The 222546-nt window shown below is 64.7% G+C and carries 218 protein-coding genes and 1 tRNA gene (2 of these 219 cut by a window edge); 102 read left to right on the top strand and 117 right to left on the bottom strand.

Going from position 1 to position 222546, the window contains the following annotated elements; all coding sequences use genetic code 11:
* The 6 genes from ACJYUO_RS16305 to ACJYUO_RS16280 form a co-directional block, all read left to right on the top strand.
* Positions 1 to 117: the 3' portion of an ABC transporter permease gene (locus tag ACJYUO_RS16305; RefSeq protein WP_494346398.1), read on the top strand. 837 nt of this gene lie to the left of the window's left edge; only the last 117 of its 954 coding nucleotides appear in the window; the start codon falls outside the window, past its left edge; its stop codon occupies positions 115 to 117.
* 79 nt (positions 118 to 196) lie between these two features.
* Positions 197 to 1180 carry an ArsA family ATPase gene (locus ACJYUO_RS16300; protein WP_494346397.1) on the top strand — a complete coding sequence of 328 codons (984 nt, stop codon included), beginning with the start codon at positions 197 to 199 and terminating at the stop codon, positions 1178 to 1180.
* A gap of 55 nt (positions 1181 to 1235) precedes the next feature.
* Positions 1236 to 1421 carry a multidrug transporter gene (locus tag ACJYUO_RS16295; protein ID WP_494346396.1) on the top strand — a complete coding sequence of 62 codons (186 nt, stop codon included), beginning with the start codon at positions 1236 to 1238 and terminating at the stop codon, positions 1419 to 1421.
* Positions 1422 to 1533: 112 nt separating this feature from the next.
* The gene (locus ACJYUO_RS16290) at positions 1534 to 2118 is read left to right on the top strand and encodes a GNAT family N-acetyltransferase (protein WP_494346395.1); all 585 of its coding nucleotides are present in this window, start codon (positions 1534 to 1536) and stop codon (positions 2116 to 2118) included.
* A gap of 115 nt (positions 2119 to 2233) precedes the next feature.
* Positions 2234 to 3550 (top strand): NrfD/PsrC family molybdoenzyme membrane anchor subunit, encoded by a 1317-nt coding sequence (gene nrfD, locus ACJYUO_RS16285; protein WP_494346394.1) that lies wholly within the window; start codon positions 2234 to 2236, stop codon positions 3548 to 3550.
* Between the two features lie 227 nt (positions 3551 to 3777).
* Positions 3778 to 5004 carry a putative manganese transporter gene (locus ACJYUO_RS16280; protein ID WP_494346393.1) on the top strand — a complete coding sequence of 409 codons (1227 nt, stop codon included), beginning with the start codon at positions 3778 to 3780 and terminating at the stop codon, positions 5002 to 5004.
* 94 nt (positions 5005 to 5098) lie between these two features.
* Here the strand turns inward: ACJYUO_RS16280 and ACJYUO_RS16275 are convergent, their stop codons facing one another.
* From ACJYUO_RS16275 to ACJYUO_RS16250, 6 genes are all read right to left on the bottom strand, one after another.
* Positions 5099 to 5728 carry a hypothetical protein gene (locus tag ACJYUO_RS16275; protein WP_494346392.1) on the bottom strand — a complete coding sequence of 210 codons (630 nt, stop codon included), beginning with the start codon at positions 5726 to 5728 and terminating at the stop codon, positions 5099 to 5101.
* Between the two features lie 261 nt (positions 5729 to 5989).
* Positions 5990 to 6418 carry a hypothetical protein gene (locus tag ACJYUO_RS16270; RefSeq protein WP_494346391.1) on the bottom strand — a complete coding sequence of 143 codons (429 nt, stop codon included), beginning with the start codon at positions 6416 to 6418 and terminating at the stop codon, positions 5990 to 5992.
* A 79-nt stretch (positions 6419 to 6497) separates the two neighbouring features.
* On the bottom strand, positions 6498 to 7133 hold the full coding sequence (locus tag ACJYUO_RS16265; RefSeq protein WP_494346390.1) for a hypothetical protein: 636 nt from the start codon (positions 7131 to 7133) through the stop codon (positions 6498 to 6500).
* Between the two features lie 18 nt (positions 7134 to 7151).
* Positions 7152 to 13694 (bottom strand): VWA domain-containing protein, encoded by a 6543-nt coding sequence (locus ACJYUO_RS16260; RefSeq protein ID WP_494346389.1) that lies wholly within the window; start codon positions 13692 to 13694, stop codon positions 7152 to 7154.
* Positions 13695 to 13943: 249 nt separating this feature from the next.
* Complete coding sequence (uvrB, locus tag ACJYUO_RS16255; protein WP_494346388.1) at positions 13944 to 15998, bottom strand: excinuclease ABC subunit UvrB; 2055 nt, start codon at positions 15996 to 15998, stop codon at positions 13944 to 13946.
* 156 nt (positions 15999 to 16154) lie between these two features.
* Positions 16155 to 16937 (bottom strand): DUF4397 domain-containing protein, encoded by a 783-nt coding sequence (locus ACJYUO_RS16250; protein WP_494346387.1) that lies wholly within the window; start codon positions 16935 to 16937, stop codon positions 16155 to 16157.
* 285 nt (positions 16938 to 17222) lie between these two features.
* On the opposite strand from ACJYUO_RS16250, the gene ACJYUO_RS16245 reads away from it, so the two are divergent.
* The gene (locus ACJYUO_RS16245) at positions 17223 to 17492 is read left to right on the top strand and encodes a DUF7553 family protein (protein WP_494346386.1); all 270 of its coding nucleotides are present in this window, start codon (positions 17223 to 17225) and stop codon (positions 17490 to 17492) included.
* A 131-nt stretch (positions 17493 to 17623) separates the two neighbouring features.
* Here ACJYUO_RS16245 and ACJYUO_RS16240 read toward each other — a convergent pair whose 3' ends face one another.
* Both ACJYUO_RS16240 and ACJYUO_RS16235 read right to left on the bottom strand, forming a co-directional pair.
* Positions 17624 to 18988 carry a hypothetical protein gene (locus tag ACJYUO_RS16240; protein WP_494346385.1) on the bottom strand — a complete coding sequence of 455 codons (1365 nt, stop codon included), beginning with the start codon at positions 18986 to 18988 and terminating at the stop codon, positions 17624 to 17626.
* A gap of 76 nt (positions 18989 to 19064) precedes the next feature.
* Positions 19065 to 20195, bottom strand: a complete 1131-nt coding sequence (locus tag ACJYUO_RS16235; protein WP_494346384.1) for an ORC1-type DNA replication protein — start codon at positions 20193 to 20195, stop codon at positions 19065 to 19067.
* A gap of 131 nt (positions 20196 to 20326) precedes the next feature.
* Here ACJYUO_RS16235 and ACJYUO_RS16230 point away from each other — a divergent pair, with 131 nt between their 5' ends.
* Complete coding sequence (locus ACJYUO_RS16230; protein WP_494346383.1) at positions 20327 to 20650, top strand: hypothetical protein; 324 nt, start codon at positions 20327 to 20329, stop codon at positions 20648 to 20650.
* Between the two features lie 30 nt (positions 20651 to 20680).
* On the opposite strand, the gene ACJYUO_RS16225 is transcribed toward ACJYUO_RS16230, so the two are convergent.
* From ACJYUO_RS16225 to ACJYUO_RS16215, 3 genes are all read right to left on the bottom strand, one after another.
* Positions 20681 to 20848 carry a DUF1059 domain-containing protein gene (locus tag ACJYUO_RS16225; RefSeq protein ID WP_494346382.1) on the bottom strand — a complete coding sequence of 56 codons (168 nt, stop codon included), beginning with the start codon at positions 20846 to 20848 and terminating at the stop codon, positions 20681 to 20683.
* A 98-nt stretch (positions 20849 to 20946) separates the two neighbouring features.
* Positions 20947 to 23001, bottom strand: a complete 2055-nt coding sequence (locus ACJYUO_RS16220; RefSeq protein ID WP_494346479.1) for a MutS-related protein — start codon at positions 22999 to 23001, stop codon at positions 20947 to 20949.
* A gap of 170 nt (positions 23002 to 23171) precedes the next feature.
* The gene (locus ACJYUO_RS16215; protein ID WP_494346381.1) at positions 23172 to 24005 is read right to left on the bottom strand and encodes an aldo/keto reductase; all 834 of its coding nucleotides are present in this window, start codon (positions 24003 to 24005) and stop codon (positions 23172 to 23174) included.
* A gap of 323 nt (positions 24006 to 24328) precedes the next feature.
* On the opposite strand from ACJYUO_RS16215, the gene ACJYUO_RS16210 reads away from it, so the two are divergent.
* Together ACJYUO_RS16210 and ACJYUO_RS16205 are read left to right on the top strand one after the other, a co-directional pair.
* Positions 24329 to 25288 carry a DUF368 domain-containing protein gene (locus ACJYUO_RS16210; RefSeq protein ID WP_494346380.1) on the top strand — a complete coding sequence of 320 codons (960 nt, stop codon included), beginning with the start codon at positions 24329 to 24331 and terminating at the stop codon, positions 25286 to 25288.
* Between the two features lie 87 nt (positions 25289 to 25375).
* Positions 25376 to 25570 (top strand): hypothetical protein, encoded by a 195-nt coding sequence (locus ACJYUO_RS16205; protein ID WP_494346379.1) that lies wholly within the window; start codon positions 25376 to 25378, stop codon positions 25568 to 25570.
* 135 nt (positions 25571 to 25705) lie between these two features.
* On the opposite strand, the gene ACJYUO_RS16200 is transcribed toward ACJYUO_RS16205, so the two are convergent.
* Positions 25706 to 26695, bottom strand: coding sequence for an aldo/keto reductase (locus ACJYUO_RS16200; protein WP_494346378.1), 990 nt, complete (start codon positions 26693 to 26695; stop codon positions 25706 to 25708).
* A gap of 187 nt (positions 26696 to 26882) precedes the next feature.
* On the opposite strand from ACJYUO_RS16200, the gene ACJYUO_RS16195 reads away from it, so the two are divergent.
* Positions 26883 to 27212 (top strand): DUF5789 family protein, encoded by a 330-nt coding sequence (locus ACJYUO_RS16195; protein WP_494346377.1) that lies wholly within the window; start codon positions 26883 to 26885, stop codon positions 27210 to 27212.
* 305 nt (positions 27213 to 27517) lie between these two features.
* Here the strand turns inward: ACJYUO_RS16195 and ACJYUO_RS16190 are convergent, their stop codons facing one another.
* Positions 27518 to 27736 carry a hypothetical protein gene (locus tag ACJYUO_RS16190; RefSeq protein WP_494346376.1) on the bottom strand — a complete coding sequence of 73 codons (219 nt, stop codon included), beginning with the start codon at positions 27734 to 27736 and terminating at the stop codon, positions 27518 to 27520.
* A gap of 305 nt (positions 27737 to 28041) precedes the next feature.
* Here ACJYUO_RS16190 and ACJYUO_RS16185 point away from each other — a divergent pair, with 305 nt between their 5' ends.
* A complete protein-coding gene (locus ACJYUO_RS16185) occupies positions 28042 to 29088 on the top strand; it encodes a glutamate--cysteine ligase (protein ID WP_494346375.1) in 1047 nt (348 codons plus the stop codon).
* Here the strand turns inward: ACJYUO_RS16185 and ACJYUO_RS16180 are convergent.
* Complete coding sequence (locus tag ACJYUO_RS16180; RefSeq protein ID WP_494346374.1) at positions 29085 to 29654, bottom strand: DUF6789 family protein; 570 nt, start codon at positions 29652 to 29654, stop codon at positions 29085 to 29087. The genes ACJYUO_RS16185 and ACJYUO_RS16180 overlap by 4 nt on opposite strands.
* A gap of 158 nt (positions 29655 to 29812) precedes the next feature.
* Between ACJYUO_RS16180 and ACJYUO_RS16175 the strand changes: the two genes are divergently transcribed.
* From ACJYUO_RS16175 to ACJYUO_RS16165, 3 genes are all read left to right on the top strand, one after another.
* Positions 29813 to 30787: a Gfo/Idh/MocA family protein gene (locus ACJYUO_RS16175; RefSeq protein WP_494346373.1), complete on the top strand. Its 975-nt coding sequence runs from the start codon at positions 29813 to 29815 to the stop codon at positions 30785 to 30787.
* Between the two features lie 77 nt (positions 30788 to 30864).
* On the top strand, positions 30865 to 31731 hold the full coding sequence (gene larE, locus ACJYUO_RS16170) for an ATP-dependent sacrificial sulfur transferase LarE (RefSeq protein ID WP_494346372.1): 867 nt from the start codon (positions 30865 to 30867) through the stop codon (positions 31729 to 31731).
* Between the two features lie 229 nt (positions 31732 to 31960).
* Positions 31961 to 32317, top strand: coding sequence for a hypothetical protein (locus ACJYUO_RS16165; protein ID WP_494346371.1), 357 nt, complete (start codon positions 31961 to 31963; stop codon positions 32315 to 32317).
* A 59-nt stretch (positions 32318 to 32376) separates the two neighbouring features.
* On the opposite strand, the gene ACJYUO_RS16160 is transcribed toward ACJYUO_RS16165, so the two are convergent.
* The 5 genes from ACJYUO_RS16160 to tatC form a co-directional block, all read right to left on the bottom strand.
* Entirely contained in the window at positions 32377 to 32661 is a 285-nt protein-coding gene (locus ACJYUO_RS16160; RefSeq protein WP_494346370.1) for an amphi-Trp domain-containing protein, read from the bottom strand.
* Positions 32662 to 32742: 81 nt separating this feature from the next.
* The gene (locus tag ACJYUO_RS16155) at positions 32743 to 34512 is read right to left on the bottom strand and encodes a nitrite/sulfite reductase (RefSeq protein ID WP_494346369.1); all 1770 of its coding nucleotides are present in this window, start codon (positions 34510 to 34512) and stop codon (positions 32743 to 32745) included.
* Between the two features lie 403 nt (positions 34513 to 34915).
* On the bottom strand, positions 34916 to 36265 hold the full coding sequence (locus ACJYUO_RS16150) for an MFS transporter (RefSeq protein ID WP_494346368.1): 1350 nt from the start codon (positions 36263 to 36265) through the stop codon (positions 34916 to 34918).
* Positions 36266 to 36271: 6 nt separating this feature from the next.
* Positions 36272 to 38395 carry an assimilatory nitrate reductase NasA gene (gene nasA / locus ACJYUO_RS16145; RefSeq protein ID WP_494346367.1) on the bottom strand — a complete coding sequence of 708 codons (2124 nt, stop codon included), beginning with the start codon at positions 38393 to 38395 and terminating at the stop codon, positions 36272 to 36274.
* Positions 38396 to 38721: 326 nt separating this feature from the next.
* A complete protein-coding gene (tatC, locus tag ACJYUO_RS16140) occupies positions 38722 to 39717 on the bottom strand; it encodes a twin-arginine translocase subunit TatC (RefSeq protein WP_494346366.1) in 996 nt (331 codons plus the stop codon).
* Positions 39718 to 39857: 140 nt separating this feature from the next.
* On the opposite strand from tatC, the gene ACJYUO_RS16135 reads away from it, so the two are divergent.
* Together ACJYUO_RS16135 and ACJYUO_RS16130 are read left to right on the top strand one after the other, a co-directional pair.
* Positions 39858 to 42191 carry a twin-arginine translocase subunit TatC gene (locus ACJYUO_RS16135; protein WP_494346365.1) on the top strand — a complete coding sequence of 778 codons (2334 nt, stop codon included), beginning with the start codon at positions 39858 to 39860 and terminating at the stop codon, positions 42189 to 42191.
* Between the two features lie 60 nt (positions 42192 to 42251).
* Positions 42252 to 42428: a hypothetical protein gene (locus ACJYUO_RS16130; protein ID WP_007109894.1), complete on the top strand. Its 177-nt coding sequence runs from the start codon at positions 42252 to 42254 to the stop codon at positions 42426 to 42428.
* A 23-nt stretch (positions 42429 to 42451) separates the two neighbouring features.
* On the opposite strand, the gene ACJYUO_RS16125 is transcribed toward ACJYUO_RS16130, so the two are convergent.
* On the bottom strand, positions 42452 to 43228 hold the full coding sequence (locus ACJYUO_RS16125) for a 23S rRNA (uridine(2552)-2'-O)-methyltransferase (protein WP_494346364.1): 777 nt from the start codon (positions 43226 to 43228) through the stop codon (positions 42452 to 42454).
* A 90-nt stretch (positions 43229 to 43318) separates the two neighbouring features.
* The gene (locus tag ACJYUO_RS16120; protein ID WP_494346363.1) at positions 43319 to 44236 is read right to left on the bottom strand and encodes a DUF106 domain-containing protein; all 918 of its coding nucleotides are present in this window, start codon (positions 44234 to 44236) and stop codon (positions 43319 to 43321) included.
* A gap of 246 nt (positions 44237 to 44482) precedes the next feature.
* On the opposite strand from ACJYUO_RS16120, the gene ACJYUO_RS16115 reads away from it, so the two are divergent.
* Together ACJYUO_RS16115 and ACJYUO_RS16110 are read left to right on the top strand one after the other, a co-directional pair.
* A complete protein-coding gene (locus ACJYUO_RS16115; RefSeq protein ID WP_494346362.1) occupies positions 44483 to 45226 on the top strand; it encodes a DNA polymerase sliding clamp in 744 nt (247 codons plus the stop codon).
* A 164-nt stretch (positions 45227 to 45390) separates the two neighbouring features.
* A complete protein-coding gene (locus ACJYUO_RS16110; RefSeq protein ID WP_494346361.1) occupies positions 45391 to 45708 on the top strand; it encodes a HalOD1 output domain-containing protein in 318 nt (105 codons plus the stop codon).
* Positions 45709 to 45731: 23 nt separating this feature from the next.
* Here ACJYUO_RS16110 and ACJYUO_RS16105 read toward each other — a convergent pair whose 3' ends face one another.
* The gene (locus tag ACJYUO_RS16105; protein WP_494346360.1) at positions 45732 to 46640 is read right to left on the bottom strand and encodes an alpha/beta fold hydrolase; all 909 of its coding nucleotides are present in this window, start codon (positions 46638 to 46640) and stop codon (positions 45732 to 45734) included.
* Between the two features lie 242 nt (positions 46641 to 46882).
* Between ACJYUO_RS16105 and priL the strand changes: the two genes are divergently transcribed.
* On the top strand, positions 46883 to 47971 hold the full coding sequence (priL, locus tag ACJYUO_RS16100; protein WP_494346359.1) for a DNA primase regulatory subunit PriL: 1089 nt from the start codon (positions 46883 to 46885) through the stop codon (positions 47969 to 47971).
* A gap of 40 nt (positions 47972 to 48011) precedes the next feature.
* Here priL and ACJYUO_RS16095 read toward each other — a convergent pair whose 3' ends face one another.
* A complete protein-coding gene (locus ACJYUO_RS16095) occupies positions 48012 to 48398 on the bottom strand; it encodes a hypothetical protein (RefSeq protein WP_494346358.1) in 387 nt (128 codons plus the stop codon).
* Between the two features lie 42 nt (positions 48399 to 48440).
* Positions 48441 to 48710, bottom strand: a complete 270-nt coding sequence (locus ACJYUO_RS16090; RefSeq protein WP_494346357.1) for a DUF7472 family protein — start codon at positions 48708 to 48710, stop codon at positions 48441 to 48443.
* A gap of 191 nt (positions 48711 to 48901) precedes the next feature.
* On the opposite strand from ACJYUO_RS16090, the gene ACJYUO_RS16085 reads away from it, so the two are divergent.
* The gene (locus ACJYUO_RS16085) at positions 48902 to 49525 is read left to right on the top strand and encodes an SWIM zinc finger family protein (RefSeq protein ID WP_494346356.1); all 624 of its coding nucleotides are present in this window, start codon (positions 48902 to 48904) and stop codon (positions 49523 to 49525) included.
* A gap of 126 nt (positions 49526 to 49651) precedes the next feature.
* On the opposite strand, the gene hjc is transcribed toward ACJYUO_RS16085, so the two are convergent.
* The 3 genes from hjc to ACJYUO_RS16070 form a co-directional block, all read right to left on the bottom strand.
* Positions 49652 to 50173, bottom strand: coding sequence for a Holliday junction resolvase Hjc (hjc, locus tag ACJYUO_RS16080; RefSeq protein ID WP_494346355.1), 522 nt, complete (start codon positions 50171 to 50173; stop codon positions 49652 to 49654).
* Between the two features lie 65 nt (positions 50174 to 50238).
* Positions 50239 to 51051 carry a CPBP family intramembrane glutamic endopeptidase gene (locus ACJYUO_RS16075; protein ID WP_494346354.1) on the bottom strand — a complete coding sequence of 271 codons (813 nt, stop codon included), beginning with the start codon at positions 51049 to 51051 and terminating at the stop codon, positions 50239 to 50241.
* A gap of 74 nt (positions 51052 to 51125) precedes the next feature.
* Entirely contained in the window at positions 51126 to 55319 is a 4194-nt protein-coding gene (locus ACJYUO_RS16070) for a PAS domain S-box protein (RefSeq protein ID WP_494346353.1), read from the bottom strand.
* Positions 55320 to 55575: 256 nt separating this feature from the next.
* Here ACJYUO_RS16070 and ddfA point away from each other — a divergent pair, with 256 nt between their 5' ends.
* Together ddfA and ACJYUO_RS16060 are read left to right on the top strand one after the other, a co-directional pair.
* The gene (ddfA, locus tag ACJYUO_RS16065) at positions 55576 to 55833 is read left to right on the top strand and encodes a DdfA family disk-determining factor (protein WP_494346352.1); all 258 of its coding nucleotides are present in this window, start codon (positions 55576 to 55578) and stop codon (positions 55831 to 55833) included.
* Positions 55834 to 55956: 123 nt separating this feature from the next.
* Entirely contained in the window at positions 55957 to 56763 is an 807-nt protein-coding gene (locus ACJYUO_RS16060; protein ID WP_494346351.1) for a PAS domain S-box protein, read from the top strand.
* Positions 56764 to 56872: 109 nt separating this feature from the next.
* On the opposite strand, the gene ACJYUO_RS16055 is transcribed toward ACJYUO_RS16060, so the two are convergent.
* The 3 genes from ACJYUO_RS16055 to ACJYUO_RS16045 form a co-directional block, all read right to left on the bottom strand.
* A complete protein-coding gene (locus ACJYUO_RS16055; RefSeq protein WP_494346350.1) occupies positions 56873 to 58162 on the bottom strand; it encodes an adenosylhomocysteinase in 1290 nt (429 codons plus the stop codon).
* Positions 58163 to 58338: 176 nt separating this feature from the next.
* A complete protein-coding gene (locus ACJYUO_RS16050) occupies positions 58339 to 59091 on the bottom strand; it encodes a hypothetical protein (protein WP_494346349.1) in 753 nt (250 codons plus the stop codon).
* A gap of 129 nt (positions 59092 to 59220) precedes the next feature.
* On the bottom strand, positions 59221 to 60516 hold the full coding sequence (locus tag ACJYUO_RS16045) for an amidohydrolase (RefSeq protein ID WP_494346348.1): 1296 nt from the start codon (positions 60514 to 60516) through the stop codon (positions 59221 to 59223).
* Positions 60517 to 60637: 121 nt separating this feature from the next.
* Here ACJYUO_RS16045 and ACJYUO_RS16040 point away from each other — a divergent pair, with 121 nt between their 5' ends.
* Entirely contained in the window at positions 60638 to 61315 is a 678-nt protein-coding gene (locus tag ACJYUO_RS16040) for a stage II sporulation protein M (protein ID WP_494346347.1), read from the top strand.
* A gap of 109 nt (positions 61316 to 61424) precedes the next feature.
* On the top strand, positions 61425 to 62288 hold the full coding sequence (locus ACJYUO_RS16035; RefSeq protein WP_494346346.1) for a DUF4382 domain-containing protein: 864 nt from the start codon (positions 61425 to 61427) through the stop codon (positions 62286 to 62288).
* A 108-nt stretch (positions 62289 to 62396) separates the two neighbouring features.
* On the opposite strand, the gene ACJYUO_RS16030 is transcribed toward ACJYUO_RS16035, so the two are convergent.
* Positions 62397 to 64991 carry a heavy metal translocating P-type ATPase gene (locus ACJYUO_RS16030; protein ID WP_494346345.1) on the bottom strand — a complete coding sequence of 865 codons (2595 nt, stop codon included), beginning with the start codon at positions 64989 to 64991 and terminating at the stop codon, positions 62397 to 62399.
* An 84-nt stretch (positions 64992 to 65075) separates the two neighbouring features.
* The gene (locus tag ACJYUO_RS16025) at positions 65076 to 65666 is read right to left on the bottom strand and encodes an AsnC family transcriptional regulator (protein ID WP_494346344.1); all 591 of its coding nucleotides are present in this window, start codon (positions 65664 to 65666) and stop codon (positions 65076 to 65078) included.
* A 126-nt stretch (positions 65667 to 65792) separates the two neighbouring features.
* Here ACJYUO_RS16025 and ACJYUO_RS16020 point away from each other — a divergent pair, with 126 nt between their 5' ends.
* Positions 65793 to 65990: a CopZ family metallochaperone gene (locus tag ACJYUO_RS16020; protein ID WP_494346343.1), complete on the top strand. Its 198-nt coding sequence runs from the start codon at positions 65793 to 65795 to the stop codon at positions 65988 to 65990.
* 78 nt (positions 65991 to 66068) lie between these two features.
* Positions 66069 to 66929, top strand: a complete 861-nt coding sequence (gene hisG / locus ACJYUO_RS16015; protein WP_494346342.1) for an ATP phosphoribosyltransferase — start codon at positions 66069 to 66071, stop codon at positions 66927 to 66929.
* Between the two features lie 20 nt (positions 66930 to 66949).
* On the opposite strand, the gene ACJYUO_RS16010 is transcribed toward hisG, so the two are convergent.
* The gene (locus ACJYUO_RS16010) at positions 66950 to 67369 is read right to left on the bottom strand and encodes a DUF7344 domain-containing protein (RefSeq protein ID WP_494346341.1); all 420 of its coding nucleotides are present in this window, start codon (positions 67367 to 67369) and stop codon (positions 66950 to 66952) included.
* 353 nt (positions 67370 to 67722) lie between these two features.
* Positions 67723 to 68283 carry a TATA-box-binding protein gene (locus ACJYUO_RS16005; protein ID WP_006671604.1) on the bottom strand — a complete coding sequence of 187 codons (561 nt, stop codon included), beginning with the start codon at positions 68281 to 68283 and terminating at the stop codon, positions 67723 to 67725.
* Positions 68284 to 68487: 204 nt separating this feature from the next.
* Here ACJYUO_RS16005 and ACJYUO_RS16000 point away from each other — a divergent pair, with 204 nt between their 5' ends.
* From ACJYUO_RS16000 to ACJYUO_RS15990, 3 genes are all read left to right on the top strand, one after another.
* Complete coding sequence (locus ACJYUO_RS16000; RefSeq protein WP_494346340.1) at positions 68488 to 69573, top strand: TIGR01177 family methyltransferase; 1086 nt, start codon at positions 68488 to 68490, stop codon at positions 69571 to 69573.
* 239 nt (positions 69574 to 69812) lie between these two features.
* Complete coding sequence (locus tag ACJYUO_RS15995; RefSeq protein ID WP_494346339.1) at positions 69813 to 70067, top strand: AbrB/MazE/SpoVT family DNA-binding domain-containing protein; 255 nt, start codon at positions 69813 to 69815, stop codon at positions 70065 to 70067.
* 1 nt (position 70068) lies between these two features.
* Positions 70069 to 70533 (top strand): type II toxin-antitoxin system VapC family toxin, encoded by a 465-nt coding sequence (locus ACJYUO_RS15990; protein ID WP_494346338.1) that lies wholly within the window; start codon positions 70069 to 70071, stop codon positions 70531 to 70533.
* Between the two features lie 28 nt (positions 70534 to 70561).
* Here the strand turns inward: ACJYUO_RS15990 and ACJYUO_RS15985 are convergent, their stop codons facing one another.
* The 3 genes from ACJYUO_RS15985 to ACJYUO_RS15975 form a co-directional block, all read right to left on the bottom strand.
* Positions 70562 to 70999, bottom strand: coding sequence for an acyl-CoA thioesterase (locus ACJYUO_RS15985; RefSeq protein ID WP_494346337.1), 438 nt, complete (start codon positions 70997 to 70999; stop codon positions 70562 to 70564).
* 105 nt (positions 71000 to 71104) lie between these two features.
* Positions 71105 to 72109, bottom strand: coding sequence for an AAA family ATPase (locus tag ACJYUO_RS15980; protein ID WP_494346336.1), 1005 nt, complete (start codon positions 72107 to 72109; stop codon positions 71105 to 71107).
* A gap of 63 nt (positions 72110 to 72172) precedes the next feature.
* Positions 72173 to 73303, bottom strand: coding sequence for a DUF7282 domain-containing protein (locus ACJYUO_RS15975; protein WP_494346335.1), 1131 nt, complete (start codon positions 73301 to 73303; stop codon positions 72173 to 72175).
* A 283-nt stretch (positions 73304 to 73586) separates the two neighbouring features.
* Between ACJYUO_RS15975 and rnz the strand changes: the two genes are divergently transcribed.
* Positions 73587 to 74528, top strand: coding sequence for a ribonuclease Z (rnz, locus tag ACJYUO_RS15970; RefSeq protein WP_494346334.1), 942 nt, complete (start codon positions 73587 to 73589; stop codon positions 74526 to 74528).
* 177 nt (positions 74529 to 74705) lie between these two features.
* On the opposite strand, the gene ACJYUO_RS15965 is transcribed toward rnz, so the two are convergent.
* Together ACJYUO_RS15965 and ACJYUO_RS15960 are read right to left on the bottom strand one after the other, a co-directional pair.
* The gene (locus ACJYUO_RS15965) at positions 74706 to 74957 is read right to left on the bottom strand and encodes a HalOD1 output domain-containing protein (protein ID WP_494346333.1); all 252 of its coding nucleotides are present in this window, start codon (positions 74955 to 74957) and stop codon (positions 74706 to 74708) included.
* 167 nt (positions 74958 to 75124) lie between these two features.
* Positions 75125 to 75802 (bottom strand): helix-turn-helix domain-containing protein, encoded by a 678-nt coding sequence (locus ACJYUO_RS15960; protein WP_494346332.1) that lies wholly within the window; start codon positions 75800 to 75802, stop codon positions 75125 to 75127.
* Positions 75803 to 75959: 157 nt separating this feature from the next.
* On the opposite strand from ACJYUO_RS15960, the gene ACJYUO_RS15955 reads away from it, so the two are divergent.
* Positions 75960 to 77933 carry a DUF460 domain-containing protein gene (locus tag ACJYUO_RS15955; RefSeq protein WP_494346331.1) on the top strand — a complete coding sequence of 658 codons (1974 nt, stop codon included), beginning with the start codon at positions 75960 to 75962 and terminating at the stop codon, positions 77931 to 77933.
* A 9-nt stretch (positions 77934 to 77942) separates the two neighbouring features.
* Here ACJYUO_RS15955 and ACJYUO_RS15950 read toward each other — a convergent pair whose 3' ends face one another.
* On the bottom strand, positions 77943 to 78203 hold the full coding sequence (locus ACJYUO_RS15950) for a DUF8015 family protein (protein WP_494346330.1): 261 nt from the start codon (positions 78201 to 78203) through the stop codon (positions 77943 to 77945).
* A gap of 70 nt (positions 78204 to 78273) precedes the next feature.
* Positions 78274 to 78453, bottom strand: coding sequence for a DUF7470 family protein (locus ACJYUO_RS15945; protein WP_494346329.1), 180 nt, complete (start codon positions 78451 to 78453; stop codon positions 78274 to 78276).
* 136 nt (positions 78454 to 78589) lie between these two features.
* Here ACJYUO_RS15945 and eif1A point away from each other — a divergent pair, with 136 nt between their 5' ends.
* From eif1A to ACJYUO_RS15930, 3 genes are all read left to right on the top strand, one after another.
* Positions 78590 to 78880 (top strand): translation initiation factor eIF-1A, encoded by a 291-nt coding sequence (eif1A, locus tag ACJYUO_RS15940; RefSeq protein ID WP_006431933.1) that lies wholly within the window; start codon positions 78590 to 78592, stop codon positions 78878 to 78880.
* 348 nt (positions 78881 to 79228) lie between these two features.
* The gene (locus tag ACJYUO_RS15935) at positions 79229 to 80593 is read left to right on the top strand and encodes a S8 family peptidase (protein WP_494346328.1); all 1365 of its coding nucleotides are present in this window, start codon (positions 79229 to 79231) and stop codon (positions 80591 to 80593) included.
* A gap of 131 nt (positions 80594 to 80724) precedes the next feature.
* Complete coding sequence (locus ACJYUO_RS15930) at positions 80725 to 81153, top strand: DUF7522 family protein (protein ID WP_494346327.1); 429 nt, start codon at positions 80725 to 80727, stop codon at positions 81151 to 81153.
* Between the two features lie 46 nt (positions 81154 to 81199).
* Here the strand turns inward: ACJYUO_RS15930 and ACJYUO_RS15925 are convergent, their stop codons facing one another.
* From ACJYUO_RS15925 to ACJYUO_RS15915, 3 genes are all read right to left on the bottom strand, one after another.
* Positions 81200 to 82312, bottom strand: a complete 1113-nt coding sequence (locus tag ACJYUO_RS15925) for a pyridoxal-phosphate-dependent aminotransferase family protein (protein ID WP_494346326.1) — start codon at positions 82310 to 82312, stop codon at positions 81200 to 81202.
* Between the two features lie 265 nt (positions 82313 to 82577).
* Positions 82578 to 83051, bottom strand: coding sequence for a plastocyanin/azurin family copper-binding protein (locus ACJYUO_RS15920; RefSeq protein ID WP_494346325.1), 474 nt, complete (start codon positions 83049 to 83051; stop codon positions 82578 to 82580).
* Between the two features lie 113 nt (positions 83052 to 83164).
* Positions 83165 to 84397 (bottom strand): MFS transporter, encoded by a 1233-nt coding sequence (locus ACJYUO_RS15915; RefSeq protein ID WP_494346478.1) that lies wholly within the window; start codon positions 84395 to 84397, stop codon positions 83165 to 83167.
* Between the two features lie 139 nt (positions 84398 to 84536).
* Between ACJYUO_RS15915 and ACJYUO_RS15910 the strand changes: the two genes are divergently transcribed.
* Entirely contained in the window at positions 84537 to 85193 is a 657-nt protein-coding gene (locus ACJYUO_RS15910; protein ID WP_494346324.1) for a DUF6517 family protein, read from the top strand.
* Positions 85194 to 85397: 204 nt separating this feature from the next.
* Here ACJYUO_RS15910 and ACJYUO_RS15905 read toward each other — a convergent pair whose 3' ends face one another.
* Entirely contained in the window at positions 85398 to 85736 is a 339-nt protein-coding gene (locus ACJYUO_RS15905) for a DsrE family protein (RefSeq protein ID WP_494346323.1), read from the bottom strand.
* Between the two features lie 162 nt (positions 85737 to 85898).
* On the opposite strand from ACJYUO_RS15905, the gene ACJYUO_RS15900 reads away from it, so the two are divergent.
* From ACJYUO_RS15900 to ACJYUO_RS15890, 3 genes are all read left to right on the top strand, one after another.
* On the top strand, positions 85899 to 87245 hold the full coding sequence (locus ACJYUO_RS15900; protein WP_494346322.1) for an O-acetylhomoserine aminocarboxypropyltransferase/cysteine synthase family protein: 1347 nt from the start codon (positions 85899 to 85901) through the stop codon (positions 87243 to 87245).
* Entirely contained in the window at positions 87242 to 88447 is a 1206-nt protein-coding gene (metX, locus tag ACJYUO_RS15895) for a homoserine O-acetyltransferase MetX (protein ID WP_494346321.1), read from the top strand. The genes ACJYUO_RS15900 and metX overlap by 4 nt, the downstream gene beginning before the upstream one ends.
* A 137-nt stretch (positions 88448 to 88584) precedes the next feature.
* Positions 88585 to 89370, top strand: coding sequence for a DUF7978 family protein (locus ACJYUO_RS15890; protein ID WP_494346320.1), 786 nt, complete (start codon positions 88585 to 88587; stop codon positions 89368 to 89370).
* A gap of 220 nt (positions 89371 to 89590) precedes the next feature.
* Here the strand turns inward: ACJYUO_RS15890 and ACJYUO_RS15885 are convergent, their stop codons facing one another.
* Both ACJYUO_RS15885 and serB read right to left on the bottom strand, forming a co-directional pair.
* Positions 89591 to 89986 (bottom strand): hypothetical protein, encoded by a 396-nt coding sequence (locus ACJYUO_RS15885; RefSeq protein ID WP_494346319.1) that lies wholly within the window; start codon positions 89984 to 89986, stop codon positions 89591 to 89593.
* Between the two features lie 197 nt (positions 89987 to 90183).
* A complete protein-coding gene (gene serB / locus ACJYUO_RS15880; protein ID WP_494346318.1) occupies positions 90184 to 90828 on the bottom strand; it encodes a phosphoserine phosphatase SerB in 645 nt (214 codons plus the stop codon).
* A 153-nt stretch (positions 90829 to 90981) separates the two neighbouring features.
* Between serB and ACJYUO_RS15875 the strand changes: the two genes are divergently transcribed.
* Together ACJYUO_RS15875 and ACJYUO_RS15870 are read left to right on the top strand one after the other, a co-directional pair.
* Positions 90982 to 91671: a DUF7978 family protein gene (locus ACJYUO_RS15875; RefSeq protein WP_494346317.1), complete on the top strand. Its 690-nt coding sequence runs from the start codon at positions 90982 to 90984 to the stop codon at positions 91669 to 91671.
* A 75-nt stretch (positions 91672 to 91746) separates the two neighbouring features.
* Positions 91747 to 93210 carry a PAS domain S-box protein gene (locus tag ACJYUO_RS15870; RefSeq protein ID WP_494346316.1) on the top strand — a complete coding sequence of 488 codons (1464 nt, stop codon included), beginning with the start codon at positions 91747 to 91749 and terminating at the stop codon, positions 93208 to 93210.
* 9 nt (positions 93211 to 93219) lie between these two features.
* Here ACJYUO_RS15870 and ACJYUO_RS15865 read toward each other — a convergent pair whose 3' ends face one another.
* Positions 93220 to 93675: a universal stress protein gene (locus ACJYUO_RS15865; protein WP_494346315.1), complete on the bottom strand. Its 456-nt coding sequence runs from the start codon at positions 93673 to 93675 to the stop codon at positions 93220 to 93222.
* Between the two features lie 150 nt (positions 93676 to 93825).
* Between ACJYUO_RS15865 and serA the strand changes: the two genes are divergently transcribed.
* From serA to ACJYUO_RS15840, 5 genes are all read left to right on the top strand, one after another.
* Entirely contained in the window at positions 93826 to 95412 is a 1587-nt protein-coding gene (serA, locus tag ACJYUO_RS15860; RefSeq protein WP_494346314.1) for a phosphoglycerate dehydrogenase, read from the top strand.
* 157 nt (positions 95413 to 95569) lie between these two features.
* Complete coding sequence (locus tag ACJYUO_RS15855) at positions 95570 to 95839, top strand: hypothetical protein (protein ID WP_494346313.1); 270 nt, start codon at positions 95570 to 95572, stop codon at positions 95837 to 95839.
* A 99-nt stretch (positions 95840 to 95938) separates the two neighbouring features.
* Positions 95939 to 96358, top strand: a complete 420-nt coding sequence (hisI, locus tag ACJYUO_RS15850) for a phosphoribosyl-AMP cyclohydrolase (RefSeq protein WP_494346312.1) — start codon at positions 95939 to 95941, stop codon at positions 96356 to 96358.
* 1 nt (position 96359) lies between these two features.
* Complete coding sequence (locus ACJYUO_RS15845) at positions 96360 to 97541, top strand: DUF7118 family protein (RefSeq protein WP_494346311.1); 1182 nt, start codon at positions 96360 to 96362, stop codon at positions 97539 to 97541.
* Positions 97542 to 97608: 67 nt separating this feature from the next.
* Positions 97609 to 98004, top strand: a complete 396-nt coding sequence (locus ACJYUO_RS15840) for a universal stress protein (protein ID WP_494346310.1) — start codon at positions 97609 to 97611, stop codon at positions 98002 to 98004.
* A 245-nt stretch (positions 98005 to 98249) separates the two neighbouring features.
* On the opposite strand, the gene glmM is transcribed toward ACJYUO_RS15840, so the two are convergent.
* Positions 98250 to 99626, bottom strand: coding sequence for a phosphoglucosamine mutase (glmM, locus tag ACJYUO_RS15835; RefSeq protein ID WP_494346309.1), 1377 nt, complete (start codon positions 99624 to 99626; stop codon positions 98250 to 98252).
* A 93-nt stretch (positions 99627 to 99719) separates the two neighbouring features.
* On the opposite strand from glmM, the gene ACJYUO_RS15830 reads away from it, so the two are divergent.
* The 4 genes from ACJYUO_RS15830 (at position 99720) to ACJYUO_RS15815 (ending at position 102980) form a co-directional block, all read left to right on the top strand.
* Positions 99720 to 100601: an HVO_0234 family beta-propeller protein gene (locus ACJYUO_RS15830; RefSeq protein WP_494346308.1), complete on the top strand. Its 882-nt coding sequence runs from the start codon at positions 99720 to 99722 to the stop codon at positions 100599 to 100601.
* A gap of 162 nt (positions 100602 to 100763) precedes the next feature.
* Positions 100764 to 101291 (top strand): hypothetical protein, encoded by a 528-nt coding sequence (locus ACJYUO_RS15825; RefSeq protein ID WP_494346307.1) that lies wholly within the window; start codon positions 100764 to 100766, stop codon positions 101289 to 101291.
* Between the two features lie 187 nt (positions 101292 to 101478).
* Positions 101479 to 102336, top strand: a complete 858-nt coding sequence (locus ACJYUO_RS15820) for a ribose-phosphate diphosphokinase (protein ID WP_494346306.1) — start codon at positions 101479 to 101481, stop codon at positions 102334 to 102336.
* A gap of 104 nt (positions 102337 to 102440) precedes the next feature.
* Positions 102441 to 102980 (top strand): heme NO-binding domain-containing protein, encoded by a 540-nt coding sequence (locus ACJYUO_RS15815; RefSeq protein ID WP_494346305.1) that lies wholly within the window; start codon positions 102441 to 102443, stop codon positions 102978 to 102980.
* Positions 102981 to 103072: 92 nt separating this feature from the next.
* Here the strand turns inward: ACJYUO_RS15815 and ACJYUO_RS15810 are convergent, their stop codons facing one another.
* From ACJYUO_RS15810 to ACJYUO_RS15795, 4 genes are all read right to left on the bottom strand, one after another.
* A complete protein-coding gene (locus ACJYUO_RS15810) occupies positions 103073 to 105160 on the bottom strand; it encodes a CARDB domain-containing protein (RefSeq protein ID WP_494346304.1) in 2088 nt (695 codons plus the stop codon).
* A 421-nt stretch (positions 105161 to 105581) separates the two neighbouring features.
* Positions 105582 to 106241, bottom strand: coding sequence for a hypothetical protein (locus tag ACJYUO_RS15805; RefSeq protein ID WP_494346303.1), 660 nt, complete (start codon positions 106239 to 106241; stop codon positions 105582 to 105584).
* Between the two features lie 412 nt (positions 106242 to 106653).
* Positions 106654 to 109860, bottom strand: a complete 3207-nt coding sequence (gene ileS / locus ACJYUO_RS15800) for an isoleucine--tRNA ligase (protein WP_494346302.1) — start codon at positions 109858 to 109860, stop codon at positions 106654 to 106656.
* Between the two features lie 96 nt (positions 109861 to 109956).
* Entirely contained in the window at positions 109957 to 110187 is a 231-nt protein-coding gene (locus ACJYUO_RS15795; protein ID WP_494346301.1) for a DUF8151 family protein, read from the bottom strand.
* 114 nt (positions 110188 to 110301) lie between these two features.
* On the opposite strand from ACJYUO_RS15795, the gene ACJYUO_RS15790 reads away from it, so the two are divergent.
* The gene (locus tag ACJYUO_RS15790) at positions 110302 to 111045 is read left to right on the top strand and encodes a uracil-DNA glycosylase (RefSeq protein ID WP_494346300.1); all 744 of its coding nucleotides are present in this window, start codon (positions 110302 to 110304) and stop codon (positions 111043 to 111045) included.
* Positions 111046 to 111083: 38 nt separating this feature from the next.
* Here the strand turns inward: ACJYUO_RS15790 and ACJYUO_RS15785 are convergent, their stop codons facing one another.
* The 3 genes from ACJYUO_RS15785 to ACJYUO_RS15775 all read right to left on the bottom strand — a co-directional run bounded on the left by ACJYUO_RS15785 (position 111084) and on the right by ACJYUO_RS15775 (position 113639).
* A complete protein-coding gene (locus tag ACJYUO_RS15785) occupies positions 111084 to 111788 on the bottom strand; it encodes a glycerophosphodiester phosphodiesterase (RefSeq protein ID WP_494346299.1) in 705 nt (234 codons plus the stop codon).
* 196 nt (positions 111789 to 111984) lie between these two features.
* A complete protein-coding gene (locus ACJYUO_RS15780; protein WP_494346298.1) occupies positions 111985 to 112665 on the bottom strand; it encodes an NTP transferase domain-containing protein in 681 nt (226 codons plus the stop codon).
* Entirely contained in the window at positions 112653 to 113639 is a 987-nt protein-coding gene (locus tag ACJYUO_RS15775) for a CDP-glycerol glycerophosphotransferase family protein (RefSeq protein ID WP_494346297.1), read from the bottom strand. The genes ACJYUO_RS15780 and ACJYUO_RS15775 overlap by 13 nt, the downstream gene beginning before the upstream one ends.
* Positions 113640 to 113930: 291 nt before the next feature.
* Between ACJYUO_RS15775 and ACJYUO_RS15770 the strand changes: the two genes are divergently transcribed.
* From ACJYUO_RS15770 to ACJYUO_RS15760, 3 genes are all read left to right on the top strand, one after another.
* Complete coding sequence (locus ACJYUO_RS15770; protein WP_494346296.1) at positions 113931 to 114350, top strand: HIT family protein; 420 nt, start codon at positions 113931 to 113933, stop codon at positions 114348 to 114350.
* 94 nt (positions 114351 to 114444) lie between these two features.
* On the top strand, positions 114445 to 114750 hold the full coding sequence (locus tag ACJYUO_RS15765) for a hypothetical protein (protein WP_494346295.1): 306 nt from the start codon (positions 114445 to 114447) through the stop codon (positions 114748 to 114750).
* A gap of 49 nt (positions 114751 to 114799) precedes the next feature.
* A complete protein-coding gene (locus tag ACJYUO_RS15760; protein WP_494346294.1) occupies positions 114800 to 115027 on the top strand; it encodes a hypothetical protein in 228 nt (75 codons plus the stop codon).
* A gap of 1 nt (position 115028) precedes the next feature.
* Here the strand turns inward: ACJYUO_RS15760 and ACJYUO_RS15755 are convergent, their stop codons facing one another.
* Positions 115029 to 116057: an A24 family peptidase gene (locus tag ACJYUO_RS15755; protein WP_494346293.1), complete on the bottom strand. Its 1029-nt coding sequence runs from the start codon at positions 116055 to 116057 to the stop codon at positions 115029 to 115031.
* 269 nt (positions 116058 to 116326) lie between these two features.
* On the opposite strand from ACJYUO_RS15755, the gene ACJYUO_RS15750 reads away from it, so the two are divergent.
* Entirely contained in the window at positions 116327 to 116833 is a 507-nt protein-coding gene (locus ACJYUO_RS15750; RefSeq protein WP_494346292.1) for an HPP family protein, read from the top strand.
* A 29-nt stretch (positions 116834 to 116862) separates the two neighbouring features.
* Here the strand turns inward: ACJYUO_RS15750 and ACJYUO_RS15745 are convergent, their stop codons facing one another.
* The 6 genes from ACJYUO_RS15745 to ACJYUO_RS15720 form a co-directional block, all read right to left on the bottom strand.
* Positions 116863 to 117309, bottom strand: a complete 447-nt coding sequence (locus ACJYUO_RS15745; RefSeq protein WP_494346291.1) for a low molecular weight phosphatase family protein — start codon at positions 117307 to 117309, stop codon at positions 116863 to 116865.
* Positions 117310 to 117327: 18 nt separating this feature from the next.
* Positions 117328 to 118488, bottom strand: a complete 1161-nt coding sequence (gene arsB, locus ACJYUO_RS15740; protein WP_494346290.1) for an ACR3 family arsenite efflux transporter — start codon at positions 118486 to 118488, stop codon at positions 117328 to 117330.
* Positions 118485 to 118877 (bottom strand): ArsR/SmtB family transcription factor, encoded by a 393-nt coding sequence (locus ACJYUO_RS15735; RefSeq protein ID WP_494346289.1) that lies wholly within the window; start codon positions 118875 to 118877, stop codon positions 118485 to 118487. Before ACJYUO_RS15735 ends, arsB begins: the two co-directional genes overlap by 4 nt.
* Positions 118878 to 119484: 607 nt before the next feature.
* On the bottom strand, positions 119485 to 119874 hold the full coding sequence (gene fer, locus ACJYUO_RS15730; RefSeq protein ID WP_494346288.1) for a ferredoxin Fer: 390 nt from the start codon (positions 119872 to 119874) through the stop codon (positions 119485 to 119487).
* Between the two features lie 331 nt (positions 119875 to 120205).
* Positions 120206 to 121390, bottom strand: a complete 1185-nt coding sequence (locus ACJYUO_RS15725; protein WP_494346287.1) for an inorganic phosphate transporter — start codon at positions 121388 to 121390, stop codon at positions 120206 to 120208.
* A gap of 93 nt (positions 121391 to 121483) precedes the next feature.
* Positions 121484 to 123340 (bottom strand): SLC13 family permease, encoded by a 1857-nt coding sequence (locus ACJYUO_RS15720; protein WP_494346286.1) that lies wholly within the window; start codon positions 123338 to 123340, stop codon positions 121484 to 121486.
* Between the two features lie 117 nt (positions 123341 to 123457).
* Between ACJYUO_RS15720 and hisA the strand changes: the two genes are divergently transcribed.
* Both hisA and ACJYUO_RS15710 read left to right on the top strand, forming a co-directional pair.
* Complete coding sequence (gene hisA, locus ACJYUO_RS15715) at positions 123458 to 124213, top strand: 1-(5-phosphoribosyl)-5-[(5-phosphoribosylamino)methylideneamino]imidazole-4-carboxamide isomerase (RefSeq protein WP_494346285.1); 756 nt, start codon at positions 123458 to 123460, stop codon at positions 124211 to 124213.
* Between the two features lie 53 nt (positions 124214 to 124266).
* Positions 124267 to 124440 (top strand): hypothetical protein, encoded by a 174-nt coding sequence (locus ACJYUO_RS15710; protein WP_494346284.1) that lies wholly within the window; start codon positions 124267 to 124269, stop codon positions 124438 to 124440.
* Positions 124441 to 124879: 439 nt separating this feature from the next.
* On the opposite strand, the gene ACJYUO_RS15705 is transcribed toward ACJYUO_RS15710, so the two are convergent.
* Both ACJYUO_RS15705 and ACJYUO_RS15700 read right to left on the bottom strand, forming a co-directional pair.
* Complete coding sequence (locus ACJYUO_RS15705; protein WP_494346283.1) at positions 124880 to 126376, bottom strand: TrkH family potassium uptake protein; 1497 nt, start codon at positions 126374 to 126376, stop codon at positions 124880 to 124882.
* A gap of 104 nt (positions 126377 to 126480) precedes the next feature.
* A complete protein-coding gene (locus ACJYUO_RS15700; protein WP_494346282.1) occupies positions 126481 to 126741 on the bottom strand; it encodes a DUF8028 family protein in 261 nt (86 codons plus the stop codon).
* Between the two features lie 275 nt (positions 126742 to 127016).
* Between ACJYUO_RS15700 and hisB the strand changes: the two genes are divergently transcribed.
* The gene (gene hisB, locus ACJYUO_RS15695) at positions 127017 to 127604 is read left to right on the top strand and encodes an imidazoleglycerol-phosphate dehydratase HisB (protein ID WP_494346281.1); all 588 of its coding nucleotides are present in this window, start codon (positions 127017 to 127019) and stop codon (positions 127602 to 127604) included.
* Here hisB and ACJYUO_RS15690 read toward each other — a convergent pair.
* A complete protein-coding gene (locus tag ACJYUO_RS15690) occupies positions 127601 to 128845 on the bottom strand; it encodes a glycosyltransferase family 2 protein (protein ID WP_494346280.1) in 1245 nt (414 codons plus the stop codon). The two genes, hisB and ACJYUO_RS15690, sit on opposite strands and share 4 nt — an antisense overlap.
* A 98-nt stretch (positions 128846 to 128943) precedes the next feature.
* Positions 128944 to 129741 (bottom strand): DUF8528 domain-containing protein, encoded by a 798-nt coding sequence (locus tag ACJYUO_RS15685; protein ID WP_494346279.1) that lies wholly within the window; start codon positions 129739 to 129741, stop codon positions 128944 to 128946.
* Between the two features lie 144 nt (positions 129742 to 129885).
* Here ACJYUO_RS15685 and trpY point away from each other — a divergent pair, with 144 nt between their 5' ends.
* Positions 129886 to 130389, top strand: a complete 504-nt coding sequence (gene trpY / locus ACJYUO_RS15680) for a TrpY family transcription regulator (RefSeq protein ID WP_494346278.1) — start codon at positions 129886 to 129888, stop codon at positions 130387 to 130389.
* A gap of 18 nt (positions 130390 to 130407) precedes the next feature.
* Here the strand turns inward: trpY and ACJYUO_RS15675 are convergent, their stop codons facing one another.
* Positions 130408 to 130818: a DUF7522 family protein gene (locus ACJYUO_RS15675; protein WP_006431983.1), complete on the bottom strand. Its 411-nt coding sequence runs from the start codon at positions 130816 to 130818 to the stop codon at positions 130408 to 130410.
* 191 nt (positions 130819 to 131009) lie between these two features.
* Between ACJYUO_RS15675 and ACJYUO_RS15670 the strand changes: the two genes are divergently transcribed.
* Positions 131010 to 131627, top strand: coding sequence for an IMPACT family protein (locus ACJYUO_RS15670; RefSeq protein WP_494346277.1), 618 nt, complete (start codon positions 131010 to 131012; stop codon positions 131625 to 131627).
* A 45-nt stretch (positions 131628 to 131672) separates the two neighbouring features.
* Here ACJYUO_RS15670 and ACJYUO_RS15665 read toward each other — a convergent pair whose 3' ends face one another.
* From ACJYUO_RS15665 to ACJYUO_RS15650, 4 genes are read right to left on the bottom strand one after another with little or no spacing between them, the layout of a single operon-like run.
* Positions 131673 to 132554, bottom strand: a complete 882-nt coding sequence (locus ACJYUO_RS15665; protein ID WP_494346276.1) for a hypothetical protein — start codon at positions 132552 to 132554, stop codon at positions 131673 to 131675.
* A 52-nt stretch (positions 132555 to 132606) separates the two neighbouring features.
* Positions 132607 to 135309 carry a TRAP transporter permease gene (locus ACJYUO_RS15660; protein ID WP_494346275.1) on the bottom strand — a complete coding sequence of 901 codons (2703 nt, stop codon included), beginning with the start codon at positions 135307 to 135309 and terminating at the stop codon, positions 132607 to 132609.
* Entirely contained in the window at positions 135306 to 135857 is a 552-nt protein-coding gene (locus ACJYUO_RS15655) for a DUF1850 domain-containing protein (RefSeq protein ID WP_494346274.1), read from the bottom strand. The genes ACJYUO_RS15660 and ACJYUO_RS15655 overlap by 4 nt, the downstream gene beginning before the upstream one ends.
* Positions 135858 to 135884: 27 nt before the next feature.
* Positions 135885 to 136835 (bottom strand): TAXI family TRAP transporter solute-binding subunit, encoded by a 951-nt coding sequence (locus tag ACJYUO_RS15650; RefSeq protein WP_494346273.1) that lies wholly within the window; start codon positions 136833 to 136835, stop codon positions 135885 to 135887.
* A 236-nt stretch (positions 136836 to 137071) separates the two neighbouring features.
* Here ACJYUO_RS15650 and ACJYUO_RS15645 point away from each other — a divergent pair, with 236 nt between their 5' ends.
* Positions 137072 to 137275 (top strand): YgaP family membrane protein, encoded by a 204-nt coding sequence (locus ACJYUO_RS15645; RefSeq protein WP_494346477.1) that lies wholly within the window; start codon positions 137072 to 137074, stop codon positions 137273 to 137275.
* Between the two features lie 91 nt (positions 137276 to 137366).
* On the opposite strand, the gene ACJYUO_RS15640 is transcribed toward ACJYUO_RS15645, so the two are convergent.
* Together ACJYUO_RS15640 and upp are read right to left on the bottom strand one after the other, a co-directional pair.
* Entirely contained in the window at positions 137367 to 137744 is a 378-nt protein-coding gene (locus ACJYUO_RS15640) for a cupin domain-containing protein (RefSeq protein ID WP_494346272.1), read from the bottom strand.
* A gap of 63 nt (positions 137745 to 137807) precedes the next feature.
* A complete protein-coding gene (gene upp, locus ACJYUO_RS15635) occupies positions 137808 to 138485 on the bottom strand; it encodes a uracil phosphoribosyltransferase (RefSeq protein WP_494346271.1) in 678 nt (225 codons plus the stop codon).
* Between the two features lie 275 nt (positions 138486 to 138760).
* On the opposite strand from upp, the gene ACJYUO_RS15630 reads away from it, so the two are divergent.
* From ACJYUO_RS15630 to ACJYUO_RS15610, 5 genes are all read left to right on the top strand, one after another.
* Positions 138761 to 139588, top strand: coding sequence for a four-helix bundle copper-binding protein (locus ACJYUO_RS15630; RefSeq protein WP_494346270.1), 828 nt, complete (start codon positions 138761 to 138763; stop codon positions 139586 to 139588).
* 82 nt (positions 139589 to 139670) lie between these two features.
* Positions 139671 to 140390, top strand: a complete 720-nt coding sequence (locus tag ACJYUO_RS15625; protein ID WP_494346269.1) for a DUF5828 family protein — start codon at positions 139671 to 139673, stop codon at positions 140388 to 140390.
* 385 nt (positions 140391 to 140775) lie between these two features.
* Positions 140776 to 141207, top strand: coding sequence for a hypothetical protein (locus tag ACJYUO_RS15620; protein ID WP_494346268.1), 432 nt, complete (start codon positions 140776 to 140778; stop codon positions 141205 to 141207).
* A 167-nt stretch (positions 141208 to 141374) separates the two neighbouring features.
* A complete protein-coding gene (locus ACJYUO_RS15615; protein WP_494346267.1) occupies positions 141375 to 142565 on the top strand; it encodes an inorganic phosphate transporter in 1191 nt (396 codons plus the stop codon).
* A gap of 141 nt (positions 142566 to 142706) precedes the next feature.
* Positions 142707 to 143444: a hypothetical protein gene (locus tag ACJYUO_RS15610; protein WP_494346266.1), complete on the top strand. Its 738-nt coding sequence runs from the start codon at positions 142707 to 142709 to the stop codon at positions 143442 to 143444.
* Between the two features lie 27 nt (positions 143445 to 143471).
* On the opposite strand, the gene ACJYUO_RS15605 is transcribed toward ACJYUO_RS15610, so the two are convergent.
* Positions 143472 to 144878 carry a hemolysin family protein gene (locus ACJYUO_RS15605; RefSeq protein ID WP_494346265.1) on the bottom strand — a complete coding sequence of 469 codons (1407 nt, stop codon included), beginning with the start codon at positions 144876 to 144878 and terminating at the stop codon, positions 143472 to 143474.
* Between the two features lie 112 nt (positions 144879 to 144990).
* Here ACJYUO_RS15605 and ACJYUO_RS15600 point away from each other — a divergent pair, with 112 nt between their 5' ends.
* From ACJYUO_RS15600 to ACJYUO_RS15585, 4 genes are read left to right on the top strand one after another with little or no spacing between them, the layout of a single operon-like run.
* Positions 144991 to 145296, top strand: coding sequence for a glutaredoxin family protein (locus ACJYUO_RS15600; protein ID WP_494346264.1), 306 nt, complete (start codon positions 144991 to 144993; stop codon positions 145294 to 145296).
* Complete coding sequence (locus tag ACJYUO_RS15595; RefSeq protein WP_494346263.1) at positions 145296 to 145811, top strand: redoxin domain-containing protein; 516 nt, start codon at positions 145296 to 145298, stop codon at positions 145809 to 145811. The genes ACJYUO_RS15600 and ACJYUO_RS15595 overlap by 1 nt, the downstream gene beginning before the upstream one ends.
* 50 nt (positions 145812 to 145861) lie before the next feature.
* Entirely contained in the window at positions 145862 to 146449 is a 588-nt protein-coding gene (locus tag ACJYUO_RS15590) for an L-threonylcarbamoyladenylate synthase (RefSeq protein ID WP_494346262.1), read from the top strand.
* Positions 146450 to 146494: 45 nt separating this feature from the next.
* Entirely contained in the window at positions 146495 to 146704 is a 210-nt protein-coding gene (locus tag ACJYUO_RS15585) for a hypothetical protein (RefSeq protein WP_494346261.1), read from the top strand.
* A 13-nt stretch (positions 146705 to 146717) separates the two neighbouring features.
* Here the strand turns inward: ACJYUO_RS15585 and ACJYUO_RS15580 are convergent, their stop codons facing one another.
* Positions 146718 to 147401, bottom strand: a complete 684-nt coding sequence (locus tag ACJYUO_RS15580; RefSeq protein WP_494346260.1) for a CRISPR-associated protein Cas4 — start codon at positions 147399 to 147401, stop codon at positions 146718 to 146720.
* Positions 147402 to 147725: 324 nt separating this feature from the next.
* Entirely contained in the window at positions 147726 to 148316 is a 591-nt protein-coding gene (locus ACJYUO_RS15575; protein WP_494346259.1) for a conditioned medium-induced protein 4, read from the bottom strand.
* Positions 148317 to 148497: 181 nt separating this feature from the next.
* On the opposite strand from ACJYUO_RS15575, the gene ACJYUO_RS15570 reads away from it, so the two are divergent.
* Positions 148498 to 150684: a (Fe-S)-binding protein gene (locus ACJYUO_RS15570; protein WP_494346258.1), complete on the top strand. Its 2187-nt coding sequence runs from the start codon at positions 148498 to 148500 to the stop codon at positions 150682 to 150684.
* Between the two features lie 153 nt (positions 150685 to 150837).
* Here the strand turns inward: ACJYUO_RS15570 and ACJYUO_RS15565 are convergent, their stop codons facing one another.
* The 6 genes from ACJYUO_RS15565 to alaS all read right to left on the bottom strand — a co-directional run bounded on the left by ACJYUO_RS15565 (position 150838) and on the right by alaS (position 157653).
* A complete protein-coding gene (locus tag ACJYUO_RS15565) occupies positions 150838 to 151290 on the bottom strand; it encodes a type II toxin-antitoxin system VapC family toxin (protein WP_494346257.1) in 453 nt (150 codons plus the stop codon).
* The gene (locus ACJYUO_RS15560; RefSeq protein ID WP_494346256.1) at positions 151287 to 151565 is read right to left on the bottom strand and encodes a hypothetical protein; all 279 of its coding nucleotides are present in this window, start codon (positions 151563 to 151565) and stop codon (positions 151287 to 151289) included. The genes ACJYUO_RS15565 and ACJYUO_RS15560 overlap by 4 nt, the downstream gene beginning before the upstream one ends.
* Before the next feature lie 217 nt (positions 151566 to 151782).
* Positions 151783 to 152520 carry a type 1 glutamine amidotransferase gene (locus ACJYUO_RS15555; RefSeq protein ID WP_494346255.1) on the bottom strand — a complete coding sequence of 246 codons (738 nt, stop codon included), beginning with the start codon at positions 152518 to 152520 and terminating at the stop codon, positions 151783 to 151785.
* 128 nt (positions 152521 to 152648) lie between these two features.
* Positions 152649 to 153902, bottom strand: a complete 1254-nt coding sequence (locus tag ACJYUO_RS15550) for an AMP-binding protein (protein ID WP_494346254.1) — start codon at positions 153900 to 153902, stop codon at positions 152649 to 152651.
* Positions 153903 to 154014: 112 nt separating this feature from the next.
* Entirely contained in the window at positions 154015 to 154797 is a 783-nt protein-coding gene (locus ACJYUO_RS15545) for an alpha/beta fold hydrolase (protein WP_494346253.1), read from the bottom strand.
* 78 nt (positions 154798 to 154875) lie between these two features.
* A complete protein-coding gene (gene alaS, locus ACJYUO_RS15540) occupies positions 154876 to 157653 on the bottom strand; it encodes an alanine--tRNA ligase (protein ID WP_494346252.1) in 2778 nt (925 codons plus the stop codon).
* 178 nt (positions 157654 to 157831) lie between these two features.
* Here alaS and ACJYUO_RS15535 point away from each other — a divergent pair, with 178 nt between their 5' ends.
* Positions 157832 to 160042, top strand: a complete 2211-nt coding sequence (locus ACJYUO_RS15535; protein ID WP_494346251.1) for a GAF domain-containing protein — start codon at positions 157832 to 157834, stop codon at positions 160040 to 160042.
* A gap of 17 nt (positions 160043 to 160059) precedes the next feature.
* On the opposite strand, the gene ACJYUO_RS15530 is transcribed toward ACJYUO_RS15535, so the two are convergent.
* Entirely contained in the window at positions 160060 to 161052 is a 993-nt protein-coding gene (locus ACJYUO_RS15530; protein WP_494346250.1) for a replication factor C small subunit, read from the bottom strand.
* A 163-nt stretch (positions 161053 to 161215) separates the two neighbouring features.
* Here ACJYUO_RS15530 and ACJYUO_RS15525 point away from each other — a divergent pair, with 163 nt between their 5' ends.
* Both ACJYUO_RS15525 and samp2 read left to right on the top strand, forming a co-directional pair.
* Entirely contained in the window at positions 161216 to 162316 is a 1101-nt protein-coding gene (locus ACJYUO_RS15525) for a bactofilin family protein (protein ID WP_494346249.1), read from the top strand.
* 57 nt (positions 162317 to 162373) lie between these two features.
* On the top strand, positions 162374 to 162661 hold the full coding sequence (gene samp2 / locus ACJYUO_RS15520) for a ubiquitin-like small modifier protein SAMP2 (RefSeq protein ID WP_494346248.1): 288 nt from the start codon (positions 162374 to 162376) through the stop codon (positions 162659 to 162661).
* Positions 162662 to 162859: 198 nt separating this feature from the next.
* Here the strand turns inward: samp2 and ACJYUO_RS15515 are convergent, their stop codons facing one another.
* Positions 162860 to 164491: a BCCT family transporter gene (locus tag ACJYUO_RS15515; RefSeq protein WP_494346247.1), complete on the bottom strand. Its 1632-nt coding sequence runs from the start codon at positions 164489 to 164491 to the stop codon at positions 162860 to 162862.
* Positions 164492 to 164879: 388 nt separating this feature from the next.
* A complete protein-coding gene (locus ACJYUO_RS15510) occupies positions 164880 to 165524 on the bottom strand; it encodes a helix-turn-helix domain-containing protein (protein WP_494346246.1) in 645 nt (214 codons plus the stop codon).
* Between the two features lie 258 nt (positions 165525 to 165782).
* On the opposite strand from ACJYUO_RS15510, the gene ACJYUO_RS15505 reads away from it, so the two are divergent.
* The 4 genes from ACJYUO_RS15505 to ACJYUO_RS15490 all read left to right on the top strand — a co-directional run bounded on the left by ACJYUO_RS15505 (position 165783) and on the right by ACJYUO_RS15490 (position 167849).
* Positions 165783 to 166013 carry a hypothetical protein gene (locus ACJYUO_RS15505; RefSeq protein ID WP_494346245.1) on the top strand — a complete coding sequence of 77 codons (231 nt, stop codon included), beginning with the start codon at positions 165783 to 165785 and terminating at the stop codon, positions 166011 to 166013.
* A 3-nt stretch (positions 166014 to 166016) separates the two neighbouring features.
* A complete protein-coding gene (locus ACJYUO_RS15500) occupies positions 166017 to 166436 on the top strand; it encodes a GNAT family N-acetyltransferase (protein ID WP_494346244.1) in 420 nt (139 codons plus the stop codon).
* A 57-nt stretch (positions 166437 to 166493) separates the two neighbouring features.
* A complete protein-coding gene (locus ACJYUO_RS15495; protein WP_494346243.1) occupies positions 166494 to 166856 on the top strand; it encodes a hypothetical protein in 363 nt (120 codons plus the stop codon).
* 210 nt (positions 166857 to 167066) lie between these two features.
* The gene (locus ACJYUO_RS15490; protein ID WP_494346242.1) at positions 167067 to 167849 is read left to right on the top strand and encodes a hypothetical protein; all 783 of its coding nucleotides are present in this window, start codon (positions 167067 to 167069) and stop codon (positions 167847 to 167849) included.
* A gap of 215 nt (positions 167850 to 168064) precedes the next feature.
* On the opposite strand, the gene ACJYUO_RS15485 is transcribed toward ACJYUO_RS15490, so the two are convergent.
* The 3 genes from ACJYUO_RS15485 to ACJYUO_RS15475 all read right to left on the bottom strand — a co-directional run bounded on the left by ACJYUO_RS15485 (position 168065) and on the right by ACJYUO_RS15475 (position 171608).
* The gene (locus tag ACJYUO_RS15485) at positions 168065 to 169411 is read right to left on the bottom strand and encodes a tryptophanase (RefSeq protein WP_494346241.1); all 1347 of its coding nucleotides are present in this window, start codon (positions 169409 to 169411) and stop codon (positions 168065 to 168067) included.
* Between the two features lie 187 nt (positions 169412 to 169598).
* Positions 169599 to 170279, bottom strand: coding sequence for a sugar ABC transporter substrate-binding protein (locus ACJYUO_RS15480; protein ID WP_494346240.1), 681 nt, complete (start codon positions 170277 to 170279; stop codon positions 169599 to 169601).
* Positions 170280 to 170429: 150 nt separating this feature from the next.
* Positions 170430 to 171608, bottom strand: a complete 1179-nt coding sequence (locus ACJYUO_RS15475; protein ID WP_006432036.1) for an aspartate kinase — start codon at positions 171606 to 171608, stop codon at positions 170430 to 170432.
* 217 nt (positions 171609 to 171825) lie between these two features.
* Between ACJYUO_RS15475 and ACJYUO_RS15470 the strand changes: the two genes are divergently transcribed.
* The gene (locus ACJYUO_RS15470) at positions 171826 to 172263 is read left to right on the top strand and encodes a hypothetical protein (RefSeq protein WP_006432037.1); all 438 of its coding nucleotides are present in this window, start codon (positions 171826 to 171828) and stop codon (positions 172261 to 172263) included.
* A 57-nt stretch (positions 172264 to 172320) separates the two neighbouring features.
* On the opposite strand, the gene ACJYUO_RS15465 is transcribed toward ACJYUO_RS15470, so the two are convergent.
* Positions 172321 to 173214: an ABC transporter permease gene (locus ACJYUO_RS15465; protein WP_494346239.1), complete on the bottom strand. Its 894-nt coding sequence runs from the start codon at positions 173212 to 173214 to the stop codon at positions 172321 to 172323.
* Positions 173211 to 174212, bottom strand: a complete 1002-nt coding sequence (locus tag ACJYUO_RS15460; RefSeq protein ID WP_494346238.1) for an ABC transporter ATP-binding protein — start codon at positions 174210 to 174212, stop codon at positions 173211 to 173213. The genes ACJYUO_RS15465 and ACJYUO_RS15460 overlap by 4 nt, the downstream gene beginning before the upstream one ends.
* A gap of 55 nt (positions 174213 to 174267) precedes the next feature.
* Here ACJYUO_RS15460 and ACJYUO_RS15455 point away from each other — a divergent pair, with 55 nt between their 5' ends.
* A complete protein-coding gene (locus ACJYUO_RS15455) occupies positions 174268 to 174888 on the top strand; it encodes a TetR/AcrR family transcriptional regulator (protein WP_494346237.1) in 621 nt (206 codons plus the stop codon).
* Between the two features lie 72 nt (positions 174889 to 174960).
* Here the strand turns inward: ACJYUO_RS15455 and ACJYUO_RS15450 are convergent, their stop codons facing one another.
* Positions 174961 to 176565, bottom strand: coding sequence for a DNA-directed DNA polymerase II small subunit (locus tag ACJYUO_RS15450; protein WP_494346236.1), 1605 nt, complete (start codon positions 176563 to 176565; stop codon positions 174961 to 174963).
* A gap of 208 nt (positions 176566 to 176773) precedes the next feature.
* Between ACJYUO_RS15450 and ACJYUO_RS15445 the strand changes: the two genes are divergently transcribed.
* Entirely contained in the window at positions 176774 to 177670 is an 897-nt protein-coding gene (locus tag ACJYUO_RS15445) for a S24/S26 family peptidase (RefSeq protein WP_494346235.1), read from the top strand.
* An 89-nt stretch (positions 177671 to 177759) separates the two neighbouring features.
* Entirely contained in the window at positions 177760 to 178743 is a 984-nt protein-coding gene (locus ACJYUO_RS15440) for a S24/S26 family peptidase (RefSeq protein WP_494346234.1), read from the top strand.
* A gap of 296 nt (positions 178744 to 179039) precedes the next feature.
* Here the strand turns inward: ACJYUO_RS15440 and ACJYUO_RS15435 are convergent, their stop codons facing one another.
* Entirely contained in the window at positions 179040 to 180848 is a 1809-nt protein-coding gene (locus tag ACJYUO_RS15435) for a Cdc6/Cdc18 family protein (protein ID WP_494346233.1), read from the bottom strand.
* A 1404-nt stretch (positions 180849 to 182252) separates the two neighbouring features.
* On the opposite strand from ACJYUO_RS15435, the gene ACJYUO_RS15430 reads away from it, so the two are divergent.
* The 4 genes from ACJYUO_RS15430 (at position 182253) to ACJYUO_RS15415 (ending at position 185492) form a co-directional block, all read left to right on the top strand.
* Positions 182253 to 182891: an Era-like GTP-binding protein gene (locus tag ACJYUO_RS15430; RefSeq protein WP_494346232.1), complete on the top strand. Its 639-nt coding sequence runs from the start codon at positions 182253 to 182255 to the stop codon at positions 182889 to 182891.
* Positions 182892 to 182896: 5 nt separating this feature from the next.
* Positions 182897 to 183298, top strand: coding sequence for a DUF2073 domain-containing protein (locus ACJYUO_RS15425; RefSeq protein WP_090618424.1), 402 nt, complete (start codon positions 182897 to 182899; stop codon positions 183296 to 183298).
* Positions 183298 to 184308: an OapC/ArvC family zinc-ribbon domain-containing protein gene (locus tag ACJYUO_RS15420; RefSeq protein ID WP_494346231.1), complete on the top strand. Its 1011-nt coding sequence runs from the start codon at positions 183298 to 183300 to the stop codon at positions 184306 to 184308. The genes ACJYUO_RS15425 and ACJYUO_RS15420 overlap by 1 nt, the downstream gene beginning before the upstream one ends.
* A gap of 398 nt (positions 184309 to 184706) precedes the next feature.
* A complete protein-coding gene (locus ACJYUO_RS15415; RefSeq protein WP_494346230.1) occupies positions 184707 to 185492 on the top strand; it encodes a DUF7089 family protein in 786 nt (261 codons plus the stop codon).
* A gap of 102 nt (positions 185493 to 185594) precedes the next feature.
* Here the strand turns inward: ACJYUO_RS15415 and ACJYUO_RS15410 are convergent, their stop codons facing one another.
* Entirely contained in the window at positions 185595 to 186173 is a 579-nt protein-coding gene (locus ACJYUO_RS15410) for a DUF7090 family protein (protein WP_494346229.1), read from the bottom strand.
* Between the two features lie 334 nt (positions 186174 to 186507).
* On the opposite strand from ACJYUO_RS15410, the gene ACJYUO_RS15405 reads away from it, so the two are divergent.
* A complete protein-coding gene (locus ACJYUO_RS15405) occupies positions 186508 to 187188 on the top strand; it encodes a class I SAM-dependent methyltransferase (RefSeq protein ID WP_494346228.1) in 681 nt (226 codons plus the stop codon).
* A 216-nt stretch (positions 187189 to 187404) separates the two neighbouring features.
* On the opposite strand, the gene ACJYUO_RS15400 is transcribed toward ACJYUO_RS15405, so the two are convergent.
* Both ACJYUO_RS15400 and ACJYUO_RS15395 read right to left on the bottom strand, forming a co-directional pair.
* Positions 187405 to 187980 carry a DUF1684 domain-containing protein gene (locus ACJYUO_RS15400; RefSeq protein WP_494346227.1) on the bottom strand — a complete coding sequence of 192 codons (576 nt, stop codon included), beginning with the start codon at positions 187978 to 187980 and terminating at the stop codon, positions 187405 to 187407.
* Positions 187981 to 188108: 128 nt separating this feature from the next.
* Positions 188109 to 188345 (bottom strand): DUF7127 family protein, encoded by a 237-nt coding sequence (locus tag ACJYUO_RS15395; protein ID WP_494346226.1) that lies wholly within the window; start codon positions 188343 to 188345, stop codon positions 188109 to 188111.
* A 237-nt stretch (positions 188346 to 188582) separates the two neighbouring features.
* On the opposite strand from ACJYUO_RS15395, the gene ACJYUO_RS15390 reads away from it, so the two are divergent.
* Positions 188583 to 190958, top strand: coding sequence for an ATP-dependent DNA helicase (locus ACJYUO_RS15390; protein WP_494346225.1), 2376 nt, complete (start codon positions 188583 to 188585; stop codon positions 190956 to 190958).
* A gap of 22 nt (positions 190959 to 190980) precedes the next feature.
* Here ACJYUO_RS15390 and ACJYUO_RS15385 read toward each other — a convergent pair whose 3' ends face one another.
* Positions 190981 to 191502: an FAD synthase family protein gene (locus ACJYUO_RS15385; protein WP_494346224.1), complete on the bottom strand. Its 522-nt coding sequence runs from the start codon at positions 191500 to 191502 to the stop codon at positions 190981 to 190983.
* A gap of 383 nt (positions 191503 to 191885) precedes the next feature.
* Here ACJYUO_RS15385 and ACJYUO_RS15380 point away from each other — a divergent pair, with 383 nt between their 5' ends.
* Complete coding sequence (locus ACJYUO_RS15380; RefSeq protein WP_494346476.1) at positions 191886 to 193760, top strand: SLC13 family permease; 1875 nt, start codon at positions 191886 to 191888, stop codon at positions 193758 to 193760.
* Here the strand turns inward: ACJYUO_RS15380 and ACJYUO_RS15375 are convergent.
* The 5 genes from ACJYUO_RS15375 to ACJYUO_RS15355 form a co-directional block, all read right to left on the bottom strand.
* Positions 193757 to 193927: a hypothetical protein gene (locus ACJYUO_RS15375; protein WP_494346223.1), complete on the bottom strand. Its 171-nt coding sequence runs from the start codon at positions 193925 to 193927 to the stop codon at positions 193757 to 193759. The genes ACJYUO_RS15380 and ACJYUO_RS15375 overlap by 4 nt on opposite strands.
* A gap of 60 nt (positions 193928 to 193987) precedes the next feature.
* On the bottom strand, positions 193988 to 194299 hold the full coding sequence (locus ACJYUO_RS15370; protein ID WP_494346222.1) for a carboxypeptidase regulatory-like domain-containing protein: 312 nt from the start codon (positions 194297 to 194299) through the stop codon (positions 193988 to 193990).
* A 67-nt stretch (positions 194300 to 194366) separates the two neighbouring features.
* Positions 194367 to 195404 (bottom strand): ABC transporter ATP-binding protein, encoded by a 1038-nt coding sequence (locus ACJYUO_RS15365; RefSeq protein WP_494346221.1) that lies wholly within the window; start codon positions 195402 to 195404, stop codon positions 194367 to 194369.
* Complete coding sequence (locus ACJYUO_RS15360) at positions 195401 to 197314, bottom strand: ABC transporter permease (RefSeq protein WP_494346220.1); 1914 nt, start codon at positions 197312 to 197314, stop codon at positions 195401 to 195403. Before ACJYUO_RS15360 ends, ACJYUO_RS15365 begins: the two co-directional genes overlap by 4 nt.
* 4 nt (positions 197315 to 197318) lie before the next feature.
* Entirely contained in the window at positions 197319 to 198440 is a 1122-nt protein-coding gene (locus tag ACJYUO_RS15355) for a thiamine ABC transporter substrate-binding protein (protein ID WP_494346219.1), read from the bottom strand.
* 108 nt (positions 198441 to 198548) lie between these two features.
* Between ACJYUO_RS15355 and ACJYUO_RS15350 the strand changes: the two genes are divergently transcribed.
* Both ACJYUO_RS15350 and ACJYUO_RS15345 read left to right on the top strand, forming a co-directional pair.
* Positions 198549 to 199670, top strand: a complete 1122-nt coding sequence (locus ACJYUO_RS15350) for an AI-2E family transporter (RefSeq protein WP_494346218.1) — start codon at positions 198549 to 198551, stop codon at positions 199668 to 199670.
* A gap of 92 nt (positions 199671 to 199762) precedes the next feature.
* Positions 199763 to 200323, top strand: coding sequence for a DUF5518 domain-containing protein (locus tag ACJYUO_RS15345; RefSeq protein ID WP_494346217.1), 561 nt, complete (start codon positions 199763 to 199765; stop codon positions 200321 to 200323).
* Positions 200324 to 200359: 36 nt separating this feature from the next.
* On the opposite strand, the gene ACJYUO_RS15340 is transcribed toward ACJYUO_RS15345, so the two are convergent.
* Positions 200360 to 201715, bottom strand: a complete 1356-nt coding sequence (locus ACJYUO_RS15340) for an ABC transporter permease (RefSeq protein ID WP_494346216.1) — start codon at positions 201713 to 201715, stop codon at positions 200360 to 200362.
* Complete coding sequence (locus ACJYUO_RS15335) at positions 201712 to 202470, bottom strand: ABC transporter ATP-binding protein (protein WP_494346215.1); 759 nt, start codon at positions 202468 to 202470, stop codon at positions 201712 to 201714. Before ACJYUO_RS15335 ends, ACJYUO_RS15340 begins: the two co-directional genes overlap by 4 nt.
* A 136-nt stretch (positions 202471 to 202606) precedes the next feature.
* On the opposite strand from ACJYUO_RS15335, the gene rpiA reads away from it, so the two are divergent.
* A complete protein-coding gene (gene rpiA / locus ACJYUO_RS15330) occupies positions 202607 to 203314 on the top strand; it encodes a ribose-5-phosphate isomerase RpiA (protein ID WP_494346214.1) in 708 nt (235 codons plus the stop codon).
* 26 nt (positions 203315 to 203340) lie between these two features.
* Here rpiA and ACJYUO_RS15325 read toward each other — a convergent pair whose 3' ends face one another.
* From ACJYUO_RS15325 to ACJYUO_RS15315, 3 genes are all read right to left on the bottom strand, one after another.
* Complete coding sequence (locus tag ACJYUO_RS15325; protein WP_494346213.1) at positions 203341 to 203763, bottom strand: hypothetical protein; 423 nt, start codon at positions 203761 to 203763, stop codon at positions 203341 to 203343.
* A gap of 17 nt (positions 203764 to 203780) precedes the next feature.
* Entirely contained in the window at positions 203781 to 204236 is a 456-nt protein-coding gene (locus ACJYUO_RS15320; protein ID WP_494346212.1) for a hypothetical protein, read from the bottom strand.
* 128 nt (positions 204237 to 204364) lie between these two features.
* On the bottom strand, positions 204365 to 204532 hold the full coding sequence (locus ACJYUO_RS15315; protein ID WP_004267503.1) for a DUF1931 family protein: 168 nt from the start codon (positions 204530 to 204532) through the stop codon (positions 204365 to 204367).
* A 289-nt stretch (positions 204533 to 204821) separates the two neighbouring features.
* Here ACJYUO_RS15315 and larB point away from each other — a divergent pair, with 289 nt between their 5' ends.
* The 4 genes from larB (at position 204822) to ACJYUO_RS15295 (ending at position 207265) form a co-directional block, all read left to right on the top strand.
* On the top strand, positions 204822 to 205580 hold the full coding sequence (larB, locus tag ACJYUO_RS15310) for a nickel pincer cofactor biosynthesis protein LarB (protein WP_494346211.1): 759 nt from the start codon (positions 204822 to 204824) through the stop codon (positions 205578 to 205580).
* Positions 205581 to 205699: 119 nt separating this feature from the next.
* Positions 205700 to 205849, top strand: a complete 150-nt coding sequence (locus ACJYUO_RS15305) for a DUF7563 family protein (RefSeq protein ID WP_006184973.1) — start codon at positions 205700 to 205702, stop codon at positions 205847 to 205849.
* A 72-nt stretch (positions 205850 to 205921) separates the two neighbouring features.
* Positions 205922 to 206170, top strand: coding sequence for a GIY-YIG nuclease family protein (locus ACJYUO_RS15300; protein ID WP_494346210.1), 249 nt, complete (start codon positions 205922 to 205924; stop codon positions 206168 to 206170).
* A 105-nt stretch (positions 206171 to 206275) separates the two neighbouring features.
* On the top strand, positions 206276 to 207265 hold the full coding sequence (locus ACJYUO_RS15295; protein ID WP_494346475.1) for a DUF8054 domain-containing protein: 990 nt from the start codon (positions 206276 to 206278) through the stop codon (positions 207263 to 207265).
* A gap of 64 nt (positions 207266 to 207329) precedes the next feature.
* Here ACJYUO_RS15295 and ACJYUO_RS15290 read toward each other — a convergent pair whose 3' ends face one another.
* Positions 207330 to 207923 (bottom strand): NADPH-dependent FMN reductase, encoded by a 594-nt coding sequence (locus ACJYUO_RS15290; protein ID WP_494346209.1) that lies wholly within the window; start codon positions 207921 to 207923, stop codon positions 207330 to 207332.
* 146 nt (positions 207924 to 208069) lie between these two features.
* Between ACJYUO_RS15290 and ACJYUO_RS15285 the strand changes: the two genes are divergently transcribed.
* A complete protein-coding gene (locus ACJYUO_RS15285) occupies positions 208070 to 209464 on the top strand; it encodes a phosphoglucomutase/phosphomannomutase family protein (RefSeq protein WP_494346474.1) in 1395 nt (464 codons plus the stop codon).
* A 234-nt stretch (positions 209465 to 209698) separates the two neighbouring features.
* Here the strand turns inward: ACJYUO_RS15285 and cysE are convergent, their stop codons facing one another.
* Complete coding sequence (gene cysE, locus ACJYUO_RS15280) at positions 209699 to 210214, bottom strand: serine O-acetyltransferase (RefSeq protein WP_494346208.1); 516 nt, start codon at positions 210212 to 210214, stop codon at positions 209699 to 209701.
* Between the two features lie 368 nt (positions 210215 to 210582).
* Between cysE and ACJYUO_RS15275 the strand changes: the two genes are divergently transcribed.
* The gene (locus ACJYUO_RS15275) at positions 210583 to 211860 is read left to right on the top strand and encodes an RNA-guided endonuclease InsQ/TnpB family protein (RefSeq protein ID WP_494346207.1); all 1278 of its coding nucleotides are present in this window, start codon (positions 210583 to 210585) and stop codon (positions 211858 to 211860) included.
* Between the two features lie 11 nt (positions 211861 to 211871).
* Here ACJYUO_RS15275 and ACJYUO_RS15270 read toward each other — a convergent pair whose 3' ends face one another.
* The 3 genes from ACJYUO_RS15270 to ACJYUO_RS15260 form a co-directional block, all read right to left on the bottom strand.
* Positions 211872 to 212540 (bottom strand): metallophosphoesterase family protein, encoded by a 669-nt coding sequence (locus ACJYUO_RS15270; RefSeq protein ID WP_494346206.1) that lies wholly within the window; start codon positions 212538 to 212540, stop codon positions 211872 to 211874.
* A gap of 106 nt (positions 212541 to 212646) precedes the next feature.
* The gene (locus ACJYUO_RS15265; protein ID WP_494346205.1) at positions 212647 to 213381 is read right to left on the bottom strand and encodes an MBL fold metallo-hydrolase; all 735 of its coding nucleotides are present in this window, start codon (positions 213379 to 213381) and stop codon (positions 212647 to 212649) included.
* 69 nt (positions 213382 to 213450) lie between these two features.
* Positions 213451 to 214041: an IMP cyclohydrolase gene (locus ACJYUO_RS15260; RefSeq protein WP_494346204.1), complete on the bottom strand. Its 591-nt coding sequence runs from the start codon at positions 214039 to 214041 to the stop codon at positions 213451 to 213453.
* Between the two features lie 109 nt (positions 214042 to 214150).
* Here ACJYUO_RS15260 and ACJYUO_RS15255 point away from each other — a divergent pair, with 109 nt between their 5' ends.
* The 3 genes from ACJYUO_RS15255 (at position 214151) to ACJYUO_RS15245 (ending at position 216014) form a co-directional block, all read left to right on the top strand.
* Positions 214151 to 214936, top strand: coding sequence for a homing endonuclease associated repeat-containing protein (locus ACJYUO_RS15255; RefSeq protein ID WP_494346203.1), 786 nt, complete (start codon positions 214151 to 214153; stop codon positions 214934 to 214936).
* A 131-nt stretch (positions 214937 to 215067) separates the two neighbouring features.
* Positions 215068 to 215140: transfer RNA gene (locus ACJYUO_RS15250), tRNA-Gln, on the top strand.
* A 130-nt stretch (positions 215141 to 215270) separates the two neighbouring features.
* Entirely contained in the window at positions 215271 to 216014 is a 744-nt protein-coding gene (locus ACJYUO_RS15245; RefSeq protein ID WP_494346202.1) for a rhodanese-like domain-containing protein, read from the top strand.
* On the opposite strand, the gene ACJYUO_RS15240 is transcribed toward ACJYUO_RS15245, so the two are convergent.
* From ACJYUO_RS15240 to ACJYUO_RS15230, 3 genes are all read right to left on the bottom strand, one after another.
* Positions 216011 to 217390 carry an oxidoreductase gene (locus ACJYUO_RS15240; protein ID WP_494346201.1) on the bottom strand — a complete coding sequence of 460 codons (1380 nt, stop codon included), beginning with the start codon at positions 217388 to 217390 and terminating at the stop codon, positions 216011 to 216013. The two genes, ACJYUO_RS15245 and ACJYUO_RS15240, sit on opposite strands and share 4 nt — an antisense overlap.
* A gap of 76 nt (positions 217391 to 217466) precedes the next feature.
* Positions 217467 to 217985 (bottom strand): KEOPS complex subunit Cgi121, encoded by a 519-nt coding sequence (gene cgi121, locus ACJYUO_RS15235; protein ID WP_494346200.1) that lies wholly within the window; start codon positions 217983 to 217985, stop codon positions 217467 to 217469.
* Positions 217985 to 220366, bottom strand: a complete 2382-nt coding sequence (locus ACJYUO_RS15230; protein WP_494346199.1) for an ATP-dependent DNA helicase — start codon at positions 220364 to 220366, stop codon at positions 217985 to 217987. The genes cgi121 and ACJYUO_RS15230 overlap by 1 nt, the downstream gene beginning before the upstream one ends.
* A 176-nt stretch (positions 220367 to 220542) precedes the next feature.
* Here ACJYUO_RS15230 and ACJYUO_RS15225 point away from each other — a divergent pair, with 176 nt between their 5' ends.
* Positions 220543 to 220977, top strand: a complete 435-nt coding sequence (locus ACJYUO_RS15225) for a universal stress protein (RefSeq protein ID WP_494346198.1) — start codon at positions 220543 to 220545, stop codon at positions 220975 to 220977.
* Between the two features lie 35 nt (positions 220978 to 221012).
* On the opposite strand, the gene ACJYUO_RS15220 is transcribed toward ACJYUO_RS15225, so the two are convergent.
* Together ACJYUO_RS15220 and ACJYUO_RS15215 are read right to left on the bottom strand one after the other, a co-directional pair.
* Entirely contained in the window at positions 221013 to 222221 is a 1209-nt protein-coding gene (locus tag ACJYUO_RS15220; RefSeq protein WP_494346473.1) for an inorganic phosphate transporter, read from the bottom strand.
* A gap of 80 nt (positions 222222 to 222301) precedes the next feature.
* Positions 222302 to 222546: the end of a class I SAM-dependent methyltransferase gene (locus tag ACJYUO_RS15215; protein ID WP_494346197.1), read on the bottom strand. Its footprint extends 715 nt past the window's final position; 245 of the gene's 960 nt are visible here — the last part of the coding sequence; its start codon lies off the right edge, out of view; it ends in the stop codon at positions 222302 to 222304.

Here is a 222546-nt window from a genome sequence, read left to right as displayed (position 1 = left end):
TACCCGAACGGCCTCCCGTTCTTCCTGCAGGACTGGTTCTCCGGTATTATCCTGCTGTTCTGGATCGTGGTGCCCCTTGCCATCGCGGTCTACCAGTTCGACCGCGTCGACATCTGATCGGCACCGGCGATCACAAACCGGCGGCTCGTTTTCCGGCGCGGCATTCGTTTACCGTGATGGCCGTGGGACGTGGCCTATGACCGACTGCATCTTCTACGGCGGCAAGGGCGGCGTCGGCAAGACGACCTGTGCCGCGGCGACCGGCCTCTCGCTGGCTGCCGCCGGGCGAGAGACGTTGGTCGTTTCCACCGACCCGGCCCACTCGCTCGCGGACTCGTTCGAGGCCGAAATCGGCCCGAAGCCGACCGAACTGGCGGGCCCGCTCGAAGCGGTCGACGGGGGCGACTCGAGGAGTTCGGGCGGCCTCTGGGCCGTCGAAATCGATCCCGAGACCCAACGAGAGCGCTACGAGAAACTGGCGCGGGCGCTGGCCGCGGACCTCCGCAGCGCCGGGATCAGCCTCTCTGACGCGGAGGTCGAACGGCTCTTCGCGACGGGCGCGCCGGCCGGCAGCGACGAGATCGCGGCGCTCGATCTGCTGGTCGAGTACGTCGATGCTGGCGAGTGGGACACCGTCATCTTCGACACCGCGCCGACGGGCCACACCCTGCGGCTGTTCGAGATGCCCGAGGTGATGGGACTGGCACTCGAGACGGCACACTCGCTTCGCGGGCAGGCAAAGCGGATCGGCAACGCGGCCCGAACGGCAGTCCTCGGACCGATGTCGATGATGACCGGCGACAGCGACGACGAAGACGAGAGCCTCGTGGCGTTTCGGGACCGCCTCGAGCGCGCCCGAGAGTTACTCGTCGATCCCGAGCGAACCGAGTTTCGCGTCGTGCTCGTCCCGGAATCGATGGCCATCGCGGAGACCGAACGCCTCGTTGAGCGACTGCGTGAGGGCGGCGTGTCGGTCGAGCGACTGGTGGTCAACCGCGTGCTCGAGGACCCCCACGACGGCTGTCCGCGCTGTCGATCGCGGCGGGACCGCCACGAGGAGCGGCTAGCGGAGATCCGAACGACGTTTCCGGACCTCGACGTCGCGACGCTACCGGACCTCGAGGGAGAGGTACAGGGACGCGAGTCGCTCGGGGTTATCGCCCGGCGGTTGCCGGACTGAACGGTCCCAGCAGGCGTGCCCCAGAATTATTGCGGAAGCCGTGCTATGTGTTACTATGGCGCGCTCGCTCGGACGGACCTCGTCCCCGCTCGTCACGGCGATCGGCCTCGCCGTCGCGCTCGTCGCGATTGTCGGCACGCAGGTCCTCGGCTGGGAGTGGGGCTCCGGACAGCTCCTCCCGACGATTATCGGCGTCGCAGCCGCCGTAATCGCTGTCTTCGTCTTCCTCAATCGCAACTGAAGCGAGCGAGGGGAGAGACTCGAGTCCGGTTCCCGGTTCGGCCCGCGGTTCCGCAGTGACACCTAACTGAGACGGTGTAACCACTTTGTCATTCGCTGCCGTAGTGCATGGTATGCATATCAGACCGGCGATTCTCGACGATCGCGACCGGATCAGGGCCGTCGCCCGCGAGACGTGGCACGAGACCTACGACGAACTCGACGCCGAGACGATCGACGACACCATCGACGAGTGGTACGGCGACGAGGCGCTCGAGACGGCGCTGTCGAAACCGGGGACGGCTTTCCTCGTCGCGGAGGAGAGCGAGGCCCAACGCGCCTCGGAACGGAGTAGCGCGGAACGACGTTCCGCGGACCGTTCGAGCGGGCAACGCCCGCGAGAAGACGGCGCAGCCGCGGAGACGGACGGTGAGATCGTCGGCTTCACCCACGGCGTCGTCTCCGAGGAGGAAGGAGACGTACTCCGCATGTCCGTCCACCCCGACCATCAGGGAGAAGGAATCGGAACGGCGCTATACGAGCGCCTGCGCGAGGACCTCCAGGACTTCAACATGGAGCGGATGCGCGCGATCGACCTCGCCTCGAACGACGGCGGCCGAGAGTTCTACGAGGAACACGGGTTCGAACTGACCGACGAGGACGAGGTCGAGATCGGCGGCGAGCGCCGACGGGAAGTGGTCTACACGCTCGAGTTGTAAGCCGGCTTAGCCTCGAGTGCGAGTCGGCGTCGGCGGTCGGCCGACCGCTCGACGTGACCTTGCAAATGCATCGCAGGGTGGCAAGTGAGGCCCCGGTGAGTTCCACTGTAGCACGATGGGGACGAAAACGCCCAGCGAGGCCGACATCTTGCGGCCGATCGGACAGGTATCGAGAACGTATTTCATACTGGTCGCGGTCGCAGGGCTGGCCTTCGCCGCCTTCCTGATCGGCTGGGCCTTCCAATTACAGCGGGGGCTGGCCGTCACTGGACTCGGCGATTGGGGCAGCGGCGGCGGCGCGACATGGGGGGTCTACATCGGCGCGTTCATCTGGTGGGTCGGGATCGCCCACGGCGGGATCATCCTCTCCGCCGCGGTCCGCCTGCTGGGGATGGACCGCTACATGCCCATCGCTCGACTCGCCGAGTTGCTGACGATCGCCGGGCTCTCCGCGGCCGGCTTCTACATCATTGTCCACCTCGGCCGGCCGGATCGGATGGTCACGAGCGTCGTCGGCCACTACCACATTACGGTCCACGGCTCGCCGCTGGTGTGGGACGTGACCGTCATCACGGCCTACTTCGTCCTGACGGCAACCTATCTCGGCCTGACGCTGCGGTACGACATCAGCCGGCTGCGCGATCAGCTTCCGGATCGACTCGATCCGGTCTACAGCCTCATGACGATCGGCTACACCGAGACTGAAGACGCGGTGGTCGAACGAATGGTGTGGTGGCTCGCGCTCGCGATCATCATCATGGCCCCGCTGTTGCTCCACGGCGGCGTGATTCCGTGGCTGTTCGCCGTGATTCCGACGATGCCGACGTGGTTCGGCGGCGTCCAGGGGCCGCAGTTTCTCACCATCGCACTGACCTCGGCGATCAGCGGCGTGATCCTCCTCTCCTTTGCGTTCCGCCGGGCCTACAGCTGGGAACACATCATTACCGACGACATCTTCCGCGGATTGCTCCTGTGGCTCGGCTTCTTCTGTCTGCTCTTCCTGTGGCTCCAGCTCCAGCAGAACGTCACCGGGCTGTTCACGGCACCCGTCGACCTCACGAAGGCCGCTTTCGCCAGAGCCACCACCCCACTCTACATCTTCGCGATGAGTCTGGTCTTCGTCGTGCTCGCCTACATCTTCGCCCAATCGATCCGTCCGGAACTGTTCACCAAACGACGAGCCGCGATCTCCGGTATCGCAGTGTTGACCGCGACGATCATCGAGAAGGTCCTGTTCGTCGTTGAGGGCTTCCTGCACCCGACGTTCGACATCTACGCTGCGACCCCCGGGGTCTATATCCCGAGCCTGATCGAACTCGCCTCTATCACCGGGACAATCGGAATGGTCGGGCTCTTCTTCCTCACCGTCGCCAAGGTGTTCCCAGTCGTCGAACTCCACGCGATCGAACACCTCCGGGACGATCACGAATAGCGACCGGACACTTGCCGTCGTGCATTTTCTCCCGTTCCAGCCCGTTGGCGAGCCACTCCATCCGTCTCGCTCGCCGCAAGCACACGGCTGACGCCGTGTAAGCGCCCCATCGACGGTTCCCCCGAAAGACCGCCGCCACCAGCAACTATTTATTCCATGGTGCTAAATCTCTTTTTAGAGATGTCTAATCTTCGGGCCACGAACTCGCATCCTGCGAGTGAGCGGCTATGAACGAGCTTCTAACGGTTCTCCTCGAGTCGCTGCGAGACGGTTACGTACAGGTGAGCGCGTTCGTCGCCGTGACGGTGCTCGCGTTCGGGCTACTCCAGTACTGGACCGACGGGGCCGTCATCAGTGCGATCGAGGACAATGAACGACTACAAGTGCTGTTCGGCGGCCTACTCGGGCTCACGCCCGGCTGTGGCGGCGCGATCGTCGTCATGCCGCTGTACCTGCGCGGGACGGTCAGCTTCGGCACCGTCGTCGCGACACTCGGTGCGACCGCGGGCGACTCGGCCTTCGTCATCCTCGCGCTCGCGCCCGAAGCGGCGCTGTACGCCTACGCTATCGCCTTCGTCGCCTCGGTCGCGACCGGCTACCTCGTCGACTCGGTCGGGCTGGGCGTCTCCCGAGTCGACGCCGCCGTCGCACAGCTCTCGCCCGCCGCGACGCCGGACGGCGGCACCGTCGTCAACAGCGGCGTCGGACCCAATCCCACCCACGACTACGGCGGCCCGGCCCCCACCCACGCCCACGAGACGGGCCCGGATCGCCACTCTCGAGTGCTCACTCCCCTCTCACACGGCGCACACGTCGCGTGGTGGGTGACCGCCATCGCGGGACTGGTTCTCGGAACGCTCTACCTGTTCCGCGGCGGCCCCGAAGTCGCGCTCGTCGCCGATCTCGGCTTCGACGGGCTGTTCACGATCACCGGCATCGTCGGCGCAGTACTCTCGCTGTACCTCTACGCGGTCGGCCGCCACTACGTCGGCGAGGGGGAGATCGCCCGCGCTCGAGACTCCTTTGGCTCCGTCTACGACACGCTCACGCACGCGGCGATGGAGACGAGTTTCGTCACCGTCTGGGTGCTCGCGGCCTTCCTCATCTACGAGTACGGCGTTCTCCTAACCGGGGTGAACATCGCGACCCTCGCCGCGGCGGCTGGCGTGCTGGCACCGATCGGCGGCGCGGTCGTCGGGCTGATCCCCGGCTGTGGTCCCCAGATCCTGCTCGCGAGCGTCTACGCCGAGGGCGGGCTCCCCTTCTCCGCGCTCTCCGCCAACGCAATCGCTCAGGACGGCGACGCGCTGTTTCCGCTGCTGGCCGTCGACGCCAAAGCCGCCATCGTCGCCACGATCTACAACTTCCTGCCCGCCGTCGTCGTCGGCGTCGCGCTCCACTTCCTGTGGGGGCCGGTCTTCGGCATGGCGGAGTACGGATTTGGCGTGCTCTGACCGACCAGAAGGAGACTATTGATCAGAGAACGAGCGTATCTCACAGACGGTACTACCGTTAATCGCTTCGCTTCCGTTCCTCCTCTCAGGCTTTCTATTTGATCAGCCATTCACCGCGAGATTCCAACTGCTCTAAATAGCCGGGAAGTCGCTCGCGCTTGTATTCGACCCATTCTGAGAATAGGGGTCCGTCCCAGGGTTGCTGTTCGGGAGCATCCTGTGGAATGTCGTGGCCTAATCCCTGTCTGATGGCTCTGAAGAACGCTGCCAGCCGCATGTGTTCTTTTTCACCGAAGGTGAATTTTTCGTCACCTGCCGACCTGTAGATCGAAACCGCGTCATCGTATGCGTTTTCGGCATCGTCACGTTGAGCGATCGTCCGCAAATCACCGATATATTCAGACCAAGCGCCACGACGAAACTCAGCAAACGAATTCCCGTCTGTGTCCATATTTTCAATGTCCTCAATATAATCTTCTGCCAGTAGTATCCCCAGTTCACACCGGTTTTGAGTTCGGAATGTATCGCCAGCGATCCAGCCGATCACGTTGTCGCAGTCTTCGTAATAGCTGGCTGCCATATCATACGCATCCATCCAGTCCTGACGATCTGCAATCACTCGGAAATCACCAATATATTCCCACATGACCCCCTGCTGAGGTTCGTACGCCGCAGTGTAGTCGCGAATTTCTTCTGCAAGGAGGATACCCTGCGAACACCGCATACGGCACCGTTTGATCGTCTCTGCAAGCCGATAACATAGTACCGCAGCAAGCATCGATCGCAGTCCGCGTGCAGTATTTACCTGTCCGTGATCTAGCGACTCGCTCGCATAATTTGCGTGCCGGAGGGCCTCGTGAGCAGCAGCATATAAAAGTGTCCGGCCTGGGCGAACGCTCCATTCGCTCGACGGTCATTTGCTTGTTCTCTGTACGTCCTGTAACTCTCAATCGACATTATATAATCAGTTCGCTCCTATATGAGATCAACCATCGACTAGTGACTCATGTAGCGTGAAAATATCATATTCCATACCATACTTTCGAAGTTTTGTAGAGACGTGTTCTAATTGATCGTCGCGCCTTGCAGGATCTTTATCATTCTTCGACTGAAATATATCTGAGAGTAAATCTTCGAAAGAGTTTCTCAATTCGCATGTACCTACTTGCGTACTGTGCGCGTTGAAGCTAAGGCAACAGGTATCGTCATTGAAGGTGAATTCCAACGTGGACGTGTACACAGGGGCAACTCCATCTTTTTCGTGATATAGATATCCATACGCTCGCAGCAGTTCCTCAAGCGACGCATTGAGCGTGACGGATGTTGTCGATATCTGCACGACGAATTGCAGACTATCGGGGAGACCGGTCATTTTCCAGCCACCATATTCATTTTCTAATGTAAACTCGATCATGGGATTGACCCCTTGAGAATGGTCGAAGACTGAAATACTATTCTGCGGTGATCCAGATTGATTAATTTTCTATAGGCAGTCAAAACCGGTCCGAATTCCAATTCCCTGCCTCGATTACCTGGTCGAGAATCGCTTCGAAGTGATCGCGTTTGTATTGGATTCTGTCGACGAGTGACTGATAGCGTAGATCTCTTTTTTCCGAATCTGATATCCTGTAGTCAATGCTGTCCACAAGTTCGAGAAACACGATCATCTGGATTTCGAACTCGGGTTCAACTGACCACTGATGTGGGTTGTCAACTGTTTCGTAGTACTGCTCCGCTCGATCGTAGGCATTCTCGTATGATCCGATCTCACCAACCAACTGAAAGTCTCCGATAAGTTCGTAGCAAAGCCCTGTCCGTGGCTCGTGCGTTGGTTTTTGAAATGCCTGTTCGTGTTCCCTAATATCCTTGGTGACAAGAATACCAATTTCGCAATTGGTCCGGCAGCGATGTCGCTCGCCGGTGATCCGATAACAGAGGGAACCGAGTAACATATATATTGCAAAATGACCGAATTTATACGGAGATATTTCACCATGGTCTTCAGAGTCGACATTTTTGAACTTCATCAGATACCCGTGAGCAGCTGATGTGTAGTAACTAGCTGCAGTTTCGAGTTTTCCGTCACGTCGCAGGTGACGAGCAGTCTCAGAGTAGTCTTGTTCAGTCATGGATACTGTTATTAGAAATTATAACCTTTCACCATATACTCGTTCTGTCAGGTCCCTATCCTGAATATATTCCTTCACATCAGATATACTTTCCATGTATACACCAGTACTGAATGTCCATTTCGCTCCATCCCAGTACGTACGTACGATCACCCATTTATCTCCTATCTGGGCAATAAAGTGTCTTTCTACTCCATGAGGAACGTTATTTTCCCATATCTGAGTTGGGTTCCTGATAGCTTGTTCAACCTCATCATATGTTGGATGACCCTCTTGATCGTATATATGATCATCATTGCGGTCGGTTTCGACTTTGTGACCAGTTGGGTCCTCAATTAACTGACCTGCCGAAACGATCAGCCCCTCGGCCACGCGCAGAATAATCTGCCCGTCTCCACCTGGATTATCACCGATAATCAGATCGTAGCGACCGTCTTCCTCGATTGCGTTCGGTGCACGAACGATGTCACCGATATCCTCGTGTTGATTGATTGCCGGGAGTTCTTTGATCTGCTCCCACCCGTACTTGCGCTCGTGCCCGTCGTGGATCTCGTGTTCGTAGACGGCCCCACTGGGTAGCGTAATCTCGAGGCCATCCGGCGTCTCCCACGCATTCTCAGTCTCGGCACCGATGCTAACGCTCGAGCTGAACGTCTCTGTAGTCACCTTGCTACCGTCATTGAGAACTGTCTCTTGGGCAATTCCGTAGACTGCTGCGCCGCCGAGGGCTGTAGTGATCACGACCGCACCGGTACCGCTCGAAACGGGTTCCGGGGTAACGACCAACCCAGCACCTACGGCGGCCGACGCCTCTATGATTTGGGGTTCGTTCCCCGAAACGTCGATCACGTATTCTGCCTCCGCACCGGCCTGATCGCTGACAGTTATCTCGATCTTGTCGGGCTGTTCATTGGCCAGGCCGTACCCACGGGCCTCTACGATCGCGTCGTCGTCGCTTTGGATCGGATAATGTGATGTGAATATATCGTATTGGGTATCGGTGAGTTTCTCGCGGAGGTTGTCCTCGAGTATCCAAGCTTTCGCTCCATCAGACTCCCAGGTCGGATCGTCGAACGGACTAGCGGGATCGTAATGAGCGCGCGCCTCAATCGATGCGAGTTCGTCGTCGTTCTTCACCTCGATCACTTGATAGTCCTGCCAGTCGTCTGAGCGGCCTGCTATAACTGGGGGAACGTCATCGGTTGTCGGGTTCGGATCGAGATAATCAGCCAACCCGTCATCATCGGTGTCTTTCTCCTGCGGGTCCGAGTCCCACACGCGGCGTTCGGCGTAATCACGTACTAGATCATCGTCGGAATCGGCATCGGTCGGATCCGACTTCATTTTATAGTAGGAGACGTTGGTCGCATGTCCATATCCACGACCTGGGCCATTTATCTCGGTGTATTCACCGATCTCCTCACCGTCCATGAGTCCGTCACCGTCGGTATCCGGATCAAAGGGATCAGTCGTGATAGTGTCACTAGAGTAGAGACTAGTATGGATACCGTCTTTTTCTAAGCCGTCTGGTAACCCGTCGTTATCACTATCCTTTGGTGCAGTCGCGATCCGCTCGAACGTGTCCGGAAGATCAGCAGCCTCTTCCACGTGGAAGAACCCACCGTCGGTGGTGTTGGCGATCGTTCGGAGTTCGTCTTCGTCGATGCCGTTTCCTAGTCCGACAGTATTGATTTCGACGCCCTGTGCAGTGGCGTTTTCTGCCACAACCACCGGGTCATCGCCTTCGTTCGTCTGTCCGTCCGAGAGCAAAATCAACTCTACAGATCGGTTGTCCGAGGCGTTTCGCTCGAGTTCGTCGAGTCCTTCACGCATTCCAGCAGCCGTATTCGTCCCACCGCCAGCAGTGAGGGTTTCGAGGCTCTCGTTCAATCGTTGCTGATCGGTGGTGAGCGGTTGGATCAGCCTCGATGAACTGTCGAAACTGGCGACACCGGCCCGTTCGTCGTCATCGAGAGCGGCTGTGAATCGGGTTACAGCGTCTTTTGTGTAGTTGATCTGTGTCTCACTCATGCTGCCGCTCTCGTCGATGACGAACATGACTTCGGTCGGCTCCGATTCAGAACCGTACGCTTCGGGTGGTTTTGCTCCCCAATCCGACGACCAGTCTTCGGTGTTGAATACGGCAAACGTAGAGAAGTGAGGGGTCTCAGCCTTCACAGTACCGTTTTGTTTGTCCACCGTCGAGTTCAGCGGCGTGTACATCTGCGCTGACTCGTTGTAGGTGACCATCACGAGAGACTCGTTCTCCCCCACTGCCGTTTCGTCGTACTCGATCGCCACTTCGGCCGTTTCGAACTCTCGTTCCGATTCCAAATGGACGATCTCGGAGACACTGACGTTGGTAACTCGTTCGTCAGTAATCATATCATTCTGTTCCGCTTCGATCGTCGTGCCGGCCGCGATGTTCCCCTGACCAGATAGATTGAGTTCGACGCCGACGGACTCGTTGCTGGTACTCGTCGTGTAGGTCTCGTTCCCGTCGACGACTCCGTTCGCGTTCGTGTCCGGATCGAGCGGATCGGTCTCGAGGTCGAACTCCTCACTGTCTAGGAGGCCATCATCGTCCGTATCCGCCGAACGCGGGTCGGTATCGTATTCGTGGACTTCTTCGAGATCAGTAAGACCGTCACCATCGCTATCGGAGTATCTCGGGTTAGTTCCGAGAGAGATTTCCTCTTCGTTCGAGAGGCCATCGCCGTCACGGTCCGCAGCGGGGTCAGAGACACCGTTTCCACTCGAGTCAGTTACGAACGGATTCAAGAAACCGTACTGCGCTTCGATGCTGTCGTTGAGCCCATCACCGTCCGTATCCGAAACGCCGGGATTCCCAGCCGCGAGTGAGGGTCGCATCTGGTCGTCCAGGGCCGAACCGTTGGCCGGGAAGAAACGGATTTCACGGCCGTCCGTCAGACCATCACCGTCTGTATCGACAGTTTCAGGGTCGAGAGAGACGGAAGCGGCCGCCGCAAACGGCAGCTTGAACTGTTGTTCCTCGAGGTAGTCGGGCAATCCGTCTCCGTCGTCGTCCGTGAGTACGCGGACGTCACGGATTTCGGCGGATGCATCTCCAGTGCTCCGCCCGGTAACGGTGATCTCGTCGCCGGCAAACTCAGTCACCGGTACTCGTACCGTCGTCCACATGTCTCGGTCGGTCGATGTTGTACGCGTACTTCCGTTCGACGCGCGAGCGACCAGGGTCGTGTTCTCGTCGGTACTATTCGATCGGATGGCCGCCTCGATGTACGTGGAATTACTCTCCGGGACCGACACCGACCATACTGGCGTTGTGACGCCGTGGAGCGTTCTGTCGGGGCTGATCCCCGATTGAGCGGTGATGTCGGTTACATCCGTCTCGGTCGGTTGTTGCCAGTCGACCGAACCGTTCGGGGAAAGTGCAGTAACCGTACCAGTTCCGGCCGCGTTATCGGTCTCGTTGCGAACGAGAATAGTACCTGTTGCCGTCCGAACCGTCCCGTTACCGAATTCGTCGACGAGAGTCAGTTCGATCGTGTACTCGCCGGGTTCTTCGTAGACGTGTTCGACCTGCCCCGTCGAGGATGTCGTTGTCCCATCACCGAAGTTCCAGTCAGCTTCGACGATCGTGTCGTTCTGGCCGACTTCGTTTACGAAGGGTGTGAAAGATATCGGTTCACCCGCTACCGGCTCGGAAAGTTTGATTCCAGCCTGAAGCGATTCAACAGTGGTCGATCCGGTAGTTGCCCGAATATCACTGTCCACAGCGTCAACAGTGACGGTATACTCGCCTGCAGGTACGTCGTTCAGTCTGAACGTCGTCGGTCCATCCGACAATGAGAGCGACGTTTCATAGATGGTCTGTCCAGCCGTGGAATCGACGGTAAGCGTGACGTTCCGTGATTGATCCGGATCTATCTGGACTGCCAGCGGTTCGTCCGTCGTGAACTCGTTCGGCCGAGCCGTTACTGCGAACTCGGGATCCGACACCGATCCGTTATCATCACTCCCGGATTCCTCGACGACCACGGTATCCGTGGAGTCCTCGAGATCACTCCCGGAAGCAATTTTCACTACGTACTCCCCAGCGGATAACTCAGGAACAGATAGCTGCTGAGATTGCTGGTGTGCCGTCACGGGCGTTTCGAGTAGCGTCTGTCCACCGGTTGACTCCACAGTAAGCGTCGCGTTCCGCGTTTCGTCGGCGCGGTACTCGACAACTAAATTCTCAGCGGTAGTAATATTAGTATCGAGGGCGTGGATCGAGAGTGGCATACCGCTGTTATCATCAGGACTGGCGACTGTAACTGGCTCCGTCGTGTCCGTTAGTCCGCCCGACTCCGACTCGATAGTAGCGAGGTACTCACCTGTCTGGGGAAGCGACAGCAGTAACGTCTTTTCAGTAGCAGTCGCTTCGACCGCTGTACTGTATACTTCTTGTCCATCGGTCGTTTCGAGCGTGAGTGTCGCGTTTACCTGCTGATCCGCACGGAAGGTGAGTGATACGTCGTCGTCAGTAGTGAGATCAGTGCTAGATGCCTCTATTGATATTTCGGACGGGTCACTGTCACCGTCCGACTGGGTGACCGTGAACGGTTCGGTTGAATCTGTCGTCGAATCGGATGTCGATTCGAGGACTGCAACGTATTCACCGGCTTGGGGAATCGACAGTTGGAATTGTTTCGAAGCGTCAGTCGCCTCAACCTCCGTACTATAGACCGTTTGTCCTGCCGTCGTCTCGAGTCGAAGTGTGGCCGTACGACTCGGATTAGCGCGGAACGTCAACGTAAGGTCATCATCAGTGGTGATAGTGTCATCCTGGGTAGAAATCGAGAATAGCCTGGATTCAGCAGTTGACATCGCCGAATTCATCCATCTATCACCCGACATTCCTGTCCTGAGAAATCCTAAGTGATCAGATTTGGTTATTGCCCCATCTCTGAGAAGGTTAGAAGACTCAGTCTCGTCAGTAACTCTATCCGTAGTGCTATCTGTGCTGGAACTGGTGGTTTTGAAATTAGCGTTTGCCGTATCGCCGCCGTCCTGATCGGCGGCCACGACTCTGGCACCGGTGGTTTCGATGGACGACTCATCTCCACGAATGATTCTGTTTTCATCCCCATTCGCCCCAATATAAATACTCCCATCGATAGCTGCCTCAAGGCCCACGGCGACAGATTCATCGTCAACTGGGAGAGCCGTCGAACGGACGATCGTTCCGTTCGAGGATTCTACTGTGAGAAGCGTCGGCGCTGTCACGTCATCACCCTGCTTAATCACGTATAACCGACCATCGCCAGTGACTGCAAGTTCAGACGCTCCGCCGGGTATCGATGTGGACCACAGTCCGCTCCCATCAGTCGGATTGACGCCGCGTATACCGGTCGACGTAGCGACGAACACGGTACCGTTGGAACCCTGTTTCAGATGGGTAATGTAATTGGGGGCAATATCGGTCCCCCACGCGGTGTCGACTGAATTAGTTCCGTTGTTGATACGTACGAGGCGCGTTCCGGACTCGCGTCCTTCAAAATAGAGACCGGCATACACCGAGCCGTCAGTTCCGTGCGTAATATCGTCGAGGCGGTACTCTGACCCTTGCTCGCTGAAAAAGGTCATCGTCCACGGGCGGTATCCATATTCCGTATCGATCGCCGTGACGTTACCGCCCCTCGAAACGTTCGCTGCACCGATCACTGTGTTTTCTCGGGTCGTCGAGAGTTCGAAAACACCGGGATCGAAGGGAATCTGTGTCGTCGTCGATCCGTTGAACCAGTCGAGTTGAGAAACAGTGCCGTGTTCTTCGACTGACCCATAAATAGCCCCGTTTGGACCCGATGCGACGATCGTGTCACCGGGTTCGGAGAACTGTTTCTGCCAAACCGTCGTTCCTGAATCGGCATCGACCTTGCTGACCGATCCGTTTGTGTCACCGATGTAGACCGCGTTTGTTGCCTCAGCTTCGAGCGGTTCGGGTCGCTGGATCCGCGTCGAATTGTTCCATGCGGTCCGGTTAAGAACCGTGAAGTAGCCGAGTGAGGAGACTGTTGCATTCGCTCGTTGTCTTTCGGTGTCGAAGTCAGTCGGCACGGGTTTCCAGCCACCGACGCCGGTTCCAGTCCAATGGTAAATTGCCAGCGACTCTGTATCATCGGACGAGACCGACTCAGTCAGTGGTATCGAAACAGTCGCCTGTTTAGGCCCGTCTGTTTTGTCAGTTCTATCAGAGGCGATATAAACAGTTGGTCCTACATTCGGGAGTTTATTACCATTATCACCAGTATATGGCGTTATTGATACGTTTTCTGGACGGGCATTCGCTTGAGTGAGCGAAACTATCACATCTGACTGCGTGTCCTGTATCGTTCTGGTCAGACTTGGTTGGTGCGTATCCAGAATAGAAGGATTTCTCTCGCTAAAAGAGTCGAGATCGTGTTCTTCATTCGGATTTGTGCGGTCTCCGATATCGAAATTGGATCCCGCTACAACAGCAGGCATCGTAGCTGTTGATAAAACTATAACTATAGTTAGCAACACTGTGCTCCATTTCCGTTTACTAATAGCCATAAGTAGATATTATAATCACCTCTAAAGAATATTTTCCAGGACTAGAATATACAGTAATGAATTTACCTCCTATTAGTTATAATATGATTGGTCCGACCCCACCCCGGAACCATCGGAAATGGTGAATACAGTGTTTATACCTGTTAGAACGGAATTTTCAATCGATATTTACGGCCATTTGAGGCAGTCATAATCAGTATAACGACTGTAAAAGCGGACTTCGTGGACCGAGGTCAGAAAGAGACCAGTTCAGAACTCCTCGCTCGGCGGTGCAATCCCCTCGTCGCTACCCTCGAGTTCGAACTCTTCCCGAACTTCACGAATCCGGTCACGAATATCGGCCGCCAGCTCGAACTCGAGGTTGCCCGCGGCTTCCTCCATCCGCCCCTCGAGTTCGTCGATGTAGCGGGCGGCGTCGTCCTCGTCCTCGAGTTCCCGCCCCGAAACCTCGGTGGTGTCGGTCTTGCTGCCGGGCAGGTTGGTCTCGCCGACTTCCTTCTCGATCGTGGTCGGTTCGTGGCCGTGGTCCTCGTTGAACGCCTGCTGGATCTCGCGGCGGCGCTGGGTCTCCTCGATCGCGGACTCCATGGCGCTCGAGGGCTCGTCGGCGTAGAGGACGACCTCGCCGTTGACGTTCCGGGCCGCTCGGCCCATGGTCTGGACGAGCGTCGTCTCCGAGCGGAGGAACCCCTCCTGATCGGCGTCGAGAATCGCGACCAGCGAGACCTCGGGGATGTCCAGCCCCTCCCGCAGGAGGTTGATTCCGACGAGCACGTCGATCTCGCCCAATCGCAGTGAGCGGATGATCTCGTGGCGCTCCAAGGTGTCCGTTTCGTCGTGCATGTAGGCCACGTCGACGCCGGCTTCCTCGAGGTACTCGGTCAGGTCCTCCGCCATCCGCTTGGTGAGGGTCGTGACGAGGGTGCGCTCGTCGCGGTCGATGCGCTCGTCGATGCGGTCCATCAGGTCGTCGACCTGTCCCGTCGCGTCGGAGACTTCGATCTTCGGGTCGACGAGGTGGGTCGGTCGAACGATCTGCTCGACGATCTGCTCGCTTTCCTCGCGCTCGTAGTCGCTCGGCGTCGCGCTGACGTACAGCGTCTGGTCGGTCTTTTCCTCGAACTCCTCGAAGGTGAGCGGCCGGTTGTCGTAGGCAGTTGGCAGCCGAAAGCCGTTCTCGACCAGCGAGTCCTTTCGGGACTTGTCGCCGGCGTACTGGCCCCGGATCTGGGGCAGGGTCACGTGGGACTCGTCGACTACGGTCAGGAAGTCATCGGGGAAGTAGTCCATGAGGGTGTAGGGAGCCTCGCCCGACTCCCGATCCGAGAGGTACAGCGAGTAGTTCTCGATCCCCGAACAGTAGCCCGTTTCCTGCATCATCTCGAGGTCGAAGGTGGTCCGCTCCTCGATGCGCTGGGCGGCGATCATGTCGCCTTTCCGCTCGAAGTAGGAGATCCGGGAATCCAGATCGTCGCGGATCTCGTCCATCGCCTGCTCGAGTTTCGTCTCCGGAATCGAGTAGTGCTCCGCGGGGTGGATCAACACCGCCTGCTGGTCGCCCTGTGTCTTGCCCTCGAGCGGGTCGACCTTGACCATGCGATCGATCTCGTCGCCCCAGAGTTCGACCCGAACGGCGTAGCGGCCGTACATCGGGTAGATTTCGATGGTGTCGCCCCGCACCCGAAACGTGCCCTGCGTGAAATCAACGTCGTTGCGCTCGTAGTTCAGGTCGACCAGTTGGGCGAGTAACTCGTCGCGGCCGATTTCCTCGCCGACCTCGAGGCGCAGGGACATATCGATGTAGTTGCGCGGGTCGCCGAGGCCGTAGATCGCGGAGACCGAGGCGACGACGATGACGTCCTCGCGGGTCAGCAGCGACCGCGTGGCGGAGTGGCGCAGGCGGTCGATCTCGTCGTTGATCGAGGCGTCCTTGTCGATGTAGGTGTCGCTCTGCTCGACGTAGGCCTCGGGCTGGTAGTAGTCGTAGTAGGAGACGAAATATTCGACGGCGTTGTCCGGAAACAGATTTCGGAACTCCTCGTAGAGCTGGGCCGCCAGCGTCTTGTTGTGGGCGATGACTAGCGTCGGTTTCTGGATCTCCTCGACGGTCCACGAGACGGTGTTGGTCTTGCCCGAGCCGGTCACCCCGAGCAGGGTCTGTCTGTCCATTCCGGACCGAAACCCGTCGACTAACTGCTCGATCGCTTCGGGCTGGTCACCCGCGGGCTCGAAAGGAGCGTCGACAGAGAACGGGTGGTCGACGTTCGGACGGTCCGGTTGGAGGGGTCCTTGTGCGTCGCTCATTATCGGAATCAGGGGCTCGAGCCACTTTACGCGCTCGCATGCCCCGCCGAATCCCGATGAGAGAGCGGCGCGATCCGTCGGTCCCCGTCTCGAGCCGTCGGTCCGGCCGTCCGGCCGGCCGCGACCGGGTAGCCGGCGGACCGTCAGCTTGCCTCGCTACTCGTGGTGGGTATCGGTCATCTCGTCGTCCGCGGCCGAATCGGCGTCGGCCATCGGCCCGTCGACGGTTAGTTCGACGCTGAACGCGGGCTCTGTCTCGCCCATCGGCTCGAGGTAGCCGGTCGCGTACGCGGTGTAGGCCATCCCACGGTCGAGGGTCACGTCGAAGGAGGCCACGGCCGCATCGCCGCCAGCCGGCCGGACCGAGACGGTGCGTGCGCCGGCCGGCACCGCGACGTAGTCGGTCGCGTCGGTAAACGCCACGTCCTCGAAGACCGGCTCACCGTCGGCGTAGACGTCGACCGCCGGCGCGTCCGGCGACGCGTGAACGAGCCGAACGAGCGCCGAGCCGGCGTCGACCAAGACCGCCGGCTGGAACGTATCGGCCTCGAGTTCGCCGATCGCGGCGACGGTGTAAAACGCCGCCCCGAAGGTTACGTCGCCCTCAAACGCGACCGTCTCCGGATCGCCCGCGGCCGTGATCGTCACCGTGTAGGTACCCGGCTCGATCTCGAGATACGGCGAGACATCGCCGTAAGCGACGTCCGCGAGGACACGGTTACCGGCCACGTAGACGTCGACGTTCGGTGCGTCCGGCGAGAAGTGGGCCACTCGAACTGCTGTGCCCCCCATGTCTCCCGATTCGCCGCCGGCCGTCTCGTCGTGAGCCGACCGCTCGTCGTCTTCGTACTCGCCGACAGCGAACGCGGTGCCACTCGCCGCGGTCAGTCCGCCTGCAATGCCCATCGTTTTCAGGGCCGTTCGTCGTGATACTGGCATGATGCGACCGAACCAGAGGACTAACTCGGAAAAAACCCGTCAGTTAGTATCCCGAATAGTCCCGACGTTTCCGCGAGGAGGGCTTCCGTACCCCTCCCCTGCCGTCGGAAGGGACGCCATATTCCGCGAGCGAGCGATCGTATCGACGGCCTACAGCCGCTACAGCACCGGTATCGGGACGACCGCCGCGTCTCGACCCGCCGGAAGGCCTCGCTGCACGCCCATAGGGCGGACGTGGCGATTGCTCGCCCAACTGTTATGACTCGAGTCCCCGTCGATCCGCCCATGACCGAGCAACTCCAGCAGGCCCGCGACGATCTCGAGGAGGCAGCGAAATCGGCCCACAGCGACGACGTCCGCGAGGACATTCGCGAGACCACCGATGCGTTCGCCGACTACGTGACGGGCGAGACGACGCCCGATCACGCGATCCTCGACGAGCGGCTCAACACGCTCCGGCAGGTCCGCGAGCGGGCGGACGGCAACACTAAAGACAAAGTCGAATCGGCGATCGACTCCGTCGAGGACTACCGCGAAACGGTCGATCAGGCCTGATACGGATTGCTGTACCGATTGACCGGCGCAAGCGCCGCCCGGGCCGCGGTTGCGCCGAAAATGACGTACAGTAAACCGTATGAGAACGCGCAAGCGCCGGCTGATGAATCGGGGGCGGACCGTGCTACAGCTCACTCGACGATGTCCTCGAGTCGGCCGCCGAACTCGGCGAGGTCGTCGTTGATATCGTCGCCGGAGCTCTCGCCGGGCAGAATGTCACCGAGTGCCGCGCCGAAGGAGGCGACGGTCCAGACGACGCTAATGCGGGCGATCGCGACGACGGGGTCGTGCCAGTTGCCGACCCGGCCCCACATCGTCATCAGCGCCGCGGCGGTCAGAAACGAGACGAGCGAGATCCCGACCATGCGGCGCGGAACGAACCCGAATATCGGGCGCGACATCTGGACGTCCTGTGGTCCCGCCCAGTAGACGAGCATCGTCACCATCAGCAGGACGAACCCGGTGTTCACGAGGAAGAAGACGGGGAACCCGCCGACCCGAAAGGAGAGGAAGTACTCGGCGACGTCGAAGACGCCGTCCTCGACCAGAAACGGCACGGCGAAGAAGATGCTCCCGACGAACGCCTCCGCGATATCGCGGCTGGTGTACTTCCGGATTCGGTCGCCGAACGCGTCGTCGAGGGTCGCGTGTCTCGTTCGCTCCCTGAGACGCCGCATTTCGCGGCGATCCTCGTGATCGTCGGCGCGGGACTCGAGGCTATCGAACTGCTCGAGGATCGCGTCGACGAGTTCGACATCGGTCAGCCGATGGCTCGAGTTTGCGATCGGGGTCGTGGTCGAAGCGGACTGCTTCCCATCGCGGGCGTCGTCTGCGACGGCTCCCGAACTGGTCGGACCGACCGTGGCCGCCGGCGCGGACTCTTGGACCGAGAGGATATCACCGAGCGCGGCACCGAGCGAGCCGACGGTCCAGAGCACGTTGATGCGGGCGAGGGCTTCGGTCGGCGGCTGCCAGTTCCCGACCCGGCCCCAGACGGTCATCAGGACGGCCGCGGTGAGAAAGGAGACGACGAGGATCATGATCACCCGCGTCGGGATACGCCCGAAGAGGAGTTGCGTCTCCGTTTTGTCCCGGCCCGTCCACTCGACGAGCGCGTAGGTCATCGTCACGACAAATAGCGTGTTCGCGATCAGGAAGATCGGAATCGAATGGACCGTCACGCCGAAGAGATAATCGGCGATGTCGAAGACCCCGTCCTCGACGAGCAGCGGGGACGTGAAGATCACGCTCCCGACGAACGCTTCGATCGCGTCGCTGACCCGGAGCCCGCGGATCCGCGAATCGATCAAGCCTCGCTCGTGGGCCGCCGACAAGAGCCCCTCGAGTTCGCGAATCTCCGCGTGAGCGTCGCTCGATTCCGTGTCGGCCGCGAAGTCCGTGAGCCTGTCGAAGAGGTCCTCGACGTGAGCGGGCGTCGACTGCGGCTCGGGACGGCCCGCGTCCTCGAGACGATCGACCGAGGGATCAGTGTCCATTCTGGGTAGATCCCAGGGTACGAACGGGGACGGGTATAGCGTTGTGGTCGATCGCGACGACGGCGAGACGCGACGCTCACTCGAGGCGGTCCAATACCGCCTCTTTCTCGTAGGACAGCGAGAGCGACCGCGAGCGACCGCGGCCGTCGACATCGGCGTAGTCGGCGTCGATCAGCCCGAGCTGGTCGAGTTTGTTGACGATCTCGGAGTAGCGGGTGTAGCCCAAGTCGGTCCGGTCGTGGAAGACCTCGTAGACCTCGCCGGCCTGCTCGCCGTCGCGGTCGGCGATCACTTCGAGCAGCGCCTGTTCGGTGTCGGTCAGTCCCGAGAGGCTCCGCGAGAGGTTGATGTACTTGGACTTCTCGTAGGCCGTCTCGACGTCTTCCCGTTCGACGGTGCGGCTGGCTCGCATCTCGGCGTTGAGCCCCGCACGGCGCAGCAGGTCGATCCCGACCCGCAGGTCGCCGCTCTCGGCGGTCAGCTCCGCGACGTACTCGAGGGTTTCCCGGCCGATGACGCCCTCGTGGAAGCCGCGTGTCACTCGCTCCTCGAGGATGTCGACGATCTCGGGCTGGTCGTAGACGGGGAAGTAGACGTCCTCGGGGCGGAAGACGCTCTGGACACGGGAGTCGAGTTCGTCGATGACGTCGAGTGCGGGATCGGAAGAGACGACGACGACGCCGATCTTCGCGCCGGGGTGCTCCTCGTGGGCGCGCAACAGTGAGTACAGCGTATCGGAGGCCTCGTTCTCGTAGAAGAGGTAGTTGATGTCGTCCAAGGCGACGACCAGTACTTTGTCCTCCTCGACGAGTTTCTCGGCGATCTGGCCGAACAACTTCTTGAAGGAAATCCCCGACGAGGGCGGCTCGTAGTCGAAGGTGCCCTCGAACAGCCGCGAGAACACGGAGTAGCGGGTCGCGTTGACCTGACAATTGACTCTGATCGTCCGGACCTCGCTCGTCTGGGCCCCCACCTCGTCGAACAGTTTCTGGATCGCCGTCGTCTTGCCGGTCCCGGGCGGCCCCCGAACCACGACGTTTAACGGTCGCGACCCCCGCACCGCCGGGCGCAGGGCGTAGGTCAGGCCCTGGGTCTGGCCCTCGCGGTGCTTGAACGTCTCGGGGACGTAGTCGATTTCGAAGACGTGCTCGTCTCTGAACACGGATTCGTCCCACGACAACATCCCCTCCTCGGGGTCGTCTGCCATCACTTTCACCCTGCTTCCGCAGCGTCTTAATGCTTCGGTGGGTCGATCCCGCGCCCGGCCCGAACGTCACAAGTTAGTGTTCCACACAGTCACAAACATTAATATTCATTATATCCATTTAGCGCCTAGCGATGACGCCACCGGAGCCAGCAGACGCGATTCCCGACTTCCTGCTCGAGCAGTTCGACGAGCTCTCCCCGGAGACACTGCAGGGGATTGCCGACTACGCTCGGGAGGAGACGTACGTCAAACCCGACGAGATGCCGGACTCGATGTCGACGGCCTTGGCGTTACAGGACGACGAGACGGTCGCGGCGATCGCCGACTACGCCGACGCGCTCGCCGAGTTCCTCGCGGAACGAGATGCCGACTCGCTCCGCGATATCACCGGCGACCCGGACGACGAGGAAGAGAAGTGGGGCCACAAGCGGATACTCGAGTGGCACGGCGGATAACTCGACCGGAGAGTCAGAAAACGCGACGGATCAGGCGGCCTCGATCCGCTCGAGCCACCGGTCGAGATCCGCCGGTGCGATTCGAGAGCGGTGTGCGACGCGGGCGTGGGCCCTCGCGAGCCGCGCCGCCTCGTGATCGACGTCACAGCGCAACTCGAAGGAACAGCGGTCCCTGGGACACTCGAACTGGTATGGCATGAGATAGCACATGGTCCGCGCAGTCGTAGCCGTTCTACTTGCATACCCCAGTCCCGGATGGCGACTCCCGCGACGAAAAACGGAGCCGAGCCTCGGCGCTACTCGAATTTCTCGAGCAGCCGATCGTAGAAGACCGGTTCCGGCTCGCCGCCGTCCGGCGCGCCGCCGTTTGCCGCCACCCGGTCGTCTCGAGCCTCGTCGGCCAACTTCTCGACGATCAGCTCCGGCGTCGACCGCGCGAGGTGATCCTTGACCGGCGAGCGGTTCACCTCGAGTTCCCCGTCGACCAGCCCGACGGCTTCGATCCCGTCGACGGTCACGTCGAACCCGGCCATTTCGCGGATCTCGTCGGCCAAGTGAGAGACGAACACAGCCGTCGCGCCGTTCTCCGAAAGTGCTTCCAAGATTCCGGCGATGATCTTCGCCGACGCGCCGGGTTCGGTGATGCTCTCGAGTTCGTCGACCAACACGAGCGAGCCCTCGCCGCCCTCGGCGAGGTCCGCGAACTCCCGGACGGTGGATTCGAAAGCCCCCGCGTCGAGGGTCCCCTGCGTCTTCGCGTGGTAGTGCAGATCGTCGAACCGCCGCAGCCGAACGCCCTCGGCGGGCACCGGCAGCCCCATGTGCGCCAAAATCACCACGCTCGCGACCAGATCCAGCGTGGAGGTCTTCCCGCCGCTGTTGACCCCCGACAGCAAGGCGACGCCGGAAACCTCGTAGTCGACGGGGTCGATTCGCTGGAGCGGTTCGTCGAGCAGCGGCGATCGGCCGCCCTCGATCGCGAAGCCGACGGCGTCACCGGCGTTCCTTTCCTCGTCCGGCGTGACGAACTCGGGCATCGTACAGTCGTACTCCCGGGCGAACCGGGCGATCGCGAGTTCGACGTCCAATTCGAGGGCGTCGCGGACGAGCTGGCGGGCCCCCTCGCGTTGGTCGGCGAGGTCGGCCGCGAGTTCGCGCTTGAGCCGGCCAGCACGGCGCTCCTTGGCCGCCGTCAGTTCGTCCCGCAGGCGGCCGACGACGTCCTCGTCGCGCTCGACCGGAAACGTCGGCTCGTCGCTGAACGCGCGGCGGGCGATTTCGGCCTCGCCCTGCTCGAGGGCGAGCGCCTCGACGAGGTGATCGCGGGCGGCCTCGACGGCCGCGGCGTACTCGTCCGCGAGTTCGCGGGACAGCAGGGAGTCGACGCCGGCCCCGCGCTCGACCAGCGAGAGCAGGTCCGAGCCCTCGATCGTCACGTCCTGTTCGCGGATCGCCTCCCGCAGGTGATCGTTGGCGACGCTCTCGGCCGCGCCCGCCGCTGCGTCGAGGTCGTCGACGGCCGTCGACAGCCGGTCGAGTTCGTCGTCGCCCGCGACGGTGCCGTCCTCGTCGAGCCGCGAGAGCCCGTCCTCGAGCGCGGCGAGATCACAGGGCGCGTCGAGACCCGCTTCCCGGTGGACCTCGATGGCCGCCTGCAAGCGGTCCCGATTCCGCGCGAAGAAGGCGAGCGGGCGTTCCGGAACGACCTCGGCCGGCGTCTCGAGCGCGTCGGGCCGGACCTGGACGTCGCCCTCGAGAGTGACGCCGGCGAAGGACTCATCGAGGGCAATCACGGTCGCGTAGCCCCGCGCGAGTTCGGCCAGCCCCTGCGCGTCCTCGACGATCTCGACGGAAAGTTCCGGAACCGCCTCCCGGGCCTCGGAGTAGCGCTCGGCGTCGGTCGTCGCCAGACAGCGCTCGCGGACTCGCACGTCGCCCGGCTCCCGCAGGGGTTCGACCCCCTCGAGTGCCGCGAGCACGGCCGGCTCCGGCTCGCGCTCGAGAGCGTCGGCGGCGAACGCTTGCACTTCCTCGATGCGCGAGCGCCGGGGGCTCGGATAGATCGTCTCGAGTCGCTGGGCCGCGTAGTCGGTCACGGTCCGCTCCTCGAGCCGTCCGAGGAGTTCGCGGTAGACCTCGCGGGCGCGGTCGGTCGCGAGGAAGCCGCCGGGATCGTCGTGCTCGAGCCGGATCGCACCGCGTGCGATGCGGGCCGCCCGCCCCTGCGAAATGCCCGGCGCGGCCGCGATCGCTTCCACGTCGCCCGCCCGGAGCGCGCGCTCGGGATCGTCGAGTGCGGACAGCGCTCGGGCCGTCTTTTCGCCGACGCCCGGAATCGACTCGAGGTCCATGTTCTCGACCGGCGTATCAAACCGGAGCGAGAAAAAGTTCCCGCCCAACGCGCTCGTCCATGGTATCACGGCACACGGGCCTCGGGACGTTCGATGGAGGACCGAAACCGTCGCGTAAGCGGTGAATCGCTGTCGAAATAGAAGGGCAAGGACCGACGGAACGGCCGCCGTCAGGACGGAATGCCGTAGGTGTCGTCGTCGAGATCGATCATGTAGACGTTGTCCATCCGGCCGATGTCGTCGATGCGGGCGATGTCATCGGCGTCAAGGTCCCACCCGAAGAGGTCGATGTTCTGTTCGAGATGCGATGCCGACGTCGACTTCGGCAACACGACGACGCCCTTCTGGACCGCCCACTTCAGGGCGACCTGTGCCGGCGTCTTCTCGTAACTCTCGGCGATGTCGTTTAACACCGGATCGTCGAAGAGTTCGGTTCGGGCCAGCGGCGCGGCAGCCTCGACGACGATGTCGTGTTCGTTGCAGTACTCGAGTAACTCCTCGCGGTAGTACCACGGGTGGAGCTCGATCTGGTTGACCGCGATGGGTACGTCGGCCACCTTCCGGGCGAACATGAGCTGATACTCGCTGAAGTTGCTGACGCCGACGTTTCGGATCAGCCCCTCCTCGTAGGCACGCTCGAGGGCATGGAACGTCTCCCGCAGCGAGATGGCGGGGTTCGGCCAGTGGATGAGATACAGGTCCAGATAGTCGGTGCCGAGCTTCTCGAGTGACGCCTCCAAAGACTCGAGGACATCGTCGTAATGCAGGTTCGACGGGAGCACTTTCGACGTGAGAAAGAGGTCCTCGCGGTCGTGCTCGGCGAGGACCTCGCCGATTTCGGCCTCGTTCTTGTACCCTTCCGCCGTATCGACGTGGGTGTAGCCGAGGTCGAGCGCGGTTCGGACCGACTCTTTGACGGCGTCGCCGCCAACGTCCCACGTGCCGGCACCGACGACCGGAATCTCGTCACCGCTCGGGAGCGATCGAGTTGGTACTGTGTCCATAGAAACCAGCTACACGTTTCCTATCGGCGTGCAAAACAGTTCCGCCCCCGGGGAATATCGGGGCTTTACCGCCTGTAGGACTACTGCGAAGAACGGTGCGTCGCCGTCACCCTCGTTTCGCGACAGCACCGGCTGAATCGGGCCGGTACCGACGTTTACGGGCGGCGACGGCACGCGCTGACGCGGTTGTCGCACTTTTATACGGCCACACGTCGCCCCATCGAGCATGCAGCCGACACGGCGGCCCGACCGCTCGGACTCGAGACGGCGGATCCGAACGCAAGCGAGCCGACAGTCGAGGCGGAACCCGCGGGCACTGACACATGGCGCATGAGCGAACCGACATCGTCGCCGACCGCGTCGAACTGCTCCGGGCCTACGGCTACGGGCTCTGTATGGGCGCAGCGGACGCGCTGCCCGGCGTCTCCGGCGGGACCGTCGCGCTCCTGCTCGGCTTCTACGGGCGGCTGATCGCCGCCGTCACCGCGCTCACGCCCCGTCGGGGGATTGCTGTTCTCCGGGGGTATCACCCCGATCGGCGGTCACGAGCCCGGGAAGCACTGCTCGAGATGGATCTGCAGTTTCTGGTACCGCTGGGGGTCGGGATGGTCACTGCGGTCGTCCTCATTGCCGACATCGTCTCGTCGCTCGCCGAGTCCCATCCGGTCGCGATATTCGGCTTCTTCACCGGGCTGATCGCCGCCTCGGCGATCGCGCTCGGGCGGAGCCTCGAGGTCTCCTCGCCGGCGCACCTCGGCGCTGGAGCCGCGGGCGCGACGCTCGCGTTGCTGGTCGCCGCCGACATCGTCCAACTGCCCGGCGGCGGGCCGGTCGTGATCGTCGCCGCCGGCGCGATCGCGATTAGCGCGATGATCCTGCCGGGCATCTCCGGCTCCCTGATCCTGATCTTGCTCGGCCAGTACGTCTTCCTCTCGAGCGAGCTGAGCGCGTTCGTCCGCGCCGGGGCGGACCTGCTCGGCGGCGGCTCGCTCGCGGCGGTCACCGACCCGGGAACGACCGTGGCGCTGTTCGTCGCCGGCGGCGTCGTCGGCCTCGTCACCATCGCCCGCGTCGTGCGCGCCGCGCTGGCCCGCCACCGCGGCGTGACCCTCGTCTTTCTGGTGAGTCTGATCGCCGGCTCCGTTCCCGCGCCGTTGCACAACATCGGCGAGACCCACGCGTGGACGACGGAAACGATGGCGCTGACGGCCGCGTGGGCCGCGGTCGGGGCGATCGTCCTGTTCGCGCTCGAGTACCTCGTCGGCGGGTTCGATCCGGAGTAACCGGGCCGGGATCACGGCTCCCTCGGATAGACTCGCGCTTGCGACCGCCGGGACCAGCGCTATTTCGTCATATCACGTAGCACGAATATGCCAGTCACAGCTCTCCTCGGGAGGAAACCGACCCGATCACCGCCAATCTGTGCGGTCGTGGTTGCGGCAAAACGGGAGTTCGACCGCGGCAACTGGGGTCGGGCGCTCGTTGTGCTCGGCCTCGTCGTCCTCGCGCGGATGGCGCCGATCATCGATCCGACGGCACGACGAGTCGCCGCTGCAACGCGGTGACCCACTGTCGATCGAACGGTCGCCGCAGACGCAAGCGATGCAACGACCGAAAATCGGCGTGTTCATCGGGTACGCACGGCCTCGAGCCGTCTCGACCGACCGACGCAGCGGCTGTCACGGGGGTTGCGAACGGCGCTACCAGCGATGGTGGACGTGGTCGAACACGTGCTCTTCGTAGACGTCTCGGACCGCGCCGTGGACCTGATTCGAGAGCGGATCTAGATCGGAAACGGCGGCGTTGCTCCGGACGTGGTCTGGCGAGGTCGTGCCCGGAATCACGGTCGAGACCGCCTCGTGGTCGAGGATCCACCGGAGGGTGAGTTCGGCCAGCGAGAGGTCCTCGGGGACGTGGGGCTCGAGCGCGTCGACGGCGTCGTGGCCCGTCTCGTAGGGGACGCCCGCGAAGGTTTCGCCGACGTCGAAGGCCTCGCCCTCGCGGTTGAAGTTGCGGTGGTCGTCCTCGGCGAACTCCTGGTCGCGCTCGAGTGCGCCGGTCAGCAGCCCCGAGGCGTACGGCACCCGGACGATCACGCCGATGTCGTTCCGTTTCGCCTGCTCGAAGAACAACTCGTTCGGGCGCTGGCGGAACGGGTTGAAGATGATCTGGACGGTCTCGACGACGTCGTACTCGATGGCCTTCAGGGCCTCCTCGACCGTTTCGACGCTCACGCCGGCGTGGGCGATCTTTTCCTCGGCTTTCAGTCGCTCGAGGGCCTCGAACGTCGACGGCTGGTAGTACGCGTCAGTGGGCGGACAGTGCAACTGGAGGAGATCGAGCGTCTCCTCGCCGAGAGTGTCGCGGCTCCGGTCGACGAACGAGGAGAGGTGATCGTAGTCATAGCGGTCGGCCTCGTGTGGATCGAGCCGGCGGCCGGCCTTCGTCGCGACGAACACGTCGTCGTGGGCCTCGCGCTCGTCGAGGACGTGGCCGATGTGGCGCTCGCTGCGGCCGTCGCCGTAGACGTCCGCAGTGTCGATGAAATCGATATCCGTGTCGATCGCCGCGCGGACGACATCGCGGCCGGTTTCGTCGTCAACGTCGCCCCAGTCGCCGCCGATGTTCCACGTCCCGAGGCCGACCTCTGAGACATCGCTACCGATCGAACCGAGTTGTCGAGAGTTCACGTGCGATCGTTCGTCCGGATCGGCCTATGGCTTGGCCTGTCGGCAACCCGTTCGACGCCCTCGCACGAGGGAGACGATGCGTCCTCAACGCCTCGCGGCACGCGACGAACCCGACAGAGCGATCACACCGCGCTGTCGTCGCCTGCAGGCTGTGGTACTTTCCCGCCTATCGAGATAGGAGCACCCGATGAGCAACATCGACGAGACCGCGGACGAAGGCCGATCGCTCGAGATCGGCGCGATCGGCGAATTGTTCGGCAACGTGACGTTCCCGACGACCACCGACGAGGTGCTCGCGGAGTTCGACGACGTCGAGATCACGTACCCGCGCCGGTCGGATTCCCTCGAGACGATCCTCGAAACCTCGGGTCACGAGACCTACGAGACGCGGGACGAACTCGAGTTGGCGATCCGAAACGGCGTCGGGCGGGACGCCGTGGGGCGGCCGCGGTACAGCGACCGCGGCGATAGCCCGCACAACGCCGACGAGCACGTGCGCAACCAGCAGTCGTTCTGAGCGGCCGATTTGCGACCGAGAGACACGACATGAGCACGACATCGACCACACCGCACGACGCGCTTGGCGAGGAGCCAGAGACGCGGCTCCCCCCGAGTTCAACGGCCTGATCGCCGACAAAGACGTTCAACAACCTCGTCCTGAACGACGAACTCCGGCCGCTGTACTACCGCGAGACCGCACTGAAACTCGAGGGCCTCGAGACGGAGCTATCGATCGTCAATTTACTGGAAACCGGCCAGACGGACCTGTAACGAGGAGCATAGGTCGGTGTGCGGAAAGTTCCCACAAAACGGGTCGGCCGCTCACTCTTCTGTCGGCTGGTGAGTTCCGAACACACACTCCAAGCCGAACATGACGAGAGCCATCGTGAGCGCCTGGACGAGGAGGAGTTCGCCCATCACGAACCCGATCGCAAGAACGCCGAGACCTGTTGTCGCGCCCAAAAAGACCGCATACGACCGCCGAGGGAGTCCCCGCAACCACGTATCGCTGCGGTCGTAGAGACGTTTCACGGAACCCATTTTCTCTCGATACGGATCGTTCCGATAAATTTGTTACGAGATGAACACGTCCCGCTGGATCGAACGGGTCCGTCTCAGGACTGGAGAGCGCACGCTCCCGTGGCCCGTTCACGCGCCGTTGGGACCGCAACGCGAGAAATACGGCAGGCGGCTGCAGGCACGGCCGCTTCGGGAAAACGCGTCCACCGTCGAGACAGCGAGACACGGAACTCGAGCAGACCGACCAACTCGAATCGCGTCTTCTGTGGAAGCGAGATCGACTGCCTGCATCGCCCGATTGGTCGCCCGACGGAAATCGTCCGACAATGAAAACGAGCATCGAAGTCGAGTACTGGGTCATCGATAGCGACGGCAACCTCGCCGAACCGGGGCCGCTCGCAGACGGGTCGGAACGACCCGAGCGGGACCGTGCCGAGCCACTGATAGCGGTGCAGACGCCGCCCTGCGAGTCGGCACCGGTGCTCCGAACCGCGCTCACCGACGAACTCGAGGCCGTTCTCTCGCAGGCGGCGGATCTGGACAAACGCCTCGTCCCACTGGCCACGCCGATCAACGACGGTGAGATCGCCCGCCATCCCGACGAACAGGACGGTATCCGGCGGCACCTCGACAGGAGCGCCGACCGCACGAGGAACTGTGCCGGCACGCGGATCCGCCTCGAGCGGCGGAACGTGGTCGACCAGCTCAACGCGCTCATTGCGCTCGAGCCGGCGCTGGCGCTCGTCACCTCCTCGCCGTACGACGGTGGCGAGCGAATCGCCAACGGAGCCCGCGCCTACCGTTGCCGGGAGCGGAGCGACGAGTCCGGCCCGAAACGCGGCCGACTCTGGCGCTACGTCGAGACCATCGAGGAGTGGGACCGCCGGCTCGAGCATCGCTCCGAGGCGTGCAGGGACGCGGTCTGGACGCCCGTGCGGCTGCGCGAGTCGACGCCGGCCGTCGAGTGGCGCTCGCCCGACGCCGCCCTGCCGAGCCAGCTCCTCCGACTGGCCGCCGACCTCGAGACAGTCATGGAACGGCTCGACCACGCCACCGTTCGGATCGACGGCGTGCTCACCGGGCTCAAGAACGAGCCGACCGCCCACCCCGGCCACGTCACGGACGAGGAAATCGCCTTCCCCGCGTTCGAAACCGTCTGTGACCTCACCGAGTCGGCGATCCGCGACGGCCTCGAGTCGGCGGCCGTCGCGGGCTACCTCGAGCGGATGGGCTTTCCCGTGGGCAACTACCACCCGATCGCGACGCGGATCGACGGGCGACAGTACGTGACGAACGCCGACGCCCGCGAGTTGCGACTCGAGTACGCGAGCCGGCTCGAGGCAGATATCGCGGAACTGAGCGAGGACGGTTAGTTGCCGTCGTCGTACTCGTACTCCCGTTCGGGATCCTCGACGCCCTCGGTCCGGGAGCCGATCCACGCGCCGAGCGAGAGCCCGTAGACGAGGTGACCGGCGTGAAAGAGCGCGAGTTCGTCCGCCTCGAGGCGGATGTCGAGCAGTTCGTGCAGCATGAACTGCGCGCCGAAAGCCGATAGGACCATTCCGTAGACCGAGCCCCAGACGAGCCCGCGCTGTTCGGGTTCGATCGATCGCCCGGCGTCGTACAGGGAGAACAGCGCTCCGAAGATCACGCCCGAACTGATCCCGTAGACGAGGTGCAAGGCGAGGCCGGCGACGGGGTGGTCGTCGGGGTCGCCGCCGGCGACGTACTGCGACCAGAAGTTCGCCGACGGCGGCAACGATCTGAGGATCGGCAGGCGAAAGGCGGTCATGATGAGCGTCGCGACGAAGCCGGCCTGCACCCCGCGGGCCACGGCGTCGGCAACGTGTTCTTCGCGCTGGTGGTCGTCGGCTTCGCTCGGCTGTCCCTCGGTGTCGGCGACCGAGCGCAGTCGTTGTAGGTGGTCTGATACAGCCATAGTAGTCGGGATGGCAGACGTACCACGGACGGCTCCTTAACCGTCCGGCGCGCTGTTTACTGCTCCCAGCCTCGCGGCCGACGGGTCGACTGGCGGAAACCGTCGCCGGTCGTGGGCGACTGCCTGAATATTTATACGAGTTCGCGAAACACGCTGGTATGGATTTCGGCATTCTCAGCGCGGCAGGCATCGCACAGAAGGCGTTCCTCCCGGGAATCGCGGCCAGCGACCACGACGTAACGGCCATCGCATCCCGTGACGAGGCCGACGCACGCACCGTCGCGGCGGAGTACGGGATCGAGGAAACCTACGGCGACTACCGCGACCTCATCGCGAACGCCGATATCGACGCGCTCTACGTCCCGCTGCCGAACTCGCTCCACGCGGAGTGGACGAAACGCGGGGCCGACGCCGGACTCGACATTCTCTGTGAGAAGCCGCTCGCGGTCGACGCCGCGGAAGCGCGCGACGTCGTCGACTACTGCGCGGAGCAGGGCGTGACCCTGATGGAGGCGTTCATGTACCAGTATCACCCCCGGACCGAACGCGCGTTCGCGCTGGCCCGCGACGAACTCGAGGACGTGCGCTCGGTGACGGCGACGTTCAAGTACCGGCTCGACCGCCCCGGGGACATCCGCCTCTCGCCCGACCTCGCCGGTGGGAGCCTGATGGACGTGGGCTGTTATGCGGTCTCGGTGGTTCGCCAGGTCCTCGGCGAGCCGGAGCAGGCGTACGCGACCGCGGCCGACACTCGGGACGCCGGCGTCGACACGGAACTGACCGGCGTCCTCGAGTACGCCGACGGCGTGACCGGCCGGATCTCGTCGGGCTTCGACACCGAAGGCGTCCAGCGCTATCGCATCGAGGCGACCAACGGCTGGATCGAGGTCCAGGATGCGTTCGACATCCCCGATGGTGAGTTGTCCCTCGAGTACCGGATCGACGGCCGCCACGGCGTCGAGACGTTTGCGCCGGTCGACCAGTTCCGCCTCGAGATCGAGCACTTCGCCGACTGCGTCGCCGCCGGCCGACCGCCGCGGACGGACGGCGACGAAGCGATCGCGAACATGCGAGTCATCGACGCGCTGTCGGAGAGCGCCGCGGAGGGGCAAGTCGTCGACATCAACGGTTGAAATCGCCACACGAGTCGTTGAAACACCGGCCCGACCGACGCAACGTCCTTTTGCCCGTTCGGTTCGAACGACGTGCCATGACAACGGTCGAGGCGAAACTCGAGGCCGCCCGCGAGGACCTCGCGGCTCGCGACGGGGTCGTCGTCGCCTTCTCCGGCGGGGTCGACTCGAGCGCCGTGGCCGCACTCGCCTACGACGCGCTCGGCGAGGACGCGGTCGCCTGTACTGCAAAGAGCGAGACCCTGCCCGCGGCCGAACTCGAGGACGCCCGCCGAGTCGCCGACGAGATCGGCATCCGCCACGAGATCGTCTCCTTCTCGGAACTCGAGAGCGACGACTTCGTCGCAAACGACGACGATCGCTGCTATCACTGCCGGACGATGCGACTCGGCGAGATGCTCGAGACCGCCCGGGACCTCGGTGTCGGAACCGTCTGCGACGGGACGAACGCCGACGATCCGGGCGCGGGTCACCGGCCCGGGCTACAGGCGGTCGAGGAACTCGACGTTCACTCGCCGCTGCTGGCCCACGACATCACGAAGGCGGAGGTTCGGGAGATCGCCGATCACTACGACCTTTCGGTCGCCGAGAAACCCTCGATGGCCTGTCTCTCCTCGCGGATCCCGACCGGGCTCGAGGTCACCAAAGAACGCCTAACTCGGGTCGAACAGGCAGAAGCGCTGCTGCGCCAGTGGGGGTTCGAGCAGTTCCGAGTTCGCGACCACGACGGTCTCGCCCGCATCGAGGTCGCGCCCGACGAACTCGAGCGAGCGCTGGAACTCGAGTTCGTCGAAACGGTCCGCGCCGAACTCTCGAACCTGGGCTTCGATCACGTCACGCTGGATCTCCACGGCTACCGAACGGGCAGCGTTAGCCCCGAGGCCGAAGACGAGGAGCCGGTCGTCGAAGACGTCTTCGCGACGGAATCCTCAAGTGACGACTGAGCCGCGGCCGACGAGGCGGCGTTCGGGCTCGAACCCGGGCAGGAACAGACCGCCACGACGAGGTCGAATTCGACGTTTATCCGAATAAAAACCCTTCCAGAACACATATATCCAGAATATAACCACTATTTGAGCAGAGAACCCCCCAATGTCGAAGTATCTGGACTATCGGTCGATAATATTGCTCGTTGCGATACGAACGTAGCACTCGGGTTGGTATCAGTGATTGATGGAAGCCGACGTGCCGCTCGAGTGGAACACGGAAGAGTGTCGGACCTACACCCCGGCCGACACCGACCGGGAAATGCAGTATCGGACGTACCTCCACGAATCAGGTGATCTGCGGCTGAAGGTCGCACCCGCCTCCCTCGACGACGAGGACCACCCCGGCTACGCGCTGACGGCGACGAGCTATCCGGGACTCGACCTCTCGGAAACGATTCGGGTCAGAACCGTCCTCACGTTCGAACGGTGCGAGCGGACCGCCCGCGAGTTTATGGATCTGTTCTCGGCCAGCTACGACGGCCCCGGCTCGCTCGAGGACGCGCTGGACTACGCCTACGATCGGACGCGCGAGCACCGCTAGCGGCGTCCGAAACCGGTCGCGGGCCGAGTAGACGCCTCGCGACGACGGCTCGACAGCGCTCACTCGATTTCTAACGCACCATCGCTCTCCCCGCCCTCGTCGGTTTCGTCCCATTCGAGTTCGAACTCGACGCTCAGTTCGCCGGGACCCTCGGCCGGTCCCTCGCGTTCGGCTTTAACCTCGAAGGTCGGCCGAGCCGGCGGCTCGAGGGTCACGGACTCGGAGCCGGCCGTAAGCGTGATCGCCTCGCCGGCCTCTAAGTTGTCCGCGACGCGGCGAAGCAACGATGCGATCTCCGCTCGGTCCCGGTCGCTCTCGGATTTGAAGAGTACGTCTTCGGGCATGCGAGATCGTACGGTCTACGTGTTGATAAATACGCGCCCGATAACTCGAGGCATCCCGCCTCCCGACGGACCGAAACCACGTCAGTCGTCGGAGGGTGCCACGGACTCCTCGCCGGTGGCGGCCGCCGCGGACTCGCTCTCCGCGAAGGGATACCACGACTGCTTGGCGTCGGCCATGTACGGCGCTTCGAAGTCGGTTTCCTCGGGTTCACAGAACTCGACGAGCTGTTCCTCGGCCGTCGCCTCGACCCACTGGCGGAACGTCTGTCCCTCCGACCGGTGGGCCGCGTAGGCCTCGAGCAGGTTCCGGATCGCGCCGGGAGCCTCGTCGGCGGGGACCCGTTGCTGGACCCAGTCGATGAAGGAGGGGTCCTCGCCGACGCCGCCGCCGACGCCGATGTCGAAGGCCTCGACCATCTCGTCGTTCTTGCGGGCGCGCATGCCCTGCAGGCCGATATCGGCGGTCATCGACTGTCCGCAGTCGGCCGTACAGCCGGAGTAGTGCATCTTGATCTTGCCGACATCGTCGGGCAGTTCGACGTTCGCGTTGAACCAGCGCAGCATGCGGGCCATCCGGCCTTTCGTCTCGGTCAGCGCGATCGAGCAGAATTCCGTTCCCGTACAGGCCATCGCGCCGCGTTCGAACGGGCTCGGTTCGGCAGGGTACTCGGAGAGCAGCGGTTCGGCGAGCAGATCGTCCAGATCGTCGTCGGCGACGTCGACGATGACGGGATTCTGGCGGCGAGTCAGGCGGACCTCGCCGGAACCGTACTCGTCGGCGTAGTCGGCGAGTTCGATGGCGTCTTCGGCCGGCAGGCGGCCGACGGGCACGCTCAGGCCGACGTAGTTTTGGCCGTCTTTCTGGTCGCCGACGCCGACGTGGTCGTGCTGGCCCGCTTCGACGGGACGACCGGCGTTGTAGGTGTACTCCTCGCGGAAGTCCTCGCCTTCGGTATGCATCTCGAAGTCGACGTATTCCTCTTGGAGCGTCTCGCGGATCTTTTCCATGCCCCAGTCCTCGGCGAAGAACCGGGCGCGGTTCTTCGAGCGGTTCTGGCGATTGCCGTAGTCGTGGTAGAGTTCGACGAACCCGCGGCCGACCTCGTAGGCGTTCTCGGGACGGACGAAGACGTCGAGCGGCGTCGCGGCGCGGGGCTGGCGACCACCCAATCCGCCGCCGATGCAGACGTTGAATCCACGGACTTCCTCGCCGTCGATTTCCTTGGTGGCCGGCTCGAACCCGATGTCGTTGAGCGAGTCCTGTGCACAACCGACCGTACAGCCCGACGCGCTGATGTTGAACTTCCGGGGCATGTTCGCGAGCGCGTCGTCCTTACGCAGGTCCTCCTCGAAGCGCTCGAGCAGCGGGCCGGCTTCGACGAACTCCTCGGCCTTGCCGTGGAGCGGACAGCCCGAGATATTGCGCATCGTGTCACCGCCCGCGGAGCGGGAGTGGACGCCGGCGGCCTCGAGTTTCTCCCAGATTTCAGGGACGTCCTCGAGTTTGAGCCAGTGGAGCTGGACCGACTGACGGGTCGTCAGGTCGATCCAGCCGTTGCCGAATTCGGGGTTTTCGACGGGACCCTTGGCGTAGTCGCGGGCGACCTCGCCGATCGTCCGCAGCTGGTCGGGCTCTAAGATGCCGCTGGCGTTGGTCAGCCGCATCATGAAATAGGATTCCTGTCCGGAACGCTGGTGGAACAGCCCCCAGAACTTGAACCGGGTGAACCACTTCTCGTGTTCGTCCTCGGGAATCGCCTCGTAGCCGCCGTTGTCCGCGAACTCGAAGATGTGTTCGCGGACCTCGTCGCCGTAACAGCCCTCCTTGAGCTCCTCTTTTTTATGCGCCATCGACACTCACCCCACCGACCGAACGATTGGCCTCGAATACGCAGATTCCCTCGCCAAACATGTCGTAATTCACGTTTCAGTAGCATGATCCCAGAACACATAACAGTAATCGTTTACAAAACTGCTTTTTTGACCCGATTCCGAGGCCGGGCGTGGTATCTCCAATGATATATTGACTGTATTAGGACGTATATCACGGCTAGGCGGGGAGTAGAATCGGAGATTACACACACGACTTGCGCGGCTAACCCCGGTTGGGGGTGAAATCGGATACCGATCTCGCTTCCAGCGCGTACATCGGTCCGCGGACGGTGCGAGAGTGCCGGTGTGACGGGTCACGCCGGCTCGCGACCGATCGAGAATTCGACGAACGGGCAAGAGACGCGTCGAAAAACAAACGGATTCAATCGTCGGTCGGGACCGCCGTGTCCGGGGTCGGCTCCACTCGAGTCCGATACAGCCCGCCGGAGAGGCCGATCGAGACGACCGCGAGGACGAGGAACACGACGTAGCCGTTGGCGTAGCCGGCGGGTCCCTGCAGGTCGACGAAGAGGCCGAGCACCGGCGGGATGACGAAGCCGCCAAACGCGCCGAGGCCGCCGACCAACCCGGACGCGCCGCCGACGGCCTCCGGGACGTACGTCGGAACGAGTCCGAACACCGCCGCGTTGGCGACGCCGATGCCGATTCCGAGCAGGACCGTCCCAGCGATCGCGAGCGGGACGGTTCGCGCTGTAATCAGCACGGCCGCGGCGACGCCGACGACGACGAAGCTCGCGATCGCGGTCCGCTCGCCGCCGAGCCGGTCGCTGACGACGCCGCCCGGAATGCGAACGAGCGCTGCGAGCAGGGTGAACGCGATCGCCGTGAGAGCCCCGGCACGTTGGACCGACAGGTCGTGAACGGCCGCCCAGTAGGACGGGAACCACGTCGTCAGCGCGAGAAAGCCGCCGAAGGAGGTGAAAAACAGCGCGACGAGGACCCACGTCCGCCAGATGCTGGCCGCCTCGCGGATCGAAGTCATCGCGTCGCCGCTGGGGAACAGTTCCTGGCCCCGCGTTTCGGCCCGCTGTTTCGCGGTGTCGGCTGCAAGGCCCTGTTTCCGGAGTTGGAAAAACGGCGCATCGACGGCGACGACCGCGTAGACGAGCGTTCCGCAGACGAGGAAGCCAAACCACGCCAGATACGCCCCGGTCAGGCCGAGTGCGGCAAGCGCGATAGGGACGACGAGCGTGAAAATTCCCGGCGAGCTGTTGCCCAGCCCCGCGTACACCGCGAGCATCGTCCCCTGTCGGTCCTCCGGGGACCAGTACGACGTCTGGGCGGCCCCGACCGAAAACGTCGCGATTCCACAGCCCGACAGCGAGCCGAACAGGAACACGAGCGGGTAGTGAGCCATGGTCAACCCATCGGTTCCGAGTGTGACGAGAATCGTCGATAAACCGGCCATTCCCACGACCGCACAGCCGAGCAAGACGAGAAACGGCTTCGCCGCGCCGACGTCTTCGACCCACGCGCCGAAGGGAATCCGGAGCAACGAACCGGTGAGTTGAGGCGCGGCGACCAGCAGTCCGAGCGCGAGGCCGGACAGTCCCATCGCTCCCTCGAGTTCGGTCGCGACGGGGCCATAGAGGACGACGCCGGCGAAGCCGACGAAGAATCCGAGCGTCGCGGAGGCGACGCCCTGCCGGGCGGTTCCCCGAATCTCGACCGAGGTGGTGCTCGGTGACTCGGAATCCGATCTCGCGGTCATGAGCTGTTAGGCGCTCGCTTCGGCGACCGATCTACCGTCCCGCTCCCGGAGCGACTCGAGGCGAACCGCACACTGCTTGAAGTTGGGCTCGTTCGAGCGCGGGTCGACATCGGGCAGCGTGAGATCGTTCACGTCGGGGTGGTGGATCGGCAGCCAGACGACGCCGTCGGGAATCGCCTCGTCGGTCTCGACGGCAACCGTGACCGACGCCCGACGGGAGACGACGCGAGCGAACCGCTCGTCGTCGCCGTCGTCGCGTTCGTCCGGCGGGACCTCGAGTTCGTCCGCGAAGGCGGCGGCCGTCGCCGGGCTGACCCGGGCCGTCGGCGGCTCGTCCTCGCGGGTCCGGACCCCGGTGTTGTAGGCGTCCGGGCGGCGCGCGGTCGTCAGCGTGAACGGGTAGGACTCGTCGGTCGGCTCGGGAAGCGGGCGGGCCTCGCCGGTCGAGAACCGCGCGCGACCCGACTGGGTCGGGAACGACCACGAGTCCTCCGTGGCGTCGCTCTCGCCGCCCTCGTAGTAGCGGTAGCCCGCCGACACGTCCGGCTCCGGTGCCGGCCAGCGGACTGCGCGCTCGGCCTCGAGGCGGTCGTAGCTGACTCCCGAGCAGTCGGCCGGCGTGCCGGCGGTCAGCCCGGCGAACTCGTCGAAGACCGCTTCGGGCTCCGGCCGGTCGTCGAACAGGTCGGGAACGAGACGATCGGCGAGTTGGCCGATCAGAGTGAGATCGGTTCGAACGCCGCCGGGTGTCTCCGTCGCGGCTCGAACCCGAGAGATCGTTCGTTCCATGTTGGTCGTCGTTCCCTCGGACTCGCCCCACGTTGCCGCGGGCAGGACGACATCGGCGTACTCGACCGTCTCGCTGCGGAACGCGTCCTGCACGACGAGAAACGAGTCCTCGAGTTTCTCACGGACGCGGGTCGCGTCGGGCATGCCCGCGACGGGGTTGGTCGCGACCGCGTAGACCGCGTCGACGTCGTCGCCGATCGCGTCGACGATGCCGACCGGTCCCGGTCCCGGATCGTCGGGGAACCGCGAGACCGGCACGTCCCACGTCTCGGCGACCTCGCGGCGGTGGTCCGGGTCGGCGAACGGGCGCTGGCCGGGCCAGGACCCCTTCGAGGAGCAGACGCGGGTCCCCATCGAGTTCGCCTGTCCGGTCAGCGAGAACGGCCCCGAACCGGGCCGGAGGTTGCCGGTCGCGAGACAGAGATCGATCAGCGCGCCCGCGGCCGCGGTCCCGTTGACGCTCTGGTTGATCCCCATCCCCCAGTAACAGAGGGTGCGGTCCGCGAGCGCGTCGGCGAGGCGGTCGACATCGTCCATCGAAACGCCCGCCATCTCGGCGGCTTCGGCCGCGTCGGGGAGTTCCGCGCGGAGGTCCTCGAAACCGACCGTCGCCTCGGCGACGAATTCCTCGTCGACGCGATCCGTCTCGACGACGCGGGCGAGGACGGCTCGAGCGAGCGCCAGATCGCCCCCCGGCTCGAGCGGGACGTGATGGTCGGCGACCTCAGCGGTCTCGCTGCGGACGGGATCGACGACGATGAGTTCGGAGTCGTCCGCGTCGGCGGACTGGCGGATCCAACGGAACATGACCGGGTGGGCGGCCGCCGGGTTCGCACCCCAGACGACGTGGCTCTCGGCCTCGGGGATGTCGTCGTAGGTCGGCGGCGGCGCGTCGCTGCCGAAGGCGTCGTAGTAGGCGGTGACGGCCGAAGCCATACACAGCGTCGTGTTGGCGTCGTAGTATCTGGTTCCGAACCCGCCGCGGGCGAGTTTCCCGAGCGCGTAGGCTGCTTCGTTCGTCTGCTGGCCGCTCCCCAGGACGGCCACGCTGTCGCCGCCCGACTCGAGTGCGTTCCCGAGTCCGCCCGCCGCACGCTGCAGGGCCGACTCCCACGTTGTCGGGACCAGTTCGCCGTCTTTCCGCTCGAGTGGCCGGGTCAGCCACTCGCCGCCCGGATCGGCGGTCTCGCTGACGCCGCGCTGGCACGCCAGTCCCTGATTGACCGGATGCGCGGCATCACCGCGGACGGTCTCGAGGCCGTATCCCCGTTCGGGGGCCTGCTGGACATGACCGCAGCCGACCGCACACCGCATACACGTGGTCGGGACGAGTTCGGTCACGGCTTCCACCCCGCCGTGTCGGCGCGAATGGAGATGTGTGATTTACAATCACGCCCATCGAAGCGATATTGGCTCAATACCATCCAAATGTTCACAGATTAGGAGAACATATGCACCTACTAAACGGTGATCGTTTACGAACTCTGTATCTTCACTCGAGGACAGACCGGAGTCCACAATATGCGAACGGATACATACAATATAAGGCCATCATATGACGGGTCAGTCGGGAGTCTGTCGAACGAATGTCCACGAATACGCGATCCCACACTAACGGATGGATACCAAGAGCATCGTATAGGAAAACGGACCGGACTCGAGTCGACTTACTCCCGCCCGACCCACTTGAGGACGAGCAGCGTCCCTTCGAACAGCAGGATCATCGTGACGGCGACGAGGATGGGGGCCATCATCGTCGGGTCGATGGTGAACATAAAGGACAGTCCCGCGAAGGCCGCCCAGAAGTAGAGCCGCTTCTGGGCCAGCCAGCGGCGGGTGGTCACGCCCATCATGATCGCCAACATCATGAACAGCGGAATCTGGAAGACGACCGCAAGAAAGCCCGTCAGCGTGATGATCAGGTTGAACGTCTCGCCGAGCGCGTACGCGATTTCCGCGCTCCCCTCGGCGTAGTACGTGAAGTACTCGAAGAGGATCGGGAGGACGAGGATGTAGGAAAATAGCATCCCGCCCGCCGCTAACACGACGCTCGTCGGGACGGCTGCGAGGTAGTACTTGCGCTCGTTCGGATACAGTCCCGGCCGCATGAACAGGTAACACTCGTAGACTAACACCGGCAGTGCGAACATGATCCCGAGTAGCGACGAGATCTTGATCCGTGTGAGCCACAGCTCGAGCGGGTGGTAAACGTGCGGCGGCGGGACCTCGCTGACGTCGTAGGGGAAGACGTTGAACCAGACGAATTCGATGGCCTGTGAGGCCCACAGGAGCCCGATCGCCGTCCCGCCGGCTCCGAACAGGAGGACAACCGCGAGCCGGAGGACCATCTCCTCGATGTGGTCGGCAAGCGGCATCTCCTCGTCGTCCGGCGGCGTCGAGATGCCGCCGATATCGTCGTCGCGCTCGGGGTAGGTCGGCTCGGGGTTGTGCCGGTCGCCGACGACGCCCTCGCCGTCCGTCTCGAGGCTGGGTTCGTCCGACTCGTCGTGATCGGCTGATCCGGCGTCCGCGGCGGGCTCGGCGTTGGAATCGGCATCGGCACCGGTACCGGACGTATCGGCGGCTGGCCGTCGCTCGTCAGGACTCCCCCCCGACTCTCGAGTGCCCTCCACGTCGCGGTCGTCCACCGGCTCGTCCGACATCTACGAGATAGTGATAGGGCACCGGTTATAGGCCTTTTTCTTACGAACACCCCTCGAGAGTGAGAAGGCCGCTCGATCGGTCCTCGAACCGCATACCCACTCGAAAGGTTGATAACTGGATGTCAGTTACCGTCTACCCAATGAGTTCTGCCGTCGACGAGGACACTGCCAAGGCAATCAACACCGGACGGGAGACGCTCGGCGCACTGCTTTCAGGTGCCCAGCAACACCTCCAGAAGGTGTTTATCGTCTTCCTGCTGGGCTTCGTCGGCTCTTTCTATGCGCTGCGCGTGGTGATCTGGGATTTCCTCGAGGCGACCGCGAAGGGCCAGATGAACGAGGAGATCGCCGGCTCGACTGACATCATTACCCGGACGCCGTTCGAGGTGATCCTGCTGCAGGCCAAGATCGGCATGATAGCGGGGATCATCGTTGCGATTCCGGCCTTGCTCTTTTTCTCTCGAAAAGCGCTTCGCCGCCGCGGTTACACCAGTGCGATCCCGATTTCGAAGGGCTACATCGCCGGGTTCGTCGTAATGGCAATCTCGCTGTTCATGGCGGGTGTCATCTACGCCTACAGTATCTTCTTCCCGTACGCTTTCGGGTTCCTCGCGGGCAACGCCGTCAGTGCCGGCGTCAAACCCAGTTACGGGATCACCGAGTTCACCGAATTCATGGCGCTGCTGACGCTGTCGTTCGGACTCGCCGCCCAACTGCCGCTGTTGATGGGCGTGCTGTCCTACACCGAGATCATCCCCTACGAGACGTTCCGAGACAAGTGGCGACACGCCGTCGTCGGCATCGTCATCTTCGGGGCCCTGTTCTCGCCGCCGGACCCGTTCACACAGGTCATGTGGGCGATGCCGATGGTCGTCCTCTATGTCTTCAGCCTGGGACTGGCCAAGGTGGTCACGAACATCCGCCGGCGCGGCGCGGCGAACTCCGCCGGAACGGGGACCGCCCACGTCAAACGACGCGTCCTCCAGTTCGGCGGCGCGCTCGCCGTCGTTGCCGCCGCGATTACCGTCGCCGTCAATCAGGGCGGCTTCGGCTACCTCCGCGAATCGGTCTACCCCACGTTCCCGTCGTGGCTGCGACCCAGCGGGACGGGCGGACTCGAGACCGTGGCGATCGAACACGGCCTCCTCGGTGAGATCGCGGTCGGCCTGGCCATCGCTGCCGCCGTCGGCTTCGTCGTTTTACTCGGCTACACGATCCACGTGCTCCAACAGCCCGTCTATCCGCGAGAGGACGACATTCGACGGGCGGACTCCCACGAAGACATCGACTTCGAGACGCTCGCGGTCGAGGACATCGAGGACGTGTCGACGCAGGTCTTCCGGACGATGAGCGAGGAACAGGCCCTCGAGTACTCCCGGCAGGCCATGTACGACGACGACCGGGCGAAAGCCGAGGCCATCCTCGATCGCTTCGATACGATCCAGGAGGCGGGCGGCGAGAGCGAGTCGGCCGGCTCGGGGGACGCGGCCGCGACGGGCGGAGCCGGTGCGGACGGAGACGACGAGAGTCTCGTCGCGAGCACCGCGGCCGGCATGCTCGACCCGTTCACTGAAGAGGAGACTGACGAGGACGACATCGGCGGCTACGCCTACGACATCGCCTTCATCTTCAACAGTCTCACCTCGAAGGTGTTCCGGATCGTCGGGCTCTTCATGCTCGTCATGGGCGGCAGCTTCTTCTGGCTCTACTCGGGCGGGCTCGGCAACGTCCTCAGGCTCTTTCTCGATCGGGTTCCCCGAGACGTGCTCGAGGAGGTCGTCGCGGAGGGCGTCGATCCGTCGACGTTGAGTCTCGCCGAACTCGTCGAAGCGATGGACATCGTCGTCGCCTTGCACCCGGTCGAGGTACTCATCTTCGAGGCGAAGATAAGCGCCTTGGCCGGGCTCGTCGCTACGTTGCCCGTGATCCTGTTCTACGCCTGGCCACCCGCCAAGGAGCGCGGACTGGTCTACGGCGACCGTCGCACGTTCGTCGTCTGGGGCGGCGGCCTCCTTGCCGGCTTCGCCGTCGGGACCTACCTCGGGTTCTTCTGGGTCGCACCGACGATCATCTCGTATCTGGTCTCGGACGCGCTCAGCAACGGGATGGTCATCTCCTACCGGATCAAGAGCTTCTTCTGGCTCGTGATCTTCACGACCGTCGGCATCGGCTTCCTGCTGAACATCATCGTCACCATGGCGTTGTTCCACGCCGGCGGCATCATCAGCTACCGCTCGATGCTCGAGCGCTGGCGGCCGCTGGTCGTCGGCATCTTCGTCGTCGCCGCCTTCTTCAGCCCGAAGGGGATCCTCATGATGCTCATGTTCGCGATCCCGATTTCGGTCACGTACCTGCTCGGCCTCGCGGTCCTCTACGTCCTGACTGCCGGCGGCAGGCTGTTCGGTGGCGGCGGGGGCGGCTCGGCCGCCGACGCCGACCCGGACAGCGACACCGGTGGGACCGTCGTGGAATAACGATGCGGTGCCGCGAGCCGACGGCTTAAGTCGGGGGCTTGCGAACGGCTACCCAGACTGATGCCAAAGATCAGCGTCGAAATCCCACAGGAACTCCTCGACGACTTAGACGATCACGTCGGCGACGACGGCAAATTCGTCAACCGCAGCGACGCGATCCGTTCTTCGATCCGCAAGAACCTGGATATCCTAGACGAGATCGACAAACGCCACGATCGCCTCGAGGATCAAGAATAGCAAGCCGGCCGGTCGTAACGCGGTCAGTCTCGGTCGATCCGCTGTGCGAACCCGAAGTTCGGCTTGACGTCTTCGACGCGGACGGTGACGGTCTCGCCTTCTACGGTGTCGGGGACGAACAGCCGGTAGCCGTCGACGCTCGCCATTCCGTCGCCTTCGTTACCGACGGCCTCGATTTCGACCTCGAGTTCGTCGCCCGGCCGCACCGAGGCCGTGAGCCGACCCTTGCCGATGAAGTAGACCTCGGAGGACTCGTCGCGGCTGGCCTTCGGCGAGGTCGCACGAACGTACTGGAATTCCTCCTCGACGTCCGCTCGGAAGTCGTCAACATCGGGCCCCTCGAAGACCTTCACGACGAAGTCCCCGCCGTTGTCGAGGAGTTCGATCGCGGTCTCGAAGGCCTGTCGCGCGAGGTGCAGCGAGCGGGCCTGATCGAGCGAGTACTCGCCGGACATGTTAGGTGCCATGTCCGAAATCACGACGTCGACCGGGCCGCCGGCGGCATCGATGACTCGATCGCGCGTTTTCTCCTCGGTCATGTCCCCGCGGAGCGTCTCGACGTTGTCGTGGTCGTCGAACTCCTTGATCCGCTGGAAGTCGACCCCGATGACGTTCCCCTCCGGGCCGACCTCCTCGGCGGCGACCTCGAGCCAGCCGCCCGGTGCCGCACCGAGGTCGACGACCGTGTCGCCACGGTCGATGACGTTCTCGAGTTGGTCGAGTTGTTTGAGCTTGTAGGCCGCTCGCGAGCGATACCCCTCCTGTTTCGCTTTGTTGTAGTAGTGGTCTTTCCCTGCCATCAGCGTGTCACTCAGTTATCGCGACTAGCCGGTCGAGACGGATAGGTGTCGCGACTCGTCGTTTCGACGGCCGAACGGACGAGACGGGAGCTACGAGGCCGACCCGGTCCGGAGAGCGAGCGTCTTCTGGATGAGCTGTCGGGCCGCCATCGAGCAGACGAAATACCAGACGAGCCACGTCTGCATCGGGCCGACGAGCGATTGCTGCCACGTGACCGAGCCCGCGAGCGGGACGACCAGCCCCGCTTCGCTGGCACCGAGGTGGCCGCCGCGGACCTTCCAGCGGAGCCAGAGGAAGACCGGAATCGTCAACAGCATGATCCAGACCATCGGCCGGAACTGCAGTTTGAACATGCCGAGCTGGTCGCCGGCGGCCGCCATCTGTTCCTCCCGAATCCGCTCGAGGGCCTCGTCGTCGCCGCGCTCGCTCGCCGCCTCCTTTCGCTCCCGGAGGGCTTCCAGCCGCCGTTTGTACTGTGCGAGTTTCTCGTGGTCCATCAGGCGGGACTGTAACACGGTCGAATAGAGGCCAGTGGCAACCGCGAGGAAGATAATACTGAAATGGAACGGCACGAGTTCGGTGACGGGGCCGAGCACGACGCTCTCGACCGACGCGACGACGTTCCGGATCTGTAAATTCCAGTAGCCGGCGAACAGCAGCAGTGCGAACGCGCCCGCGGCCTTGTCCGCGGTCGTCCACGACGGAGACTCGATATCGTCCAGTCCCGTGTGCTCGGCGGACTCGTCGTCCGTCCCCGTGCGCTCGGACGGCTCGTCCCCCTCGAGAAGCCGTTCGACTCGGTCGGGCTCTGCGATCGCGAACCCGGCTCCGGCGCTGACGAGGACCTCCCGTTCGATGAGTCGCCCCCACTGATCGCTCGACAGGGAGTCCCTGACATCGCGCCACTCGAGTTCGTCCGCCCCACCGTCAGATCGTTCGTAGACGACGACGAGGGCCTCGCGGACCGACTCGTTCTCGAGGAGTGCCGCCAACTGATCGATAGGCATTCGCTAGCCGAGCCTCTTAGCTACCAAATTATCAACCCTTTCGTTTCGGTGATTCGTTCTCTCTTCGGTTCTGACCGATCGACGGGTATCGAAATCGAGCCAACAGTTCGGTTCGCGACGCCCGCTCAGTCGGAGTCCGTTCTCACCTCGACAACTGTCCGAGTCGGCCAACCCGTCCCGCCGACCGCGGTTCCGCCCGCGCGTAAAGGGTGGCTTTTTATGTCGACCGTCCGTACGCCGACCTATATGTTCAAGGCCATCGTGAGCGCCGAAACGCTCACCAGCGCGCTGGATTCGATCAGCGTGTTGGTCGACGAGTGCAAGATCCACCTCGAGGAGGACGGTCTGGAAATCCGGGCCGTCGACCCCGCGAACGTCGGGATGGTCGACCTCTCGCTCGATGCGGCTGCGTTCGAATCGTACGAAGCCGACGGCGGGCTGATCGGTGTCGACCTCTCGCGGCTGGAAGACATCGCTGGCATGGCCGAATCCGGCCAGCTCATCCAGCTCGAACTCGATGAGGAGACCCGGAAACTCCACATCCAGATCGACGGGCTCGAGTACACGCTGGCACTCATCGACCCCGATTCGATCCGACAGGAGCCGGACATTCCGGACCTCGATCTCCCCGGAGAGGTCGTCCTCGAGGGCAAAGACGTCAACCGCTCCGTGACCGCCGCCGATATGGTCTCCGACCACATCGCGCTCGGTGTCGACGAGACCGAGGAGTACTTCTACGTCGACGCGGAGGGCGACACCGACGACGTCCACCTCGAGTTGACACAGGAGGATCTGATCGACCTGCAGGTCGGCCCCGCCCACTCGCTGTTCTCGCTGGACTATCTCAAGGACATGAACAAGGCGATCCCCTCGGATACCGAGGTCACGCTCGACCTCGGCGAGGAGTTCCCCGTCAAGATCTACTTCGGCTTCGCGGAAGGGCAGGGACAGGTCACCTACATGCTCGCGCCGCGCATCCAGAGCGAGTAACGCCGTCGCAGTTTTCGCGGTTTTCGCAGTTGCTCGGTGTCGGCACCGATTACCGACGCCGTCGCTACGAGGGATCGATTCACTGGCGTCCCGTTCGTCGGACCACTTAAAAATACGATATGGAAAGGGGAGCGGCTACCGGGACACTCGCTCTCGGATGACATATGCCCTCCGCGAACGATTCCACGGACGAGTCGGAGCCACGGGACGACAGCCGCGTCACGACGTTCGACCCCGCCAGCGACCGGCCGAGCGAGGCCGTCGTCACCGCGGTCGCCGCGCTCCGAGAGGCGGAGCCGGCCGACCTCCCGCCGCTGTACGAGGTCGTCGATCCGGACGCGCTCGACTCTCTGGTCGAACACGCCCAGAGAGTCGGCGACGCGGGGACTCATCAGGTGTGGTTTACCTACGAGACGTTCGACGTCGGCGTCCGAACGGACGGCGAGATCCGGATTCGAGACGCTACCGCGACGGCCAGTTGAAGCGCCGTCCCGCTCGAGCACCCTCACTCGAGGGTCCCGCCGGCGCGGCCGGCGCGGCGGTCGGTCTCCTGTTCGTCCAGAAATGCGAGCAGTTGCTCGTTGACGTCGTCGGCGTTCTCGATGAAGAAGAGGTGCGAGCCGCCCTCGACGAGTTCGAGACGACTGTTCGAGATCTTCTCTTCGAGCAGTCGCGCGTTCTCGACGGGGACGACCCGGTCGTCCGTCCCATGGAGGATCAGCGTCGGCACGCGGACTGCATCGAGACGGTCGCTGACATCGAAGTTCAGGACGGCGGCGGCCTGGGCCTCGCGAGCGGGGTCGTCGGCGTCTTGCTCGAGTCGCCACTCGAGGATCCGATCGATGAGGTGCGGGTTCCGGTTCGTAAAGCGATCGTTGAACGCGGGCCGCATCCGGTGGCGGAGCGTCTCCCGCTCGCTCGCCCCGTCGGGCGTGTCGAACATGTGTGCTTGCGTTTCGTCGGGCACCGGTGCCGCGTCGGGGCCGCCGTGGGACGTACAACAGAGGGTCAGCGACTTCGCCCGGGAGTACTCGATCGCGTAGCGTTGGGCGATCATCCCGCCCATGCTCGCGCCGACGATGTGGGCGTCGTAGATCCCCGCGTCGTCGAGGACGGCCTCGAGGTCGGCGGCCAACCCACCGATCGAGTAGCCGGCCAGTTTGAGGAGCACGGGGGCGCGGAGTTTGGCTGGCAGCCGCGATACCAGCGGCGGGAGGCCGGTGTCCGACCGGCCGGTCCCCCGGTTGTCGGGGGCAACCACGTCGTATTCGCTGGCGACGGCCTCGCGCTGCCAGCGCCACATCCACCGACCGAATCCGAGTCCCTGTACGAACACGACCGGCGCGCGCCGCCGTCCCTCGCTTCGGTCGTACTCGTAGTAGATCGACACGCCGTCTCTCGTCGCCTGTGGCATACTCGAGTCGACGTGTCGGACGCCCTTGAAATCGATCCCCGAGAACGGGGGCCGACGCTGACTCGTCGCGCGATCGGCCGGCGAGTGCCGGTAATACGATTTTACCGTCCGCGGCGAGCGACCGGCAGCGGGACCGACGGGCGCCGGCGCTCGCCGATTCGTCGTTCGGCCGGACGACCCCGAATAAAAGACGATTGTGCTAATCAGCGCGTTTATCCCATCGGAGTAATATCGTTTTACCGATGCAGCGACTTCACGCCCGATACCCGTTTCTCGAGGCGGCCCGCGAGTCCGTCGCGACGGAGGCGGTCGATCTGGCGACCGTCGTCGAGCAGGATCGGGCGGTCGTCGACCGCGCGCGACAACGCGTTATCACCGCGATCGAAACGGGTGAGATCGGAGACCCACACCGCGACGCCCGCATCGAACTCCTGTCCTACCCCGTCGCACGGGTCCTCGTCTCGATGGTCGACGAACGCGTACTCGTACGCAAGTACGCTCGAGCCGAGGCCGCGACGGCCTACGAGCGGTTTACCGCCGACATGGCCGATACGACCGAACTGAAAAGCATCGAGTCGACGGGATTGGAACTCGAGGAACTGCTCGCGGAGTTCGACCTGCAAGCGGCGGTCCGAGAGGCCGACGACGAGTACCGGATCGACGTCGGCACCTATCTGCCGCTGGCCGAAGACCTCTGGGACGACGAGTGGCGACTCGTTAATCAACCACTGGAGGCCGGCGAGATCCCCGTCGACGAGGACGAACTGCTCACGCTCCTTCGGGAGGCGATCCGAGGTCGCATCGAAGACGGGCTCCCCTTCGAAGTGCCAGACGCCATCGCGTCCGCACTCGAGGACGACACCGCCGAGATTCGAGAGGTACTCGCCGACCTCGAGTTGACACAGGACATCGATACCGTCGTGCCGGACCTGTTCCCGCCGTGTATGAAGGCCCTGCTCGACCAGATTCAGAAAGGTGAGCACCTGCCCCACCACTCCCGGTTCGCGATCACCGCCTTCCTGACGAGCATCGGGATGACCACCGACCAGGTCGTCGACCTCTACCGCGTCAACTCGTCGTTCGGCGAGGAGATGACTCGCTATCAGACCGACCACATCCGCGGGGATAGCTCGCCGACGGAGTACTCCGCCCCCTCGTGTGCCACTATGCAGTCCTACGGCGACTGCGTGAACAAAGACGACCTCTGTGAACGGATTCCACACCCGATGGCCTACTACGAGCAGCGGATCGACGACGCCGACGACGAGGAACTCGAGGACTGGCGAGAAAGCGAGGGCGACGGTGATGGCCAGTCCGCAAGCGGCGACTAACCCGGCGAACGGGCTCCGCGCTCGAGCGAAGACCCGATGATTAGTCTTTCAGGGGATCGTCCGACAGTTCCTCGGCCTGCTGGTGGATATCTTGGAGCGCCCGTTCCTGTTCGCCACGAGCGATGCCGCCGGATTCGACGTGGCGACCCCCGTACTGCCAGGACGGGATCGCGTCCCAGACGTTCGAGTGCCCGTCGTCGTCAGTTCCGTCAGCTGCCGACTGATTCTCCGTTTCCGATCGTCGCCACGCGAGCCCGATTGCGAGACCAGACAGGACGAGCAACCCACCGATGGCGGTGACCGGATCGACGACCGCTGTCGACCAGATGAACAGCGGCGAACCGAGCAACGCGACCGTGACGACGACAGCGACGCGGCCGAGTCGGGACCGATAGCGTCGAGTCGGCGTCTCGTCGGCACTCACCATACCGAGTGTCAACCGCCCAAGGAGAAAAACGTACCGACGGGTTCAGAACGTGCCCTGTGCGTCGACGTCGTCATCGTCGTTCGACTCGAGGCCGTCCTCGGGGTCGTTCACCGTGTAGGCCAGTACGATGCCGACAACGGTCATCAGGAAGATAAAGCCGATGATGACCCCGACGAGCATCTGACCGCCCTCGGGCGAGAGCGTGCTGGTTTCGGTTCCGTAGGCGGAGCCGACGTAGACCATGGCCGCGATCATGAGGGCGACCGACCCCACGGATACGGCGATTTCAACGATCTGTTCGCGTTCGACCATTGACTAATCGGTTTCGTCGGCCCGGTGAAAAGCGCTTCGAAGGGGTCAGGCGGCGTCGATTCGGGTCCGACTACGGGAGCACGCTCGAAATTAAGGTGGTACTTGAGAATGCAGGCGCGGCCGTTATTGCCCTCGAGACCCTATTAACGTCGAATAGCCAGCCGACCAGCGAACCCCCTCTCGACGCACCTATGAAAACAATAGCGTCACCGAAAGCACCGCTTCACGTCCCGTCTCCCGACCACCTCACGGAGCGCTCGCGCCGGGCGCGCACCGAACCGATGTCGGTGTTACCCCTCGGCGACGGCCTCTACGAGGTCGAGTCCGCGAGCGACCACACCTACCTCGTCGATCTCGAGGCGGGCAGGTGTACCTGTCCGGATCACGTCTTCCGCGAGGCACGCTGTAAACACATTCGCCGGGTTGCGATCGAAATCACGGAAGGCCGCACCCCGCCGCCGGGAAAAATCTCGGTCACCTGCCACGACTGCGACGAGACGACGTTCGTCGAAGAGGACGCGACCGAACCGTTCTACTGCGACGAGCACGCGATCTTCCCCGGCGACACCGTTATCGACCGCGAGACGGGCGACCGCCTCACCGTTGTCGACGTCTCGGATCTGCGAGCCGACGCCGTCGAAATCGGCGCGGCCGACTGCACCGTCGCCGAGTACGCAACGAACGAGGGGTACGACCCCGACGTGCCCGCCGTCGGCGCGGTCTACCCCCACGCCACCGTCGCCCGCAACGGCGTCGTCCCCTCGTCACTGAAAGTCTACGTCTTCCCGCGGACCCGCCTCGAGGCGGCGGCGTAGGCCGGTTCCAGCCGCCCGATTTTCCGAGTGCGATGCCGTCCGATCAGCGGTGCTCCCGCTCGAGGAACTCGAGCACTGCCACCCGACGGTTCAGATTCCCGGGTTCGACAAGACGGGCGGGACAGATTACTCGAGCAGTTCAGCGGCCTCGTCGACGTCCATGACGCCCTGCTTGACGGCGTTGAGCACGCGTAGAGTGTCCTCGTCCGGGCCGTCGTCACCGGCGTTGCCGACTTCCTCGAGCGTGACTTTCTCGGACTGGCCGGTGAACTCGGGGAAGTCGGTGCCGTCGGCGAGGGCCGTCTCCTTTTTGACGCGGTAGTTCCCGCCGTCGGTGACGTGGAGGTCGCCGGGGTGGAAGAAGTACCAGTCCTCGCGGTCGAAGCGGACGCCGATCCGGGGTTTCGCGCCGAAGTTCCGCGCGAAGAACGTCAGCGCCTCGACCTCCTCGCCGGTGAGATAGATCGGGTCGCCGGAACTCGACTTCGCCTCGATCGCGTAGAACTGCTCGCCGTCGCCGGCGAGTACGTCGGGGAGTTCCCGTTCGGTCGCGGAGCCGCTGGCGGGCGCACGCATCACCGCGAAGCCGGCCCCGTCGAGTTCGTTGACGAGTTCCCGCTCGCGGCGGTCGCCCTTCGCCTGAGACATATCACTCCCTCACCACCGGTCGATAATAAAGGACCGGACGGCGCTGCGATCGCGTCAGCCGAATCCTACAGTGGCACGGTCGCTACGAGTTCGACCAGCAGCGAGGTCGTCGGCTCCCCGGTCTCGAGGTCGTACTCGAGGGCGATGTAGAGCAGCCCGAACTGGACGGCGTTGAACGCGGCGTGGGCGGCGATCGGAACGAAGAGATTGTCCGTTTTCGCGTAGAGGTAGCCGAAGATCAGCGCGCCGCCGAAGACGACCGTGACCGGAACAGCGGTCGCGAGCAGCGATTCGGAGAGAACGGCATAAACCGGGAAGTGAATCAGCCCGAAGATGGCGCTGGCGATGACGACCGCCTGCGGGCGCGAGAAGGCGTCATAGAGGCGTTTCTGGACGATATTTCGGTAGAGAAATTCCTCGGTCGGCGCGTTGAAGAAGAAGACGATGACGATCATGACGAGCACCATCGTCTGATCGTCGCCGATATAGGTCGTGACCGAGTTGTCCGCGGTCGGCAGCGAGAGAAACTGCACGACGACGCTGATGAGGACGTAAAAGGCGAGGCCGCCGAGGATGCCGGCGAGGATATAGCCCCAGTCCCGTCGCGTCGGCGTTCGCAGATCGACGTACGACCAGCCGCGGTCGGTGACGGCGAGGTAAAGGCCGCCGACGAGGGCAAAGCCGACGAACCCGAGGATCAACACCAGCGCGCGGCTGCCGATCGACGCCTGCGTCGGCGTGTTGATCAACCGCGGCTCCAGCACGAACGCAGGGATCGTCGTCACCTGTTGGGACCCGAGTCCGACGATCGCGAGCGCGGCGGCGACGAGTATCGAGCGGAGCGGCCCGTCGGTCCGACGGCGGGACGGTGTTTCCATGCGACGTAGTACGGCCACCGGACCCTTGGGCGTTCCTCTCCCGAACTCGAGCCGTCATGGCCGCACAACCGGCCTCACTCCGCCGGGACCGCGGACTCGTCGGCGAACAACTGCGCTAACAGCCGCTGTTGGCCGATCCGCAGGTGTCGATTGACCGTCGGCTGGGTCACGCCGAGCATCTCGGCGATCTCCTCGCCGGTGCTCTCGCGGGGCCAGTCGAAGAAGCCGGCGAAGTAGGCCGTCCGCAACACCTCGAGTTGCCGGTCGGTCAGCACGTCGAACAGGGAGGTGACGAGTTCGCTTCGGGTCCCCATGGAGCGTTCGACGTGGCGACGAGCCCGCAGTTCGGCGGTCGCGTACTGCTCTCCGAGCACGTCGACGAACTCGCGGACATCGGTGCCTGTCGGCACGTCGACGGTGAGGTCCAGCCGGTCGCCGTCGGCGCGCATCGAACGCGGACTGCCGCCGCGGCGGACCAGCCCCGCGGCGAGGACATCGCCCGCGACGGTCACCTCGAAGCGACAATCGCCGTCCGCCTCGCTGATCAGTCGGTACGATGTGACCGAAACCAGGTCCTCGAGGGCCGCCTGTACGTCCTCGGCTGGGACGCCGCTGGTCTCGAAGAACAGCAACGTCTCGTCGGCGGAGTGGGCACCGAGTCCCTCGTACTCGACGTGTGCTCCCGTCGCCGTCGCGACCCGCGAGAGGAGGTCGTTCGAGCCCTCGAGCCGGAGGGTAAGTTCGAGCAGCGTCTCGGCGTGGAGTGCCTCTCGCGTTTTGATGGCGGTGATCGCGTTCGCGATCCCCTCACCGAGTTCCGTCAAGACCGTCCGCTCGAGGTCGTCGAACGCGCCCGGCTCGTCGGCGTAGACCGTGAGGACGCCGTAGGTGTACTCCGCGTCGGAGAGCGGGACGCTGATGACCGATTGGAATCCGCGGTCCAGCGCCTGTCGTCGCCAGCCCTCGCCCTGCAGCCCGTCGACGGTGTTCGAGACGACCGTCGGCGTTTCGCTTCGGGCGGTCCGGACCGCCGGTTCGGCCGACGCGTCGTATTCGAGGGACACGTCGTCTAAATACGCCTGCCCGGAGCCGGCCCACGCACGGGGCTCGAGGCGGGTGCTACTGGCGTCGAGGACCCCGATCCACGCAAAGGAGACCGCGCCGGCCTCGAGCAACCGCTCGGGGACAGTTCGTTCGATCTCCTTGCGGCCGTCCGCGCCGATGAGCACCTGATCGATCCGCCTGATGAGTTCCGTGGTCTCGATCTGGCGGTTGAGCCGCCGGTTTCGTTCCTCGAGTTGGGCTTCCCGCTCGCGGAGGCTGGCCTCGCTCTCGAGGCGGTCGAACGCGGCCTCGGTCGTGGCCACGAGCGTCTCGATCAGTTGCCGGGCCTCGGCGTCGATCGGGTCGCCACCCGACGCGACCACGAAGACGCCGTGGTCGCCGATCGGCACGACGATCCCGCTTTCGACGTTCGGGCCGAAGACCCGCGACCGGTCGAACGAAGCCGAATCGTCGACGACCGTCCCCGCGCCGGTCACGTAGGCGTTCCAGAGGACGGAGTCGCCGTCGCCGACGGGGACCGACGGCGCGCCGTCACAGAGCCGTTCGAATTCGTCGGTGGCGGCGATCGGCTCGAGTCGGTTCACGTCGGAATCGAGCCCGTAGACGGCCACGCTCGAGGGGGCGAGGATATCGGCCGCCGTCGCGACGACCAGCTCCGCGACCTCCCGGTCGGAATCGGTCCCGAGCAACTCGCGGGCAGCCCCGTGGAGCGACTCGAGGGCCAGTTCGCGTTCCTTGCGCTCGGTGATGTCTTGGATCGTCCCGCGGACGCCCACGATTTCGTCGCCGTCGGCCGCCGGTTGGCCGTCCGTGGGACGAGGTCTGTCCCCGTCAGCTCGGACGGGTTCGCCGATCGAGCGAACCCACCGTTCGTCCCCGTCGGTCGTCAGCATGCGGTGTTCGATCTCGTAACTCTCGCCGTCCTCGAGTACCGCGTCGACGGTGCCGAGGACGGCCCGCCGGTCGTCCGAATGCGGGAACGAAGCGGCCAGTTCGGCATCGACCGTCTCGTCCAGCGGGAGGTCGTACAGTCGACGCAGCCCGTCGGTGAACGTGACCTCCTGTGAGCCGTCGCGGATATCGAGTTCCCAGCCGCCGATCCCCGCGAGCCGCTCGGCCTGCTCGAGCAGTTCCGTCGTCCGCTCGAGGTCGTATTCGCGCTCCTTGCGCTCAGTGATATCCCGGAGGACGCCCGCCGTCCCGCTGAACTCGCCGTCGACCATCGGCAACAGCGCCATGTGGTTCTCCGTTTCGATCATGTCGCCGTCGGCGGTTTCGAGAGTCATCTCGAACGTCCGGGACGGTTCGCCGGCGCGGAGTGACTCGCGGGTGTGCTCTCGTGCGATCTCGAGGTCGTCGTCGGCCAGGACCGTCGAGACGTGCTCGCCGAGCAGGTCCTCTGGGTCGTAGCCGGCGACCGAGGTCGTGGCGTCGTTCAGGAAACGGAAATTCCCGTCCGCGTCGAGGGTGTATACCAGTTCGTCGAGCGCCTGAATGATCGCCTCGGCGCGCTCGAGTTCCCGCTCGCGCTCCTTGCGGTCGGTGATGTCTTGGACCGCCCCGTGAAGCGAGACTACCTCGCCGTCGACCCGGACCGGCTCGCCGATGCTCCGCACCCAGCGGATCTCCCCGTCGTCGCTCCGTATCCGGAGTTCCAGATCGTACGCCTCGCCGTCTGCGAGCGCCCGGTCGATCGCCCGACTGATCTGGGGACGATCGTCCGGATGATAGAACTCGAGCGCGCGCTCGAGATCGACGTCGTCGTCGGGCGGAACGCCGTGGATTCGGTAGACTTCATCGGTCCATCGAACCTCGGGCGGCGACTCGGTCACGTCGAGTTCCCACGCGCCGACAGCCGCTAGCTGCTGGGACTGTTCGAGCAGGTGTGTGGTCCGCTCGACGCGGTGTTGTTTCTCCCGGTGCTCGCTGATGTCGCGGCCGATCCCCGCGAGGACCGTCTCTCCCGCCGGGTCCTCGAGCGGCGCGGCGACGAACTCGTAGGGAACCCGCTCACCGGATTTCGTTTGGAGCTCCGCTTCGGTCCGGGTATCGCCCGTCTCGAACGCGACCTCGACAGCGGTCGAGATCCGCGACCGGTCCGCTTCGTCGAAGAAGTCGACGGCGTGCATCGCCGCGATTTCGTCGTCGGCGTACCCGGTCACCGCGGCGAGGCTCTCGTTCCAGCGCTGAATCTCGCCGTCCGTATCGAGGATGTAGAAGATGTCGTCTAACGCGTCTAGGACGTCGTCGGTAAACGCCTGCGCCCGCTCGAGGCGTCGCTCTCGCTCCCGGATGGTCCGAACGGACGCGCGGCGTTCGAAGGAGTGGCTGATCCAGCGAGCCATCAGGTCGACGAACGACGTTTCGGCCGGCGTGAACGGGTCGTCTCGCGGCTCGCGGCTCAGGAAACAGAGCGTGCCGTAGCGATCGCCCTCGACGACGATCTTCCCGCCGACGTAGCAGTTGATCCCGAGGTCGGCGGCAGCGGGGTGGTCCGCCCGCTCCGTCGCCGCGGCGTCGTAGATTCCGAGGATGTCGTCCGACGCAATAGTGTCGCGGCAGTAAATCGTCGACAGATCCAGGTCGGTCCCCTCGAGGTCTGCGTCGTGTCCGACGGCCGTCTCGACGGTGTACCGGACGGTCGACTCGTCGATCCGCGAAACGAGTCCCGTCTCGAGGCCCAGCCGGTCACAGCCGAGTTCGAGCAGCCGGCGAACTTTCGTCTCGCCGTTGAGGTCCGGATCGGACGTGATCCGGTACAGTTGTCGCCGAGAGTGTTCGCTTTCGGTGCGCCGTCGCTCGCGCTCGCGGACCGACGCGGCCAGCTCGTCGACGACCGCCGCGAGCCGGCCGACTTCGTCGTCTCGGTCGATCGTGAAGTCGACCGGCCCGTCGTGGGCTGTCCCGTCACTGGGCTCGTCGGCAAACGGGGCCGGTTCGTCACTCTCGATTCGCGAGACGAACCGCTGCAAATCGTCGGTCAACCGTTCGATATCGTCCGTCCGGTCGGAGCCGCTCCGGGCAGCGAGACCCAGCAGAAAGAGGCCCGGTCCCGGCACCGTCCCGACTCCCACCGTCGTGAGATCAGGAATCGACGTCCCGGTCCCGACGGCAAGTAGTACGCCGATGACAACGAGGGGGGCCGCAAATAGCCGCCGCGGAGCATCCGCGAGCGTCCCGGTCTGGACCGCGGTACCGTCCATGCCCCACCTATGGAACGACCGGCAATGACACGAGTGGTTAGTTTTGCATAGCAACAGTAAAATATCATATTTTATATTATCGGGAAGTAGTGAGGAACGTTCGGCCGAAGTGACTCCGACCCGAGCCGTCAGCCGATCGAAGTCACCCGCCGGTCCACGATCTGCCGGGACACTATACACGTAGTGTCGAATCCGCGGCGAAATTACGTGTATAACGGATAGGCGGATACCGGTCGGTCGCCTCGGTGTAGCCAAGATGCACGGAACCACACTGGACTACCATAGCGATTCTATCAGTCTGCGGATCGTCGAGGCGCTTGCGGACGCGACCGGTACCGACGCACACGACCTCGACCCGCTGTACAACGTCGTCGATCCCGAGGCGCTCGACCGACTCTGTGGACCCGACTCGAGCGCCGAGGTTCGCGTCGAGTTCGAGTACGACGGAGCGGTGGTCGAGGTCGGCAGCGACGGTACCGTCGCGGTCGACGGGACAGTCCATGACAGCGGGTAGCCGGCGACGGGACGACTCGAGTCCGGTGGGGATACGTAGCAAGCGGCAACCGCAAGTCACCACCCCGAATCAGCCCCAACTGCGAGGCTGCGATAGAATGAGTTCCGTCCACGAGAGAGTGCGATGTTAATTGCCACCCCGGAAACGGCCGAGTCGACCGAGCGAAAGCGACGATCGAAACTGCATCTGCTGTTGGTCGACGCCGAAGACGACCGCGAACACATCGAACGCGCGTTCGATGACGACATCGACCTCACCGTGAAGACGGCGGCCGCACTCGCGAACGCGCGGCATCGATTCGAGGAGATCGACTGTGTGATCCTCACGCCGCAACCGGCGGGGACCGAGTTCGACAGCGACGGCGATGGCGACGACGATGGGGCCGTCGACGACCGCCTCGAGACGATCAGAACTACCGCGGGCGATCTGCCGGTCGTCGTCCTCGCGGACGAGCGGACGGCCGATCTCGCGGCCGCAACCCGATCCTATGACTGGACCGCCGTCGTCGAACGCTCCGAGGCGGCCGGGCGACTCGCCGACCGTGTTCACGACCTCCTCGAGCGCTACCGGCTGGCAGCGCTATCGCGGCGGTCGCTCGCGAGCATCGAATTCGCCGGCGACGCGATCGGGATCGTCGACCCGGCCGGCGAGATCCAGTTCGCGAGTCGCTCGTTCGCGATGCAGTTCGGCGTCGATCACACCTCTCTCCCCGGCACGCCGTGGCGGGAGCTGTTTACCGCCGACGCGGTCGAACACCTCGAGTCGGTGGCGCTCCCGACGGTCACGGAGGGCTGGCGGTGGACTGGGACCTGTACCGGACGGCGACAGTCGGGCGGTACGTTCGCGGCCCGCGTTCGACTCGGCGGCCTCGAGGATGGGAGTCTGGTCTTCGTCGTCGACGAATCCGAGCGCGACGGGCTCGAGGAGTGACTGGCGGCTATAGTAGCCACTGAAACGATTTACACACTGACCGCGACGCTGTCGTTCGATCAGGTGTGCACTGACTTTCAGTGGCTACTATAGAAAGAAAGTGTCGCAGTTACGTTCCGTGGTCCCAACTATCCATATACTCGTGTTGCGTGTCGGTCAGGGAGTCGAAGTCGACGCCCTCGGCCTCGAGTTTGATCTCGGCGATCTCCTTGTCGAGGTCGTCGGGAACGTCGTGGACACCCGCGTCGTAGGCGTCGCCGTTCTCGAGCATTTCCCGCACGCAGACGGCCTGAATCCCGAAGGATTGGTCCATGACCTCGACGGGGTGGCCAAGCGAGACGGGCGCGGCGAGGTTGACGAGTCGGCCCTCGGCAATGACGTTGAGTTTCCGGCCGTCGTCCATCTCGTACGCTTCGACGCCATCGCGGGCCTCGTAGCGGTCGACCGCGAGGTCGTCTAAGGCCTCGAGGTCGATCTCGATGTCGAAGTGGCCGGCGTTAGCGAGCAAGACGCCGTCCTGCATCTTCTCGAAGTGCTCCTCGACGATGATGTCTCGGTTGCCCGTGGTCGTCAGGAACACGTCGCCGACTTCGGCGGCCTCGGCCATCGGCATCACGTCGTAGCCCTCCATGTGGGCCTCGAGCGCACGGCGGGGCTCGACCTCGGTGACGATGACGTTCGCGTTCTGGCCCGACGCCTTCTGTGCGACGCCTTTGCCGCAGTAGCCGTAGCCCGCGACGACGACGTTCTTGCCGGCCCACGAGAGGTTCGTGGTCATGGCGATGGAGGCCAGCGAGGACTCGCCGGTGCCGTGGACGTTGTCGAAGAGTCGCTTCATCGGCGTGTCGTTGACCGCGAAGACGGGGTACTCGAGCGCGCCATCGTCGTCCATCGCGCGCAGGCGGTGGACCCCAGTGGTCGTCTCCTCGGCCCCGCCGACGATGCCGTCGATCAGTTCGGGGTAGTCCTCGTGGATGGCGGCGACGAGGTCCATCCCGTCGTCGACGGTAATCGTCGGCTCGTGGGCGATAACGGCTTCGATGGCGGCGTAGTACTCCTCGTCGTCGACGCCGCGTTTGGCGTAGCTGGTGATGTTCTCGTGGGTATCCAGCGCCGCCGAAACGTCGTCGTGGGTCGACAGCGGGTTACAGCCGGTCACCGCGACCTCCGCGCCGCCCTCCGCGAGCGTCTCGACAAGCATCGCGGTCTTCGCCTCGACGTGCATCGCCATCCCGATGCGCTCGCCCGCGAAGGGCTGGTCGGCGACGAACTCCTCGCGGACGTGCTCGAGGATCGGCATGTGTTGGGCGGCCCAGTCCATCTTCCGGCGTCCCTCCTCGCGAGCGGACGCGACATCGTCCAGTTGCTCGCTGATCGGGGGATACTCGGTGTCGGTCATGGCTCGACAGAGTGGGACCGTGGCCAAAACGGTACCGAACCGCTCCGACGACTGACTCGAGCGGTCGTTCGGTTCCGGCCGCGAAACCGTGCCGGTCAGGGACTGAAAACGATCGGCGAGAATGGTGGGTGGGCCGCGGTCACTACGTGCCTAGTCGATGGGGGTGGTCGCGGTCGTTACTTGGAACCGGCGTGGCTCGGCGGGCCGCCACCGCTGCCGCCGTCGTCCCCGTCATTGTCGTCTTCATCGTCCTCGTCGTCGGCATCCTCGTCGTCGGTGTCGTCAGTCTCGCTCGCGTCGTCGGCATCTTCTCCGGACGACGGCCCGGCGTCGCTCGGCGGGCCGCGCTCGTCGTCGTTATCGGCGTCTTCGTCGTCAGCAGCGTCACTGGGCGCGCCGGCGTGGTCCGGCGGGCCACGCTCGTCGTCGTCATCGGCGTCTTCGTCATCATCAGCGTCGCCGGGCGGGCCGGCGTGACTCGGCGGGCCGGCGTGGCTCGGCGCGTTCCCCGGGTTGTTCGCGACGACGAAGCTCGCGACCGAGAGGCCGACCGACTCGTTGGAGTCGTTTTGCTGGCTCTCGGCGTACTCGGAGACGAGCGCACCGAAGTTCGTCGCGGTAGCGTTGTCCGACTCGTTGTCCGCGGTCTCGTTGTCGTCGAGGTCGTCGGTTTCGTTCGCGTCAGTCTCGTTATCGGCCAACTCATCGTCCGACTCGTTCGCGTCGTCGGTCTCGTTGTCGGCCACTTCGTCGTCCGATTCGTTGTCGTCAGTCGTCTCGTTTTGCTGAATCAGCGAGGGACTGACATCGGCGCTGTCGACGGAGCCCGCGTCAGCGGCCCCCGTATTCGCCCCTGCGGTCAGCGGTGCGAACACGGACGCACACAGTGCGACCGTCAATACGAGCGCGAACAGCCGTTTTCGTCTCATCTCGAGTCGAACATTCACGGATCCCTGAATAAACCCCGTCGGCGGTTCGGGAAGTTCGCCAGTCACGTTCGAGGGGTTAGGATCGTTTATACAGTTTATCGCTTTATTTGAGCGTTTAACAGTCGTTCATTACTCGGCTCGAGCGACCAGCGAGTCGGCCGCCTCGAGCGCTCGCTCCCGGACCGCCGCTTCGTCGAGCGTGAGCACGTCGCGGTCGCGCATGAGCACCCGGCCGTCGCAGACGGTGTGGCGCACGTCGGCCGCCGCGGCCGCGTACGCGAGGTGACTCACGAGGTCGTGACGCGGCGTCAAGTGGGGTTTCTCGAGGTCGATGACGGCGATATCGGCCGGCCCGCCCGCCTCGAGACGGCCGGACTCGAAGCCGATGGCGTCGGCGCTGCCGCGGGTCAACATGTCGACGACGGCCTCGGCGGGCACCGCGCTGGCGTCGTCGGCCGCGAGCTTGCCGAGCATGGCCGCGTCGCGGGCCTCGTCGAGCATCGAGAGGTCGTTGTTCGAAGCCGCGCCGTCGGTGCCGAGACCGACGGTGACGCCGGCCTCGCGCATGCGTTCGACCGGGGCCATCCCGCTGGCGAGTTTCATGTTCGAGGCCGGGCAGTGGATCACGCCGGTCCCGGCGTCGGCGAGCAGGTCGATCTCGGTCTCGTCGACGTGGACACCGTGAGCGACGAAGTCCTCGGACTCGAGCATCCCGTGTTCGGCGGCGTACTCGAGCGGTCGAACCCCGTGTTCGTCGACGATCGGAGCGACCTCGTCTGCGGTCTCGTTCGCGTGGTAGTGAATCGGGATGCCGGCTTCCCGGGCTTCGGGGACGAACTCTTCGAGGTACTCGCTCCCGACGGTCGTCAGCGAGTGGGGCATGAACGCCGTCGAGATCCGGCCGTCGGCCGCGCCGTCGTACTCGCGGGCAATCTCGAGGCTCGTCCGGGCGTCCTCGCGAGCGTCGTCGTCGTCTTTGGCGACGGTGACGACGCCGTGGCCGAGGCGGGCGCGAAGACCGCTCTTCTCGACTGCAGCGGCGATTTCGGGGACATCGAAGTACATGTCCGCGAAGGCCGTCGTTCCGGACTTGATCAACTCGAGCAGACCCAGTTCGGCACCGACGCGGACGTCATCGCCCGTCAGTTCGGCCTCGGCGGGCCAGATGTCCTCCTGTAACCACGCGTCGAGGGGCTTGTCGTCGGCGTACCCCCGCAAGAGCGCCATCGCGACGTGGCAGTGGCCGTTGACGAACCCCGGCGTCACGAGGGAGTCCGCGGCGTCGAGCGTCTCGTCCGCCTCACCCGCGAGGTCGGGACCGATCTCGAGAATCTCGCCGCTCTCCTGATCGATCAGTACGTCCGCGGCCGTCACCGTCAGGTCGGACCGGAGAACCCGGCCGTCGGTGATCGCAAGCGTCGTCATTGCCACACGGTTCTCGTCGGGCGGCCTTATTGTGTCGATTCGACCGATCACCGCCACCCGACGGCGAAACGTCTTGGAAACCAGTCGGCGGATTTAACATTTCGGTCGCGGAATAGCCGGTATGAACGATCGATCGCGGCGCGCGGAGGGCAGCGGCTTTTTCAGCAGCTATCCGCCGCAAGCGGCGCTGGCCGACGCGTGGGACGAACACAGCCGGTACGTCGGCTTCGCTGCCGGCCTGTTCGCGCTCGGCGTCGTCATCGGGATCCTTCTTCTGGCGGCCGGCTACAACCTGCTCGAGATCATCGCCGACTTGCTCGGAGAGAGCCTCTTTCCCGAGAACATCGACGAGTTCGGTGGACTCGAGTTAGCGCGATTCCTGCTGGTGAACAACTCACAGGCGTTTTTCCTGTCGATCGCCGGCGCGCTGTCGCTCGGGCTCCTCACCGCGTGGGCGATGGTGTTCAACGGGATCATCGTCGGCAACGTCGGCGCTGCCGTCGCCAACAGCGTCGGCCTCGATTACATCCTCGTCGGCCTGCTCCCCCACGGGATCTTCGAACTCCCGGCCCTCTTCATCGCCGCCGGCGTCGGGTTCCGGCTCCTCTACCGGTTCGGCCAGCGGATTCGGGGCACTCGCGACGCGGTCTTTACCAAACCCTACCTCTACCGGACCGGCCTCCTCGTGCTCGCCGGTTGGCTCCTGTTGGTCGTCGCCGCATTCGTCGAGGCATTCGTCACGCCCGCCCTGCTCGAGGCCCTGTTCGCCCAGCGCCTCGAGGGACTGAGCACGCCCTGAGTGACTGCTGGGGACGAGCCACTGTTTCGGCCGGTTTACTCCCGCTGAACGATATAAACGACCCCAACCGACGACCCTCTTTTTCACCGTTGGATGACTGTCGCTCGGTATGAACAGACGCGCGGTCCAACTGCTACTCGTCGCGGCCCTCGTGGCCGTCGCCGGCTGTGCCGGTGGCATGGGCGGACAACCAACGAGCGAATCGGCAGGCGACGATCCGCAGAGCGTCGACGACTCGAGCGGTGGAACCGGAACGGCCGCGTTCTACGTCAGCGACGAACCGAACGCGATCGGCGACTTCGACCACCTCAACGTCACGATCACGAAGGTCGGGTTCAAAAAGGCCGGCGGTGGTGACGGCAACGCGACCGATGGCGACGACAACGAGAGCGAGTCCGACGACGGCGGCAACGAAACGTCGACCGACGCGACGGACGACGAAGGCGACGGCAACGAAACGGACACGGCAGAGGATGGCGCTGCCGACAACGAAACCGCCGCGTCAGATGACGACGCCGCAGCCAGCGAGGACTGGGTCGAGTACGATGTCGACGAGCGGACAGTCGACCTCACCGAACTCCAAGGCGCGAACGCCTCGATGATCGATGAGTTCGACCTCCCGGCCGGCGACTACGAGAAGGTATTCATCTACGTCAGCGACACCGAGGGGATCCTGACCGACGGCACCGAGACGAACGTGAAACTGCCGAGCAGCAAGCTCCAGCTCAACTCACAGTTCACCGTTGGCGACGGCGAGCGGGTCGACTTCGTCTACGACATCGCACCCCACAAGGCCGGCAAGAGCGGGAAGTACATCCTCAAGCCGGTGATCAGCGAGAGCGGGACCGGCGACAAGGTCGATATTCGCGACGTCGACAAGGACGACGAGAACGAAGGCGACGACGAAGACGAGACCCGCGGCAACGTCGGGAACGGAAACGGTGCGCCCGAAGCGAACGAGACTGACGACTAGTCGACGACGCTGTGACGACGCCTCGAGCGCGCTGTCGACTCAGGCTCGAGGGCCGTGACGTCGGAGCTTCTTCTTCGAGCGATGTGCCGGCAGCCGCTCGAACACCGATCAGCGGCGGAATCGGCCGAGCAGTTCGTAGTCCCGATCCGGCGTGTACCGGCGGAACAGCAGGCTGTTAGAGAGGACCGAGACCGACGACAGCGCCATCGCGCCGGCCGCGAGGACGGGTTGGAGCAGGCCCAGCGAGGCAAGCGGGATCATCGCGGTGTTGTAGCCCAGCGCCCAGACGAGGTTCTGCTTGATCTTCGCCAGCGTGGCCTCGGAGATACGGATGGCCTTCACCACGTCGAGCGGGTCGTCCCGCATCAGGGTCACGTCCGCGGCCTCGATGGCCACGTCCGTTCCGGAGCCGATGGCGGTGCCGACGTGGGCGACGGCGAGTGCCGGCGCGTCGTTGACCCCGTCGCCGACCATCATCGCCTTACGGCCCGTCGACTGGGTGTCCTCGACGGCATCGGCTTTGTCCTCCGGCAGGACCCCTGCGCGGACGTTGTTGGGATCGATCCCCACTCGCTCGGCGACGGCGCGGGCCGTCCGCTCGTTGTCGCCGGTGAGCAGCATGACGTCGAGTCCGCGCTCGCGCAGTTCGCCGACCGCCTCGGCGGAACTCTCCTTGACCGTATCGGCGTCGGCGACCACGCCCGCGACCGCGCCGTCGACCGCGACCAGCATCGCGGTCTTGCCCTCGCTCTCGAGGCGTTCCATCTCGTCGGCGACGGGTGCGGGATCGACGCCGTCTCCCTCGAGGAGCCGCCGGTTGCCGACCAGTACCTCGCGGCCCTCGAGGGTCGCCCGGACACCTTGTCCCGGCACGTTCTCGAACTCCTCGGGGTCAGTGAGTTCGAGGCCGCGTTCCTCGGCTCCCTCGACGATGGCTCGAGCGAGCGGGTGGTCGCTGTTGCGCTCGGCGCTGGCGGCCAGCCGGAGCACCTCGCTCTCGTCGAGGCGGTCCCGGATCGCGAGCGCTCCCCCGTCAGCCGCCGTCTCACCGCCGTCCGCCGCGGCCGACTCGCCCTCGAGTGCGACCACGTCGGTCAGCGTCATCTCGCCGGTCGTCAGGGTTCCGGTCTTATCGAAGACGACGGTATCGACGTCTCGCGCCCGCTCGAGCACGTCACCGCCCTTGAACAGGACGCCGTTTTTCGCGCCCAAGGTGCTGCCGACCATCGTCGCGGCGGGTGTGGCGAGACCCAGCGCGCAGGGGCAGGCGATCAGGACCGCGGAGGCGAAGACGACGATCGCGAACTCGAACGTCGAGAGGGCCGCGGGGCCGCCGCCGACCAGCCCCAACACTGGCACCGCGTCGACGAGTCCAGCCAGCGCCTCGGGGAAGAGGAACCAGACCAGCCCCCAGACCGTCGCGTTGAGGATGACTGCGGGGACGAAGTACGCCGAGATGCGGTCCGCGAGGTTCTGGATCTCCGGCTGGCGTGACTGAGCCTCCGTGACGGTCTGGACGATTCCCTGCAGGGCCGTGTCCGAGCCGACCTTGGTCGCTTCGACGACCAGCACGCCGTTCTCGTTGATCGTCGAGCCGATCACCTCGTCGCCGGCCTCTTTCTCGACGGGCACCGACTCGCCGGTCACCATCGACTCGTCGACTGCCGACTGGCCGTCCACGACGACGCCGTCCGTCGGCACCTTTTCGCCGGGTCGGACTTTCATCCGATCGCCGACCGCGACATCCTCGAGTTCGACCTCGCGTTCGGTCCCGTCATCGTCAACCAGCGTCGCCGTCTCGGCTTCCATCTCGAGGAGTTTCCGCAGGGCGTCGCTGGCCTGTCCCTTCGATCGGGCCTCAAGGTAGTTGCCAAGCGTGATGAACACGAGAATCATCGCGGCGGTGTCGAAGTAGAGATTGCCCGCGAGCAGGTCAAGCAGGACAACGAGGCTGTAGAAGTACGCCGTCGACGAGCCCAGCGCGATCAGCACGTCCATGTTGGCGGTCCGGTTCTTCGCAAGCGCGGTGTAGGAATTCTCGAGGAACTCGCGGCCCAGCAGGACGTAGACGGGTGTCGCAAGCAGGAACTCGACCCAACCGAAAGAGACGCCGAAGACAGTCTCCGGGACGTAGGCCCCGCCGAGCAGGAACTTGTTGGCAAGGAAGAACAGGAACGGGGCCGACAACACCGCGCCGAAGATCGTCAGCCGGCGCTGCTTGCGGATCTCGGCCTGCCGGGCCGCGTCGCGCCGATCCTGATCGGATACCTCCTCGCTTCCCTCGTCGCGGACCGGCGTATAGCCAGCGTCCTCGATGGCCCCGTAGAGGGCCTCGAGCGAGACATCGGCTGGGTTGTAGTCGACGGTTGCCTCGTCGGTGGCGTAGTTGACCTCCGCGTCGATGACGCCGGGGACGGACTCGAGGGCCGCTTCGTTGGTTTCGGCGCAGTTCGCGCAACTCATGTCGGTGATCCCGATCGAACGGGTCGCGCGGTCGGCCTCGTAGCCGGCCTCGTCGATCGTCTCGTAGATCTCGGCCAGCGGGATCGTCTCGGGATCGTACTCGACGCTCCCGTCGTCGGTCGCGAAGTTCGCGTTCGCCTCGCGTACGCCGTCTCGGGACTCCAGGGCATCGCTGATCGTCTGCGAGCAGTTCGCACAGCTCATGCCCCGGATGTCCAAGCGGGTCGTCCGGGTACTCATTACTCGCTAGTAGGGGATTCCGTCTTACCCCCTTTACTGGTCGAAATCCAAAGTGTGACGGGTCGAAATCCTTCGAGTCGAAAGTTAGGCGCCGTCCTCGAGCCGATCGTATCGGCCTTCGAACCGCCCCTGACAGGACCGACAGCAGAAGTGATACACTTCGCCGTCGATCCGGCTCGATTCCCCCTCGCTGTCGACCGTATTCCCACACTCCGCACAGGTGAGCGCGAACTGCGTCCCCTCGAGGGAAGGCGTCCACTCGGCGTCGTCGACCAGCGTTACGTCGTAGTCGATACCGTCGGCGTCGGGGAGCAGTCCCGCGAGCCACTCGCGGACGCCGTTGACCTGTGCACGAGCGTAGAACCAGATCTCGCCATCAGCGGTGACGAACACGTGCTCGACGGCGTCGGCCTCGGCGGCCGCCGTTCGGCAGTCCTCGACCGCGTCTGGGGGCGCAGTTACCTGTACGAACACCGGCACCCCCGCCCGGAGCTGTGACTGGTCGACGTCGAGGGTGAAGCGGTTGATAATCCCGGCTTCCTCGAGGCGGTTGATACGGTCGGAAACCGCGGGTCCGGAGAGGTCGACTTCAGCGGCGATCTCGCTGAACGGCCGCCGGGCGTTCTCGCCCAGCAGCCGCAAGATCGCCATATCGGTTTCGTCGAGGTCGCGCATACGCCTCGTTGATCCCGGCCACCAAAGAACGTGGCGGCGGTACCTTTGGAATCCGAAGTCAAATCCACCAGCAGGTTATCGCCGGAAGGGATAACGCACAAAGAAGAGCTGCCCCTATACACTCGTATGAGTCAGACACTCACCGTCGAAGGCATGTCGTGTGATCACTGCGAACAGAGCGTCGAAGACGCGCTCGAGGACGTTTCGGGCGTCGAATCAGCCGAAGCCGATCGCGAGGCCGAACAGGCTACCGTCGACGGGGACGCGGACCCACAGGAACTCGTTCGCGCGGTCGACGAGGCCGGCTACGACGTGTCGGCGTAGAGACTGGCCACCGGGATCGAACCGCCGACTCGGTCGGATGAAAAGACAATTCCCCCACCACCGCCAAGGAGCCAGCATATGCGAATCGCCGTTCCCAACAAGGGCCGCCTGCACGAGCCGACGATCGATCTCTTAGAGCGGGCGGGGCTCCATCTCGAGAACGGGGCCGACCGGAAACTCTACGCGGACACCGTCGACCCCGACGTGACGGTACTGTTCGCCCGTGCGGCCGATATCCCGGAGTACGTCTCCGACGGCGCGGCCGACCTCGGGATCACCGGCTTCGATCAGGTACAGGAGGCTCGCGTCGACAACGTCTCGGAACTGTTGAATCTGGAGTTCGGGCGCTGTCGGCTGGTGCTCGCGGCTCCGGAAGACGGCGACATCGGCGGCGTCGAGGACCTGACGGGCAAGACCGTCGCTACCGAGTTTCCGAATATCACCGCAGACTTCTTCGCCGAGACCGGCGTCGACCCCGACATCGTCGAGGTCTCGGGTGCGACAGAACTCACGCCGCACGTCGAGATGGCCGACGCCATCGTCGACATCACGAGCACCGGCACGACGCTGAAGATGAACCGGCTGGCCGTCGTCGAGGAGGTCCTCTCGAGTTCGGTGCGCCTGTTCGGTCGCGAGGACGTCCTCGACGAGCCGAAAATCGGCGAGGTCCGGACCGCCCTCGCCTCCGTCAAGCAGGCCGAGGGCAAGCGCTACCTGATGATGAACGTGCCCCGAGATCGACTCGAGGCCGTCCGCGATGTCATTCCGGGACTGGGCGGGCCGACGATCATGGACATCGCCGACGAGAAAGAGGGTGAGGCCAAGGTCGCAGTGCACGCCGTCGTCGACGAGGGAGACGTCTTCGAGACGATTACCGAGGTCAAAAGCGCCGGCGCGAGCGATATTTTAGTGACCGAGATCGAGCGTCTCGTCGAGTAATCGCGACCGATCGCGATCGCTTACTCGAGTCGGGAGGCGATCGGGCGCTCGAGCGAGTCGAACTCGAGGAGGGATTCGAACGCGGTGCAGTTGGCCGCTGGGCCGACGAGGTTCCGCACCCGATCGAAGCGGACGATATCGTGTTCTTCGAGCAGCGGGATGTGCGTTTCACAGAGCGAGGTGTGAATCCGCTGGCGCAGTCGGTGGATCGTCGTCCCGACCGCGGGATCGTGCTCGGCGTCGGCGAGTCGCCCGACCAGCGTTCGCAACGCGATCGGATCGTCGGCGGCGAGGACGCAACGAACCACTTCGCGCCGGCGGTCGCTGTCGACGACGTCCCGGATCGTGTCGCGTGCGAGCGGGCGGCGGCCGATCGCGGCGTCGTTCCCGAGGTGAAACCGATCCGAAACCGGTGTCGTTCGATCTGGGTGGATCGTCATGGGCACGTGAGAGTCAGGAACGGGGTGCCGGATAAACGCGAACGGTCGTTTCGACGAATATGGCTCGGTTCAGGCGAGTCAGCCCCGCTGGGGCGGGATTGAACGATCGATAATCCGGTAAAATCGACGGTGGAGTGTGCGACAATCGGCGAGAGCAGCGATTGCTCAAGCCGGGAACTACGGCGGCAAACGGGTAAGCAGTCGCTACCGACGAGCGCTCTGCGGCCGGTCGCGAAAAGAGTCTCGCGGACACGACGGACCTGCTGTCTGGCGGGCACGAGGACGTGTCCGTGAGCGAATCGGTGGCGTGGGCACCGCTCGAGGCGGTCGACGGCAGCCGAAAACGGGTGCCGTTACTCGAGCAGGCCGAGATCCTCGAGCCGGGAGACGATCTTGTCGACCGCGTGTTCGGCGTCTTCGGGCTTTTTCCCGCCGGTGATGACAAGCTTGCCCGAGCCAAAGAGCAAGGCGACGACTTCGGGCTCGTCGAGTCGGTAGACCAGACCCGGGAACTGCTCGGGCTCGTACTCGATGTTCTCGAGGCCCAGCCCGATGGCGATCGCGTTCAGGTTGAGGTTGCGCCCCAGATCGGCCGACGTGACGATGTTCTGGACGACGATCTCGGGGTCTTCGTTGACCTGAATCTGGAGTTCGCGGAGCTTGTCGAAGACGATGCGCAGGCTCTCGTGAACGTCGTCAGTGCTTTTCGCGCCGGTACAGACGATCTTCCCGGAGCGGAAGATCAGGGCGGCGGATTTGGGATTCTGGGTACGGTAGACGAGACCGGGGAACTGCTCGGGGTCGTAGTCGGCCCCCTCGAGGTCCATGGCGACGCTCTGGAGGTCGAGTTCCTGTCCGATGCCGGTCGACGCCACCACGTTTTCGATGTTGATGGTGTCCTTCGGATCCGTCATTAGTCGCTTAAAAAGACGTATTTAAGGTTTATAAAGGTTAGTACCGCCACCTGATATATCCGGTTTATACGATCCCTGCGATCTCCGGGACGGCCGATTTCAGGGTGGTAGACGGGTCGTAGGTATGATATTTGGTATCGTGTATAATCGACCGGTTTGCAGAAAGCGGTAGGCTCATGGCCGGTCCGAAGCGATGATTCGACCGTGTATCTGCTCGAGTTCGGCGGTGAAGACGACGCGTTCGCGGCCTGTGAGGCAGCCAGCGCTGCGACTGGTATCCGCCGAATCGCACCCGGGCTCGCCGTTGCGGGCGGAATCGTCCCCGAGCGCATCCACGGACTCGCCTACACCCGGCGCGCAAGCGACCTCCTCGGCCGCGGCGACGCGGACCTCGCGAGTGCCCGCGCCGTGCTCGAGGCCGCCTCGATCGACCGGGAGGGCAGTGTTGCGGTGCGAGCGACGGACGTCCACGGCTCGAGCGGCGTGAGCACCGAACGCGCGGAGCGCGAACTGGGACAGGTACTGGTCGACCGCGGGTTCGCGGTGGACCTCGACGAGCCGGACCACCTCCTGCGGGTCGCGTTTTCGGAGGGCGTGCTCGCGGCCGATTCGGGCGCGGACTCTCTCGAGGATGGGGAGCGTACGGACGACGAGGAGTCCGCGGGCGAGCGCGTTTCGACCTGCGCGCTCGGCTGGCTCGCGGCCGAGAGCGTCCGGGACTTCGGGACGCGCAACCCGACGGACAAACCCTTCTTCCAGCCCGGGAGCATGGATCCCCTGCTCGCGCGCGCCGTCGCGAACGTCGCGGGCGCTCGGCCGGGCGCGACGATTCTGGATCCGATGTGTGGCACCGGTGGCGTCCTCGTCGAGGCCGGCCTCGTCGGTGCGGACGTAGTCGGCACCGACGCGCAGGCGAAGATGGCTACGGGGGCGAGTGAGAATCTGGCGTACTTCCTCGAGACCGATGAACCCTCGCCGACCGGCGTCTCGCGGGGCTCGTGGCATGTCGGTCGCGGCGACGGAACCCAGTTGCCGCTGGCCGACGACGCGGTCGACGGGGTCGTCTTCGATGCCCCCTACGGTCGCCAGTCGAAGATCGAGACCCACCGGCTCGAGGACCTCGTCTCGGGCGCGCTCGCCGAAGCTCACCGGGTCGCGCCGCGAGCGGTCGTGATCGCGGATCGGTCGTGGCACAGCGAAGCGCGGGCGGCGGGCTGGGAGCTCGCGGCGACGTTCGAGCGCCGGGTCCATCGCTCGCTGACGCGGTACGTGATGGTCCTCGAGCGGTGACTATCGTAACTGAACACAGTCCCGTCTCCGATACCGAGTCGGAAACTCACGCTGCAGCAAGGGCTACTGTCGTGACGATGGGTAGTCGCCATGCCTTCGTCGACCGATTCGCTCGCGACCCACCGCACCACCATCAAGCACAGGTGGATACCCGCACAGTGGAGAGTACTGTAGTGGGTTCGTATTTCTCCCCATGTCTTATGGTGAACGATTGCGTTTGATTAGATGCGGGTGATAGAATGAGCGGGACAAACGACACTGCCAGCGAGGAGTACGGAACGGCACAGATCAATCATCGCGGCCGGTTGACGATTCCGAAGGAACTCCGTGACGAACTCAATCTCGAGGACGGGACCGAGTTCCGAGTCGTTCGAGACGGTGGCGACATCCGTCTCGTCAGGGAACTGCCCGATCTCGAGACGCTTACACGGGGAGAGGAGTGGGGTGACGAGGCGTTCCGGGACGCGGGTGATGCGACGTTCGGTGGTCGGTGAGATGGGGTCGAAACGCGTCTTGCCTGACCTCAACGCACTGTCGATTCAGTTGGTAGACGACCATCCCGGCCATCCACACGTCGCGGAGGAACTGGTTCCAGCGCTCACTGGGAGCGATTCACTGATCGCCTTCGGCTATCTTCCGCTCCGGATTCAGTGGGTACTCGAAGATCTCGGCTTCGACACATATGAAGCGCGAAACGCCGTTTCGTCGCTCCTCCAGTATCCGCTCGAGTTCGTCGACGTGGACGACCAGACCGTTCTCGACGCCTACGAAATCAGTGCAGAGAAGAACCACGATGTCTACGACTGCTTTTATATCGCGCTCGCTCGACAGACCGATGCCGACGTACTGGTGACTACCGATCGCGACTTCGATCGTCTCTGTGACAACGAACCGTTCGAGTACGTCAACCCGGTTCCGGAAGCGGTACTCGAGCGCTTTCACAACGTCAACGACTCGTAACGAGAAACGGACGATCACCTGAGTGGAATCACGCCTCGATCTCGTGGACCCGATCCCGAAGCCGTTTCCCCTCCTCGCTCTCGATCGAGAGGTCGGGGACGGGGACCTTCTCGCCGTCCTCGTCGATCGCGACGAAGGTAAACGTCGACTCGGTCGTCTTCTCGGTCTCGCCGCTGCGGGGTTCCTCGCGCCAGGCGCGCAACGCGACGTGGACGCTCGTCCGGCCGGCGTCGTAGACGTAGGCCTCGACGAGGGCCGTGTCGCCGATCTGGATCGGCCGCTCGAAGTCGAGTTCGTTCACGCGGGCGGTGACGCAGGTCTCGCCGGCGAATCGCATCGCCGACATCGCGCTCACCTCGTCGAGCCACTTCATCAGATTGCCGCCGTGGAGCGTGTCGTTGTTATTCGCGTGATTGGGCTGGACGCGAAACCGGTTCTTGATGTAGGTCTCGAGAAGCGTCGGCATACCCGGTCGTTCGCAGGGGAGGGGGATAACGGTCGGTATCGGCGAGAGATTGGCCGGGAATTCCTCGCTTTCTCGACGAATGATCAGAGAGCAGTGAAACAGGAGTCAGGCGTCTCGACCCAGTTCCGCAAGCAAGTGCGAGACGTGAACGCGGTCGCTCGTCCCCTCGTGCATCTCGACGTCGATATCGGCCGCCAGCCGGTGGATTTCGGCGAGCCGATCGCCCTGATACCGTTTTCGAGCGATGCGAAGGATCTCCTCGAGGACCTCGTTGCCGTCTAATCCCTCGTCGACGAGCAGGTCATCAAGGGTCGAGCGGGCATCGGTGAACGCGCCGGCCTCGGCATCGTCTAACATCGACTCGATCTCCTCGTCCAGTCCGACCTCACCGATGGTCTCGTAGGCCGCGCTCATCGTGAGTTCGCCCTCGTCCTCGACGGTCGTCTGGGCCGCCAGAATCGCCTGCCGGAGGTTGCCGTTCGCGTAGCCCGCGACGAACTCGAGTCCGTCGTCGTCGTAGTCGACGCCCTCGCGCTCGACGATGCGCTCGAGGACGGTGACGATCTCGTCGCTGCTGGGCGAGCGCAGGGAGACGGGGAAACACCGCGAGCGGATCGGCGGGATGAGCTTGGTGGGCTGGCGGGTGGCGACGATGAATTGGGTCGTCCGGTGGTGTTGCTCCATGATCCGGCGCAAGGCCTGCTGGAAGTCCTCCCGAACGTCCTCGGCGTTGTCGAGCAGGATCGTCGTGTACCCGCCCGAAACCGGGGCGTAGCTCGCGGACTCCTTGAGGACGTGGTTGATCATGTCCCGCTTAGACATCGAGGAGCGCCCGACGAGGAAGTGCTCGAACCGGGGGTCGTTCTTGATCTCGGTCTTGGTCCGGCCGAAGAAGTCGGCGACGTTGATCTCGACGAAATCGTTGTCCGGGTCCGCGTGGGCCTCGCGGGCCAGTGCGCGCGCTGCGGCCGTCTTCCCGCTCCCGGGGGGTCCCTGCAGGAGGAGGTTGATCGGCTCCTCGACGGCTCGCTCCAAGTACTCGCGAGCGTCGTCCTGTGGCAACTCGGCCAGCTCCGGGGCGTGGGTCTCGGTCCACAGCGGCGCGTCCATCGCCAACCGATAGGTGCGGGACGGGTAAGAATCGGTCGATTACGCGTCGCTCGAGGCGGGGGATCAGTCGCCGGTCGATTCGTTTTCGGAGTCGTCACTGCCATCACCCGACTCGTCCGCCCCTGCGTCCGCGATCGTGAACGTCGTTTCGACCGGCTCACCCTCGAACTCGATCGGCGAGGCAGCGTCTGCCTCGCCCGGCGAGCCCGCATAGAGGGCGGCGGTCAGTTCCTCGCCCTCGGTGACCGACGCGTCGTCGGACAGTTCGACGGTCACGTTCTCGTGTTCACCGGGGTCGAGTTGGTCGCTCGTCCCGACCGTCGTGCCGTTTTGCTCGACGGCGACGAATCCCTGCTCGGGGATCGCCGCGGCGGCCGTTACAGTCTCGTTGGAGGCGTCGGAAACCGAGACGCTCGGCTCGGTGTGGAACTCGAGGTCGATGTCCGAGACCGCACCGTCGCCGTCGGTGTAGACGCCGATCGTCCGATTACCCGGCGGCGCGCCGTTCGTGTCCATCTCGAAGGTCACGGTCCGGGACTCGCCGCCATCGAGTTCCAGGACTCGTCGTTCGAAGACGGTTCCGTCGATACGGACCGTGACGGACTGCTGGGTCTGGAACTCGGTCGGATTGCGGATCGTCGCGTTCACCCGAATCGTCTCGTTGGTCGTCGCCGTCGCGGGTGCGTCGATCGATTCGACGACGAACGAGTCCCCGAGCGCGTCCTCCTCGGTGGTCGTCACCGTCGCGGTGTCGCTGACCGGGAACCCGTCCTCGAGGTACGGTTGGTCTTCCTCGCCGTCGGTCTCGCCGTACGCGTAGCCGTCCTCATCGGCGGTGTCCCGATGGACCGTCGCCGTGAGCTGGCCGACCAGTTCCCGGGTCGAATCGTCCTCGCGCTCGATGGTGACGTTCTCGTGGGTCCCTGCCTCGAGTCGCTCGGAGACCGCGAGCGGTTCGTCGCCGCCGTCGGTGAGCACGACGTAGCCGCCCTCGGAGAGCGAAACCTCCCGGATCGTGACATTGCTGCCGTCGCCCTGCTGATCCTCGAACGTGATCGAGGCCTCGGGGTCCTCCTCGACGCCGAAGATGGCGGGGGCCTGCCCGACGACGATACCGGCGACGAGCACGACGGTGATCGCGATTAGGATGGCGACGATCCGCTTGAGGGTGCCAAACGTCAGTCTCGAACTCATTGGGGGTGTCGTCGTCCTCGTGTTGGGACTCGATCGACGTAAAACGCATCGTCCGTTCGCAGGTCGGTAGATCGTTCCAGGATGGTTTGGGTGAATAGTCGCCACTTACCACAGTTCAGACAGTCGGTTCGTCGGTCGAACCGAACGGACAGGAATTCGAACCCAACGACCGACTCGAATACCGACAGCAACGATTCCCACGGATTGGGGTCGGTGCCGGACCGTGAATTCGGGCTCGAGCGATCCGAAGCCGGTTTAGTCGCGGCCCGCCGAAGCACTATCGATGGCACTGCGCGTGACGTTTTTGGGGACGGCCGGGGCGATTCCGACGACCGAGCGGAATCCGAGCAGCGTCTTCGTCGCCCGCGAGGGCGAGGGGTTGCTGTTCGACGCCGGCGAGGGGACCCAGCGGCAGATGATGCGGTTCGGAACCGGGTTTTCCGTCTCGCACCTGTTCGTCACGCACCTCCACGGCGATCACGTCCTCGGGATTCCGGGGCTGCTCCAGACGATGGCGTTCAACGACCGCGAGGAGCCGCTGGCGATCCACACCCCCCACGGCACGCGCCAACAGCTCAAATCGCTGGTCAACGCCCTCGGAAACCGCCCCTCGTTTCCGGTGCGGATCAGCGAGGTCGGCGACGGCGATGTCGCCTACCGGGCCGAGGAGTACGAGGTCCGGGCGTTCGAAACCGACCACGACACCCGCTCGGTCGGCTACGCGCTCGCCGAGGACGACCGCAAGGGCCGATTCGACCGCGAGCGCGCCGAGGAATTAGGCGTCCCGGTCGGACCGAAGTTCTCGAGACTCCACGAGGGCGAGCCCGTCGAGCTCGAGGACGGCACCGTGGTCGACCCCGAACAGGTCGTCGGCGACCCCCGTCCGGGCCGGTCGATCGTCTACACCGGCGACACCCGCCCCGCCGAGGCGACGATCGCGGCGGCCGACGAGCCGGATCTGCTGATCCACGACGCTACCTTCGCCGACGACCGCGCCGACCGCGCGACCGATACCGCTCACTCGACGGCCCGCCAGGCCGCCGAAATCGCGAACCGAGCCGGCGCGGACCGGCTCGCGCTGATGCACCTCTCCTCGCGGTATGCCGGGCGGACCGAGGACCACGAGGAACAGGCTCGAGAGGTCTTCGCGGGCGATGCGGACGACGCCTTCGTCCCCCAAGACGGGCAGTACCTCGAGATTCCGTATCCGGACGGCAACGAGTGACTCAGTCGGCTCCCTCGGCCGTGCATATAGTAGCCACTGACTATCACCCGGCTCGATCAGCTACCCTACGCACACACAGTCGACTGCTCGAGAGGGCCACGACACGGCACAAACCGTTCGAACTCGGATCGTAGAAGACAGTAGCAAAAGAGGTAGGCGGTATCGAGTCGGAACTGATCACTCGTCTCCATCGGCTGCAGCTCTCGCTTCCTCGAGTGCGACCACACTAACAGAGCCATCGCCCGAAACGGTCACTCGATAGTCCGAGAACGTAAACGAGAGTTGGTTTACCGAGTGAGAAGAGGGGTTCGAAAAAAGCGAGTCAAGCGCATCCGGATCGATCGAGTAGTACAGCGGCGCGAGGTCGGAAACGGCCGTATTACTCTCTGCAGCAACTGTTTTGATCACACGATGACTAACGGGGTCCATGTCGTGTGTTCGTCGACTGTCCTCCTCGGACTGACCGAACGCTGGGGGATCCTTTGCTGTCATACTACCACTCTTCCCGCCGGCTCCTGTTACGAAGTCCGCCTCAATAGGCCCGTTGTGGTCGTCCTCACACTCATTATATGCGGGGGCATGTTCTCCAGCACCGATTACTCCTCGTGAATGATCGTGTTGCCAATAAGGTTCCGGTGGCCACGACGGAGCCGTGCAGACGCCGCGTTTCGAGAAATATCGAGATCGGCAGCGAGTTCGGTGAGTGTCCGATCGCGAGGGACCTCGAAATACCCGGCGTGGTATGCGGCTTCCAGCGCTTCCTGTTGGTCCGCGGTCACGCCGTATTCGGCCTGTTCTTCGGGGTTTTCCGGTCGATACACGCGCTGGGGCTGGAAGGTAAAGTCGTGCTCGAGACAGTACTCCTGGAACCCGGAGAGCGCTTCCTCGTTCGGAAACAGGATTTTTACTTCCCAGCGATCAGCATCGGCGGTCACGGCTTCTAAGACGGTCGCCTTCGCGTCGGAGACCGCGGTGATCAGATTCGGCACGTTCATTTCCCACGTGACGCGATAGAACCGCTCTTCTTCCGCTTCGTCGTGACTATGCTGTTCGTCTTGCTCCTCGAGAATGAGCAGTTCCCGAACCATCTCGTCATCGCGGACGGCTCGCTCGAACGCATCGAAATCCGCTCCGAAGGCCCAGAAGTACGGAGTGATGTGCGATTTTCCCCCGACGACACGTTTGATTTCGATGCGCATCTCCGGGACTATCGTCAACGTCTCTGCCAGGACGAATTCGTCGGCCGGGACGATGAACTCCGTGAGAACACTCATCGGAGGGATGGATTCCACGGGAGTAGTTGTAAAAGCTCCCGGTACTAGCAGGTCCAACCCGACCGCTCCATCCGCTGCTCGAGTGCTGTCCGCCAGCGATTCGAGCGAAGTGCGAACCCGCGTCGGATTTATAGCCGTCTCGTTCCTATGGCTCCCTGTGAGTACGCGAACGAGTGCGCTCGATGCAGTCGTCTTCGGCGTCGACATCCAAAGTGGTGACGTGCGCGGCGATGCGCCATCGTACGCACTGGCCGTCTACGACGGGGAAGAGGTCACCCGGGACGTCGTCAGCCACCGAAAGCTCAGGCGACTGATCGACGACGAGGAGCCGGCGATCATCGCGACGGATAACATGTACGAGCTGGCCGCGAATAAGGACGAACTCATCCACTTCCTGGGCTCGCTCCCGTCCGAGACCATGCTCGTCCAAGTGACGGGTGCCGAACAACCCGAGCCGCTCTCACGCGTCGCGAAGCGACACAACATCCCCTACGGAAAGGACCCGATGCAGGAGGCCGAAGCCGCCGCCCGACTGGCCGCCCACAACGTCGGCCACGAGGTCTCGGCGTTTACCGATACGACCGAAGTCAAGGTCGCACGCGGGCGCTCGACCGGCAGCGGCGGCTGGAGCGAGGACCGCTACACCCGCCGCATCCACGGCTCGGTCCGGAAACGAGCCCGCGAGGTCGAGTCCGAACTCGAGGACGCCAACCTCGAGTTCGAGAAAGAGGCCCGGGAATCCTACGGCGGCCTCGCAAACGCCATCTTCACCGTCCAAGCCCGGCCGAGCGACATCCCCGTCTCGCGAAATCGATCGGGTGATGTCCGCGTCGAAATCGAGCGCCAGCGCCGCGACGGCATCGAGTTCCGCCCGCTGGTCAAGCGCCGCGATCACGTCATCGTCGGGATTGACCCCGGGACGACGACCGCCGTCGCCATCATCGGCCTCGAAGGCGAGGTGTTAGACGTCTGGAGTTCCCGCACCAGCGACACCGCAGCGGTGATCGAGTGGATCGTCGAGCGCGGTCGCCCCGTCATCGTCGCGGCCGACGTGACGCCGATGCCCGAAACCGTCGAGAAGTTCCGGCGGAGCTTCGACGCCGCAGGCTGGGTCCCCGAAACCGATCTCCCGGTCGACGAGAAACAACATCGCACGCGCGAGCACCCATACGAGAACGACCACCAGCGCGACGCGATGGCCGCCGCGCTGTACGCCCTCGACGCCCACGAGGACCAGTTCGCGCGAATCGCCGACAAACTCCCGCCGGGGATCGACCGTGGCGAGGTCACCGCCCGCGTCGTCGCCGGCGAGGAGAGCGTCGAGGCCGTCCTCACCGACCTGAACGACGACGACGAGCCCGAAGAGGAGTCCACCGAGCACAAACCCCGCGAACTGAGCGAGGAGGAAAAACGGATCAAGGACCTCGAGCGACAGGTCGAGCGGCTCCAGTCCCACGTCGAGCGACTCGAGGGGCGCGTCGAGGACCGCGACGACCGGATCGACGACCTCGAGTCGGAGCTCTCGCTGGCCCGCCGCGAGGAGCGCACGCAGGTCCGCAAGGATCGCGAAGTGAGCCGCCTCGAGCGGAAGGCAAACCGGCTCGAACGCGAGCGCGACGAGGCTCGCGATGAGGTTGAGGGGCTCGAGCGGAAAGTCGAGCGGATGAAAGCCCTCTGGAAGCTCGACCATTCGAACTTCAGTGATGTCTCCGCGGAGAAGGAGGGACTGGTCCCGGTCAAAGTCGTCGAGAAGTTCACGAAGGGGGCGATCCGCGAGGCCGACGAGCAGTACGGCATCGCCAGCGGCGACGTGGTCTACATCCGCGACGCGAGCGGCGCGGGCCGCTCGACGGCCGAACTGCTCGCGGGGTTCGACCCCCGCGTCGTCCTCAAGGACGGCGGCCTCTCCGAAATCGCCGACGAGATCCTCTTCGACAGCGAGATCCCGGTCGGCCCCGCCGACGACGTGGCCATGCAGGAGGTCGACGAACTCGCCGTCGCCCGCGAGGACGACGTCGAGGCGGCCATCGACGACTGGCACGAGCGCGCCGAAGACAGGAAACGAGATCGCAAGGCCGCGATGGTCGATCAGGTCATCAGCGAACACCGCGCCGGCGACAACGAAGTGTAGATCGGCCGGTTACGTCTCGGGACCCGACTCCATCGGCGACAGCACTGTCGGTACGTCCTCGAGGGCGACCTCCTCGGTCAGGTCCTCGGTATCGTCGACCGGCCCGTTGACGAACAGGGCGTGGCCGATGAAGGCGATCGAGACGAGCCCGAGCGCGACGACCGCGGCCGGAAACGGAACGGGCGTCGCGTAGCCGACGACGGCTCCGGTCCCCAGACTCGATGCGATCGCGATCAGCACGAGATCGTAGTACTGGAGCGTGTATCCCATACGACACCAACGAGACGCAGGCGCAAAACGCTTGAGCCTCAGTAGCTCGGCCCCAGGGGAAGGGGAGGGCTCAAAACATGCCGAAACTCTGGAGCATGCCCGAGATCAGGGATTTGACGACCAGCCCGAGGCCGGCGACGATAAGGGCCATTCCCGCCGCGATCAGCAGGTTCTGAGACGCGATGAGGGCGATACCGGCGAGCAAGATTACGATGCCGGCGATACCGAGCGCACCGAGGTTTTTCAACATACGCAGGATTCCAGAGCCGAGCGAAATAAGCGGCGTGGTTTCGGGGTCTCACCGCGGCCACAGCCGGCCATAGCGGGCGCGATTCCGCCGATCGAATCAGTAAAGCGTTAAACCGTTCGACCGCGAACCCACGGCCATGAGCGACGACGGTGAGGGTGGTCGGAAGAACCTCCGGATGCCCGAGGACGACGAGGTCTTCGCGACCGTCACGAACATGCTCGGGGCGAATCGGGTCAAAGTACGCTGTGCCGACGGGACAGAGCGCACCGCTCGCATTCCCGGCAAGATGCAAAAGCGCATCTGGATCCGCGAGGACGACGTCGTCCTCGTCGAGCCCTGGGACTGGCAAGACGAGAAGGCCGACATCACGTGGCGCTACGAGAAGAGCGAAGCGGATCAGTTGCGCGACGAAGGCCATATTCCATAAAACGAAATTTTACTCTGCGGTCTGTCGCGCTGACGGCAGCGTAGCTGCCGCACAGCGCGGCGTCCCTCGGCAAAATTTCGATCAGAAGCACTCCTCCTTCCCCTTCGTTCACTGCGTTCACTCCGGGTCAGTCGTCGGCCCGCGAGCGCTATCGGCGCTCGCGGTGAACGGCGTCGTTCGGGTTCTTCGAACCACTCACTCGCCGACGATACGAGTGGGGTAGCCCTACTGTCCGATACGATTCACCATCGCCGGTACCGATATTGCTCGAGAACGCGCGATCTATCGTATCGGCTGACTATCAGCCGACACAGAAGACTTATTTCGCCCTTGGTCATCCACCTGCGCATGAAACTCAGCCGGCGGCGAGTACTCGGTGGGATCGGGGCCGGCGCTGCGGCCGGGCTGGTCGGGATGCCGGCGTCGGCAGCGGAGGACGGGATCGGCACCGACACCGAGCGAGTGTTCATCCATCCGAAGACGGGCGTGCTCAAGGACCTCGGCGAACTCCTCGACGTGATCGAGGCCATCGGTGGGACGACGGTCCTCGAGTTCGAGAACTTCGAGTTCGTGGTCGCGGAGGTGCCGTCGACCGGGCTGGACGAACTGCGTCGCGATCGCCGCGTGGCGTCGGTCGAAGACGACGACGAGACGGGGATTCCCTCGGACTGGTCGCCGTCCCTGCCGACCCTCTTCGAGCCGCCCGGCGGCTCGGATTGTGCGACCCACCCCGACCAACGGGCGTCGTGGGGCGTCGAACGGATCGGCGCGGATGCCGTCGAACCGGACGGAACGGGCGTCGACGTGGGGATTCTCGACACGGGAATCCAGTCGGACCACTGCAGTCTGTCGGTCGCCGGCGGGCGGAACTTCACCGCCGACGGCGGCGCCGGCGACTACGAGGACCGCCACGGCCACGGGACCCACGTCGCCGGGGTCACCGGCGCTGACGACAACGACCGCGGCGTCGTCGGCGTCGCCCCGAACACGAATCTGTACGCGGTGAAGGTGCTCGGCGACGACGGTTCCGGCCGGTACAGCGAACTGATCGCTGGGATCGACTGGTGCATGTCGAACGACGTGGAAATTATCTCAATGAGCCTCGGCGGCGAGAGCGAGAGTGCCACGCTCGGCAGGGCGATCGACGCCGCGCACTCGGACGGCCACCTCCTGCTCTGTGCGGCCGGAAACGAAGGAAACGACGGCAGCGACTCGTGCGCCGCGGAGACGATGACCTATCCGGCGACCCACGAGAACGTCGTCGCGGTCACCGCGATGGACGAAGACGACCGGCTGGCGTCCTACAGCAGCGTCGGATCGGCCGTCGATCTGCTGGCCCCGGGGACAAACGTCACCTCGAGCACCGTCGACAACGAGTACGCCGAGGCGAGCGGCACGAGCGTCGCCACCCCGTTCGTCACCGGCGTCGCGGCGCTCGTCTGGGAGACGCGCGAGGAGGACGGTCCGGGACCGAGCGATCCGGTCCGGAAGCTCCTCGGCGAGACGGCGGAGACGGTGCTCGGAACCTGCGCCGAAGGCGACGGACTCGTAAACGCCCGCGCGGCGCTCGGCGACGACCGCGCGACGGAGGGCGGGGAGTGGGGCGGCGGACGGTGGGACGGCGGACTCGTCGGCGGCCTCCGGTCGCTGTTCGGGCGGTTCGTAGACCTGCTCGCTGGCTTCGTCGAGTGGCTCTGGGGGCTGTTTTCGTGACCGTCGCCCCTCTCGGCGACGCGTACCGGCCGCCCGACCGCCGGTGAGGTCACGTCGATCGGACCCGTTCGGTCACGCGCGGGGATAGCGGCGGCGAAACCCTTGATACCGTCCGTCGCCTCTAGTATTCGATGATCGACGAAACGTACCGTACGGAAATCAGCGATGAATTGGCCACCGGAATCGTGAGCGCCGCGCGCACGGGTCTCGGCGATACGCTCCGGAGCGTCGTGTATTTCACGCCCTCGGCGTTCGACGTTCTCTATCTCCGGCGAGACCTCTACGACTCGCCGGAGGCCGCTCGAGCCGCCAAGGGAATCCTGGTCGAACTCGAGCGGGTCGGGTTCGCGGAGGTTCCGGTCCGAACGAGGGTCACGGACCCGACGGACGGGTCGGATATCGGACCGTACGAGTTCACCGTCCGATTCCACGACGACGGATTCGTCGTCAGAGTGCTACAGGAGGATGCCGGCGCGATTATGACGACTGACGGGATGGACGTCAACGCGTTCGAAGACGCGGCGACCGCGGTTCGACGGCTGCTCGCCGACGCGAAATAGCGACCGAGAGCGAGACGAGCCGTTCGAACGACGTCTCGAACCCGGTTCAGAGCCCGGCGACGTCCTCGATCGCGTCGGTAAGCTCCTTAATCGACTCGAGGTCGTGTTCGCCCATGTGACCGATGCGGAACGTTTTCTCGCCGAGTTGCGAGCCGTAGCCGTTCGAGAAGACGAAGTCGTACTCCTCGCTCACGGCGTCGATGGTCGCGGCGACGTCGATCCCTTGCGTGTTTTCGATGCAGCTCACCGTCTGGGACTCGTAGCCCTCTTCGGGGAACATGTCGAAGTGCTCGCGGGCCCACTCGCGGGTGTACTCGGCCATCTCGCGGTGGCGCTTGTCGCGCGCGTCGTGGCCCTCCTCTAACATGCGTTTCATCTGTTTGCGGTAGGCCAGCATGATCGGGATCGCCGGCGTGGAGTGAGTCTGTCCCTTCCGGTCGTAATAGTCGATCGTCCGCTGGAAGCCGCCGTACCACGACGCGGAGTCTTTCTCGAGTTCGCGATCGTAGGCGTCGTCGCTGACGACACAGACCGCAAGCCCGGGCGGCATGGCGAAAGCCTTCTGGCTCGAGGCGAAGATCACGTCGATGTTGTGTTCGTCGATGTCGACGGCGTCCCCGCCCAGCGAGGAGACCGCATCGACGACGAAGTAGGTATCCGGATACTCGGCGACGACGTCGCCAATCTCCTCGATCGGATTCCGGACGCCCGTCGAGGACTCGTTCATGACGGTCGCAACCACGTCGTAGTGTTTGTCACTCGACTCGAGTTCCGCGCGGATGTCCTCGGGCTTGATCGCCTGTCCCCAGTCGTACTCGAGGCGGTCGACGTTCTTGCCCAGTCGCTCGGCCACGTTAGCGTGGCGCTCGCTGAAGCTCCCGCAGGTCGGTACGAGAATGTTCTCGTCGACGAGGTTGAGCGTCGAGGCCTCCCAGAACTCCGTGCCCGAGCCCGTGAGAATGACAACGTCGTTGTCGGTGCCGAGGAACTCCTTCGTGTCCTCGACGATGGTCGTATAGAGGTCGGTCATCCGGTCCATGCGGTGGCCGAACATCGGCTCGGCCATCGCCTCGATAACGTCCTCGCGGACCTCGGTCGGACCCGGGATATACAGCGTTTTGTCGGGGTAGTCGCCCGTGTATTCGCGTTTCTCGGTCACGGAAATCACCTGATACGGGCTACTGCGGAACGAGGCGGTATGGTACTTTTGATGCCCGGTTGATCGATTGCCCCGATCCACATATCGGTCCGGGCCTCAATACTACCCCATACCCCGACGCTGTAAGGACGACCGTTGGTGACGGCAGTGACTGCCGTCGGCTGCGAGTGGCTATCGAGCCCACCGGAGAAAAACAGCAGAAAGCGAGCGGACCTGCAACGGTCGGACAGTGTCGACCGTTCCGCCCGATCGTGGCGTAGAACCGTTATTCGAGTTCGATGTTACCCGTCATTCCGGCGTCGTAGTGCGGCTCACAGACGTACTCGACCGTGTCACTCGACGCTTCGAAGTCGACGGTCAGGCCGGGTTCGCTGTCGCTGACCTGGTCGGTCGGTCCCGCGACGGCCGACTCGCTGTCGTCGTAGACGGCGAGGTTGTGTGAACCCTGCTCGTTCTCTACCCACTCGATCGTGTAGGACTCGCCCTCGGTGAGGCTGAGGTCAGGATTCTCCACGCCCTCGATTTGGGACGGCGCGACGCCTTCCCAAGACTGGGCCAGCGATTTGAGTTCGATGGTCGTCCCGGACTCGATCGAGTATGGCCCCTCACTCTCGCCGTTACCGTTCCCGTTGCCGTTACCGTTACCACCGCTGCTACAACCGGCGACGAGCGCCGTCGACGCCGCCGCACCGGTGATCTTCAGTGCTGTCCGCCGCGAAACCGGATTGTCTCGTGCCATCACCGGGGGTTGGGCCTGTGCACATAAAAATTGATACCTTCTCCCGATACAACGTTATGCGAATACACACCACAATATAGAAGCGTCATCGCTGCCGGACTTGTCAATTCTGGTCACGTATCATGTCTATCGTCCGACCGGAATCGCTCGGTCGGCTCGAGCGAGAGCCGCAAAAAAATAGGGACTGTGACGATAGCGATGGCGATCTCGAGGCCACCGACGACGAGAAAGGCCAGTTGGTAACCGTAGGTGCCGGCGACGGTGCCACCGATGATGAACCCGCCGAGGAAGCCGAGGCTGCCGGCGACGTTGAAGCCGGCCATAGCGATCCCGCGCTCGCTCTCACCGGCGAGGTCGGTGACCAGCGCCATCGTCGCGGGTGCAACGAGCGCGCCCAGAACGCCGACGCCGGCCATCGCGATCGCAGCGGTCGGGACCGATGGTGAGGCACCGACGAGGAGGATACCACCGCCGTAACAGACCGAGCCGACGACGATCGGGACGGTGCGGCCGATCCGGTCCGAGAGGGCACCCATCGGATACTGCAACAGGGCGAATGGGCCGAAAAAGCACGCCAGCATGAGGCCGGTCGTTCCGGCATCGAGTCCGAACGTCTCCTGAAAGTAGAGGGTTCCCACGAGCGCGAAAAAGCCCGCCGTAAGCCGGTCGACGAAGCCGAAGGCGTAGGGAATCGAGAGGGTCGGCTGTCGGCGGATTCCATCGACGAGGGCTCGAGCGCTCCGCCGACTGTCGGCCGCGCGGTCCCTGACCAGCGAGACGAGCGCGCCGACACAGACGAGCAGGCCGGCGGCGACGAGCAGCGGCGCGAGCGGGTTGAGTTCGGTGAGCTGGCCGCCGATCGGCGCGCCGAGCGCCGCACCGAGTCCGATGGCGATCCCCGCCGCGCCCATGTTCCGGCCGTGGCCCCCCTCGAGGTCCATCAGCATGGTCATCGTCAGGGAGAACGCGCCGATGGTCATCGCCCCCTGGAAGACGCGCAGGAGGAGCACGCCGCCGAAGGGGATCGATCCGAGCATCGGGGCGGCGGCGAGGACGGCGTAGCCGACCGCGCCGGCCAGCGCGCCCGCGACGATAAACGGCGTGCGCCGGCCGGTCGCGTCGCTCGCGACGCCCCAGACACCGACGAACGCGACGTACGCGCCAAATTCGGCGACCAGAAACCACATGCTCGCGTCGAGTGGCGTCGCCGCGAACGCCGAGGTGGCCGCGTCGGCACCCAGCGCCTCTACGAGCGCCGCGACGCCGGGATAGAGCAGCACCTGCGAGAACAACACCGCGAAGACGAGGGCGGCGAGCACGACCCGGTCCCGGTCACTCGAGTGCACGAGCGCCCCTTGGGACTGCGGGAGTATGAACTCGTTCGTCTCGAATGACACCCGGTTCGATCCGGTTCGACTGTCAGTACTGCGGACTGAGACGCGCGGAATCGACGCGCTTTCGTTCGCCGGCGACCAGTGACTATCGATGACAGTCACGCGTCGGCAGGTACTCGCCGCGGGAGCGACCGCCGGAACGGGGATCGTCGCCGGCTGTGCCGGGTTCGCCGAGGACTCGCTCTCGTCGACCGTCGGGACCGTCTCGCAGGCGGCACTCGAGGAGACCGGCTACGAGGAACACACCATCGAGGCGGTCGTCGTCGAGCGGACCGTCAGCCGTGTTGGCCTCGAGCGCTCGATCGAGGCCCGGAATTGGTACGCCGAGTACGACCGGGCGATCGCGCTGGATGCGGTCGGACTCACCCGCGTGCAGGCGGCGGTCGTCGCCGTCCTCACGACGCCGCAGGTGTCCGTACTGGGGAAGACGTTCAACCCCGTCGGCGGGTACTCGACGGACGACCTCGTCGCGATGATACAGGAGCGATACGACCGACTCGAGGACGTCGAGTTCGTCGACGAGCAGTCGATTTCAGTACTCGGGACCGAGACGACCCTCGCCCGATACGAGGCGAGCGCGCGGCTGATCGCGACGGGGACCACGCTCGATGTCTACCTAAAAGTTAGCGACCCCGTCGCCCACGGCGACGATTTCGTGATCTGTGTTGCCGTCTCGCCACAGGTCAGCGGCTTCGAGACCGAATCCGAAGCCGTCCGGACGATGCTCGAGTCGCTCGAGCACGAGTGAAATCGACTGACTGGGTTTTCCGGAGTGGTTCCGACGAAGACGAGTGGTCTGCTATCGTGGCAGCAGGGGATCGCCACACCCTCCCCAGACGATTCGCTCACTCACATGGTTCGTTCGCTCATCCCTCGCGCAATATGTCGGCCGTCCTCGCTTCCGCTCGGCCGGCCACAGCGCGCCATCGTGTATCGATTGACCAGAATGGACCTACGGCCGAATGTAGGCGTAGCCCTCGCTCTGTAAGCGGGTGAGTTCGCCGCCGCCGGAGGGGACGGTCTCGACGCCGTCGACGAGATCGGACTCCGCGAGGTCCTTCAGGTCGAGCGTGTTCCCGCAGGCCTTGACCGAGATGCCGGTCTCGAGCAGCGATTCGACCATGTCGCTGCCGTCGCCGCCGGCCGTCAGCGGTTCGATGCCGTCGGCCTGTGCGACGATCGCGATGTCGTCGATCTCGACGGAGTCGTCTTTCGTGAGGTTCTCGGCGATCGTGAGCGCAGTTGCTCGCTGTGCCGGGTCGTCGGCGATGAGGTGGAAGACTGTCTGCACACGCAAAGGGCATCGTCGTCCGGCAATAGGATTTGAGCCTGCAAGCGAAGCGATTGCGGGAACGTCGCGATCGGTGTTGATTTCCATGCGTGATATTCTCTAGTCTGCGGTTTTTGCCGTTACTGCGGTGCATATGAACGTGGAGTAGTATGCATACTAAACATGAGCGACGACGCGAGCGACGGGCACGATGCGGATGCCAAGCGGGACGAGCGCGGCCTCGGAACGCGCAGCGTCCACGCCGGCCAGTCCCCCGATCCGGAGACCGGCGCGATGGCACCGCCGCTCTACCAGACGACCTCCTACGTCTTCGAGGACGCCGATACCGCAGCCGACCGCTACGCCCTCGAGGACGACGGCTACATCTACTCTCGGATCGCCAACCCGACCGTCACGATGCTCGAGGACCGACTCGCCGCCCTCGAGGGCGGCGCGGGCGCGGTCGCGACGGGCAGCGGCATGGCCGCGCTGGACTCCGCGGTCCTGATCCTTGCCGAGGCGGGCGACAACGTGGTCTGCTCGACGGACACCTACGGCGGGACGACGGCCTACTTCTCGAAGACGGCGACCCGGCGGAACATCGAGCCGAAATTCGTCCCCACGCTCGAGTACGACGCCTACGAGGAGGCGATCGACGAGGACACCGCCTTCGTCCACGTCGAGACGATCGGCAACCCCTCGCTCGTAACCCCGGACTTCGAGCGGGTGGCCGAGATCGCCCACGACAACGGCGTGCCGCTCGTGGTCGACAACACCTTCGCGACCCCCGCTCTCTGCCGACCGCTCGAGCACGGGGCCGACGTGGTCTGGGAGTCGACGACGAAGTGGCTCCACGGCTCGGGCACGACCGTCGGCGGCGTCCTCGTCGACGGCGGCTCCTTCCCGTGGGGCGAGCACGGGTACGACGAGATCGCCGGTCCGAACCACGCCTACCACGACGTCGACTTCTCGCGGGACTTCCCCGAAGCGCCTTTCGCCGCCACCGCGCGGTACCGGTCGCTGCGCAGTCTCGGCAACCAGCAGTCGCCGTTCGACGCCTGGCAGACCCTACAAGGGCTTGAGACGATGCCGCTGCGCGTCGAGAAACACTGCGAGAACGCCGCGATCGTCGCGGAATACCTCGCCGACCACGACGATGTCGCGTGGGTCACGCACCCGGGACTCGCGGACCACCCCACGCACGACAACGCGACGCGATATCTCGAGGACTACGGCGGGATGGTCGCGTTCGGTCTCGAGGAGGGATTCGAGGCGGGCAAGGCCTTCTGCGAGAACGTCGAGGTCGCCCAGTTCCTTGCGAACATCGGCGACGCGAAGACGCTCGTGATCCACCCCGCGAGCACCACCCACGGCCAGCTCTCGCCCGAAGAGCGCGAGGAAGCCGGCGTCACCGAGGACCTGATCCGGATGTCGGTCGGAATCGAGGACCCCGAAGATATTCTGGCCGACCTCGAGCAGGCGATCGCGGCGGCGACACGGGCCTGTCGAGACGAGGGTGAGCGGCCGTGACGACGAAGAACACGACCGCGCTGGGCGAGTTCCAGTTCCTCTCGGGGGAGTCGATCCCGAACCTCGAGGTAGCCTACGAGACCTACGGCGACTTTACCGGCGACAACGCGGTGCTGGTCTGTCACGCGCTGACCGGCAGCGCCCACGTCGCCCGCCGGCCGGACGCCGGCGGCGGGACTGCGGGACAGGCTCGTGCGTGGTGGGGCGACGTCGTCGGCCCCGGGAAGGCGATCGACACGACGGAGTACTACGTCATCTGTGCGAACGCGCCAGGATCGTGTTACGGGACGACCGGCCCCTCGAGCGAGAACCCCGAGACGGGCGAGCCCTACGGCACCGATTTCCCGCCGGTCACGGTCGGTGACTGGACCCGCGCCCAGCGGAAACTGCTGGACGAACTCGGCGTCGGCCGACTCCACGCCGTCGTCGGCGGCAGCGTCGGCGGCATGAACGTCTTGGACTGGCTGCGGCGGTTCCCCGACGATGTTGAACGCGCCGGGGTGGTCGCCAGCGCCGCCCGACTCGACGCCCAGTGTCTCGCGCTCGATACCGTCGCTCGGCGGGCGATCACGGGCGATCCGAACTGGAACGGCGGTCACTACTACGACGGGCCCGGACCCGAGGAAGGACTGGCTCGAGCGCGCCAGATCGGTCACATCATGTACCTCTCGAAGGCCTCGATGGGCCGCAAGTTCGGCCGCCGCTCGGCAGGGCGGGAGGCCGTTCGCGAGGAGCCCCCGGACCCCGCGGCCGCCTTCTTCCCCTATCGGGAGGTCGAGTCCTATCTGGACTATCAGGCCGAGAAGTTCACCGACCGGTTCGACGCGAACAGCTACCTCTACATGACCCGCGCGATGGACGACTTCGACCTGTCGGCGGGCTACGAGGGAGACGCCGACGCCCTGGCGGCCTTCGAGGGGGAACTCCTCGTGCTCTCCTTTACCGGCGACTGGCACTTCACGACCGAACAGGCCGAGGCGCTGGCCGAGGCCTGCCGCGAGGCCGCGGTCGACGTCGCCCACCACGTCGTCGAGTCCGACCACGGCCACGACGCGTTCCTCGTCGAACCCGAGAAAGTCGGTCCGCCGGTTACGGATCTGCTCGAGACGGGACTCGCCGGTCGCGCGATCACAGATACGGAGCCCGAGACCGACGACTCGGGGGAGTTCGCCCCGGTCCATACGAGTCTCTTCTCGAAGTAGTTCGTTAGTATCGGCTATATATTATGGATATTGGACAAGTCGATAGACGGTTCTGAACGGTGTGTCACGGTCGATGACTGCAATTCGCGAAGAATAGTGCCGAAAGGTATAATATCTCTCTGTTTGATGTGTTGGTGATGTCAGACGGGAAGCAACTGGATTACGAAGACGAACCGGCAGGGGAACAACAGCGGTCGCAGCCACGGGGACAGGGGGCGCTCGACGACGGGTCTGACCTGCCGATCAAAGAGGGGGCAGTGTTCGGAATTATCGGGGTGCTCATCACATACCTAACACACCTGTATTTGACAGTTGCCGCGTCTGCGCAGGCGGCACCGATCACCTACGCCGACGGTGAGACGACGGTCGTCACCGATCTCGTGAGTTCGTGGGTCGCTGCCGGCTGGAGTTACCTTGCGGCCTTCGGTGTCGGGTTCGAAGCCAGCGGCGAAGTCGCCACACTCAGTGATGCACCGAACAACGTCGCGGCCCTGAGCAACTCACCGTTCACTCTCGCCACGACGGTTCTGTTCACCGTTACGGTCGGATCGCTGATGGTCGCCGGATACGGAGTCGCACGGTATACGGACGCTGACAGCCCGGTCGACGCAGTCAAAGCGGGCCTGACGATCGCGCCGCCGTATCTGGTATTCGCTGCTATCGCTGCGTTCCTGATGACCCACAGCTACGGCGACGAGGTACTCGTGGGACAGGTCATCGATAGCGTTGGGACGCTCGAGAGCGGTCAGTTCCTCAACGACGAGGGAGATGTCATCTCCAACGTCGATTTCGGGGCTTCGACTACTGATGCGATCCTCTTCGCTGGAATCATCTTCCCGACTGCCTTCGCGATCGTCGGATCGCTCATCACGCAGGGAGACGCAGTCATCGACACCGCAGTCGAGAAAATCAACGACCGATAGCGTTCCACTCGCGGTAGGGCGCGTTGCCCGTTCACTGTTTTCATCGCCGAATCAACCGATTTGAGCGCTCTCTCAGGGGATCCCATATTGCTGGAAGTGAGCCGAATCGGTCGGCTGCCGGACGGTCGCGTTACAGAGATGGGTCCACGAGGACGAAAGAGCGGTCTGGAACCGAACGGATTGCGATCCGGAACCGGCAGGAAGGCCTGAGAAGGCGGTTTCAACTGCCGTTACCCTGACCGTGAGCCTGCGAGGGAGCGCGATCGACCGAGACGTACTGTTCAGCGGGGGACCCGTCCGACCGTCGGCGGGCGAGCCAGTACTGGACGTCGGAGACGAACAGCGCGAGGTTTTCGCGGGCGAGCAGTTTCATCGAAACGCCCTGGGGCGAACGGAACAGGGCGATCATCGACCACATCGATCCGGCGGCGAACGCGCCCGCTGCGGAGAACGTCATCCCGAGGGTAAAGAAGGTCACACTGTAGACGAACCCGATTCCCATCGACGGCAGGCTCGTGCCCAGCGGAACCCGCGCGCTCGAGTCGCGCAGCGTCGGCGCGAGAAAGACGATCGAGAGGCCGCTTCCGAGCATGAATACGAGGTCTTGCCACATCATCAGAGCCACTTACTCGACTGTGAGTTAAAACTCTCTCGGTGGAGAAATGGGTTATTAGGCCTGAGAGTCGCCGAAAATTGACGATTCGACTCGAGCACCGAGAACGGTGAGAAGAGACCGATTGGCCGGAATCGGACGAGCAATGCGAACCGGAAACAGCCGGTTACGGACGATAAATCGTGTGTATCGCCGACGGCTCAGCGCTCGGCGAGCACGCCGTCGTCGACCAGCGTCTCGCGAGCTTCGGCCATCGACGTGACGACGACGTCACAGTGGGGTTCGACCGCCGGCTTCGGTTCGAAGCCGATCGCCAGCCCCGCGACCTCGAGCATCGGCAGGTCGTTCGCGCCGTCGCCGACCGCGACGGTGTCCGCGAGGTCGACGCCGACGTCGTCGGCGAGGTCCGCGAGCGCGTCGTCTTTGGTGCCCTCGATCAGCGGCCCCTCGACCGCACCTGTGAGTTCGCCCGCTTTCATCGGGAGGCGGTTCGAGACGATGTGATCGACGGAGACGCCCTCGCGCTCGAGGGCGGCCGCGACGCCGCGTTCGAACCCGCCCGTGAGGATGGCGGTCGTGACGCCGGCGTCGTTCAGTTCCGCGATGAGGTCGGCCGCACCCTCCCGGAGGACAACCTCATCGAAGGCCGCTTCGGCCTCAGCTTCGGGCAGCCCCTCGAGCAGGGCCGCACGTTTGCGCAGGCTCTCGGCGTACTCGATCTCGTTGTTCATCGCGCGCTCGGTGATCTCGTCCATGTCGTCGGCGACGCCGCGGCGGTCGCCGAGCAGTACGGTCATCTCGGAGTCCGAAAGCGTCCCGTCGAAGTCGAAGGCGACGACTGTCATCGCTCGCCGGTTGACGGTCCCGGGATAAACCAGTTCAGGTTTCGATTCCGCAATCTCTCGCTCTCGAGGTTGCGATCGGCCGCTTGAAACGGTGCTGGTTCCACGCGTCGAACGACCGAAACGTATTCCCGATCGTCGTTCGTTGCCGGCCACATGTCACCGAATCGGCAATACGAGACGGGGCCCTCGCTCGAGGACGAGCGAGAACTCGATGAGAACGAGGGCGGCGGGGACGGCGGGAACGACGACGATCCGACCGCCGTACCGGGTCCCAGACGGCGAAGACTGGCTGTCGCACCGTGGAAGGTCGGACTCGTATCAGGCGTGAGTGCCTTCGCAGTCGTCTACGCGGTGGCCTATCACCTCGTACGCGTACTGATCGCAACGTCAGGAACGGGCGCGGAAGACGGCCCGAGCCGATTGATCCTCGCGGGGCTCGTGACACTGGGGAGCCACGGTGTACCGATCGAACAGAGCGGTGAACCGATCGGCTTCGCATTTAGAATGGATCAAGGCGTCATCAGCCACGTTTCCGCGCTCGTTCCGGTCGTCGTATTGCTGATCGCCGGCTACCTGCTCGTCCGGTACGTGCGACTCGAGACGCGCCGGGCGGCCGGCCTCGCGGTCGGGACGCTGGTCGCGAGCTACGTCGTCTTGCTGACCGGTCTCACGACGATCGCCGAGTGGACGCCCGACGGTGAGTCGGCAACCGCTGACGCGCCGACAATAGCCGCTGCGACCGATTTCGGCACGGTCGTGACGATCGGGACGACTGCACTCGCGTTCGTCGCGGTCGGGGCCGCCATCGCCGCCGTTCCGCGACTTGCTGGGACGACTCGATAACTGACTTTCCGCTCGAGTCGGGCCACGACGCCAGTAGCCGGTGTTTATATAAGTTCAGCGTACCGTTTCCCTCGCGTGACCGATGGCGACCGGCAGCGCGAGCGGTCGAGTTCGACCGACGACCTCGAGTCGCCGCTGTTTCCCTTCGAGGAAGGAGAGTTCTTCCGGCAGCTGGTCGCCAACACCTCCGAGGGGTTGCTGACCATCGACGAGGAGAGTACCATCGTCTTCGCCAACCCCGCGATCGAGGAGATCCTCGGTTACAGCCCCGCGGACCTCATCGGCTCCTCGAAGATGACGCTGATCCCCGAGCGGCTCCAGCCCGCCCACGCCGCCGGCCTCGAGAAGTATCTCCGGACCGGCGAGAAACACATCGACTGGGACGGGATCGAACTCCCCGCACTCCACAAAGACGGCCACGAGGTGCCCGTGCTGGTGAGCCTGCGGGAACACACCCACGAGGGCCAACAGCTGTTTACTGGCCTCTTTCGCGACATCGCCGACCGGAAGGCCCGACAGCGCCGCTTCGAGGCCGTCTTCGATAACACCTACCAGTTCACCGGCCTCCTCGAGCCCGACGGCACCGTCCTCGAGGTCAACCGGACGGCCCTTTCCTTCGCCGGGATCGACCGCGACGAGGTCGTCGGGGAACCGGTCTGGGATACCTATTGGTTCCAGTTCGACGAGAAGGCCCGGGAGACTGCCCTCGAGGCCGTCGAACGCGCCAGCCAGGGCGAGGTGTTCCATGGCGAACTCCGCATTCAGGGTGCCGACCGGACGGCAATCATCGACTTTTCCGTTCGCCCGATCACCGATCAACAGGGGCGGATCCAGCTGCTCGTCCCCGAAGGACGTGATATTACGCCGTTGAAACGCCGAGAGCAGCATCTACAGGTCCTCCACCGACTGCTTCGGCACAACCTCCGCAACGAACTAAACGTCATCAGCGGGTTCGCCGAGACACTGGTCACAGGCCTCGAGGACGAGGGCCACCGCGAGGACGCGGCCGAAATCGCGGCCGCGGCCGCGTCGCTGATCGAACTCAACGAATCCGCGAAGGAACTCGCCGACGTGGCCCTCGAAAACGGTCATTCACAGCGGCCGGTTTCCGTCCGGGACAACCTCGAGACGATCATCGCCACCCTTCAGGACCGCCATCCCGCGTGTACGATCGCGATTACCGAGGCCGCGGACGCGGTCGTCGTCGGAGACGAGCGATTCACGATCGTCCTCGAGGAACTCATCGAGAACGCGATCGTCCACGCCGACGCCGCCGAGCCGATCGTCGAAATCGCCGTCGTCGAGGCGGACGACGGAACCGTTGCCGTTCGGATTCGCGATACCGGCCCGGGCATCCCCGCGTCCGAACGGGCGGGAATCTTCAACGACGAACAGGTCACGCAGGTTAGACACGGAAACGGGCTGGGACTGTGGCTTGCCAGCCTGATCGTCGACGACTACGGCGGCTATCTCGACTACGAGCCCCGGTCCGACGAGGCGGGCAACTGCGTTATCGTTCGGCTGCCACACGCACAGTGACCGAGAGCGCTACTCGCCGTCCTCGACCGGCGTCTTGACGATCGTCACCGGCCGAGAAGCGAGACGCGCGACCCGGTCCGTGACGCTCCCCAGCAACTGGCGGTACTCGCCGGGCCGTTCCGTCGACCCCATGACGAGCAGGTCGGCGTCCGCCTCGTCCGCGTAGGCGAGGATCTCGTCGTGCGGTCTACCGCGCCTGACGACCGTCGTCGGCTCGAGTCCCGCCTCCCGGGCCGCCTCGGCGGCCGCGCCGAGGGCGTCCTCACCGATCTGCTCGAGGGCGGCCTCGAGGCCCTCGAACTCGTGGACGTACTCATCGCCGCTGTAGGCGTCGTAGACGTCGCTGTCGACGACGTACAGCAGGTGCAGTTCTGCGCCGGTGTGTTCCGCGAGGGCGACGGCGTGTTCGGTGGCGAGTTCCGTTCCCGCTTCGGCGTCGGTCGGCAGTAGGATTCGATCGTACATACCTGAAACGAGGCGGGTTCGACCTATAATTCACCCAAGTAATTCCCGATCAGTGGGAGAACTGTCATGCCGTGTCGCGAGACAGCGGTGCTTTTTGCCACCCCAGATCACAACGGAAGGGTTTACATGCTCCACACGGTTGTCTCGCGCATGAAGGTTCTCGTCACGGATCCCATCGCTGATGCGGGTCTGGACGTACTCAGAGACGCCGGCCACGAGGTCGAGACGGGCTACGAACTCGAGGGCGACGACCTCCTCGAGGCGGTCTCCGACGCGAACGGCATGATCGTTCGCTCCGGAACGGAGGTTACCGAAGACGTCCTCGACGCCGCCGAGGAACTGGTCATCGTCGGCCGAGCGGGGATCGGCGTCGACAACATCGATATCGACGCCGCAAAAGACAACGGCGTCATCGTCGCCAACGCTCCCGAGGGGAACGTCCGCGCGGCGGCCGAACACACCGTCGCGATGACGTTCGCCGCCGCGCGATCGATCCCGCAGGCCCACATCCGCCTGAAAAACGGCGAGTGGGCCAAAAGCGACTACCTCGGTGCCGAACTCGACGGCAAGACGCTGGGCGTCGTCGGCCTCGGCCGCGTCGGCCAAGAGGTCGCGAAGAAACTCGACTCGCTTGGCATGGACATCGTCGCCTACGACCCGTACATCAGTGAGGAGCGCGCCGAGCGCATCGGTGCCGAACTCGTCGAGTTCGAACCGTGTCTCGAGGCCGCGGACTTCGTGACCGTTCACACGCCGCTGACCCCCGAAACGGAGGGGCTGATCAGCGAGGACGAACTCGATCTGCTGGGCAACGGCTACCTGATCAACTGCGCCCGCGGGGGCGTCGTCGACGAGGACGCCCTCGCGGCGAAAGTCGAGGACGGTACCCTCGCCGGCGCGGCACTCGACGTCTTCGCCGAGGAACCCCTCGCCGCCGACTCGCCGCTGCTCGAGCACGACGACATCATCGTCACGCCCCACCTCGGGGCCTCGACGGAGGCCGCCCAGGAGAACGTCGCCACCTCCACCGCCGAGCAGGTCAACGCCGCGCTCGTCGGCGAGCCGGTCGCGAACGCGCTCAACGCGCCCTCGATCGACGAGAGCGCGTTCCCCCGCGTCGAGCCCTACATCGACCTCGCCGAAACCGCCGGCAAGGTCGCCGCCCAACTGCTCGAGGGCCGCATCGAGGACGTCGAGGTCACCTACGAGGGCGACATCGCCGAGGAGGACATCGAGTTCGTCACCGCGAGCGCGCTCAAGGGCGTCTTCGAACCCCTCGAGTGGCAGGTCAACGCCGTCAACGCGCCCCAGATCGCCGAGGACCGCGGTGTCGACGTCACCGAATCGAAGACCCGACAGGCAGAGGATTTCCAGAGCCTGATCTCGGTGACGGTGAGCAACGACGACGACGAGGTCTCGGTCGACGGCACGCTCTTCGCGGGCGACGACCCGCGCATCGTCCGCATCGACGGCTACCGCGTCGACGCCATCCCCCACGGCCGAATGGTCGTCACGCGAAACACAGACGAACCCGGCGTCATCGGCCTCATCGGCTCGGTCATGGGCAATCACGGCGTCAACATCGCCGGCATGTTCAACGCCCGCGAGACCATCGGCGGCGAAGCGCTCACCGTCTACAACGTCGACAGCGAGGTCCCCGACGAAGCCAAGGCGGAACTCGAAAACGACGAGCGCGTCATCGGCGTCAGCGACATCACGCTGAACGGCCAGGCCTGATCGGCCTCGAGCCCGAACCGACCGACAGAGCGATTTTTCGTCTCGGTTCTGAGCGGTATCCCGAACTCACATCTCGTCTCGCCGACCGGACAGTCAGTCCGTTCGTGAGCGCGCTTTATTGCCGCCGAGAGCCTATGTCCCGTAGGAGGCGAGAAACATGGCAATCCCGTACCGCGGTCCAGTACAGCAACCGACGAAGAGCGCCCTCGAGGACGCTGCAGAAACGAAATCGGGGATTCGAGAGGGAGTCGGGTTATCGATCGCCTCGATCTTCGGCTTACTGCTGCTCGTCGTCGGACTCATGCTGGTGTCGGGACTGGTCGCCGCGTCGACGACGGCCGCCGGGACGACCGCCGTGACCGCCGGATTCCTGCTGTTCGCGGCCGTCCTGCTCGTCGTCGGCCGCTGGAGTTGGACCGGGCGCTAACACCGCTCCGCCCGTTTTCGTCTCACGATTTTCGAACAACGATGCGTGCAGGCCACCCGCGGCAAAAGACCTATCGCTCGGCCGACCGATATCGCGAGTATGGACGACGACGTTTCGGTCGATTTCGGCGAGGACGGACTCGTCCCCGCCGTGGCACAGGACGCCGACAGCGGCGAGGTATTGATGCTCGCGTACGTCTCGCCGGAGGCCCTCGAGCGGACGCGCGAAACCGGGAGAGCGCACTACTACTCCCGAAGCCGCGACGAGCTCTGGGAGAAGGGCGCGACGAGCGGCCACGTCCAAGCCGTCGAGGAGGTCCGCGTGGACTGCGACGCCGATACCCTGCTCTATCTGGTCGATCAAGAGGGCGGCGCGTGTCACACCGGCCACCGGTCGTGTTTCTACCGAACGATCGAAGGCGTCTCCGTAAGCGAAGCGAACGGAGGCTCGTCGACCGCAACGGTCGACGTTGAGAACGTCGGCGAGCGAGTGTACGATCCCGACGACGTCTACGAGTGAGATGAGCGAACGCGCCCCTCCCGCCGACGCCGGCTCGAGCGCTCCCGACGGGCGTGCCGACGGCGAGCCGACGCCCCTCGAGTCCCTCGAAGCCGCCCGAAAGCGGCTCGCGACGGCCGACGAACGGATCGAAGACTACGGCGAGGAAACCGTCGAGGAAGTGACGGCGGCCTACCGGAACGCGACGACGCTCCTCGAGGACTACGTCGACCGCGCGACCGGGACCGGGAAAGAGAACTTCCAGGCCTACATCGAACTCGAGGGGAAATTCGACGGGCTCGTCTCCGGCCTCTCGGAGGATCTCCCCGAATACGAGGCCTTCGAAGACGCCCTCGAGGCGATCGACAAGCGCCGGCTCAGCGAATCGGATTTCGAGCGCGCTCGCGAGTGCCTCGAGCCGGCCGCCGAGTACGCCGACCTGTTGGAGGAACGCGAAACCGCCCGCGAGGAGGTAGCGGAGGCGCGGACGGCGGCCGCCAAACGCCTGCGGGAGCTCGACGGCGAGATCGACGAGCGTGAACGACTACTCGAGTTGGCGAACGCGGATCTCGACGCGCCGGTCGAGCAACTGCGAGCGCCGATCGAGGCCTACAACGAGGCCGTCCGCGAGGCGTTTGCGGAGTACCGACTCGAGGCCAGCGTGCGCGAGGTGTTCGACCTGCTCGAGCGGAGTCAGTGGTATCCGTTCGTGGATTACGAGCGCCCGCCCGACGATCTGGCGGGCTACGTGCGCGGGAATTCGGCGGGCGAGTACACGATCCCCGAACTGCTCGAGTACGCCGACTACTCCCGGTCGAAGCTGTCCCACTACGTCGACAGCGCGGACGAACTCAAGCGGTCGGTGGCGACCCAGCAGACGTACCTCGAGGGGATCGACGCCGAGGCGCTGACGATCGACTGGCCGCCGGAGCCGGCCGGCGCGCTCCGCCGTCGGGCGCGGGAGTACCGCCCCTTCGTCACCCGGATCGCCGACGAGGACACCGTCGCGGCGCTGCGCGAGGTCCGCCTGCTCGCGACCGATCCCGACTACGACCGGCTGCAGACCGCCGCGCAGGCGGTCGCCCAACTCAGCCCCGCCGAACGCGAGCGGCTGACCGACGGCCGCGTCGCGGACGAACTCGAGACCCTGCGGACCGAACGGGAGCGACTCGAGGACGCGCTCGAAACCGAGGACCCGGTCTGAGTCCGCGACTCCGACGGCCCGAACTACTGACCCCGGATTTTAGCCGCTACTCTCCGAATGGTCGCGTATGACCAGACACGTCCTCGTCCCGATGGACGACTCCGAGCCGGCGCGGGCGGCGCTGGCACACGCCCTCGAGTGGGTGCCGGCCGATCGACTGACCGTCGTCCACGCGGTCGACGACCTCGAGGCGGATTACGGCAGCGTCGTCGCGGGGGACGACGAGCCCACGTTCTTCGCCGACGTTCAAGCGCTCGCAGAGGGGTACGACGAGACGGTCGAGACGGCCGTCGTCTCGGGGAGCGGGGCGGCGGACGCGATCCTCGAGTACGCGACCGCGGAGGGCGTCGACGCGATCGTCATGGGCAGCGAGGGGAAAGCCGGCGTCTCGCGGGTGTTGCTCGGCAGCGTCGCGGAGGGGGTCACGCGACGCGCGGAGATTCCGGTGACGATCGTTCCGTGAGCGGCCGTGATCGTTCAGTATAGATACGAATGGAACGTTGCGGACGGACCCAGAATCCGCGAGCGAAGCGAGCGGTTCACCGCCGGAGCGGGGTGAAACCCCGCGACGGCGGCCTTTTGGCATCAACGGGTTTTGCCGGGGGTTGAGGCTGGCGTCGCAGACGCCAGCCGATTCCCCCGGTAAAAGAGGTTGCTGTACTGAACGGTCGACCGCCCTCGAGCCGCTAAAACCAGCAAAAAGAGAATTTAGACGGCGGCTTTCGCGTCGGCCAGCGCCTCGTACATGTCGCCCGCGAGTTCCTCGGCGCGGTCGCGGTCGCGGGCCTCGGCGTAGATCCGGACCAGTGGTTCGGTGCCGGAGGGGCGAGCGAGCACCCACGCGTCGCCGTGATCGAGTCGGTAGCCGTCGCGGGTGTTGAGGTCGGCGTCTGCGGCCTGTGCTTGATTGGCCGCCGCGTCGAGCATCGCGTCGCGTTCGGCCGTCGACTCGTACTCGACGTTGCGCCGCACGTTCACGTAGCCGTCGTAGGGCGCGACGATCTCGCTGACCGGTCGCTGGGCGACCAGTTCGAGGAATCGGGCGGCCGTGTAGGCCCCGTCCCGGGAGAGTCGGTAGTCGGGGAAGAAGATCCCGCCGTTGCCCTCGCCCGCGATCGGCACGCGCTGGCCGTCGGCCTCGAGTTCCTCGATGCGCGTGATGATATTCGTCGAGCCGATCGGGGTCAACTCGAGTTCGGCCCCGACCTCGCCCACCACGTCGACGAGCCGCTGGGAGACGTTGACCGCGGAGACGGTGGTGTCGCCGGCCTCGAGTTCGGCGGCGGCGAGCGCGGCGAAGGTGGCGTCGCCCTCGACGTACTCGCCGTGCTCGTCGAAGAAGATGGCCCGGTCGGCGTCGCCGTCGTGGGCGATACCGACGTCGGCGTCGGTCGCACGGACGAGCCGCCCGAGGTCGGCGAGGTTGTCGGGGACCGGCTCGGGGTCCCGGCCGGGGAAGTGGCCGTCGGGCTGGCTATTGACGGTGACGACGCGACAGCCGAGCTGCCGGAAGAATTCCGGGCTGGTCAGCGACCCCGCGCCGTGGCCCGGATCGAGCGCCACGGTGAGGTCGGCGTCGGCGATCGCCTCCCGGTCGGCGGCCGCGAGCAGTTCGTCGACGTACTCCCGCCGAACGCCGTCGCACTCGCTGACACGACCCGTCTCGTCCCACGGGGCGACGGTGAAATTCTCCGCGAGTAGCGTCTCCTCGATCTCCTCGAGGGCGGAGACCGAGAGCTCGACGCCGTCGCTGCCGACGAGTTTGACGCCGTTGTACGGCGGCGGATTGTGCGAGGCCGTGATGACGATCGCGGGGACACCCTCCCGTTCGGCGTAGGCCTGTGCCCCCGGCGTGGGGACGACCCCGAGACGGTCGACGTCGGTGCCGGTACTCGCTAGCCCGCTCGCGGCCGCATCGGCCAGCATCCGTCCCGTGTGGCGCGTGTCGCGGGCGATCGCGACCCGGCCCCCACCGCGGCCGTCGCGCCAGATCGTCCCCGCCGCTTTCGCGACACGCAGGACGAAGGCGGGCGTCAACTCCTCGTTGGCGACGCCCCGCGTCCCGCTCGATCCGAAGACTTGCATCACGCGCTAGTCCGAGCGGCCCCCCCAAAGGGGTTCCGCAACCCGATTCCGACGGGACGGAACGTTTTCGGCCCGCCACCGCCACGATACCGTATGGACTCGATCGAGGAGAAGCGCGTCTACGGCGACCGCGACGGGGCGGTCACAGCTTACGTCGCGAGCGAGATCGGCGTCGTCCGCGTTCGCGTCGCCGGCGACACCGTCGGCGAATTCGGCCTCTGCGAGCGCTGTGAGGCCCGGGACATCGCAGCCACCCACGACGCCGTCGCCGTCGCGACCGACGAGGACGTTCGGATACGCTCACTCGAAGACGGAGCCGACACCGACGACGCGGGCGACGAACCGTTCGTCGAAACGGGCTTCGGCCCGGCGGTCGCCGTCGGCTACGACGACGACGGCGATCTGATCGCAGCCGACCCGGACGGCCGCCTCGCGTGTCGAGCGGCCGGAACCGAGGAGTGGACAGCACTCGAGGACGAGACCGTCGCCACGGTGCGGGCGATCGACGGGGGTCTTATCGGTACCGACAGCGGCGTCTACCGTGCCCACGACGGCGAACTCGATCACGCCGGGCTATCGGACGTCCGGGATGTCTCGGCCGCCGGCGTCCCGCTCGTAGCCACCGCCGACGGCCTCTACAAGCTCGGCAACGGCTGGATGGAGGTCCTCGAGGGCGCGTTCGATGCCGTCGCGGCGGACCCGCGCTCGGAGCCCGGCCGGCTCGTCCACGCCCACGCGGTCGCCGGCGACGCGGTCTACGAGTACGCGGCCGACGACGACGAGTGGCGGGAGGGAGCGGAAGACGGGAATCGTTTGGACGGCCCGATTGTGGGAATCGGCTACGGCGACACGGTGTACGCCGTCACGGAGTCGGGGACGTTCTGCTCGGCGAGCGAGGGAGAGTGGCGGACGCGAACGCTGGGGATCACCGGCGTGACGGGACTCGCCGTCCCGCCGCGGCGGGTAGAGCGCTGATCTCGAGTGCAAAACTGATACGGATTGCTGTACCGATTTATCGGCGCAACCGCCGCCCGGGTCGCGGTTGCGCCGGAAATGACTTACAGTAAACCGTATGAGACCGCGATCGCGACCGGTGTCTGACGGACGTTTATCTACCCGGCATCTCTCCTCTGCGGTATGACCGAGCTACCGCGGCGACGACTACTGGCCGCGACCGGCACCGCGCTCACCGGTGCGATCGCCGGCTGTATGGGCAGCGACGACGGAAACGGAGACGGCGAGAGCGGAGAGAACGAAAACGAGAGCACGAGCGCGGACCCGGAAACCGGAAGCGAGACCACCGAGGCGACCAGCGGCACGCTCCTCGGGGAAATCTCCCTCGAGAACATGCACGACGAGGCCCACACGATCGACGTCATCGTCGAGTTCGGCGACGGCCCCGAGCACTGGTCGACCCACGAACTCCCCGAGGACAGGGGCGCGGAACTCGAGCGAAATTGGCCGACCGAGCCGGGATCGTTTAGCGTCATGTTCCGGCTCGACGGCGGCGAGCCGATGCAGGTGACGCCGGCACGGTGGAACGATCCGGACTGTGTCAACGTCTTCGCGATGGTGGGTCGTGATGGCCAACTGAAGATCCTGAGCGACACCGAGGGCGGTCCCTGCGGCGGCGGCGATGCGACCGTAGACGACGCAGAGGAGTGAGCGAGCCGGTCGGGAGCCGAGTGCACGATCCCAGACGGACGTCGAGTCGCCGAGTTGTCGTTTAAGTGCTTCTGGTCACAAGGTGAAGCTACGAGGAGCTTTTCGCGGACCGCGAAACTGACCGGCGAGCCGCCGCTGTCGGTCCGAGAACGAAAACTGGTTTAGCCCCCGCGCTGTCGAACCGACTATGATCGTCAGCGGATCCGCGTCGCAGGCTCTCGCCGCGGCGCTCGCACGCCATCTCGAGGAACCGCTCGCCGCCGTCGAATACGACCGCTTTCCCGACGGCGAACTGCTCGCGGCCGTCCCAGGCGTCGCCGAGGCAGAGCCTGACAGAGCGGTGATCGTCGCCTCGACCGTCTCGAGCGACGCCCACCTCGAAGTGCTTCAGCTACAGGACGCTGTCCGCGAGGCCGGCGTCGAAGAGGTCGTCACCGTCCTGCCGTACATGGGCTACGGGCGACAGGACGACGCCTTCGAGCCGGGCCATCCGGTCTCCGCAAGAGCGGTCGCCCGCGCGCTTTCGACCGGTGCGGACCGCGTGCTGACGGTCAATCCGCACGAAGAGAGCGTCTGTGACTTCTTCGAGCCGGCGGCGACCGCCGTCGACGCGGCCGGGCAACTGGCCGAACCCCTGCCCAACGACCTCGCCGATCCCGTCTTCCTTTCGCCCGACGCGGGGGCCGTCGACCTCGCCGAAACGGTTCGAGACACCTACGGCGCGGGCGAGACCGACTACTTCGAGAAAACTCGCCACTCCGGCACCGAGGTCGAAATCTCACCGAACGACGTCGACGTGGCCGGCCGCGATGTCATCGTCGTCGACGACATCATCGCGACGGGATCGACAATGAGCGAGGCCGTCGCCGTCCTCCGCGATCGCGGCGTCGGTCGGGTCTTCGTCACCTGCGTCCACCCGCTGCTCGCCCGCGACGCTGTCACGAAGCTCTCGCGAGCGGGCGTCGAGGCGATCTACGGCACCGACACCATCGAACGCGGCGTCGAGACCGTCTCGGTCGCACCGGCGCTCGCGGCACACCTGTAACTAAACGATTAAGTAGTATCCAGACACTGGCTTAGTTGTTAGCGCGTGGCACGAGACGGACTCGGCCACACAAGCAGCCGCAGACAACGGACTACAGCAGTTAGATGCACGGAATCGTCCACAAGACCCTCAAGGAGTACGTCGTCGAGCGGACCGACGACGGCACCTGGGACACGATCGTCGACCAGTCCGGCCTCGAGCCGCAGCTATACCTCCCCGTCTCGAACTACGACGACGAGGAAATCGACGCCATCCTCGAGACGCTCTCGACGATGGCCACCCAAGACAGGCAGGCCATCGAGCGCGACTTTGGCAAGACGCTCGCCCCCGAGCTGCTCTCGACGTTCAGTGCCCACATCCGGCGCGATTGGGACCTCCCCGAACTGCTCGCCGGCTTCGAGGACGTCTACGACAACATCGAGGCCGCCACGGAAAGCACCGAGCTCCCGGAACTCTCCTGTACTCGCGAGGACGACCACGCGATCGTCACGTACGACACCCACCGAGACCAGCAGTACTGCGGGCTCGCCCACGGGATCCTCGAAGGCACTATCGCCGCGTTCGACGCGGACGCCCCCGTGAGGAAAACCGCCTGCGTCGACGACGGTGCCGACGCCTGCCGGTTCCGCGTCGACCTCGAGTGACCGGCAGGTTCTGATTCTGAGACCGTTCGCAGCGGATTCGACGTTACGGAAGGTTTGACGGTGCAACCACGAATCCACGACCGCCCGAACCGTTACCGGCGACGAGCCAGCAGTACCCCCAGCAACGCCGCCGCGACAGCGACCAGTGCTGCCGAGATACCGAAGCCGGGGACCTCCTCGAGCCCCGCCACCGTGCCGCCACCGACATCGGCCGTCGTCGTCCGATCGCGGACCGCGATCTCGTACCGGCCATCCTCCTCGAACTGAATCTCGGCGTCGACCGTCGTCGCCTCGCCGGGCCGGATCGCGACCGGTCGCTCGGCGACGACACCGTCGACGGTCCGGAACGCGAGGACCGCCGCTCCCGGTCGATCATCGGCGGCTTCGATCGTCGCCGTCGCTGTCACCGATTCGCCGGCATCGATGCCCTCGGGCGCGTGCTGCAGGTCGGTGACGGCCACGCTCCCGGACGATCTGACGATAGCTGTCAGTCGCTCCGACCCGACCCGAATCGTGTACTCGCCGGGTTCGGACGGCGTCCACGAGAGCGAATGGGTCGCCGCCGCTCCGGGCTCGAGGGTCCCCCGTCGGCTATCGACCACCCGTCCGCCGGCCTGGAGCGTCGCGTCGTAGGTGCCCGCCCGCTCGCCGGCGTTTTCGACCGTCGTCGGAATCGTCACGGACTCCCCGGCCGGGACCGCGATGACATCGCGGTCATCACCCTCGGTCCGGCCGAGGGCCGACGCGTTCCAGCGAGGCCACTCCTGTCCCGCCACCGTGAGCGAGTCGGCCTCGATGCCGTACTCGAAGGCCGTGACCGACTGCTCGAACGCGGCCTCGTGCTGGCTCCGATTCCACATTTCCGGCGTCGCCTCGGTCCGCGTGTACCGCTCCGCGACGGCGCGGACCTTCGCCCCGCCGGCGTCCTCGATCGCTCGCAGGAAGTCCGCCTCGGTCACCGTCTCCTCCCCTGCGTTCAGCGTCCGAAACACGTCCTCGAGCGTGCGGTCGCCGTCAGTGGCGAGCCGGAGCCGCCGGTCGATTTCGCCGGCGACGAGCGCCCCCTTCGCGTAGTCGGTCTCCGGGTCGTCCCACGTCGACTTGTCGGCGAGCACGCCGTCGGTGTAGGGTGATCGCTCACCCCGCTCGAGGAGACTGGTGAACTCGCCGAACTCGGTGTAGCCGCTCTCGAGGGCAAGCAGGCCCGCGTAGTAGTCGGCTTGTCCCTCGACAACCCAGTCGACCTCGGGCGCGGTGTCGACCGCCGCGGTCGAAAAGCGCTGGCGGACGTGGACGTACTCGTGGATCCAGACCGGGTTCCGTTCGTCGAGCGTGGCGTTTTCGACGACCCACGCGTCCGACCGGCCGTACTGGATCCCCCGGTTCGAGCCCCAGTCGACATCGCTCGGAACCGCGACCATGAACACCTCGTCGCTCCGCGCGCCGACCGCGAGCCGACCGCTCGCGTCCGCGAGAGCCGCGAGGATATCGTCGGGCGACTCCTCGAGGTCCGCGACCTCGGGCACGGCCAGCCGGAACGTCTCCCCGTCGACGGCTCGTTCGTACTCCGCTACCTCGCCGAAAAAGGCGATGTCGCCGCCGGTTGCGCCCGGCCCGTCGACGGTCACCGTCTCCTCGATGCCGACCGGTTCGGTCCGGCGCAGCGAGATCGCGATGTCGGGGACTCCCACGACACCCCACTCGCCGGTATCGACGAACGTGTACCCCGGACTCGAGTCGGTTCCGCGCTGTTCACCGCCCCCGCGTTGATCCGCCGGCATCGCGTACCGGATCGTCGGCTCGGCGGTTTCCTCGTCCCACCGGAAGGTCCGCTCGCCCGTCCGCTCGAAGCCCGCGACGGACTCGACGGTCGTGCCCCGCTCGAGTTCGATCTCGAACTGCGTGACGGGATCGGGGACGCGGAAGGTCATCTCCGTCCCGAACGTCTCGGGGTCGTCCGGCCGATGCCGGAGGACGGTCGTCCGGTGGAAGACGTCGTCGGAGCCGGCGCTCGTCCCGACCGACGCGAGAGAGTGGCTCGACTCGAGTTCGGACCCCTGGACGAACTCGGCAGTTGCCGAGGGTTCGACTGCACCCGCAGACTCGAGGGTGACGGCACCGGCCGGGGGGCTGGCGACGAGCAAGACGACGAAGGCGAGAACGGCGACTCGAGAGTTCACTAGCCAATGCTGGCCAGTCAGTGCTCAAGACTTTTGTGGCGGCCGTATTTTCAAAAAAGGATGAAGGAGTATATGTGAATGTCATCTATTTTGATTTTATTGTAACAAAGCAGATCGAGAATGGAGCGTGAACGGGTCATCTCCGGTCACTGTAGCCCGCACTTACTTGCGTCTCTTGACTCGGATCAGCATGCCGAGACTGATCAGAATAACAAGCGGAAGCACGATGAGCGCGGTGGCATAATACGGATTGGCTAGGTTCACGCTCTTGCTACTGGACAGATAGGGAAAGAAGAGAAAGCACAGAACCATGACCGACGAGAAGATCGTGATTTTGATCGATTTCTCTTTGGAAATATGTTCTGAGCTCATCGGTAGTATCTAAGAGTGACAATTATAATGGGTTTTCGGTGGCGAACCGCTACTGTGAGCGGATTTCGTAGATATCGATGTCGGCGATGTTCGGGCCGTGGAACCAGAGTTTTATCCCACTTCCCTCGTTGTTCGCCGTGATGAGGCCCGCTCCGCCACCCATGAGGATGCCCGCGACAGCCGCAACTGCAGCGGCCCCCTGTCCGACACCGGGAGCCGCGTTTGCGACGACAGCAATGACTTCGGACAGGACCGCTCCACCCGCCAGCTTATTCCGGAGTTCGGTAGAGGTGCAGTCATCGAGCCAGAAGATGTGACGTAGCCCTTGCCAGTGAAGTTTGGTTTGGTAGTCGTCCTTTCCGGGGCAACTCGCTGCAGTTGTAGTCATGCTCGAAGAGGAAGAGGCGGATTCCGTTGAGTCGACCGAAACGATTGCGACTCGATCATCTTCTTCCTCGAACCGGATTTCACCATCGTCTTTAGCCTCGTTGAATCCATCGGCAGCCTTCGAGAGATGGTTGTTTTCTTCGGAGTCGGGACCAATGTACACCAGATCACCGTCGTCGTCAATTTCGTAGTACTCGGTCCTCTCTTCAGTATCTGCCGCGCTAGTGGCCGAAGCGGCCAGTGGGATGGCAGAGAGACTCCCGAGACCCACCACTGATCGAATAACGTTTCGCCTAGTCCGTGAATGGTTTTCTCTAACCATTTCACCCTATAATGGATTAGAGATTAAGTTAAATATTTTCTAGTCCTACTTATGGTTATTATTCTTATGGCAGAATAGAACAATAGGCGAGAACGGGATCAGATTCGAAACTCCGTTCGGACCAGCGAGTCACTAGCGATGCGAAACTAGATTACGAGAAATCACTCGACGGAAAGCTGTCCGGCGAGAGCAAAAGCTTCGCTGACCTTGCTTCGCTCCGCTCAGCAAGAGACCAAAAAGCCGTCTCACTACGTTCGATGGACTAGTCCGACGCTTCCGCAGTCGCCAGCGGTTCGATGGCAATCTCTGCATCCACCTTTTTTCCGCTCGGATGACTCCCTCCGGTCGTCATCCCTCGCGCAAAAAAGTCCGGAACGGTCGGCTTCACCTCCCGTTCCGGGAATTTATGGCATCAGTCCGACGCTTCCGCAGTCGCCAGCGGTTCGATCGCGATTTCCATCGTCACGCCTTCGACGTCCCACTCCTTGCGGTGGCCGTCCTCGATCGGGCGGCGCTCGTCGGCGCGGACCTCCTCGCTGATCAGGTCCTCGTGGTCGGCGACGAGGTCGGCGACGCGGTCGTCGTCGATCTCGAGGTCGAGCGCGATCCGTTCTTCCACGTCGAGATCGAGATCCTTGCGCATCTCCTGGACCCGGCGGATGACCTCGCGAGCGTAGCCCTCGCTCTCGATGTCGTCAGTCAGCGAAGCGTCGACGTAGGCGACGCCGCGGTCGTCGCCGTCGGTGCTAAAGGCGGTGCCGGCGACGCTGTCGGGCGTCTGGGTGACGAAGGAGACCATCGCTTCGGTGATCTCCTCGCCGTCCTCGAGTACGTCGGCGACGGCGTCCTCGATCGCCTCGAGGCTCTGCTCGTCGATCCGGGCCTCGTTGAGCGCGTTCATGACCTGCCCGGCGCGATCGCCGAAGGTCGGGCCGAGTTCGCTCATGTCCGCCTCGGCGCTGTAGTTGAGTTCGCCCCAGCGGTCCTCGGGCGAGACGAGTTCGATCTCGCGGGCGTTGAGCCGGTCCTCGAGCAGCACGGTGTGGCGGGAAACGGCGTCGACGACCCGCTGGTCGTCCGCCGCCACGACGACGCGCGGAACGGGCCAGCGGAGCTTGCGGCCGGCCTGCTGGCGCGCGTTCGCGCCGGCCTCCTCGATCGCGCGGAGGAGGGCGACGTCTTCCTCGAGTTGCTGGTCCTCCCAGTACTCGTCGACTGCGGGCCAGTCTTCCATGTGGACCGTGGGGTGGCCCTCGTCGCCGGTCAGGGTGCCGTAGATCTCCTCGCTGATGAACGGCGCATAGGGCGCGAGCAGCGCGACACTCTCCCGGAGGACGCGGTAGAGCGTCGCGTAGGCGGCCGTCTTCGAGCCGCTGTCCGCTTCGGCCCACATGCGCTCGCGGACCGCCTGCACGTAGAACCGCGAAACATCTTCGACGACGAACTCGAGCAGGGCGTCGATCGCCTTGTCCTGCCGGAAGTCCTCGAAGTGTTCGGTCATCTCGGCTTTGGTGGACTGCAGTCGAGCGAGCACCCACTCGTCGATCAGCTCGAGGTCGGAATCGACCGACTCGAGGGTCGTCTCGGTGGGGTCGAACTCGTCCAAGCGCATGTACGGCAAGGGGAACCGGAAGACGTTCCACAGCGTCCGGAGGTGGTTCTCCATCGTCTGCATCCCGTCCCAGTCGAAGCGCATGTCCTCGCCCTGCGGGTTGTTCGACAGGAGGAACAGCCGCATGGTGTCCCTGCCGTGGCGGTCGATCGCCTCGTGGGGATCGATCAGGATGTCCTTGGACTTGCTCATCGCGCGGCCGTCGGGCATCAGCGCGTGGCCGTGCATCAGGACCTCCTGATACGGGCTCTCGCCGATGGCGGCAGTGCCCATCCCCAGCTGGGACCAGAACCAGCCCCGCGTCTGGTCGTGGGCCTCGAGAATGAAGTCGGCGGGCCAGAGTTCGTCGAACTTGCTGTCGTCCGCGGGGTAGTTCAGGGTGCCCCACGACGCGACCGACGAGTCGAGCCAGACGTCGAACACGTCCTGGACGCGGGTGTAGGTGGTCCCATCTTCGGTGATCGTCAGGTCGTCGACGGTGTCCTTGTGGAGGTCCACAGTTTGGGAATCGATGTCCTGGTCGACCCGGTCGGCGAGTTCCTCGCGGTCGCCGACGACGATCATGTCCTCGTCGTCGTCGCGGTCCTCGGGGGTCCAGACAGGCAGCGGGATGCCCCAGTAGCGCTGTCGCGAGACGTTCCAGTCGGGGGCCTCCTCGACGAAGTCACGGAAACGGTTGTCGCGGGCCCACTCGGGGTGCCACTCGCTGTCCTCGATGTTCTCGAGGAGTTCGTCTTTGACATCGGTGATCGTGATGAACCACTGGTCGGTGACGATCTGGAGAATGCCCGTGTCACAGCGCCAGCAGTGGCCGTAGCTGTGCTGAACCGTCCCCGAAGCGAGCAACGCGCCGTTGTCCTCGAGGTCGGCCGTGATCTCGTCGTCGGCGTCTTTGACGAACTGGCCTTCGTACTTGCCGGCCTCCTCGGTGTAGACGCCGTCGCCGCCGACGGGACAGAAGATCGGGAAGCCGAGTTCCCGGCCGCGCTCGAAGTCCACTTCACCGTGGCCGGGCGCGGAGTGGACCAGCCCGGTGCCGTCGCCGTCCGTGTCGACGTAGTCGGCCGCGTAGACCTCGAACGCGCCCTCGGCGTCGACGTGGTCGGGAACCTCTTCGGCCAGCGGGTGCTCGTAAGACCAGCCGAGCAGGTCTTCGCCCGCGTGTTCCTCGACGACCTCGTAGTCGTCGTAGCGACCCTCGCGGAGGACTTCCTCGTGTTTGGCCTCGGCGACGTAGAGCAGTTCCTCCTCGCCGTCTTTCTCCGCGCGGACGCCGACGTAGTCACCCTCCTCGTCGACGGCGACGAAGGTGTTCGCCGGCACCGTCCACGGGGTCGTTGTCCAGATGACGAGTTTGCCCTCGCGCTCGGCGAGGTCGAACTTGACGTAGATCGAGGGGTCCTCGACGTCCTCGTACTCGACCTCGTTGTTCGCGATGGCGGTCTCACAGCGCGGACACTGCGAGATCGAGCGGTGCCCCTTCTCGACTAAGCCGCGGTCGGCGGCCTTCGAAAAGCCCCACCACGCCGCTTCCATGTACTCCGGTTCGACCGTCTTGTACGGGTCGTCCCAGTCCATCCAGACGCCGAAATCCTGAAAGTCCGACTGGAGCCCCTCGAGTTGCTCCTCGGCGTAGTCCTTGCACTCCTGAATGAAGTTCTCCTCGCCGAACTCCTCGATGTCTTTCTTGTTCTCGAAGCCCAGTCGCTCCTCGACGCGGGTTTCGATCGGGAGCCCGTGCATGTCGTAGCCCGGCCGATCGGTGACGTCGTACCCCTGCATTCGCAGGAAGCGTAGGTAGACGTCTTTCAGCGACTTGTTCCACGTGGTTCCCATGTGCGCCGATCCCGACGTGTACGGCGGGCCGTCGACGAAAAAGTAGGACTCGCCGTCCGATCGGTGCTCGACCGTCTGCTCGTAGGCGTCGACGTCGTCCCAGTACTCGAAGACCCGCTGCTCGAGTTCGTGTGGGTCGTACTGGTCGTCGACCTCGCCGAACCTGCTCATACCCGACCTAATCGCCTCCGGCAGTAAAGAGGAATCGATATTGCAGGTCGCTCGCCGGAGAATCGACTCGAAAACGAAGACGGTGCTCGCGGCCGATCAGACGTACTGCGAGAGGACCTTCTGGTAGCCGAGCCCGTATGCGCCGGCATAGAGCATGACGCCGCCGAGGGCGGCCAGCCACAGCGCGATCATCGCCTCGCCGGCCCCGTAGTGTTGCAAGCTCGCCTGTTCGACGAGGATGCCGCCGACCGTCAGCGCGCCGGCGACAACGGTGTAGAGGACCAGTTGGAGTGATTCCGCGAGTAATTCCGGACCGATCGATGTCATTAGCCCGCTGTTACCCGCCCATCGAACGTAAACCTGTCCCCTCGCGTGCGACGCGACCGCACGATAGGGCGCGCGAACCGACTCACATAACTCGTCGCAGACGTATCCCCGTGTGTGCCCGCGCCCGACACCGACTCCAATACCACAGCCGATTCGGCCGCGTCCGGAGAGCCGCCCTACCCGACCGATCGCAACGTCCTCGAGCCCGATTGTGCACGCTGTCCCGCTCTCGCGGAGAGCCGCGAGTGCATCTCGTGGGGGACCGGCGATCTCGAGGCCAGCGTCGTGGTCGTCGGCGAAGCCCCCGGCTACGGCGACCCCGAGGCGGACCCGTGGCGGGGCGGCAACTGGACCGGCAAGGCCTACACCTCACGCCACTCCGGCCGGCGCATCCGTCGGATGATCGAACGGGTCGGCTACGGCGACGACGCCTACTACACCAACGCGGTGAAATGCTTTCCCGCGAGCGAGGAGTCACGCTCCTCGACAGCGAGCGGTGAAACCGGGAGCGCCGATGACCACGCCACGAACCGCGAACCCACCGCCGAGGAGCGGACGAACTGTCGTCCCCACCTGCTGACCGAACTCGAGACGGTCGATCCGACGGTCGTGCTCGCGACGGGAAAGCACGCGACGACGACGGTGTTAGCGGCCGAAGGTCGGGACCTCGAGGGCTTTCTCGACAGCGTGCTCGAGCCGGTGTGGTGTGAACGGCTCGACGTACACCTCGTGCCGATTCTGCATCCGTCGTATCAAGACGTCTGGATCGGCCGGCTGGGGTACGAGCGGGCGGAGTACCGCGAGGCGATCGAAGAGAGGCTCGACGCGCTCGCCGAGCGGGGACGGGAGGATACGTAGCGGTCGGTCCAGTCGACCCGTCCACTCGCGCCGGTTCGCTACGATCGCCGACGGTTGGCGGTCGCCTCGAGCGCGGGCGGCAGGATATCCCACCGGTCTGCGGTGACGCCGTCGACGCCGGCCTCGTAGAGCGTGCGGACATCCTCGGCCGTTCGCGCCGACTTCCAGGCGATGACGCCGAGGCCGTGGTCGCGAGCCGCGGAGACGACGTCGGTCTCGACACAGAGATCGTAGTGGGGGAAGACATGCGTACACGCAAGGTCGTCGACGGCCCGCGAGAGGTTCGCGTCGGGTTTTTCGCCGAAGAGGAGACCGTTCGGAACCGTCAGCGGGGCCGCCTCGATCTCCGCGAGCGCCTCGGGCCGGAACGACGTGATGCGAGCGTCGGTACCGGTCGCCATCGCGAATTGCAACACGTCCGCGGCGATGCCGGTCTCTTTGAGTTCGATCTGGACGGTCGTCTCGTCGGGGACGGCCCGCAGCACCGTCTCGAGACGAGGGATCTGTTCGCCGGAGTCGAAAACGGTCAGTTCGCGAAGATCGTCCCACGGCGTCTCCGAGACGCGCCCGTCCGCGCCGGTGACGCGCTCGAGGGTGTCGTCGTGAAACACGACCAGTTCGCCCGATCCGCACCGCCGCACGTCGATCTCGACCGCGGGGAGCCGACGGGCGGTTTCACGGACGGCGAGGAGGGTATTCTCCGGAAACTGATCCGCACAGCCGCGATGGCCGATGATTTCCATCTACCGGGACCCCACCAGCCGATAGCTATCAACATTCCGGTTTCAATTCCTGATCCGTTTAATTTTGCTGAAAGTCGTGAAAACCGACCATCGTGTCGACGGCGAACATCGACGGCCGGAGGTGTCGTCCGGACCGCGGAGCGCGACGGCATCGACCGCAGTCGCCGTCCGGTCGGCTATTCCCCACACTCGGCGGTTACTTACACCGAATCTGTTCGGACGCGAGCCACGCTCGAGCCAACTCGAGGTCCGCCGGCCGATTGATCTCGACGTGTCGGTGGGACGGTAGCAACAGCGGCCGGGTCGGCGTTCGGGGGTACACGCAAGGATACCAGTCGTCGAGTCGCGCTCGCAGTATCCGACTCGCTGCGTCCCGATGGTCGCGGCTCACGATGCCGACGCCGGCGTGTTGGTGCCCCTCGATAAGCCCGTACTCACTCACCCGTCCCGAGTCGTCCCAGCGAATCGCCGTCTCCGAGTCCTGTATCCCCGGAATGCAGCCGACGAGGTTGAGAGCACCGGCGAGGACGCCGAACGTCCCAGTCAGCCGTTCGAGTTCCCGCTCGTCGACGAGCACGTCGCCGTTCAAGACGAGTAGGTCGTCGTCGATGCGTTCGAGCGCCAGCAGCAACGACGCGGCGTTCTCGTATTGGTCCCACTCCGTCAGGACGAGCGGATCGTCCGGATCGAACCTGTCGAGGACGGTCTCGTGGCGATACCCCAGTACGACGCTCGTCCCGTCGACGTGTGGCTCGAGCAGGGCACGCTGTCGGTCGTACAGCGTTCGGCCGTCGAACTCGAGGAAGGCCTTCGGGACGTCGTCGGTGTAGCGCCCCATCCGCCGGCCACGACCCGCTGCGAGGATCACGCCACGCATCGGCAGACCTCGCTGGCAGCGCGTTCGCCGGCACGTCCGTCCATCGGAATGCCAAGGGTCTCGAGCCACGACGCTCGGCGGCGCTGTACGGCCGTCGGTTCGCCGTTCCGGTACAGGTCGTCGACGAGTTCCACGTCGATCGCATCCCTCGTGACGCCGATCCGTGGCACGTCGCGGTCCGGTGCGTCGATGTCGGTCAGTTGGACGAGCGGCCGGCCGGTGTGGAGCCACTCGGCGATCGAGCCGGAGTAATCCGAGACGAGCAGATCCGATCGACGCATGCTCTCGATGGGCGTCGCGGTCGTGTCAAAGAGAACATTCGGAACCTCGGCGATCCGTTCTCTGCACTCGCGGGTGACGGACAGTCCCGGTCCCTCGCGCCTGTCCGTCGGATGGGGTCGAAAGAGCAGTTCGTACTCCGTGCCGGCGAAACACTCGATGACCGAGCGAGCGGTGTTCGCGTACGCGCCCCGGCCGACCAGATAGTTGGTCGGCGCGTACAGCACCCGTCGTTCGCGAGGCGGCGGCGAATCGACCAGCACGTCGGCTTCCGGGATCCCGACGACGGCGACCCGCACGTCCGGCGGTGCAGCGGCACGGTACGCCCGCGCCCAGCGCTCGCCGGGCGCGAGCGCGGCGGCGACGTGGTCGAGGATCGTCTCCGTCGTGACCTCGATCTCGCCGCGACCGATCGACGCGCCGTGGCGGACGTGAACCAGCGGGTAGTCCTCGTAGAACTCGAACCGATCGATACCGAACCGATGGTTGTAGACGACGACGCCGGGGTCTATCGTCCGAACGTTGTCGTCGACCGCCGCGGGATCGCGGACCTCGATCTCGTCGATGCTGTCGCTACAGCCCCGCGCGTCCGCTCGAACCGGGATGAACGCGGACTCGAGAGTCACGTGACGGTCGATCGCCTCGAACGTCTTTCGCATGAACGGTCGCTCGATCGCGTACAGTACTGCTACCATCCTGAGACCTCCGAAGAGCGTGTCGCTGTGCGCTGCTGCCCGTCGACGAAACTCGTTCTCATCGGCGTGCCGTCTCACCGAGCGGGCAGAATGACAGCGACACTTACGCGAGCGCCTCGGATAACGTTTACACTACGTTTCAGCCCGATGGCGTTACGCGTGTGCTGGTAGTTCCACGTCCGGTGAACGTCTACGAGGGGACAAGGGCCATACTTGGCGTCTCGTTCGGAACCCGATAGCGAGTCGACGCGGCGAGTAAGCTTCTTACAGCGGGCCGACACACACTCGAGCATGAGTACGATCTTCAGCCAGATCGTGGAGGGAGAGATCCCCGCGCGAATCGTGTACGAAGACGAGACGACGGTCGCCTTTCTGGACGCTAACCCGCTCGCGCCGGGCCACACGCTGGTGATCCCGAAAGAGGAGTACGAGCGGCTGAACGACGTCCCCGACGACGTCGCGACGGACCTCTACGCGACGATTCATCGCATGGTCCCCGCCGTCGAGGAGGCAGTCGACGCCGACGCGACCACCGTCGCGTTCAACAACGGCGAGGAGGCCGGACAGGAGGTTCCACACGTCCACTGTCACATCGTCCCCCGCTTCGAGGGCGACGGTGGCGGTCCCATCCACGCCGTCGCGGGCGACCGCCCCGACCTCGCCGACGACGAACTCGACGACATCGCCGGCGACATCGAGTCTCGAGTCTGAGTACCCGGCAACCTGAGACGAGGTCGATCAACGGTCGATACTGCCGAAGATGTTCGCAGCGAGATCCTTGCGCTGCCGCCGTGATCGGGGGGACATGACCGATCGAGAATCGGCCCTCGAGGACCTCGTGACGAGACTCCGCGGATACGACGCCGTCGACGACGCCTTCCTCGCGAAGAGTTTCACCGATCAACACCAGATCCTCGACCTCGAGGAGGGCGAGTCGGTTCCGGGGGAGGTCAGGGAATTGCTCCTCTGCCACGATCTTCGCGGGGCCAACGAGGTGTACGGAAACGGCGGCGAGAATCCGTCGTTCGCGGGCGATCTCGATGGCGGAACGCGCCACCAGTTCGTGGACACGCGGACCCGCGGCGACCACCAGTCGTACGTCGTGGACTGACGCCACAAATTGCCGTGACGTTTTTCCCACCGCCGAACGAGGCTCGCGTATGGCCATCGCCGGTATCCTCGCCCAGTTTCGGGCCCACCCCGTCGCGACCGTCCTCGAGGTCGGCAGCGTCCTCGTCTGTTGTCTGCTGTTCGCCGGGACGTTCGTCCTCCTCTCGAGTGGCGCGCCGACCGGCAGGGGGGACCCGTGGCTGGCACTGATCGGGGTCGGCGTCGCGTTCGTGCTCTTCTGGACCGTCGTCGTGCCGCTGTACGAGCGGACGCTGTAATTCAGAACACCGTTCCCAACAGCAGATCGCCGTAGATCAGCGCGATCACCAGTCCGACGAACACCGGGACGAGAAACGGCGTTCCCGGCGAGATCCAGACCGTCTCTTCGTCGGCGAGCACCTCGAGGCCCTCGCGAAGCGTCTCGGGGGGCGTGCCGTAGGCCGAGCCGTCGATGTCCGCGAGGAACGCATCTGCACCCCACGGGTCGTCGTAGTCGGCGGTTTCCGATTCCGACTCCGTCGCGGGAGTCGCACCGTCGGCAGCCGACTCGAGCGTGCCGCCATCGCTGCGAGTTTGTACGTCTGCAGTCACCGCGCCGTCGGTCGGCGGGTTCGGCTCGGCGGGCAGCGTCTCCGGATTCCGGTAGCGCTCGGGCGCGTTCCGTAACTCGGCCAGCGAGAGGCCACGCCAGCGCAGGTACATCCGAAGTGCGTCGAGGTCGAGACCGGCGCGGGAGAGCCCCGTCGGCGTCGAGAGCAGGCGGCCGTGGGCCTCCGGAATCCGCTCCCAGGAGACAGGCCAGCCGACGAACATGACGGGCGCGATCCGGCCCGCGGCGGCGTTGCGGACGGCGAGGGCGAGCGGCAAGGCGACGCCCACGAGGACGGCGTTCGTCAGGATGGTAAACGAGAACGTCCCGACGTTCGTCGCCCCGGCGACCGGGAACGTCCACGATCCGAGCGCGTACTCGGGGAAGGTCGGAAAGAGCACGGCGAGGACGAGCAGCGCCTTCGCGTCGGCCCCGCCGAAGCCGCCGAACCACCAGAACAGGTAGGCGATGGGGACGACCAGCCCGAGGCTGATCGCCGTCGGAATCAGGAACTCGTAAGTCCACGCGTTCCCGCCGGCGGCCCAGGCTAACCGGGCGTCCCAACAGAGCAAAACCGCTCCGAGAAGCGCGAGAGGGATCCAGACGGTACTCGAGACGCGCCGTGTCTCGATGTCGCGGTAGGCGACCAACGCGAAGACGGGCACGGCGACGAGTCGAAGGAGGTCCGGACCCGTCGCGACGGCACCAGCGATCGTCACGACCGTTCCTCCGAAGCGCGGTGCCGTTACGTTTTCGGCCTCCCGCCGAGTCGGCGGCGCTCGGTCGCTTCGGCTTCAGCTCGGTCGCGAACTCGAGTACGGCCTCCCCAACTCGCGGGAGTACCGGCGTGTCACGGGGAGACCGCCGAAAAGTGAACGGGGCGACCGATTGTGACTGGAACCGGCTGATTTCGGGCGGTTAATCGCTCGAATCAGTGACAAGCGTGACAACGAACGGCATATCAAGCCGTCCCGCCAAGGCGACGGTAATGAGGGAGGGTGCGGCGTTCTCGACCCTGTACGTCGGCGTTTTGCTCGCTGTCCCGGGACTGCTGGCGTGGGTGACCGGGCAGCCGTTTATTTTCCCGAGTCTCGGCCCTTCCGCTTTCCTGCTCGCGACGGTTCGAGAGGGGGAGGTGACCGCTCCCCGACGGGTGATCGGGGGTCACGTCATTGGCGTCGCGGCCGGGCTGGTCGCCTACCACGCGATCGCACCCGAACTGGGCGTGAGCGTGACCGCGGCCACGCCGATGCTTGCCACCGCACAGCTCCGGTTCGTCGCCAGCGGCGTGGTCGCCGTCGTCCTCACCACCGGTGGCATGCTCGCGACCGAGACGGTCCATCCGCCCGCCTGCGCAACGACGCTGATCGTCTCACTCGGCTTGCTTCCCTCGATCGCCGACGGCGCGCTGATCGTCGTCGCCGTCGTCGTCCTCGTCGCCGTCCACGAACTCGTCACGCACGACCGCTCGGTCGGCGAGTACGTGCCGATCTGAACCGAAAAACGGGGAACGAGCGGTCCGAGTTACGCGGGATCGCTGAACTCGTCGAACAGCGCGACGACCCGCCGCTCGATCTCATCGCGGGTCTCGCGGACATCCTCGAGGTCGCTCCCGTCGGGATCCTCGAGCGCCCAGTCGCGGATATCGACGTCCTCGCCGACCTCGCCGACGTCGAGGGTCGAACAGCCCATCGTCGCGACGACATCACACGAGCGGAGGTCCGCGAGCGAAATCTCTCGCGGCGTTCGATCGGCGAGATCGAATCCCGCCTCGTCCATCACCTCGGTCACTTCTTCGTGGACGCGGTCTGCGGGGTGGGTCCCGCCGGTGAGGAGTTCGACGCGGTCCTCGAGGCCCCGCCGGTCGCGTTCGCGCTCGGCGAAAGCCGTCGACATCTGGGAACGGCCGGCGTTTTGGACGCACATGAAGGCGATACGAATCGGGTCGTCTGCAGTGGGTTCTATTGGCATGATCGTGGGCAGTATGGGTTAGTCGTCGGTCGGTGATTCGGCTGTCGCCTGCTCGAGGCTGCCGGTATCGAACCCGCCCCAGTCGAAGCGGCGCTGGAAGTACAGCGCGACGTTGACCAGTGCGAGCAACACGGGAACCTCGATGAGCGGGCCGACGACGGTCGCGAAGGCGACGCCAGAGCCGACGCCGAAGACGGCGACGGCGACGGCGATCGCGAGTTCGAAGTTGTTCGAGGCCGCGGTGAAGCCGATCGCGGTCGTCGTGGAGTAGTCGGCACCGATGCCCCGACCCATGCCGAAGCTGACGAAGAACATCACGACGAAGTAGATCGTCAGCGGCACGGCAATCAGGAGAACGTCGCCCGGCGCGGCGACGATGTTCTCGCCCTGCGTGGCGAACATCACGACGATGGTGAACAGCAGGGCGACCAGCGTGAGCGGGTCGATCGTCGGAATGAACTCCTCGTCGTACCACTCTTCGCTCTTCGATCGAGTCCCGACGTACCGGGTGAGGATTCCCCCGGCGAAGGGGATCCCGAGGAAGACGACGATCGCCCAGAACACCTGCTCGGGCGAGACGTTGAACGTCGTGATCTCGGCCGCGAGGGCGTCCATACCAAGCAGCGGCGGCAAGACGAGTGCGAAGAACCAGACGTACACCCCGTAGGTGACGATCTGGAAGAGACTGTTAAAGGCCACGAGACCGGTCACGTACTCGGTCGAGCCCTCCGCGAGTTCGTTCCAGACCAGCACCATGGCGATACACCGGGCCATCCCGATGAAGACGAGTCCAAGGAAGTACTCCGGCCGGGCGGGCAGGCCGGGCACAAGCCCGCTGAAGAAGAATACCGCCAGTCCGAACATTAGCGTCGGCCCGATGAGCCAGTTCTGGACGAGGCTCAGGCCAAGTACGCGCCAGTTGCTGAACACCGTCGGGAGCCGCGAGTAGTCGGCCTTCGCCAGCGGCGGGTACATCATCGCCACGAGCCCGATCTCCACGAGGTGGAGGTCTCGGATCGGCCCCGTCACCGACGGGGCAACCTGCCCGAGGCCGACGCCGACGGCCATCGCCGCGAAGATCCACACGGTGAGATACTTGTCCAGAAAATCCATCGAGCTCGGGTCACCGCAGCTCTCGCAGCCGCAGTCCGGCCCGTGCTCGTGAGTCGGGGTACTCACGAGACGCTCCCCTCGAGGACGGTCACGAGGGCGACGGCGCGGTTGGTCGCTCGATACTTCTTCCAGCGGCCGTCCTTCCGGCCGTCGACGAGCCCGGCGTCGACGAGTTGGGAGAGCGCGTGACTGAGCCCGCTCTCGGTCACGTCGACGACCGCCTGGAGCTCGCAGACACAGAGCTCCGCCTCGGCCGCGACGAGAACCCGGACGAGCGTGTACCGCGTCTCGTTTGCCAGCGCCGAGAGCACGTCGAGTTCCGTCTCGACCCGCTCCGCGCCGATCGCTGTCTCGAGCGTCTCGAGTTCACCCAGCCGCCGTTCGACGTCCTCCTCGCGACACGCCTCGAGTTCGTCCTCGAGATAGCGTTGTAATCGGTCCGTGGCTTGTGCCATCAGCAGTGAGTTGAGCAGTAGTTCAATTAATAGCTTCGGTCCGACAGTGGTTTTGAGATTATATTGGCAAACAGGTGAGCTCCAAGGATTAGTTGGAAGATAGCCGGTCGGTATCAGTTGAGTAGATACACAACTGAGTAGTAGACAAACCGACCACGCGATCCGCTGGGTTCTCACCCTGAACTATACTAGCCACTGAAACGATTTACATACTGATCGCGACGGGGTCGTGCGATCAGGTGTGCACTGACTGTCAGTGGCTACTATACGAAGCACTCGACGGGCGAATCGGTTCAGAAACAGCGAGACTGACAGCGGTTAGGATGCGTTCGATGGACCGGGAAACCGGTTACTGGGTTGTCACAAGAACACCTGCCGGCGTCTCCGATCTGCTCCGAACGGTCGATGCCGTCGTCGCGATCACGAACCCGGGCCGCTGTGTTCGACCCGTTTGCTGCGATCGAAATGGGGCGGTCGCTCTCGAGTCCCGTCGACGTTCGATCAGCCTCGAGGCGACAGCAATCGCGGACACGTCAGTAACGGACGTGAAAACGCGATCCCGAAGCCGGGATCGCCGGCAACGGCACACCGCAGTGCCGGTGTCAGTTTAAATGACGCGGTTCTGCAGGTAGTCGAGGTGCTTTGCGTTGTAGACGATCTTGACCTCGTCGGTCTCGGCCGATCCGATGCAGGTCAGGCGGACGTTTTTCTCTTCGACCTCCTCGTCCGAGAGGATCTGCTGCATGTCCATGTCGATCTCGCCCTCGAAGACGATCGCTGCACAGTTCGCACAGGCACCGGCGCGACACGAGAACGGCCAATCGTAGCCTTGCGCCTCGGCCGCCTCGAGGATGTACTCGCCCTCGGCGACGTCGAGAGAGCCGTAGTCCTCCTCGTCGAGGCCAGCGTCTGCGGCCTCCTCGAAGAGGTCGTCGTCGTCCATGTCCCAGCCCTGGTCGTCCAGTACTTCGTAGTTGAGGTATTCTACCGTGGGCATCACTCGGCGATTCGAGGGCCGCACTGGTATAGCTTGCTGTTCAGTCCTAAATTGTCTTTGACCCGGAATTGGCCAATTCGAAGGAAAGGACGCGGCGATTCGTGACAAGAACGGGGATCGAACGGGAGAGGGAAAAGAAACGTCCGAACCTGTTCGACGGAGCGTCGCGTTTGTTGCCGAAACCGGAATCGGCGGTCTCGGCGGGTGTCTCCTGTGACAGGACGTTCGTCGTGGGCTCGAGCGTGTCCTCGCCGCGTGCGAACCGGCCCGCGAGGGACGGTCGGTGAACCGACGAACCGGCAATCTGAGACGGTCGAGTGCCGTGCTCCGATCAGAATCCGAAGATCGGGACGAACCGGAAGGTGAGATAGGCCCCGATCGTCGAGATGGCCGGCACGACGTTTTGCATGAGGATCACGCGGGCCGTCGTCGAGGGGTCGAACAGATCCGAGGCCTTCGGGATATCCTCGACGTCTTCCTCACCGATTTCGGGGGAGCGTTCGCCCTCCTCTTCGGCGGTCAACGCGCCGACGGAAACGCGGGTTTCCTCGCCGCGGGCGGCGTCGGACAGCGTCGTCGTCCGGGTGGCTCGCCCCCAGCCCAGTCCGACGATGCTCATCGTCGCGATGACGACGAAACTCGCGGGGATCCCGATCGACGAGAGGCCGATGACGATCCCGGAGCTGATGACGGCGACGACGATCGCCGCGGTCAGCGGGAGGTTCGTGATGTCGTTGCCGAGCGTGTCGAGGGTGCGGCGGGCGATCGTAAAGCAGCCGACCGCGACCGCCGCCGACCCGATCAGGATCAGCGGGATCATATCGACGTCGCCGGTGCCGTAGATCGGCGCGATCGCGTTGGCGATATTGCTCGTCCCCGAGGCGAAGCCCATCAGACAGCCGATCCCGACGACGGTCAGCGCCCCCGTGATCTCCCGGCGGTCGGCGTCGACGCCGAACTGGAGTCGCGGGACGAGCCCGGACCGGTCGACCGAAACCATCGGGCGTCCTCCCTGTTTCTCTTCGATTGCGACCCACGCGTTGATCTGCGGATAGAAGTACCGGCCGACCACGCCGGCCACCCAGAACCCGATGATCGGCGCGACGACCCACCACACGGCGATCTGTCCGAGCTCGTCCCAGTTGAGTTCGCCGGTCGCCATCCCCAGCGCGGCGATCGCACCGACTGCGGTCATCGATGTCGACGCGGGGACGCCGGCGTAGTTGCCGATAAACAGCGCGCCACCGATGAAAAAGAGGACGGCGACGTTCGAGCGCAGCGTGAAGATAGAAGTGTCAGTAACGAGTTCCTCGCCGAGCGTGGTGACGACCTGCGGGCCGATGGTGTAGGCCCCGATGAAGAAGAAAATCGACATCAGCCCGGCGGCCATCACCTTCGTGATCACGTTCGCGCCGACGGCCGGCCCGAACGCGGGACCGGTCGTCGAGCCGCCGATGTTGTACCCGACGAAAATCGCAGTGAGGATCCCGACGATAAGTAGCGGTTCCGCGTTCACGTTCGGAAGTCACGCGATCCGATAGTAAAAACGCGCCTATTCGTTCCCGCTCGTGAAACGAACAGGGAGCGATCGCGGGGAACGGGTAGGGGCTCAGACCCCCCAAAAGAACGCGATGCCGAGGACGGTCACGATCGAGAGCAGGATCTGCAGCGGCGCGCCGATCCGCGCGTAGTCGCCGAAGCGGTAGCCGCCGGGGCCATAGACGAACAGGTTCGTCTGGTAGCCGATCGGGCCCAGAAAGGCGGTGCTCGCGGCGAAGGTCACTGCCAACACGAACGCGAACGGGTTCGCGCCGATGCCCGCCGCCGCGGCCGCCGCGACCGGAATGAGCAACACGACGCTCGCGTTGTTGCTGATGACCTCCGTGAGCAGCCCGGTCAGGATGTAGAACAGCCACAGCACCGCGATCGGCGGCAGGAACCCCGCCGACTGGACGACCAGCCACGCGAGGTAGCCGGCCGCGCCCGACCCCTCGAGGGCGAACCCAAGCGGGATCACCCCCGCGAGCAGGAAGATGATGTCCCACTCGACGGCGTCGTAGAGTTCGTTCGGCTCGAGGACGCCCGTGACGACCATCGCGACGACACCGGCGAGCGCGGTGATGAGAATCGGGTAGATCTCGAGGGCCGCGACGGCGACGACGCCGCCCATGATGGCGACGGCGATCGGTGCCTTCTCGGTCCGATAGTCGGTGCGGGGCGGTTCGCGGGCGACGATCACGTCGTCTCGCCGGGCGAGGCGGTCGAGCGTGTTCTGCGGGGCCTGCACGAGCAGCGTGTCGCCGACATCGAGCCGTCGTCCGACGATGCGCTCGCCCACGAGTTCGCCGTGGCTCCGTAGTCCGAGGACGGCGGCGTCATACTCCTCGCGGAACGCCTCAAGATCGAGGCGCTCGCCCACGAGCCGGGAGTCGAGCGAGACGACCAGTTCCGTGAGCACGCCGCCCGCCGCCGAGAGAGCAGCCGTTTCCTCCGGTCGGCCGACGGGTTCGACCCCCTCGGCGTCCTCGAGAGTCGCGATCGCGTCCCGGTCGGTCCGGACGACGAGTACGTCGCCCTCCCGGAGCGCGGTCGCCTGTCGCGGGGCGACCGACCGCTCCCCGTCGCGGACCACCTGCACCACGTCGACGTCGGGGCCGAGCGTCTCGGTCGCGTCGCGGACCGTCTCACCGACCAGCGGGGAGCCGGGGACGACCGCCACGTCGGCCACGTAGTCGCCGACCGCGTAGGACTCGAGGTAGTCGGCCCGCGGCGGGACCCGCTCGGGCAGGAGGTAGTGGCCGACGAAGATCAGGTAGAGCGAGCCGACGATGACGACGAGGGCGCCCAACTGCGTGAACTCGAACATCGAGAACCGGTGGAGTTCGGGGTACTGGGAGCCGAGGCGAGCGCTGACGTCGCTCGCGAGGATATTCGTCGAGGTGCCGACGAGCGTGAGCATGCCGCCCATCTGCGAGGCGTAGGAAAGCGGGATCAGCAGTTTCGACGGCGACGTGTTCCCCCTGTTCGCGACGTCGGTGACGACCGGAACCAAGAGCGCGACGACCGGCGTGTTGTTCAGGAATCCGGAGACGGGACTAGTCGCGGCAACGGTCGCAAACAGCTGTTTTCGAAGGCTGTCGCCCGCAAATTCCGCCATTCGATGCCCGAGCTGTTGGACGATCCCCGTCCGGCTGATCCCGCCGCTCAGGATTAACATCGCCAGCACGGTGATCGTCGCCTCGTTCGCGAACCCCGAGATGCCGGTCTCGGGATCGACGCCGGTCCAGGGCTCGAGAACTACGAGGATCACGATCAACAGGATCGCGGTCACGTCGATCGGCAGGCGCTCGGTGAGAAAGAGGACGAGCGCAAGGGCGACGACGCCGAAGACGACGAGCATGTCGGTCGTCACGTCGGGCTGGGACACAGTCGCTTGCGCGAGGAAATCGCACGCCGACAGCGCCATGGGACGACTCACACCGACCACACGTGTAACAATTCTGTTGAGATCGGGGACAGTGTCGCGGCGATGTCGGTCGGCGAAACCGTCGCCTTTACTCGCGTTGGTCTCGCGGACACGGGTATGACCTGCGACGACGCAAGCGGCGAGTTCGAGAGCTTCGAGGTGATTCCGGCGGTCGACGTGCAGGACGGCGAGGTCGTCCAACTCGTGCAGGGAGAACGCGGGACGGAGAAGAGCTACGGCGATCCCGTCGAGGCCGCCCGGCGGTGGCTCGACGCCGGTGCCGAAACGCTCCACCTCGTCGACCTCGACGGCGCGTTCGAGGGCGAGCGACGAAACGCAGCCGCGATCGAAGCGGTGATCGACGCCGTCGACGCACCGACGCAACTCGGCGGCGGAATCCGCACGGCCGAGGGCGCGATCGACCTGCTCGAGCGCGGCGTCGACCGCGTCATCCTCGGCACGGCAGCCGTCGAGAACCCCGAAATCGTCGCGGAAATCAGCGAGACACATCCCGACAGCGTGGTCGTCAGCCTCGACGCGAAAGACGGCGAGGTCGTCGTCGAGGGCTGGACCGAAGGCGCTGGCATCTCACCGGTCGAGGCCGCCGAGCGGTACGCGGAACTAGGGGCCACCGCGATTCTCTTTACCAACGTCGATGTCGAGGGCCGACTCGAGGGCGTCGCGACCGACCCCGTCCGCGAACTGGTCGCGGCGACGGACATCCCCGTGATCGCCAGCGGCGGGGTGGCGACGCTCGAAGACGTGCGCGACCTCGAGGCGGCCGGCGCGGCGGCGGTCGTCGTCGGCAGCGCGCTGTACGAGGGCAATTTCACGCTCGCGGAGGCGCAGGCTGCGGTCGACGTGGACGAGTAGCCGGCTCGAGCGACGAAGGAGATTGAAGGCGACGGACGACGAATCGTCTCCCGATGGCTGACGCGGACGCCCACTGGTCCGACCACATCCGGATGGCCGCCGTGTTCGCTCTGCTACCGGCGATGATCTTCGTCGGGCCGCTCGTCGCAGTTCTCGGGCTCGCAATCGTACTCTTCGTGCTTCCCGACGGCGGCTCGAACGACGATGCGCTGTCCGAGACGGCGTAAGCAACCGAGAGCAGGCTATTTTCGGTGGCCGGGAGCACGGCTCGAGCAGTGCGAGAGCCGTGCGACTCTACGGAAGAGCAAGCTCTTCCGAACTGCAAGGGACCTTTGGTCCCTCGAGCAGTCGGCGCGAAGCGCCGACGACCTCGCGGACGCAAGCGTCCGCTCAGCGGGGGAGGGCAGGCTGCGCCCAGTTCTGACCGCGAGCGAACGGAGTGAGCGAGCGGGCCGACGACCGATGTGGAGGCTCGCTCTGCGAGCCGAAACGGAGGGGAGTGCTTTTATACTAAATTTTGCCGAGGGCCGCCTTCGGCGGCCCGTGGTTCGAAAGGCGCTTCGCGCCTTTCGTCATCAAGCGAACGCTTCGCGTTCGCGGACATCGCGAATCGAAGATTCGCTCAGTCACGAGAGAGCTTCGCTCTCTCGAACGACAGAGCAAAATTTAGGACCGCCAGAACTCCGGCGTCAACAACACGAGAACGGGGATGATCTCGATGCGACCGATCCACATCATGACGATCATAATCGTACGGGTCAGCGGCGAAAAGGCCAGATAGTTGTCGAACGGGCCGGCGACGCCGAACGCGGGGCCGATGTTGAGGAAGATCGAGGCGGCCGCGCCGAGGGCGTCGAACTCGTCGACCGGGCTCCCGACGCGGGCGGCGTCGACGACGATGACGACGGTCAGCAGGAAGAAGATCACCAGCGCGAGCGTGACGTAGGTGAAGACGTCACCGATCGTCTCCTCGTCGACCACCGAGTCGTCGAGCCGAAGCGGCCGCACGGCGTTCGGGTGAACGGCGGTAAACAGGTTCCGGCGGAACGCCTTCAGAACGACCAGCCAGCGCAGCGACTTGATCGAACACGTCGTCGACCCGGCCATCCCGCCGGTGAACATACAGAGGAACAGCATGTGCTTTGCGCCGGGCGACCAGAGATCGAAGTTGATCGAGGCGTAGCCCGTCGTCGTCAGCATCGAGACCACGTTGAACAGGCCGTGACGGATCGTCGGCTCGAGCCCCATCGCGAGATCGGGGTCGAGGACGAGCATGGCGACGACGATCGCCGTAATCGACGCGAGGAGACCGGTGTAGAATCGAAATTCGTCGGACTCGAGCGGTCGGCGGATATCGCCCTGTGTCACAGCATAGAGGAGCACGAAGTTGGTCGCGCCGAAGAACATGACTGGGATCAGCGTCCACTGGACCGACGCGGAGAACGCGCCGATGCTGTCGGGTTGGGGCGAAAATCCGGCGGTGGAGACGCTGGTAAGCGCGTGCGCGATGGCATTGTACAGGTCCATCTCCGGCGCGAGACCGACGAGGGAGAGCGCGAAGAGCGCGAGCGTCGTGAGGACCGTCAGACCGATGTACAACCCCCAGATGAGGCGTGCAGTCTCGTCGAGATGGGGGCGGAGCTTGTGGACGTTCTGTGTCTGCGATTCGGTCTCCATCAGCTGGGCACCGCCGACGAGCAGGTGTGAAAACAGGCCGATGGCGACGATCAGGATCCCGAGGCCGCCGAGCCACTGGAGGAGCGCCCGCCAGAGCATGATCGCCCGCGAGTGCGCGTCGAAGTTCTCAATGACGGTCGCGCCCGTCGTCGTCACGCCGCTGGTGCTCTCGAAGACGGCGTTGACGGGATGTGCGAGCACGCCGTTGCCCGCGACGAGAAACGGGATCGCGCCGACCAGCGCGACCCCGAGCCACGTCAGGGCGACCATCAGGAACGCCTCCCGTTGTTGAATCTCGCGGTCGGCGGTCAGTCGCTCAAGGGCGGTCCCGAGGACGACCGTGACGGCGATGGTGAGGAAAAACGGGACCGGATCGTCGCCGTCGACGACCGCAAGGGCGAGCGGCCCACCCAGTGGAACGGCGAGCCACTTCAGGACCGTCCCAGTGAGGCTACAGCTCGAGCGCCAATCGACACGAATCGTCATCGACTGTCTGAACGTGTACAATGGGAGGGTATAACAGTTCGGAAGAAACCAGGACGAACGGAGCAGTCGAACCCGGGGAGGAAGTCAAATCCGACACAGCGACCTCAGCGATCGTAGCCGTGGCCGGCGTAGAGGGCGAAGACGTTGGCCAGCAACAGGACGCCGAAGGTCAGCGTGACGGTCGGATCGCCGAGTCCCTGTGCGAGGAGGGGGAGGTGGACGAAGGGCAGGGCGATGGCGACCCAGAACGACAGGAACTGCGCGGGGCCTTTGATCGAGCGGACGACACGGTGGGTGCGCTGGGGCTCCGTCTCAGGGCTCGACGGAGCGATCGACTCGTTCGAAACGGGGGAGGGGTTGGACATGGGATCGGGACACCTCGTCTCATCTACGACATTCACCCAACCCATCATATAATCGGCCGAAGATTGGCGTGGTTTCGGTCCGTTTCACCTCGTTAGTGAGATCGAAATCACATTTTCAAACGTTCGCAGAATCGATTAGACTTTTTATAACTCTTTTTGAGCGGTTTTTCAGAATAGAAGATACGCTTGACGGAGTTCGGTCAGCTGCCCCGACCGACGACCGGCTGCCGGCGACGAGCGGAATCCCCTTGTACTGGGGACGGTATGGATCCAGCATGAGCGAGCGAACGGCGACGATCACGCGCGAGACGGCCGAGACAGCGATCGAGTGCGACCTCGAGATCGACGGAAGCGGCGCGGCTGCGGTCGACACCGGGGTCGGCTTCTTCGATCACATGCTGACGTCGTTCGCCAAGCACGGCCTGTTCGACCTCGAGGTCGACTGCGACGGCGACCTCGAGATCGACGACCATCACACGGTCGAAGACGTCGCGATCGTCCTCGGCGAGGCGATCGACGAGGCGCTGGGCGATCGCTCGGAGATCGTCCGGTACGCGGACCGGCGGGTACCGCTGGACGAGGCCGTCGCGGGCGCGGTCGTCGATGTGAGCGGGCGGCCGCGCTTTTACTTCGACGGTGACTTCTCGCAGGCGGAAATCGGTGATTTCACCAGCGACATGGCGCGTCACTTCGGGGAATCGCTCGCGATGAACGCCGGGCTGACGCTGCATCTGACTGTCGATGGCGAAAACGCCCACCACGAGGTCGAGGCGCTGTTCAAGGCCCTCGCGCGGAGTCTCGACGATGCGACGCGGATCGACGAGCGGCGGGACGGAACTCCCAGCACGAAAGGGACCCTTTAATCGTCGACGACTGGCCACCGATAGCTGGTTGGATCGTCCCGCGTCAGCCGCCCGGTGCCGTCGTGGGCCGCGATATCGCCGTCCTCGAGCCCCGGATTGGCCGCTTCGATTCGCGCGGGATCGACCTTTTCCGTGACCTCGAACTCAGAGACCGGCGAGCAGACGCCCCAGATAGCGCCGACGGCGTGGAGTGCGGCCGTAAGCGGCGTCGCGAGGAGGGCGAGCGGCCAGAGGAGCGGCCGCGCACGATACCCCCAGAGCCCGCAGCAGGTGTAGGCGACGAGCACCAGTCCGAGCAGCACCGAAAACGAGCCGATCCGCGGGACGGGGAGCGCGGCGGGCGCGACGGCAGCCGCGAGGAGCGCGACCGGGACGAGCGGCGAACACGCCCATGAAAGCAGTCTGGTCGCGTACAGCGGGCGGTAGCGCCACGGCAAAATTGCGTCGTCGCGAAGCGAGCCGGAGATCCAGCGGCGTCGCTGCCGGAACATCGCGCGCAGCGACGGCGGTGCCTGATTCCGGAATCTGGCGTCGACGAGCCGGAACGTGAGTCCGCGGTCTCGAGCCGCCCGCCAGACGAAGTTCGTATCCTCCGTGATCGTCTCGACGTCCCAGCCCACCCGTTCCTCGAGGTCGCTGCGGACGGCGACGCCGCCGCCCCACGTGTACAGCGGGTAGCGAAGCCGGTGGAAGGCGTACTGTTCGAACTGGTAACCGATGCGAAACACCTCACAACAGTAGGCGAGCCACGAGCCAGTGTAGATCGGCCGCTCGGTAAACTGGACGACATCGGCGTCAGGGAGGCCGGTAAAGTCGGTCACCAGCGTGTCCTCGTCCAGATAACAGACGTACTCCTCGTCGCAGGCGAGCGTTCGACTCGCCCACTCGAGCGCGCGTCCCTTGTTCGTCGCCGTACACTCGAACTCGTCGGGGACGACGTGGACCGTCGCCCCGTCGATTTCCATGGGGCGTTCGGCGATCACGCGGACGTCATCGACTGCGTCGGGAACCGTGTCGACGGTCCCCTGTACGACGCGGTCGGCGTCGACCGTGAGGATTCGGACTTGCAGGTCCTCGAGCCCCCACTCGAAGTCGTCCCCCTCGGTCCGCCAGCCCCGAGACAGGACGAGCACCTCGAGCAGCCACCACAGCGCCGACGCGCCGTAGAGGACGAGCACCAATCCGAACAGCGCGGACAGAACCGCCGCCACCCCCGCACCGAATGACGCTGCTTCGAACACTCACGGTGAATGACTGACGACTGAGGAATACGTTTCGCTCTCGGAGACGGACGAGACGTGAATGGTCGGTCGCGCCGATCGTCAAAATCGACCGCGACCTACGGCCGGCGAAGCATCCCCCGTTTCTCGACGAATTCGCCGTCCTCGACGGCGTAGTCGACGATGGCCCCGACTTCGTGGCTCTCGAGGTCGTAGGCACCCGCGGCCAGTTCTTCGACCGCAGTCCGTTTCATCGGGAACTCGCGGTTGCGGAGGAGGCGAATGACCTTGTTGTACGCCATCGGCGGCGTGCTCGAGCCAGTCGGCTCGGCGTCGGCCGTCGACCGATCGGCATCGTCGGCATTGTCGCCGGCATCGGATGGGGCCGCTGCGTTCGACGTCTCTCCCGTCCCAGTCTCTCCGTTCGACGTTCCGTCTGCCGGTTCGTCGCCGCCTTCGGCCGCCGACCCAGCGGTGTCAACCGCTCGCTCGTCGCGTTCGAAAGTGATGCCGTCCTCGAGTCCCGCTTCAGCGGTCGACCCCGAGTCGGGATCGGAGTCGGCCTCGTCAGCGGACTCGGATGGCTTCGAATCGTCGGACGCCACAGGAGAGTCCGAGACGGTCGCGTTCGGGCTGGTCGATCGCGGGCGTTTCTCGGTCGATTCGTCGGCGGTGGCGACGACGGACCCCGAGCCGTCGGTCCCGTCGTCGGCGGGACCGGTTTCGGTCCCGCCCCCACTCTCGGCCCCGGCGCGGGCGAGCAGGGGTTCGAGCAGCGTCTCGAGTCGGTCTTTGCAGTCGGCACAGGGGACGACGCGGCGCTGTTCGGCCTCGGTCGGCTCGAGTTCGGGCGGGACGATCTCGAACGCGCCGACGGCCTCGGCGTCACAGAAGTCACAGCTCCGGAGTTCGCGCATAGTGTCGGCTCTCACGGGGACAGTAAAAAAGCATCCGTCAGACGGCGTTTGGGACAGCATCCGCAGCCGCGTGTGATCGACTGGATCGGCGCTCGAGACCGATCACCGGACATTATATCGGAGCGGCCGTACACTCGGCAACGAATGTTCGACGAGATCATGGAGAAATTCGAGGGGTCACCGAGCCAGCAGGCGGTGATCCGGCTGCTGCTCGAGCGGGGCTTCTCCGTCAACGACGACGGGCGGGTCGTCTCCGGCGGGATCGAGATTCCGAACACGGGAATCGCCCGCGAAATCGGCGTCGACCGACGGGTCGTCGACTCCACGACCGACGTCATCCTCGAGGACGACGAACTGCGCCGCATCTTCCAGAACATCTCGCAGGTGCCGAGCCTGATGGATTTAGCGCCAGTGTTGGATCTAACGGTGCTCTCGATCGAAGTGAACAACGCCGAGCAGGAGGGGATCGTCGCGCAGGTCACCGGGACGCTCGCCGATCACGGCATCTCGATTCGCCAGACGATCAGCGAGGATCCCGAGTTCACGGACGAGCCCCGACTCTACCTGATCACCGACGAGGAACTCCCCGGCGAGACGATTACCGCAATCCGCGACCTCGCGTTCGTCCGGAAGATCGAAATCCAGTGACCGGCGTTCAGGTCAGGGTCAGTCCTCGCCCGCGTCGACGTCGACGGTGTCCGCGAAGTCGTCGAGGACCGACTCGAGGGCGCTCGTGAGTTCCTCGAATCGCTCCATCGACATCTCGTCGGTGGTCACCCAGACGCCGTGTGGCCCGCGGATGACCCGCGACAGGTAGCCGTTCTCGAACATCCGGATCGTCGCCTGATACTCGCCGAGTTGCGTGTTCCGGTAGGCCGACTGGGAGCGAAAGCCAAGCCGCTCGTGTTCGGCGAAGCCGATGAGGTCGGCGGTCTGCTCCAGATCCGACCGCAGATACAATTGCTCGATGTCGGCCTCGGTGAAGTAGGTGATACTGCGCAGTTCGTCCCCGACCGTCGTCCGGCAGACGCTACGGAGTTCGTCCGCCAGTTCGGCGTCGATGGTCTCGCCGTCCATGTGTGCACATAACGCATAGAGAACTAATAGCGTACGGGTCCGGGCGAACTCCCTGCAACCGCATCTACCCATCAAACCGCGGGGACCGATGGGCTCTTTTCGCCGGCCGGGGTAGCACCGACCATCGCTATGGCCAGCCTCGAGCACCGAGACCGGCAATGTGGCCGACGAGACGCGGAGCGTGAGCGGGTGTGAGCGACGCGTACCGAACCGTCGCGGAGTCCGCCACCGCCGAGTTCGTCGTCCAGGGGTCCGAGTTCCTCGGCCACGTCCGACCCGTCGAATCCGTCGCCGCCGCCGAGTCGTTCGTCGAAACCGTCCGCGAGGAGTACGCCGACGCCACCCACAACGTCTCCGCTTACCGCGTGCGGACCGGCGACGACGGGACCGAGGGCCACTTCCTCCGGGAGTACTCGAGCGACGACGGCGAGCCCTCCGGGTCGGCCGGCAAGCCGGCGCTGAACGTCCTGACTCAGCAAGACCTCGAGAATTGCGCGGTCGTCGTGACCCGTTACTACGGCGGGACGAACCTCGGCGTCGGCGGCCTCGTTCGGGCGTACTCCCGTGCAGTGAAAGAGGCTGTCGAGCAAGCCGGCGTCGTCGAGGAACAACCCCACGAACAACTGCAGATCACCGTCGAATACGACGACTCGGGGACCGTGCGGTCGATTCTAGAAAGCGAGGGCTACGAGTTCGAGGCCGACTACGCGGCCGCGGTCAGCTTCGACGTGCGCGTGCCACTCGCCGACAGCGGGGCGCTCCGGGACCGGATTCGGAGCGCGACGAGCGACCGGGCCGACCTCGAGTGATCGTCGGCCAACGGCAGAGACACGGTATTGGCCGGCAACGGACAGCTACTGTGCGGAAACCGCAGGCGCGTCATCCGGCAGGTGGCGCTCGATTTCGGTCTGCAGCGCCTCGAGGTCCGCGAGTTCGTCGCGGTCGAAGCGAACGTCGAAGAAGCTGCGAGCCACCACGAGTTCGTCCTCGCGCAGTCGCACGTGCGAGATGTCCGTCCACGGGACGAGCGAGCGCGTGTACGGCCGTCGTTTGACGAGCCCGGCCTCGTACACCCGGACTTCGGGCGCGTCGCCGAGCGATCCCACGCGCCATCGGCCCTCGGCGAGGCCGCCACAGACCCAGAATATCGCCAGTCCGAACCACACGATTGACCGCAGCCAGTCGCCCGCGGCGGCGTTCGTCCCGCCCAACAGGAGCCACAGCGCGAGCACGACGACATCCAGTATCGGGTTGCTCGGCGGCGTCCACGACCACGCGGCCGCGGGGTCGTCGCCCGTGACCGCGTCGACGTACCGGGTCTGTGCGATCCAGCCCAGCAACGAGCCGGTGATGGCGACGGCGACCGCCGAAAGGAGCGCAGCGGGCGCGAGTCGCGACTCGAGGGTTCCGAACACCGATGCAGCGGTCACCGCTCCGAACGGGACGGCGAGTGCGACGACCGCCGCCCGACGGCGGCGGGTTCGACCGATCCGGCCCGCGAGTCCGCGGATGTGTCTCGCGAGCGCGATCGCGACGAGACAGCCGCTCGAGATCCCGGCAACGGCCGCGCCGAGTACGAGCATCGACGAGGTGGTAGCGAGCACAGCGGCGACCGCCGCGACGCCGGCGAGGAGGGCCCCGACGTACCCGCCGAACGCGAGTTGCAACGCTACGTCCGGTCGGTCGGCGGTGCTGCCAGCGGTGTCGCTCGAGACGGTCGACTTCCGGTCGGGCACGAATGGGCGTTCGACCGCTCGTGTTAAAATTGTAACCGGACCGCGGAGTCGCTTACGCGTCCGGCGTCGGAGCGGACACGTCCGGCTCGGACTCCAACAGTCGAGAGCGGTTACGCTGGGACAGGGTGACGAGGATCACCAGCCCGACGGCCCGCAACAGGAGCGTGACCGTGAGGCCGGTGAGACCGACGGAGATGCCGGCCAGCGAGAGGGCTGCCTCGACGATGAGCAGCGGGATCTCGGGGACCATCAGCAGGATCGACGCGATCGCGTACAGCGAGCGATTGCCGGAGTCGACCGGCGAGAACTGACAGCCGATGATCGTCACGCCGAGGGCGTAGACCCCGAGGAACATCCCGAGGACCGGGACCACGACTTCGGGGAGGAAGAAGCCGAGATCCGAGACGTCGCCCCAGCCGATAACGCCCCAGACATCGCCCGTTTCGCGGACGAGCAGGATACCCGGCGAGAAGACGAAGGCGAAGGGAACGAGGATCTTGTTCAGCGAGAGCAAGAACGCGCTGATCGCGGTCTTGAGTTCGTCGGCCTTGGCGATGCCCGCCCCGGCGAAGGCGGCGACGGCGACGGGCGGTGTTACATCCGCCATCAGTCCGAAGTAGAGCACGAAGAGGTGGGCGGCGAGGACCGCGCCGACGGCCTCCTCGATCGGCCCGCCGAGCATCGCGATCAAGATGATGTACATCGCCGTCGTCGGCATCCCCATCCCGAAGATGATCGACGCGATGCCGGTGAGAACGAGGAGGAGGAGGATCGATCCGCCGCTGACCGCCGAGATGAGCGCGGCGAGGTTCGGGCCCAGCCCGGAGACGCTGATGACGCCGGGGACGACGCCCGCCGCGGCGACCGCGATGACGACCGTCGTGGCGGTTCGCGCGCCCGATTCCATCGACTTCAACACGAACGTGCCGAGTCGATAGCCGGTGTTCTCGGCGAGCGACGGCCGGTTGATCGCCGTCGCGGACCGCCGTGCGGACTCGTCGACCGCCTCGTCTAACTCGAGCAGCGGCGAGTCCACACGCGGTCGAGCGAGCAGGAAAGCGACGCTGACGAGGATCACGATCAGTCCGAGGTCCGATACCGCAGCGGCGGCTGCGGCACCGAGCGAGGACGGGTCAGCCGCCGCCTCGAGGCCGAGTGCGACCTGGATCGCGCTCGCGAGTCCGACCCCGTAGGTCGCGAAGGCCGCGATTTGGGCGACGAAGAGCGCGGCGATCGACCCCAGCAGCGGGACGCCGATCTCCTCGTCGTAGGCGGCGACGACCGCGATCAGCGCGACGATGGCGACGATCGTGTACCAGCCGGCGCGGCCGATCGAGAGGCGAGCGAAGACGAGGAAGTAGATCAGGAGCACGATCGGGAGCAGATAGAACCAGCCGGTCCGGAGCGCGTCGAGGGCGTCGGGTAGTTCCGCGCGGGGCAGTCCGCCGATACCGCCGCGGACGGCCTCGAAGTGGACCATCACCCACATCCCGAAGAAGAAGGCGATGGCGGGCAGGGTTGCGGCCACGATCACGTCCGGGTACGGCGTGCCGGTGTACTCGACGATGAGGAACGCGGCCGCCCCCATCACCGGCGGGAGGATCTGTCCGCCCGAGGAGGCGGAGGACTCGACGGCCCCGGAGAACTCGGGCGAGTAGCCCGACCGCTTCATCAGCGGAATCGTGAACGCGCCGGTCGTGACCGTGTTCGCGATCGACGAGCCGCTGAGCATCCCCATGAAGCCGCTCGAGACGACGCTCGCCTTCGCCGGGCCGCCCTTCCGGGTCCCGGTCGCCGAGTACGCGAGGTCGATGAACCACTTGCCAGCGCCGCTCATCTCGAGGAACGCGCCGAAGAGGACGAAGATGTAGATGAACCGAACGCTGACGGTGACGGGCACGCTGAAGACGCCCGCTTCGACCGTGTACCAGAGGTTGTAGACGATGCTGCCCCACGTTTCGGGGAGGACCGAGAGCGCGCCGATCGGTGAATCGCTCGGAATAACGTATCCCCACCGGGCGTAGACGATGAACAGGGCGACCAGCGACATGAGGTGCACACCGAGGGTCCGTCTGGTCGCCTCGAGGACCAGCAGGATGCCGAGTGTCCCGAGGAGGAACGCGTAGGAGACGCTATCGAGCGGAATGCCGACCATCGTGGCGGCAGTGACCAGCGGCTCGAGGGAGGGGTACATTTCGTGGAGCGGGCGGGCACCGTGGATGCCGAAGACCGCGAGCTGCTGAATCTCGTCGAACTCGGTGACGATGTAGTACGTGGGAAGGAGCGAGAGGACGACGAACGCGACGTCGACCGGCGTGATCCGATCCATCTCGGGATCGACGGCGGCCCAACGTACTCCGTCCGCGAGTCGCGTCGACGCCCTCGAGAGCGGGTGCTCCGTCCCGAACCTCGATCGGACGGCGGGCGAAATCCGACCGAGCCGTCTGGCGACGAACCCGTCTCCCCGGCTGCCCGGGAAGAGCAGGAACGCGAGGATCAACGCGAACGTGACGTGGATCGCGTTGACCTGTAGCTGTTGGAGCGAACCGAGGGAGAATTCGCCGACGACCGGCAGCGTCGCGCCGAACTCACGGCTGCGCGCAGCGAGCCACAGTTGAAACGCCGAAAACAGGATGCCGACCAGCGCGACGGCGACGACCGCGGGGCCCTGAAGGGTGCGGCGGCGCTCGACTTCCTGCATGATTTCTTCTTGCTCTTCCTCCGAAACCGCGTCCGTATTCGTATCAATGCTCATAGGGAGTCAGAATACCGTCCGTCGTCGAGTTTCGAATCGGCCGCCGTAGACCGGTCGGTCAGGAGCGTCGTGTCGAACAATCCACCGTCGACGGCGATGTTGACGGGACCGTCGGACAGTTCGACCAGATCGTACCGCTCGCCGTCGATCACGAGTTCGTGACCGGCGATCGAGCCGGGCGCGACCGGGACCGCCTCGTAGGTTTCGTTGCGCGTCACGACGAGTCCCTCGTCGGTCCGCTCCATCGATTCGGCGGCCGGAAGCCCCGCACCGTGGGAATGGAACACCATCCGATCCATCCGGAGGACGTCACCGTCGACGACGTACACGTCCTCGACCGGCGTCTTTTCGACGCTGTGGGTATACGCCAGCGTCACCTCGTCACCGTCGTCGACGGGGACCTCGAGCAGACGCTCGCCCGAATCGTCGTCGGTGACGACGAGCGTCTGCCCGCCTGAGGTCGATGCGACGACGGCTGCCGATCCGAGGAGGGCGGCAACTACCACGAGCGCGGCGAGAGCGACGGACCGTCTGGTCGGTCGTTGCATGGAAAGTATCGAAGGTGAATCAGCCCGTTATCCGAAGTACGCTTCGGCGCCGGGGTGAAGATCGATCGGCATCCCTTCCTGGGCCGAGTCAGCGCTGATGAACTCTGCCTTGTAGTCGAGATCGTCGGTGTGGTCGAAGATCGCCGCCGTTATCGATTCGACGACCTCGTCCTCGACGCCGTCGTGGGTCGCGATCATCGCTTGGACGGAGACGGTCTCGACGTCGGAGTCGATTCCGTCGTAGGTGCCGGCGGGAACGGTATCGTTGGCGAACCACTCGGCCTCGGCTCGAATATCGTCTCGGAGGTCGCCCGAGATTTCGACCAGACTGATGTCGTTGGTCGTCGCGAGGTCCTCGATGGAGCCGACCGGCCAGCCGCCGACGACGAACGCCGCGTCGATGTCGCCGTCTCGGATCTGGTCGGCCGCCGTCTCGAAGTCGCCGTTCTGCTCGTCGAAGTCGTCCTCCGTGATTCCCGCAGTCTCGAGGATCTGGAGGGCGTTGACCTGCGTCCCGCTCCCGGCAGCGCCGGTGTTGATCACCGCGCCCTCGAGGTCCTCGACGGATTCGATCCCCGAATCGGCCTGCGTGATGACGTGGATCGTCTCGGGGTACAGCGTCGCAACGCCGCGGATGTTATCCATTCCCTCGCCCTGAAGCTGCTCGATACCGGTCCCGTTCACCGCGAAGTATGCGATGTCGTTCTGGATCAGCGCGAAGTCGGCCTCCTCTCGATTGAGGCTGCTGACGTTCTCGACGCTGGCCCCGGTCGACTCCACCTGCAGGGAGTAGTCCGTGTTCTCCTCGACGATGGTCTTGAAGTTCCCCGAGAGCGGGTAATACGTTCCGCCGGTGCCGCCGGCGTGCCATGCGAGCGTGGTACCGCTCCCTTCCCCACCGAGACAGCCGGCGAGACCAGCGAGACCAGTTGCACCTGCTGCCTTCACGAAAGACCGTCTGTTGAAATCGTATGACATACTCCGAGCCGTAGTAACGGAACCATATATAGATTTTTAATTGTTAATTCGAACTCGAATACTGGTACGGAGACACGTACGGTTGAGGTTGATTAGCAGATGTTCGTCCACTAATAAATCAGTTTACACAACCTTATATCCTTAAATGTGTATTGTGGTCATGAATGGGACGAACGCGGTCGAAACAGCGGCGAGTCGGGACCAGGTATACCCGCCTCGAGGCCGTCCGACCGCTCATGGACCGAAACGTCGGCGAACTCGACCGGCTCGGCCGGTTCGTCCTCGCGGCGATACTCCTCGTCGTCGGCTACCGAAACCGGGATCGAACGCTCGGCACGCTGGCGTTCGTCGCCGGAAGCGACGTGCTCGCGACCGCGGTCATCCAGCGGTGTCCGGTGAACGCAGTGCTGGGAATCAACACCTGCGGGACCGGAGAGTAACGAGACGGGGCAGACCGAGGCAGCGAGGCGCTCGAGTCGGAGAAAAGGATTCTCGAGAACCGCTTGAAACCGTTCGAGACTCGCGCGACGATCACTCCTCGGGGTCGTACGGGACGGCGTCGCCGTCGACCGCGGGAGCGCCGACCGCGATCACCGAAACCGCGTCGTCGGCGTCGTCGGGGTTGTACGCTCGCTGGGGCGCACCGGGTTCGACTGCGAACATCGAGCCCTCTGGGACCGTAAACTCCTCGTCAGGTGTCTCGACGTGGAGCGCTCCCGAGAGGACGACGAACGCTTCCTCCTGGGTCTCGTGAGAGTGACAGGCCAACGGCAACTGCTCGCCCGGCTCCGCGTCGAACCGGTTGATCGCGACGTTTTCCATGCCCGCCGCATCGCTCAGTCGGCGGAGATCACACGGTCGGTCATCGACTCGCTCGAGATCGTCCGGATCGACGATGGTGTAACGCATAGGGAGTCGATTCGGGGCGATCAGCAAAAGTCCGTCGCCACCCGCACGGGACGGATCGGCCGCTTACGTCGTCCGGAACGCGCGGTCACCGGCGTCGCCGAGGCCGGGCACGATGAAGCCGTCGTCGTCGAGGCGGTCGTCGATCGACACCGTCAGCAGGTCGGCCTCGTCGACCGCCTCGTTGACCCGAAGCAGCCCTTCCGGTGCCGACACCGCAGAGAGGACGATCAGGTTCTCCGGTTGCACGGCGTTCTCGACGACGTGCTCGAGGACGGTACACATCGTACTCCCCGTCGCGAGCATCGGATCGGCGATGATGACCGTATCCTCCTCGTGGATCTCGGGCAGTTTCACGTAGTCGACGGTGATGGGGAAGGAACCGTCCTCGGCGCGGCCGGCTTCCTCGTCGCGACTCGCGCTGATGACGCCCTGTCGCGCCCGCGGAAACGCCTTCAGCAGTCCCTCGACGAACGGCGTCGCCGCGCGCAAGACGTTGATGATGACGACGTCGTCGAGCCCGCGGACGCGCTCGCCCATCGTCTGCTCGAGGGGCGTTTCGATCTCGACGTACTCGGTCTCCATGCGGCCGTCGATGATCTCGTAGCCACAGATCCGACCGAGTTTGACCAGTCCCTTCCGGAAGCTGACCTGCTCGGTCTCGACGTCGCGCAGGCGCGAGAGCGTGTCCTTTGCCAATGCATGTGTGATGAGATACGCGTTGTCCCGGTCTTCGATCGGCATACCTCAACAGCCACCCGCCGGATAGTTCACAGTATCGATCAACCGCGAGGCCCGCGACGGCCCGCGGTCTCGAGGGACCGCTCGAGTTCGAAATTCCGAGTTAGAGCCGCTAACTCGGTATTACCGAACGTGACCGACGCTGCAGGCCGAATTCGATCACCGGTCTCGCGGATCGAAAACGATGCTTGGCTGTGAGAAACGGTCGAAACGGTGGGTCCGGTTTAATCGCTCGATCGGCGTAGGCTCCGACGCTCCACCACGGGCACTGCATTCCAATGAATCACCAGAACCAACAGCCACGGCAGGGCGGACAGCAGCCGACACGGACGGCAGACCAGTACGGCACCGGCGGCGAGCAGCAGACTGGAGGCCAGCACATGAGCGGGCAACAGCCGATGCGTGGACAACAAACCGGTCGCCAGCAGCCGATGGGCAGCCAACAGCTGGGTGGACAGCAAACCAGCAGCCAACAAATGGGTGGACAGATGGCACCGCAGGGAACGAGCGGCCAACAGATGACCCAGCAGGGGATGGGCGGACAGCAAGTGCAGGGCCGACAGTCGTTCGAGAACCACCTCACGAACGAACTCCGAATCGCGCTCGAGGACTTTACCGAACTGTCCCACATCGCCGACTGGTGTGCGAAGATGTGCGCGTCGGAGGGGCCACAGCTCGCGACCTGTGCGGCGATCTGTCGGGACATCGCGGAACTGGCCGAATTCAACGAGAAGCTGATCGCGCGCGACTCGATGTTCGGGCCCGAAATCGCGGACACGTTCGTCCGGATCGCGACCGAGAGCCTGCCCGAACTCCAGCAGTTCCAACAGCACCCCCACGTCGCCGAGACGATTTCGGCAATCGACCGCACGATCGACTCCTGTCGGACCCTGCTCGAGATGGTCGGTGGCGGCCCACAGATGGGGAGTCAACAAATGAGTGGACAGCAACCGATGAGCGGAGGACAACAGATAGGCGGCCAGCAAACGAGTGGACAGCAACCGATGAGCGGAGGACAACAGATAGGCGGCCAGCAAACGAGTGGACAGCAACCGATGGGCGGGGGACAACAGATGGGGAGCCAGCAGATGAGTGGGCAGCGCTAGCGCCCCACAGCTTCGATCCCGGACAAGCAAGTCACGGCAGAGAAGTTTATACCTATCCGCACGCTATCACTCGGCCAGCCGAATGGAAGAGAGCATCTCGGGGTTCAAAGTTCGCGGTGACTGGGGCGACATCGTCGAACACGGCGAGCGTATCACGCGCGCGCTTCGAGACGTCGATGTCCACGATCCTGACCAGGACGACGCACGCTTTGTGCGCGCCTTCGAGGAGTGGGACGAGTGGCGTCCCAAGGCCCACGAAACCCTCGAGTCCGACGTCAGTGAAAAGACCGCCGATCAGGCCAGCGTCGAGGAAGGCAAAGGCGAGAAAGCCGGCAAAGAGCCGGACGAAGACATCAAGACCGCCGGCGAGAAGCTCTCGGAGTCCTACGAGCAACTCGAGGACGACGACGCCGAGGCCGCGGTCGACAACTGGAAGGAGTCGATCGATTACGTCGCGCGCGCGGCCGACTCCGCGAGCCGGAAGGCCCTGCGCCGCGTCGAGGACACGGTCTACCAGAACGTGATGACCCAGCTCGCGCCGTACTACTTCGACAACGAACTCGTCAGCGCCAACGTCCAGCAGTCGACGCGCAACGGCGGGAACGGCGAGCGGTTCGTCTTCGAGGTCAACGTCAACGACGACGACCTCAAGGAGGCGGTCTCCGACCGACTCGCCGAGTACGAAGACGAGGTCGACCGCTGGCACGTCGAAGTCGAGAAGGATACCGACGCAGCCGAAGCCATCGAAGGTGCCGAGCCGCCGCCGGAACCCGACGACAACTCGAGATCGACGACGAACTGAGCGAGTACGTCGGTTACGAGACCCGCGGGCCTGCCACCCGAAGTGAGGTCTCGAGCGTTCCAGCGTGACGACTACCCTACGGCATCGAGATTACTTCTCAACGGAATCGGGTGGATGACTGAGATACTCGAGCAGAAGTGCGAGTACGCTACCGACGAATCCGATTACCAGTGTCGGTAGTACGAAATCCGACGGAACCACATCACTGATCGAATCCAGTCCGGCAATTGCTAACGTACAGACCATCGTAGCGGCTGCAACTCTCTCTAATCGAGTATAAGATCGATAGTATAACACCCCTATGAGTGTGGTAGCCATCAGTGCATATGCGAGGCCTTCAACCATGACCGTACGTGATTTATTTCCCGTCTGACTATAATTGGGTATGGTCCTCAATCAAATCGAGAAGGGGAAATGGTTTCTCAAATCAGAGGGGAATAAAGCGCCACTCAGCGTCGGAATTCTAGGTTGGCTCATCCTAATCAACGGAATTAGGAACGGTATTCAAGCCATTAGTGGAGAGAACCCCCTGGAGATCTGGCCAGCAATCGTCTTCAGTGTGTGTACAGTCGGTATCGGCTGGACGATTATCACTGGCCGGCCAATCGGCCTCGCCGGTGGATTCCTCGGTTGGAGTTTTCATATTACAGGGGGATTTCTTGGGATTCTCGACTCAGGTACTGTCCAAGGCGATGACGATCTACTACTAAGTGCCGTGGCTGCCACAACACTCTGGCTGACCGGCCTATGGATCCTGTACAAACACAGGGCGTTCTTTCTCGAGCACGCCGCGACCGATTCCGAGCCACTCGAGTAATGCGGGCGAGTTCTGACACGGCAGAAAGCGGACACAGTGATCGGGCAGCCACTCACGGATCGCACCACGGTATCGACTCGAGCAGCCTCGCGGGCTCTCCACTCGGCCGCCACTGGCAGCCGCAGGTCGGCACACACTTGTACGGTCCGCTAATAGGAAGCCAGTAGATGGTCGAAATCGCCACGCTGGGAACCTTTCTCGTGGCCGCACTCGCGAGTCTCTTCATGGCATGGGCGATCGGTGCGGGCTCGAGCGGTTCGACACCCTTCGCCCCGGCGGTCGGCGCGAACGCGATTTCGGTGATGCGGGCCGGCTTTCTCGTCGGACTGCTGGGCTTCAGCGGCGCGGTCTTGCAGGGCGCGAACGTCTCCGAGGCGGTCGGGACGGAACTGATCGGCGGGGTGACGCTCTCGTCGCTAGCGGCGACGATCGCCCTGCTCATCGCGGCCGGATTGGTGGCGATCGGGATCTTCACGGGGTATCCCATAGCGACGGCGTTTACGGTTACCGGAGCGGTCATCGGGGTCGGGTTCGCCATGGGCGGCGACCCCGCGTGGGCCAAATACACCGAAATCGCCACGCTATGGGTTCTGACGCCGTTCGTCGGGGGATCCATCGCTTACGCGGTCGCCCGGGCGCTGCGCTCCGAGGTGGTCGCCGAAGAGTACCTCATTATCGTCTTGGCCGGCATCGTCGGCGCGATCGTCGCCAACATCGAGTTCGCACTCCTCGGCTCCGGACCCGGCGGAGAGTCGATCGCACAGGCCTCGAGCGGCTGGATTGGCGGACCAGCGATCGCCGGGACCGCCGCCGCGACGCTCGTGATCGCGGCGCTTTGGGCGGGCGCGATCGCGCTCGATCTCAGGAACGGAACCGAACGCGGTGAGCGCCACTTTCTACTGATTCTCGGGGGGCTCGTCGCCTTCTCGGCCGGCGGCAGTCAGGTCGGGCTCGCGATCGGCCCACTGATCCCGCTGTCGGGCGAACTGGACCTGCCGCTGATTGCGATGCTCGTCGGCGGCGGCTTCGGCCTGCTGCTGGGGTCGTGGACCGGCGCGCCGCGGATGATCAAGGCGATCTCGCAGGACTACTCCTCGCTGGGGCCGCGGCGGTCGATCGCCGCGCTCATTCCCTCGTTTATGATCGCCCAGAGCGCGGTCCTCTTTGGAATCCCGGTCTCGTTCAACGAGATCATCGTCAGTGCGATCATCGGAAGCGGCTACGCCGCGGCCGGCAGCGGCGGTGGCGTCAGCGGTCGCAAGATGGGCTTTACCGTGCTCGCGTGGGTCGGGTCACTCGCCGGTGCGATCATCGTCTCCTTCGTCGGCTACACCGCCGTCGCCGCGGTCGTCCTCTGATAGGGAGCCTCGTAGCCGTTCATCGATTCGGGAGACAGGACCGAGAAACACGACTCCCCCCGGACTCACGAGTAGCGACGAAACTCCCTATGAACGGGTCGACATCGAACGGTCTTTACACGACGGATCGTGAGTTCGAGTATGGACGAGGACGCCGTCGACGTCACCGATACCCCCGACGAGACGATCCAGTGGCGGCGGGACGCAACCACCTCCCGCACCGTCCGCCTCCTATGGATGGTCGGGGTCGGGACCTTCTTCGCCGCGATCGGCATCGTCATCTGGTGGCGACTGTACAGGGTCGCCGGCGAAGCCGCCGGCGGGGCCGGCCGGACTATCATCACCGCTCTCGTCGTCGCACTCGCCGCAACAATCCTCGCGCTGGCCGCCTCGAGTCAGACCGAACGTAACCTCGAGCGGCTCGTCCGACGGCTCCCGGTCGACGTGCCTTCGGGAACGGCCCTGAACCGGGCGATGGACGCCGCCGTCGGGACGGTCGTGATGGGGGCGGTCATCGGCGGACTGATGGGAATCGGCCGATACGTCTCCCAGACCGGGTTACTGGCCGGTGCCGGTCCCTTTACCGGGCTGGCGGCGCTCTGTCTTCCGCTCGCGCTCGTCGCGCTCGTCCTCGCCTCGTTCCTGCAGTCCGTCGGGGCGCTCGACCGCGAGGAGGGGACGATCTACCTCTACGAACCCGAGCAGGCGATCGACCTCGCGGTGATCGACGCCGTATCGGTCCGAGAAATCGGGGACGCCGCGGTGCTGGGGCTCACGTACGCGCAACCGGACGGCCAGTACGTACAGGGACCGCGCCGGATCGTCGTGCCGCCGGCGGTCGCCCGCGACGTCGCGGCGATCGTCGAATCGCGGGACTAACGGGTCAAAAAATTCGAGCGGCGACGGTCACTCGTCGTTCTCGTCGATTTCCATCGGCGCGGCTTCGCTTTCCGGCTCCGCCTCGCTCTCCTCGTCGGGCACCTCGAGTTTCTTGAGCCGGGCTTTCAGAATGCGGGTGTTCTCGACGGTCTCGACCGTGATACGGACGCCGTCGTAGGTAATTTCCTCGCCTTCCTCGACGAGTCGGCCCGCACGGTTGAAAATGAATCCAGCGATAGTCTCGAACTCTTGGCCCTCGGGGAGATCGATCTCGAGGGATTCGTTGACGTCCTCGATGTTGACCTCGCCGCGGACGAGGACGGTGTCGTCGTCGATTGCCTCGATGGGCTGTTCCTCGCCGCCCTCTAAGATCTCGCCGATGATCTCCTCGATCATGTCCTCCATCGTCACCAGCCCCTCCGTGGTCCCGAACTCGTCGATGACGATCGCCATGTGCATCCGGTTTTCCCGCATCTCGGTCAGCAATTCGTCGACGTTCTTGGACTCGGGCACGTGCAGCGTCGGCTGAATGAGATCGGCGAGTTCGAGTTCGGCGTCGGCGGCCTCGCCGTAGTTGAGATCACGCACCAGATCGCGGATGTGGACGACGCCTTGGACGTTGTCGAGGCTCCCCTCGTAGACGGGAACGCGGGCGTGACCGCTCTGAATACAGGTCTCGATCGCCTCGTCGATCTCGGCGTCTTTTGGAACCGCCGTCATGTCGAGTCGCGGGGTCATTACCTCCTTGACGATCGTGTTGTTAAAGCGGAAGATCCGCTGGAGCATCTCGTGTTCTTCTTCCTCTAAGACCCCCTCGCGCTCGCCGGACTCGATCATCTCCTGAATTTCGTCGCGGGTGACGTAGGGCGACTCGATCGCGCCCGTCGACCCGATGAGGTTGTTGATCTGGCGCGTGAGGTAATCGAAGAGGACGATCAGCGGAAACAGCAGATACTCCGTCGCCTTCAGCGGTTTCGCAATGCGAATCGACCACGACTCGGTGTTCTCGACGGCGTAGGACTTGGGGACGCTCTCGCCGAACAGGAGGACCAGCGCGGTGATCCCGAAGGTCGCCAGCAAGACCCCGACTAGCCCGCCGAAGTACAGCGACAGGATCGCGGTCGCGATCGAGGACATCGCGATGTTGACGATGTTGTTGCCGACGAGAATCGTCACGAGCAGCCGGTGAGGGTCGTCCTTGAGCCCCTTGACTAACTCGGCACCGGGAATGTCGTCCTCGATCATCCCCTCGACCCGGTGTTTCGGTAGGTTGAACATCGCGATCTCGGACGAGGAGAAGAACGCGGAGAGCGCAATGAGGACGACGACGGCAAGCGTGCCGAGAGTCGTCACCACCGACTGGTCGAACTCGAGGCCCACGAACGGGAGTTCGTAGGCGGCCAACGGAACCGCAAGCAGCGGAGACAACGCCATTGATGTACAGCCTTATAGCCGGATCGGTTAACCGTTTCCCATTTTACAACGGGTCACGGACAGCGCCGCCGGCGACGACACGTTTACCCGATCCGTTCCCCTACGCTCGAGTATGAGCGAGACCGCCGAGCCACCGATCACGTTCTACCGGCTCCAGGGCTGTCCGTACTGCGAGCGAGTCGCCCGGCTGCTCGACGAGTACGACCTCGAGTACCGGTCGCGGTTCGTCGAGCCGATGCACTCCGACCGAAACGTCGTCAAACGCGTCGCTGGCGTCCGGACCGTTCCCGTCATCGTCGACGAGACCACGGGCGTGACGATGGCGGAAAGCGCCAACATCGTCGACTACCTCGAGTCGACCTACGGCGAGGGCGACCGTCCCGACGCGGCCGCGGCGGGTGCCGGAGGTGACGACTGATGCCGGAGTTCGATGTCGTCGAACTCGGTCCGGCGGATCACCCCGAATTCGGCGAGGAAGCGCCCGAGTTCACCCGACCGCTTGTCACCGACGAGTTCTGGGAGGACCGAACCCTGTCGGAACTCGTCAGTGAGACCGAGGGCCGAACGATTCTCGTCTTCACCCCGATGACCGGCTCCTTCGTCGCCAAGTACGTCTGGGACGAACTCGCGGAGCGAAACTGGGACGAGCGCGCAGATCGCGTCGTCGGCGTCACGGCCTCGACACCCTACGGCGTCAAGCGGTTCCTCGAGGACAACGACTCCCCCTTCACGTTCTTTGCCGACCCCGGCAACGGGGTCGCGGAATCGTACGGAATCGACCACGACCTCGACGGCATGACCGGCATCAGCGAGCCCCGCGTCGCCTTCTTCGCGCTCGGTTCGGATCGCACCGTCGAGGGCGCGTGGGTCGCGGCCGACTGGCCCGACTTCCCCGACTACGACGCCCTCGAGTCGGAACTCGGCCTCGACTGATCGGCACTGAGCGACAGCTTTTTGCGCGCGATCCGCCGATTTCGAACCGAATGAGTGAGTTCGACCGCGCAGCTGAGGCGATCGAGGCGGGGGAGCTCGTCGTCTACCCGACCGAGACGGTCTACGGCCTCGCCGCGGACGCCCTCGAGTCGGCCGCCGTTGAGCGGGTCTTCGAGACGAAAGGCCGGGATCGATCGAAACCGATCTCGATGGCAGTGCCCTCGGTCCCGTCGGCGCTCCAACACGTCCGCGCGACCGAGCGAGAGCGGCAGTTCATGGGAACGTTTCTGCCCGGCCCCGTGACGGTCCTCTGTCGGCGACGCGAAGCCGTCCCGGACGAACTCACGGCCGGGCAGGACCGCGTCGGGGTTCGGGTGCCCGACAACGAAATCGCGCTACGGCTCTGCGAGCGAGCCGGCACACCGATCACGGCGACCAGTGCGAACGTCAGCGGGCGGGAGAGCGCCCGCCGGCCCGCCGATCTCGATCCCGAGATCCGCGAGGCCACAGCCGTCGTCCTCGACGGGGGCGAAACCGACGGCGGGACCGAAAGCACCGTCGTCGACGTCTCGAGCGGGACGATCCACCGCCGCGGCGCGAAGGCCGACGAGATCGAAGCCTGGCTCGAGCGACACTGATTCGCGGCGGTTCCGATCGGTAGACGTTTTTGCATACACCGCCCGATGAGCAGTCAGCCCACCAGTGTCTCGTGGTTTCGGGCGCGCTCGGTGCTGTGGTTCCTCCTCGCCGTCACGGTCCCCGGCGGCGTGTACGCCGGCAGTGGGATCGTATTCGGCGGGCAGTCCTTCGAGAGCGCGGTGCTGATCGGCATTACCTTCGGGCTCGTCTTTGCCGTCACGACCGCGGTCCTGAAAGACGCGCTCGGTCGGTAGCTCGCGCTAACGGCTACAATCCCAGCAGCGACCGCACGGTTCGGGTTTTGACACCACACTCCGCCGCGAACTCACAGGACTCGCACTTCGAGCGGTTGTTCGTTCGGGACGGCGGGCCGTCTAGCTCCCGAACCGCACGAAGCGCGCTGCGATACTCGGCTTTCCGTCGCGTCGTCATCCGAACGGGTCGGATCACACCAGCGGCCGGATACTCGAGCCACGCCCGTTCGACCGGGTCCTGGTGCTCCCACGCCAGCGCCTTGGCGGCCGCGACCCCGTGGACCGACTGGGGTCCCCAGACGCCGTTTTCGGGGGGTTCGCCCGGGGAGATCACCACCGGCTCGAGCGGCTCTGCGAGCACTTTATGGATAATTCCGCGACAGTCCCGACCGGTCGCGAGCACCTCTCGATCGTGGGGGTTTCGGAGCCGATCCCACTGGCCCGCGTCCTCGAGTCGCCGTTTCGTCCCAGCCAACCGGTCGCGATACTGGGCCGGCGAGTTGGCGATCGGTTCCGCCGCGAGATCATCGGACGGAGCCTCGAGCAAGGTTTCGTATCGAGGCTCGAGACTCCGAATCTGCTCGACTTCAGGCGGGGGCTCGCGATCCTCGTCGTCCTGCGTGCGCTGGTAATAGCACTTCCGCGCACAGTAGGCGGCAGTCCGCAGGTCGGTAAACGAGACTCGAGTGTCAGTCACGACCCGTCTGGCCGCCCGTTCGCATAAAAAGTCTCGTGAGGTTCCAGGTAGACGGAGCGAAGGTCGGTGCATCCGCGAGCGAACGGATGCGCGGCGCTTCGCGCCGCGGAAAGGCGAACGGCAAAGCCGTGAGCCAGTGAGCAAGCGGGCCGACGACTGATCCGGAGCGAGCGAAGCGAGTGGGGAGAGGAGTGTCTTCGTGAGTGAAGCGAACGAAGGCTCGGAAGACGCACTGCGTCTTCCGGTGCTTTTGGTCCAGCTTTTACCGAGTGAGGTTTCGCTGGTAGTAACCAGCGAAACCTCACGCAGCGTAAAAGGTGGATTCTAGAAGTCCACGTTGGTTTCCATTCCCTCGGTCGCGTCCTCGAGGCCGTCCTCGCGGAGGTCGGAGGCCATCTGCTGAGAGAGTTCCGAGTCCGCGAGGATGCTGTCGAACTCGTCGCGGTAGCGGTCGTTTGCCGCTCGCGATTCGTCTTCGGCCGCAGCGACACGCCGGTAGCGCCGGATTCGGTCCGCGCTGACGTCGTACTCCGCGGCGAGCGTGGCGTCGTCTTCGTCGCGATCGCGGATCGCCGCGAGGTCGACTTCGTCGGCGTCGTCCTCGCCCACGAGGTGGAGCGACATGCGGGCCTCGAAGACATCGGCGGTGTCGATACCGAGGTCGTCGGCGATCGCCTCGTCGCTCCGGTCGTCGTAGAAGGCTCTAGCGACCGATATCAGTTCGTCGTCGGATAGCCCCGTCTCGAACGCGTAGCGTTCGCGCATCTGTTGGACGACGCTCTCGAGTCGGTCCTCGTCCGAGCGCTCGTCTCGCTCGAGGGAGCCGCGGGTGTTCTCTTGAGACTCGGTGACGGTTTCCTCGCCGTCGGTGACGTCGGTGAAGATATCCCGGAGTTCTTCGGTTTTATCGTTCATGGGTGGACACTCCAGACGGGAGTCTATTTAAACCTGTTGCCAGTATACGTTGGGTCGAACTATTGACATTAACAACAATTATAAACTCGCAATGGACAATAAATTTTCGCAAGACGGCGTCGAGGTGGTCTGGCGGCCGGTGTGGCAAGAATTAAGTTACAGCCCTCCCCCTCTAATGGACATGCACGCGCTAGCACAGTCAGACGTTGCGAGGGAAACATACTGGGGGATCACCAGCGTGGAATACGCGGTGTTTTACCTCCTCGCGTTTACCGCCATCGCCGTCTTTACCTATGGCGTTTACCGGCGGTTCGCCCGCTACGCACAGGGCGACGACGATTCGTTCCCTCGTCTGAACGATCTGCAAACCCGCATTGTGAGCGCGGCCAAAATCGCGCTCTCGAACGAGAAACAGTTCAACAGGGACCTCTACGGCGGCCTAATGCACTCGTTTATTCTCTGGGGCTTCCTGACGCTGTTTATCGCGACGACCATTCTGATGGTCGACGAGTACGCCGCCCAGAAGTTGCTCGGCTTTTCGTTCTGGAAAGGCGACTTCTACCTCGCCTACCAGTTCATGGTCGACGCGATGGGCCTGCTCTTCGTCGTCGGCATCGGGATGGCGATGTACCGGCGCTACTGGGTTCGTAACCACCGCCTCTGGGACCGCCACACCTCGAGCGAGGACGATCTCTTCATCTGGACGCTGTTCGCGCTCGGTATCGGTGGCTTCCTGCTCGAGGGGCTGCGGGTCTACAGCGCTGGAATTCCCGACTACGAAATCGTCAGCTTCGTCTCCTACGGCATGGCACTGGGCTTCGACGCGATCGGTCTTCCGACGCTCGGGCCCGAACAGGCCGGCCTCAACGGGGCCGGCCTGAACGTCGAGAACCTCCACTGGCTCGCCTGGTGGTCCCACTCGCTGATCGCCTTCTTCTTCATCGCGTGGATCCCCTACGCCAAGCCGTTCCACATGATCTCCTCCTTTGCGAACGTTGTCACGCGGGACCAGAAGGCCGGCAAGCGCCTGCCGAACGTCCCCTCGGATCTGGACGCGACCAATGCCGAATCCATCGACGACTTCACCTGGAAGGAGATCCTCGATCAGGACGCCTGTACCAAGTGCGGTCGCTGTTCCTCGGTCTGTCCCGCCAAGGCCTCGGACCGCCCGCTCGATCCGCGGAACGTCATCCTCGACCTGAAATCCTATCGGGAGGACCTCGACGCCGGCGGCGAGGAACAACCGATCGTCGCCGACGGCGGCACCTCGGTGATCGACTCCGAAACGATGGACTCCTGTATGGCCTGTATGGCCTGTATGGACGCCTGCCCCGTCGAAATCGAACACCTCAAGAGCTTCACCCGGCTCAACCGCCAGCTGACCGATCAGGGCGACGTCTCCTCGAGCATGCAAGACGTCTTCCAGAACGTCATGCAAAACGGCAACACCTTCGGCGACTCGCCGCGCAATCGCGGCGACTGGGCCGACGAACTCGAGTTCGATGTCACCGACGCCCGCGAGGAGGAAGTCGACTACCTCTGGTACGTCGGCGACTTCCCGAGTTACGACGAGCGCAACAAGCAGGTCGCCCGCTCGCTGGCCACGATTCTGAAGGAGGCCGACGTCAGCTTCGGCATTCTCTTCGACGACGAGAAGTTCGACGGCAACGACATCCGGCGGGTCGGCGAGGAACTGCTCTACGTCGAACTGGCCGGCCACCACGTCGAGACCTGGGAGGACTGCGAGTTCGACAAGATCGTCTGTACGGACCCCCACTCCTACAACACGTTCAAAAACGAGTATCCCGAGGTCAACTTCGACGAGTTCGCCGACGACCCGATGATGCCCTTCGACTACGAGGAGCAGTGGAACGAAGACGGCGAGATCGACGTCTACCACTGGACCCAGGCCGTCGAAGAACTCGTCGAGGAAGGTAAACTCGACCTGAGCGGAACCGAGCTCGACTACACGGTTACCTACCACGATCCGTGTCACCTCGGCCGGTACAACGACGAATACGAGGCCCCGCGCGAACTCATCAAAGCAACCGGCTGTACCTTAGACGAGATGCCCCGCAACCGCAGCAACTCCTTTTGCTGTGGCGGCGGCGGTGGCGGTCTCTGGATGGACTTCGAAGAAGAGCCAAAGCCCAGCGAGGAACGCCTCCGCGAAGCGCTCGAGGACACCGACGCCGGCAGCGGCGTCGAGAAGTTCGTCGTCGCCTGTCCGATGTGCATGACGATGTACGAGGACGGCCGCAAGACCGGCGGCTACGAAGAGGAGATCGAAGTCGTCGACGTGGCCGAACTCATCGTCGAGGCGATCGGCAAGGCCGACGAGGCACAGGTCGAAGTCACCGCGGACTGATCGATATTCCGATCGGTCCGGTAGCCGACGAATCGGATTCGTTTTGTGGGTCAGTCGAACGGAAAATTCGAACAGTAGTACCGCTATAGTAGCCACTGAAAGTCAGTGCACACCTGATCGCACGACCGCGTCGCGATCAGTGTGTAAATCGTTTCAGTGGCTACTGTAGTTGTCGCTGATCATCGTCGGGTCGATCCGATCGACGAGCCCGTCGAAGTCGTCGTCGAAGCTGAGAACGGAATCGATACCGTCCCGCTCGACGATCGCGATCGTGTTCGCGTCCGTGAAACTGAGCGAATGATCTCGATAGTTCTCGAACGTTTCGAGCGTCTCCTCGAACAGTTCTGGTGTCGTCTGCTGTCGTTCGATCCGATCCGGGTATCCACCACGGCCCAGGATTCGCTGTCCGATAGTCCACGCGGCGTCGTAGCTACCCGTTCGTTTCCGGGTAAGCGTGATCGCTTCGTCGATCACGTAGTCGCTCGTGTATGGACGGCCGAGACTGCCTGCGAGGACTGTCTGCATTGCATTGGCTGCCGCTTCATGTCTCGCTGCGGCACTATCATGCTGCGCGAAGAAAACGCCAGTGTCGATAAATACGCTCATTCGCCGTACAGAACCTCATCGATGTCTTCTTCGGTCGTTTCGATACCTGAGTCGACGGTTCCGGACAGCCATCGATCGATTTCGTCCTCCGACAGTGGCTCGAAATCGTCCCGATACGAATCAATTATCTCGTCTTTCGATTCGTACGTGTTCGTAACGATCCGTTCGAGGAGGTCCTGTTGAGTCACGTTCGTTCCCGTTTCGAGGCGAATCTCTGCTTGAAGCTCCTCGAGGTATGATTTCGTGACATCTGTGACTTTGATCGAGGTACTCATATGTGCTAGTAGCGGACTCCACTGAGAAAACTGTTCTCCCGCTACGGGCAATGTCTTCCGACAGACGAACTCAGAACGCGACAGTCGCTATCGAATGACGTTCGAGCAGAGATAGTAACAACTGCAACTAGTTACACACTGATCGCACAGCTATCGTGCGATCAGGTGTGCACTGACTTGCAGTGGCTACTATAGAAATCGGAGGGAAACCGGCTAGTCAGTCGGAGCGGCCAACTCGAGTCGCAGTCCGATTGTCGGCCCCGGAATCGACCCCGTCCGCCCGCACCTCTCGGACGAACTCGAGGAAGTTGTCGAAGACCAGTTTCGCCTCGCAGGCCCGCTGATAGTTCGCTTCGGTGATCTCGCCGAGGATCGACTCGAGGCGCTCGTCGGAGAGTTCCTTCCGGTGGACGAGTTCGCGGGCGGTCTTGGTGTCGTACTCGGGGTGGAACTGGACGCCGAAGACCCGGTCCTTGCGGAAGCCGTGGTTCGAGTAGTCGTTTTCGGCGAGAGGCTCGGCACCGGGTGGGAGGGTGGTGACCGCGTCGGAGTGGCTGGTAAAGGAGAGGAACCGCTCGTCGATCCCCTCGAACAGCCGCGAGTCGCCGAGCCGGTCGATCTCGCTGTAGCCGACCTCGTAGACGCCCATATCTTCGACGGTGCCGCCGAGGACGTCGGCCAGGAGCTGGTGGCCCCAACAGACCCCGAGGAAGGGGACGCCGCGATCGATCGCCTCGCCGACCCACTCCTTGATGGGCTCCATCCAGTCTTCGTCCCAGTAGACCGACGATCGGGAGCCGGTGACGACGGCCCCGTCGTATGCGAAATCGTCGGGGACCGCGCCGTTGGTGGCGTCGAATTCGGCGAGCGAAGCGTCGAGTTCGCGGCGGAAGTTCCGCGTCGTGTTCTCGTCCTGATGGGCCGCGTTCAGGACGGCGATTCGGAGTTGACTCATTGGCACCTAGTGGCGACTCAATGGGAATAGGTGTTCCGCCCTGCGCCGTCGTTGCCGCGACCGCGGACGGCTCGTTCGAGTGCCGTCTCTCCATCGAGCGAACGGAAACCGGGTACGACCACTGGGCGTCAGAGCAGGACGTAGGTACCGTCCTCGTCCCGGCGAAACCGGTCGTCGGTGTGGAACCAGCCGTCCGCGAACCGACCGCGGTCGCGGCTCTCGTCGTATTCGTCGCTCTCGAGTTCGGCGGGTTCGTACCAGTTCTCATCGTCGGTTCCGGTAGGTGGTACGTACCCGTCCGCGACCAGAGGGCCCGAAAGCTGCAGCCGGCCCTCGACCGCGCCCTCGAGGACCTCTCCCTCGTCGTCGACCAATCGAGCGCGGCAGTCCGGTACCGGCGTCCCGACGGCCGTTCCGTCGGTGTCGGGTTCGATCGCCGCCTTCCCCGCCTCGAACGCCTGACTCAGGGCGGTCGGACACTCGAGGCGGCCGTAGACCCGCGCGACCGAAATCCCCTGGTCGCGGTAGGCCCCGACCACGTCCTCGGCGACCGGGGCCGCACAGACCACTCGCTCGAGCGAGTCGACGGCGGCGGCGAACCCGGACTCGGCGGCGAGATCGCGAAGAGCCGTTTCCCGGCCGGGCAGGAACGTCGCCGCCTCGGCCTCGATCGCGGCGAGCGCGTCGCCGGGGTCGAACGCGCGATCGAGCAAGAGCGTGCCGCCGACGTGTAGCACCGACAACGCGGTGCGGACAAGTCCGTCGACGGTCGACAGCCGCGTGGTCAGTGGGACGATATCGTTCGCGGCGAGCCCCCACGCCGCGGCGGCTGTGGTGCAGTTGCGCTCGACGGCCGCCGCCGAATAGCCGGCGATCGGACGCCCCGCCTCGCCGTGGAGAGCCAGTAGCGGGTTGTCGCCCGCCGCTGCGTGCTGTTCGTCGAGATCGATATCGACGCGGTCGGCATCAGCGAGTTCCTCGAGTGTCACCGTTCGGTCGAACGGAATCGATCGCACCAGATCCCGTTGGGCCGCCTCCGAGACGACCAGATCGGGCTCGAGGACGTCGAACGGGCGTTCGACGGAGGCCGGTGTCAGCAGGTGCGAAATCGGCGCGAACGTCGCGCCGAGTCGCCGGCAAGCGAAAAACAGCGCGAGCGCGGCGACTCTGTTACGCGTGACGAGACAGACGGTGTCCTCCGGACCGATGTCCAGCGCCGCGAGCCGTTCGGCCGTCCGCGTCGCGATCGTCGAGAGGTCATTGTAGGAAACCCGATCCTCGTCGATCGTCTCCGCCGGCGCGTACAGCCGCTGCTCGGAGATATCGACGACCGCCGTCCGATCCGGGAACTGCTCGGCCCGGCGAGCCAGCGAGCGGGTCACGACGGGACCTCCCACGCTCGAGTACGTAGTGGATCGGGAGGCAATCGCAAGCACGAGATGCGACGACGGGCCACAGAACGGGAGAGGCGGTGGGTGAGAGCGATGAATCGATTTAATCGTCGTCCGTATGCTCCGCGAGAAAGCCCAGCAATAGATCGTTGACCGTCCGCGAGCGCTCGACGAAGGCGAGATGGCCCGCCTCCTCGAGCGTCCTGAACTCCCCGCGCGGAAGCCCGCGAACCAGTTCCTGTCCGGCCGCAGGCGATACCAGTTCGTCCGCGCCGCCGTGGATCACTTGTGTCGGCTGGGTTACCTCGACCACCCACTCGGTCGCATCGAACCCCTCGAGCGCCGCGACCTGTGCCGACCAGCCCGCCCGGTCGGCGTCGCCGTCGGCTCGCCAGTCGACGATTCCCTCGACTGCGTCGGGTTGGGCCTCGCGAAATTCGGCCGAGAGCCCCGCCTCGAGCGACTCCCGGAGCGCATCGGGGTCGTCCGGCGACGCAAAGAGGGGCTCGAGGTCGAACTCGGCACCTCGAGACGCCGTTCCGAACAGCGTCAGCGTCTCGACGCGACTCGAGGTCCGAGCCGCCGACAGCGCGATCGCCCCGCCGAGCCCGCAGCCGACGAGGTGGGCGTTAGTTATCTCGCAGTCAGCCAGTACCGCCTCGAGGTCGTCGACGAGCGTCTCGAGGGTGTAGGGGCCGGGCGGTGCATCGGAGCGGCCGGTGCCCCGGAGGTCCCAGACGACGGCCTCGTGGGGGCCGGCGATGGCGGCGTGTTGCCAGCCCCAGAGCCAGCCGCCGAGGCCGGCCTCGGGAACGAAGACCACGGGGTCGCCGTCGCCGGAGCGGTCGTAGTACAGCGAGACCGATCCGTTCGAAGCAGTCGGCATGGGAGAATCGACGGGACGAGCGCTGAAAGAAGGGGCTGATTTCGACTCGCGCGATCGGCGACCAGCGGGGCCGCCGAATCAGGCGTTCAGGATCTGCCGCAACACGTCCGGGGCGTCCTCGAGCGCCGCGTCCAAATCCTCGACGTTGGGACCGCCGCCCTGCGCGAAGTCCGGCGGGCCGCCGCCGCCGCCGCCGACCTTGGATGCAAGCTCGCCGACGACATCGCCGGCGTTGACGCCCACGTCGTCGGGCACCGCGACGACGAACTGGGCACCGCTCTCGCCGCTGCCCAGCACTGCGATCTTGCCCTCCTCGACGAGGGCGTTCGCCGTCGCGCGGAGTTCGCCCATATCCGCGTCGATCCGGTCGATGACGGCCGTCGTCTCGCCGATATCGACTTCCTCGCCGCCGCCACCGCCGCCGGCGCGGGCCTCGGCGAGTTGTTCCGTGAGGTCTTCGATCTCCTTGCCTCGAGCCTTCCACTCGTCGAAGAACCGTTCGGCGGTCTCGGGCACGTCTTCGGGCGAGACGTCGAGGATTGCAGCGGCCTCGTACAGCGCGTCTTCTTTGATCTGAGTCGCTTCGATGGCGGCCTCGCCGGCGGCGAAGGTAATTCGCTCGACGCCGTCTTGCACTCGCTCGGTGTTCAGGACCTTGATCGCACCGATGTCGCCGGTGCGAGCAACGTGGGTGCCACCGCAGGCTTGGACGTCCTCGTCGACGGTGATCAGGCGGATCTGCTCGCCCGGTGGGATGCCGCCCTGATAGAGGTCGAAGCCGTGTTCGGCTTCGGCGTCGTGGCGGTCGGGCCACTCCTGGGTGACCTGCGTGTTGTCCATCACGATCTCGTTTGCCCGTTGCTCGATCCGCTTGACGTCCTCGCGGGAGATCCGATCGTAGTGTCGAACGTCGATCCGCGAGGAGTCGACGCCCTTCTGGGCACCGGCTTGCCGGATGTGTTCGCCGAGTACCTGTCGTGCGGCGTGGATGACGATGTGAGTCGCCGTGTGGTGGCGCATGAGCTGCCGGCGTCGGCCGCCGTCGACTTGCCCGTTGACCAGTTCGCCCTTACCGGGGTCCTCGTCGGTCCGGTGGAGGATGACGCCGTCCTCGATCTGGACATCGGTGACTTCGACGGTCGTATCGTCGGTCGAGAGCGTCCCCGTGTCGGCCGGCTGGCCCCCGCCTTCGGGGTAGAACATCGTCTGGTCCAAGACGACGTCGTAGCCGTCCTCGCGCTCGAAGACGTCGAGCACGACCGCCTCGAACTGGGTTCGCTCCTGATCGTCGTAGTAGAGTTTCTCCGTCTCCGGGAGATCCTCGAAGCGCTCGTCTTCCTCGTCCTCGACCTCGGCGACCGCCTCGGGCGTGTCGTGGCGCTTCGCGACGAGGCTGTAGAAATCGTCGGGAATCTCGACGTCCGCGCCCGTCTCCGCGGCGATCTCGGCGACCATATCGGGTTGGATGCCGTGGGAGTCGTAGAGTTCGATCAACTCGTCCGTGGGAATCGGCTCGCCTTTCTTCGCGTACTCTTCGGCGAGCGTCTCCACCCGGCGGCCGCCCCGCTCGAGCGTCTCGCGATACTTCTCGACCTCGGTACGGACGATATCCCGGATCGTGTCGCGGTTCTCGTACTCGAGACGTTCTGCCTGCATGTCGACGAGTTCGTCGAGCGGCGCGTCGACGCCGACGGTGTCACAGAGCCGCTTGGTGCGTCGGAGGACCATCCGCGCGAGGTAGCCGGTCCCGACGTTCGACGGGACGATGCCGTCGCCGAGCATGTAGGCGAGGGTGCGACAGTGATCGGCGATCGCGTAGATGTCCTCGAGGGGTTCCATCAGGTCCTCGAGTTCGGCCGCGTCGACATCGAGTTCGGCGGCGATCTCGCTGCGGGCGGTCTCCATGTCCTCGGCCTCGTCGATGTCCATGTGGCCCGCGAGTTTGGCGGCCCGATGGACGAGCGCCTCTTGGTCGTCAGTGTGCTCAAGACCCGCGTTCTCCTTCAGGAAGGCGATCATGTCGGGGTAGACCGCCTCGTAGACGGTCGGGGTCCCTTGGGAGACCCACGTCCACCGCTCGAGCCCGTAGCCGGTGTCGACGATGTAGGTGTCCATCGGGCTGTAGCGGTTTCCGTCTTTCATCTCGTACTCGCCGTCCGGGTCCTGTTCCATCGACATGAAGACCAGCGTGGCGAGTTCGACGCCGCGGTAGATGACCTCGATGGCGGGACCGGCGTTGCCGCCGCCGACCCACGGGTCCTCGATGTAGATGACCTCGTCGAGGTCGACGCCCATCGAGTCGAAGAAGCCGTCACAGAGTTCGACGGTGTGGTCCTTCCAGTAGACCTCGCCGTGGTAGGCGTACTCGTCTTCTTCGACGTCTTCGCGCGTGTTGAACGCGTGGTGGGCCATCATTTCGAAGGCCATCGTGTGTCGTCCGGTCTTGCCGACGTTGTCGATGTCCTGCATCCGGATGCAGGGCTGAGAGACCGTCAGGGGGTTCGCCGGCGGTGGCGTCTCGCCGCTGGTGACAAGCGGCTGGAAGTCGTAGATCGACGCTTGGGTCAGCAAGACGTCGTCGCGCCAGCGGTTCGCCGCGACCGGATAGGGATCGATTCGCTCGTGGTCGTTGGCCTCGAAGTAAGAGAGAAAGGCCTCGCGCATCTCGGTCAGGCTGTACGAGTCGTCGAAGCCCGAGTTGTCGATGAAGCCGTACTCCTCGCAGGGCGGCTCACCGCAGGTCACCCGATTGTGGTCGCGCGTCCAAAAGTGCGCGCCACACTCCGGGCACTCCTTGCGCTCGAACCCTTCCTCCTCGAAGTACTCGAGGCGGTATTCCTCCGCCAGTTCGCTCATTACGCGTCTATTGGCCCTGCAGCGCGTAAAACAGTTCCGCAACGGCCATCGGCGAAACCATCGTCGGACGCGACTCCGAGCGAGACGATCGCGAACGCCGCCTCTCGCGAGGGACGGCTCACCGATCGATATCGGGGATACCGTTTTACCGCGGCGGAGAATCACGCAATACAGACACGTGAACGACGACGGGACGACGAACGCACCGGCGAATCCGCGACCGCGGACGGTACTCTACGTAGCCGGCTCGGAGCGGGCCGCGAGCGACGGCGCTGTGGAACTCGAGGCACATCCGTCGGGTCCGAAGCGGTCGGTCCACGCCGTCACTGCGGTCGAGCGGGTTCGGAGTTGGGCGCCGGACGCCGACTGCGTGGTCTTCGCCGAGACGCCGACGACGGCGGCCGGCTCGACGCTGCTCGAGGTCGTCGACGCCTGCGGCGCGACGCCCGTGATCCTCTTTACCGAGTCGTCATTCGCGCCGGCAGCGGCGCGGTCGACCGGCGGGATCGACGGCTACGTCCGCCGCGAGACCGGCGATGCCGTCGCACACCTCGTCGACGAGATCGAGTGGGTCTGCCGTGGGGAGAAGACAACGGCCGCCGACGCCGAGGCCGGGACGGAACCAGAGGTAGACAGCGCGAACGACGCGATCGCGATTGGCGGCGAGCAGGGGGAATCGAACACCGATCCGGCCGACTCGAGCGACCCGGCGGCCCGGCTCCTCGAGGCGGTCCCCGAACTGGCTGCCTGTCGCGATCGGGACCGGCTCTTCGAACTGGTGGTCGCGAGCGCGGTCGACGCCCTCGAGCGCGAGGCCTGTTGGCTGTCGACGGTTCACTTCGGGGAGTTCGCGCCGCGAGCGACGGCACCGGCGGTGTCGGACGGCGACCTCGAGGCGCTGTCGCGCGAGGGGCCGCTCGGCGATGTCCTCCGAACGGGCAAGGCGCTGCGGATCGACGATCTCGCGGCCGACGACCGGCTGGCGGCCCCGCTCGAGGAGACCGCGTCGCTGTGCTGTGTTCCGGTCGGCGACGTGGGTATTCTACAGATTGCCGCCAGAGAGACGGCAGCGTTCGATGAGGGCGACTGCGACCTGCTCTCGACGTGGTGTCACGCAGCCGCTGCGGTCCTCGAGCGGATCGACACAGACGCGAACCGCGCCACGGCGCGCGACCGACTACGCCAGGAGCGCGATCGGCTCGCAGACGAACGGGATCGAGCAGCGAACGACCGGGACGAGATCGCCGCCGAGCGCGACCGGGTGGCAGCCGAACGCGACCGCCTCCGGGCCCTGTTCGCGAACGTGCCGGAGCCGGCAGTTCGATACGAGATCGATGACGGGCGGCCGATCGTCCGAACGGTCAACGACACCTTCGCCGAGGTCTTCGGCACCGATCCCGAGGCGATCGTCGGCGCGCCCGTCGACGAGGACACCGTCCCGCCGGGCCTCGAGACCCGGCGGGCGACCCTGCTCGAGTCGCTGCGAGCGGGCGAGCGCCGCCAGTTCGTCAGTCGCCGGGAGACCGCCGACGGCGTTCGCGAGTTCCTGCTGACGCTGGTACCTGTCGAGGCGGGCGCGACCGGAGCCGCGGCGTCCGGCGAAGACGGGACGGCACAATCGCCCGACCACAACCCCGAGGGGCTGATCGTCTACAGCGACGTGACCGAGGTGAATCGGCGGGAGCGGGAGGCGGCCGCCGCCGAAGCGCGCCTCGAGACGATCGCGGACCTGGTCGACGAGGACGTGCGAACCCCGCTGAACGTCGCCCGGGGCTACCTCGAGTTGGCCGCCGAGACCGGCGACCCGGAGCACTTCGCGGAGGTCGACGACGCACAGGAGCGGCTCCGGGAACTCGTCGATCAACTGGTCGCGATCGCTCGGCAGGACGACGTGCTCGTCGAGACCGAACCCGTCGCCGTCCACGACGTCGCACGGCGGGCGTGGGTCGCCGTCGACACCGGCGACGCGCGGCTCGTCACTCGGGCGGCGAACGATCGCGTGCTCGAGGCGGACAAAGCGCGGCTGCGAGAACTGTTCGAACACCTGCTGCAGACGGTCATCGGGGACGCGGAGAACGATGTTTCCGACACCGGAACCGGAGCGGACGGCACGGGCAGCGACGCCTCGATTGTCACCGTCGGCGCGACCGACGACGGCTTCTACGTCGCCCGGCACAGCCCCGACGGCGACGCCGCGACGGTCGACGACGGGATCGAGACGAACCCCGTTCTCGGCCGATTGGCCGCGGCCGACGGCACCGGGTTCGGGCTCGGCACCGTCGAGCGCATCACCGACGCTCACGGCTGGAGCGTCGGGGTCGCCGAGGACGACGATCGCGTCGCGTTCGCGTTCCGCGGCGTCGGCGACAGAGACGAAACTGACGCGTGAAAAGCGATCGGTAGCCGTTAGCTGTCTTCGTCGAGCGCCAGCGACGCCAGCATTGCCTCGAGTTGCAGGCGTTCGTTCGCGCCCTCGGTGATCCGGAAGTCTACCTCGCCGAGGCGCTCGAGCAAGCGGACGGTGGCCTGCTCGGGGATATCGAACTCCCAGGCGGAGCGGTGGAGTTGGTCGATGACGTCGCCGCCGGCGAGGCCCCGCTCGGTCAGCAGGTCCTCCAAGGCGGCGCGGGCGGCGGTGAAGTCGCCCTCGATGGCGTGGTCGACCATCGCCTCGACCTCCTCCGGGCGAGCGGTCGCGGTGATCGCGAAGACGGTCTCCTCGTCGACGGTCTCGCCCATCACCGCGGCGGCCTGCAGGGCGTTGATCGCCTTCCGCATGTCGCCGTCGGCCGCGTAGACCAGCGCGTCGACGCCGTCGTCAGTGACCGCGATGTCCTGATCGGCGGCAATCTCACGGACCTGCGCCTCGATGGCGTCGTCGGTCAGTTCGGTAAAGCGAAAGACCGCACAGCGAGATTGGATGGGGTCGATGATCTGGCTCGAGTAGTTACACGAGAGGATAAATCGCGTGTTGTTGGAGAACTGCTCCATCGTCCGGCGGAGCGCGGACTGGGCGTCAGAGGTCAGCGCGTCGGCCTCGTCCAAGAAGATGATGCGGTGGTCGTAGCCGCCAAAGGAAGAGCGCGCGAAGTCTTTGATCCGGTCGCGGACGACGTCGATCCCGCGCTGGTCGGAGGCGTTCAACTCGAGGAAGTTTTCGCGCCAGTCGTCGCCGTAGACCTCGCGTGCGATCGCCTGTGCGGCGGTAGTCTTGCCGGTACCGGCCGGCCCCGCGAACATGAGGTGGGGCAGGTCGTCCTGTTCGACGTAGCGTTGGAGTCGCGGGACGATGTTCTCGTGGCCCTTGATCTCGTCGAGCCGTTCCGGGCGATACTTTTCGATCCAGACTTCGGTCTTCCCGGGTGTGGGCTCCGCCGCCTCGGCGTCGGCCTCGCTCATACCGGCCGAAGGTGCGGCCGAAAGATAAATCGCCCGAAGGTCGCTCCCCGAAAGAGCGGCCGCGGGTCGGTCCCATCTCGAACCGGTCACCGAACCTGACGGTTTCGGGCGCGGAAGCCGTGGTGGCGGCTTTTACACCCTGCTCGAGGAAGGACTACCCGCAATGGTTGCAAAACACACACTATCGCGGCTCGCCGTCGCGGCGCTGGTCGTCCTCGTGATCTGTGGGACCGTCCCGGCGACGGTGGCGGCACAGACTGACGGGCAGACCGGCGGCACGGTCGTCGTCGAGGAGGGCGAAACGGTCGACAGCCTCGAGGCGTTTGGCGGGAGCGTCATCGTCCGCGGCACCGTCACCGGCGACGTCAGCGCCGTCGGGGGCGACGTGCGGATCGAAACCACGGGCGAGGTCGGCGGCGACCTCGAGGCCGCCGGCGGGAGCGTGACCGTCGCCGGCACCGTCGACGGCGACGTCGAGACCGGTGCGGGGAGTCTCACGATCACCGAGTCGGGCACCGTCGGCGGGAGCGTGATGGCCGGCGTCGGGAGCGCGACGATCGACGGGACGATCGAGGGTGACGCCGAAATCGGGGCCGAGACGATCCGACTGGGCGAAGGCGCGTCGATCGCGGGCGATCTGCGCTACGACGGCGACCTCGAGGGCAACACCGACGCGGTCGCGGGCGAGATCGTGGAGGATTCCTCGCTCGGCGTCGACGTCGCGCCGACGGTCCAACCGTTCGCGTCGTGGCTGTTCGCGGCCTACGTCCTCGCGGTGAACCTGCTGGTCGGGGCCGTGTTGCTCGCGCTGTTCCCGCGGTTCTCCGACGGCGTCGCCGACCGCGTCGCGTCGGGCCCGCTCCGCTCCGGGCTGGTCGGACTGGGTGTCCTGATCGGGGTTCCCGTGCTCTTGGTCGCGCTCGCGATCACCGTCGTTGGCCTCCCGCTGTCGCTGGTCGGCGGCTTCGCGTTCGGCCTGTTGCTCTGGATCGGCGTCATCTACGGTCGCTTCGCCATCGCCGCGTGGCTCCTCTCGCTGGTCGGCCTCGGCAACCGCTGGCTCGCGCTCGTCGTCGGGCTGGTCGCCGGTGCCGCCCTCGGTCGGCTCCCGATCCCGATCGTCGGCGACGCGATCAACCTGCTCGTCCTCCTGCTCGGCCTCGGCGCGCTCGTTCGCGGACTGGTCGGCCACTGGCGGACCGCCCGAAATCGCGAACAGGAACGCCCCGTCGGTCCCGGTCCTGATGAGCGGACCGCCGACTGAGGCGGGCCGCCCGACCTCGAGCGATGCGCTCAAGGCCGCGCTCGCGCAAGGCGAGGTATGCACGTCACCGTCGACGTCAAGGGCGAGGACACCTACGAACTCGATCTCGAGGCGGTGGCGGGAGCCGCGGCCGCCAGCGCTGACACCGCTGGCGGGGTCGGTGAGGCCGATGCCGACGATACCAGCGGTCCCGACGATCCGACGCCGACCTACGCGGACCTGCTGTGCGAGGTCGATCTGAGCCCCCACGAGGTCAGTGTCCTCGTCGACGGTCGCCCGGTTCCCGAGGATCAGCCCGTCGAGAGCGACCACGTGACGGTCCTCCGGCTGATCAAGGGCGGGTAAGGTCGGCGGGTCACGCAGCGATACGACCGAGTCGCGAACTGGTTCGCGTTTCGTCTCCCAACCGGCTCGAGATCTCTCTACTGTGCGTACCGTTTGTCGGGAGACGAGAGATCACAGTGAGTGTCTCGGATCGCGGCTATCCGAGACGAAACGCGAACGGCGACTGCAGGCCGATCGTATCGCTGCCCGATGCTCGAGTTAGTCGTCGTCGGAGGTGGCCGAGCCAGTCGGAGTGGTCGATCGATCCTCCTCGCGTAAGAAGACCGCCCGACGGCTACCGAAGACCCAGATCATGACGCCGACGGCGAGCAGCGTGATGATCGCGAAGGGGCCGCCGGCGATGATCGCGGCCTGTTGTAACGCGGCGGTGCCGCCGGCGACCATCAGCAGCGAGGCCAGCGTCCCCATGAGAACGCTCCAGATGACCCGGTTGATCGTCGACGGCTTCTCCTTGCCGCCGGTGGTGAGCATCCCCAGCGCGAGCGTCGAGGAGTCCGCCGACGTCACGAAAAAGGTCGTCACCAACACCAGGAAGAGGGCGGTGAGCAACTGGCCGGCCGGCAGCGCCTCGAACAGCGGGTAGCCGGCGACGGCTTCCTCGAAGCCCCAGGCCTCGAGCGTGCCGAGGATGTCGGCCTGGCCGCTCGATTGCAGGAAGATCGAGGTACCGCCCATCGTCGCGAACCACGGGATCGTGATGGCCGTCGAGGCGACGACGCCGGTGGCGGCCACCTGCCGGACGGTTCGCCCGCGGGAGATGCGGGCAATAAAGAGGCCGACGAACGGGGCCCACGAGAACCACCATGCCCAGTAGAAGACGGTCCACGCGCCGACGAAGCCGGCGTCAGCACCCTGTCCGCCGGTCTCGCTCGCGCCCATGAAGAAGCTCATCGAGATGAACTCGTTGATGTACGCCCCCAGCGCTTGGGTGCCGACGGTCATGATGTACACCGTCGGCCCGAGGATGAACGCCGCGACCGTCAGGACGACGAACAGCCCCATGTTGAAGTAGGAGATGCGACGGATTCCTTTCTCGACGCCGAGCGCGACCGAGATCGTAAAGGCCACCGTCAGTCCCGTGATCACGAGCACCGTGCCGGCGTCGCCGAAGGAGACCCCGGCGGCGTACTCGAGGCCGACGAGGAACTGGTTGCCGACCAGTCCGAGCGTCGTCGCGATGCCGCCGATGGTGGCGAAGACAGCGAGGATGTCCACGAGTTTCGCCCACGGGCCGTCGAGGTTGTCGAACCCGACGATCGGGCCGATGATCGTCGAGATGCGCAGCGGCGCGTCCCGGCGGTACGCGAAGTAGGCGATCGGGATCGCCACGATCACGTACGCCGACCACGCCGAGAGCCCCCAGTGGAAGAACGTGTACTGAAGCGCGCTGACGGCGGCACCCGTCGACTCGGCTTCGGCCCCCGAAAACGGCGAGGGCGTCGAATAGTGGAAGATCGCCTCCGCTGGCCCCCAGAAGACGATACCGGCGGCGATCCCTGCGGAGTACAACATCGCGAAATACCCGAGGAAACTGAATTCGGGCTCTTCGTCGTCCTCTCCCAGCTTGATATTGCCCCACGGGCCGAAGATAAGGTACAATACGAACGCCACGAGGGCGAACATCGACACGAGGTACGCCCAGCCGAAACTCGTCCACAGGAACTCGTTTGTCCCCTCCATGATCTCGAGCGTTCGACCCTCCCGGAAGAGAAACGCCACGACGATCAGCGCGGCGACGACGAAGCCGACCCCGAAGACGACGGGATCGAGTTCGTCGAAAAAGGTACGGATCGGTCCGGTTTCGTCGGTCGTGCGGTCGGTATCGCTCATGATGGATCACGCGCCTGTGGCGGTACAACGCCGGTCGTGATCGATTCAGTCATACTCGCTGACGGGCCGACGACCGCACCGTCGCCCCGCGACGGCACCGATTCCGCGTCGTTCCATTCCATGGTGACATGCACCACGGGGTAAGATAGCAAGTGTATCAATCAACGTTTATCTTAATAATCGGTGCCGCTTTTATACACACGACCGAACACGTTAGCGCGTCGGACGATTTCAGTGCCGAAACGAGACCCGGCAGACGAGCGCGCTCGAGTCGGACGAGCCTGCCGGCACGTCGGACTCCTCGAGCAAGGCCGTAGACGACTCGTCTCACTACGGGGTTCTCCAGCCGCCCGATCGGAGCGCTCCGCGACGAGTGGGACCTGCCGCGTTACTCCTCGAGAAGCGTCGTTTCGACCAGTTGGCCGGTCCCGCGACGGATGCGCCCGCCGACGGCTGTCGGTGAGATGCCGAGGCGATCGGCGAGTTCCTCCAGAGACGTGTCGCGGGGTTCCTCGAAGTAGCCCTCCTCGTGGGCGGTCACCAGTGCGGCGCGCTGTTCGTCGGTCACCTCGGGGGCCGTCTCACCGGTCCACTCGTCCTGTCGGAACATCCGGCGGAGATCGAAGGCGATGTCCGTGTCCTTACAGCACTCACAGAGTTCGGCGAGGGCTTCCCGATCGGGGAGATGGAGGCGATTGGTCCAGCCCCGGTCGTTGCTCTCCGCTTTCAACAGCAACCCGCCGAGTTCGGTCGTCATCGGCGAGATCAACATGGCATCCGCAGCGTGCTGGAGCCGATAGATGCGCGTCGACCCGAGGTCGTCGACGAGCATCCAGTCGACGACCGTGTGATCTCGCTCGAGGACGTCCTCGAACGTGTCGTCTGCGCCCTCGACGAGGTAGAAGAACAGTCCGGTCTCCGGGTCCGTCGTAGAGTGGGGGACGACCTCGATGGAGGTGTCCGGACAATCGCGAATCGTCGGCGTCAATGCGAGGTCTGAGTGGGCGATATCGAGGATTGCGATCAGACTCACGGGTTTTCACATCGGCTCTTTGGAGCGCGGTTCGGTTCGCAGATCGACTCGTAAGCGATGGTTCGTTGCCTGACTGTCAATTGATCGAACGTGTCCAGCACCCATTCTGGTAGACACTACCACACACGATCACTTAATCGTTGCTTCGGACGCAAAACGACGAGCGAAACCAGTTCCGGTTCACCGGGGCGTCGAGATAGGTTGCTGAGGCGCGGGTGAAAGCCCAGTCGCTTTGCCGATCGATGCAGTACACGGCGTATGGCCGAACCAGCCCTCGAAGCGACCCTGTCGAACGTCGGCTCGAGATCGAATCGACTGACGCCTGCAGATCTGGCGACACCGGTCGAGCCGGCGGACCTGGCGGCGGTCGTCTCCGATGTGAGGGTCGCCGCCGACCGGCTGGCGGTCGCCACAGCCTATCGCGACCGGACGGTGCTCGACCGACTCGTGATCGACGCGTTGGTAGCCCGCGCCGACCGACGCTCCTGACGAATGTTCGTTCGCGCAGCCACCCCCGACGACGCACTCGAGGTCCGGCGCATCCTCGACGCGGCCATGCTCGAGCCCGGCGACGTCGAGGCCCGGATCGCGGCGGAAAACGTCTTCGTCGCCGGCGACGACCGCGGCGGGACGGCCGACTCGAACCGCGAGCGGGTGCTCGGCACGGTCGTCCTCGAGTCCCGCGATGGTCAAGGGGCGCACGTTTCGGCGATCGGTGTTCGCCGCCGCCACCGCGGGCACGGCATCGGTCGGGCGCTGATCGACCGCGCTCTCGAGCGAGAGGGACGGCTGACGGCGCGGTTCGACGACGGCGTCCGCCCGTTCTATGAGCGGGTCGGCTTTTCGATCGAGCCAATCGACGAGCAGCGACATCGGGGCGTCAAAAGTGGTCCCGAGACGGAGTCCGACTAACGACCCGTCGCCTGCCGGCGGAGCTTTCTCCCGAGAGAACGTGGTAGCCACCGCCGCATGGCACTCAAAGGGTTACTCAGCGGCGATCCGTCGCGAAATGCCACACTCTACCTCGGGATCGGTCTCGTCTCGCTGGTCAAGGCGATCGCGGTCCGCAACGACCGAAACCGGTTCCGCCGAGAACTGACCGACGCCGCCATGTTCATCGGCGTCGGCCTCGCACTGCGTCGGTACAGTCAGCTCAAAGCCGAGAAACGGAAGGAAATCGAATCGCAGGTCCCCGACTGGGCGATCGATCTCGCGACCTCCGAACAGGCCCAGCGGAGCGTCCGGAACCTCGCGAAACAGCGGATGGGACGGCAACCCGAGCCGGAACCGAGCCTGAAGGATCGGGCCCAGCGCGCGCTCTCGAGTCGCTGATCGCGGTCCGGCGGGCGGCTCGAGCGGTCGCTCGGATTCTTAACACGGGTCTAAAATAGGGTGAGTCGTTCGATAACTACGTCTGCGTATGGAACATGTACGGTTCACTATTGCATATCACACTGTGATTAACTCATAAACGGAATTCTCAAGGAATTAGAATAGTTTGGTGAGAGTAGTCCCGTGCGTCCATTTCGTGCCAATGAATCAATGTACACCCGATCGATAGCGATCGATGCGAGTACTATCGACGGAGTCACAGTAACTGTCGCCGTACATGCAGACCGACACGACGAACTCGATATCCTCGACAGTGTCTATGCTGCTGCAGAGGGGCATCCGTTCTTCCCGTTTCGGAACAAGTCACATGACCTCGACTACACGATCCATACCGACTTCTTCGAGGAGGTAATCGAGGAGAATATTGATCGGCTCCGTTCAACAGTACACCTCGGAACAGACGGGTCAAGTCCGGAACGCGTAGAAGCAGTTCAATCAGCGATTTTAGTGAAGCAACTTGATCCGACAGATACGCTTGTGATTCTCGATGGGAACGAAGACAAGGCAAAACGATTTGGACGAGCTACGGTAGGTATTTCAGACGAGGTGCCACCAATCGCAACATGCATTCAATCCGAACTGTATTATCCGTCGTCCCTACTGGCAGATCTGTGTGCGAGCCGGCTAGCCCAGGAAATCAATCATCCTCGGCACTGTTCTGAGGTGAGGCCGGAAGCGCCAATTACTAAAGAGGTTTTCCATCACCATTGGGGACCGGCGTATAATTCCATGGTGACCTCATCTGAGCACGTTCAGGTCGAACCGATTACTCAGCGGCGGGCAGAAACCGTTAGAACGCGCATGAACTGTTGGTTCGAGGGATACATGGCTGGTGGTGAGCCTTATTCGACTGATAGGTCAGTAAATGGTATTGCAGCATATGCAGAACGCCATGGGTACAATGAATTAGCAGCACGGCTCTCGGATTTGTAGAATACAGGTGCGATTCCTGTGCCCACGTCCGTCTTCGACGCCCCTTGGTTTGCACCGCCGGGCTCGCGGGCCATGGTCACACAGGCTCCACGCAGCACCTCTGCGCTCATCCATTCCTATACTACGATGGCATATAGAACTTTGGAATGTACCCCATTTGGACTGAACAGGGCTTTTATAGATGATTCTAGGGAACGAACCGTATTACTCTACTGTCAGGCCGAAACCGGCTCGAGATCGGCCGTGAAATGCCGTAATTCTCGGTTGTCGGGTTCGGACGCGATCTCGAGTCCGGCGACCGCCTCGCGGTTCTCGAGGACAGCTGCGGCGGTCTCGGCGACGTGCTCGAAGTGTTCGGTGTGATAGGTCCGACGCGGGACAGCGAGTCGGACCAGTTCCGGCCGGTCCGTCTCGGGGAATGCGAAACTCCCGAGTTCGACCCCGCGGACGCCGCCTTCCCGATACAGTTCACAGACTAGCGCCTGTCCCGGGAACTCGTCGTCCGAGAGGTGGGGCAGCGCCGCGCCCGCGTCGAGGTAGACGGCGTGGCCACCGGGCGGCGTGTAGATCGGCACGCCGGCGTCCTCGAGCAGCGCGGAGAATTCCCGGACGCCGTCGAGGCGGTCGGCCACGTACGCCTCCTCGACGGCCTCGCGGAGGCCGACGGCCAGCGCGGCGACGTCTCGGCCGGACATCCCGCCGTAGGTCGGAAAGCCCTCGTAGAGGATCGCTCGCTGCTTGCACCGCTCGAACAGCGCCTCGTCGTCGGTCGCGACGAAGCCGCCCGCGTTGGCCAGTCCGTCTTTCTTGCCGCTCATGACGATGGCGTCGGCGACGGAGAGTTGTTCGCGGGCGATTTCGTCGATATCGCACCCGTCGAACTCGTCCTCGCGCCGCCGGACGAAGCCGGCGTTCTCGGCGAACCGGCAGGCGTCGATAACGAACGTCGCGTCGATCTCGTCGGCGAAGTCCCGAACGCGGCGGGTGTTTTCGACGCTGACCGGCTGGCCCGCCGTCGAGTTGTTCGTGATCGTCAAAATTACCAGCGGCACGCGCTCGGCACCCACCTCGTCGACGACCGACCGGGCGCGCTCGAGCGAGAAGTTCCCCTTGAACGGCTCGTCCGACTCGAGGTCGTGGGCCCCCTCGGCGGGACAGTCGACCGGGTCGGCACCCTGATTCGCGACGTGAGCGCGGGTCGTATCGAAGTGGGTGTTGTTGAGCGCGACATCCCCCTCGGAGAGCAGCGTGCCGTAGAGAACGTTTTCTGCACCCCGCCCCTGATGGGTCGGGACGACGCGCGAAAATCCCATCACGTCCCGAACGGCCGACTCGAGGTCGTCGAAACTCTTCGAGCCGGCATATGACTCGTCGCCCCGCATTATCGCCGCCCACTGGGCGTCGCTCATCGCGCCGGTACCGCTGTCGGTCAGGAGATCGACGAAGACGTCCTCGGCGTCGAGGTTGAAGACGTTGTACCCGGCTTCGGCGAGTGCTCGTTCGCGCCGGTCTCGAGCGGGGAGACGGATCCGTTCGGCGACCTTCGTCTTGTATGCGACCATACCCACGCAACGCCGTCGCGCGTGTTCAGTCTAATTGAGAGTTCGTGTGCATCGATGGGTCGAACCGTCCGTTTCGAACCGAATCGGCGCATCGACGGGCGACCGTCGCGGCGGGCCGTTGTGCGACCGACTGCCCCGGTACTCCCGCGGTCTAACGCCTCGGGAACCCGGCCGAGACCAGCCGCGATCAGGACCCGTCCGCACCGGTGCGACCGAAGGCGTCGGTCCCGACTCGCGTCGTCGTCGGCCCGGAACCGACGAGTTCCAGTTCAGTCGTCGTCCCGTGGGACAGCGTGAGCGACCGGTCGGACGAGAAGTCGTCGCTCCGGGCAGTAGCTCGAGCACCCGTATCCGCGGCGCTTCGAGTGTCAGCTACCGGGCCGCCGTCGCCCTCGTCCGCGGGAGCCGATGGGTCGGAATCGGTCGCAGTCGGCGCTTTGGCCTCGTCGCCCGCGGGCATTTCGTCGCCTCCGGACCCGCGCTCGGCGACGGCGTCGAGTTCGGCGGCCCTCGACTCGACGAGGCCCTCGTCCTCGCGGCCGGCGACCGTCGGCTCGGCGACGACGGCCGCTTCGAACTCCTCGAATTCAGACGGGGCACCCCCGGCGGCCGGCGTATCGGTCGCGTCGTCCGGGTTCCCGTCCGCGGGATCAGTCGCTCGAGAGTCAGTGGCGTGGTCTGCGAGGTCGGCGAACAGTTCGGCAGCCGTCGTGTCGTCGACATCGATCCGGTCGTCCGGAATTGGATCGTGTGCGCCGCCGTCTGCGGCGAGTTCGTCGGGTGAGTCGATTCCGAATTCGGCCAAGACCGCGTCGGGATCGGGATCGATGTCTTCGAACACGTCCGTCCCCGGTTGCTCTGTGCTCATAGCGACGACTCCCATCTCGTCCCCCTTCGTTACGACCCCCGTTACCGAGATTTCGAGCGGCTAGTCAACGACTAAAACAGTGTCTCGATCCCGAGAACGGTGCGCGAAATCGACCGACTGAATCGGTTCGATGCTGACTCGAGGCGCTCGCTAGAACAGGTCCTGGGTCAGCTCGAGGGTTTCCTCGCGGTCATCCCAGTTGACGAAGAGGGCGACGCTGGTCGCGCTCGTAATGATGTCCTGCAGGTGGATGCGGGCCTCGGCGAGGGGGTTGACGATCTCGCTGATGATCCCCGGCTGGTTGGGGAGTTCGCCGCCGGTGACGCGGATGACGGCGATCGGCGAGTCGACGGTGACCGAGGAGAGTTCGTCGCGGGCGATGACCTCGCGGTGGAGGATGTTCTCGGCGCGTTCGGCCTCTTCCTCGTCGATGTAGAACGTGATGGTGTCCATCCCGCTGGCGACGGCGTCGACGTTGACGTCGCTCTCGTGGAGCGCCTCCGAGAGGTGATGGAAGATGCCGGGCTCGTTTCGGATCGCCCGGCCGGCGACGGTCAGGCAGGCGAGCGGCCGCTCACGCAGGTCGACGAGGTTCTTGAACTCGCCTTCGATGCTCGTCCCGCCCGAGAGCAGGTCGCCGTGCTGGTAGTGGACGACGCGGACGTCCAAGTTGCCCTCCTTGTAGGAGAGCGCGGAGGGCGCGACGACCTCGGCCCCGCGAAAGGAGAGGTTCCGGAGTTCGTCGACCGAGATCTCGCCGACGTTGCGGGCCCCTTCGACGACGTGGGGGTCGCCGGTCATGACGCCCTCGACGTCGGTCACGATGACGACCTCGTCGGCGTCCATGTACTTGCCCATCATGACCGCCGTGGTGTCGCTGCCACCGCGGCCGAGCGTCGTGATCGAGCCGTCCGGCCCCTCCGCGAGGAAGCCGGTGATGACCGGGACCGTGCCGTCGAGATCCGCCGCGACATCCGCGGCGCGTTTCTTGGTCTCCTCGACGTTGACCTCGCCGTACTCGTCGGTAACGACCGGCCAGCGGTCGCTCCCGGGCTCGAGGAAGATCGCGTCGATGCCGCGGGCCGACAGCGCGGCCTTGAGCATGCGAACGGAGGTCCGCTCGCCCATGCTGACGATCTGGGCGCGGTCTGCCTCGTCGGTCTCGAAGGAGATCTCGTCGAGCAGTTCGTCGGTGGTCGACCCCATCGCGCTGGCGACGACGGCGATCTCGTGGCCGTCCTCGACGGCCGCGGCGATCGAATCCGCGGCGCGGTTGATTCGGTCGCCGCTGCCGAGACTCGTCCCGCCGAACTTGGCTACGACGCGCATACCGACACCTCGCTGGCCGCGTGCGTTACGGTGGTGTGACTCATACTCGGTCCGTTACCAGAGCGTGCAGATAACTGTGTCCCATCGGTCGCATTTTTATCCACCCTCGAGCGAGCGCGGATCCGCCCGACCCGGCCGGCGATCGATCCCGGTCGAATCGCCGCCGCCGGTAATCCGCGACGGGATTTATGTTCGTGCGCCGCATTACCATACGTCGATGAACGTACGGGACGCACTCGAGGCCGATGCCGACGCGCTCGCGTCGATCGCCGACTCCCCGACGGACGTGATGCGGAATCTCGTCCACGACCGGACGGTGCGCGTCGCGGAGGACGGGAGCCACGATCCGAACGCGGACGTCTCGGGATCGCAGTACGACGGCTCCGATCCGGAGGACCTGCTCGGCTTCATCAGCTTCGATGCCCGCGAAGATACCGTCCACGTCACCCAACTCGACGGCACCAGCGAGGCCTGCAAGCGGCTGCTGGCCGAACCGGTTCGGTTCGCCGAACGCGAGTCGATGGCCGTCGAAGTGCTGGCCTCACAGGACGCCGACCCGATCGAGACCGCCGCCGAAGACCTCGGTTTCGACCGACGCGGTCGGGGCCCGCGGTTCAACGGCTCACCGACGACGCGGTTCCGCCTCGAGCCCTGACGACGCGACCGCGATCGTACCGGCGGATGGGTGACGCGAGCGAACGCAGCGGCGCGATTATTGGACATCCGAACTCGAGGCGCTGTTCAGGAAGTAGACGGCGACGGCACCGAGGGCGAGATCGAGCGCGGCCAAGACGGCGAGGGCCGGCACCAGCGTGTTCCAGAGCCCGCCGAAGCTCGACACCTCGATGACGGTCATCACGTCCTGGCCGAACATCAGCGCGCGAGCGGCGTCGACGCCGTAGGTGATTGGATTGAGCGCGGCGACGGTCTGGACCCAGCCCGGGAGGATCTCGAGGGGGAGAAAGGCACTGGAGAGAAACAGCAGGGGAAACTGCAGCAGGTTCACCGCGATGATAGTCGACTCCTGATCGCGCGTGATCAGCGCCACCACGTTCGAGAGCGCGGTGAACCAGACCGAGAACACGATCGCGACGCCGACGATGCCGAGCGCGCCGGGCAGGCCCGTGGCGATGTACTCCTCGAGCGATGTGCCCGTGTCCAGAGAGAGGAGGATGTAGCCGAGGACGAGGATGATAGTAACTTGGACGATGATACGGAGGATCTCGGAGAGGGACTTCCCGAGGAACACCGCGCCACGGTGCATCGGAGAGACGAGCACTTTTTCGAACATGCCGTTTTCGATGTCGTCGACGAGACCGATTCCGGAAGTCGTCGCGGCGATGAGCGCCGTCTGGATCACGATCGCGGGGACGAGATAGGTCACGTAGCTCGCCTCCGTACCGAGGCTCTGACTGACCGCGCCCTCCGTGATCTGTCCGAACACTTCCGTAAAGAGCACGAGGAAGATGATCGGGTTCAGCAGCGAGACGGTCATCACGAACGGGTTGCGGGTGGTCTTCAGCACCCAGCGCTTCAGATTGATCCACGTATCGCCGAGGAAGCCGTTCCCGCTGCTCTTCCGGCCGGTCTCCGCCCCGGCGCTCATCGGTCCACCTCCGCGGCCGCGGTTCGGTCCTCGCCGGCTGACTCGTCGTCGGCGAGTCCCTCGCCCGTGATCGCGAGGAAGACGTCGTCCAGCGTCGGATCGCGGACGTTGAATCCGGTGACGGCGACTTCCGCCGCTTTCAGCGCGACGAGCAGGTCCGTGCCGCGTCGTCTGGCCGCCGTCGACCGAACGCTGAGCCCCTCGTCGGTGACCTCGATGGGTGCATCATCGAAGACGCCCGCGTCGACCGCGGCCCGGCGAGCGCGCTCGAGGGTCGCCTCGTCGGGGTCGGCAATCTCGATCTCGAGGACGGCACCGCCGACGCGGGCCTTGAGTTCCGACGGCGAGCCCGAGGCGACGATCGACCCGTCTCGGATGACGCCGATCCGGTCACAGAGCTGATCGGCCTCCTCTAAGTACTGCGTGGTGAGAAAGACCGTCGTCCCACGGTCATTGATGCGCTCGAAATAGTCCCAGAGCCGGTTTCGGGCCTTCGGGTCGAGCCCGGTCGTCGGCTCGTCGAGGAAGACGATAGGCGGCTCGTGGACCAGCGCGGTCGCGACATCGAGGCGTTTCTGCATCCCGCCGGAGAAATCCTTCGCCTGTTTGTTCGCGACGTCGGCGAGATCGACGAGTTCGAGGAGGTCGTCGATGCGGTCGCCGCGGTCGCCGGCCGAGACGCCGTAGGCCTCGCAGGCAAAGCGGATGTTCTCGCGGGCCGTGAGTTCGGGATCGATACTGGTTTCTTGGGCCATGTAGCCGATCGACTCGCGGACCGAGCGCGGATCGGCCTCGACGTCGAACCCGTTGACGGTGACGGTTCCGCCGGTCGGTTTCAACAGCGTCACGAGGACCTTGATGGTCGTCGTCTTCCCGGCCCCGTTCGCGCCGAGAAAGCCGAAGAACTCCCCCTCGGGGATCTCGAGCGTGAGGTCGCTGATGGCCTCCGTTCCGTCGGCGTAGGTCAGTTCGACGTGTTGGGCATCGATCGCGTTCACGGGTATTCAAACGGATCCACAACGCATATAACCTATGAATGAATATTCATTCATAATGGATGCACCCGATCCGTTCCAATCGGCACCGGACGAGACGCACACGGAGATCATGCACGCGACCTACGACGCGCTCCGAAAACACGGGTACGCCGACCTGACGATACAGCGCATCGGCGCGGAGTTTCCCAAGAGCAAATCGCTGATCTACCAACACTACGACGGAAAAGACGAGTTGCTCGTCGCCTTCCTCGAGTTCCTGCTCGAGCGACTCGAGGCCGATATGCCGACCGACGGGTTCAGCGACGCCCGCGAGCATCTCCAGGAACTCCTCGATCACTCCCTCCCGGAATCGGTCGAATCGGACCACGCCGAGTTCATGAGCGCACTAACGGCGCTTCGGGCACAGGCCGCCCACGACGACGCCTATCGGGAGCAGTTCACCAGAACGGACGACTTCTTCCGCGAACACATCGCCGACATCGTCCGCCGAGGGATCGAGCAGGGCGTCTTCCGAGAGGTCGATCCGGAGCAGACTGCAGCGTTCATCGCGACGACGATATACGGCGCACAGAACCAGCGGGCCACGACGAACAGCGACGAGCCGATCCTCGCGGCTCGACGCGAACTCGAGGAATACATCCGCGTTCGGCTATCGGCGGACGGGAGTGAAGCGTAAGCGGGGCTTTCAACCTCTCCACTCTGCAGTACGTATGAGACTCGAGCGAACCGACGAACGGACGACAACGGCTTAACTGAATTTCTGGACGGTCACGTCGAGCGTATCCAGATCGACGATTGGCGCGAAGCCGGCGTCGGGGTCGATGTTGACGCTCTTCTGGAAGTCGGTCTGGGCCTGCCAGCAGCCGGAGTTGATCGCGAGCACGTCGTGGTACTTGCCGAAGCCGAGTTTGTGAACGTGACCCGTATGGAAGATGTCGGGTACCTCGTCGATGATCAGGTAGTCCTTCTCTTCGGGTGCAAGCCGGGTGTGGCCCCCGAACTGCGGCGCGACGTGGCGCTTCTTGAGGAGGTGGTACATCGCCTTGTGCGGGTCGTCGTAGCTGGCTTTGTCCTCGGGGAGTTCCGCGATGACCTCGTCCAGCGAGACGCCGTGGTACATCAGCACGGAGACGCCCTCGACGGTCACCATCGACGGGTTGCTCACGATCTGTGGGTCGTGGGCGGACATGATCTCCCGGAGCTCCTCGTCGAAGCCGGGCTGGGGTTCGGCGAGGCGGACCGCGTCGTGGTTGCCCGGAATCATGACGATCTCGATGTCGCCGGGTATCTTCTTGAGGTGCTCGCTGAACGCTTCGTACTGCTCGTAGATGTCGACGATGTCGAGTTCCTCGTCCTGATCGGGATAGACGCCGACGCCCTCGACCATATCACCCGCGAGCAACAGGTACTCGACGTGTTCGGCCTCCGGCGTGTGCAGCCAGTCGGCGAAGGCGTTCCACGCCTCGGCCATGAACTCCTGACTCCCGACGTGAACGTCGCTGATCAGCGCCGCCTGCACGTGGCGGTCTGCCGTCGACGGCTCGTGCGTACGGGGAATATCCGGGAAGTGCATCGAGTCGACGAACGCGATCCCCGAATCGTCCGCCAGCGTCCCCTCCATCGCCAACACCTCGTCACAGAGCAGTTCCTCGACGAGGTCGGCGTAGTCCCTGTCTTTCATCACCAGCCACGGGAAGGTCCCGGTCGCGTCCTCGAGTTCGACCAGCCAGTGGCCGCTGGCCGTCGATCGGATGTCGTTGACCAGCCCGACCATCGCGACCTCGCTGCCGCCCGGCATGTCCTGAATGGCCGTCGCCGGGCGGTGGTTGATCCGCCCGCGCAGTTTCGATCCGAGTCGGTCGAGCCGGTCGCGAAAGACGGAGACGAAGTCGCTGTACTCGCCGGTTCCCGTACTCTGGCCGGTCATATCGCCGACGATCTCGACCGATCGTTGGGCCGGATCGTCGGACCGGTTCGCCGACGAAGACCCCTCCGTTTCAACTGGAGACGGGGCGGCCCGTTCGCCTTCGCGGGCCCCGTCGGTTCCAGTCGAAACGGAGGGGGTGGGAGACGGGTCCGCGGGCGACGGCTCGGTCTCGCCGACAGCGGATCCAACGTCGGCACCGCCATTGGTATCAGCTCCGACCAGGCCGCCCGCGCCGTCCGCCGAGAGGACGGCTTCGACGTGCTCGGTGCGGACCACGAGCGCGTCGTCGGGAATGTCCTCGAGTACGCGCTCAAGGGCCGCGCCGGGGTCCGCCGCCGACGCGAGCCGCGTCACCGCTTCGCGTTCGGCGTTGTACCCGCGGCTCGTGAGTTCGCTGACGATCCGAGCGGGGGCCTCGAGTGGCACACTCCTCGCATTCGCGAGGGGGACAAAAAGGGTAGCGACTCGCCGTCTTAGACGGGTATTTGTCGCCCGTCAACGTGGGGAATTCGTCAGCGGCCGGGGGGCAACTGACAGCGGTTGTGTTCCCGCCTCGACTCGCTCGCGAGGTGCAACTCGCTGTGAGGCGTGTTCGTCGGAAGGTTAATGCCTCGGTCCGCGAAATCGACTGCCGATGGACGGTCCCGACGGCGAACGGAACGGCGAGCGGTCCGACACTCGAAAGGAACGCTCCGAATCGGCCCCGTTTCCCGCGGATTCCCCTGCCGACCACAATCCAGAGGCCGATCACCAACCGAAGCCGGGCGCTCGAGCGCGGGCCGAGCGCGCAGAGCGAGTCACGATCGACGACGACGGAGTCGTTCGGTGGCTGCTCGAGACCGACGACTGGACGGTCACCGTGGGTCGTGACATCGTGACGTGTCTCGCCATCGTGGCCGTCATCAGTCTGCTCCTGTTCGGCGTCAGCGGCGTCTGGCCGGCCTTCGTCGCCGTCGAGAGCGGGAGCATGGAGCCGAACATCGCGCAGGGAGATCTCGTCTTTATTGCCGACGACGATCGGTTCGTCAGTGACGGTGCCGTCGCGGGAACCGGGGTGGTCACGTTCCAGAGCGGGCAGGCGACCGATCACGAGAAGTTCGCTAATCCCGGCGACGTGATCGTCTTCATGCCGAACGGCGATCCGACCGAGACGCCCACGATCCACCGCGCCCACTTCTGGGTCGAAGAGGGCGAAAATTGGATCGAGACCGAGGCAAATCCCGAGTTCACGAACGGCGCGACCTGCAACGAGATCGTCTCGTGTCCGGCACCGTACGACGGCTTCATCACGAAAGGCGACGCCAACGCCGGCTACGACCAACTGCCGCGGTCGGGTGCGGACACGACCGTCGTCAGTGCGGACTGGGTCACCGGGAAAGCGATAGCTCGCGTACCATGGATCGGCGGACTCACGTTAGCGGTCGGCTCGGTGCGGTCGCTGACCGGCGTCGGCTCGATCGGCATCCTCGCCGGTACAGCGGTCGTCGCGCTCGCGCTGTTCGCGATGGCCGCCGAAAAACGCGAGCCGTGATGGCTACGAGAGAACGAGACCGGCGGTCGCCGGTCGCGAGGCTCAGCCGAACAGAAAGTTGATTGTCGGGCCTCGCAAAACGGGTGACGATGAGCGGTTCTAACTCCGGGGACCCCCCGGACGAGTCCGGCGACACCGATCGCGAGCAACGGGATCGAAGCGCCGGCACGTCACAGCCACCGCCCGCCGCCGAGGAACCGTCGCGGAACGATCCTCCCGCCGCCACCGCTTCCGAAGCCGACACTGACAGCGTCACGATCGAGGACGATGGCGTTCTCCGCTGGTTTCTCCACACCGACGACGAAAGCGTGGTGATGGCTCGAGACGTGCTGAGCAGCGTCGCCATCGTCGCCGCCGTCGGGCTCTTGCTGTTTGCGGTTAGCGGCATCTGGCCGCCGCTGGTCGCCGTCGAGAGCGGGAGCATGGAACCGAACATGCACAAAGGCGATCTCATCTTCGTCGTCGACGACGACCGCTTTACCGGTGACAACCCCGCCGCCGGTACTGGCGTGGTCACGCTTGAAAACGGGCAAGACAGCGGCTACGCGAAATTCAACAACCCAGGAGACGTCATCGTGTACCGACCCAACGGGGATACGGCGTCGACACCCGTGATACACCGCGCTCACTTCTGGGTCGAAGAGGACGAAAACTGGGTCGAAACGAAAGCCAGCGAAGAGATCGTCGGTGACGCGACCTGTACGGAAATCGCAACCTGTCCCGCCGACTACGACGGCTTCATCACGAAAGGCGACGCCAACGCCGGCTACGATCAACTGCGAGGGTCGGGTGCCAGAACCGACGTCGTCAAAGCCGAATGGGTCACCGGCAAGGCGATGTACCGGATCCCGTGGCTCGGCAACGTCCGCCTAACGTTCGACAAACTCCTTGGCGGAATGATCGTCCCCACGTCGCCCTCGAGCCAGCCGCTACAGGACCCGACAGCCACGACGGTGACGCCGGCCGGTGCCGACGCTCCCGGCTTCGGGGGAGACGGTGACCTCGCCGGGGTCACCGGCCTCGCCACTGTCGGAGCCGGCGCTGCGGTCGCGGTCGGCCGGTCACGCCGCTAATCCGATTTTTCGGTCGGCACGACTCGTTTTGTCCGATCCGTTCTCGTCGCCGTCTTGATTCATCGTCGCATTCGTTACTGGTGCGCTCGTTGTCCGCTCACTCGAGATCTCCTGTCGTCCGAATGTGACGAACCAATGGGCACTCTCGAGTGGAAGGAAGGGGGTTGCTCCACAACGCTGGTGAGCAGTCTCACTGGGCCAATCGACACGGGAGTAGCGAGCAGTCACGACAGCTGAGAAACGAGGGTGTAACCCAAACGGTAGATACAGCCGCCGAAAAGGGTAGAACCGGTTCGTCAGTTCTCGAACCGGGCCTGAACGAACGGCTGGACGTCGTCGATATCGCTCAGACGGGAGTCGGAAAGGAGGACGGCCTCCGTCTCTTCGAGTGGAACGGAGAGGCTGATTTCCTTGGTCCGGCCGTATCGCCCCTTCGACACGACGACAGCGTTGACGATCCCGAGCATGTCGAGTTCGCTGATGAGGTCGGTGACCCGCCGCTGGGTCAGCACGTCCGCGTCGATCTCCTCGCAGAGGCGTTTGTAGATGTTGAATACCTCGCCGGTGTTGATACTGTGGACGCCGTTTTTCTCGAGGAGGATGATCGCGAAGAGGACGAGTTTCGACTGCGTGGGCAGGGTGCGGACGACCTCGACGACGCGGTCGAGTTCGATCTTGTCCTGGGCCTGTCGGACGTGTTCCTCGACGATCGTCTCGGCTTGGGACCGCTCCGCCAGTTCGCCCGCGGTCCGCAACAGGTCCAACGCGCGTCGCGCGTCGCCGTGTTCCTGTGCGGCGAAGGCCGCACACAGCGGGATCACGTCGTCGGAGAGCGCGTTGCCCTTGAACGCGACCTCCGATCGATGTTTGAGGATGTCCCGCAACTGATTCGCGTCGTAGGGCGGGAAGACGATCTCCTCTTCGCCCAGCGAGGATTTGACGCGGGGATCGAGGAAGTCGGTGAACTTCAGGTCGTTCGAGATGCCGATGATCGACACCCGCGAGTTCTCGAGTTCGGAGTTCATCCGCGAGAGGTTATAAAGCGTGTCGTCGCCGCTTTTCTCGACGAGCTTGTCGATCTCGTCTAACATAATGACGACGACCCGCTCGTCGTAGTCGACGGCGTCGAAGAAGACGCTGTATACCCGATCGGTCGGCCACCCGGTCATCGGCACTTCCTCGAAGGAGTCCTTGTCGTCCTCGAGTTCGTCGATCCGATCTTCGACCTCGGATCGGCTGCCGAACGGCGTCGACTCGAGGGGGTGATCCGGCGGGAGCGCCGACGACCCGCTCGCCGTCTCGTCGCGACCGGACGCGCCGGAATCCGTCACTTCGGACATCTCGGCGGGCAACGCGTCGGACGGCTGCGACGCCTCGTCAGAAGACCCCCCTGTTTCGGGTGGATGATCGCCCGACTCGGTCCCGATACCGGCACCAGCCTCTCCAGTCGAAAGATCGGTATCCGACGAGTGTTTCGCGCCCGCGTCCTCGCTCGAAACGAAATCGAAGGGGTCCGACGCCGTTTCCTCGTCGGTTCGATCGATCGAATTGGCCGCGTCGGAACGCCGGCGTTCCGCGTCGGCGTCGTACGCCTCGAGGGCATCGAGCAGCGACTCGAGGTCCGCGATTCGGTCGTCGATGCGCTCTTTGTTCTTGTCGATGAACTTGTTCGCGAGCTGTGCGAGGACCCGATACTGGGTGTCGGTGACCTCGCAGTTGATGTACTCGACGTCACACGGGACGCTGTACTTCTGGGAGGTGCTCTCGAGTTCCTTGCTGACGAACTTCGCGCTGGCGGTCTTGCCGGTTCCCGTTTTCCCGTAGATGAGAATGTTCGACGGCGTTTCGCCGCGGAGCGCGGCGACGAGAATCGTCGCCATCTTGTTGATCTGATCGCTCCGGTGGGGGAGTTCGTGTGGCGTATAGGACGGGCGGAGGACTTCCTTGTTCTCGAAGATCGGTTCCCCGCTGAGAAGGTCGTCGAATAACCCCTGGTTCGACTCTTCGTCGCCGAGATCTGCGTTCTCGAAATTCGTCGAGAACCCGCTCGTTCCATCGACCTCGACCTCATCTGAGCCAGTGGTCTCTGAGTTATCGTCTGACATCCGTCGTGCAGCACCCCCTTATTTCGAGTGGAACGCCGGACCGGGGAGCAGGAATATCACGGTATGATGGTCTCCGTCGGAAGATCCACCGTTCCAGATACCCGATTCGGGTCCAGTTGATGCAAACGAAACAGAGGAAAACCACGCTAATAAAGCCTTCCCTTCCCCCCTCGTTCCGATCGACTGAACCGTTTCGCCGCCACGTCTATCGGTCTCTGAAAGTCACGTCCAGATATTCGATCGCAACGTTGCCGAACGATATCGTTTGAAGATAAATATATAATTGAACGTGCGTATGAGCGACAGGAGTGCATACGAACGACGAGAGAATGTTCTCGCTCGAGACGAAATGGGGCCGGTCACGGTCAAGATTAGGATGGGTGTCGATCCGCCGTTGGTCTCGTCAACTCCCAGTCGTGGTGACGACCGAACCGATGTCTCATTGGGGATCGGTTCGAATCGATGGGACACAGTTATACAGGGACTCTTCTCTCGAGCGAGCACAGCGACTGTACTGTCTGCGAAGTTCGTATCAGGATTCGATCCGCTGATTGACCGGTGGCATCGACTTCCCCCTTTAGGCGAACTGTGAGTCGATGGGGAAATGACTCATTCGAGCGTTCACATCGGATTCGAACTGTGACTTTCCATAAGATATCAGTCAAATTCGCGCGATTAGACGGAGAACGATCTTGGAGATTAAACTAGAGTGTGGCCCATGCTAACATTTGACTCCTCAGGACGGAAGCCCCCCACCCCTTTGTTTCGAGTGGAACGATCCAAAGGGTGGGGGAGGGGGAGGACGGCCATTTACAACGGGAAGTTTTATTTGAATAGGCTAGAAACAATATCCGTAGAACTAGCAAATCAAATAATTCTACTAGGGTTGTTTTTGCTGTTGCTAGTTCCTGCTAGAATCGACTCTCATTGTTCCTTGAGTTACTAGACTAGCGTCTGGGTTGCTAGAACCGTCTCTTTCAACCGATTCGTCCGTCTTATCCCCCTGAACGGCGGCTCGAGTGGAAAAGAGGGTGGGAAACGACTCCACTCAGATCTGATCAGTCCGTTCGACCAACCACGGCTTCGGTAGTCTCCAGTTGAAACGAAGGGGTGGGGGATGCCAAATCGTCTCCGGAGTCTTAGAATGGTATCTTTTCTCACCCCCTCCACCTCTATTAGTGGCCTATAACCTATCACAATTCGCACTCGTCTCGATCCAGTACGACGCCATCGTTCTTCGGCGATGAGTATCCCGATTATCGAAACTCAACTCGTCTTCACATAGACTATCTCGGGTACTAACAATTCACTCACATCGAATTGTATACATGTCTGACGTAGGCTTAAGTGAGTTCAGTTTGTAGTACGCGCAACTGCACCCCGCGGTGCTGGAGGCCCCCACAGATGGGACTGTTCACAGAACTCAAAGATAGTATCTCTCGGGCTACGGATCGCCTGTTTTCGGAACAGGAGCCCAAACGAATCGGTATCTACGGTCCGCCAAACGCCGGCAAGACGACGCTCGCGAACCGAATCGCGCGTGACTGGACTGGTGACGCGGTCGGCGCGGAGAGCCACGTCCCCCACGAGACGCGTCGCGCACGCAGGAAAGAAAACGTCGAGATCGAACGGAACGGGAAGACGGTGACCATCGACATCGTCGACACGCCGGGTGTGACGACGAAAGTCGACTACGAGGAGTTCACTGACGAGATGGAGAAAGACGACGCCATTCGCCGCTCCCGCAAAGCGACCGAAGGTGTCGCCGAAGCGATGCACTGGCTGCGGGAGGACGTCGACGGCGTCATCTACGTCCTAGACAGCGCGGAAGACCCGATCACGCAGGTCAACACGATGCTGATCGGCATCATCGAGTCTCGCGATCTCCCCGTTCTCATCTTCGCGAACAAGATCGACCTCGACGAATCGAGCGTCAAGCGGATCGAGGACGCCTTCCCACAGCACAAGACGGTACCGCTGTCTGCAAAGGAAGGCGAGAACATGGACGAAGTGTACGACAATATTGCGGAGTACTTCGGGTGATTACGATGCCAAAAGCTACCAATGCGGACGACTCGGATGCACCCGACGGCGTGCAGATCGACCTGATCAGCGGCGAGCGCATGGACGGTATGGCGACGATGGAGAAGATCAGGATGATCTTAGACGGCGTCCACGACGGCAACATCGTCATCCTCGAGGAAGGTCTTACTCCCGACGAGGAAAGCCGGCTTATCGAGGTCACGATGGCCGAGATCAGCCCCGACGAGTTCAACGGAATCGAGATCGAGACGTACCCGAAATCCGAGACCCGCGACTCGTCGCTGCTGGGCCGCATCATGGGGGGTGACGAGACGGAAGCGAAGCTGACGGTGATCGGCCCGGCCAATCAGATCGAGACGCTCCACAAGGACGAAACGCTCATCAGCGCGCTCGTGTCCCGTAACTAATGCCACACCAGTGTACGAACTGCGGCCGAACGTTCGCCGACGGCTCCAAGGAGATGCTGTCGGGCTGTCCCGACTGCGGCGGGAACAAGTTCCAGTTCGCGCCGACCGCGGCGGCCGCAGCCGAATCGTCCGCCGGAACCCCTACCGATACCGACGACTCGGGATCGGCCGGGACCGCGAGTGCCGCGGCACAATCTCCCCCTGCCGAGTCGGACGGCGTCGCGACGCGAGCCGCGGAGACGGTTCGCGACTGGGTGTCGTCCGATTCCGCGGACGAACCGACGGCCGACGCCACCGAGCGATCGCGATCGGACGACTCGACTGCGACGTCGGCATCCACGGCGGATCAGTCGTGGCCCTCGAGCGAGGACGCCGCCGCTCCGGAGTCGGACACCTCGCCGGACGGCGAGTTCGACGAGTGGCCCGAGACGGCACGACGCCCCGAGGATCGATCCGGCTCGCCGGACGAGGTAACCGCCGACGCGGCAACCGAGGCGACCACCGATCGAACGCAGTCCGACGGCGACTGGCCCGACCACCCCTCGAGTGGGCCGACGACGACGATGGCGGACGACGAGAATTCGGCACAGGCAGACGCCCGGAGCGCAGTCGTCCCCTCGGACGACCTCCCCTCTCACTCCGAGACGCCCGATCGTGAGTCCGATATGCCTGATCCAGACGGACTCGACCGCGATCCTGCATCTGGGAGCGCCGTCGATGCACACGCCGAAACCGACACCGAAGCCGCAGTCGACACCGGTGCCGACGACCAGCCCCCGGAGCACGGACGCGTCGTCAGCGAACCGAGCGGACAGCGCCCGTCGATCGAGGAACTCCGTGCGGAACTCAACGAACAGTTCGAGAGCATCAAGATCGTTCGACCGGGACAGTACGAGCTCAATCTGATGGAACTCTACAACCGCGACGAGTACATCATCTCTTTACAGGAAGACGGGCGATACGTGATCGACGTACCGGATTCGTGGCACGCCGATGACGACGAAGACTGAACGGCCCGTACTGTTCCTCGCCCGCCGTCCACTTCCGTTTGCCGCCGACCGCCCCATCTACGACGATCTCGAGAAGACACCGGATGGTTTCGACTGCACTTCTCCAATGATCGATCGGGACAATTCCTCTCCGCAAACTGTTCGCTCCACACGAAATGACGGCCAGTTCTTCTTGTCGGCTCCTCGCTGCTGACGGTCTCCGGTGAACGCTCGAGCGAAAACGGAGACAGCGCTCTCGTGGCGAACGGAGAGAGGGTACAACGAGCGGAGACAGATGGATTTAAGCGACGCGGAGACCACCCCACGCACATGAGCACCGCAACCAAGGTCGTTCTCACCACGGTCGCCGCATCGGCGCTGCTGTCGATTCTGCTCGTCTTCCAGAACGCACTCGCCTGATGTTCGAGGCTCGAGCGCTCTCGGACCGAGTCGAAGCCGTCCGCGAGGCCCGGGTTCCCGACGTACAGGTCCTCGACTGCGAGCGTGACTTCGAGACGCTGAATCCAGCGCTTGCCGAGGATCTCGGCCTCCTCGTCGACGCGCTCGAGCCAGCGAGCTATCCCGCCGAGTGGCTGCCCGACGACGCCCCGACGTTGCTCGCCCGCTATGCCAGTTCGGATCTCACGATCGGGATGCCGGGCGACGGCAGCGTCGTCTGGACCAGACAGACCGAGCCGCCCGTCGTGCTGGTCAAACCGCGCGTCGAGGGCTCTCCCGAGGCCTTCGTCGACTTTCTGCTCGCCGAGGCGCTCGTCCAGGTCGATCTCGATCTGCCCGAACACTTTATCGGCTTCTTCGAGGAGTCGTATCGCGACCTCGACCGGGCGGTCGAACTCGACCCAACGGGCACCTATCAGGTCGCCGCGGCGCTGTACGACGGCTGGGTCGGACTCCAGACCCGCGAGGTCTTCGCGGACTGGTACGACGACCATCCCGAACTCGCCGACGCGTGGCAGGACGCGGGGACGCGACTCGAGGACCGCGTCTCGGGACTCCCGCGTGCGGTCGCACGCGGTGACACCGATTTCGCGGACGCGACGGAACTCGCGTGTGCCGCGATCAAGCACGCGATCGAACTGCCAGCCCCCTTCGCCGCACTCGACACCGAGGCCTATCTCGACCACGGCCCCGAGTACGCGATCCAGTGGGCCGAGAAAACGTTCGACTCGCTAGAGGACGCGTAGGTCGCCTCGTCCCGACTTCCCCTCCAGTTATTCTCGAGGCCGTCCGCTCTCGAGATGAGGTACGGTCAGTAGTAAAACCGAAAAACTGCGCTGCTGACCGAGTTAGAACTCGGCGTCGACGCTGCCGTCCTCGTCGAGGTCGATGATGCCGTCGAACAGTCCGCGGAACTCGTCGACGACAGCCTCGTCGTGGGGTTCCTCCGAGAGGTGGAAGAGACCGACCGCGTCGTGGTCTGCAAGCAGTTCGAGAATGCGCTCGACGGCCTCGAGGGCCTGGTCCTCGCCGGCGTAGTAGGCGAGTTCGGTGACGGAGTCGATGCTGATGCGGAGTTTGCCGTCGTGGGCGTCGAGGAAGCCGTCGATGTGTTCGACGATGCCGTCGATGTCGTCGGGGGCGGCGACGTAGTGGACGGTATCAGAAGAGCGCCGCGAGTAGCCGCGTTCGATGCTGAGCGTGTCCAAGATCTCGGCACACTCCTCGTCGACGTCGTAGTACTCGAGTTTTTGTTTGACTTCGCGGGCGGTGGTTCGCGTGGAGACGACGAGGAAGTTGTCGGTATCGGTCTTGAAGAAATCGGTGTCGATGCGGTCGGTTTCACCGGTGCTCGGATGCAAGAGGAGCACGCCGGTTCCTCCCGGTATCGTGTCCGGGGTGCCGTCTATTTCAAGCGTGTAATCCATATTGGCGTGAACAACTTTGGGAAGTCCCTTAAGCGTGCGGATGTCGCTTCCGACGGAGTCGGGACTGACAGTCGTCGTGGCGACTCCGGAACCGTAGAGGAAGGGTCTGAAAAACTGGCGAGGGGTGGGACAGCGGACTCACCGATCGTGACACGAAATCCGGATGCCCTCGGATTCCGAGTATCGACGACCCTTCACCTCCTAGTTTTTAGGCCAACCTAAAGTATCTGTCGGTGGTTCTCCGCTCGGTGAGAACGGTGGTCGGTTGACTCGAGCGGTCGAGTGACGTGGCCGATGGGAACGCGTTTAGGCCCGCGGAGCCCATGGTTCCCGTATGAGCGTACGCGAGGAGTTCGACGACTGGGCGGCGAGCGGTCGCGACAGGGGAATGGAGGAGCGCCACTGGCACACCGCAAAGCACGCGCTCGCGCGGATGCCCGTCGAGTCCGGCGACACTGTGCTCGATCTCGGTTGCGGAAGCGGCTACGCCGGCCGAGCGCTCCGGGATACCAAGGGTGCCGACCGGATCTACGGCCTCGACGGCTCGCCGGAGATGGCTCACAACGCCGCGGGCTACACGGACGATCCGAACGTCGGCTACCTCGTCGGCGACTTCGACGAGTTGCCGTTCGAAGACGACTCGATCGACCACATCTGGAGCATGGAGGCGTTCTATTACGCCGCGGACCCCCACCACACGCTCGAGGAGATCGCCCGCGTCCTTCGACCCGGCGGCACGTTCTACTGCGCCGTGAATTATTACGAGGAAAACGTCCACTCCCACGAGTGGCAGGAGTTCATCGCGATCGAGATGACCCGCTGGGATCGCCGGCAGTACCGTGAGGCCTTCCGCGATGCGGGGCTTTTCGTCGCCGAGCAGGACAACATTCCCGACCGAGAGATCACCATCCCCAACGAGGCCGAGTTCCCCACCGAGGACTGGGACACCCGCGAGTACATGGTCGAACGCTACCGCGAGTTCGGGACGCTGCTCACCGTCGGCGTCGCTCCTTGAGTTTTCGTCTCTCTACTACCCGCCATCCTGTTCTCCGTTACCAGTCCGCTGCTGGCGACTGTCATATCGACACAAACCCCCCGATTTCCACTCGAGTCGTCGATCCGTGGGGTACAGGCCGTAACGAGCCCAGTGGTTCGAGTCGAAACGACCCTTTGTCACACGTGACTGAGAGTCACTCGACCTGTCGTCTCGATCCGCGGTCAATCGGTCGCGTTAGTCGTCCCGTTCGCCGGCTGGAATCGTCACTCCGAGCCAGTTCTCCTCGGGCGGGAGCGGACAGTCGAAGGTATCGCTGTAGGCACAGAACGGGGAGTACGCGAGGTTGAAGTCGACGACGATCTCGTCGCCGTCCGCGAGGTCGTCCGTGGGCTCGAGTTCCATGTACCGGCCGCCCTGGTAGGTCTGCTGGCCCGTCGTCTTGTCGCGGAACGGGACGAACAGCGGCTGCTCGTTCGGGCTCTCCTGCTGGTAGGCTGCCAGCTCGAACGTACCGTCTTCCAGCTCCTCGCTTTCGCGGTCGAGATCGAACGCCAGCGTCGCGACGCGGAGGTAGCGCATTTCGCGGCCCGCGGTGGTGTCGATCGGGACGATCTCGGGCTCTTCGTGGACCTTCGCCGTCGCGGTCACGCGGTAGGTCGGGTCCGGCTCGAAGTAGTCGAGCCCCTCGAAGTCCTCGCGCTCTTCGGGCGGGATCGGCGACTGGGGATGGTCGGCGAAGAACTCGTCTTTCTCGGCGCGTTTCGACTCGAGTTCGTCGCGCCAGCGGTCGACGTCGATGGAATCGCTCATACTCGACATACTCGACCGAGTGGGGAAGGGGTTGCGCTTCGGGCTCGAGCGGTCGGAACAACACAGCAAAACGGCGTGTGATCGATAACTCGTCCTCGCCGGGCGATCGGGCGGCCGTTGCTCGGCTGTTAGTCCTCGATGGTAAGGATACCGTTTCGGGCCGAGATGGAACTCGCCTCCGGCGGGAGTTCGAACTCGAACTGATCGCCGTCCGCGACGATGATCGCGGTCGACCCAACGACGTCGACCGAAATATCTGCGGCCGAGGTGCCGAAATCGACCCCGATGGTACTGCCGTCATCGTATTCGAACGTGCGAACGACGACGTCTCGGTCGACGTTCTCGAGAGAGTGAGGGACCTTCACACACGACCTAGGGACTCAGCTAAGTAAAGCATCACGCTGGCAGCAACCCGTCAGGTCGACCGGGATCGACTGTCGGAACTGACAGTCGGGGCAAGCAGATAAACCGCTGACTGGGTATCCGAATCGGCTTGAGCCACCTGCAGCGCCGCTGCGCAATCGGCCCCGACGTTTATCTCGAATGCCGCGGCCAATCCAGTCCGTCAACGCTATGACTGACCGACGATGAGTACTGGCAGCATGACGGACTGGCGGACGGTGTTCGGCCACGACGAGCCCTACGACCCGCAGGTCGACGGTATCGAGACGGCCATCGACACCGGCCGAGAGGGCGGCTACACCGTCATCGAAGGGGCCTGTGGCACCGGAAAGACGATGATCGCGCTCACCGCGGGGATCGACCTCGTGCGCGACCCGGACACCGACTACGAACGCGTGCTCGTCCTCACGAGCGTCAAACAACAACTCCGCCAGTTCGAAGCGGACCTCGAGACGATCAACGACAACCTGCCCGCCGACTGGGACCCGATTTCGGGACTCACGCTCGTCGGGAAAGCTGATGTCTGTCCGTACAACCGCGAGAAGGCGGCGGGGATCGACGACGGCAACGTCTATGACCGCTGTGAGACGTTGCGGGATCGTACCCGCGATCTCACCGGCGAGGCCGGCGACACGACGGCGAAGAACTTGGCGGCCCGCGCCCGGAGCCAGCAGATCGGGCTGGCCGACAGCGGGAGCCGGTCGAAGAACACGTTCCTCGAGACCGCGGGCGAACCCACGCCGTATCCGCCGGAGCTGCCGGAGTACGGCGAGGGCGGCCCCGTCGGGGTCGAAACCGAGTACTGTCCGTTCTACGCCCAGTACCTCGAGGACTTGCCCGAAGAGGAGGAAAACGGCTCGGTCGCCGAAGCGATACCCTACGACTTCACCGACGCGGGGATGGTCACGCCCGAGGAGCTGGTCGCTCGCTCGGTCACACACGGGACCTGTCCGCATTCGGTGATGGGGGCCGCCCTCGGCGAGGTCGAGGTCGTGATCGGGAACTACTACCACGCGTTCGACCCTCGAACGGTCGGCTCCTTTACCGGTGCGCTCCTCGACGAGTCGACGTTCGTCGTCTGCGACGAGGCACACATGTTAGAGCCCCGCGTGCGTGATCTGGTCAGCGAAGGGATCGCCGACCGTACCCTCCGGGACGCCGAAACCGAACTCTCGCGAGTCATCCAGCCGATCACATTCGAGCGCGAGGGTCGGCAAGCCGAAGGCGGCTCGAAGACCGCCGATGCCGACCTCGTCCGCGGGGAACTGAACGACAGCGACGTCTCCTTCGAGGAACTCAATCGAACCCTCGAGTTCGTCCAGGACCTCCGTGAGGAACTCGACCGCCGGGTCACCGCATATCTCGACCGGAACTACCGGGGCTGGCAGTCGAATTTGAACGACCTCCACGACGAGGAAATTCCGCTCCGCGACCCCGGTGTCCCCGCCGAAGACGAACTCACGGAGTGGGCGAAGAACGCGGGACACGGCGACGCGGAGTGGGTCCGCGCCGAGGCCGTCGGCGCGGTCGTCGAGCGGGTCTTGAACGAGGCTGAAGACGAGGACCGAACCCGCGCCGCGCCCGCCGTCGGCCGCGTCCTCGGCGAGTGGTACCGCCGCGGTCATACCGACTACTTCCGGGAGATCGAACTCGAGCGCACCTGGGACGACACCGAGCCGCCCGATTCGTGGCGGCGGGCCTACAACGCCCGGCTCGCTCTGCACAACTGCGTACCCAGCGACGCCATCGGCGACCGACTCGGCAACTTCGGCGGCGGGATTCTGATGAGTGCGACCCTCGAGCCGATGGACGCCTTCACCGAAGTGACCGGCCTCCAGTACCTCGCGCGCGAGGAAGACCGGCCGGTCGTCGAGCGCCAATACGGGCTCCACTTCCCCGCGGAGAACCGCGAGAGCTTCGCCGTCGCCGCGCCGAAGTTCACCTACGACAATCGCGGCGCTCGGGACGAAGACACGCAGACACGGCGGTCCTACGCGAACGCGATCGAGAAAATCGCGGGGCTCCCCGGGAACGTCCTCGTCGGGATGCCCAGCTACGCCGAAGCCGAGTGGGTCGCCGGCGAACTCGAGGCCCGCGTCGACAAGCCGGTCTTACTCGACGCCGCCAGCGACGACGAAACGACCCAGTCGCTCAAAGACGAGTTCTTCGACGGCGATGGAAAAGTGCTCGTCACGAGCCTGCGGGGCACGCTGACCGAGGGCGTCGACTACAGCGGCGACCGGCTGGCCGCAGCCGTCGTCTGCGGCGTGCCGATCGTCAACACCTCGAGCCCGCAGACGAAGGCGGTTCGCCGGGCGTACGACGACGAGTTCGGCGACGGCTTTACCTACGCGCTGACGGTTCCCGCAGTGCGGAAGGCCCGGCAGGCGATCGGTCGCGTCATCCGCAGTCCCGACGACGTCGGTGTTCGTGTCCTGCTCGACGAGCGCTACGCCCGCGATAGCTGGGACTCAGTTCGGCCGTACCTGCCCGAGGACAGCGAGTTCCAGCCGGTTAGTCCCGACATGCTCGACGTGGGCCTCGAGCGGTTCCGCTCGCGGCTCGTCTCGCAGTAAGCGGGCAGCGACCCAGACCGATTCAGTCGTCGCAGCCGGACTCGAGCACCGCTGGCCGTTTCGCATCTTGCTGACCCCGCTCCCGTCTCCCCCGTTCCGCGAGCACCCGCTGGACGATGTCGCTGCTCGAGTGCAGTCGCTCCCCAGTGGACTCGAGGCCGCCAGCCCGCTCGACGCGACAGTCGATCCCCCACGCCGCGAGCAGCTCAGCGATTTCCGCTTCGTCGTGGTGCTGGTCGTGGCCCAGTGCGATGACGTCGGGATCGATCTCTCGGATCGGGATCGAGAAGTCCTCGGGATGGCCGAGTCGGGCGTGATCGACCGCCTCGAGCGCGGCGATCGTCTCGCGTCGCTGCTCGTCCGGAACCACTGGATCGGGTTTGTGAGTAACGCTCTCCGTACGGGCGACGATGACGTGAAGTTCGTCGCCCGCCGCAGCCGCCTCTTCGAGGTAGTGGACGTGGCCCGGGTGGAGCAGATCGAAGGTGCCCTGTGCGACGACACGTGTCGGCCGTTCGGTCGGTTCGGCTGTCTGTCCGTTCATAGCTGTCGTTCCGCCGTGATCGTCACGGCCTCGGCTCGCCGGGACCTCGAGCGACGAGCAGTGCGACTGAGCCGCCGGTCCCACGCCACGTCTCTCGGGCGATGAGCGTCTCCGTCCGTGGTCGTGTGGGGCCTCACTTACGTACCGGAATCCGGCTCTCGCCCCAAAGGAACTCCCACGAAGATGTTCGCGGTGGACCGGCCGGTGTTGCGTTCGGGACGGCGGCGACACGGTTCGAGTCGAAGCCGAACTGTCCCGAACCGGGGGCTTCAAGCGGGTCCGGTAGCGAATTCCCCGTAGTAACCGTGTCCGGACTCCGCTCGTTAGCTCTCGGCATCGCTCCGCTGGTCACCGATGTCGGCAGCCTCGCGGTGACGCCCCAGATGCTCGTGGTGTTCGCGATCATCCTCCTCGCGCTGGTCCTCTTCATTACCGAATGGCTGCCGATCGATGTGACCGCCATCCTGATCATGGTGTTGTTGATGATTCTGGGTGCCGATGGCGTCGCGAACTTCACCGAAATCTCGACGACAGAAGGGACCTCCGGGTTCTCCAATTCGGCGACGATCACCGTCCTCGCGATGCTCATTCTCAGTTCGGGGATCAGCCAGACCGGCGTCGTCCAGATCATCGGCCGCAAGATGTCCGCGTTCGCGGGCGACGATCTGGATAAACAACTGCTCGCGACGATCGGCGTCAGTGGCCCGATCTCCGGCTTTATCAACAACACGCCGGTCGTCGCCATCCTCGTGCCCGTCGTCTCAGACATCGCCCACAAGGGCAAGACGTCGCCGTCGAAGCTGTTGATTCCGCTCTCGTATGCCTCGATGTTCGGCGGCATGCTCACGCTGATCGGCACCTCGACCAATATCCTCGCGAGCGATGTCTCCGCGCGCCTGCTCGATCATCCCTTCTCGATGTTCGAGTTCACCAAACTCGGCGTCATCGTCGTCCTCGTGGGCAGCCTCTATCTCATGACCGTCGGCCACCGGCTACTCCCCGAGCGGGTCCCCGTCGACGACGACTACGTCACGGAGTACGCCATCGGTGAGTATCTGACCGAAGCGATCGTCGACGAGGACTCTCCGATCGTCGGCTCGACCGTCGCCGACGCCATCGACCGCGTCGAGTTCGACGCCGACATCCTGCAGGTCGTCCGCGACGGCGAGGAATTCATCGAACCCATCGGCCAGAAGACGATCCGCGCCGGCGACACGCTCCGACTGCGGGCCGACCGGCCGACCGTCCAGCAACTCGTCGAACGCGAGACGCTCACGATCGACGGCGGTCCCGAGACCGACGCCGAACTCGAGCCCGAGGAGATCCCCGACCGCACGCTGGTCGAGGTCGTCGTCCCCCGGGGCTCATTTCTCGTCGGCGAATCGCTCGAGACGTCGACGTTTCGCCAGCGCTACGACGCAACCGTGCTGGCGTTTCGCAGTCGGGGCGAGACGGTCCGCAGCGACATGGACGAACGCCGCATTCGAGTCGGCGACACGCTGTTAGTCCAGGCGGCACCCGACAGCATCGACCGACTCTCGCAAAACGACGACTTCATCGTGGCCCACGAGCCCGACGAGCCCGATTACCGCACGGAGAAGATCCCCCACGCGACGGCGATCATGGCTGGCGTCGTCGGCTTCGTCGCCGTCCCGTGGGGGGCAGTCGGCACTGCGCTGGCCGGCGCGACCGGCATCGCCGCGCTCGAGTCCATGTCGGTGCTTTCCTTGCCAATCATGGTTACTGCGCTGGCCGGTGTCGTCGCGATGGTCGCGACGGGCGTCCTCAAGCCGACCGAGATCTACGACGCCGTCGAGTGGGACGTCATTTTCCTGCTGGCGGGAATCATCCCGCTGGGGATGGCCTTAGAGCAGACCGGCGGGGCTAACCTCCTGGGGTCGCTCGTCGCCGCGACCGGCACCTATCTGCCGGCCCTCGGTGTCCTCTGGGTGTTCTACCTCGCGACTGGGCTCATTACGGGCGTCATCTCGAACAACGCGAGCGTCGTGTTGATGCTCCCGGTCGCCGTCCAGACGGCCGACCAGATCGGCGCGAACCCGTTTGCCTTCGTGCTGGCAGTAACGTTCGCGGCCTCGACGGCGTTTCTCACGCCCGTCGGCTACCAGACCAACCTGTTCGTCTACGGCCCCGGCGGCTACAAGTTCAACGACTTCGTCCGGGTCGGCGCGCCGTTGCAGTTGCTGCTCTCGATCGTCACCGTCCTCGGCATCGCGTTCTTCTGGGGGCTGACGCCTTAATCGTCCGCCGCTGTGCCGTCTTCGACGTGCAGGGCCTGATCCACCGGTTCCTCGAGCGGCGGTTCAGCCTCGTCACCTCGCTCGAGGGCTTCGGCGAGTTCCCGCTTGCGCTGTCGTCGCTCGGTGTCGTGGGCTTTCTTCGTCCGACCGGCCTTCGTGTGTGACATTAGGTATCATGCATCGTGATACAATATAGCTCTTCCCCTTGTTTCTGCCCGCCCCCGGAGTCAGCGGGAGCCGATGGCGCGATACGGCCGGAGCGCCGCCGCGTTCGGCACGACGCGGACGAGCGTCGACGCCGGCTCGTAGGCGACGCGGTCGGTCGGTGATTTGGCCGCGACGAGCTTCCAGAAGCCCGGCGAGTGAAACTGCAGGCGACACAGCCCCCGCTCGTCCGTTCGGACGGATTTCGTTTCGGTCGAGACGATCGCACCCTCGACCGGCCGTCGCCGATTATCGCGGACACGAACGGTGATTTCGGCCCCGACCGCTACCTCCCGCCGTTCGACACCGATTCGGAGCCGCCGAGTGGTTTGCATGGGAGAATATAGCACGCCCGAGCGGAAAAGCGATCACCTGCGAGTTCCGGCGAGTCCCCCTGCCGGCTCACTGCCGTGCGACGACGTGTGCGGCTTCGGGTGCGAACCCGACCGTCAGTTCGTCGCGGTCGGGGACCGTCGGCTGCTGGAGGACGATGTCGGTGCCGTTCCATCGGCCGTTGACCCGAACGGTCTCGCCGAGGAATTCGCTGGTCTCGACGCTCACCGTCAGCCGGTTTCGCTCGGCGGACCGCGAGAGTGCGCCCGGGCGCACGCAGACGGTGATCTCGTCGGTTTCCTCGGGGACCGACGGCAGCACGAACGTCTCGCCGCCGACATCGATCCGCGAGTACTCGCCGTCGCGGCCGCAGACTTCGCCCTCGAAGACGTTGTTGTCGCCGACGAACTCGGCGACGAACCGCGTCGCGGGCTGGCGATAGATCTCTTGCGGGCGGCCAACCTGTTCGATCCCGCCGTCGTTCATGACCGCGAGCCGGTCCGAGATCGCCAACGCCTCGGCCTGATCGTGCGTAACGTAGACCGTCGTGATCTCGAGGGTCGATTGAATCTTCTTTACCTGCCGGCGCAGCGACTCCCGAAGCTGGGCGTCGAGCGCGCTCATCGGCTCGTCGAGCAAGAGCAGCTCCGGAGCCGGAGCGAGCGCTCGAGCCAGCGCCACCCGCTGTCGTTGACCGCCCGAGAGCTGTTCGGGGCTGCGCTCGCCCATCCCCTCGAGATCGACTAACTCGAGCAGGTCGGCGACGCGCTCGTCGACCGTCGTTCCGTCCGGCGGCTCCCGGAACTGGAGTCCGTAGCCGACGTTTTCGGCGACGTTCATGTGGGGAAACAGTGCGTAGCTCTGGAAGACCACGCCGACGTCCCGCCGCTCGGGTGGGACGCCGGTCATCGCTCGAGTATCGAAACGGATCGTGCCGTCGGTCGGCTCCTCGAAGCCGGCGACGGTCCGCAGCGTCGTCGTCTTCCCGCAGCCCGAGGGCCCGACGAGGGTGAAAAACTCCCCGTCGCGGACGGCCAGATCGACGCCCTCGAGCGCGACGGTGTCGCCGTAGGCCTTCGAGACGCCCTTCAGGCGAAGCTCGGTCATCGCTCGAACCTCCCGCCGACGCGGTCGACGACGACGAAACTCGCGGCCGTGACGGCCAACAACACCGTTCCCATGGCGATCGCGGGGCCGGAGCGGCGACCGAGGTAGCGCTCGACGGCGACGGGCATGGTATACGTCTGGCTGCCGCCCGCCAAAATCACCGTCGAAGAGAACTCGCCGATCGAGATGGCGAAGGCGAAGGCCGTGCCGGCGACGATGCCGCTCGCCACCAGCGGGAGTTCGATGTCCCGGAGCGCGCGATACCGGGAGGCCCCGAGCGCGCGTGCGGACTCGACCATCGCCGGATCGAGGGTCGACAGCAGCGGCGAGACGTTCCGCGTGACGAAGGGGTAGGCCGCGACGGCGTGGGCGAAGACGATCGCGACCGCGCCGGTCACCTGAAACCGCCAGCCGCCGGGTAGCGGAATCCCGAAGACCAGCCCCCGCAGGAGCCCGATCCCGAAGACGACCCCGCTGACCGCCAGCGGCAACATCGCCAGCGTGTCGACGATCGCGCCGCCGCGCCCGGCACGCACCGTCACCACCGAGACGACCACGCCCATCGGCACGGCGACGGCCAGCGTCGCGATCCCGAAGACGAGCGAGTTCCGGATCGCGACCCACGGCAGCGTCTGGTAGTCGGCCCCCTCGAGTTGGCGCTCGAGCAGGAACGCGTAGTGACGAGTCGTGAACCCGCTTCCGTCGGTGACGCTGCCCGCGACGAGACTCGCCAGCGGCCCGACGAAGACGACGACGGCGACGAGCCCGTAGCAGAGAATCGCCACCCGGCGCGGCGAGAGCGCCGTCCGGAGATCCGGAAACAGCGGTTCTCTGTCGGGCTCACCAGTTCCGCGAGCCAGCCCTGACTGGGCGGACTCGTACCGGAGGTAGGCGTAGGTCAGGCAAAGCGAGAGGAGCGTCTCGAGGACCGCGAGCGTCGCGGCCTCGGCGTAAGCCAGCCGCCGGACCCGGTCGTAGATCCAGACTTCGACGGTCGCGAGTTGCAACCCGCCCAGTGCGAGCACGATTGGGAAGGTCATGAAGGTGAAGATGAACGTCAACAGCGCGCCGGTCAGGACCGCCGGCAGGAGCTGGGGAACGACCACGTCCCGAAACGCGCGGCGCGGGCTCGCCCCGAGACTGCGGGCGGTTTCGACGGTCCGAGCGTCGACGGACTCCCAGGCGGCGACGGTGACTCGCGCCACCAGCGGCGCGTTGTAGAACGCGTGGGCGACGATGACGACCGCGAGCGGGTTCCACTCGATGAAGGGGTACGGCCCGAGTCCGGCGACGCCGAGCAGTCCGTTGAGCGTTCCCGTGCGACCGAACATCGCATAGAAGCCGACCGCGACCATGATCCCCGGCAGCACGAAGGGGAGAATCGTCAGCGAGCGCAGCGTTTGCCGTCCGCGGAACTCGTAGTTCGCGAGGATGTATGCCGCCGGCAGGCCGAGCACGACGCTCGCGACCGTCGACAGCGCGGCCTGATAGGCCGTAAAGCCGAACAGCCCCGTCCGAACTCCCGGCATCTCGAGGCCCAGCAGCGGAACCGGGAGCGGGACGCCGGGAAGCGGGTACTCGAGCGAGACCGACACCGAGACGGCCGCGAGCCAGCCGGCGATCGACTCGAGGTGGTGTCGAACCGAAAGCGGCTCCGCGAAGACGTCCGCGAGCGCCCCGAAATAAAACGGGTCGGTGAGGACCTCGCGGACGAACGCGAGCGTCGCTCCCCCGTCGTCGACGACGGCGTTGGCGAAGACGACGCCGACCGGGACGTAGAGCATGACCGCGAGGACGGCAGCCGTCGCGAGCGCCGTCAGCGAAAGAGCGCGGCGCTCGAGCCAGCCGCGAGCGGTGGCGGACCCTCGTCGAAGCCGGACGAGCCGACCGGATCGATCCGAGCGGGCCACGGCCCTATCGGCTGGCGAACTCGCGGGCCCAGTCGTCGACCCAGTTGTTGAGGTTGCCCCGGAGCCGGTCGTAGCCGATCGTCACCGCCTCCGGCGGGACGTGGGCGTACTGATCGAACTCGTCGTCGAGGTCGACGTACTCCTCGTCGACAGACGGGAACTGCACGTTGCGCTGGGCGATGACCGCTTGGGCGTCGTTCGAGAGGGCGAAATCGAGGAACTCGTAGGCGAGGTCGAGTTCGCTCGCCTCCTCGAAAATCCCCATGCCTTCGGGGTTGGCGTAGGCCTGTCCGTCCGGGAATGCGACCTGATGGCGGCTCATCTCGTAGTCGTACTCGTTTGCGAACACCTGATCGGTCGAATAGGAGACGACCATCGACCGCTCCCCGTTCATGTAGGCCCCGTTGTACGACTCTTGCCAGTCCTCGAGAATGCGAACGCCGTTTGCCTCGAGGTCGCGCCAGTAGTCGAGGTAGCCGTCCTCGCCGTAGGCGTCGATCGTCCACAGCAGGAACGCCTGTCCCGTGTCCGAGCCCTGCGCGTTCTGGGCCAGCAGCGCGTCCTCGTAGGCCGGCTCGGTCAGGTCGTCGAGCGTCTCGGGTTCGTCGACGAGTTCCTCGTCGTAGACGGGGGTGATATAGCCCGTGTCGTAGGCGAGGACGCGCCCGTGGGGGTCGCCCATGTCGAGCCCGTCCCGAATGCGCGCTGCGTTGTCGATCCGATCGACGTTGAGTTCCCGGAGGAGGCCGCCGTCCTCGAGCGTGTCGTCGACCCGGACGAGGTCGTCGACGTTGGCCCCGAGATAGACGTCAGCATCGATCCCGGCGCTCTGTTGGCTGCGATCGATGTAGTCGTTGATGCCGTTTTCCGGGACGGTCCACGTCAGTTCGGCGTCGGGGTATGCTTCTTCGAAGGCGTCCTTGAGCCACGGACCTGCCGGATTCTCCCCGTTGACCATCGAATCGTACGTCGCGACCTGAACCTTGCCCTCGAGATCCGGGTTCTCCGGTTCTGGATCGCCGGTTTCATCGTCGTCTTCCGAACCGTCTCCATCGCGAGTCAGACAGCCAGCGACGCCGGCGACCGCGCTTCCGCCGACCGCGCCGACGAACGTGCGTCGTCTCATTACGCGGTGGTTGTACCCGGTGGTCTTAAGGCCCCTGATCGACGCCGTTCCGTTCGGTCGCCGTCGCTCGAGCCGAAAGACTTTATTCTCCGGGTGAGATTCACCGCTGTGACTGGACCGACGGCCGCGACGAACTCGAGGGCGACCAGACGCCGGTACGTTCTCGCGGGCATCGTCGTCCTCCTCGGCGCTATTACGGCCGGTATCCTGCTCGAGGTTCTCGGGACGATCCTGTTCGCGCTCACGGTTGCTTACGTCCTCATGCCCGTCCAGCGCTGGCTGGTCAGGCGGGGTCTCTCCGAGTGGCTGGGCGCGCTCGCGGCGACCGTGGTCGGCTTCGTGGCCGCGATCGCGGTCTTCTCGCCGATCGTCGTGACCCTTTACTTCCGCACCGAGCAGGTGCTCGACGCCGTCGAGGGGCTCCCGCAGGAACTGTCGATCACGGTTCTCGAGGCGACGTATTCGATCGAGGCCGGCGAGGTCCAAGCGCTCGCGGTCGACTACCTCAGTAGCGCCGCGACCACATTCGCGCTGGCGCTGCCAGTACTTGCAATCAAGTTCGCGCTGTTCGTCGTCCTCCTCTTCGGCCTCCTGCTCAAAGGCAGGGAGGCGGGCCGGGCCGCCGTCGCGCCGATTCCCCACGGCTACCGGGACGTCGTCTACGCGCTCACGACGCGGGCTCGCGAGACGCTATACGCGATCTACGTTTTACAGGTCGCGACCTCGATCGCGACGCTTCTCATCGCCTACCCGCTGTTCTGGGTGCTCGGCTACGAGGGGGCCTTGACCCTCTCGATCATCGCCGCGGTGTTGCAGTTCGTCCCGATCATCGGGCCGAGCATGCTCATCGCCCCGATCGCCCTCTATCACGTCGCTGTCGGCGACATCGTCGCGGCGACCCTGATAGGCGTCTTCGGACTCTCCCTCGTCGCGTGGCTCCCCGATATCGCCGTCCGACCGCGGCTGTCCCGCCGTTCGGCCGGCCTCCCCGGTAGCCTCTACTTCGTCGGCTTTACCGGGGGCCTCTTCACGCTCGGCCCGATCGGAATCGTCGTCGGACCGCTGCTCGTCGCGGTCTTCGTCGAGGCCGTCGACCTGCTCGCCGACGAAGTCAACAGCGACGCCACGTTCGGCGAGATCATCGAGTCCGACCTCGAGGAGCCCCCGAGCGAGGACGCCGACACGGAGACGACCTTCGAGGAGTCGAGTTCGTCGGTCGCCAACGACTAATCGATCGTTCGCTCTTCGCCCGGTTGGCGGTCCACAGCGACCCGAAACCACGGACCACCGACATTTTTCTCCCTGCTCCCCGTTCGTTCGGTATGGTCAGCAGTCGAACGCTCGTCAACGCGCTCATCGGCGCCGTCGTCGGCGTCGTCCTCTCGTTCATCCCGTTCTCGACCGTGCTCGCCGGGGCGATCGCCGGCTTCCTCGAGGGGCCGGACGGCCGAGCGGGAGCGATCGCCGGGACGCTGGCCGGCGCGATCACCTTCCTCCCGATCGCGGGCGGCGCGGTCCTCGTGTTCGGCTTCCTCGGGTTGGGACTCGGCTTCGGGGTGCCCTTCGAGGGCGTCGCGCTCCTCTGGGTCCTGCTCGTCGGCGGCATGCTGTTCCTCCTCTTCTATACTGTCGGCCCGGCGCTGCTGGGCGGCTATCTCGGCGCGTACCTCGCACGCGAGTATCCCGACCAGCGACGGCGCACGCGGGAGACGATCCACCTCGACGCCGCGTCGAGGCAACCGTCCCGTACGGCCGAAACGACGGGTGTCAGGGATCGCGACCGGGAGCCGGATCAAACCACCTCGGGCGGTCTCGAGGGCGATCGCTATTCGGACCGCGAGCAGGGCCGAGAGCGCGATCCCGACCCCGAACGCGAGTCGTAGACGCGGCGGTCCCAGCCGGCGGCCTCGGCGCTCGCGTCACTCGTACCGGAGGGCGTCGATCGGGTCCGTCCGCGCCGCCCGCCACGCGGGATACAGCCCCGCGAGGATCCCGACGAGAACGCCGACGACGATCGCGAGCGCGACGTACTCGAGGGGGTAGACCAGCGGGATTTCGATGTACTGCGCGCCGAGATAGCCGGCGAGGAGCCCCAGTCCCGTCCCCAGAATCGCGCCGATGACGCCAAGGATGACCGCCTCGGTCAGAAACAGGCCGAGCACGTCGCGGTTCTGCGCGCCGACGGCTTTCATGATGCCGATCTCGCGGGTCCGCTCGGTGACGCTGACCAGCATGATGTTCGCGATGCCGATCGAGCCGACCAACAGGGAGATGGCCGCGATGCCGACGATGAAGTTCCGCAGAAGATCCAGGATATCCTGCAGTTGCTGGAGCAGTTCCGTACTCGTCTGGAAGGTGACCGCGAGGTCGTCGCCCAGCAGCTCGCTCGCGTCGGAGTCGTCGCTCTCGAGGTAGGCGGTCGCGCTCTCGCGGGCGGCGTCGATATCGGACTGGTCGGTCGATTCGGCCTCGACGATGATCGCGAGGAAGCGAGCGTCGTCGCCGCTGTCATCACCACCACCGTCGCTGGTACTCTCACCGCCACTATCGCCACTACCGCCGCCATCGCCGCCACCGCCGTCTCCGCCCTCCCCGCTCTCTCCGCCGCCGATTCCCAGCCCCGCCGCCTGCTCGGCATAGTAGGGATCGGTCGGCACGTAGACCCGCGGCGAAGATTCGAACCCTTCGAACGGGCTCAGTCCCTCGCTGGTATCGGTGATGCCGACCACCTCGAGTGTCGTCCGCTCGCCGCCGAGGATCGTCACCGTGAGTTCGTCACCGACGGTGACGTTCTCCTCGAACTGGTCCGCGGCCGCGGGGTTGATTACCGCCTCGCGTTCGCCCATTTCGAACTGTCTGCCCTCCGAGAGCCGGTCCTCGCGGATGTACGACGGCCCCGAGGCGATCAGTCCGTTCCCCTGTGCGACCTGCTCCTCGCCGTTCGAGATCGCTTGGGTCTGAATCGTCGCGTAGCCGTAGGCCGCCTCGACGTCCTCGAGGTCCTCGACCGCCTCGAGGTCGTCCTGCGTAAATACGGGTTGTGCGCCCGCCAACGGACCGCCGTCGGTGTCGGGGTCGGCGGCCCAGCCGTAGACGTTGCGCTGGTCGTCGGGGCTGATGTCGCCGATGATTCCCGCTTGCAGGCTCGCCCCCAGCGTGACGAAGGCGATGACCGCCGCGATGCCGATCACGATCCCCAGCGTCGTCAGCGCCGACCGGAGCTTGTGGCCGCGGATAGACCGCCACGAGAGGCGCAGGCTCTCGAGCGGGTTCATTCGGAATCACCGCCCGACTCCGCCGTTCGGCTCGCCGTTGGATCCGTCGTCGCGCCGTCGGCGGCTCCGCCGAGGTCCTCGATCCGCTCGATTCGCCCGTCGAGTAAGTGGACGATCCGGTCGGCCCGCTCGGCGACGTGGCGCTCGTGGGTGACGACGAGCATCGTCGTCCCGCCCGCGTGAAACTCGTCGAAGAGGTCCAGAATGTCGGACTCGGTGTCGGTATCGAGGTTTCCCGACGGCTCGTCTGCCAGCACGATCGCCGGATCGTTGACCAGCGCCCGCGCGAGCGCGACCCGCTGGCGCTGACCTCCCGACAGTTCGTTCGGCAGGTGATCCGCCCGGTCGCCGAGTCCGACGCGCTCGAGCAGGTCCCGCGCCCGCTGCCGGCGTTCGGTCCGGTCGACGCCCTGAAACAGCTGCGGGAGCGCCACGTTCTCGAGGGCGTTCAGCCGCGGCATGAGGTTGAACGTCTGGAAGACGAAGCCGACCGCCGTCCCCCGAAGCTGGGTCCGTTCGCGGTCCCCGAGCGCACCGACCTCGCGACCGCCGACGACGACCTCCCCCGCCGTCGGCGTGTCCAGACAGCCAACGAGGTTCATCAGCGTCGATTTCCCGGAGCCGCTGGGTCCCATGATTGCGGTGTAAGAGCCCCGCGGAACCGCGAGGGAGACGCCGTCGAGGGCGTGGACGGGTTCGCCGATACGGTAGGTCTTGCGGACGTTCGAGAGGCGGACCGCCGTCTCCCGTGTCATGCTCGGTCGTCCACGGACGGTTCAAAAAAGGTTCGCCACGAGGATACTGTTCGGATTCGTGTGACTCGACCGCCCGACCGTCGGCGGCGGCCCACGAGATGCAACGCTTTTCCCGTCGCCGCTCGCTTGCACATCCATGAAGACGGACGGTGGCTCCGACACAGCGAAGCGCCGCGCCGGCGAACGCGCGGCCGAGGCAGTCGAAGACGGGTTCGTCGTCGGGCTCGGCACCGGATCGACGACCGCCCACGCGATCCGGGCGATCGGCCGAGCCGTCGACGACGGGCTCGAGATCCGCGGGATTCCGACCTCGTTTCAGTCCCGCCAACTGGCGCTCGAGGTCGGTATCCCCCTGACCGAACTCGACGCGGTCGACCGCGTGGATCTCGCGATCGACGGGGCCGATCAGGTGGTCGACGACTCGGAGGCGGCCGCTCGCGGCGCGCTCATCAAGGGCGGTGGCGCGGCCCACGCGCGCGAGAAACTGGTCGACACGGCGGCGGACCGGTTCGTCGTCGTCGCCGACCCCTCGAAGCTGACCGACCGACTCGAGCGCTCGGTGCCGGTCGAAGTGCTTCCCGACGCCCACACCACCGTGGCGAATCGGATCGCCGCGATGGAGGGCGAGCCGACGCTTCGAGACGCCGAGCGAAAGGATGGCCCGGTCGTGACCGACAACGGTAATCTGGTGCTCGACTGTGCGTTCGGGCCGATTGACGACCCCGCGGCGCTGGCGGCGACGCTCTCGGCGATTCCGGGCGTCGTGGAACACGGCCTGTTCGTCGGGATGGCCGACGCGACCTACATCGGCACCGACGACGGCGTCGAGGTTCGACACTACTGACGACCCGTTTCTCGCTGTCGACCGCCTCAGACCTGTTTCGGCATCTCCTCGCGTTCGTCGGCTGGCGTGCCGACCCGCCGTGCGAACAGGCCGACGATGACGTAGATTGCCCCCAGTAGGCGGGTCACGGGGACTACCCATCCTTTCACCTCGAGTTCGTCACCGTTCTCGTAGGCCATCTCGAGATTGAAGTCGACGACCGTTCGCGGGAACAGCCCCAGTACGAGCCCGACGACTGCGAGGGCGTTCTCGAGACCTGCCGGGACGCCGTCCTCACGACCGAGCAGCCAGACGAAGACTAGCCCCTCGAGTCGAGCCATCGGAACCGTCCATGGGCGCAGCCGTCCTGCGTCGGGGTCTGTGAACGCGATTCGCTCGCCGATTCCGATGATCCGTCTCGGGGCGACGATCTCGAGGAGCGCGACTCCGATCGCCAGCGGTCGTCGCATGGTCGTGGCGATTGTCCTCATCTCGAACCGAGCCGAAGCCGACTCGAGGCGGCGTCCGCGTCGGTCTCGCCTGCGGCCGCTGTCGTCTCCTCGCCCGTGCTCCGCGAGAGCAGGGTCACGGTGAGATAGAGCACGCCCAACAGCCGCGCCGCGGGGACGACCCACGGTTGCAGTTCGAGATCGTCGCTGTTCGCGTAGACCAGGTGCTGGCTGAGATCGATGATCGGCTGTGGAACCAAGACCAGTGTTAGGCCGGCGAGCCCGAGCACTCCGCTGACGAGCGTCGATCCCTGCCGGCCGCGGACCAGCAACCAGACGAAGAGCAGCCCCTCGAGTCGCGCGCCGGTACGCGCCAGCGGCCGTCGTCGGGTCTCCGCGGGGTTTCGCAGTCCGATCCGTTCGCACAGTTCGATGATCGGCTCCGGCTTGACGATTTCGACGAGCCCGAACCCAATCAGGAGCTTGCGTAACATGTGTCCCCTTCCTACGGCGAATGGCAAAAAACTCGAGCCGGCAGCCGGCTGCCGGCGACCGAACTCGTCTCAGCGACGGACGCGTCGCTATCCGAGTAGCGTCCGAAAAAATCGCGGGCGATCGTGCCTTACAGGTCGCGGGGCTGGACCGTCTTCCGGTCGTTGGCTTCTGCGCGTCGGGCAGCGTCCTCGAGCAGTTCGTCGACTTCCTCGTCGAGTGCGTCGTAGAAGTCCGAAGCTACGTTTTTGTCATCGAGCGCTTCCTTGACGGCGGCTTTGACGATAAGATCTGCCATACGATGTACCCGTTTCGCGTTACCTCATATAACGGTTTTGGTTAGTCGTCGAAATACGGGGGTTGCAGCGGTTGATTCGCCCGTTTCGGGTACCAAAATCACCGGAAAGTATATGTCGGATGAGTAGGCGCCGCGAATTTCGGGCCGTCCGAACCCCGGGATCCGGGTCGCGCGCGGTCCTCCGGGGCTGGCGCGCACGTTCAGTGAGACTGTGCGATTGGTAATGAGTATCACTCGATCGGCGAGATCGGGTCGACGGATTCGAGTGCGTCGCCCGTCGAGGACGACCATGCGCGAACTCCTCGAGGCCGTCGCCGACGGCTCGCTGTCGCCGGCACAGGCCGAAGCCGAACTCAGGGGGTACGTCGTCGGCGAGGCGGGCCGGTTCGACGCCGCCCGCGACCAGCGCCGCGGGATCCCGGAAGCGATCTTCGCGGAGGGCAAATCGGCCGAACAGGTCGCCGCACTCGCCGAGACCGCCCTCGAGACGACGGGCCGAGCGTTGCTCACCAGACTGTCCGACTCGCAGTACGACGCACTCGAAACCCACCTTGCCGATGCCGTCCCCGATGCGACGATCGATCGCCGGAGCGCGACGGTCCGCGTTACGACGCCCGACTACGAGCAGCCGTCGCTGGACGCGACGGTCGGAATCGCGACCGGCGGAACGGTCGACGCGCCGGTCGCCGACGAGGCGGCGGCCGTCTGTCTGGACGCCGGCGCGACGGTCGACAGGGTCGACGACATCGGGGTCGCGGCGCTTTCCCGAACCCTCGACCAACTCGACCGACTCCGCGAGGCGGACGTTCTCATCGTCGCCGCCGGCCGAGAGGGAGCCCTGCCGACCGTTATCGCCGGCCTCGTCGACACGCCGGTCATCGGGGTCCCCGTCTCGAGTGGGTACGGTCACGCCGGCGACGGTGAAGCGGCGCTCGACGGGATGCTCCAGTCCTGTACCGTGCTGTCGGTCGTCAACATCGATGCTGGGTTCGTCGCCGGGTCGCAGGCGACCCTGATCGCCCGGGCGATCGCCGCCGCTCGTGAATAACTCGCATGGCTACTTCCGGAAAAATCCTTTTCTCAATCGAAAAGCCAAACAGTGTATGGTGAAGGTTATTTATTCGTTCACCCAGTAGTAGAAGGTACCGGCTTCGGCCGGTGTGACCAATGCCCAAGTGTGACCACTGCGGCGCGCACGTCTCCGAACGGTTTGCACGCGTCTTCGCCGACGAACACGGCGAAATCCACGCCTGCGTGAGCTGTTCGGCCAACGCCGGAATCGCGGAAGCTGCAAAAGAGCGCGCCCGCGGCACCTGACGCATCGCGACCGACAACCACACGCCCCCTCGGACGAGTCGCTTTTTACCGTTCCGTACCTGCCGACGAGCGATGGCCGACTACGTCGTCTATGTCCTCGAGTGTGCCGACGGCTCGCTGTACACAGGCTACACGACCGACCTCGAGCGACGCGTCGCCGAACACGACGCCGGCGAGGGCGCGAAGTACACCCGCGGGCGGACGCCGGTCGAACTCAGATATCACGAGCGATTCGACTCCAAATCCGCCGCGATGTCCCGCGAGTACGAGATCAAGCAACTGAGCCGCACCCAGAAGGAGCGGCTCGTCGGCCTCGAGTGAGCGGTCGGCGACTGCTGTCCGATCATTTCCCGTAGTACAGTCACTATTCTCTCTCGCTTCGGGTCCGAAAAATAGATGGGTGTCGCACGCGATGTCGGGCTCGAGATGGACTCCGACATCGTCGACAAGTTCGAACAACCCGAGTATACCGGCGAGAACCGGTGTGTGCCCTGCACCGTCCTGAACCTCGGTATCGCGGCAGTGGCCAGCGCGGCCATCGCGCGCAAGTCCCGAGTCGGCGGCTTGCTTGCCGCTGGCGTCTCCATCGCGCTGATCTACCTCCGCGGCTACCTCGTTCCGGGGACGCCGACGCTGACCAAGCGTTACCTCCCGCCCGAGGTCCTGCGCTGGTTCGGCAAGGACCCCGAACCCGCCGTCGCGAGCGGGCTCAGCCCCGTCGAAACCGCAACGGCCGACGCTACCGGTCCAGCCCGATCCGCTGCCGAACCCGACGCGCCAACGGGCCCTGGTGAGGCCGACGACGCGATCGCTGCCAACGAGGCCGACGCTGCCGAGACGCCTGACGCGGACGACGCGACTGTCGCCGCCAGCAACGGCGGTGCCGACCGAGCGGCCCTCGACCTCGAGACGTTCTTCCGCAAGCACGACGTCCTCGAGCCGTGTTCGGACCGGGACGACCTCTGTCTCACTGACGACTTCGAGGCCGCGTGGTTCGACGAAATCGAGCCGCTCGCCGACGGAACCGTCGACGCCGCGGCGGCTGCCGACGCCTTCGGATTCGACGCCGACCCAGACGCCTTCGACCTCGAGACACGGGGCGAGGCTCGCGCTCTGCTGTCGCAGTCGCGTACGGTCGGCCGATGGCCCTCTCGAGCCGCGCTGATCGCGGACGTCGCTGCGAGCCGGACCCTCGAGACGTGGGTCGACGACTGGGACTCCTTCGACCCCGAGACGAAAGGCGAGGTCCTGAACGGCCTCCGCATGTTCCTCGAGACGTGCCCGTCCGGCGGCGACGTGGTAATGGGCGAGGAGGTCGTCGAGTCCTGCTGTAGCAGCCACGAGGTCGTCGCAGTCACCTGTGAGGAGACGGGCGAGCGACTCTTCGAACAGCGTCTCGCGGATATCGACGCCTGACTTCGTTCCGGCCGGCTGGGACTGACCGAGGGCCGGCCACTGCTTCTCGAGTTGCGAGCAGAACTCAGTCGTCAGCTGCCGCGGATCGCGACGACGTGACGCTGGGATCGATAAAGGCGTACTCGGTGATCATTCGGCCGAGTTTCTCCACCCGTTCCCGAAGGGCGGGATCGCGGAACCGACGGCCGTCGATCGCGTCGGGATCGGTCTCGAACTTTTCGGACGCGTTTCGGAGCCCGACCTGATGGGGGAGGACCCAGCCGTGGACCCCGCGGACGGTGATTCGCAGGTGATCGAGCGTCGAGCCGTAGCTCCCGCCGCCGGCGGTCGCCAGCAAGCCGACGGTCGTCTCCTCGTACTCGTCGAACCCGCAGTAGTCGTGGAAGTTTTTCAGCGCGCCCGAGTACGAGCCGTGATAGACCGGCGTCCCGAGAACGACGGCGTCGGCCTCGCGCACGAGGCGGGTGACCGCTTCGCTGTCGCCCTGTTCGCCGATGTTGGGGTCGTAGACGGGGAGGTCGTACTCTTGCAGGTCGAGCAGCGTCGTTTCGGCACCGGTTTCTTCGGCCGCTCGGAGGACGTACTTCAGTGCCGTTCGCGTGTAGCTCCCGTCGCGGAGGCTCCCGTTGACGGCGACGACAAATGGGGAGGGCGTCATGACCCGCTGTACGCGGCCGATCCGGAAAACGCCGTTGCCGACGTTCGACGATGCGGATCGACTCGCCGAATCCACCGTGTGACTCCGTGACTATCGCGTTCTCCGCCAGCGTCGCTTTTTTCGCGCCGGCCATCGACCACCGGAGCATGGAGACGATCAGTTTCGGCACCGACGGCTGGCGGGCGACGCTCGAGGAGTTCACCGCTCCCCGCGTTCGAATGGTGGGGCAAGCGGTCGCGACGTATCTCGCGGACGAGGGCCTCGAGGGCCCGGTCGCGGTGGGGTACGACGCTCGCGAGACCTCCCGCGGGTTCGCTGAGGAACTGGCCCGCGTGTTGTGTTCGAACGGCTTCGATGTCTTGCTGTCCGATCGGGACCGGCCGACGCCGCTGATCGCCCACGCGATCGTCGACCGCGATCTCGCGGGCGGGCTCGTCATCACCGCCTCGCACAACCCGCCGGAGTACAACGGCGTGAAGTTCATTCCCGAGGACGGTGCGCCGGCCCTGCCCGCCGTCACCGACGCCATCGCGGAGCGACTCGCCGAACCCGACCCGCTCCCCGAGGCCGAACACGGGACCGCCCGCGAGGTCGACTTCGCCGAGCCACACGCCGACGCCGCCCTCGAGTTAGTCGAGTCGATCACCGGCAGTGCCGACCTCTCCGGCCTCGGTGTCGCCTACGATGCCATGCACGGCAGCGGCCGCGGGACGACCGACGCCTTGCTCGAGCGGGCCGGTGCCACCCTCGAGCGCTATCGCTGCGAGCGGGACCCCGCGTTCGGCGGCGGCTCGCCCGAACCCGCCGCGGAGAACCTCGCAGAACTGATCGCGGCCGTCACGGACGACGGACGCAGCGTCGACCTCGGCATCGCCAACGACGGGGACGCCGACCGGATCGCCATCGTCACGCCGGAACGCGGCTATCTGGACGAGAACCTGTTTTTCGCCGCCCTCTACGACTACTTACTCGAGGACGCGTCGGGCGCGGCGGTCCGGTCCGTCTCGACGACCTTCCTGATCGACCGGGTCGCTGAGGCCCACGGCGAGACCGTCCGTGAGGTCCCAGTCGGCTTCAAGTGGGTCGCCGAAGCGATGGCCGACGGCGACGCCTTGGTCGGCGGCGAGGAGTCCGGCGGCTTCACCGTCCGCGGCCACGTCCGCGAGAAAGACGGCGTCCTCTTGGCCGTGCTCGCGGCCGCGATGCACGCCGAGGAGCCGCTCGACGACCGGGTCGACCGGTTGCTCTCCGAACACGGCACTGTCGTCCAGGACAAGAGCAGCGTCGACTGCCCCGACGACGAGAAATCGCGGGTGCTCGCGGACCTCGAGGGCGTGATCCCCGAGACCGTCGCCGGAACGGCGGTCGAGGGAATCAACACTGCAGACGGGTTCAAACTCCAACTCGCCGACGGCTCGTGGCTGCTGGTCCGGCCAAGCGGGACCGAGCCCGTCTTGCGAGTCTACGCCGAAGCAGCCGACGAGGACCGCGTTCGGGCGTTGCTCGAGGCGGGCGAGGACCTGGTCGAACCGCTGATCTAAGATCAGTTGAGATCACGTATTGCGACGTGTAGAGAGCGTAACCAACGGCAGAGAGTCCTGCTATCGTGGCACCACGGGGATGCCACACCCTCCCCAGCCGACTCGCTCGTTCGCTGTACTCACTCGCTCGTCCCTCGCACGATGTGGCCGACTGCCCTCGCTATCACTCGGGCAGCCGACAGCGCGCGCCACGTGGTGAGTTCGCAGTCTCGAGAAGAGTGTGCTGTGCACCGCTTAGTCGACTCGCTCCGCCGGTACGCCGACGACGGTCGCGCCGGGGTCGACATCTTGGGTGACGACCGAACCCGCACCGACGGCGGCGTCCTCGCCGATCGTGATGTCGCCCAGTAGCGTGGCGTTCGCACCGAGCTGTGCACCTTCCTCGACCGTTGGATGTCGCTTGACCGGTGCGTTGGTGTCGCCGCCGAGCGTGACGCCATGGTACATGTGAACATCGTCGCCGATTTCGGCCGTCTCGCCGATGACGACGCCCATCCCGTGATCGATCGTCACCCGTCGGCCGAGTTCGGCGGCCGGGTGGATCTCCACGCCGGTCAAGAGGCGAACGACGTGGGAGAACAGCCGTGCCAACAGGCGACAGCCGGCCCCACCGTTCCAGCAGCGGTGGGCGAGCCGGTGGGCCCAGACCGCGTGCAGACCCGGATAACAGAGCAGGACCTCGAGCCACCCCTGTGCGGCGGGGTCGCGTTCGCGCATCGCCCGCACGTCCTCACGCACGCGTTCGAACATCGCTCTGGATCGGCCTCGCAGGAGCGGTCTCCGCGCGACGCTGGCCGCGGGTCGACGGCCGAGTCGGCGAGCGACAACACCGGCCCGCGGCGTAACGAGGACGGTTCCTGTCGAGACGCCCGGTGGGGCCGGTGGATACCATATCCGAACGTAGCAGTGGGGGTAGTGTAAAAGGATTCGTTTCCCGCGTTTCGTTCATTCGCGCTCACACGTCGGGCGCTCTCGCTACCGACCTCAGCGGATTACCAAAATTGAGGCGAGAATGCCCCTTCTTCAAGGAGCGACCAACAGGAGCGAGTAGGGAGGGGACGAATCGCCGCACGAGAGACAAACGATTAAACGAACACACACCTAATCAATAGACTGCGATGGAGTACAGTCACCGCTATCGAGCGTATCCGACACAAAAGGTGGCGGAGGCTGTAGAACATCACATCGACATTCATCGCCAAGCGTACAATTTCACGCGGTACGAATACACGAACCACAACGACGCCGATGACGTTGGTTCGGCGTACAAGCATCACGACCGCCTCACCGATTGGAAAGACGAGTTCCCGGTGTTCACAATGGTTCATTCGAAAGCACTCCAGCGAACCGTCACGCGATTCTATCAGAACCTCTCGAGTCTCTCTGAACAGAAGACGAACGGTCACACGGTCGGGATGCTCACGTGGAAGTCGCCAAGGGAGTTTCAGAGTATGACATATTCGCAGTCCGGTCATCAGACTACGTCTGATGACGGCTTCGAACTCAAAAACACGAGTGGCCGCAGCGCGACACTCTGGCTCTCCAAAATCGGAGACATCAAAATCCGGTACCACCGCTCAATTCCCGACAAAGCAGACATCAAAGAAGTCACTATTAAAAAAGAGACAACTGGCGAGTGGTTTGTCTCCTTCGGTCTCGAAACCGACGAGACTGATCTCCCGGAGAAACCTAACGTGGATTCGCTCAACACGAACAACAGCGTGGGAATCGACCTCGGCATCCGCAACTACATCCACACCAGCGACGGCAAGACCGTGGATTGGCTCAACCTCGAAGACGAGTATGAACAACTCCGCCGCGAGCAACGCAACCTCTCACGGAAAGAGAACGGGTCGAACAATTACGAGAAGCAACGACTGAAGGTTGCGAAGGCCAAGCGTCACATCCAGCGAACGGTGTTGGACTACCAGCATAAACTCACGACGTGGCTCGCCCGCGAGTACGACGCGGTGTTCGTCGAGGACTTGAACGTGAAGGAGATGCTCGAACAATCGCACAACGCTCGCAACAAGCAGGATGCGGCGTGGCGACAGTTCATCACTCTGCTCGAATACAAAGCCAAATTATACGGGACGCACGTCGTTCAGGTCGAAGCACGTGGAACGACGAAAGAGTGTGCGTCGTGTGGCGTGGAGACGGCAAAACCCATCTGGGTTAGAGAGCATTCGTGTCCGTCGTGTGGGTTCGAGTGTGACCGTGATGCGAACGCAGCGATGAACGTCTTGCAGAGAGGCTTTTCTGAATTAGGGCTGGGATGGCCCGAAGACACGCCTGTGGAGACTGCGCTCCCTACGGACACCCATTCGGTGTCTGCAAAGCGCGTCGTAGAAACAGGAAGCCCCACCCTCAACGAAGCCGCACCAGCGGCTGAGTAGGGTGGGGTAGTTCACTTGCCGCGAGCGAGTCGCGTTCCGATGCGTTCGGGCAACCCCGCCTCCTCGACCGCCGCTTGGACCGCCTCGATGTCGTACTCGACGCGATGGGTGTCGACGGTCAGCGCGTCGAGATCGACCACCGCATAGCCCGCCCGCGGATCGCTATCTCGGGGCTGGCCGACGCTGCCCGGATTGACCACGATCCCCTCCGCGAACTGCTTTGTGCCCTGCACGTGGGTGTGGCCGAGTACCAGTACGTCCTCGTCGCCGAGCAGCCGCGCCGAGAACTCTTCCGGGTACGTATACCGGGTGTACCGATCGGGATCGTCCGGGTGGCCGTGGACGAGTTTCACTCGGCCGTCGCACTCGAGTCGCTCTGCCGGCAGGGAGCCGAGCCACTCGAGTTGGTCGTCAGAAAGCTCCTGCTCGGCGTAATCGACGCCTGCTTTCGCCATCCCGTTGAAGCGGAGGGGGGTCTCCGCGGCCACGGCGGCGTCGTGGTTTCCCATCACCGTCGGCACGCCCCGCGCTCGCAATTCGTCGACGCAGTCGGCCGGCCACGGGTTGTAGCCGACGACGTCGCCTGCACAGTACAGTTCGTCGACCGGCGGCATGTCCTCGAGGACGGCCTCGAGCGCGACCCGGTTGCCGTGGATGTCCGAAACGAGTCCGACCTTCATGCCCGAAGGTAACTGGCTCGAGGGGTTTGTAGGTTAGCCGGCGGTCGGTCTGCGGACGGTGGTCCGGTATCCGTTCCCGTCGGTTCGCTTCCCCCCTCCGGAACGGTTACAGGCTGATTCGGTCCCCGTCTTCGGGAACGTGAACATCCTCGGTCTCCGCCCGCAATTCGTCACGCGTGAGCAGACAGTGATTGATCGCCTCCATGTGGACAGCGATGACCGTCGCGTCGGTGGCGTTACGGACGGCGGTGACGTCCGAGACGCCCATGGTGATCGGCTCGCCCTCGTTGAACTGCGCTTCGCCGGCGTTGAGGACGACCGTCTCGGGCTCGAACTCCTCGAGCGTTTCTTCGACCGCGTCGTACCAGACCGTGTCCCCGGCGACGTACACCGTTTCGTCGGCCTCGAAGACGAACCCGGAGACCGGCCCCATCTCCTCGGCTAACTCCCCGTGCCCGTGGCGACCGGGCGTCCGATGAATGGTAACGCCGTCGAACGACACCTCGTCGTCGACGGGGCGCACGTCGGTAAAGCCGTCCTCGACGAACTCCGCTGCCTCCTCGGGCTGACAGAACACGGGTACGTCCGCGTCGAGTTGCTCTTTCGCCGTTTCGTGGAAGTGGTCGCGATGGCGGTGGGTGACAACCACGGCGTCGTGGGACAGGTCGACATCAGGCAGCGCAACGAGCGGGTTCTCGCGGTCGTTCGGCGTGTCCGGGATCGGCGGGATATCGCCCGGGGACGCGAACATCGGATCGACGAGAAAAGTCGTCTCACCGAGAGTCACGAGAACAGTGGCGTTCCGGACGAGATGAATACCAGTATCAGAATCTGTCGGCATACGCTATACGCATCGCCGAGCGGAGTTAGTAGTTCGCTTGAACGAACCCTCCGAGCGCCGTCGCGTCGATCAGTCGCCGTTCTCGAGCGCCGTTTCGAACCCGTCGTCGGTCCGGGCGACGCCGGCCGCACAGACCGCGTGTTCGAACTCGAAATCGTACGCTTCGCTGGCGGCCTCGGCGGCGCTTTCGGCCTCGAACTCGACCGGTTCGGGCGAGTCCTTCTCGTAGGTCGCGACCAGCGTCGGCTCGTCGACGGTCTCGACCAGCAGTGCGTCCTTTCGGACTGTTCCGATCAGGGCCTCGCCGTCGCCGCCGATCGTCGCCGCGATGCGGGGCGTGTCGTAGTCGTCTTTCTCGTAATCCAGCGCCAGCAGACTCTCGGCCAGCGCGTCCCGAGCAGGGTAGCCGAGCTCGAGTTTCTCCGCGATCGGATCGACGTGCGAGCCGTTGCCGAAGGCGGCCGTCTCGCCCGTCGGCGTCTCGACGACCCGCAGGCAGTTATAAGAGACGTAGGGGTTGTCCGTCTCCGGGGCGTCCGCGGTGGGACCCACGGTGAGCGCCTCGTCTCGAGCGGTGATTTCTCGGTTCGGGAACGATCGCGAAGAGACGCGGTACGCGCCTCCTTCGGGGCCGACGACGACGAATCGTCCGACGTACATACACGCAGATGCGCGAGAGAACGGAAAAGGGGTATCGGTTCGCACTCGAGCGGCCGTCTTCGTCGCGACCGTGCGAGAGTTTATACGATATCGGGCGGCGAACGGCGGTGTGACGACGGAGGAGGATTGCCTCGAGGCGCTACAGGAGGCTACCGAACGACTGGGCGAATCGCCGACGAAGGCGCAGTACGAGGAGTTGGGTCTGACGCCCGCTTCGGCGACAATCATTCGGACCTGTGGCGGCTGGAACGACGCGAAAGAGATGGCGGGACTGGAGACTGCGTACTCACGGGGGCCTCGAGTCGGACCGAAACCGGACGAAGTCAACCTTCCTGAGGGAACGTCGTGGGAGGACCTGTCTGTCGACCAGCGGTGGCACTACCGAAATGTCGAGTGGAATACCGAGCGGACACTACAACGTCGCTCTTGGCTTCGTTCGTGGCTCAACGAGCGAAAGCGCGAACGAGGCTGTTCCCAGTGTGGTGTTGATACCGCCGCGTGTTTGGATTTCCATCATACCGATGAGGAACAGAAAGAAATGGCGGTCGGGCGAATGGTTACCTTTGGGTACGGAAAAGACGCACTTCGTGACGAGATCGAGAAGTGTGTAGTGCTGTGTGCCAACTGCCACCGCGCGCTTCACAACTCGCGACCGGAGCGGGAACGTCGGCGATGGATTGCCGATCTGAAACGTGAGGAGGGGTGTAATCGATGTGAAACGTCAGACCCTGCTTGTCTGGATTTTCACCATTCCGGTGATGAAAAAGAGGCGACTGTCGCGGAACTCGTCTCGAACGGGAAATCGAAAAGGCGTATTCGAACCGAAATCGAGCGGTGTGAGGTTCTCTGTGCGAACTGCCATCGGACGGAACACTACGTTCCACCGACGCAATAACCCCTGTACAGTCCGGTATTCATGCGACATCTCCTCGAGTTCCACTCGCGGCTGAGTTCGTAACACTCTAATACCAACATCAACTACGAGTTGGTACGTCGTCGGCGAAGACGAACCGACGAAACATGTCAAGTCCATTAGGGTAGTGGCCAATCCTCCGAGCTTCTGGGGCTCGGGACGCTGGTTCGAATCCAGCATGGACTACTTCTCTACCGCTTCGACTCGAGTACTTCACCAGTTTCGTCTCCCGGTTTCCAGTCGAAACGAAGGGGTCGTCGGGGCGAATCCGCCGTTACCAGAACTCATATTGTGATGACGGGCATAGTTGGGCGTAATGAACCGACGGCAGTTCCTCGCGGTAGGATCGACGGCGACCGTGGCGACCGTCGCGGGGTGTCTCGGCGGTGACGGCGGTCAGGGTGACGGGTACGGCCCGGAGCCGGAGTCTGAACCCGAGGAGCGATCGGTCGACACCAATGCCTACGAGACGCAGACGTTCGAGGGCGTCGAAGTGCCGTTAGCACCTATCGAGGACGTCTTCTACTGGTACCAGCGACAGGAAGCGCGGGTGGCCGACGCACGTGGATCGAACCAGTACGAGAACGCCCACATCGCGGGTGCGCCGCTGAGCCCTGCGCCGGACGGCGGGTCGAACGACCCGATCGCAGACTGGGACACGGGTGATCGCATCGTCACCTACTGTGGCTGTCCCCACCACCTCTCCGGGCTGCGTGCCGCATCGCTGATCGACAACGGCTTCGAGGAGGTATACGCGCTCGACGACGGCTTTCAGGCGTGGATCGATGCCGGCTATCCGCTCGAGGGCTCCGAGGTATCGGAGGATCGGACGACCTACCACATTCAGGGGCAGTCCGACGCCGCCTACGCCGGTGAGATGGTCATGCTCGAGCAAGTCGACGCGGATCGGCGCGAAGCGGCTCCGATCGCCGACGACGGCTCGTACACGCTTCAGCTCCACTACGCGGGCTCGACCGACTCTCGGTTCAGAGTCGAAGCACCCGATTACACGACCGAGGGAACGCTCGCGGACCTGACGAGCAACCCCGTGCGTTCCTAACGGTACAATTCGGACCGTTCGTAGGCCCCTTCCCGCTCGAGTTCCCCACGTTTGCCTAACACGGCCGGCGTCCGGCAGATCCCCGGTGCGCCGGTCACCTGCGGCACCGTACAGTTGTTGCAACTCTCACAGAGCACGCGCGGGTTTTCGGTCTCGGACCCGGTCTCGAGCAGCCGCGCACCCAGCCGCGGCTCGGCATAGAAGGGGCGGGCCATGCCGACCATATCGCAGGCGGGTTCTGTGCCGCTCGCATCGGCGCTTCTCTCGGTTTCCGTCCTCGAGCCGAGCAATCGATCCATCTCCTCGCGGTCCCGGATGCCGCCCTCTGCCAGCACCGGAATCGACACCTGCTCGCGCACCCGCCGACAGAACGCCTCGTTCCACGCGGGTTCGCGGTCGTACTGCAGTGATTGAACCCGATTTGCCAGCGCGACGAGTCGCCGGCGGGTCGCGCCGCCGAAAGCCGCGTCGTAGGCCTCCCGAAGGGCCTCGTTCTCCCACGCCCGCTCGGGGTACTTCCCGCGGACGATGCTCATGTCCCAGACGACGGAGGTCTGGACGGGAACGACCGCGTCGTAGCCGATTTTCTCGAGTCGGCGGGCGATTTCGACGCCGTCCTCGAGCGACAGCTTTCGGCGAACGACGGGTGCGGGCGGTGCCGGGGTCTCCGCCGGCACCTTGGTCAGCAGCGGCACGTCGCCGGCCCGCTCGCGGATCTCGTCGTGGACGACCGCGAGGAACTGCAGACGGGCCTCGGGGGAGCCGCCGAACTCGTCGTCCCGGCGGTTGTAAAAGGGCGAGAGGAACTGCTGGACGATCCCCATGTTGGCCCCGGCGAGGTGGACACCGTCGTAGCCCGCCTCGACGGCGCGGGCCGCCGCGCGGCCGAAATCCGCCGCGAGCTCGTACACCTCCGCGGTCGTGAGGACGTGCGGGTCGTACTCGAGGAATCCGAGTCGGTCGAGCAGCCGCAACTGCCAGGGTGGCTCCGAGACGGCGAGTTGCTCGAGGTCCGGATGCTCCTCGCGGTACTGGGCGTGCCACGTCTCCATGCTCCGGAGGCCGCCGTGCTCGAGTTGGACGACGATCCGGCTCCCGTGGTTGTGGATCCGCTCAGTCAGCCGCGACAGCCGCGAGACGAACGCGGGGTCGTGGACGCGGGTCATCCCCGGCGCGGCACAGCCGCCGTCGCCGCGAACGATCGTCGCGCCCTGACAGATGAGCCCGACGCCCGACGCCGCCGCAGGCTCTAAGTCGTCGATCAGCGCGTCGACCGCGTCGGGGCCGTTGCCCGCACACTCGAGCAGCGGCGCGCGATATAACCGATTCGGGATCGTCATGCCGCCGATCTCGAGTGAGTCCTCGAGAGTGGCCATGAACGGAGTTCGAGACGATCGCACAAGAGCGTGCCGTCGACTCTCTCGAGGCGCGTCGGTCGCTCGTCTCTGCCGGCTACTTGTCGACCTCGAGCAGCGCGACCCGCTCGCGGACCAGCGCCGAGAGCGACGCGTCGGTGGCCGCCCGTTCGGCCGCGGGAATCTCGAAGAAATCACAGAGCGTCTCGGTGTCCTGTCTCTCGAGGGTCGACGCTTGCCCATCGAACGCCTCGAGGTCCTCGATTGCATCAAGCGCGGCCGCTTCGTCCGCGTCGGCCTCACCGTTCTCACTGCTGTCGACGAGGACGACCGTACGGGTCTCGCCCTCGTCGACGCCCATCTCGAGGGCGCGGTCGATCTGCCGGCGACCTGCGGCGTACAGCAGTATTTCGACGGCGCGGTCCCGGGCCACGTTCTCGCCGCGCTCGATAGCGCGGTCGGCGAACTCGACGGCTCGCTCGAGGTGGGCGCGGTCGGCGACGTAGCGGGCGTCGAACGCTTGGATCGTCACGCCGTGGCGGTCACCGATCTCGCCGAGGTCGGCCACGAACGCGTCCAGATCGTCGATCTCGAGGCGGCATTCGAGTAGCTCCATCAGAAATCACCCAGACTCGCCTGGCTGTCGTCCGCCTCCGGCGTCTCCGCCGTTGTTCCCTCGGTTTCGGCGTCGTCGCTCGAGTCCGCCGTCACGCTTTCGCCTTCGCCGCTCGATCCCGTCGATGCCGGCTCGACGCCGTCCATCGAGGGATCTTCGCGCCCGGCGTTCTCGAGGATGTTCTCGGCCGTTTTCTCCCCTTTGAGCACGCTCAGTACGATTCCCTTGTCCGCGGTCCGGAGATCGGCGGGTTCCTCGATTCCCGCGTCGTAGAGTCGGCGGGCGCGCTTGCGGCCCACGCCGCCGACGGAGACGAGTTCGAGGAGTTCCTCGCCGACGCCGTGTTCGACGCGGGCGCGGGCTTCGCGGACCGCGACGGTCCACTCGCTGTCGATCTCGCTCGCCAGGGACTCGGCCGCGCCCAGCAGCCACTCGGCGGTATCGACCTTGCCGCGCAGGTCGCCCGGCCCGATCTTGTACCGGTCCGTGATCCGTTCTTCGTCCGTTTCGTCGGCCCAGTCCTCGAGTAGCTTGCCCGTCTTGAGCGCGGCGAGCCAGTCTTCGAAGCGGTCTTCCTCGTACTCGCTGGGTGCGTCGCCGAGCAACTCGACCTCGCGCTCGTAGTAGAGTTCGCCGTACTGCTCGTCCTCGCCCGAGCGCAAGTAGAGTTCGTACATGTCCGGCGTCCGCGAGACGAGCTGGTAGAGGCCCAGCGCCGTCGGGCGCTCGTCGGCACGTTCGAGGCCGTGGACGATCTCGGCGGCGCTCATCGGATCCAGATAGAGCCGCGAGACGGTGTGACCGAGGCTGGTCGCCTCGAGTTCCTCGTCGCGGCCGCCGCTCTCGCTCTCGAGGTCGGCCGCGGTGGTGAACGCGCCGTCGGCGTCTTCGCTGCCGTCCGTGTCATCGCTTCTGCCCCCGTCGCGGACGATGAAGTCGTTCGACTCGAGGTACTCCAAGACGGTGTCGGTGACTGTCTCGAGCCGGCCGGGTTCGCTCGACTGGCTGGCGTAGAGAGTGGCCTCGAGGAACTCGAGGAGCCCCTCGCGGGTGCGAGCGAAGCCGGAGGCGATGGTGGCGAGCACGTGGGTCCGCAGGGCGGGCTCGGCCGCCAGCTTCGACCGGACGGGTTCGGGATCGGCCCAGATGTAGCGGTCGAACAGCTCCTCGCTCTCGTCGTGGCTCTTGGCGAGCAACACGGCCTCGCCGTAGGGATCGAGCCCCGGTCGACCCGCCCGCCCCATCATCTGGTGGACCTCGAGCACGTCCAGGGGAGCCATGCCGCCGGCACTGGGATCGAAGCGTCGCCAGTCGCGGACGATCACGCGGCGGGCGGGTGTGTTGACGCCCGCGGCGAGGGTCGGCGTCGCCGAGATCACCTTCAGCAGCCGGTCGCGAAAGGCGTCCTCGACGATGGTCCGTTGGGTGCTCGAGAGCCCGGCGTGGTGGAAGGCCGATCCGCGTTCGACGGCCTCGGCCAAGTCCGCGCTCGTCTCGGTGTCGCTGTCGTCGCGAATTTCGTCGGCCAGTTCCGCGAGTTCGGCCCGTTCCTCGGCTGTTAGCTCGTTCTTCGAGACGCCGCCTAACCGCCGCGCGGCGGCCTCGGCGTTCCGTCGAGAGTTGACGAACACGAGCGAGGACCCCTCCTCTTGGAGGATATCGCGGACGAGCGCGGCCTCTTGCTTTTCGCTGCCCTCGACGGGCACCTCTCGAGTCGAGCCGTCGTCGAAGTTCAGGGCGTTGCCGTAGTGGACCCCCATCTGGAGGTCGATCGGTCGCCAGTCGGTGTCGACCAGCGCGGCGTCGAGCCAGTCGGCGATCTCGTCGGCGTTGCCGACCGTCGCCGAGAGCGCGACGACCTGCATCCGCGGGTTGAGCTTCCTGAGTTTGGCGAGGGTCACCTCGAGCGTCGGCCCACGATTCCGGTCGTCGATGAGGTGGACCTCGTCGCTGACGACGCAGGTGAGGTCGGAGAGCCAGTCGGCTCCGTTTCGCACGAGCGAGTCGACCTTCTCGCTGGTGGCGACGATGATGTCTTTCGTCGCGAGCCAGTCGCTGGTGCTTTCGTAGTTGCCGGTCGTCACCCCCGTCGTCACGCCGAAGCGCTCGTAGGCCTCGAACTCTTCCTTTTTCTCGCTGGCGAGCGCTCTCAGGGGGACGATATAGAGCGCCTTCCCGCCGCGCTGGACCGCCGACAGCATCGACAGCGCGGCGATCATCGTCTTCCCGCTGGCGGTGGGGACGGCGGCCACGAGGTTCTCGCCCTCGGTTGCCCCGGCCTCGACCGCCTCGGCTTGGGGCGGGTAGAGCTCCTCGATGCCCTCGCTTCGGAAGTGGTCGACGGCACCGGGCGGGAGCCCCGTCAGCTCCTCGGTATTCATTATCCGCCCTTGGCGCGTCCCGCGGTTTAAACTATCGTCTCGATACGGCCACCTCCGGTATTGCGCCCGCAAAAGGGATACTACAGCCCTCTTCTCCCCTCCGAATCGGATGCCGTTCGAGTCCCGTGGTAGCACCGGGCGATAAACCGATAGGAGTCGCGGTCGAAGACCGTCCTATGGCCGCCCCCGACCGCGTCCTCGTTCCCACCCTCGGCCGTCCGCGAGAGGACGAGGCACTCGCCTACGCCCTCGAGACGTTCCCCGACGCCGAAATCACGCTTCTCCCCATCGTGACGCCGTTGGACGCGCCGCTCAGCGAAGGCGGCGTCCTCGAGCGAAGCGAGGAACGGACCGCACAGGCCCGACAGAGCGCGACCGAACTGCTCGATTCGGTCGCCGATTCCGCGGCGGCGGATCGTGTCCGGATCGAAACGGCCGAGGGACGACCGGGAACCGTCGTCCCTCGATACGCGTCGGACGAAGGGATCGACCACGTCGTAATCTACGGCTCCGGGACCGAATCGACGGGATTCCTGCGGCGGTTTCTCGGCCGTGGGATCGCCGCGACGGTCGTCGAACGAACTGCGCGGCCGGTAACGGTCCTCGAGTAGCCGCCGGCGCGCTCGAGGGCGAACCTGCGCCCGGATCAGACCCCGATAACGGTCGCGAACAGTCGGTATAGGCCGTAACTGACGACGACGGAACTCGCGAGCGTCAGCAACCAGAAGGCGACCGTAACGCCGATTTTTCGCCGCGAAACGCCGGCCGAGCCGCCGGCCAGTCCGCCGCCGATGACGCCGGAGAGGATGATGTTGTTCAGCGAGATGGGAATCCCGAGCGCGATCGCTAGCTGTGCGATAATAAAGCCCGGCACCAGCGCCGCGATCGATCGCCGGACGCCCAATTGCGCGTACTCCCGGGAAGTCGCCTGTAACAGCCGCGGCGCGCCCATCCAGGCCCCGGCGAGGATCCCGGCCGCGCCGATCGCGAGCAAGAGGATTCCGGGGAGACCGAGTTCGGCTCGAAAGAGGTTCTCGAGCGGGCCGGTTGCGAGCCCGACCTGCGAACCGCCCGAGGAGAAGGCAACGATGCCGCCAAGGACGAGCAGAAACGAGCGGATCCCGTCTTCGACCGAGACGAGGACGCGGTTGCGGATCCAGTAGAACGCGAGGACGCCGACGCCGATCGTCACGAGGACGGTTCCGAGGGTGACTCCTTGAGCGAGGGTCGGCCCGTCGCCCAACAGCCGGGCGACGTATCTGGCGAGGGTCCCCTGCTCCCCGGTCGGATCCGGAATCACCCCGAGACGAACGTTGGCGACGATCGCACCGACGATACCGGCCAGCAGCGGCACTCCGACCGTCTCGGGCACGTCGTCGCGCCGCAGAACGGTCGCCGTCGCGTACGCCAGTCCACCGGACATGATCGGCACCAGCAGCCAGAAGGTTCCGAGCCGCCGGTAGGTCGCCATCGCCGGATCACCGCCCAGCGAGAGGCCCACGCCGACCATCGCGCCGGTCGTCGCGAACGCGGCGGGGATCGGATACCGCGTGTAGATCCCGATCGCCATGAAGCTCGCCGCGGTCAGCAGCCCGGCGGTTGCGGCCAGCGGCGTGATCGTGACGCCGTTGATGAGATCCGCACCGATCGTCTCGGAGATGCTCCCGCCCTGCATGAGTGCGCCGGCGGCCGCGAGGATCCCGATGACGAACGCGGCTCGCATCGTCGAAATTGCGTTCGCACCGATCGCGGGGGCGAACGGCGGCGAGTTGCTGTTCGCTCCGAGCACCCACGCCATGAACAGACAGGTCAGGATGGCGACCCCAACGAGGACCCCAAAGGAGAATGCGACCATTCCGTCTCTCGTACCCTGTTGTTCCACGACTCCGCAGAAAAGCGTTGGCTCGGCAGTTGAGCTGCAGAGCGCACCCGTTGCTATCCGAGTTCAGTACGCGCAGTGTCCCGTTTTTCCAGCACCGCGCTGTAATGGCCCGTCCCATCGGTTCGGCGGACATCGCAGACGGCCCACGGCGTCGCGTTCGTCGCCTCGCGGAGCCGTGCCGGCGAACACAGCAGGAACTGCAGTGTTTGCCCGACCTCGCGGTATCGCTCACCCGCCGCCGTCTCGCGTTCGAACTCGAGGTGGAAACACCGGTGGGCGACGCCTTCACGGGGATCGG

The sequence above is a fragment of the Natrinema sp. CRL1 genome (assembly GCF_059162405.1).
The sequence above is the reverse complement of the archived record's forward strand: the minus strand, read 5'-3'. Positions and strand labels throughout refer to the sequence as shown.

What these genes read in the sequence shown, in the direction of transcription:
- ACJYUO_RS15775 (WP_494346297.1), bottom strand. Translation starts at nt 113,639, where the DNA reads ATGGTAGCAGTACTGTACGCGATCGAGCGACCGTTCATGCGAAAGACG.
- samp2 (WP_494346248.1), top strand. Translation starts at nt 162,374, where the DNA reads ATGCACGTCACCGTCGACGTCAAGGGCGAGGACACCTACGAACTCGAT.
- ACJYUO_RS15645 (WP_494346477.1), top strand. Translation starts at nt 137,072, where the DNA reads ATGGACCGAAACGTCGGCGAACTCGACCGGCTCGGCCGGTTCGTCCTC.
- rnz (WP_494346334.1), top strand. Translation starts at nt 73,587, where the DNA reads ATGGCACTGCGCGTGACGTTTTTGGGGACGGCCGGGGCGATTCCGACG.
- priL (WP_494346359.1), top strand. Translation starts at nt 46,883, where the DNA reads ATGCAGCGACTTCACGCCCGATACCCGTTTCTCGAGGCGGCCCGCGAG.
- ACJYUO_RS15600 (WP_494346264.1), top strand. Translation starts at nt 144,991, where the DNA reads ATGAGCGAGACCGCCGAGCCACCGATCACGTTCTACCGGCTCCAGGGC.
- ACJYUO_RS15445 (WP_494346235.1), top strand. Translation starts at nt 176,774, where the DNA reads ATGGACGGTCCCGACGGCGAACGGAACGGCGAGCGGTCCGACACTCGA.
- ACJYUO_RS15355 (WP_494346219.1), bottom strand. Translation starts at nt 198,440, where the DNA reads ATGAGACGACGCACGTTCGTCGGCGCGGTCGGCGGAAGCGCGGTCGCC.
- ACJYUO_RS16020 (WP_494346343.1), top strand. Translation starts at nt 65,793, where the DNA reads ATGAGTCAGACACTCACCGTCGAAGGCATGTCGTGTGATCACTGCGAA.
- ACJYUO_RS15960 (WP_494346332.1), bottom strand. Translation starts at nt 75,802, where the DNA reads ATGAGTGTTCTCACGGAGTTCATCGTCCCGGCCGACGAATTCGTCCTG.
- trpY (WP_494346278.1), top strand. Translation starts at nt 129,886, where the DNA reads ATGTTCGACGAGATCATGGAGAAATTCGAGGGGTCACCGAGCCAGCAG.
- ACJYUO_RS15595 (WP_494346263.1), top strand. Translation starts at nt 145,296, where the DNA reads ATGCCGGAGTTCGATGTCGTCGAACTCGGTCCGGCGGATCACCCCGAA.
- ACJYUO_RS15865 (WP_494346315.1), bottom strand. Translation starts at nt 93,675, where the DNA reads ATGTACGATCGAATCCTACTGCCGACCGACGCCGAAGCGGGAACGGAA.
- ACJYUO_RS15430 (WP_494346232.1), top strand. Translation starts at nt 182,253, where the DNA reads ATGGGACTGTTCACAGAACTCAAAGATAGTATCTCTCGGGCTACGGAT.
- ACJYUO_RS16050 (WP_494346349.1), bottom strand. Translation starts at nt 59,091, where the DNA reads ATGAGACGAAAACGGCTGTTCGCGCTCGTATTGACGGTCGCACTGTGT.
- ACJYUO_RS15750 (WP_494346292.1), top strand. Translation starts at nt 116,327, where the DNA reads ATGAGGGAGGGTGCGGCGTTCTCGACCCTGTACGTCGGCGTTTTGCTC.
- ACJYUO_RS15735 (WP_494346289.1), bottom strand. Translation starts at nt 118,877, where the DNA reads ATGGCACAAGCCACGGACCGATTACAACGCTATCTCGAGGACGAACTC.
- ACJYUO_RS16215 (WP_494346381.1), bottom strand. Translation starts at nt 24,005, where the DNA reads ATGGACACAGTACCAACTCGATCGCTCCCGAGCGGTGACGAGATTCCG.
- ACJYUO_RS15590 (WP_494346262.1), top strand. Translation starts at nt 145,862, where the DNA reads ATGAGTGAGTTCGACCGCGCAGCTGAGGCGATCGAGGCGGGGGAGCTC.
- ACJYUO_RS15325 (WP_494346213.1), bottom strand. Translation starts at nt 203,763, where the DNA reads ATGCGACGACCGCTGGCGATCGGAGTCGCGCTCCTCGAGATCGTCGCC.
- hisG (WP_494346342.1), top strand. Translation starts at nt 66,069, where the DNA reads ATGCGAATCGCCGTTCCCAACAAGGGCCGCCTGCACGAGCCGACGATC.
- ACJYUO_RS15335 (WP_494346215.1), bottom strand. Translation starts at nt 202,470, where the DNA reads ATGACACGGGAGACGGCGGTCCGCCTCTCGAACGTCCGCAAGACCTAC.
- ACJYUO_RS15560 (WP_494346256.1), bottom strand. Translation starts at nt 151,565, where the DNA reads ATGAGTACCTCGATCAAAGTCACAGATGTCACGAAATCATACCTCGAG.
- ACJYUO_RS15475 (WP_006432036.1), bottom strand. Translation starts at nt 171,608, where the DNA reads ATGCGCGTCGTAGCCAAGTTCGGCGGGACGAGTCTCGGCAGCGGCGAC.
- ACJYUO_RS16005 (WP_006671604.1), bottom strand. Translation starts at nt 68,283, where the DNA reads ATGACGGATCCGAAGGACACCATCAACATCGAAAACGTGGTGGCGTCG.
- ACJYUO_RS15875 (WP_494346317.1), top strand. Translation starts at nt 90,982, where the DNA reads ATGTCACCGAATCGGCAATACGAGACGGGGCCCTCGCTCGAGGACGAG.
- ACJYUO_RS15465 (WP_494346239.1), bottom strand. Translation starts at nt 173,214, where the DNA reads ATGAGCGCCGGGGCGGAGACCGGCCGGAAGAGCAGCGGGAACGGCTTC.
- glmM (WP_494346309.1), bottom strand. Translation starts at nt 99,626, where the DNA reads ATGCAAGTCTTCGGATCGAGCGGGACGCGGGGCGTCGCCAACGAGGAG.
- ACJYUO_RS15585 (WP_494346261.1), top strand. Translation starts at nt 146,495, where the DNA reads ATGAGCAGTCAGCCCACCAGTGTCTCGTGGTTTCGGGCGCGCTCGGTG.
- ACJYUO_RS15765 (WP_494346295.1), top strand. Translation starts at nt 114,445, where the DNA reads ATGACCGATCGAGAATCGGCCCTCGAGGACCTCGTGACGAGACTCCGC.
- ACJYUO_RS15290 (WP_494346209.1), bottom strand. Translation starts at nt 207,923, where the DNA reads ATGACGCCCTCCCCATTTGTCGTCGCCGTCAACGGGAGCCTCCGCGAC.
- ACJYUO_RS15420 (WP_494346231.1), top strand. Translation starts at nt 183,298, where the DNA reads ATGCCACACCAGTGTACGAACTGCGGCCGAACGTTCGCCGACGGCTCC.
- ACJYUO_RS15260 (WP_494346204.1), bottom strand. Translation starts at nt 214,041, where the DNA reads ATGTACGTCGGACGATTCGTCGTCGTCGGCCCCGAAGGAGGCGCGTAC.
- ACJYUO_RS16095 (WP_494346358.1), bottom strand. Translation starts at nt 48,398, where the DNA reads ATGGTGAGTGCCGACGAGACGCCGACTCGACGCTATCGGTCCCGACTC.
- ACJYUO_RS15855 (WP_494346313.1), top strand. Translation starts at nt 95,570, where the DNA reads ATGGCAATCCCGTACCGCGGTCCAGTACAGCAACCGACGAAGAGCGCC.
- ACJYUO_RS15455 (WP_494346237.1), top strand. Translation starts at nt 174,268, where the DNA reads ATGGATGCACCCGATCCGTTCCAATCGGCACCGGACGAGACGCACACG.
- ACJYUO_RS16060 (WP_494346351.1), top strand. Translation starts at nt 55,957, where the DNA reads ATGTTAATTGCCACCCCGGAAACGGCCGAGTCGACCGAGCGAAAGCGA.
- cysE (WP_494346208.1), bottom strand. Translation starts at nt 210,214, where the DNA reads ATGTTCGAACGCGTGCGTGAGGACGTGCGGGCGATGCGCGAACGCGAC.
- ACJYUO_RS15285 (WP_494346474.1), top strand. Translation starts at nt 208,070, where the DNA reads ATGGAGACGATCAGTTTCGGCACCGACGGCTGGCGGGCGACGCTCGAG.
- ACJYUO_RS16250 (WP_494346387.1), bottom strand. Translation starts at nt 16,937, where the DNA reads ATGCCAGTATCACGACGAACGGCCCTGAAAACGATGGGCATTGCAGGC.
- ACJYUO_RS16155 (WP_494346369.1), bottom strand. Translation starts at nt 34,512, where the DNA reads ATGGCGCATAAAAAAGAGGAGCTCAAGGAGGGCTGTTACGGCGACGAG.
- ACJYUO_RS15340 (WP_494346216.1), bottom strand. Translation starts at nt 201,715, where the DNA reads ATGAACCCGCTCGAGAGCCTGCGCCTCTCGTGGCGGTCTATCCGCGGC.
- hisA (WP_494346285.1), top strand. Translation starts at nt 123,458, where the DNA reads ATGACCTGCGACGACGCAAGCGGCGAGTTCGAGAGCTTCGAGGTGATT.
- ACJYUO_RS15830 (WP_494346308.1), top strand. Translation starts at nt 99,720, where the DNA reads ATGGACTCGATCGAGGAGAAGCGCGTCTACGGCGACCGCGACGGGGCG.
- ACJYUO_RS15820 (WP_494346306.1), top strand. Translation starts at nt 101,479, where the DNA reads ATGATCGTCAGCGGATCCGCGTCGCAGGCTCTCGCCGCGGCGCTCGCA.
- ACJYUO_RS16090 (WP_494346357.1), bottom strand. Translation starts at nt 48,710, where the DNA reads ATGGTCGAACGCGAACAGATCGTTGAAATCGCCGTATCCGTGGGGTCG.
- ACJYUO_RS16035 (WP_494346346.1), top strand. Translation starts at nt 61,425, where the DNA reads ATGAACAGACGCGCGGTCCAACTGCTACTCGTCGCGGCCCTCGTGGCC.
- ACJYUO_RS15770 (WP_494346296.1), top strand. Translation starts at nt 113,931, where the DNA reads ATGAGTACGATCTTCAGCCAGATCGTGGAGGGAGAGATCCCCGCGCGA.
- ACJYUO_RS15710 (WP_494346284.1), top strand. Translation starts at nt 124,267, where the DNA reads ATGGCTGACGCGGACGCCCACTGGTCCGACCACATCCGGATGGCCGCC.
- ACJYUO_RS15685 (WP_494346279.1), bottom strand. Translation starts at nt 129,741, where the DNA reads ATGCGCGAACTCCGGAGCTGTGACTTCTGTGACGCCGAGGCCGTCGGC.
- ACJYUO_RS15840 (WP_494346310.1), top strand. Translation starts at nt 97,609, where the DNA reads ATGACCAGACACGTCCTCGTCCCGATGGACGACTCCGAGCCGGCGCGG.
- ACJYUO_RS15675 (WP_006431983.1), bottom strand. Translation starts at nt 130,818, where the DNA reads ATGGACGGCGAGACCATCGACGCCGAACTGGCGGACGAACTCCGTAGC.
- ACJYUO_RS15890 (WP_494346320.1), top strand. Translation starts at nt 88,585, where the DNA reads ATGTCAGACGGGAAGCAACTGGATTACGAAGACGAACCGGCAGGGGAA.
- ACJYUO_RS16260 (WP_494346389.1), bottom strand. Translation starts at nt 13,694, where the DNA reads ATGGCTATTAGTAAACGGAAATGGAGCACAGTGTTGCTAACTATAGTT.
- ACJYUO_RS15220 (WP_494346473.1), bottom strand. Translation starts at nt 222,221, where the DNA reads ATGGTCGCATTCTCCTTTGGGGTCCTCGTTGGGGTCGCCATCCTGACC.
- ACJYUO_RS15505 (WP_494346245.1), top strand. Translation starts at nt 165,783, where the DNA reads ATGGCCGAACCAGCCCTCGAAGCGACCCTGTCGAACGTCGGCTCGAGA.
- ACJYUO_RS15920 (WP_494346325.1), bottom strand. Translation starts at nt 83,051, where the DNA reads ATGGCACGAGACAATCCGGTTTCGCGGCGGACAGCACTGAAGATCACC.
- ACJYUO_RS16230 (WP_494346383.1), top strand. Translation starts at nt 20,327, where the DNA reads ATGACGCCACCGGAGCCAGCAGACGCGATTCCCGACTTCCTGCTCGAG.
- ACJYUO_RS15315 (WP_004267503.1), bottom strand. Translation starts at nt 204,532, where the DNA reads ATGGCAGATCTTATCGTCAAAGCCGCCGTCAAGGAAGCGCTCGATGAC.
- ACJYUO_RS16125 (WP_494346364.1), bottom strand. Translation starts at nt 43,228, where the DNA reads ATGGCAGGGAAAGACCACTACTACAACAAAGCGAAACAGGAGGGGTAT.
- ACJYUO_RS16225 (WP_494346382.1), bottom strand. Translation starts at nt 20,848, where the DNA reads ATGCCATACCAGTTCGAGTGTCCCAGGGACCGCTGTTCCTTCGAGTTG.
- ACJYUO_RS16115 (WP_494346362.1), top strand. Translation starts at nt 44,483, where the DNA reads ATGTTCAAGGCCATCGTGAGCGCCGAAACGCTCACCAGCGCGCTGGAT.
- ACJYUO_RS15995 (WP_494346339.1), top strand. Translation starts at nt 69,813, where the DNA reads ATGAGCGGGACAAACGACACTGCCAGCGAGGAGTACGGAACGGCACAG.
- ACJYUO_RS16165 (WP_494346371.1), top strand. Translation starts at nt 31,961, where the DNA reads ATGGAAGCCGACGTGCCGCTCGAGTGGAACACGGAAGAGTGTCGGACC.
- ACJYUO_RS15400 (WP_494346227.1), bottom strand. Translation starts at nt 187,980, where the DNA reads ATGAGCGATTCCATCGACGTCGACCGCTGGCGCGACGAACTCGAGTCG.
- ACJYUO_RS15630 (WP_494346270.1), top strand. Translation starts at nt 138,761, where the DNA reads ATGAATCACCAGAACCAACAGCCACGGCAGGGCGGACAGCAGCCGACA.
- ACJYUO_RS15480 (WP_494346240.1), bottom strand. Translation starts at nt 170,279, where the DNA reads ATGAGCACAGAGCAACCGGGGACGGACGTGTTCGAAGACATCGATCCC.
- ACJYUO_RS15440 (WP_494346234.1), top strand. Translation starts at nt 177,760, where the DNA reads ATGAGCGGTTCTAACTCCGGGGACCCCCCGGACGAGTCCGGCGACACC.
- ACJYUO_RS15620 (WP_494346268.1), top strand. Translation starts at nt 140,776, where the DNA reads ATGGTCCTCAATCAAATCGAGAAGGGGAAATGGTTTCTCAAATCAGAG.
- ACJYUO_RS16150 (WP_494346368.1), bottom strand. Translation starts at nt 36,265, where the DNA reads ATGACCGCGAGATCGGATTCCGAGTCACCGAGCACCACCTCGGTCGAG.
- ACJYUO_RS16010 (WP_494346341.1), bottom strand. Translation starts at nt 67,369, where the DNA reads ATGACGATCCACCCAGATCGAACGACACCGGTTTCGGATCGGTTTCAC.
- ACJYUO_RS16160 (WP_494346370.1), bottom strand. Translation starts at nt 32,661, where the DNA reads ATGCCCGAAGACGTACTCTTCAAATCCGAGAGCGACCGGGACCGAGCG.
- cgi121 (WP_494346200.1), bottom strand. Translation starts at nt 217,985, where the DNA reads ATGGAGCTACTCGAATGCCGCCTCGAGATCGACGATCTGGACGCGTTC.
- ACJYUO_RS15405 (WP_494346228.1), top strand. Translation starts at nt 186,508, where the DNA reads ATGAGCGTACGCGAGGAGTTCGACGACTGGGCGGCGAGCGGTCGCGAC.
- ACJYUO_RS16180 (WP_494346374.1), bottom strand. Translation starts at nt 29,654, where the DNA reads ATGGCTGTATCAGACCACCTACAACGACTGCGCTCGGTCGCCGACACC.
- ACJYUO_RS16280 (WP_494346393.1), top strand. Translation starts at nt 3,778, where the DNA reads ATGAACGAGCTTCTAACGGTTCTCCTCGAGTCGCTGCGAGACGGTTAC.
- ACJYUO_RS15605 (WP_494346265.1), bottom strand. Translation starts at nt 144,878, where the DNA reads ATGGCGTTGTCTCCGCTGCTTGCGGTTCCGTTGGCCGCCTACGAACTC.
- ACJYUO_RS15230 (WP_494346199.1), bottom strand. Translation starts at nt 220,366, where the DNA reads ATGAATACCGAGGAGCTGACGGGGCTCCCGCCCGGTGCCGTCGACCAC.
- ACJYUO_RS15240 (WP_494346201.1), bottom strand. Translation starts at nt 217,390, where the DNA reads ATGGCCACTCTCGAGGACTCACTCGAGATCGGCGGCATGACGATCCCG.
- ACJYUO_RS16070 (WP_494346353.1), bottom strand. Translation starts at nt 55,319, where the DNA reads ATGGACGGTACCGCGGTCCAGACCGGGACGCTCGCGGATGCTCCGCGG.
- ACJYUO_RS15885 (WP_494346319.1), bottom strand. Translation starts at nt 89,986, where the DNA reads ATGATGTGGCAAGACCTCGTATTCATGCTCGGAAGCGGCCTCTCGATC.
- ACJYUO_RS15300 (WP_494346210.1), top strand. Translation starts at nt 205,922, where the DNA reads ATGGCCGACTACGTCGTCTATGTCCTCGAGTGTGCCGACGGCTCGCTG.
- ACJYUO_RS15320 (WP_494346212.1), bottom strand. Translation starts at nt 204,236, where the DNA reads ATGTTACGCAAGCTCCTGATTGGGTTCGGGCTCGTCGAAATCGTCAAG.
- ACJYUO_RS15245 (WP_494346202.1), top strand. Translation starts at nt 215,271, where the DNA reads ATGAACCGACGGCAGTTCCTCGCGGTAGGATCGACGGCGACCGTGGCG.
- hisI (WP_494346312.1), top strand. Translation starts at nt 95,939, where the DNA reads ATGGACGACGACGTTTCGGTCGATTTCGGCGAGGACGGACTCGTCCCC.
- hjc (WP_494346355.1), bottom strand. Translation starts at nt 50,173, where the DNA reads ATGTCTCAGGCGAAGGGCGACCGCCGCGAGCGGGAACTCGTCAACGAA.
- ACJYUO_RS15275 (WP_494346207.1), top strand. Translation starts at nt 210,583, where the DNA reads ATGGAGTACAGTCACCGCTATCGAGCGTATCCGACACAAAAGGTGGCG.
- ACJYUO_RS16110 (WP_494346361.1), top strand. Translation starts at nt 45,391, where the DNA reads ATGCCCTCCGCGAACGATTCCACGGACGAGTCGGAGCCACGGGACGAC.
- ACJYUO_RS15990 (WP_494346338.1), top strand. Translation starts at nt 70,069, where the DNA reads ATGGGGTCGAAACGCGTCTTGCCTGACCTCAACGCACTGTCGATTCAG.
- ACJYUO_RS15495 (WP_494346243.1), top strand. Translation starts at nt 166,494, where the DNA reads ATGGCACTCAAAGGGTTACTCAGCGGCGATCCGTCGCGAAATGCCACA.
- ACJYUO_RS15370 (WP_494346222.1), bottom strand. Translation starts at nt 194,299, where the DNA reads ATGCAAACCACTCGGCGGCTCCGAATCGGTGTCGAACGGCGGGAGGTA.
- ACJYUO_RS15410 (WP_494346229.1), bottom strand. Translation starts at nt 186,173, where the DNA reads ATGGATTACACGCTTGAAATAGACGGCACCCCGGACACGATACCGGGA.
- ACJYUO_RS16085 (WP_494346356.1), top strand. Translation starts at nt 48,902, where the DNA reads ATGAAAACAATAGCGTCACCGAAAGCACCGCTTCACGTCCCGTCTCCC.
- ACJYUO_RS15700 (WP_494346282.1), bottom strand. Translation starts at nt 126,741, where the DNA reads ATGTCCAACCCCTCCCCCGTTTCGAACGAGTCGATCGCTCCGTCGAGC.
- ACJYUO_RS15935 (WP_494346328.1), top strand. Translation starts at nt 79,229, where the DNA reads ATGAAACTCAGCCGGCGGCGAGTACTCGGTGGGATCGGGGCCGGCGCT.
- ACJYUO_RS16135 (WP_494346365.1), top strand. Translation starts at nt 39,858, where the DNA reads ATGAGTTCTGCCGTCGACGAGGACACTGCCAAGGCAATCAACACCGGA.
- alaS (WP_494346252.1), bottom strand. Translation starts at nt 157,653, where the DNA reads ATGAGCGAACTGGCGGAGGAATACCGCCTCGAGTACTTCGAGGAGGAA.
- ACJYUO_RS15555 (WP_494346255.1), bottom strand. Translation starts at nt 152,520, where the DNA reads ATGAGTCAACTCCGAATCGCCGTCCTGAACGCGGCCCATCAGGACGAG.
- ACJYUO_RS15655 (WP_494346274.1), bottom strand. Translation starts at nt 135,857, where the DNA reads ATGCAACGACCGACCAGACGGTCCGTCGCTCTCGCCGCGCTCGTGGTA.
- ACJYUO_RS15610 (WP_494346266.1), top strand. Translation starts at nt 142,707, where the DNA reads ATGGACGAGGACGCCGTCGACGTCACCGATACCCCCGACGAGACGATC.
- ACJYUO_RS16105 (WP_494346360.1), bottom strand. Translation starts at nt 46,640, where the DNA reads ATGCCACAGGCGACGAGAGACGGCGTGTCGATCTACTACGAGTACGAC.
- hisB (WP_494346281.1), top strand. Translation starts at nt 127,017, where the DNA reads ATGAGCGAGCGAACGGCGACGATCACGCGCGAGACGGCCGAGACAGCG.
- ACJYUO_RS15640 (WP_494346272.1), bottom strand. Translation starts at nt 137,744, where the DNA reads ATGCGTTACACCATCGTCGATCCGGACGATCTCGAGCGAGTCGATGAC.
- ACJYUO_RS15265 (WP_494346205.1), bottom strand. Translation starts at nt 213,381, where the DNA reads ATGCCGACAGATTCTGATACTGGTATTCATCTCGTCCGGAACGCCACT.
- ACJYUO_RS15945 (WP_494346329.1), bottom strand. Translation starts at nt 78,453, where the DNA reads ATGTTGAAAAACCTCGGTGCGCTCGGTATCGCCGGCATCGTAATCTTG.
- ACJYUO_RS15490 (WP_494346242.1), top strand. Translation starts at nt 167,067, where the DNA reads ATGTACACCCGATCGATAGCGATCGATGCGAGTACTATCGACGGAGTC.
- ACJYUO_RS15385 (WP_494346224.1), bottom strand. Translation starts at nt 191,502, where the DNA reads ATGAACGGACAGACAGCCGAACCGACCGAACGGCCGACACGTGTCGTC.
- serA (WP_494346314.1), top strand. Translation starts at nt 93,826, where the DNA reads ATGAAGGTTCTCGTCACGGATCCCATCGCTGATGCGGGTCTGGACGTA.
- ACJYUO_RS16040 (WP_494346347.1), top strand. Translation starts at nt 60,638, where the DNA reads ATGAACGATCGATCGCGGCGCGCGGAGGGCAGCGGCTTTTTCAGCAGC.
- rpiA (WP_494346214.1), top strand. Translation starts at nt 202,607, where the DNA reads ATGAAGACGGACGGTGGCTCCGACACAGCGAAGCGCCGCGCCGGCGAA.
- ACJYUO_RS15625 (WP_494346269.1), top strand. Translation starts at nt 139,671, where the DNA reads ATGGAAGAGAGCATCTCGGGGTTCAAAGTTCGCGGTGACTGGGGCGAC.
- ACJYUO_RS15785 (WP_494346299.1), bottom strand. Translation starts at nt 111,788, where the DNA reads ATGGAAATCATCGGCCATCGCGGCTGTGCGGATCAGTTTCCGGAGAAT.
- ACJYUO_RS16185 (WP_494346375.1), top strand. Translation starts at nt 28,042, where the DNA reads ATGAAAACGAGCATCGAAGTCGAGTACTGGGTCATCGATAGCGACGGC.
- ileS (WP_494346302.1), bottom strand. Translation starts at nt 109,860, where the DNA reads ATGAGCAGGTTCGGCGAGGTCGACGACCAGTACGACCCACACGAACTC.
- ACJYUO_RS16220 (WP_494346479.1), bottom strand. Translation starts at nt 23,001, where the DNA reads ATGGACCTCGAGTCGATTCCGGGCGTCGGCGAAAAGACGGCCCGAGCG.
- ACJYUO_RS16235 (WP_494346384.1), bottom strand. Translation starts at nt 20,195, where the DNA reads ATGGCAGACGACCCCGAGGAGGGGATGTTGTCGTGGGACGAATCCGTG.
- ACJYUO_RS15980 (WP_494346336.1), bottom strand. Translation starts at nt 72,109, where the DNA reads ATGGACGCGCCGCTGTGGACCGAGACCCACGCCCCGGAGCTGGCCGAG.
- ACJYUO_RS15795 (WP_494346301.1), bottom strand. Translation starts at nt 110,187, where the DNA reads ATGACATCGATCGGTCCGGAATTACTCGCGGAATCACTCCAACTGGTC.
- ACJYUO_RS15575 (WP_494346259.1), bottom strand. Translation starts at nt 148,316, where the DNA reads ATGAACGATAAAACCGAAGAACTCCGGGATATCTTCACCGACGTCACC.
- ACJYUO_RS15900 (WP_494346322.1), top strand. Translation starts at nt 85,899, where the DNA reads ATGAGCGACGACGCGAGCGACGGGCACGATGCGGATGCCAAGCGGGAC.
- ACJYUO_RS15825 (WP_494346307.1), top strand. Translation starts at nt 100,764, where the DNA reads ATGACCGAGCTACCGCGGCGACGACTACTGGCCGCGACCGGCACCGCG.
- ACJYUO_RS15375 (WP_494346223.1), bottom strand. Translation starts at nt 193,927, where the DNA reads ATGTCACACACGAAGGCCGGTCGGACGAAGAAAGCCCACGACACCGAG.
- ACJYUO_RS15415 (WP_494346230.1), top strand. Translation starts at nt 184,707, where the DNA reads ATGTTCGAGGCTCGAGCGCTCTCGGACCGAGTCGAAGCCGTCCGCGAG.
- ACJYUO_RS15470 (WP_006432037.1), top strand. Translation starts at nt 171,826, where the DNA reads ATGAACGTACGGGACGCACTCGAGGCCGATGCCGACGCGCTCGCGTCG.
- ACJYUO_RS15930 (WP_494346327.1), top strand. Translation starts at nt 80,725, where the DNA reads ATGATCGACGAAACGTACCGTACGGAAATCAGCGATGAATTGGCCACC.
- ACJYUO_RS15745 (WP_494346291.1), bottom strand. Translation starts at nt 117,309, where the DNA reads ATGCCAATAGAACCCACTGCAGACGACCCGATTCGTATCGCCTTCATG.
- ACJYUO_RS15485 (WP_494346241.1), bottom strand. Translation starts at nt 169,411, where the DNA reads ATGGTCGCATACAAGACGAAGGTCGCCGAACGGATCCGTCTCCCCGCT.
- ACJYUO_RS15525 (WP_494346249.1), top strand. Translation starts at nt 161,216, where the DNA reads ATGGTTGCAAAACACACACTATCGCGGCTCGCCGTCGCGGCGCTGGTC.
- ACJYUO_RS15965 (WP_494346333.1), bottom strand. Translation starts at nt 74,957, where the DNA reads ATGGACCCCGTTAGTCATCGTGTGATCAAAACAGTTGCTGCAGAGAGT.
- ACJYUO_RS16130 (WP_007109894.1), top strand. Translation starts at nt 42,252, where the DNA reads ATGCCAAAGATCAGCGTCGAAATCCCACAGGAACTCCTCGACGACTTA.
- ACJYUO_RS16120 (WP_494346363.1), bottom strand. Translation starts at nt 44,236, where the DNA reads ATGCCTATCGATCAGTTGGCGGCACTCCTCGAGAACGAGTCGGTCCGC.
- ACJYUO_RS16240 (WP_494346385.1), bottom strand. Translation starts at nt 18,988, where the DNA reads ATGGACACTGATCCCTCGGTCGATCGTCTCGAGGACGCGGGCCGTCCC.
- ACJYUO_RS15615 (WP_494346267.1), top strand. Translation starts at nt 141,375, where the DNA reads ATGGTCGAAATCGCCACGCTGGGAACCTTTCTCGTGGCCGCACTCGCG.
- ACJYUO_RS15845 (WP_494346311.1), top strand. Translation starts at nt 96,360, where the DNA reads ATGAGCGAACGCGCCCCTCCCGCCGACGCCGGCTCGAGCGCTCCCGAC.
- ACJYUO_RS16195 (WP_494346377.1), top strand. Translation starts at nt 26,883, where the DNA reads ATGAGCAACATCGACGAGACCGCGGACGAAGGCCGATCGCTCGAGATC.
- eif1A (WP_006431933.1), top strand. Translation starts at nt 78,590, where the DNA reads ATGAGCGACGACGGTGAGGGTGGTCGGAAGAACCTCCGGATGCCCGAG.
- ACJYUO_RS15815 (WP_494346305.1), top strand. Translation starts at nt 102,441, where the DNA reads ATGCACGGAATCGTCCACAAGACCCTCAAGGAGTACGTCGTCGAGCGG.
- ACJYUO_RS16245 (WP_494346386.1), top strand. Translation starts at nt 17,223, where the DNA reads ATGACCGAGCAACTCCAGCAGGCCCGCGACGATCTCGAGGAGGCAGCG.
- ACJYUO_RS15720 (WP_494346286.1), bottom strand. Translation starts at nt 123,340, where the DNA reads ATGGCGCTGTCGGCGTGCGATTTCCTCGCGCAAGCGACTGTGTCCCAG.
- ACJYUO_RS15705 (WP_494346283.1), bottom strand. Translation starts at nt 126,376, where the DNA reads ATGACGATTCGTGTCGATTGGCGCTCGAGCTGTAGCCTCACTGGGACG.
- ACJYUO_RS15515 (WP_494346247.1), bottom strand. Translation starts at nt 164,491, where the DNA reads ATGAGCGATACCGACCGCACGACCGACGAAACCGGACCGATCCGTACC.
- ACJYUO_RS16300 (WP_494346397.1), top strand. Translation starts at nt 197, where the DNA reads ATGACCGACTGCATCTTCTACGGCGGCAAGGGCGGCGTCGGCAAGACG.
- serB (WP_494346318.1), bottom strand. Translation starts at nt 90,828, where the DNA reads ATGACAGTCGTCGCCTTCGACTTCGACGGGACGCTTTCGGACTCCGAG.
- ACJYUO_RS16025 (WP_494346344.1), bottom strand. Translation starts at nt 65,666, where the DNA reads ATGCGCGACCTCGACGAAACCGATATGGCGATCTTGCGGCTGCTGGGC.
- ACJYUO_RS15650 (WP_494346273.1), bottom strand. Translation starts at nt 136,835, where the DNA reads ATGTCATACGATTTCAACAGACGGTCTTTCGTGAAGGCAGCAGGTGCA.
- ACJYUO_RS16290 (WP_494346395.1), top strand. Translation starts at nt 1,534, where the DNA reads ATGCATATCAGACCGGCGATTCTCGACGATCGCGACCGGATCAGGGCC.
- ACJYUO_RS15760 (WP_494346294.1), top strand. Translation starts at nt 114,800, where the DNA reads ATGGCCATCGCCGGTATCCTCGCCCAGTTTCGGGCCCACCCCGTCGCG.
- ACJYUO_RS15345 (WP_494346217.1), top strand. Translation starts at nt 199,763, where the DNA reads ATGGTCAGCAGTCGAACGCTCGTCAACGCGCTCATCGGCGCCGTCGTC.
- uvrB (WP_494346388.1), bottom strand. Translation starts at nt 15,998, where the DNA reads ATGAGCGACGCACAAGGACCCCTCCAACCGGACCGTCCGAACGTCGAC.
- ACJYUO_RS15225 (WP_494346198.1), top strand. Translation starts at nt 220,543, where the DNA reads ATGGCCGCCCCCGACCGCGTCCTCGTTCCCACCCTCGGCCGTCCGCGA.
- ACJYUO_RS16190 (WP_494346376.1), bottom strand. Translation starts at nt 27,736, where the DNA reads ATGGGTTCCGTGAAACGTCTCTACGACCGCAGCGATACGTGGTTGCGG.
- larE (WP_494346372.1), top strand. Translation starts at nt 30,865, where the DNA reads ATGACAACGGTCGAGGCGAAACTCGAGGCCGCCCGCGAGGACCTCGCG.
- upp (WP_494346271.1), bottom strand. Translation starts at nt 138,485, where the DNA reads ATGCCGATCGAAGACCGGGACAACGCGTATCTCATCACACATGCATTG.
- nrfD (WP_494346394.1), top strand. Translation starts at nt 2,234, where the DNA reads ATGGGGACGAAAACGCCCAGCGAGGCCGACATCTTGCGGCCGATCGGA.
- ACJYUO_RS15435 (WP_494346233.1), bottom strand. Translation starts at nt 180,848, where the DNA reads ATGTCAGACGATAACTCAGAGACCACTGGCTCAGATGAGGTCGAGGTC.
- ACJYUO_RS15365 (WP_494346221.1), bottom strand. Translation starts at nt 195,404, where the DNA reads ATGACCGAGCTTCGCCTGAAGGGCGTCTCGAAGGCCTACGGCGACACC.
- ddfA (WP_494346352.1), top strand. Translation starts at nt 55,576, where the DNA reads ATGCACGGAACCACACTGGACTACCATAGCGATTCTATCAGTCTGCGG.
- ACJYUO_RS15530 (WP_494346250.1), bottom strand. Translation starts at nt 161,052, where the DNA reads ATGAGCGAGGCCGACGCCGAGGCGGCGGAGCCCACACCCGGGAAGACC.
- ACJYUO_RS15295 (WP_494346475.1), top strand. Translation starts at nt 206,276, where the DNA reads ATGGACTCCGACATCGTCGACAAGTTCGAACAACCCGAGTATACCGGC.
- ACJYUO_RS16295 (WP_494346396.1), top strand. Translation starts at nt 1,236, where the DNA reads ATGGCGCGCTCGCTCGGACGGACCTCGTCCCCGCTCGTCACGGCGATC.
- ACJYUO_RS15570 (WP_494346258.1), top strand. Translation starts at nt 148,498, where the DNA reads ATGCACGCGCTAGCACAGTCAGACGTTGCGAGGGAAACATACTGGGGG.
- ACJYUO_RS16265 (WP_494346390.1), bottom strand. Translation starts at nt 7,133, where the DNA reads ATGACTGAACAAGACTACTCTGAGACTGCTCGTCACCTGCGACGTGAC.
- ACJYUO_RS16075 (WP_494346354.1), bottom strand. Translation starts at nt 51,051, where the DNA reads ATGGAAACACCGTCCCGCCGTCGGACCGACGGGCCGCTCCGCTCGATA.
- ACJYUO_RS15380 (WP_494346476.1), top strand. Translation starts at nt 191,886, where the DNA reads ATGCTCGTGGTGTTCGCGATCATCCTCCTCGCGCTGGTCCTCTTCATT.
- ACJYUO_RS16055 (WP_494346350.1), bottom strand. Translation starts at nt 58,162, where the DNA reads ATGACCGACACCGAGTATCCCCCGATCAGCGAGCAACTGGACGATGTC.
- ACJYUO_RS16045 (WP_494346348.1), bottom strand. Translation starts at nt 60,516, where the DNA reads ATGACGACGCTTGCGATCACCGACGGCCGGGTTCTCCGGTCCGACCTG.
- larB (WP_494346211.1), top strand. Translation starts at nt 204,822, where the DNA reads ATGCGCGAACTCCTCGAGGCCGTCGCCGACGGCTCGCTGTCGCCGGCA.
- ACJYUO_RS15500 (WP_494346244.1), top strand. Translation starts at nt 166,017, where the DNA reads ATGTTCGTTCGCGCAGCCACCCCCGACGACGCACTCGAGGTCCGGCGC.
- ACJYUO_RS15950 (WP_494346330.1), bottom strand. Translation starts at nt 78,203, where the DNA reads ATGGGATACACGCTCCAGTACTACGATCTCGTGCTGATCGCGATCGCA.
- ACJYUO_RS16030 (WP_494346345.1), bottom strand. Translation starts at nt 64,991, where the DNA reads ATGAGTACCCGGACGACCCGCTTGGACATCCGGGGCATGAGCTGTGCG.
- ACJYUO_RS15305 (WP_006184973.1), top strand. Translation starts at nt 205,700, where the DNA reads ATGCCCAAGTGTGACCACTGCGGCGCGCACGTCTCCGAACGGTTTGCA.
- ACJYUO_RS15660 (WP_494346275.1), bottom strand. Translation starts at nt 135,309, where the DNA reads ATGAGCATTGATACGAATACGGACGCGGTTTCGGAGGAAGAGCAAGAA.
- ACJYUO_RS15270 (WP_494346206.1), bottom strand. Translation starts at nt 212,540, where the DNA reads ATGAAGGTCGGACTCGTTTCGGACATCCACGGCAACCGGGTCGCGCTC.
- ACJYUO_RS15565 (WP_494346257.1), bottom strand. Translation starts at nt 151,290, where the DNA reads ATGAGCGTATTTATCGACACTGGCGTTTTCTTCGCGCAGCATGATAGT.
- ACJYUO_RS15975 (WP_494346335.1), bottom strand. Translation starts at nt 73,303, where the DNA reads ATGAGTTCGAGACTGACGTTTGGCACCCTCAAGCGGATCGTCGCCATC.
- ACJYUO_RS15805 (WP_494346303.1), bottom strand. Translation starts at nt 106,241, where the DNA reads ATGGTTAGAGAAAACCATTCACGGACTAGGCGAAACGTTATTCGATCA.
- ACJYUO_RS16175 (WP_494346373.1), top strand. Translation starts at nt 29,813, where the DNA reads ATGGATTTCGGCATTCTCAGCGCGGCAGGCATCGCACAGAAGGCGTTC.
- ACJYUO_RS16275 (WP_494346392.1), bottom strand. Translation starts at nt 5,728, where the DNA reads ATGCGGTGTTCGCAGGGTATCCTCCTTGCAGAAGAAATTCGCGACTAC.
- ACJYUO_RS15985 (WP_494346337.1), bottom strand. Translation starts at nt 70,999, where the DNA reads ATGCCGACGCTTCTCGAGACCTACATCAAGAACCGGTTTCGCGTCCAG.
- ACJYUO_RS16205 (WP_494346379.1), top strand. Translation starts at nt 25,376, where the DNA reads ATGCCAGTCACAGCTCTCCTCGGGAGGAAACCGACCCGATCACCGCCA.
- tatC (WP_494346366.1), bottom strand. Translation starts at nt 39,717, where the DNA reads ATGTCGGACGAGCCGGTGGACGACCGCGACGTGGAGGGCACTCGAGAG.
- ACJYUO_RS15545 (WP_494346253.1), bottom strand. Translation starts at nt 154,797, where the DNA reads ATGCCGACTGCTTCGAACGGATCGGTCTCGCTGTACTACGACCGCTCC.
- ACJYUO_RS15780 (WP_494346298.1), bottom strand. Translation starts at nt 112,665, where the DNA reads ATGCGTGGCGTGATCCTCGCAGCGGGTCGTGGCCGGCGGATGGGGCGC.
- fer (WP_494346288.1), bottom strand. Translation starts at nt 119,874, where the DNA reads ATGCCCACGGTAGAATACCTCAACTACGAAGTACTGGACGACCAGGGC.
- ACJYUO_RS15390 (WP_494346225.1), top strand. Translation starts at nt 188,583, where the DNA reads ATGACGGACTGGCGGACGGTGTTCGGCCACGACGAGCCCTACGACCCG.
- ACJYUO_RS15910 (WP_494346324.1), top strand. Translation starts at nt 84,537, where the DNA reads ATGACAGTCACGCGTCGGCAGGTACTCGCCGCGGGAGCGACCGCCGGA.
- ACJYUO_RS15425 (WP_090618424.1), top strand. Translation starts at nt 182,897, where the DNA reads ATGCCAAAAGCTACCAATGCGGACGACTCGGATGCACCCGACGGCGTG.
- ACJYUO_RS16210 (WP_494346380.1), top strand. Translation starts at nt 24,329, where the DNA reads ATGGCGCATGAGCGAACCGACATCGTCGCCGACCGCGTCGAACTGCTC.
- ACJYUO_RS16270 (WP_494346391.1), bottom strand. Translation starts at nt 6,418, where the DNA reads ATGATCGAGTTTACATTAGAAAATGAATATGGTGGCTGGAAAATGACC.